General features: G+C 72.2%; 204 protein-coding genes, 2 tRNA genes and 2 pseudogenes (1 of these 208 only partly in view). 83 read left to right on the top strand and 125 right to left on the bottom strand.

Annotation, left to right across the window (positions count from 1 at the left end):
• Positions 1 to 130, top strand: partial view of a DUF3109 family protein gene (locus ACZ67M_RS23470; protein WP_361361993.1) — the 3' end only. It extends 683 nt beyond the left edge of the window; 130 of the gene's 813 nt are visible here — the last part of the coding sequence; the start codon falls outside the window, past its left edge; the stop codon is at positions 128 to 130.
• Between the two features lie 28 nt (positions 131 to 158).
• Here the strand turns inward: ACZ67M_RS23470 and ACZ67M_RS23465 are convergent, their stop codons facing one another.
• Positions 159 to 1,910, bottom strand: coding sequence for a BACON domain-containing protein (locus ACZ67M_RS23465; RefSeq protein ID WP_469852572.1), 1,752 nt, complete (start codon positions 1,908 to 1,910; stop codon positions 159 to 161).
• Between the two features lie 175 nt (positions 1,911 to 2,085).
• Between ACZ67M_RS23465 and radA the strand changes: the two genes are divergently transcribed.
• A complete protein-coding gene (radA, locus tag ACZ67M_RS23460; protein ID WP_392011869.1) occupies positions 2,086 to 3,495 on the top strand; it encodes a DNA repair protein RadA in 1,410 nt (469 codons plus the stop codon).
• An 81-nt stretch (positions 3,496 to 3,576) separates the two neighbouring features.
• On the top strand, positions 3,577 to 4,701 hold the full coding sequence (gene disA, locus ACZ67M_RS23455) for a DNA integrity scanning diadenylate cyclase DisA (protein WP_073726741.1): 1,125 nt from the start codon (positions 3,577 to 3,579) through the stop codon (positions 4,699 to 4,701).
• 25 nt (positions 4,702 to 4,726) lie between these two features.
• On the opposite strand, the gene ACZ67M_RS23450 is transcribed toward disA, so the two are convergent.
• Positions 4,727 to 5,569 (bottom strand): hypothetical protein, encoded by an 843-nt coding sequence (locus tag ACZ67M_RS23450; RefSeq protein WP_469852571.1) that lies wholly within the window; start codon positions 5,567 to 5,569, stop codon positions 4,727 to 4,729.
• Between the two features lie 175 nt (positions 5,570 to 5,744).
• Between ACZ67M_RS23450 and ACZ67M_RS23445 the strand changes: the two genes are divergently transcribed.
• Positions 5,745 to 6,389 (top strand): phosphatase PAP2 family protein, encoded by a 645-nt coding sequence (locus ACZ67M_RS23445; protein ID WP_469852570.1) that lies wholly within the window; start codon positions 5,745 to 5,747, stop codon positions 6,387 to 6,389.
• A 20-nt stretch (positions 6,390 to 6,409) separates the two neighbouring features.
• On the opposite strand, the gene ACZ67M_RS23440 is transcribed toward ACZ67M_RS23445, so the two are convergent.
• A complete protein-coding gene (locus ACZ67M_RS23440) occupies positions 6,410 to 7,084 on the bottom strand; it encodes a response regulator (protein WP_469852568.1) in 675 nt (224 codons plus the stop codon).
• A complete protein-coding gene (locus ACZ67M_RS23435) occupies positions 7,081 to 8,772 on the bottom strand; it encodes a sensor histidine kinase (protein ID WP_469852566.1) in 1,692 nt (563 codons plus the stop codon). Before ACZ67M_RS23435 ends, ACZ67M_RS23440 begins: the two co-directional genes overlap by 4 nt.
• A 118-nt stretch (positions 8,773 to 8,890) precedes the next feature.
• On the opposite strand from ACZ67M_RS23435, the gene ACZ67M_RS23430 reads away from it, so the two are divergent.
• The 5 genes from ACZ67M_RS23430 to cseC all read left to right on the top strand — a co-directional run bounded on the left by ACZ67M_RS23430 (position 8,891) and on the right by cseC (position 13,690).
• On the top strand, positions 8,891 to 9,820 hold the full coding sequence (locus ACZ67M_RS23430; protein ID WP_355829221.1) for an HhH-GPD family protein: 930 nt from the start codon (positions 8,891 to 8,893) through the stop codon (positions 9,818 to 9,820).
• A 309-nt stretch (positions 9,821 to 10,129) separates the two neighbouring features.
• Positions 10,130 to 10,669, top strand: coding sequence for a SigE family RNA polymerase sigma factor (locus ACZ67M_RS23425; RefSeq protein WP_100048447.1), 540 nt, complete (start codon positions 10,130 to 10,132; stop codon positions 10,667 to 10,669).
• Entirely contained in the window at positions 10,657 to 11,322 is a 666-nt protein-coding gene (locus tag ACZ67M_RS23420; RefSeq protein ID WP_385803365.1) for a hypothetical protein, read from the top strand. Before ACZ67M_RS23425 ends, ACZ67M_RS23420 begins: the two co-directional genes overlap by 13 nt.
• 152 nt (positions 11,323 to 11,474) lie before the next feature.
• Positions 11,475 to 12,179 (top strand): two-component system response regulator CseB, encoded by a 705-nt coding sequence (gene cseB, locus ACZ67M_RS23415; protein ID WP_361361983.1) that lies wholly within the window; start codon positions 11,475 to 11,477, stop codon positions 12,177 to 12,179.
• Positions 12,068 to 13,690 carry a two-component system sensor histidine kinase CseC gene (gene cseC, locus ACZ67M_RS23410; protein ID WP_469852596.1) on the top strand — a complete coding sequence of 541 codons (1,623 nt, stop codon included), beginning with the start codon at positions 12,068 to 12,070 and terminating at the stop codon, positions 13,688 to 13,690. Before cseB ends, cseC begins: the two co-directional genes overlap by 112 nt.
• Here the strand turns inward: cseC and ACZ67M_RS23405 are convergent.
• From ACZ67M_RS23405 to ACZ67M_RS23390, 4 genes are all read right to left on the bottom strand, one after another.
• Positions 13,687 to 14,133, bottom strand: a complete 447-nt coding sequence (locus ACZ67M_RS23405) for a VOC family protein (RefSeq protein WP_392100346.1) — start codon at positions 14,131 to 14,133, stop codon at positions 13,687 to 13,689. The genes cseC and ACZ67M_RS23405 overlap by 4 nt on opposite strands.
• Before the next feature lie 62 nt (positions 14,134 to 14,195).
• Positions 14,196 to 14,606 carry a helix-turn-helix transcriptional regulator gene (locus tag ACZ67M_RS23400; RefSeq protein WP_361361979.1) on the bottom strand — a complete coding sequence of 137 codons (411 nt, stop codon included), beginning with the start codon at positions 14,604 to 14,606 and terminating at the stop codon, positions 14,196 to 14,198.
• Positions 14,607 to 14,669: 63 nt separating this feature from the next.
• Positions 14,670 to 15,068 carry a YunG family protein gene (locus tag ACZ67M_RS23395; protein ID WP_361361977.1) on the bottom strand — a complete coding sequence of 133 codons (399 nt, stop codon included), beginning with the start codon at positions 15,066 to 15,068 and terminating at the stop codon, positions 14,670 to 14,672.
• Positions 15,069 to 15,257: 189 nt separating this feature from the next.
• Positions 15,258 to 16,856, bottom strand: coding sequence for an MDR family MFS transporter (locus tag ACZ67M_RS23390; protein ID WP_385803366.1), 1,599 nt, complete (start codon positions 16,854 to 16,856; stop codon positions 15,258 to 15,260).
• Between the two features lie 180 nt (positions 16,857 to 17,036).
• Between ACZ67M_RS23390 and ACZ67M_RS23385 the strand changes: the two genes are divergently transcribed.
• Positions 17,037 to 17,624 carry a TetR/AcrR family transcriptional regulator gene (locus ACZ67M_RS23385; RefSeq protein WP_382806116.1) on the top strand — a complete coding sequence of 196 codons (588 nt, stop codon included), beginning with the start codon at positions 17,037 to 17,039 and terminating at the stop codon, positions 17,622 to 17,624.
• A 42-nt stretch (positions 17,625 to 17,666) separates the two neighbouring features.
• On the opposite strand, the gene ACZ67M_RS23380 is transcribed toward ACZ67M_RS23385, so the two are convergent.
• Entirely contained in the window at positions 17,667 to 18,344 is a 678-nt protein-coding gene (locus ACZ67M_RS23380; protein ID WP_385803368.1) for a M23 family metallopeptidase, read from the bottom strand.
• A gap of 400 nt (positions 18,345 to 18,744) precedes the next feature.
• On the opposite strand from ACZ67M_RS23380, the gene ACZ67M_RS23375 reads away from it, so the two are divergent.
• From ACZ67M_RS23375 to ACZ67M_RS23360, 4 genes are all read left to right on the top strand, one after another.
• The gene (locus ACZ67M_RS23375; RefSeq protein ID WP_469852563.1) at positions 18,745 to 21,336 is read left to right on the top strand and encodes an NACHT domain-containing protein; all 2,592 of its coding nucleotides are present in this window, start codon (positions 18,745 to 18,747) and stop codon (positions 21,334 to 21,336) included.
• 9 nt (positions 21,337 to 21,345) lie between these two features.
• Positions 21,346 to 23,904, top strand: coding sequence for an NACHT domain-containing protein (locus tag ACZ67M_RS23370; protein WP_469852561.1), 2,559 nt, complete (start codon positions 21,346 to 21,348; stop codon positions 23,902 to 23,904).
• 133 nt (positions 23,905 to 24,037) lie between these two features.
• Positions 24,038 to 24,706, top strand: a complete 669-nt coding sequence (locus ACZ67M_RS23365; RefSeq protein ID WP_392237549.1) for an HAD family acid phosphatase — start codon at positions 24,038 to 24,040, stop codon at positions 24,704 to 24,706.
• Between the two features lie 57 nt (positions 24,707 to 24,763).
• A complete protein-coding gene (locus ACZ67M_RS23360) occupies positions 24,764 to 27,793 on the top strand; it encodes an NACHT domain-containing protein (RefSeq protein WP_469852559.1) in 3,030 nt (1,009 codons plus the stop codon).
• A 76-nt stretch (positions 27,794 to 27,869) separates the two neighbouring features.
• Here ACZ67M_RS23360 and ACZ67M_RS23355 read toward each other — a convergent pair whose 3' ends face one another.
• Positions 27,870 to 30,395, bottom strand: coding sequence for an ATP-dependent Clp protease ATP-binding subunit (locus ACZ67M_RS23355; protein WP_122616868.1), 2,526 nt, complete (start codon positions 30,393 to 30,395; stop codon positions 27,870 to 27,872).
• A gap of 430 nt (positions 30,396 to 30,825) precedes the next feature.
• Here ACZ67M_RS23355 and ACZ67M_RS23350 point away from each other — a divergent pair, with 430 nt between their 5' ends.
• A complete protein-coding gene (locus ACZ67M_RS23350; RefSeq protein WP_385803377.1) occupies positions 30,826 to 31,485 on the top strand; it encodes an SCO3374 family protein in 660 nt (219 codons plus the stop codon).
• Positions 31,486 to 31,529: 44 nt separating this feature from the next.
• On the opposite strand, the gene ACZ67M_RS23345 is transcribed toward ACZ67M_RS23350, so the two are convergent.
• The 10 genes from ACZ67M_RS23345 to ACZ67M_RS23300 all read right to left on the bottom strand — a co-directional run bounded on the left by ACZ67M_RS23345 (position 31,530) and on the right by ACZ67M_RS23300 (position 39,699).
• Entirely contained in the window at positions 31,530 to 31,865 is a 336-nt protein-coding gene (locus tag ACZ67M_RS23345; protein WP_064729127.1) for a histone-like nucleoid-structuring protein Lsr2, read from the bottom strand.
• A gap of 205 nt (positions 31,866 to 32,070) precedes the next feature.
• Entirely contained in the window at positions 32,071 to 32,580 is a 510-nt protein-coding gene (locus tag ACZ67M_RS23340; RefSeq protein ID WP_122616866.1) for an amino-acid N-acetyltransferase, read from the bottom strand.
• A gap of 9 nt (positions 32,581 to 32,589) precedes the next feature.
• Positions 32,590 to 32,988, bottom strand: a complete 399-nt coding sequence (locus ACZ67M_RS23335; protein WP_122616865.1) for a BlaI/MecI/CopY family transcriptional regulator — start codon at positions 32,986 to 32,988, stop codon at positions 32,590 to 32,592.
• Between the two features lie 133 nt (positions 32,989 to 33,121).
• Entirely contained in the window at positions 33,122 to 33,301 is a 180-nt protein-coding gene (locus tag ACZ67M_RS23330) for a hypothetical protein (RefSeq protein WP_122616864.1), read from the bottom strand.
• A gap of 23 nt (positions 33,302 to 33,324) precedes the next feature.
• Entirely contained in the window at positions 33,325 to 33,927 is a 603-nt protein-coding gene (locus ACZ67M_RS23325; RefSeq protein ID WP_361361959.1) for a hypothetical protein, read from the bottom strand.
• An 89-nt stretch (positions 33,928 to 34,016) separates the two neighbouring features.
• The gene (locus tag ACZ67M_RS23320) at positions 34,017 to 34,814 is read right to left on the bottom strand and encodes a type III pantothenate kinase (protein WP_122616862.1); all 798 of its coding nucleotides are present in this window, start codon (positions 34,812 to 34,814) and stop codon (positions 34,017 to 34,019) included.
• 4 nt (positions 34,815 to 34,818) lie between these two features.
• Complete coding sequence (gene nadC, locus ACZ67M_RS23315; RefSeq protein WP_361361957.1) at positions 34,819 to 35,799, bottom strand: carboxylating nicotinate-nucleotide diphosphorylase; 981 nt, start codon at positions 35,797 to 35,799, stop codon at positions 34,819 to 34,821.
• A 5-nt stretch (positions 35,800 to 35,804) separates the two neighbouring features.
• Entirely contained in the window at positions 35,805 to 37,538 is a 1,734-nt protein-coding gene (locus ACZ67M_RS23310) for an L-aspartate oxidase (RefSeq protein WP_385799674.1), read from the bottom strand.
• Positions 37,535 to 38,536: a pantoate--beta-alanine ligase gene (gene panC / locus ACZ67M_RS23305; protein ID WP_469852557.1), complete on the bottom strand. Its 1,002-nt coding sequence runs from the start codon at positions 38,534 to 38,536 to the stop codon at positions 37,535 to 37,537. Before panC ends, ACZ67M_RS23310 begins: the two co-directional genes overlap by 4 nt.
• Complete coding sequence (locus ACZ67M_RS23300) at positions 38,533 to 39,699, bottom strand: Rossmann-like and DUF2520 domain-containing protein (protein WP_469852555.1); 1,167 nt, start codon at positions 39,697 to 39,699, stop codon at positions 38,533 to 38,535. The genes panC and ACZ67M_RS23300 overlap by 4 nt, the downstream gene beginning before the upstream one ends.
• A 135-nt stretch (positions 39,700 to 39,834) precedes the next feature.
• Here ACZ67M_RS23300 and ACZ67M_RS23295 point away from each other — a divergent pair, with 135 nt between their 5' ends.
• A complete protein-coding gene (locus ACZ67M_RS23295) occupies positions 39,835 to 41,022 on the top strand; it encodes a threonine aldolase family protein (protein WP_392100266.1) in 1,188 nt (395 codons plus the stop codon).
• 105 nt (positions 41,023 to 41,127) lie between these two features.
• On the opposite strand, the gene ACZ67M_RS23290 is transcribed toward ACZ67M_RS23295, so the two are convergent.
• The gene (locus ACZ67M_RS23290) at positions 41,128 to 41,343 is read right to left on the bottom strand and encodes a hypothetical protein (protein WP_361361947.1); all 216 of its coding nucleotides are present in this window, start codon (positions 41,341 to 41,343) and stop codon (positions 41,128 to 41,130) included.
• Positions 41,344 to 41,511: 168 nt separating this feature from the next.
• Between ACZ67M_RS23290 and ACZ67M_RS23285 the strand changes: the two genes are divergently transcribed.
• Positions 41,512 to 42,618, top strand: coding sequence for a DUF5937 family protein (locus tag ACZ67M_RS23285; protein WP_385799665.1), 1,107 nt, complete (start codon positions 41,512 to 41,514; stop codon positions 42,616 to 42,618).
• Positions 42,619 to 42,677: 59 nt separating this feature from the next.
• Here ACZ67M_RS23285 and ACZ67M_RS23280 read toward each other — a convergent pair whose 3' ends face one another.
• Genes ACZ67M_RS23280 through ACZ67M_RS23270 form a run of 3 tightly spaced genes read right to left on the bottom strand, consistent with a single transcriptional unit; the run spans position 42,678 to position 45,315 of the window.
• Entirely contained in the window at positions 42,678 to 43,328 is a 651-nt protein-coding gene (locus tag ACZ67M_RS23280; protein ID WP_392100264.1) for an ATP-binding protein, read from the bottom strand.
• A gap of 53 nt (positions 43,329 to 43,381) precedes the next feature.
• Positions 43,382 to 44,056 (bottom strand): response regulator, encoded by a 675-nt coding sequence (locus ACZ67M_RS23275; protein ID WP_122616854.1) that lies wholly within the window; start codon positions 44,054 to 44,056, stop codon positions 43,382 to 43,384.
• 53 nt (positions 44,057 to 44,109) lie between these two features.
• Positions 44,110 to 45,315, bottom strand: coding sequence for a sensor histidine kinase (locus ACZ67M_RS23270; protein WP_125494603.1), 1,206 nt, complete (start codon positions 45,313 to 45,315; stop codon positions 44,110 to 44,112).
• A gap of 130 nt (positions 45,316 to 45,445) precedes the next feature.
• Between ACZ67M_RS23270 and ACZ67M_RS23265 the strand changes: the two genes are divergently transcribed.
• Positions 45,446 to 46,522, top strand: a complete 1,077-nt coding sequence (locus tag ACZ67M_RS23265; RefSeq protein ID WP_469852552.1) for an SAM-dependent methyltransferase — start codon at positions 45,446 to 45,448, stop codon at positions 46,520 to 46,522.
• Here ACZ67M_RS23265 and ACZ67M_RS23260 read toward each other — a convergent pair.
• The gene (locus ACZ67M_RS23260) at positions 46,487 to 47,638 is read right to left on the bottom strand and encodes an NADH-quinone oxidoreductase subunit D (protein ID WP_469852550.1); all 1,152 of its coding nucleotides are present in this window, start codon (positions 47,636 to 47,638) and stop codon (positions 46,487 to 46,489) included. The genes ACZ67M_RS23265 and ACZ67M_RS23260 overlap by 36 nt on opposite strands.
• A 31-nt stretch (positions 47,639 to 47,669) precedes the next feature.
• Here ACZ67M_RS23260 and ACZ67M_RS23255 point away from each other — a divergent pair, with 31 nt between their 5' ends.
• Together ACZ67M_RS23255 and ACZ67M_RS23250 are read left to right on the top strand one after the other, a co-directional pair.
• Entirely contained in the window at positions 47,670 to 48,191 is a 522-nt protein-coding gene (locus ACZ67M_RS23255) for a PH domain-containing protein (RefSeq protein ID WP_469852548.1), read from the top strand.
• A complete protein-coding gene (locus ACZ67M_RS23250) occupies positions 48,188 to 49,546 on the top strand; it encodes a PH domain-containing protein (protein ID WP_392011822.1) in 1,359 nt (452 codons plus the stop codon). Before ACZ67M_RS23255 ends, ACZ67M_RS23250 begins: the two co-directional genes overlap by 4 nt.
• Positions 49,547 to 49,561: 15 nt before the next feature.
• Here ACZ67M_RS23250 and ACZ67M_RS23245 read toward each other — a convergent pair whose 3' ends face one another.
• A complete protein-coding gene (locus ACZ67M_RS23245; RefSeq protein WP_469852546.1) occupies positions 49,562 to 50,806 on the bottom strand; it encodes a hypothetical protein in 1,245 nt (414 codons plus the stop codon).
• Between the two features lie 128 nt (positions 50,807 to 50,934).
• On the bottom strand, positions 50,935 to 52,065 hold the full coding sequence (locus tag ACZ67M_RS23240) for an alpha/beta hydrolase (RefSeq protein ID WP_469852544.1): 1,131 nt from the start codon (positions 52,063 to 52,065) through the stop codon (positions 50,935 to 50,937).
• A 180-nt stretch (positions 52,066 to 52,245) separates the two neighbouring features.
• On the opposite strand from ACZ67M_RS23240, the gene ACZ67M_RS23235 reads away from it, so the two are divergent.
• The 6 genes from ACZ67M_RS23235 to ACZ67M_RS23210 all read left to right on the top strand — a co-directional run bounded on the left by ACZ67M_RS23235 (position 52,246) and on the right by ACZ67M_RS23210 (position 57,269).
• Entirely contained in the window at positions 52,246 to 54,045 is a 1,800-nt protein-coding gene (locus ACZ67M_RS23235; protein ID WP_469852542.1) for a phosphatidylglycerol lysyltransferase domain-containing protein, read from the top strand.
• A gap of 97 nt (positions 54,046 to 54,142) precedes the next feature.
• Positions 54,143 to 55,009, top strand: coding sequence for a dihydropteroate synthase (folP, locus tag ACZ67M_RS23230; protein ID WP_469852540.1), 867 nt, complete (start codon positions 54,143 to 54,145; stop codon positions 55,007 to 55,009).
• Positions 55,006 to 55,509, top strand: a complete 504-nt coding sequence (locus ACZ67M_RS23225) for a nuclear transport factor 2 family protein (protein ID WP_122616847.1) — start codon at positions 55,006 to 55,008, stop codon at positions 55,507 to 55,509. The genes folP and ACZ67M_RS23225 overlap by 4 nt, the downstream gene beginning before the upstream one ends.
• Positions 55,510 to 55,753: 244 nt before the next feature.
• Positions 55,754 to 56,113, top strand: a complete 360-nt coding sequence (folB, locus tag ACZ67M_RS23220; RefSeq protein WP_361361927.1) for a dihydroneopterin aldolase — start codon at positions 55,754 to 55,756, stop codon at positions 56,111 to 56,113.
• Complete coding sequence (gene folK, locus ACZ67M_RS23215) at positions 56,110 to 56,721, top strand: 2-amino-4-hydroxy-6-hydroxymethyldihydropteridine diphosphokinase (protein WP_392011811.1); 612 nt, start codon at positions 56,110 to 56,112, stop codon at positions 56,719 to 56,721. The genes folB and folK overlap by 4 nt, the downstream gene beginning before the upstream one ends.
• A 59-nt stretch (positions 56,722 to 56,780) precedes the next feature.
• Positions 56,781 to 57,269 (top strand): DUF3180 domain-containing protein, encoded by a 489-nt coding sequence (locus ACZ67M_RS23210; protein WP_122616844.1) that lies wholly within the window; start codon positions 56,781 to 56,783, stop codon positions 57,267 to 57,269.
• A 30-nt stretch (positions 57,270 to 57,299) separates the two neighbouring features.
• Here ACZ67M_RS23210 and folE read toward each other — a convergent pair whose 3' ends face one another.
• The 6 genes from folE to dacB form a co-directional block, all read right to left on the bottom strand.
• The gene (gene folE, locus ACZ67M_RS23205) at positions 57,300 to 57,905 is read right to left on the bottom strand and encodes a GTP cyclohydrolase I FolE (RefSeq protein ID WP_064729100.1); all 606 of its coding nucleotides are present in this window, start codon (positions 57,903 to 57,905) and stop codon (positions 57,300 to 57,302) included.
• A gap of 123 nt (positions 57,906 to 58,028) precedes the next feature.
• The gene (ftsH, locus tag ACZ67M_RS23200) at positions 58,029 to 60,068 is read right to left on the bottom strand and encodes an ATP-dependent zinc metalloprotease FtsH (RefSeq protein ID WP_122616842.1); all 2,040 of its coding nucleotides are present in this window, start codon (positions 60,066 to 60,068) and stop codon (positions 58,029 to 58,031) included.
• Between the two features lie 194 nt (positions 60,069 to 60,262).
• A complete protein-coding gene (hpt, locus tag ACZ67M_RS23195; protein ID WP_064729098.1) occupies positions 60,263 to 60,823 on the bottom strand; it encodes a hypoxanthine phosphoribosyltransferase in 561 nt (186 codons plus the stop codon).
• 27 nt (positions 60,824 to 60,850) lie between these two features.
• Positions 60,851 to 61,897 (bottom strand): tRNA lysidine(34) synthetase TilS, encoded by a 1,047-nt coding sequence (gene tilS, locus ACZ67M_RS23190; RefSeq protein ID WP_355829283.1) that lies wholly within the window; start codon positions 61,895 to 61,897, stop codon positions 60,851 to 60,853.
• A 191-nt stretch (positions 61,898 to 62,088) separates the two neighbouring features.
• A complete protein-coding gene (locus ACZ67M_RS23185) occupies positions 62,089 to 63,216 on the bottom strand; it encodes a zinc-dependent metalloprotease (protein ID WP_361361921.1) in 1,128 nt (375 codons plus the stop codon).
• A gap of 79 nt (positions 63,217 to 63,295) precedes the next feature.
• Complete coding sequence (dacB, locus tag ACZ67M_RS23180) at positions 63,296 to 64,894, bottom strand: D-alanyl-D-alanine carboxypeptidase/D-alanyl-D-alanine endopeptidase (RefSeq protein WP_392011799.1); 1,599 nt, start codon at positions 64,892 to 64,894, stop codon at positions 63,296 to 63,298.
• An 82-nt stretch (positions 64,895 to 64,976) separates the two neighbouring features.
• On the opposite strand from dacB, the gene ACZ67M_RS23175 reads away from it, so the two are divergent.
• Positions 64,977 to 65,468 (top strand): inorganic diphosphatase, encoded by a 492-nt coding sequence (locus ACZ67M_RS23175; protein WP_064731883.1) that lies wholly within the window; start codon positions 64,977 to 64,979, stop codon positions 65,466 to 65,468.
• Between the two features lie 113 nt (positions 65,469 to 65,581).
• Positions 65,582 to 67,291 carry a threonine/serine exporter family protein gene (locus tag ACZ67M_RS23170; protein WP_385799647.1) on the top strand — a complete coding sequence of 570 codons (1,710 nt, stop codon included), beginning with the start codon at positions 65,582 to 65,584 and terminating at the stop codon, positions 67,289 to 67,291.
• An 87-nt stretch (positions 67,292 to 67,378) separates the two neighbouring features.
• Here ACZ67M_RS23170 and ACZ67M_RS23165 read toward each other — a convergent pair whose 3' ends face one another.
• Positions 67,379 to 68,197, bottom strand: coding sequence for a DedA family protein (locus tag ACZ67M_RS23165; RefSeq protein WP_469852537.1), 819 nt, complete (start codon positions 68,195 to 68,197; stop codon positions 67,379 to 67,381).
• Positions 68,198 to 68,330: 133 nt separating this feature from the next.
• On the opposite strand from ACZ67M_RS23165, the gene ACZ67M_RS23160 reads away from it, so the two are divergent.
• Positions 68,331 to 68,696, top strand: coding sequence for a YbjQ family protein (locus ACZ67M_RS23160; protein WP_122616837.1), 366 nt, complete (start codon positions 68,331 to 68,333; stop codon positions 68,694 to 68,696).
• A gap of 21 nt (positions 68,697 to 68,717) precedes the next feature.
• Here the strand turns inward: ACZ67M_RS23160 and ACZ67M_RS23155 are convergent, their stop codons facing one another.
• Entirely contained in the window at positions 68,718 to 69,479 is a 762-nt protein-coding gene (locus ACZ67M_RS23155; protein ID WP_392100246.1) for a MerR family transcriptional regulator, read from the bottom strand.
• A 99-nt stretch (positions 69,480 to 69,578) separates the two neighbouring features.
• Here ACZ67M_RS23155 and ACZ67M_RS23150 point away from each other — a divergent pair, with 99 nt between their 5' ends.
• The gene (locus tag ACZ67M_RS23150) at positions 69,579 to 71,006 is read left to right on the top strand and encodes a glutamate decarboxylase (protein ID WP_392237525.1); all 1,428 of its coding nucleotides are present in this window, start codon (positions 69,579 to 69,581) and stop codon (positions 71,004 to 71,006) included.
• A gap of 211 nt (positions 71,007 to 71,217) precedes the next feature.
• Here ACZ67M_RS23150 and ACZ67M_RS23145 read toward each other — a convergent pair whose 3' ends face one another.
• The 5 genes from ACZ67M_RS23145 to ACZ67M_RS23125 all read right to left on the bottom strand — a co-directional run bounded on the left by ACZ67M_RS23145 (position 71,218) and on the right by ACZ67M_RS23125 (position 76,061).
• Complete coding sequence (locus ACZ67M_RS23145; protein ID WP_392237603.1) at positions 71,218 to 71,976, bottom strand: ABC transporter permease; 759 nt, start codon at positions 71,974 to 71,976, stop codon at positions 71,218 to 71,220.
• 29 nt (positions 71,977 to 72,005) lie between these two features.
• A complete protein-coding gene (locus tag ACZ67M_RS23140) occupies positions 72,006 to 72,947 on the bottom strand; it encodes an ATP-binding cassette domain-containing protein (RefSeq protein ID WP_385799641.1) in 942 nt (313 codons plus the stop codon).
• A 73-nt stretch (positions 72,948 to 73,020) separates the two neighbouring features.
• Positions 73,021 to 73,671 carry a PadR family transcriptional regulator gene (locus ACZ67M_RS23135; protein ID WP_361361907.1) on the bottom strand — a complete coding sequence of 217 codons (651 nt, stop codon included), beginning with the start codon at positions 73,669 to 73,671 and terminating at the stop codon, positions 73,021 to 73,023.
• A gap of 33 nt (positions 73,672 to 73,704) precedes the next feature.
• Complete coding sequence (locus ACZ67M_RS23130) at positions 73,705 to 75,165, bottom strand: aldehyde dehydrogenase family protein (RefSeq protein WP_361361905.1); 1,461 nt, start codon at positions 75,163 to 75,165, stop codon at positions 73,705 to 73,707.
• 71 nt (positions 75,166 to 75,236) lie between these two features.
• A complete protein-coding gene (locus tag ACZ67M_RS23125; RefSeq protein WP_122616934.1) occupies positions 75,237 to 76,061 on the bottom strand; it encodes a helix-turn-helix domain-containing protein in 825 nt (274 codons plus the stop codon).
• A 377-nt stretch (positions 76,062 to 76,438) separates the two neighbouring features.
• Here ACZ67M_RS23125 and ACZ67M_RS23120 point away from each other — a divergent pair, with 377 nt between their 5' ends.
• Positions 76,439 to 76,939 (top strand): ATP-binding protein, encoded by a 501-nt coding sequence (locus ACZ67M_RS23120; RefSeq protein ID WP_361361903.1) that lies wholly within the window; start codon positions 76,439 to 76,441, stop codon positions 76,937 to 76,939.
• 75 nt (positions 76,940 to 77,014) lie between these two features.
• Here ACZ67M_RS23120 and ACZ67M_RS23115 read toward each other — a convergent pair whose 3' ends face one another.
• From ACZ67M_RS23115 to rpmG, 5 genes are all read right to left on the bottom strand, one after another.
• Positions 77,015 to 77,284, bottom strand: coding sequence for a DUF397 domain-containing protein (locus ACZ67M_RS23115; RefSeq protein WP_122616831.1), 270 nt, complete (start codon positions 77,282 to 77,284; stop codon positions 77,015 to 77,017).
• Between the two features lie 307 nt (positions 77,285 to 77,591).
• Entirely contained in the window at positions 77,592 to 77,834 is a 243-nt protein-coding gene (rpsR, locus tag ACZ67M_RS23110) for a 30S ribosomal protein S18 (protein WP_361361899.1), read from the bottom strand.
• Positions 77,835 to 77,837: 3 nt separating this feature from the next.
• On the bottom strand, positions 77,838 to 79,112 hold the full coding sequence (locus ACZ67M_RS23105) for a GTP-binding protein (protein ID WP_469852533.1): 1,275 nt from the start codon (positions 79,110 to 79,112) through the stop codon (positions 77,838 to 77,840).
• Positions 79,109 to 79,360: a type B 50S ribosomal protein L31 gene (locus ACZ67M_RS23100; protein ID WP_122616829.1), complete on the bottom strand. Its 252-nt coding sequence runs from the start codon at positions 79,358 to 79,360 to the stop codon at positions 79,109 to 79,111. Before ACZ67M_RS23100 ends, ACZ67M_RS23105 begins: the two co-directional genes overlap by 4 nt.
• Positions 79,361 to 79,366: 6 nt before the next feature.
• Positions 79,367 to 79,531 carry a 50S ribosomal protein L33 gene (gene rpmG, locus ACZ67M_RS23095; RefSeq protein ID WP_469852531.1) on the bottom strand — a complete coding sequence of 55 codons (165 nt, stop codon included), beginning with the start codon at positions 79,529 to 79,531 and terminating at the stop codon, positions 79,367 to 79,369.
• 72 nt (positions 79,532 to 79,603) lie between these two features.
• On the opposite strand from rpmG, the gene rpmB reads away from it, so the two are divergent.
• The 3 genes from rpmB (at position 79,604) to ACZ67M_RS23080 (ending at position 80,816) form a co-directional block, all read left to right on the top strand.
• Positions 79,604 to 79,840 carry a 50S ribosomal protein L28 gene (gene rpmB, locus ACZ67M_RS23090; RefSeq protein WP_361639904.1) on the top strand — a complete coding sequence of 79 codons (237 nt, stop codon included), beginning with the start codon at positions 79,604 to 79,606 and terminating at the stop codon, positions 79,838 to 79,840.
• Positions 79,840 to 80,145 carry a 30S ribosomal protein S14 gene (gene rpsN / locus ACZ67M_RS23085; protein ID WP_361361893.1) on the top strand — a complete coding sequence of 102 codons (306 nt, stop codon included), beginning with the start codon at positions 79,840 to 79,842 and terminating at the stop codon, positions 80,143 to 80,145. Before rpmB ends, rpsN begins: the two co-directional genes overlap by 1 nt.
• A gap of 182 nt (positions 80,146 to 80,327) precedes the next feature.
• Positions 80,328 to 80,816: a hypothetical protein gene (locus ACZ67M_RS23080; protein WP_467320666.1), complete on the top strand. Its 489-nt coding sequence runs from the start codon at positions 80,328 to 80,330 to the stop codon at positions 80,814 to 80,816.
• Between the two features lie 24 nt (positions 80,817 to 80,840).
• Here the strand turns inward: ACZ67M_RS23080 and ACZ67M_RS23075 are convergent, their stop codons facing one another.
• Entirely contained in the window at positions 80,841 to 81,980 is a 1,140-nt protein-coding gene (locus tag ACZ67M_RS23075) for a DUF2786 domain-containing protein (protein WP_392011775.1), read from the bottom strand.
• 146 nt (positions 81,981 to 82,126) lie between these two features.
• Here ACZ67M_RS23075 and ACZ67M_RS23070 point away from each other — a divergent pair, with 146 nt between their 5' ends.
• The 4 genes from ACZ67M_RS23070 to ACZ67M_RS23055 all read left to right on the top strand — a co-directional run bounded on the left by ACZ67M_RS23070 (position 82,127) and on the right by ACZ67M_RS23055 (position 86,981).
• The gene (locus tag ACZ67M_RS23070; RefSeq protein WP_382808013.1) at positions 82,127 to 82,759 is read left to right on the top strand and encodes a LysE family translocator; all 633 of its coding nucleotides are present in this window, start codon (positions 82,127 to 82,129) and stop codon (positions 82,757 to 82,759) included.
• A 125-nt stretch (positions 82,760 to 82,884) separates the two neighbouring features.
• Entirely contained in the window at positions 82,885 to 84,576 is a 1,692-nt protein-coding gene (locus tag ACZ67M_RS23065; RefSeq protein ID WP_469852529.1) for a bifunctional 3'-5' exonuclease/DNA polymerase, read from the top strand.
• 153 nt (positions 84,577 to 84,729) lie between these two features.
• Entirely contained in the window at positions 84,730 to 85,503 is a 774-nt protein-coding gene (locus ACZ67M_RS23060) for a class I SAM-dependent methyltransferase (RefSeq protein ID WP_361361883.1), read from the top strand.
• Positions 85,504 to 85,571: 68 nt separating this feature from the next.
• Complete coding sequence (locus ACZ67M_RS23055) at positions 85,572 to 86,981, top strand: cytochrome P450 (RefSeq protein ID WP_469852527.1); 1,410 nt, start codon at positions 85,572 to 85,574, stop codon at positions 86,979 to 86,981.
• Here the strand turns inward: ACZ67M_RS23055 and ACZ67M_RS23050 are convergent.
• Positions 86,923 to 88,179: pseudogene (locus ACZ67M_RS23050) on the bottom strand (beta-ketoacyl-[acyl-carrier-protein] synthase family protein); the annotation flags it as partial. The gene ACZ67M_RS23055 and the pseudogene ACZ67M_RS23050 overlap by 59 nt on opposite strands.
• Before the next feature lie 226 nt (positions 88,180 to 88,405).
• Between ACZ67M_RS23050 and ACZ67M_RS23045 the strand changes: the two are divergent.
• Positions 88,406 to 89,206: a helix-turn-helix domain-containing protein gene (locus ACZ67M_RS23045; RefSeq protein ID WP_361361879.1), complete on the top strand. Its 801-nt coding sequence runs from the start codon at positions 88,406 to 88,408 to the stop codon at positions 89,204 to 89,206.
• 234 nt (positions 89,207 to 89,440) lie between these two features.
• Complete coding sequence (locus ACZ67M_RS23040; protein WP_469852526.1) at positions 89,441 to 90,121, top strand: helix-turn-helix transcriptional regulator; 681 nt, start codon at positions 89,441 to 89,443, stop codon at positions 90,119 to 90,121.
• Between the two features lie 61 nt (positions 90,122 to 90,182).
• Here the strand turns inward: ACZ67M_RS23040 and ACZ67M_RS23035 are convergent, their stop codons facing one another.
• Positions 90,183 to 91,160, bottom strand: a complete 978-nt coding sequence (locus tag ACZ67M_RS23035) for an aldo/keto reductase (RefSeq protein ID WP_361361875.1) — start codon at positions 91,158 to 91,160, stop codon at positions 90,183 to 90,185.
• A gap of 193 nt (positions 91,161 to 91,353) precedes the next feature.
• Between ACZ67M_RS23035 and ACZ67M_RS23030 the strand changes: the two genes are divergently transcribed.
• The 10 genes from ACZ67M_RS23030 to ACZ67M_RS22985 are packed head-to-tail and all read left to right on the top strand — an operon-like array spanning position 91,354 to position 99,345.
• On the top strand, positions 91,354 to 91,833 hold the full coding sequence (locus ACZ67M_RS23030; protein ID WP_469852523.1) for a hotdog fold thioesterase: 480 nt from the start codon (positions 91,354 to 91,356) through the stop codon (positions 91,831 to 91,833).
• Positions 91,830 to 92,846, top strand: coding sequence for an AvrD family protein (locus ACZ67M_RS23025; protein WP_469852521.1), 1,017 nt, complete (start codon positions 91,830 to 91,832; stop codon positions 92,844 to 92,846). Before ACZ67M_RS23030 ends, ACZ67M_RS23025 begins: the two co-directional genes overlap by 4 nt.
• Entirely contained in the window at positions 92,843 to 93,844 is a 1,002-nt protein-coding gene (locus ACZ67M_RS23020) for a beta-ketoacyl-ACP synthase III (RefSeq protein ID WP_385799622.1), read from the top strand. The genes ACZ67M_RS23025 and ACZ67M_RS23020 overlap by 4 nt, the downstream gene beginning before the upstream one ends.
• A 55-nt stretch (positions 93,845 to 93,899) precedes the next feature.
• A complete protein-coding gene (locus ACZ67M_RS23015) occupies positions 93,900 to 94,163 on the top strand; it encodes an acyl carrier protein (protein ID WP_392011751.1) in 264 nt (87 codons plus the stop codon).
• 22 nt (positions 94,164 to 94,185) lie between these two features.
• On the top strand, positions 94,186 to 94,884 hold the full coding sequence (locus tag ACZ67M_RS23010; protein ID WP_469852520.1) for a histidine phosphatase family protein: 699 nt from the start codon (positions 94,186 to 94,188) through the stop codon (positions 94,882 to 94,884).
• Entirely contained in the window at positions 94,881 to 95,174 is a 294-nt protein-coding gene (locus ACZ67M_RS23005) for a putative quinol monooxygenase (RefSeq protein ID WP_361361865.1), read from the top strand. Before ACZ67M_RS23010 ends, ACZ67M_RS23005 begins: the two co-directional genes overlap by 4 nt.
• 2 nt (positions 95,175 to 95,176) lie before the next feature.
• Positions 95,177 to 96,754, top strand: coding sequence for an FAD-dependent monooxygenase (locus tag ACZ67M_RS23000; RefSeq protein WP_469852518.1), 1,578 nt, complete (start codon positions 95,177 to 95,179; stop codon positions 96,752 to 96,754).
• A gap of 51 nt (positions 96,755 to 96,805) precedes the next feature.
• The gene (locus ACZ67M_RS22995) at positions 96,806 to 97,366 is read left to right on the top strand and encodes a carboxymuconolactone decarboxylase family protein (RefSeq protein ID WP_469852516.1); all 561 of its coding nucleotides are present in this window, start codon (positions 96,806 to 96,808) and stop codon (positions 97,364 to 97,366) included.
• A gap of 36 nt (positions 97,367 to 97,402) precedes the next feature.
• Entirely contained in the window at positions 97,403 to 98,383 is a 981-nt protein-coding gene (locus tag ACZ67M_RS22990; RefSeq protein WP_361361859.1) for an aldo/keto reductase, read from the top strand.
• 14 nt (positions 98,384 to 98,397) lie between these two features.
• Positions 98,398 to 99,345, top strand: coding sequence for a 3-oxoacyl-ACP synthase III family protein (locus ACZ67M_RS22985; RefSeq protein WP_469852514.1), 948 nt, complete (start codon positions 98,398 to 98,400; stop codon positions 99,343 to 99,345).
• Between the two features lie 77 nt (positions 99,346 to 99,422).
• Here the strand turns inward: ACZ67M_RS22985 and ACZ67M_RS22980 are convergent, their stop codons facing one another.
• The 13 genes from ACZ67M_RS22980 to bldG all read right to left on the bottom strand — a co-directional run bounded on the left by ACZ67M_RS22980 (position 99,423) and on the right by bldG (position 118,197).
• Positions 99,423 to 100,283: a helix-turn-helix transcriptional regulator gene (locus ACZ67M_RS22980; RefSeq protein ID WP_450731767.1), complete on the bottom strand. Its 861-nt coding sequence runs from the start codon at positions 100,281 to 100,283 to the stop codon at positions 99,423 to 99,425.
• Between the two features lie 128 nt (positions 100,284 to 100,411).
• Positions 100,412 to 101,863 (bottom strand): MFS transporter, encoded by a 1,452-nt coding sequence (locus tag ACZ67M_RS22975; protein ID WP_469852512.1) that lies wholly within the window; start codon positions 101,861 to 101,863, stop codon positions 100,412 to 100,414.
• Between the two features lie 159 nt (positions 101,864 to 102,022).
• A tRNA-Thr gene (locus ACZ67M_RS22970) sits at positions 102,023 to 102,099 on the bottom strand.
• A 118-nt stretch (positions 102,100 to 102,217) separates the two neighbouring features.
• Positions 102,218 to 103,834 carry an alpha/beta hydrolase gene (locus ACZ67M_RS22965; protein WP_469852510.1) on the bottom strand — a complete coding sequence of 539 codons (1,617 nt, stop codon included), beginning with the start codon at positions 103,832 to 103,834 and terminating at the stop codon, positions 102,218 to 102,220.
• A 107-nt stretch (positions 103,835 to 103,941) separates the two neighbouring features.
• Positions 103,942 to 105,147: a DNA polymerase III subunit delta' gene (locus tag ACZ67M_RS22960; protein ID WP_469852509.1), complete on the bottom strand. Its 1,206-nt coding sequence runs from the start codon at positions 105,145 to 105,147 to the stop codon at positions 103,942 to 103,944.
• A gap of 132 nt (positions 105,148 to 105,279) precedes the next feature.
• A complete protein-coding gene (gene tmk, locus ACZ67M_RS22955; protein WP_469852507.1) occupies positions 105,280 to 108,618 on the bottom strand; it encodes a dTMP kinase in 3,339 nt (1,112 codons plus the stop codon).
• Positions 108,619 to 108,734: 116 nt separating this feature from the next.
• Complete coding sequence (topA, locus tag ACZ67M_RS22950) at positions 108,735 to 111,578, bottom strand: type I DNA topoisomerase (protein ID WP_385799576.1); 2,844 nt, start codon at positions 111,576 to 111,578, stop codon at positions 108,735 to 108,737.
• Positions 111,579 to 111,848: 270 nt separating this feature from the next.
• Positions 111,849 to 112,046, bottom strand: coding sequence for a hypothetical protein (locus ACZ67M_RS22945; RefSeq protein ID WP_361361843.1), 198 nt, complete (start codon positions 112,044 to 112,046; stop codon positions 111,849 to 111,851).
• Between the two features lie 205 nt (positions 112,047 to 112,251).
• Positions 112,252 to 113,766: a class I SAM-dependent methyltransferase gene (locus tag ACZ67M_RS22940; protein WP_361361841.1), complete on the bottom strand. Its 1,515-nt coding sequence runs from the start codon at positions 113,764 to 113,766 to the stop codon at positions 112,252 to 112,254.
• A gap of 52 nt (positions 113,767 to 113,818) precedes the next feature.
• A complete protein-coding gene (locus ACZ67M_RS22935) occupies positions 113,819 to 114,409 on the bottom strand; it encodes a nucleoside/nucleotide kinase family protein (protein WP_361361839.1) in 591 nt (196 codons plus the stop codon).
• A gap of 206 nt (positions 114,410 to 114,615) precedes the next feature.
• Positions 114,616 to 117,021, bottom strand: coding sequence for a sodium-translocating pyrophosphatase (locus ACZ67M_RS22930; protein WP_469852505.1), 2,406 nt, complete (start codon positions 117,019 to 117,021; stop codon positions 114,616 to 114,618).
• 295 nt (positions 117,022 to 117,316) lie between these two features.
• Entirely contained in the window at positions 117,317 to 117,748 is a 432-nt protein-coding gene (locus ACZ67M_RS22925; protein WP_361361835.1) for an ATP-binding protein, read from the bottom strand.
• 107 nt (positions 117,749 to 117,855) lie between these two features.
• Positions 117,856 to 118,197 carry an anti-sigma factor antagonist BldG gene (gene bldG, locus ACZ67M_RS22920; protein WP_003975386.1) on the bottom strand — a complete coding sequence of 114 codons (342 nt, stop codon included), beginning with the start codon at positions 118,195 to 118,197 and terminating at the stop codon, positions 117,856 to 117,858.
• A gap of 82 nt (positions 118,198 to 118,279) precedes the next feature.
• Between bldG and ACZ67M_RS22915 the strand changes: the two genes are divergently transcribed.
• Entirely contained in the window at positions 118,280 to 120,835 is a 2,556-nt protein-coding gene (locus tag ACZ67M_RS22915) for a DEAD/DEAH box helicase (protein ID WP_469852503.1), read from the top strand.
• 157 nt (positions 120,836 to 120,992) lie between these two features.
• Here ACZ67M_RS22915 and ACZ67M_RS22910 read toward each other — a convergent pair.
• The 7 genes and pseudogenes from ACZ67M_RS22910 to ssd all read right to left on the bottom strand — a co-directional run.
• Positions 120,993 to 121,190, bottom strand: a pseudogene (locus ACZ67M_RS22910) (Rv3654c family TadE-like protein); the annotation flags it as partial.
• A gap of 65 nt (positions 121,191 to 121,255) precedes the next feature.
• Positions 121,256 to 121,669 carry a TadE family type IV pilus minor pilin gene (locus ACZ67M_RS22905; RefSeq protein WP_392011712.1) on the bottom strand — a complete coding sequence of 138 codons (414 nt, stop codon included), beginning with the start codon at positions 121,667 to 121,669 and terminating at the stop codon, positions 121,256 to 121,258.
• On the bottom strand, positions 121,656 to 121,883 hold the full coding sequence (locus ACZ67M_RS22900; RefSeq protein ID WP_469852501.1) for a DUF4244 domain-containing protein: 228 nt from the start codon (positions 121,881 to 121,883) through the stop codon (positions 121,656 to 121,658). Before ACZ67M_RS22900 ends, ACZ67M_RS22905 begins: the two co-directional genes overlap by 14 nt.
• An 89-nt stretch (positions 121,884 to 121,972) precedes the next feature.
• Positions 121,973 to 122,773 (bottom strand): type II secretion system F family protein, encoded by an 801-nt coding sequence (locus ACZ67M_RS22895; protein WP_469852499.1) that lies wholly within the window; start codon positions 122,771 to 122,773, stop codon positions 121,973 to 121,975.
• A complete protein-coding gene (locus ACZ67M_RS22890) occupies positions 122,770 to 123,648 on the bottom strand; it encodes a type II secretion system F family protein (RefSeq protein WP_469852497.1) in 879 nt (292 codons plus the stop codon). The genes ACZ67M_RS22895 and ACZ67M_RS22890 overlap by 4 nt, the downstream gene beginning before the upstream one ends.
• Positions 123,645 to 124,853 carry a TadA family conjugal transfer-associated ATPase gene (locus ACZ67M_RS22885; protein WP_469852495.1) on the bottom strand — a complete coding sequence of 403 codons (1,209 nt, stop codon included), beginning with the start codon at positions 124,851 to 124,853 and terminating at the stop codon, positions 123,645 to 123,647. Before ACZ67M_RS22885 ends, ACZ67M_RS22890 begins: the two co-directional genes overlap by 4 nt.
• Positions 124,854 to 125,065: 212 nt before the next feature.
• On the bottom strand, positions 125,066 to 126,217 hold the full coding sequence (gene ssd / locus ACZ67M_RS22880) for a septum site-determining protein Ssd (RefSeq protein ID WP_469852493.1): 1,152 nt from the start codon (positions 126,215 to 126,217) through the stop codon (positions 125,066 to 125,068).
• 585 nt (positions 126,218 to 126,802) lie between these two features.
• Here ssd and ACZ67M_RS22875 point away from each other — a divergent pair.
• Positions 126,803 to 127,648, top strand: a complete 846-nt coding sequence (locus tag ACZ67M_RS22875) for an HAD family hydrolase (protein ID WP_361361819.1) — start codon at positions 126,803 to 126,805, stop codon at positions 127,646 to 127,648.
• Between the two features lie 345 nt (positions 127,649 to 127,993).
• Here the strand turns inward: ACZ67M_RS22875 and ACZ67M_RS22870 are convergent, their stop codons facing one another.
• Positions 127,994 to 128,818, bottom strand: a complete 825-nt coding sequence (locus ACZ67M_RS22870; protein WP_361361817.1) for a Fic family protein — start codon at positions 128,816 to 128,818, stop codon at positions 127,994 to 127,996.
• 111 nt (positions 128,819 to 128,929) lie between these two features.
• Here ACZ67M_RS22870 and ACZ67M_RS22865 point away from each other — a divergent pair, with 111 nt between their 5' ends.
• Positions 128,930 to 129,910 carry an ATP-binding protein gene (locus ACZ67M_RS22865; protein WP_469852491.1) on the top strand — a complete coding sequence of 327 codons (981 nt, stop codon included), beginning with the start codon at positions 128,930 to 128,932 and terminating at the stop codon, positions 129,908 to 129,910.
• Positions 129,911 to 129,932: 22 nt separating this feature from the next.
• Here the strand turns inward: ACZ67M_RS22865 and ACZ67M_RS22860 are convergent, their stop codons facing one another.
• Entirely contained in the window at positions 129,933 to 131,213 is a 1,281-nt protein-coding gene (locus ACZ67M_RS22860) for a polysaccharide deacetylase family protein (RefSeq protein ID WP_392011694.1), read from the bottom strand.
• 317 nt (positions 131,214 to 131,530) lie between these two features.
• Here ACZ67M_RS22860 and ACZ67M_RS22855 point away from each other — a divergent pair, with 317 nt between their 5' ends.
• The 6 genes from ACZ67M_RS22855 (at position 131,531) to ACZ67M_RS22830 (ending at position 139,517) form a co-directional block, all read left to right on the top strand.
• The gene (locus ACZ67M_RS22855; RefSeq protein WP_469852489.1) at positions 131,531 to 133,891 is read left to right on the top strand and encodes a bifunctional SulP family inorganic anion transporter/carbonic anhydrase; all 2,361 of its coding nucleotides are present in this window, start codon (positions 131,531 to 131,533) and stop codon (positions 133,889 to 133,891) included.
• A 207-nt stretch (positions 133,892 to 134,098) separates the two neighbouring features.
• Positions 134,099 to 136,054, top strand: coding sequence for an acetate--CoA ligase (gene acs, locus ACZ67M_RS22850; RefSeq protein ID WP_361361809.1), 1,956 nt, complete (start codon positions 134,099 to 134,101; stop codon positions 136,052 to 136,054).
• Between the two features lie 166 nt (positions 136,055 to 136,220).
• Positions 136,221 to 137,645 carry a Na+/H+ antiporter NhaA gene (gene nhaA, locus ACZ67M_RS22845; protein ID WP_469852487.1) on the top strand — a complete coding sequence of 475 codons (1,425 nt, stop codon included), beginning with the start codon at positions 136,221 to 136,223 and terminating at the stop codon, positions 137,643 to 137,645.
• Positions 137,646 to 137,759: 114 nt separating this feature from the next.
• A complete protein-coding gene (locus tag ACZ67M_RS22840; RefSeq protein ID WP_053142649.1) occupies positions 137,760 to 138,248 on the top strand; it encodes a phage holin family protein in 489 nt (162 codons plus the stop codon).
• Positions 138,245 to 139,198, top strand: a complete 954-nt coding sequence (locus ACZ67M_RS22835) for an alpha/beta fold hydrolase (RefSeq protein ID WP_125493015.1) — start codon at positions 138,245 to 138,247, stop codon at positions 139,196 to 139,198. The genes ACZ67M_RS22840 and ACZ67M_RS22835 overlap by 4 nt, the downstream gene beginning before the upstream one ends.
• Before the next feature lie 127 nt (positions 139,199 to 139,325).
• Positions 139,326 to 139,517 carry a hypothetical protein gene (locus ACZ67M_RS22830; RefSeq protein ID WP_234959429.1) on the top strand — a complete coding sequence of 64 codons (192 nt, stop codon included), beginning with the start codon at positions 139,326 to 139,328 and terminating at the stop codon, positions 139,515 to 139,517.
• 217 nt (positions 139,518 to 139,734) lie between these two features.
• Here the strand turns inward: ACZ67M_RS22830 and ACZ67M_RS22825 are convergent, their stop codons facing one another.
• The 3 genes from ACZ67M_RS22825 to nth are packed head-to-tail and all read right to left on the bottom strand — an operon-like array spanning position 139,735 to position 142,753.
• Positions 139,735 to 140,934 (bottom strand): MarP family serine protease, encoded by a 1,200-nt coding sequence (locus ACZ67M_RS22825; RefSeq protein WP_361361804.1) that lies wholly within the window; start codon positions 140,932 to 140,934, stop codon positions 139,735 to 139,737.
• 45 nt (positions 140,935 to 140,979) lie between these two features.
• Positions 140,980 to 141,693 carry an NUDIX hydrolase gene (locus ACZ67M_RS22820; protein WP_234959427.1) on the bottom strand — a complete coding sequence of 238 codons (714 nt, stop codon included), beginning with the start codon at positions 141,691 to 141,693 and terminating at the stop codon, positions 140,980 to 140,982.
• A 52-nt stretch (positions 141,694 to 141,745) separates the two neighbouring features.
• A complete protein-coding gene (gene nth / locus ACZ67M_RS22815) occupies positions 141,746 to 142,753 on the bottom strand; it encodes an endonuclease III (RefSeq protein WP_469852486.1) in 1,008 nt (335 codons plus the stop codon).
• 369 nt (positions 142,754 to 143,122) lie between these two features.
• Here nth and ACZ67M_RS22810 point away from each other — a divergent pair, with 369 nt between their 5' ends.
• Positions 143,123 to 143,797, top strand: a complete 675-nt coding sequence (locus ACZ67M_RS22810) for a Crp/Fnr family transcriptional regulator (protein ID WP_122616797.1) — start codon at positions 143,123 to 143,125, stop codon at positions 143,795 to 143,797.
• Positions 143,798 to 143,816: 19 nt separating this feature from the next.
• Here the strand turns inward: ACZ67M_RS22810 and ACZ67M_RS22805 are convergent, their stop codons facing one another.
• The 5 genes from ACZ67M_RS22805 to ACZ67M_RS22785 form a co-directional block, all read right to left on the bottom strand.
• Entirely contained in the window at positions 143,817 to 144,659 is an 843-nt protein-coding gene (locus tag ACZ67M_RS22805; protein ID WP_361361798.1) for an MBL fold metallo-hydrolase, read from the bottom strand.
• The gene (locus ACZ67M_RS22800; RefSeq protein ID WP_469852483.1) at positions 144,656 to 145,573 is read right to left on the bottom strand and encodes an NUDIX hydrolase; all 918 of its coding nucleotides are present in this window, start codon (positions 145,571 to 145,573) and stop codon (positions 144,656 to 144,658) included. Before ACZ67M_RS22800 ends, ACZ67M_RS22805 begins: the two co-directional genes overlap by 4 nt.
• 85 nt (positions 145,574 to 145,658) lie before the next feature.
• Positions 145,659 to 146,669 carry an alpha/beta fold hydrolase gene (locus ACZ67M_RS22795; protein ID WP_469852482.1) on the bottom strand — a complete coding sequence of 337 codons (1,011 nt, stop codon included), beginning with the start codon at positions 146,667 to 146,669 and terminating at the stop codon, positions 145,659 to 145,661.
• 178 nt (positions 146,670 to 146,847) lie between these two features.
• Positions 146,848 to 147,315 (bottom strand): RidA family protein, encoded by a 468-nt coding sequence (locus ACZ67M_RS22790; protein ID WP_361361792.1) that lies wholly within the window; start codon positions 147,313 to 147,315, stop codon positions 146,848 to 146,850.
• The gene (locus ACZ67M_RS22785) at positions 147,312 to 147,473 is read right to left on the bottom strand and encodes a DUF4177 domain-containing protein (protein ID WP_003975360.1); all 162 of its coding nucleotides are present in this window, start codon (positions 147,471 to 147,473) and stop codon (positions 147,312 to 147,314) included. The genes ACZ67M_RS22790 and ACZ67M_RS22785 overlap by 4 nt, the downstream gene beginning before the upstream one ends.
• A 107-nt stretch (positions 147,474 to 147,580) precedes the next feature.
• On the opposite strand from ACZ67M_RS22785, the gene bagA reads away from it, so the two are divergent.
• Both bagA and bagB read left to right on the top strand, forming a co-directional pair.
• On the top strand, positions 147,581 to 148,558 hold the full coding sequence (bagA, locus tag ACZ67M_RS22780) for an ATPase BagA (protein ID WP_385799537.1): 978 nt from the start codon (positions 147,581 to 147,583) through the stop codon (positions 148,556 to 148,558).
• Positions 148,555 to 149,946: an ATPase BagB gene (gene bagB, locus ACZ67M_RS22775; protein ID WP_469852480.1), complete on the top strand. Its 1,392-nt coding sequence runs from the start codon at positions 148,555 to 148,557 to the stop codon at positions 149,944 to 149,946. Before bagA ends, bagB begins: the two co-directional genes overlap by 4 nt.
• Before the next feature lie 37 nt (positions 149,947 to 149,983).
• Here bagB and wblA read toward each other — a convergent pair whose 3' ends face one another.
• A complete protein-coding gene (gene wblA, locus ACZ67M_RS22770; protein ID WP_064729040.1) occupies positions 149,984 to 150,322 on the bottom strand; it encodes a transcriptional regulator WblA in 339 nt (112 codons plus the stop codon).
• A gap of 460 nt (positions 150,323 to 150,782) precedes the next feature.
• On the opposite strand from wblA, the gene ACZ67M_RS22765 reads away from it, so the two are divergent.
• A complete protein-coding gene (locus tag ACZ67M_RS22765; RefSeq protein ID WP_392011673.1) occupies positions 150,783 to 153,071 on the top strand; it encodes a transglycosylase domain-containing protein in 2,289 nt (762 codons plus the stop codon).
• An 87-nt stretch (positions 153,072 to 153,158) separates the two neighbouring features.
• Here ACZ67M_RS22765 and ACZ67M_RS22760 read toward each other — a convergent pair whose 3' ends face one another.
• Positions 153,159 to 153,623, bottom strand: a complete 465-nt coding sequence (locus ACZ67M_RS22760; RefSeq protein WP_361361784.1) for a GatB/YqeY domain-containing protein — start codon at positions 153,621 to 153,623, stop codon at positions 153,159 to 153,161.
• Positions 153,624 to 153,753: 130 nt separating this feature from the next.
• On the opposite strand from ACZ67M_RS22760, the gene ACZ67M_RS22755 reads away from it, so the two are divergent.
• The 8 genes from ACZ67M_RS22755 to ACZ67M_RS22720 all read left to right on the top strand — a co-directional run bounded on the left by ACZ67M_RS22755 (position 153,754) and on the right by ACZ67M_RS22720 (position 162,438).
• On the top strand, positions 153,754 to 154,683 hold the full coding sequence (locus ACZ67M_RS22755; RefSeq protein WP_469852479.1) for a metallophosphoesterase: 930 nt from the start codon (positions 153,754 to 153,756) through the stop codon (positions 154,681 to 154,683).
• A gap of 172 nt (positions 154,684 to 154,855) precedes the next feature.
• Entirely contained in the window at positions 154,856 to 155,605 is a 750-nt protein-coding gene (locus tag ACZ67M_RS22750; protein ID WP_385800146.1) for a Pr6Pr family membrane protein, read from the top strand.
• Positions 155,606 to 155,672: 67 nt separating this feature from the next.
• Positions 155,673 to 155,746: transfer RNA gene (locus ACZ67M_RS22745), tRNA-Pro, on the top strand.
• Positions 155,747 to 155,989: 243 nt separating this feature from the next.
• Positions 155,990 to 156,670 carry a DUF488 family protein, N3 subclade gene (locus ACZ67M_RS22740; protein WP_469852477.1) on the top strand — a complete coding sequence of 227 codons (681 nt, stop codon included), beginning with the start codon at positions 155,990 to 155,992 and terminating at the stop codon, positions 156,668 to 156,670.
• A gap of 119 nt (positions 156,671 to 156,789) precedes the next feature.
• A complete protein-coding gene (locus ACZ67M_RS22735) occupies positions 156,790 to 157,575 on the top strand; it encodes a hypothetical protein (RefSeq protein ID WP_469852475.1) in 786 nt (261 codons plus the stop codon).
• Positions 157,576 to 157,763: 188 nt separating this feature from the next.
• A complete protein-coding gene (locus tag ACZ67M_RS22730; protein ID WP_469852473.1) occupies positions 157,764 to 158,000 on the top strand; it encodes a hypothetical protein in 237 nt (78 codons plus the stop codon).
• A 261-nt stretch (positions 158,001 to 158,261) separates the two neighbouring features.
• The gene (locus tag ACZ67M_RS22725; protein ID WP_469852471.1) at positions 158,262 to 159,773 is read left to right on the top strand and encodes a hypothetical protein; all 1,512 of its coding nucleotides are present in this window, start codon (positions 158,262 to 158,264) and stop codon (positions 159,771 to 159,773) included.
• Entirely contained in the window at positions 159,766 to 162,438 is a 2,673-nt protein-coding gene (locus tag ACZ67M_RS22720; protein ID WP_469852469.1) for a hypothetical protein, read from the top strand. The genes ACZ67M_RS22725 and ACZ67M_RS22720 overlap by 8 nt, the downstream gene beginning before the upstream one ends.
• A 150-nt stretch (positions 162,439 to 162,588) precedes the next feature.
• On the opposite strand, the gene ACZ67M_RS22715 is transcribed toward ACZ67M_RS22720, so the two are convergent.
• The 6 genes from ACZ67M_RS22715 to ACZ67M_RS22690 all read right to left on the bottom strand — a co-directional run bounded on the left by ACZ67M_RS22715 (position 162,589) and on the right by ACZ67M_RS22690 (position 170,660).
• Positions 162,589 to 166,389, bottom strand: coding sequence for a CHAT domain-containing protein (locus tag ACZ67M_RS22715; RefSeq protein ID WP_469852467.1), 3,801 nt, complete (start codon positions 166,387 to 166,389; stop codon positions 162,589 to 162,591).
• A 94-nt stretch (positions 166,390 to 166,483) separates the two neighbouring features.
• Positions 166,484 to 166,819 (bottom strand): hypothetical protein, encoded by a 336-nt coding sequence (locus ACZ67M_RS22710; protein WP_336543412.1) that lies wholly within the window; start codon positions 166,817 to 166,819, stop codon positions 166,484 to 166,486.
• A 599-nt stretch (positions 166,820 to 167,418) separates the two neighbouring features.
• Positions 167,419 to 167,811: a hypothetical protein gene (locus ACZ67M_RS22705; protein ID WP_469852465.1), complete on the bottom strand. Its 393-nt coding sequence runs from the start codon at positions 167,809 to 167,811 to the stop codon at positions 167,419 to 167,421.
• Positions 167,812 to 168,329: 518 nt separating this feature from the next.
• On the bottom strand, positions 168,330 to 168,917 hold the full coding sequence (locus ACZ67M_RS22700; protein WP_469852463.1) for a class IV adenylate cyclase: 588 nt from the start codon (positions 168,915 to 168,917) through the stop codon (positions 168,330 to 168,332).
• Between the two features lie 90 nt (positions 168,918 to 169,007).
• Positions 169,008 to 170,228 (bottom strand): cation:proton antiporter, encoded by a 1,221-nt coding sequence (locus ACZ67M_RS22695; protein ID WP_469852461.1) that lies wholly within the window; start codon positions 170,226 to 170,228, stop codon positions 169,008 to 169,010.
• A 150-nt stretch (positions 170,229 to 170,378) separates the two neighbouring features.
• A complete protein-coding gene (locus ACZ67M_RS22690; RefSeq protein WP_385800151.1) occupies positions 170,379 to 170,660 on the bottom strand; it encodes a DUF3040 domain-containing protein in 282 nt (93 codons plus the stop codon).
• Positions 170,661 to 170,950: 290 nt separating this feature from the next.
• Between ACZ67M_RS22690 and ACZ67M_RS22685 the strand changes: the two genes are divergently transcribed.
• Positions 170,951 to 171,259 (top strand): zinc-ribbon domain-containing protein, encoded by a 309-nt coding sequence (locus ACZ67M_RS22685; protein WP_234959411.1) that lies wholly within the window; start codon positions 170,951 to 170,953, stop codon positions 171,257 to 171,259.
• Between the two features lie 46 nt (positions 171,260 to 171,305).
• On the opposite strand, the gene ACZ67M_RS22680 is transcribed toward ACZ67M_RS22685, so the two are convergent.
• Both ACZ67M_RS22680 and ACZ67M_RS22675 read right to left on the bottom strand, forming a co-directional pair.
• A complete protein-coding gene (locus ACZ67M_RS22680) occupies positions 171,306 to 172,859 on the bottom strand; it encodes a flotillin family protein (protein WP_469852458.1) in 1,554 nt (517 codons plus the stop codon).
• Positions 172,860 to 172,936: 77 nt separating this feature from the next.
• Positions 172,937 to 173,446, bottom strand: a complete 510-nt coding sequence (locus ACZ67M_RS22675; protein ID WP_361361728.1) for a hypothetical protein — start codon at positions 173,444 to 173,446, stop codon at positions 172,937 to 172,939.
• Between the two features lie 233 nt (positions 173,447 to 173,679).
• Between ACZ67M_RS22675 and ACZ67M_RS22670 the strand changes: the two genes are divergently transcribed.
• Positions 173,680 to 175,602, top strand: coding sequence for an NAD-binding protein (locus ACZ67M_RS22670; RefSeq protein ID WP_467320665.1), 1,923 nt, complete (start codon positions 173,680 to 173,682; stop codon positions 175,600 to 175,602).
• Positions 175,603 to 175,752: 150 nt separating this feature from the next.
• On the opposite strand, the gene ACZ67M_RS22665 is transcribed toward ACZ67M_RS22670, so the two are convergent.
• Positions 175,753 to 177,612: a S9 family peptidase gene (locus tag ACZ67M_RS22665; RefSeq protein WP_469852456.1), complete on the bottom strand. Its 1,860-nt coding sequence runs from the start codon at positions 177,610 to 177,612 to the stop codon at positions 175,753 to 175,755.
• Between the two features lie 143 nt (positions 177,613 to 177,755).
• On the opposite strand from ACZ67M_RS22665, the gene ACZ67M_RS22660 reads away from it, so the two are divergent.
• Positions 177,756 to 178,601 (top strand): SURF1 family protein, encoded by an 846-nt coding sequence (locus tag ACZ67M_RS22660; RefSeq protein ID WP_469852454.1) that lies wholly within the window; start codon positions 177,756 to 177,758, stop codon positions 178,599 to 178,601.
• Positions 178,602 to 178,612: 11 nt separating this feature from the next.
• Here the strand turns inward: ACZ67M_RS22660 and ACZ67M_RS22655 are convergent, their stop codons facing one another.
• From ACZ67M_RS22655 to ACZ67M_RS22640, 4 genes are all read right to left on the bottom strand, one after another.
• On the bottom strand, positions 178,613 to 179,896 hold the full coding sequence (locus tag ACZ67M_RS22655; RefSeq protein WP_469852452.1) for a hypothetical protein: 1,284 nt from the start codon (positions 179,894 to 179,896) through the stop codon (positions 178,613 to 178,615).
• The gene (locus tag ACZ67M_RS22650; protein WP_161332525.1) at positions 179,893 to 180,468 is read right to left on the bottom strand and encodes a SigE family RNA polymerase sigma factor; all 576 of its coding nucleotides are present in this window, start codon (positions 180,466 to 180,468) and stop codon (positions 179,893 to 179,895) included. Before ACZ67M_RS22650 ends, ACZ67M_RS22655 begins: the two co-directional genes overlap by 4 nt.
• 494 nt (positions 180,469 to 180,962) lie before the next feature.
• Positions 180,963 to 182,030 carry an aspartate-semialdehyde dehydrogenase gene (locus tag ACZ67M_RS22645; RefSeq protein WP_469852450.1) on the bottom strand — a complete coding sequence of 356 codons (1,068 nt, stop codon included), beginning with the start codon at positions 182,028 to 182,030 and terminating at the stop codon, positions 180,963 to 180,965.
• A complete protein-coding gene (locus tag ACZ67M_RS22640; RefSeq protein ID WP_064729024.1) occupies positions 182,030 to 183,307 on the bottom strand; it encodes an aspartate kinase in 1,278 nt (425 codons plus the stop codon). The genes ACZ67M_RS22645 and ACZ67M_RS22640 overlap by 1 nt, the downstream gene beginning before the upstream one ends.
• Before the next feature lie 302 nt (positions 183,308 to 183,609).
• Between ACZ67M_RS22640 and ACZ67M_RS22635 the strand changes: the two genes are divergently transcribed.
• The gene (locus tag ACZ67M_RS22635) at positions 183,610 to 185,844 is read left to right on the top strand and encodes an FG-GAP repeat domain-containing protein (RefSeq protein ID WP_469852449.1); all 2,235 of its coding nucleotides are present in this window, start codon (positions 183,610 to 183,612) and stop codon (positions 185,842 to 185,844) included.
• A 76-nt stretch (positions 185,845 to 185,920) separates the two neighbouring features.
• Here ACZ67M_RS22635 and ACZ67M_RS22630 read toward each other — a convergent pair whose 3' ends face one another.
• The 5 genes from ACZ67M_RS22630 to ACZ67M_RS22610 all read right to left on the bottom strand — a co-directional run bounded on the left by ACZ67M_RS22630 (position 185,921) and on the right by ACZ67M_RS22610 (position 188,663).
• On the bottom strand, positions 185,921 to 186,106 hold the full coding sequence (locus ACZ67M_RS22630; protein ID WP_469852447.1) for a DUF397 domain-containing protein: 186 nt from the start codon (positions 186,104 to 186,106) through the stop codon (positions 185,921 to 185,923).
• Entirely contained in the window at positions 186,099 to 186,914 is an 816-nt protein-coding gene (locus ACZ67M_RS22625; RefSeq protein WP_361361708.1) for a DUF5753 domain-containing protein, read from the bottom strand. The genes ACZ67M_RS22630 and ACZ67M_RS22625 overlap by 8 nt, the downstream gene beginning before the upstream one ends.
• 79 nt (positions 186,915 to 186,993) lie before the next feature.
• Positions 186,994 to 187,653 carry a DUF5063 domain-containing protein gene (locus ACZ67M_RS22620; RefSeq protein WP_114528541.1) on the bottom strand — a complete coding sequence of 220 codons (660 nt, stop codon included), beginning with the start codon at positions 187,651 to 187,653 and terminating at the stop codon, positions 186,994 to 186,996.
• A complete protein-coding gene (gene recR / locus ACZ67M_RS22615; protein ID WP_122616772.1) occupies positions 187,646 to 188,245 on the bottom strand; it encodes a recombination mediator RecR in 600 nt (199 codons plus the stop codon). The genes ACZ67M_RS22620 and recR overlap by 8 nt, the downstream gene beginning before the upstream one ends.
• 73 nt (positions 188,246 to 188,318) lie before the next feature.
• A complete protein-coding gene (locus ACZ67M_RS22610) occupies positions 188,319 to 188,663 on the bottom strand; it encodes a YbaB/EbfC family nucleoid-associated protein (protein WP_079163602.1) in 345 nt (114 codons plus the stop codon).
• Positions 188,664 to 188,893: 230 nt separating this feature from the next.
• Here ACZ67M_RS22610 and ACZ67M_RS22605 point away from each other — a divergent pair, with 230 nt between their 5' ends.
• Positions 188,894 to 189,658 carry an SLATT domain-containing protein gene (locus ACZ67M_RS22605; RefSeq protein ID WP_361362023.1) on the top strand — a complete coding sequence of 255 codons (765 nt, stop codon included), beginning with the start codon at positions 188,894 to 188,896 and terminating at the stop codon, positions 189,656 to 189,658.
• 206 nt (positions 189,659 to 189,864) lie between these two features.
• On the opposite strand, the gene ACZ67M_RS22600 is transcribed toward ACZ67M_RS22605, so the two are convergent.
• Entirely contained in the window at positions 189,865 to 191,622 is a 1,758-nt protein-coding gene (locus tag ACZ67M_RS22600; protein WP_392237450.1) for a serine/threonine-protein kinase, read from the bottom strand.
• Positions 191,623 to 191,834: 212 nt separating this feature from the next.
• Here ACZ67M_RS22600 and ACZ67M_RS22595 point away from each other — a divergent pair, with 212 nt between their 5' ends.
• The 3 genes from ACZ67M_RS22595 (at position 191,835) to ACZ67M_RS22585 (ending at position 194,828) form a co-directional block, all read left to right on the top strand.
• Positions 191,835 to 193,190 (top strand): aspartate aminotransferase family protein, encoded by a 1,356-nt coding sequence (locus ACZ67M_RS22595; protein ID WP_122616770.1) that lies wholly within the window; start codon positions 191,835 to 191,837, stop codon positions 193,188 to 193,190.
• 157 nt (positions 193,191 to 193,347) lie between these two features.
• Positions 193,348 to 194,070 (top strand): GntR family transcriptional regulator, encoded by a 723-nt coding sequence (locus tag ACZ67M_RS22590; protein WP_361361703.1) that lies wholly within the window; start codon positions 193,348 to 193,350, stop codon positions 194,068 to 194,070.
• Positions 194,071 to 194,177: 107 nt separating this feature from the next.
• The gene (locus ACZ67M_RS22585; protein ID WP_361361701.1) at positions 194,178 to 194,828 is read left to right on the top strand and encodes a hypothetical protein; all 651 of its coding nucleotides are present in this window, start codon (positions 194,178 to 194,180) and stop codon (positions 194,826 to 194,828) included.
• 20 nt (positions 194,829 to 194,848) lie between these two features.
• On the opposite strand, the gene ACZ67M_RS22580 is transcribed toward ACZ67M_RS22585, so the two are convergent.
• The 5 genes from ACZ67M_RS22580 to ACZ67M_RS22560 all read right to left on the bottom strand — a co-directional run bounded on the left by ACZ67M_RS22580 (position 194,849) and on the right by ACZ67M_RS22560 (position 198,325).
• Positions 194,849 to 195,139, bottom strand: coding sequence for a hypothetical protein (locus ACZ67M_RS22580; protein ID WP_122616767.1), 291 nt, complete (start codon positions 195,137 to 195,139; stop codon positions 194,849 to 194,851).
• 53 nt (positions 195,140 to 195,192) lie between these two features.
• Positions 195,193 to 196,065 carry a sigma-70 family RNA polymerase sigma factor gene (locus tag ACZ67M_RS22575; RefSeq protein WP_469852444.1) on the bottom strand — a complete coding sequence of 291 codons (873 nt, stop codon included), beginning with the start codon at positions 196,063 to 196,065 and terminating at the stop codon, positions 195,193 to 195,195.
• Positions 196,066 to 196,182: 117 nt separating this feature from the next.
• The gene (locus ACZ67M_RS22570) at positions 196,183 to 196,380 is read right to left on the bottom strand and encodes a hypothetical protein (RefSeq protein WP_361361697.1); all 198 of its coding nucleotides are present in this window, start codon (positions 196,378 to 196,380) and stop codon (positions 196,183 to 196,185) included.
• A 74-nt stretch (positions 196,381 to 196,454) separates the two neighbouring features.
• A complete protein-coding gene (locus tag ACZ67M_RS22565) occupies positions 196,455 to 196,976 on the bottom strand; it encodes a DUF3515 family protein (protein WP_469852442.1) in 522 nt (173 codons plus the stop codon).
• A gap of 65 nt (positions 196,977 to 197,041) precedes the next feature.
• Positions 197,042 to 198,325, bottom strand: a complete 1,284-nt coding sequence (locus ACZ67M_RS22560; protein WP_122616763.1) for an adenylosuccinate synthase — start codon at positions 198,323 to 198,325, stop codon at positions 197,042 to 197,044.
• A 185-nt stretch (positions 198,326 to 198,510) separates the two neighbouring features.
• On the opposite strand from ACZ67M_RS22560, the gene ACZ67M_RS22555 reads away from it, so the two are divergent.
• Entirely contained in the window at positions 198,511 to 199,437 is a 927-nt protein-coding gene (locus ACZ67M_RS22555; RefSeq protein WP_469852440.1) for a diacylglycerol kinase family protein, read from the top strand.
• Between the two features lie 115 nt (positions 199,438 to 199,552).
• Here ACZ67M_RS22555 and ACZ67M_RS22550 read toward each other — a convergent pair whose 3' ends face one another.
• A complete protein-coding gene (locus ACZ67M_RS22550; RefSeq protein ID WP_361361691.1) occupies positions 199,553 to 200,059 on the bottom strand; it encodes a GbsR/MarR family transcriptional regulator in 507 nt (168 codons plus the stop codon).
• Positions 200,060 to 200,132: 73 nt separating this feature from the next.
• Between ACZ67M_RS22550 and ACZ67M_RS22545 the strand changes: the two genes are divergently transcribed.
• Genes ACZ67M_RS22545 through ACZ67M_RS22535 form a run of 3 tightly spaced genes read left to right on the top strand, consistent with a single transcriptional unit; the run spans position 200,133 to position 202,976 of the window.
• On the top strand, positions 200,133 to 201,056 hold the full coding sequence (locus ACZ67M_RS22545) for an ABC transporter ATP-binding protein (RefSeq protein WP_469852439.1): 924 nt from the start codon (positions 200,133 to 200,135) through the stop codon (positions 201,054 to 201,056).
• A complete protein-coding gene (locus ACZ67M_RS22540; protein WP_469852437.1) occupies positions 201,053 to 202,660 on the top strand; it encodes an ABC transporter permease in 1,608 nt (535 codons plus the stop codon). Before ACZ67M_RS22545 ends, ACZ67M_RS22540 begins: the two co-directional genes overlap by 4 nt.
• 46 nt (positions 202,661 to 202,706) lie before the next feature.
• Positions 202,707 to 202,976: a hypothetical protein gene (locus tag ACZ67M_RS22535; RefSeq protein WP_361361685.1), complete on the top strand. Its 270-nt coding sequence runs from the start codon at positions 202,707 to 202,709 to the stop codon at positions 202,974 to 202,976.
• Here the strand turns inward: ACZ67M_RS22535 and ACZ67M_RS22530 are convergent.
• From ACZ67M_RS22530 to ACZ67M_RS22435, 20 genes are all read right to left on the bottom strand, one after another.
• Positions 202,959 to 204,182, bottom strand: a complete 1,224-nt coding sequence (locus ACZ67M_RS22530) for a cytochrome P450 (protein ID WP_361361683.1) — start codon at positions 204,180 to 204,182, stop codon at positions 202,959 to 202,961. The two genes, ACZ67M_RS22535 and ACZ67M_RS22530, sit on opposite strands and share 18 nt — an antisense overlap.
• Positions 204,183 to 204,267: 85 nt before the next feature.
• Positions 204,268 to 204,942: a response regulator transcription factor gene (locus tag ACZ67M_RS22525; protein ID WP_361361681.1), complete on the bottom strand. Its 675-nt coding sequence runs from the start codon at positions 204,940 to 204,942 to the stop codon at positions 204,268 to 204,270.
• Positions 204,939 to 206,282, bottom strand: coding sequence for a sensor histidine kinase (locus tag ACZ67M_RS22520; RefSeq protein WP_385800192.1), 1,344 nt, complete (start codon positions 206,280 to 206,282; stop codon positions 204,939 to 204,941). Before ACZ67M_RS22520 ends, ACZ67M_RS22525 begins: the two co-directional genes overlap by 4 nt.
• 113 nt (positions 206,283 to 206,395) lie before the next feature.
• Entirely contained in the window at positions 206,396 to 207,082 is a 687-nt protein-coding gene (locus tag ACZ67M_RS22515) for a response regulator transcription factor (RefSeq protein WP_361361679.1), read from the bottom strand.
• A complete protein-coding gene (locus ACZ67M_RS22510) occupies positions 207,079 to 208,473 on the bottom strand; it encodes a sensor histidine kinase (protein ID WP_469852433.1) in 1,395 nt (464 codons plus the stop codon). The genes ACZ67M_RS22515 and ACZ67M_RS22510 overlap by 4 nt, the downstream gene beginning before the upstream one ends.
• On the bottom strand, positions 208,466 to 209,704 hold the full coding sequence (locus ACZ67M_RS22505) for an acyltransferase family protein (RefSeq protein ID WP_469852432.1): 1,239 nt from the start codon (positions 209,702 to 209,704) through the stop codon (positions 208,466 to 208,468). The genes ACZ67M_RS22510 and ACZ67M_RS22505 overlap by 8 nt, the downstream gene beginning before the upstream one ends.
• Before the next feature lie 94 nt (positions 209,705 to 209,798).
• Positions 209,799 to 210,788 (bottom strand): alpha/beta hydrolase, encoded by a 990-nt coding sequence (locus tag ACZ67M_RS22500; RefSeq protein ID WP_469852430.1) that lies wholly within the window; start codon positions 210,786 to 210,788, stop codon positions 209,799 to 209,801.
• Positions 210,789 to 210,977: 189 nt separating this feature from the next.
• On the bottom strand, positions 210,978 to 211,877 hold the full coding sequence (locus tag ACZ67M_RS22495) for an alpha/beta hydrolase (protein WP_392011559.1): 900 nt from the start codon (positions 211,875 to 211,877) through the stop codon (positions 210,978 to 210,980).
• A 202-nt stretch (positions 211,878 to 212,079) separates the two neighbouring features.
• Complete coding sequence (gene kynU, locus ACZ67M_RS22490; RefSeq protein WP_469852428.1) at positions 212,080 to 213,303, bottom strand: kynureninase; 1,224 nt, start codon at positions 213,301 to 213,303, stop codon at positions 212,080 to 212,082.
• Entirely contained in the window at positions 213,296 to 214,111 is an 816-nt protein-coding gene (locus tag ACZ67M_RS22485) for a tryptophan 2,3-dioxygenase family protein (RefSeq protein WP_469852427.1), read from the bottom strand. The genes kynU and ACZ67M_RS22485 overlap by 8 nt, the downstream gene beginning before the upstream one ends.
• Before the next feature lie 145 nt (positions 214,112 to 214,256).
• Complete coding sequence (locus ACZ67M_RS22480; RefSeq protein WP_122616749.1) at positions 214,257 to 214,670, bottom strand: DUF3151 domain-containing protein; 414 nt, start codon at positions 214,668 to 214,670, stop codon at positions 214,257 to 214,259.
• 342 nt (positions 214,671 to 215,012) lie between these two features.
• Complete coding sequence (locus tag ACZ67M_RS22475) at positions 215,013 to 216,467, bottom strand: MFS transporter (protein ID WP_469852425.1); 1,455 nt, start codon at positions 216,465 to 216,467, stop codon at positions 215,013 to 215,015.
• A gap of 105 nt (positions 216,468 to 216,572) precedes the next feature.
• Positions 216,573 to 217,604, bottom strand: coding sequence for a class II fructose-bisphosphate aldolase (gene fbaA / locus ACZ67M_RS22470; RefSeq protein WP_064728993.1), 1,032 nt, complete (start codon positions 217,602 to 217,604; stop codon positions 216,573 to 216,575).
• 133 nt (positions 217,605 to 217,737) lie between these two features.
• Positions 217,738 to 218,286 carry an orotate phosphoribosyltransferase gene (gene pyrE, locus ACZ67M_RS22465; RefSeq protein ID WP_125495688.1) on the bottom strand — a complete coding sequence of 183 codons (549 nt, stop codon included), beginning with the start codon at positions 218,284 to 218,286 and terminating at the stop codon, positions 217,738 to 217,740.
• A gap of 10 nt (positions 218,287 to 218,296) precedes the next feature.
• Positions 218,297 to 219,085, bottom strand: a complete 789-nt coding sequence (locus ACZ67M_RS22460) for an aldose epimerase family protein (protein ID WP_469852422.1) — start codon at positions 219,083 to 219,085, stop codon at positions 218,297 to 218,299.
• 70 nt (positions 219,086 to 219,155) lie between these two features.
• The gene (locus ACZ67M_RS22455) at positions 219,156 to 220,034 is read right to left on the bottom strand and encodes an SRPBCC domain-containing protein (protein ID WP_469852420.1); all 879 of its coding nucleotides are present in this window, start codon (positions 220,032 to 220,034) and stop codon (positions 219,156 to 219,158) included.
• Between the two features lie 52 nt (positions 220,035 to 220,086).
• Positions 220,087 to 220,836 (bottom strand): response regulator transcription factor, encoded by a 750-nt coding sequence (locus tag ACZ67M_RS22450; protein WP_469852419.1) that lies wholly within the window; start codon positions 220,834 to 220,836, stop codon positions 220,087 to 220,089.
• Complete coding sequence (locus ACZ67M_RS22445) at positions 220,833 to 222,005, bottom strand: sensor histidine kinase (protein WP_469852417.1); 1,173 nt, start codon at positions 222,003 to 222,005, stop codon at positions 220,833 to 220,835. Before ACZ67M_RS22445 ends, ACZ67M_RS22450 begins: the two co-directional genes overlap by 4 nt.
• Before the next feature lie 264 nt (positions 222,006 to 222,269).
• Positions 222,270 to 223,925 (bottom strand): polyamine aminopropyltransferase, encoded by a 1,656-nt coding sequence (locus ACZ67M_RS22440; RefSeq protein ID WP_469852415.1) that lies wholly within the window; start codon positions 223,923 to 223,925, stop codon positions 222,270 to 222,272.
• Between the two features lie 132 nt (positions 223,926 to 224,057).
• Positions 224,058 to 224,594, bottom strand: a complete 537-nt coding sequence (locus tag ACZ67M_RS22435; RefSeq protein ID WP_361361654.1) for a DUF2617 family protein — start codon at positions 224,592 to 224,594, stop codon at positions 224,058 to 224,060.
• Positions 224,595 to 225,044 lie beyond the last annotated feature (450 nt).

Here is a 225,044-nt window from a genome sequence, read left to right as displayed (position 1 = left end):
CTCGTACCGGCCCGAGCTGATCGAACTGATGGGCAAGGCGGGTTACGACCGGCTGGTCGAGCTGTGCGAGGAGCGGCTGGCCTCGCAGTTGCCGCTGGTGGCGCCGCATCCGGCGGATCCCGCTCGCTGAGTACCGCGTACGCCGCGCCTTTCCGGTCCTAGGAGGTGGACGGCCCCGGTTCGCCGGTGTCGTCCGGCAGAGGGGAGGAGCCGGTGCCGCCCGTCGGGGAGGGGCCGGTCGGCGTCGGGTCCGGGTCGGACGGGGAGGGTGACGGGTCCTCGGTGGGCGTCGGGTCCGGGTCGGGCTGCGAGGCCGACGGAGACGGGTCCGGGCCCGGGTCGGACGGGGACGGCGAGTGGTCCGGAGTGCTGGGGCGCGGGCGCGGGCCCGGGTGGGAGGGGCCGGGCGCGGTGCCGTAACCCTTGATCGTGACGACGGCGCCGGCGGGCGACACCGCCACGCGGGCGGTCCAATGGCCGGACGGCTCGCGCAGGTGGTCGACGTGCACCCGGATCGTGCGGGACTCGCCGGGGCGCAGGGTGCCGGAGGAGTGGCTCAGGTAGAGCCAGGACGCGCCGACGGAGGCGGACCAGCGGACCGGGGCGTCGCCGGTGGCGGTCAGGGTGACCAGCGTGGTGTCGCCGTCGTGGCCGGCCGTGACGCTCAGCGCGCTCTTCTCGCCGGCGCCGGAGACGCTGACGACCTCCACGGAGACGTCGGCCTCGCCGTTCTTGCCGAAGCCGGCGCCGGGGGTGGTGCTGGCGTTGCCCGCGTTCTCGTAGCCGCCGCCGGTGGAGTCGCCGTCCAGGCCGTCGGGGCCCTGTGCCTCGCTGGCGCTGGACGAGCGGCCGTCCTCGCCCTCCACGACGGGGGTGCCGCGGTAGGCCGCCCACAGGGCGAGCACGGGCGCCGCGACGACGGTGGCGACGACCGTGGTGGTGACGGCACGCGCGCGCAGCCGGTCCCGGCGGGCGGCGCGGTCCTTGGGGTCCATGGGGAAGCCGCGGCGGTCGAAGCGGGGGGCCGCGATCCGGGCTCGCGGGACGTGCGCCATGGCGACGTGCAGCGCGGTGCGGGGGGCCCCCAGGACGGGGAGTTCGGCCGGAGTGACGCTGGTGCCGGGCCAGCGGCCGGGGATCGCGCGCTCCGCCGTGCGGCGGCAGCGGGGGCAGTCGTCCACGTGCCGGACCAGTTCGCGGCGCAGGGCGGCGCTGAGCACGTACCGGTTGTCGCCGGTGAGGCGGGCCACGCCGGTGCAGGTGCCGGTCTCCACGACGGCCAGGGCGGCGCGGGTGCGTTCGACCTCGCAGGCGGCGGAGGCGAGGAGTTCCCGGGTGGCGGCCAGGTCCATGCCGAGGACCGCGGCGACCTCGTGCGGGGCCAGGCGGTGGCGGACGGCGAGTTCCAGGGCCTCGCGCTGCTCGGGGGTGGTGCCGGCGGCCTCCGGCCAGGCGAGCCGGGCGAGTTCGCCGCGGTGGCGCTGCCGGGTCTTGTCGTCGCTGGTGTCGGTGGCCGTCGCCTCGGTGGTGCTGTCGCTCGTGCTCGTGCCGGCGGAGCGGCCCGCGGCATGACTGCTCTGACGTTTCTGCTTGGCCTCGGTCAGCCTGCGGAGGCAGGCCCAGCGGGCCAGGGCGTACAGCCACGCCCTGCGGTCCTGGGCGGAACCGGGGCCGCGGTTGCCGCGGCGCTGGGCGAGCGCCAGGACGTCGCCCAGGGCGGCGGTCGCGGCGGTGTGGTCGCAGAGCACGGACAGGCAGTACGTGAACAGGCCGTCCAGATACGCGTCGTACGCGGCGTGGCGGGCGGGCGGCCGCTGCGCCAGGGAACGCGCCGCGGCGCGGTCACGCGCCTCCCGGTGCGCTCGGTGTGCGCCGGTCGTGCGGGTCGTGGTCTCCGGACTGCTCCTCATCACTCGGCGACCGTAGGGGGCCATGGGTGGCGCGAACTGGCGCGTTGGGCACTTTTAATCCGTACGGGTGAAACGATCCCTCATAAGGGGACAGGAGGCGGTTGTTCCGGGGGGTGGGGTGCCTCCGTGACCGCGCCCGCGTCGGGGTGTCAGTGGGGGCCGTTACGGTTCGTGCATGGCTGCCCGTGCGAAGTCCACCAAGGAACGGCCGTCCTTCCGCTGCACCGAGTGCGGCTGGCAGACGGCCAAATGGCTCGGCCGCTGTCCCGAGTGCCAGGCCTGGGGCACCGTCGAGGAGTACGGCGCGCCCGCCGTGCGGACGACCTCGCCGGGGCGCGTGACCACCTCCGCGGTGCCGATCGGGGAGGTCGACGGGCGGCAGGCGGCCGCGCGGTCGACGGGTGTGCCGGAGCTGGACCGGGTGCTGGGTGGCGGCCTGGTGCCCGGTGCCGTGGTGCTGGTCGCGGGTGAGCCCGGGGTCGGGAAGTCCACCCTGCTGCTGGACGTGGCGGCCAAGTCCGCGAGCGACGAGCACCGGACGCTGTACGTCACGGGTGAGGAGTCGGCGAGTCAGGTGCGGCTGCGGGCCGACCGGATCGACGCGATCGACGACCATCTCTACCTCGCCGCCGAGACCGACCTCGCGGCGGTGCTCGGGCATCTGGACGCGGTCAAGCCGTCGCTGCTGATCCTGGACTCCGTGCAGACCGTCGCCTCTCCCGAGATCGACGGCGCTCCCGGCGGCATGGCGCAGGTGCGGGAGGTGGCGGGCGCCCTGATCCGCGCCTCCAAGGAGCGCGGGATGTCCACCCTGCTCGTGGGGCACGTCACCAAGGACGGCGCCATCGCCGGGCCGCGGCTGCTGGAGCACCTGGTGGACGTGGTACTCCACTTCGAGGGCGACCGGCATGCGCGGCTGCGGCTGGTGCGGGGCGTCAAGAACCGGTACGGGACGACCGACGAGGTCGGCTGCTTCGAGCTGCACGACGAGGGGATCACCGGCCTCGCCGATCCCAGCGGGCTGTTCCTCACCCGGCGTGCCGAACCCGTGCCGGGCACCTGTCTGACCGTCACCCTGGAGGGCCGCCGGCCGCTGGTGGCCGAGGTGCAGGCGCTGACCGTGGACTCCCAGATCCCGTCGCCCCGGCGTACGACCTCGGGGCTGGAGACCTCCCGGGTGTCCATGATGCTGGCGGTGCTGGAGCAGCGCGGCCGGATCAGCGCCCTGGGGAAGCGGGACATCTACAGCGCGACGGTCGGGGGCGTGAAGCTGTCCGAGCCCGCCGCCGACCTCGCCGTCGCGCTCGCCCTGGCCAGTGCGGCCAGTGACACCCCGCTGCCCAAGAACCTCGTCGCGATCGGTGAGGTCGGCCTCGCCGGAGAGGTGAGACGGGTCACGGGCGTGCAGCGCCGGCTCTCCGAGGCGCACCGGCTGGGCTTCACGCACGCCCTGGTACCGGGCGACCCCGGCAGGGTTCCCGACGGCATGAAGGTCCTGGAAGTCGCGGACATAGGGGACGCCCTGCGGGTGCTTCCGCGCTCGCGTCGGCGAGACGCCCCACGGGAGGAGGAGGACCGCCGGTAGACTTTGCCCTGGTCTCGCCCGTCCGTACGACCGAGTGTGCGACGCGGGCGCACCAGAAGAACCTGCGACCGGAGGAGTGCAGTGGCAGCCAACGACCGGGCAGCAGCTCCCGGAAAGTCCGGTGGGAGTGCCGGTGCCGATGGCCTGATGCGCGCCTCGCTGAGCGCCGTGGCGCCCGGCACGCTGCTGCGGGACGGCCTGGAACGGGTCCTTCGCGGCAACACCGGCGGTCTGATGGTGCTGGGGTCGGACAAGACCGTCGAGTCGATGTGTACCGGCGGCTTCGTGCTGGACGTCGAGTTCACGGCGACCCGGCTGCGCGAGCTGTGCAAGCTCGACGGCGGGATCGTGCTCTCCTCGGACCTGTCGAAGATCCTGCGGGCGGGCGTGCAGCTGCTGCCCGACCCGACCATCCCGACCGAGGAGACCGGCACCCGGCACCGTACGGCGGACCGGGTGAGCAAGCAGGTCGGCTTCCCCGTCGTGTCCGTCTCGCAGTCCATGCGGCTCATCGCCCTCTATGTCGACGGGCAGCGGCGCGTCCTGGAGGACTCCGCGGCGATCCTGTCCCGGGCCAACCAGGCGCTGGCCACCCTGGAGCGCTACAAGCTCCGGCTCGACGAGGTCGCCGGCACGCTCTCCGCGCTGGAGATCGAGGACCTGGTGACCGTCCGGGACGTGTCGGCGGTCGCCCAGCGGCTGGAGATGGTGCGCCGGATCGCCACCGAGATCGCCGAGTACGTGGTGGAGCTGGGCACGGACGGACGGCTGCTGGCGCTCCAGCTGGACGAGTTGATCGCCGGCGTGGAGCCGGAGCGCGAGCTGGTCGTGCGGGACTACGTGCCCGAGCCGACCGCCAAGCGGTCCCGCACGGTCGACGAGGCGCTCGCCGAACTGGACAAGCTCAGCCATGCCGAGCTGCTCGAACTGTCCACGGTGGCCCGGGCGCTGGGGTACACCGGGTCTCCCGAGACGCTGGACTCGGCGGTGTCGCCGCGCGGGTTCCGGCTGCTGGCGAAGGTGCCGCGGCTGCCGGGCGCGATCATCGACCGGCTGGTGGAGCACTTCGGCGGCCTGCAGAAGCTGCTCGCCGCCAGCGTGGACGACCTCCAGACGGTGGACGGCGTCGGCGAGGCGCGGGCGCGCAGCGTGCGTGAGGGCCTGTCGCGGCTGGCGGAGTCGTCGATCCTCGAGCGGTACGTCTGACCCCGTAGGACCCCGCCTGCTCGCGTCAGTCGCTCTTCAGCACGAAGGATGTCCGGACCTTCTGGAAACCGGGCGCCTTGGCCTCCACCAGGTACGTCCCCGCCTTGGCCGAGCCCGCCGGGGGCGTACCGCACTCGGGGGCGCTCGGCTTGCGGTCCCACTTCACGGTGTAGGTGATGCCGCTGTTGGCGGCCACCCGGTACTGGAGGCTGGCCTTGCTCTTGTCCTCGACGCAGTCGTCCGAGGCCCAGTAGACGTCGTCGCCGCTGGCCGGGGTGATGGTGAACACCGCGTGTTCGGGGCCCAGATCGACCTTGCAGTCGCCGCCGGAGGTGTTCCGCGCGGTCAGTTCGAAGGCGGGGGTCTGTCCGGGCGTGTAGTTGTTGCGGACACTGCGCAGGCTGAACTTCACCGCGCCCGGAGTGCAGTTGGGCAGCGCCGAACCGCCCGGCAGTGCGTCTCCCGCGCCGACACCCGTCGCCGCGCCGCCCCCGGAGCCCCCGCCACCGGCGCTGCCGGGATTGCCGGCGTCCTCGCCGGAACCGGCGTCCTCGCCCGAGCCGTCCTCGCCGCCGCCGGAACCCGAACCCGACCCCGTACCACCGGAGTCCGCGCTTCCCGACTCGTCGCGGCCGCCCGGGGCCTCACTGATCGCGGGCCCGGACCCCGAGGGTCCCGGGGTGATCGAGGGGGCCGGATTCTTCCCGTCGGCTCCGTCGTCGCGCCCCTTGTCGCCGCCTCCGCCGCCGGAGACCACGATCCACGTGATCAGCAGCGCCAACAGGGCGAACAGGGACAGCAGTACGGCCCTCCGTCGCCAGTAGATGGAGGAGGGAAGCGGCCCGACCGGATTGCGCAGAGATCCCACGGCGCAAACTGTACGAGAGATCCGCGCGTTCCCCTGTCCCACCCGCCGTTCAGGCTCGCAACTTTTACGGATCATCATCCCGGAGACCGACCCCGCCCCCCTGCCGATCGTCAGGTGTCGGACGTGTCGATCGCAGGGTGTGACCGTTTCGAGCAGCCGCCTACCGTCCGTGAGCATGACCTTCGACGATGACGATCTCTACCGCGACATCACCGGCTTCGCCCAGGACGCCCCGACGTGGGTCCAGCACACGGCGGAGGTGGGTACTGAGGCGGGACTCCTGGTGTTCGGCGCACTGTTCGTCGTCGCCTGGTGGCGGTCGCGGCGCGGCGACCCACGGGCGTTCGCGATCGCGGTCCTTGCACCTGTGGCCACGGCTGTCGCGTACGTGTGCAGTGAACTGCTCAAGTCCGTTGTGGAGGAGGAGCGTCCGTGCCGGGCGGTCGCCGGGGCGGTGCCCTCGCTGGCGGAGTGCCCGCCGACCGGTGACTGGTCCTTCCCGAGCAACCACGCGACAATCGCGGGCGGTGCGGCCGTCGCCCTGGCCCTGGTCCGGTGGACCGCGGTCCGGTTGACGGCGCCGCTCGCCCTGCTGATGGCCTTCTCCCGGGTCTTCGTCGGCGTCCACTACCCGCACGACGTCGTCGCCGGGCTGCTGCTCGGCGCGGTCGCCGCCGCCGTGGCCGTGCGGCTCGGCATACGTCCGGCGACGCGGCTGGCCGAGGCGATGCGGGGCTCGTCGGCGCCGGTGGTGCGGTGGCTGACCGGGCCGGGTGCCGTGCCGCCGGGCGCGTACGCCGCCTCGCACCGGCGCCGTTGACGGGCGGGGAGGGAGCGGGCCTATGCGCCGTCCGCCTCAACCAGCCCCGCCTCGTAGGCCACGATCGCGGCCCGGACCCGGTTGCGTACCTCCAGCCGGTCCAGGACCGCGCTCACGTACGCCTTCACCGTGCCCTCGACGAGATGCAGCCGGGCGGCGATCTCCGGGTTGGACAGGCCGGCGCCGACGAGGCCGAGGACCTCGCGTTCCCGGGGGCTGAGCCGGGCCACGCGGGCGCGGGCGTGCTCCTCGCGGGCGAGACGGCCGCTGCCACCGCCGCGGCCGAGGTCCTCCACGACGTACCGGGCGACCTTCGGGGAGAGGAAGGCGGCGCCCTGCGCCACGGCCCGTACGCCGGCCATCAGTTCGTACGGGTCGCCGGACTTGAGCAGGAAGCCGGTGGCGCCGGCGGCCAGGGCGCGGGCCACGTAGGTCTGTTCGGAGAACGTGGTCAGCATGGCGACGGCGGTGCCGGGGGTGGTGCGTACGATCTCCTCCGCCGCCGTGAGGCCGTCCAGGCGGGGCATGCGGATGTCCAGCAGGGCCACGTCGGGGCGGTGCGCGCGGGCCAGTTCGACCGCCTCGCGGCCGTCGCCCGCCTCCGCGACGACCTCGCTCTCGCCGCCGCTCGCCAGGATGGCGCTCACGCCCGCGCGGACCATCGCCTCGTCGTCGGCCAGCAGGACCCGGATCACCGTGCGGACTCCTCTTGTCGGTGCGTGTCGGCGCGTTCGCTGTCGGCTCCGGGGACGACGTCCTTCGTGAGGAGTCGCCGCCGGTCGTCGAAGCAGAGCCGGAAGTGGTCGATGGAGACGAGGAGTTCGCCGCCGGCCCGGTAGTAGCGGCAGTCGGCGTCCGGCGGCGGCGCGGGGGCGCGGTCGGTGGGCGGGTCGTGTGCCTCGCGGTCCGGCAGTACGGGCGCGATCTCGTCGTAGGCGGTTCCCGGGCGCAACTGCGCGTAGGCGCTCGGGGTGAGGACCGAGCGGGTCTCGGTGTAGGCGTACCAGGCGAAGGCCGCGCCGACCAGGACCAGGCCGGCACCGGCGGCGGCGCCCAGGCCCAGGGCGACGCGGCGGCGGGCGCGGGCGAAGGGGGCCGTGGGTGAGGGGGCGGGGGTGGGGGCGAGGGCCGGTCCGGCGGGGACGTGGGCCCGGACGCGGAAGCCGTCACCGTGCGGGGCCGCCGTGAAGTCGCCGCCGACCGAGGCGACGGCGGCACGCAGCCCCAGCAGGCCCGAGCCGCCCGCCGAGGGGGAACCGGGGCCGGTGGCGGCGGCGTTGGTGACGGTAACCGTCGTTCCGGAGCCCTGGTCGGTGACCGCTACGACGACGGGGGCGCCGGGCGCGTGCCGGGCCGCGTTGGTCAGCGCCTCGCGCACGATCCGGTGGAGCAGCCGGTCGGCGAGGCCGCCCGGTTCGGCGGGCGGGACGGGAGTGTGCCGTGGTTCCCAGCGGACGGGGAGTCCCGACTCGGCGGCGCGGGCCACGAGTTCCTCGACGGTCTCGCCGGGTGGGGTGAGCGGCAGGGGCTCGTCGTCCTCGCGCAGGACGCCGATGATGCGGTGCAGGTGGTCGGTGGCGTCGGCGGCGGCGACCCGCAGTTCCGCCGCGGCAGCGCGGTGGCCGGTGCCGAGGCCGGGGGCGACCTGGAGGGCGGCGGCGCGCAGCGCGAGCAGGCTCAGCTCGTGGCCGAGGGAGTCGTGCATGTCCTGGGCGATCCGGGCCCGTTCGCGCAGTCTGGCCCGCTCCTCCGCGTGCCGTCGCTCGTCCTCCAGGCGGGCCGCCCGGAGCCAGCCTGCCTCGGCGAGCGCGCGGCTCTGCCGCCAGTAGCGTCCGCCCAGCCAGGGAAGGACACAGCCGAAGAGCAGGGTGCCGGTCAGGACCAGCGCCTCGGGCGCCGGGTCCACCCCGACCAGCGCGATCCGCGCGGCGCCGACGACGCCGATGCCGGTGAGGACGGCCACCGCCGGGTGCGGCCGCGGGGCGCGCAGGCCGAGCAGCAGGGCGAGGGTGGCGAGGGCGGGGCCGTAGGAGACGCTGAACAGTGCCGGGGTGTCGGCGAGGCTCAGGGCCGCCGTCAGCGCGAACGCGGCGAGCGGCAGGCGCCGGGCGAGCGCGGCGGCCACCGCAAGCACGCCCAGCCCGGCCAGCTGCTGCCAGAGGGGGCGCGGCTCGTTGAGGCCGATCCGGTCGGCGGTGACCGCGGGGAGGGCGAGGACGCACCAGAACACCGCGCCGCGACCGACGGGGGCGAGCCGTGCGGATCGCGAGCCGGGGGCGCGCGAGCCGGGCGTGAAGGGGGCGCGCGGGTGCGCGTCCGCCGGGGTGCCGGCGACTCCGGCGGTGGGTATCCCGACGTCCGAGGCCGGGCGCGTACCTTCCATGGGCCGACGCTACAAGCGGCGGGCGGGGCGGCGCCCCTGACGATCGTCAGGTGTCGTGGACGCGACGGGGTGGCGGTGCACCCGTGGGGTGGTCTCGTCGTGGCAGGATCGGAGGGTCATGACTGCGCCCACGAAGTCCTCGCACAGCGGCCCCTCCGACCCCGCCGCCTCGTCCGGCGTGCCGTTGCACGCCCCCGTCATCGACTGGTTCGCCGAGCACGCCCGCGACCTGCCGTGGCGGCGCCCGGAGGCCGGCGCGTGGGGCGTGATGGTCAGTGAGTTCATGCTCCAGCAGACGCCGGTCAGCCGCGTCCAGCCCGTCTACGAGCAGTGGCTGGCGCGCTGGCCGCGCCCCGCCGACCTCGCCGCCGAGGCGCCCGGCGAGGCGGTCCGCGCCTGGGGCCGGCTCGGCTACCCGCGCCGCGCCCTGCGGCTGCACGGTGCCGCCGCGGCCATAACGGAACGGCACGGCGGCGACGTACCGGCGGACCACGCCCAGTTGCTGGCGCTGCCCGGCATCGGCGAGTACACGGCCGCCGCGGTCGCCTCCTTCGCCTACGGCCAGCGGCACCCCGTGCTGGACACCAACGTCCGCCGGGTGTTCGCCCGCGCGGTCACCGGCGTGCAGTACCCGCCGAACGCCACCACCGCCGCCGAGCGGAAGCTGGCGCGCGCGCTGCTGCCGGAGCAGGAGACGAGGGCCGCCCGGTGGGCCGCCGCCTCCATGGAGCTGGGCGCGCTGGTCTGCACGGCGAAGAACGAGTCGTGCCAGCGCTGCCCGATCGCCGCGCAGTGCGCCTGGCGGCTGGCCGGAAAGCCCGCGCACGACGGACCGCCGCGCCGCGGCCAGACGTACGCGGGCACCGACCGGCAGGTGCGCGGCCGGCTGCTCGCGGTGCTGCGGGAGGCGTCCGGGCCGGTGCCGCAGTCGGCCCTCGACCAGGTGTGGCACGAACCGGTCCAGCGGGCCCGCGCCCTGGACGGCCTGGTCTCCGACGGTCTGGTGGAACCGCTGGCGGACGGGCTGTACCGGCTGCCGCTGAGCTGACGGACAGCTTGGTCACAGGGACGGCGGTGCCGGTGTCACGGAAACACCTGCACCGTCGGCTCCGGTCACAGCCCTGGTAACGGACAAATCACCACTTGTCTCCATCAAGTGGTCCGTCGATTTACCCGGTTCCTACTTCCGTTACACAACCGACGGACAGCCGAGTGTTCGTCGCAGGCTGCTCCGCACAGCGCCGTGACAACGCTTCCCTACCTTCGTTTCTGTGCCCGGCGGGCACGGCAGGACCAGGGACCACAGGCAGTGGGCCGGCGGTGACCACACCGGCGGAGTACGGGGATCGGAAGGCGGTTGACCATGGGCGAGGTGCTCGAGTTCGAGGAGTACGTCCGGACGCGGCAGGACGCGCTGCTGCGCAGCGCCCGGCGTCTGGTCCCGGATCCGGTCGACGCCCAGGACCTGTTGCAGACCGCGCTGGCGCGGACGTACCGCCGCTGGTCGACCATCGAGGACAAGCGGCTGGCCGACGCCTACCTGCGCCGCGTCATGATCAACACGCGGACCGAGTGGTGGCGGGCGCGGAAGCTGGAGGAGGTGCCGACCGAGCAGCTCCCCGAGTCCTGCGTGGACGACTCCACCGAGCAGCACGCGGACCGCGCCCTGCTGATGGACGTCATGAAGGTGCTCGCCCCGAAGCAGCGCAGCGTCGTGGTGCTGCGACACTGGGAGCAGATGTCCACGGAGGAGACCGCCGCCGCCCTCGGCATGTCGGCCGGCACGGTCAAGAGCACGCTGCACCGAGCGCTCGCCCGGCTCCGCGAGGAGCTGGTCGCCCGCGATCTGGACGCACGGGCGCTGGAGCGTGAGGAGCGGGAGCGTTGCGCGGCCTGACCGTCGGTCGATCACCCGGGGAGACCCGGAGGGGCACGCAGGCGACGAGTGCGGCGGTGGCCGTGTTCGTCGCCCTCGGCGTGTGTCTGTCCGGCTGCGCGGCCGGCGGCACCGGCACCCGCGACGAGGGCGCGGCCCACGCCGACGCGGTGGGCGGCGCCGCCTCCTCCTCGCCGGCCGCCTCCCCCTCGAAGGTCCCCGACCGGGTCGACGCGGTGCGGCTGGTCAAGTCGGACCCCAAGGTCTCCGAAGAGGTCAAGCACGAGCTGAAGCCGTGCGTCGCCGACGAGTACCCCGTCGACGTGTCGTACGGCGAGCTGACCGGCGGCACGGCGGAGGACGTCGTGGTCAACGTCCTGACGTGCGGTGACGCGGTGGGTGTGGGCAGTTACGTGTACCGCGAGGAGGACGGCGCGTACCAGAATGTGTTCCGCACCGAGGAGCCTCCGGTCTACGCGGAGATCGACCGCGGCGATCTGGTGGTGACCAAGCAGGTGTACGAGCGGGGCGACCCGGTGTCCAGCCCGTCCGGCGAGAACGTCATCACGTACCGCTGGGCGTCGGGCCGGTTCGCCGAGCAGTACCGCACCCACAACGACTACAGCAACGCCGCGGGCAACGCGCCGACTCCGGTCCCGGATCCGGACAGCTGACGCCGGCGGGCGTGAACCGATCGGGCCGCTCGCCGCGATGACCGGGTGAACGCGGTGCGCGGCCCGGGCGTCCGTCCCCATGGGCGTCCGTGACCGCACCCGCGTCCGGCGACCGCACCCGACCCATCACAACGAGGACTGAGAGCACCGGGATGGCAGACCAGACCCACGTCCTGTTCGTCGAGGACGACGACGTCATCCGCGAGGCCACCCAGCTCGCCCTGGAGCGGGACGGCTTCGCGGTCACCGCGATGCCCGACGGGCTGTCCGGCCTGGAGTCCTTCCGGACCGACCGGCCCGACATCGCGCTGCTCGACGTCATGGTCCCGGGGCTCGACGGGGTGAGCCTGTGCCGCCGGATCCGGGACGAGTCCACGGTGCCGGTGATCATGCTGTCGGCGCGGGCGGACTCCATCGACGTCGTCCTGGGTCTGGAGGCCGGTGCCGACGACTACGTCACCAAGCCGTTCGACGGTGCCGTGCTTGTCGCCCGGATCCGGGCGGTGCTGCGGCGCTTCGGCCACGCCGGCGGCGGGGACCGGGGGGACGCGGCGGACCACGCGGACACCGGGGGCGTGCTCACCTTCGGCGAGCTGGAGGTGGACACCGACGGGATGGAGGTGCGCCGGGCCGGACGGCCGGTGGCGCTCACCCCGACGGAGATGCGGCTGCTGCTGGAGTTCTCCTCGGCGCCGGGGACGGTGCTCTCGCGCGACAAGCTGCTGGAACGGGTCTGGGACTACGGCTGGGGCGGGGACACCCGCGTCGTCGACGTGCACGTGCAGCGGCTGCGGACCAAGATCGGCCAGGACCGGATCGAGACGGTCCGCGGCTTCGGCTACAAATTGAAGGCCTGAGGCGGGGACACAGGGATATGCGGGGGTTCTTCCGACGCCGGACCGCCTCGCCTCCGGGGCGCGCGGACGGCCGCACGGGGCCGGACAGGGGTACGAGACCGGACAGCGGTACGCGTGGTCCGGGTCCGCACGGGCCGGGTTCCAACGGCCGGGGCCCGGGCGGGCCGCGTCCGCGCGGCCTGCGCGCGCGGGGCATCCGCACCGGGCTGCGCTGGAAGCTCAGCGCGGCGATCGCGCTGGTCGGCGCGCTGGTGGCGGTCGTCCTGAGCCTGGTCGTGCACAACGCGGCCCGGGTGTCGATGCTGGACAACGCCCGTGACCTCGCGGACGACCGGATCCTGATCGCCCAGCGCAACTACGAGCTGTCGGGGCGGCAGAACTTCCCCAACGCCAAGATCGACGATCCCGAGCTGCCGGTGGAGCTGCGCCGCAGGGTGGAGGCCGGGCAGCGGGCCACGTACGTCACCGAGCGGGACGACGGGGTGACGGACATCTGGGCCGCGGTGCCGCTCAAGGACGGGCACGTGATGTCCCTGCACTCCGGTTTCACCGACCGCAGCGCGGACATCCTCACCGATCTCGACCAGGCCCTCGTCATCGGCTCCATCGCGGTGGTCCTCGGCGGCAGCGCGCTCGGCGTGCTCATCGGCCGCCAGCTCTCCCGGCGGCTGCGCGACGCGGCCGCCGCCGCCAACCAGGTCGCCAACGGGGAGCCGGACGTGCGCGTCCGGGACGCCATCGGCGGGGTCGTCCGGGACGAGACCGACGACCTCGCGAGCGCGGTGGACGCGATGGCGGACGCGTTGCAGAAGCGGCTGGAGGCCGAGCGGCGGGTCACCGCGGACATCGCGCACGAGCTGCGGACCCCGGTGACCGGGCTGCTCACCGCCGCCGAGCTGCTCCCGCCGGGCCGGCCGACCGAGCTGGTCCTGGACCGGGCGAAGGCGATGCGCACGCTCGTCGAGGACGTCCTGGAGGTGGCCCGGCTCGACGGGGCCTCGGAGCGGGCCGAACTCCAGGACCTGATGCTGGGCGACTTCGTGACCCGGCGGGTGGCGGCGAAGGACCCGGCCGTGGAGGTGCGGGTGATCCACGAGTCGGAGGTGACGACCGACCCGCGCCGCCTGGAGCGCGTGCTGTTCAACCTGCTCGCCAACGCCGCCCGGCACGGCCGCTCGCCGGTCCAGGTCAGCGTCGAGGGCCGGGTGATCCGGGTCCGCGACCACGGGCCGGGCTTCCCCGAGCACCTGCTCGCCGAGGGACCGAGCCGCTTCCGTACCGGCAGCACGGACCGGTCGGGGCGCGGGCACGGGCTCGGACTGACCATCGCGGCCGGCCAGGCCCGGGTCCTGGGCGCCCGCCTCACCTTCCGCAACGTCCGCCCCGCCGGGGCCCCCGACCACGTCCCGGCGGAGGGCGCGGTCGCGGTGCTGTGGCTGCCGGAGCACGCGCCGACGAATACGGGGAGCTACCCGATGCTGCCGGACCGGGCGACCCCCGGCGCCGGCTAGCAGGCGAAGTCCCGGTCCAGATCGAGGCCGCCCTCGCGGGGCTGGGTGAAGGAGAACCAGTTGCCGGAGTCGTCCCGGAAGAGCGCCTCGGTGCCGTACGGGCGCTCCTGGGGCTCCTGGAGGAACTCGACCCCCCGGTCCCTGAGCCTCTTGTAGTCGCCGTGGATGTCGTCGGTGGTCAGCACGCCGGCGCCGAGCGCGCCCTTGGCCACCAGCTTGCGGATCATCTCGGCGGACTCGGGGTCCATCGCCGGGCCGCTCGGGAGCATCAGCGTCAGCTCGACGTCGGGCTGGTTCGGCGAGCCGACGGTGAGCCAGCGCATGCCGCCCTCGCCCATGGTCATGTCGGTGCGGACCTCCAGGCCCAGCTTCTCGGTGTAGAACCGCTTGGCCCGCTCCTGGTCGAGGACCCAGACGGTCGAGATGGCGAGGCCCTTGATCATGGCGTTCTCCCGCTGTTTCGTGGCCGGTTTCGCTTGCTCTGCCACGGTAGGCAGCCTCGTCCTCAGCCCGCTTCTCCGGAATTGCGCCGCACCCCGCCCGCCCAGTGCATGACGTAGCAGCCCGGTATCAGGGCGGTCCCCCGGCCCACGTGCCTGGTCCGGTACTCGCTCGGGGTCAGGCCGGTCCACGCCTTGAACCGGGTGGAGAAGGTGCCCAGGCTGCTGAAGCCGACCAGGTGGCAGATCTCGGTCACGGACAGGTTGGCGGTGCGCAGCATGTCCTCGGCGCGCTCGATGCGGCGGCGGGTGAGGTACTGGCCGGGTGTCTCGCCGTACGCCTCCTTGAAGGCGCGCAGGAAGTGGTAGCGCGAGTACCCGGCGTGGGCCGCGACCGTGTCCAGGTCGAGGTCCGGGTCGGCCCAGTCGCGGTCCATGGCGTCCTTCGCCAGCCGTAGCTGCCGCAACTTGTCCATGGGCCGATGGTGGCACGGGGCACTGACATCGGCCGGGTGGCGGTCGGGCGGGGCCGTCGGCCCTCAGGCGGGTTCGGGAAGGTGGCCGAGGCGCTCGATGACGCGCTCGCGCAGCAGGAGGTACTCCTCCCAGCGGCGGGGCAGCGGGCCCGGCGGGCGCTCGACGGCACGCGCGGCGGTGACGGTCTGGCCGCGCCGGAACTGCTCGCGTGTCAGGTCCAGCTCGACGCCGTTGGGCAGCCGGTTCCACCAGTGGAAGCCGTGCCGGGTCCCGTCGAGGTGTACTTCGCCCACCATGAGTTCACCGCCGAAGACGTCGTTGACGATCAAGGCGGTGATGTCGCAGTGCCCCCAGGCCGGGTTGCCCGGCCGCCAGTCGGCCTGATCGTCGGGTGAACAGGTGTCGGCGGCCCAGCCGGCCCGCAGGGCCCTGTCGAGATCGAGCAGGTTCCAGGGAGTCACAGCGCCGTCATCCCTCCCGGTTGCGGGCTGTCTTCGTGTCCACGCCGACATCATGCCGCGGGGCACCGACACAGGGTGACGACGATCGGCCGACGGCTGTGGAGGGCCACTCGGAAACGGCGAAGACCCCCGGGGGCGGTGCCACCCGGGGGTCTTGACGCAGGGGCGCGGAGACGGGCCGCCGTGCGGTCAGACCGTCTCGGTCACCGGCGTCTTCGCGCTCGCCCCGTCCTCACCGTCGGCGGGGGCGTCGGCCGGCTGCGGGCCCGCGCCCTTCAGCGGGACCTCCTTCACGAAGACCGACGCGACCAGGGCCAGGACGGCCACCGCCGCACCCAGCAGGAACGCGCCGTGAGTGCCCGACGACACCGCGTGCTGGTAGGCGTCGCGGGCGGCCTCCGGCAGCTTGGCCAGGCTCGCCGCGTCCAGTTGCGCCGACTGCTCCGTCACCTTGGAGCCCAGCGCCCCGGCCCGCTCCGCCATCACGTCCTGGACGCGGTGGTTGAACAGGGCGCCCATGATCGCGACGCCGAATGAGGAGCCGAGGGTGCGGAAGAGGGTGGTGGACGAGGACGCGACGCCCATGTCCTTCATCTCCACGCTGTTCTGCGCCACCAGCATCGTGATCTGCATCAGGCAGCCCATGCCGAGACCGACGACGGCCATGTAGAGGCCGGAGGTGAAGCGGGTGGTGTCGGTGTCCATCAGGGAGAGCAGGTACAGGCCCACCGTCATCAGCGCGCCGCCCAGCACCGGGAAGATCTTGTAGCGGCCGGTGTTGGTGGTGACCCGCCCCGCCACCATCGACGTGACGAGCATCGCGCCCAGCATCGGCAGGAGCAGCAGCCCGGAGTTGGTCGCGGAGGCGCCCTGCACGGACTGCTGGTACAGCGGCAGGAAGAGGGTGGCGCCGAACATCACGAAGCCGACGATGAAGCCGATGATCGACATCAGCGTGAAGTTGCGGCTGCGGAAGATGTGCAGCGGCACGATCGGCTCGGCCGCCCTGGTCTGCCAGAACACGAACCCGACCAGCGCGGCGACGCCGATGCCGATCAGCTCCATGATCCGCGCGGAGGTCCAGGCGTACTCGGTGCCGCCCCAGGTGGTGACGAGCACGATGGCCGTGATGCCGATGGTCAGCAGCGCGGCGCCCAGGTAGTCGATCCGGGCCTGGCTGCGCTTCTTCGGCAGGTGCAGGACGGCGCTGACGGCCACCAGGGCGACCGCGCCGAGGGGCAGGTTGATGTAGAAGGACCAGCGCCAGCCCCAGTGGTCGGTGATGGTGCCGCCGACCAGCGGTCCGCCGATCATCGCCAGCGCCATGACGCCGGCCATCATGCCCTGGTACTTGCCGCGCTCCCGCGGCGGTATGAGGTCGCCGATGATGGCCATGACGCCGACCATCAGACCGCCGGCACCCAGGCCCTGGACGGCGCGGAAGCCGATGAGCTGGCCCATGTCCTGGGCCATGCCGCTGAGCGCGGAGCCGACCAGGAAGATCACGATCGAGGCCATGAACGAGCCCTTGCGCCCGTACATGTCGCCGAGCTTGCCCCACAGCGGCGTCGAGGCCGCGGTCGCGAGGGTGTAGGCGGTGACCACCCAGGACAGGTGCTCCAGACCGCCCAGCTCGCCCACGATCGTCGGCATCGCGGTGCCGATGATCATGTTGTCGAGCATCGCGAGCATCATCGCGATCATGAGAGCGAGCAGGACCACCCGCACGCTCTTCGGCTGCTTGCCGGCACCGGCCTCACCGGTCCCCGCCTGTGGTGTCTCCGCCATCGCTCCCACTTCCCCCAGCTACCGCTGCTCTCCGGCCCTACTTACTTGCCGACCGGCAAGTTGACTACACTCCGGGAAGGTAGTCGCGTAACTAGCCGGGCGTCAAGTAAGTTTTTGGGAAAGGGCGCGGAGCGGGCAGAGTGCGCTGAGCAGGAGGTGCGTAGGAGGATGGGCGGCACGATGAACGGCACCAGGCAGCAGCGACGCCGCGGGGACACCCGCCAGCGCATCCAGGACGTGGCACTCGGGCTCTTCGCCGAGCAGGGGTACGAGAAGACCTCGCTGCGCGAGATCGCCGAGGCCCTGGACGTGACCAAGGCCGCGCTGTACTACCACTTCAAGACCAAGGAAGAGATCCTGGTCAGCATCTTCGAGGACCTCTCGCGGCCGCTGGAGGACCTGATCGCCTGGGGGCGGGAGCAGCCGCACACGCTGGAGACCAAGCAGGAGCTCATCCGCCGCTACAGCGAGGCGCTGTCGGGTGCGGCGCCGCTGTTCCGCTTCATGCAGGAGAACCAGGCGACCGTGCGCGACCTGCGCATCGGCGAGCTGTTCAAGACCCGCATGTTCGGCCTGCGCGACATCCTCATCGACCCGGAAGCGGACCTGGTCGACCAGGTCCGCTGTGTGAGTGCGCTGTTCACGCTGCACGCCGGGATGTTCGTGCTCCGGGACCTGGAAGGCGACCCCGAGGAACAGCGCGCTGCCGTTCTCGAGGTCGCCACGGACCTGGTGACCCAGGCACACCGGGGAGCCGGGGGCTCCTGATCCGGGCCCGGGTCCCGGCCGGTCACCGTCGGACGGTCACCGTCAGACGGTCACGCCCTTGTCCCGCAGGAACGAGACCGGGTCGACGGCCGAACCGTAGTTGGCGGTCGTACGGATCTCGAAGTGCAGGTGCGGGCCGCTGGAGTTACCGGTGTTGCCGGACTTGGCGATCGACTGGCCGGTCTTCACGACCTGGCCTATCTTCACGTTCACCTTGGACAGGTGGGCGTACTGGGAGTACGTGCCGTTGCCGTGCTTGATGACGATCGCGTTGCCGTAGGCGGGGCCGTCACCGGCGCCGTTGCCGCCGGCCTTGACCACGGTGCCGCCGTGCGTGGCGACGACGTTGGTGCCGATCGGCACGGCGAAGTCCTGGCCGCTGTGCTTGTGCGCCCACATGCCGCCGTTCTGGGCGAAGCTGGCGCTGAGCTTGTACTTCTTCACCGGGTCCACCCAGGAGGCGGCCTTCTTCTTGGTGGCCGTCTTCTTGGCGGCGACCGTCTTGGCGCTCGCCTGCTCGGCCTTCGCCGCCTTGGCCTGCGCCGCGGCCTGGGCCTCGACGGCGCTCGCCGTGGTGGAGGAGGTGGAGGCCGCCGTGGTGCCGGTGGCGGCCGCGACCCCGGCTCCCAGTGCGACCGAGGCTCCGAGGCCTGCGGCCATCACCGCGGCGCGGGTGCGAAGGGTCGTACGGGAAGAACGGGACGTGACACGCGGAAACATTCGAACCTCATGGGGACGGGTACAGAGGAAAGCCCCTCCGAGCGAGACGCACAGGGCGCTCGTCGGCCGGGCTCAACCTTGGTAACCCGGCGGACCCGAACCGCACAAAGGTGTGACCTACGACGTTATTTAGTACTTGAGCGCGATACTTCACGACTCTCGACAGAGCGGCCATTCCGGACAAAACCAGCTCAGGCGCCCGGCGGCCGCCGAGCGGCCTGGACCGTTATGTCCGATTTCGTAGTTCTCGCGACTTCCACTATTCCCCGTAGTAAGGGACCAAGGGCCTGTGCGCCATGTCACCGGCGACCATGATCGAAAGACCGGTGAATGTGACCGGGGCTACTCCCGGTCCGGTTAACCCGCCCCCTGTACAAGGGCGTTCACCTAGGCTCGCAACATGGTCGACGTCACAGCACTCGGGGCACGTGTCGCGTCCAGCGCGGTCGCTCCGCTCGTCCGCAAGCTCTTCGTGCGGGACGGGCCCGGGGCGGGGCTGGTGGACCGGCCGGTGCGGATATCGGCGCTGGTGTCGTTCCGGGGCGAGAAGCGGACCGTCACCCCCGAGGACGTCGACCGGATCGCCCAGGAGCTGGTCCGCCGGGCCCGGGCGGCGGCCGGACCCGGCGAGGAACCCGTCGCGGCCGGCGAGGCCAGTGCCGTCAAGGACGCCCTGGCCCGCACCCTCGCCCGGCTCGGCGAGATCACCGTCGAGGACTACGAGGCCGTCGGGCTCGGACCGGAGCGCTTCGCGCGGGAGCTGCGCACGGGCGTGCCGCTGGCGCCGTACGGCTTGAGCGAGGGCGGCCTGCTGCTCTACGAGCGGCTGCTGCACACCGCCTCACTGCACATCCTGAACTTCCTCACCCAGCGCTCCACCTATGTGGCCCGGCAGCAGACCGTGCAGACCCGGCAGCTCGCCCGGCTCGTCCAGGGCGTCGACGTCCTGCTGGAACGGCTGCCGTCCCAGTCGGCCGAGGACGCCGGGTTCGAGGAGCGTTACGCGGATCACGTCACCGCCCGCTACGGCACCCTCACCATCTACGGGCTGGACGCCGGTACCCGGGAGTGGCCGCTGGACACGGCGTACCTGAGCCTGGAGGCGACCCGGCCGCAGGCGGGGCGGGACGGGCGCCGGGACACCGCCCACCCGACCGTGGCCGCCGAGCAGGTCCTCGCCGGCCGGGACCAGGTCTTCCTGCGCGGCGTCGCCGGCTCCGGCAAGACGACCCTGGTGCAGTGGCTCGCGGTGACCACGGCGAGCCGGGTCTACGACCACGGGCTGACCCACCTCGTCGGGCGGGTGCCGTTCGTGCTGCCGATGCGCCGGATCGTGCGGCCCGGAGCCGAGCTGCCCTTTCCCGGCGACTTCCTGCGGGCCGTCGGCTGTCCCGTCGCCGGGGAGCAGCCGCCCGGGTGGGTGGAGCGGGTCCTGCGCGCGCGGCGCGGGGTGCTGCTGGTCGACGGCATCGACGAGATCGCCGGTGAGCGCCGCGCCGCCGCCCGGCGCTGGCTGCGGGAGCTGGTGCGGGCGTTCCCCGGCAACCTGTGGCTGGTCACCTCGCGCCCCTCGGCCGTACCGGAGGAGTGGCTGGCCGCCGAGGGTTTCGGCGAGCACGTGCTGGCCCGGATGTCGCAGGACGACGTCGCCACCTTCGTACGGCGCTGGCACCGCGCGGCCGGCGCCGAGGCGGCGGTCGGCGAGGCGCTGCTGCGGTCGGTGCGGGCCACCCCGGAGCTGACCTCGCTGACCACCAACCCGCTCATGTGCGGCATGCTGTGCGCCCTCCACCGCGACCGGCGCGGCTTCCTGCCGCAGGACCGCAGGTCCCTGTACGAGGCCGCGCTGACCATGCTGCTCGAACGCCGGGACCGGGAGCGCGAGCTGCACGATCCCGACGGTATCCGGCTGGCGTACGCGATCCAGGTGCAGCTGCTCCAGAAGCTGGCCTGGTGGCTGATCCGCAACAGCCGCCTGGAGATGGACCGGGCCGAGGCGCTCCAGCTCATCGGCGGCGCGCTGCCCGCGCTCGACCTGGACGGGGCCGGTGAGGAGGAGGTCTACCGCGCCCTGCTGCTGCGCTCCGGACTGCTGCGCGAGCCCGCCGAGGGGAGGGCGGACTTCCTCCACCGCACCTTCCAGGACTACCTGGGTGCCCGCCTGGCCGTGCAGGACCTGGACTTCGACCTGCTGGTCAACCACGCGGGCGACGACGCGTGGGAGGACGTCATCCTGCTCGCCGTCGCACATGCCCGGCCCAAGGAGGCGGAGCACATGCTGCGCCGGCTGACCGAGGAGGGCACACCGCGCGGCACGCTGCTGGCGGCGGCCGGGCTGCGGTACGCGGCCGAGGTGGAACCCCGGACACGTCGGCTGGTGGAGGAGCAACTGGCCGCCCTGATCCCGCCGTCCACCTTCGAGCTGGCCGGAGAGATCGCACGCCGAGGCGGCGACCTGGTGCTCGCGCTGCTCCCGGGCCCGGAGGGCATCGACGACCTCACCGCCGCCATCGTGGTCGCCACCGCAGTGGAGGTGGGCAGCGAGGCCGCGCTGCACTTCCTGACCCGCTTCCGGGACCATCCGGGCCGCGACGTCCAGGTGATCCTGGCCGACTCCTGGCACCGCTTCGAGCGGGAGCCGTACGCCCGCGAGATCCTCGCCCACCTCCACGAGCAGTGGCCCGTCCAGGTCTCCACCCTCGACGACCTGCGCGCGCTGCGCGCGCTCGGCGGCTGGGAGCGGATCGCGGTGCGCGGCGCGTACCGGATCGAGGACCTGACCGCGCTGATCGTGCCGGAGCGCCTCACATACCTGGCGCTGGAGGCGCCGCACCCGGTCGAGGGCCTGGCCTGGCTGTCGGCCTTCCCCGCGCTGGACACCGTGCACGTGACGGCCGGCGCCGTGGACGCGGCCGTGGCCCGGGAGCTGCCGGCCGGCCTGGAGATCACCGGGAAGTTCGAGCAGCCGTCCCCCATCCACCACCAGGGGTAGCCCACATCCATGCATACCGTCGTCCACACCCCGTCCGACCTGGCCGCGCCCCTCGTCCGCAGACTCTTCCGCGACCCCGACCGGCCGCCGGTGGGGCCCGAACCGGTGCCGGCCCTCACCACCTGGCAGGGCCCCGCGGACGACGTCCACCGCGCCGCCGCCGACCTGGTGCACCTCGCCGCCCAACGGCACGCCGCGCCCACCGCCGAACTGGCCCCGGTCGTCGACGTCCTGGCCCGCACCCTGCTCGCCATCGCCCGGGTCGACGTCACCGACGCCGACGCGGTGCGGATGGGTCCGCAGGACTACGCGCGGCGGCTGCGGGGCGCGGTGCAGGGCGCGGACCGCGAACTGTCCCCGGACGCCGCCTGGTTCCACGACGCGCTGCTCGTCTCGGTCTGCCTGCACGTCCTGCACCATCTGGTGCGCCGCTCCCCCTACCTCCAGCGGCAACTGCCGGGCCGGGCCAGCCGGATCGCGCAGCTGGTCGACCTGGGGGACGCCGAGGCGGCGGCCCGGCAGCCCGAACGGTCCGAGGAGGACGCCGCGTTCGAGGCCGAGTACGCGCAGTGGGTGGCCCGGCGGCACGGCTGGCTGACCATCGTGGGCGTGGACTTCCCCAACGCGCCCGACCGTTGGCCGCTGGAGGAGACCTATCTGAGCCTGGAGGCGGAGGAACGCAGCGGCGCCGCGGGCGTCACGGGCGACGAGCAGCGCACGGTGCTGCTCGCGGACCGGGCCCTGGAGGACCACGAGCGGGTGCTGCTGCGCGGCGGCGCGGGCTCGGGCAAGACGACGCTGGTGCAGTGGCTGGCCGTGGCCGCCGCACGGCAGGGCTCCCGGGTCCCCTTCGTGCTGCCCGTACGCCGCTTCGCCCGCGAGGGGTTCCCGGCGCCGGACGACTTCCTGCACGCGGTGCGGCACCCGCTCGCCGACCGGGCGCCGGAGGGCTGGGTGGTGCGCACCCTGCTCGCCGGGCGGGCGCTGCTGCTGGTCGACGGCATCGACGAGGCGCCCGAGAAGACGCGCGGCGAACTGCGCGACCGGCTCCGGCGGCTGCTGCGCGTCTTCTCCGGCAACGGCTGCCTGGTCACCTCCCGCCCCTCCGCCGTGTCGGAGGGCTGGCTCTCGGGCGGCGGGCTGGCCGAGGAGGACTTCGTCGAGCTGTCCCTGGCGCCCATGTCGCGGGACCAGGTGACGCGGTTCGTCCGCGACTGGCACTCGGCGGCCCGGCTGGACGAGCGGGACAGGACCCCGGGCCCCCGGGAGCGCGGCACGCTCGACGAGTACGAGCAGCGGCTCCTGCACTCCGTACGGATCTACCGCGAGCTGCGCCAGCTCGCCACCAACCCCCTGATGTGCGGCCTGATATGCGCCCTGAACCGGGACCGGGCCGGCTCCCTCCCGAGCGGCCGCAAGGAGCTGTACGACGCCGCCCTGGAGATGCTGCTGCAGCGCCGCGACCCCGAACGGGACGTCCTGTACGCCGATGACGTGCGGCTCCAGCAGAGCACCCGGGAGCGGCTGCTCCAGAAGCTGGCGCACGCGATGCTGGAGGAGGACGCCTCGGAGCTGACCTCCGAGCGGGCGGTCGGCATCCTGGACGCCGCGCTGCCCGCGATGCCCGCCGCCCGCGCCCAGGGCGACGGCGCGAAGATCTTCCGGCATCTGCTGCACCGCACCGGCCTGCTGCGCGAACGCTCCGGCGAGTCGGTCGACTTCGTCCACCGCACCTTCCAGGACTATCTGGCGGCGAAGGAGATCGTGGCGCGCGGCCGGTTCCCCACGCTGGTGGACCATGCCCACCAGGCCGAGTGGGAGGAGGTCATCCGGATGTCCGCCGCGCATGCCCGCCCCGAGGAGTGCGCGCAGTTCCTGGAGCGGCTGCTCGCCCCCGCGCCGGGACTGCGCCGCCCGCAGGTCAACCACCGCAGGCTGATGGCCGCGGCCTGCCTGGAGCACGTCACCGAACTCGACCCGGCCGTCCAGCAGCTCGTCCACGACCGGACGAAGAACCTGGTCCGCCCGACCACCGAGCTGGCCGCGCGCGGTCTCGGCTGGGTCGGCCCCATCGTCCTGGAGCTGCTGCCCGACCCGGGCCAGGTCCCCGACGACCGGCAGGCGCTGCTGCTCGCGCTCACCGCGACCCGGGTCGAGGACGACGCGGCCATCGACTACCTGGTCCGCCTCCGGTCCCGTTCCGCGCTGCCGGTGCGCACCGAACTCGCGCGGGGGTGGCGGAACTTCGACACCGAGCGGTACGCCGAGGAGATCATCGCCCACCTGGACCCGGACGGCCTGTACTTCCCGGTCGCCGACACCGCCGAGCTGGCGGCGCTGCGCGCTCTCGGCGGGCGGGCGCGCGTCCAGGTGGCCGGTGTGATGCGCGCGGAGGAGCTGACGGAGGGTCTGCTGCCCGACCGGCTGACCCACCTGTGGCTCAACGCTGAGCTGCCGGACACGGACGTCTCCTGGCTCTCCCACTTCCCGCGGCTGCGGATCCTGCGGGTCAATCCGCGGCTGCCGCGGGTGCGGAACGTGCCGGACGGGGTGGAGATCACCGCGTAGTCGCAGCTCAGGACTCTGACTACTGCTCAGTAACCCAATCGTTGCCGTCCGGCCACTTGCTGGGGCAAGCATGCACGCGACAACTTTGGTGCCGTCAGGCATCCGCGCAGGCATGAGAGGAATCCAACCCCCCATGACCGAACAGACCGGACAGACCAGACAGACCCGGCGTCCCTGGAAACAGGCCGTCGGCACCGTGGCCGTCACCGCGGCCGCGCTCACCGTGGCGGTCACACCCGCCGGCGCCGCGACCCCCGAGGCACCGGCCTCCGCCGTCTCGACCGCCGCCGTGCCGGCCGCCGCCGCGGACGTCGACTACGCCACCTGGCAGCGGGACTGCCGGGCCGTGATGGACGGCGCCATGCCCTATCTCAAGGAGCGGATCGGCGACGCCAGGCCCGGCGAGAAGCAGGCGATCGTCCTCGACATCGACAACACCGCCCTGGAGACCGACTTCGGCTTCAGCTACCCGCAGCCCGCCAACCGGCCGGTCCTGGAGGCGGCCCGGTACGCCCAGGAGCGCGGCGTCGCGCTGTTCTTCGTCACCGCCCGGCCGGGCATCATCGAACTGCCCACCGAGTGGAACCTCGCGCACGCCGGCTACGACTCCTCCGGCCTGCACGTGCGCGGCTTCCTCGACCTGTTCCGGGACGTCGCCGAGTACAAGACCGAGCAGCGCGCGAAGATCGAGTCGAAGGGCTACACGATCATCGCGAACATCGGCAACAGCGCCACCGACCTGTCCGGCGGGCACGCCGAGAAGTCGTTCAAGCTGCCCGACTACGACGGCCAGTTGTCCTGACACCGGTGTCCTGACGCCGGATAGGCTCCCCTGGTCGACCGACCAGGGGAGCCGCAGGTGGAACCGACCGTACTCGGCGGGAAGCTGGCGTCCAGCCTGGTCGCCCCGCTGGTGAAGAAGCTCTTCGTGACCGGCGGCCCCGGCGCCGCACTGGTCGACCGGCCGGTCCGGCTGACCCGCCTGGTGTCCTTCAGGGGCGAACAGCGCACCCTCGGCGAGAAGGAGGTGCGCGCTCTCGCAGGGCGGCTGGTCGGCGACGCCCTGGACTCCCCGGGCGAACGCCCCTTCCCGCGCGACGAGGAGACGGCCGTCGCCGAAGCCCTGGCCGCGCGGCTGCTGGCCCTCGGCGACCTGGACATGGACGACGTCCAGGCGGTGCGGCTGGGGCACCGGGACCTGGCCGCCCGGCTGCGGACCGCCGCCGGGCCCTGGGACGGCCTCTCCGCCGACGCGGGCCACTTCCTCGACTCGGCGACGGAATGGGCCTGCCTGCACATCCTGGAGTTCTTCACCCGGCGCTCCACGTTCGTCGCCCGGACACTGGTGGAGCAGACCCGCGGCCAGGCGGAGCTGATCGCCAAGGTCGACGAGCTGATCACCCGCGTCCCGCGCCCGGACGCCCGGGACACGGGGTTCGAGCGCCGGTACCTGCCGTACGCGGCCGAGCAGTACAACCACATCACCATCTACGGCATCGACCTGCGCGACTCCCCCGACAGGTGGCCGCTGGAGGTCGCCTACCTGAGCCTGGAGGCCACCGGCGACGAGGAGCGCACCGCCCTGCCGGGCGAGCGCGCCGAACCGGAGCACACCGTCCGCCTCGCCGCCGAGCACGCCCTGCGCGCCCACGACCGCGTGCTGCTGCGCGGCGACGCCGGCTCCGGCAAGACGACCCTGGTGCAGTGGCTGGCGGTCACCGCCGCCCGGGACGGCGACCGGGTCCCGTACGTCCTGCCGCTGCGCACCCTCGTCCGGGCGGGCACGCTCCCGGCGCCCACCGCCTTCCTCACGGCCGTGGGATGCCCGCTCACCCCACCCGAGGGCTGGGCCGAGCGGGTGCTGACGGCCGGCCGGGGCCTGGTCCTCGTCGACGGCCTGGACGAGATCCCGGCCGCCGAACGGCACCGCACCCGCGACTGGCTCCTCGCCCTGATCCGCGCCTACCCCGGCAACCGCTGGCTGCTCACCTCCCGCCCCAGCGCCGTACGCCCCGACTGGCTGGCCGGCGAGGGCTTCCGGGAACTGGCCCTGACCCCGATGCGCCGGGCCGACGTCACGACCTTCGTGCGCCGCTGGCACACGGCCGCGCGCGCCCCCGAGTACGAGGCCCTGCTGCTCGACTCCCTGCACACCAAGCGCGACCTGGCCCGACTCGCCACCAACCCCCTGATGTGCGGCCTGATCTGCGCCCTGCACCGGGAGCGGCGGGGCTATCTCCCCACCGGCCGCAAGGAGTTGTACGACGCCGCCCTCACCATGCTGCTCGCCCGGCGGGACCGGGAGCGGGGCATGGAGGCCGTGGACCTGGGCGAGGAGGCCCAACTGGAACTGCTCCAGCGGCTCGCGTACGCGCTGGTGCTGAGCGGGCGCACGGAGATGGACGTCGCGACGGCCGAGTCCCTCGTGGAGCGCGCGCTGCCGTCGGTCGCCTCGGCGGCGGGACAGGGCGACGCCGCGACGGTCCTGCGGGAACTGCTGCTCCGCAGCGGGCTGCTCCGCCGTCCCACCGAGGGCACCCTGGACTTCGTCCACCGCACCTTCCAGGACTACCTGGGCGCCCGGTACGCGGTCGAGGAGGGCCACCTGGACGTCATCGCGGGCCACGCGGCCGACCCCCACTGGGAGGACGTGATCCGCATGGCGGTGGCCCACGCCCGCCCCGGTGAGCGGGCGGTCCTGCTGCGCCGGCTGCTCGCGGCGGACACCCCGCGCCTCACGCTGCTGGCCCTTGCCTGCCTGGAGTACGCCACCGCACTGGACCCGACGGTGCGCGCGGAGGTGGAGGCCCGGGCGGGGGCGCTGATCCCGCCGGGTTCGACGGAGGACGCGAAGGCCCTCGCGGAGGCGGGTCCGCTGGTGCTGGAGCTGCTGCCGGGCCCGGAGGGGCTGTCGGACGCGGAGGCGCACGGGGTGGCGGTGACGGCCTCGCTGCTGGCGGCGCACGAGCCGGCCGGCGCCCTGGCGGTGCTGCGCAGGTTCCGGGGCCACCCCTCACTCGACGTGCGGCGGCAGCTGGTGGGGACCTGGGACCGCTTCGAGCCCCGGGAGTACGCGACGGAGGTGCTGGACCACCTGGACCGGACGGCCCTCTTCCTGACCTGCCGGACCAAGGCCCAGCGCGAGGCGCTGCCCGCGATGGGACCGTGGACCCACCTCACGTTCCTCGGGGACCACCCGATGACCGGGATCACCGACTGCGTGACGGAGCCGGGGGCGGTCGAGGAGCTACAGCTCGTCAACAACACCGAGGTGACCGAGCTGGGTGACCTGTCGGTCTTCGCGTCCCTGCGGCTCCTGCTCGTCGACTGCCGGTCGGTCCGGGACCTGGGACCGCTCACGGCGCTGTCCCTCACGGCCCTGCTGATCAGCCGGACCGCCGCCGATCCCACCGGCCTCTCGGACCTGGCCTCGATCACCCATCTGACCGTGGCGCACCGGCTCCCCGGCACGCGGCTGACGGACTCCCTCCCCGCCGCCGCGCCCCTGCGGTACCTCTACCTCGGCGAGGACGCCGTCGCCGGCACCGGTCTTCGGGGTCTCTCCCACTGGGAGACGCTGGAGGCCCTGTACCTGACCCCCAGCACGCGCCTCACCGACGAGGACTGGGCGGAGGTCCGGCGGCTGCCGCGGCTCGGCATCCTGTACCTGCACAGCTCCCTGTTCCCGGACAGCATCGGGACGATGCCCACGCTCCCGGGCGTCGACGACCTCAACCTCATCGCCCTGGACGGGGGCGAGGACGTCTCGCTCCTCGCGCCCCGCCTCCCCGACGTGCGTACGGTCGCCTTCCAGGCCGCCCCCGGCGCCCGGCTCGACGGCGACCGCCTCGCCGCGCTCTTCCCCGGCGCCGAGGTGACCCTGGGGTGAGGACACCGGCGTGACGAAAGGGGCTGCCCGGGACCGAAGTCCCGGGCAGCCCCTTTCTCGGCTCACCCCCGGAGGGCTACGCCTCCTTGCTCAGGTTCGGCCCCGCGCCGCCGGCCGCCTGCTCGATCGGCGGGACGTCGGGCAGTGCCGACTTCTCCTCGCCGCGGAACGTGAAGGTCTGGGACTCGCCCTCGCCCTCCGTGTCCACGACCACGATGTGGCCCGGGCGCAGCTCGCCGAAGAGGATCTTCTCCGACAGCGTGTCCTCGACCTCACGCTGGATCGTGCGACGCAGCGGACGCGCGCCCAGCACCGGGTCGTAGCCCTTCTTGGACAGCAGCTCCTTGGCGGACTGGGACAGCTCGATGCCCATGTCCCGGTCCTTGAGGCGCTCGTCGACCTTGCCGATCATCAGGTCGACGATCCGCAGGATGTCGTCCTGGCTGAGCTGCGGGAAGACGACCACGTCGTCGACGCGGTTGAGGAACTCGGGCCGGAAGTGCTGCTTCAGCTCGTCCTGGACCTTGTTCTTCATGCGCTCGTAGTTGGTCTTCTTGTCACCCGCGGCGGCGAAGCCGAGGTTGAAGCCCTTGGAGATGTCCCGCGTGCCGAGGTTGGTCGTCATGATGATGACCGTGTTCTTGAAGTCCACGACCCGGCCCTGGGAGTCGGTCAGGCGACCGTCCTCCAGGATCTGAAGCAGCGAGTTGAAGATGTCCGGGTGGGCCTTCTCGACCTCGTCGAAGAGGACGACGGAGAACGGCTTGCGGCGGACCTTCTCGGTCAGCTGGCCGCCCTCTTCGTAGCCCACGTAACCGGGGGGCGAACCGAAGAGACGCGACACCGTGTGCTTCTCGCTGAACTCCGACATGTCGAGGGAGATCAGCGCGTCCTCGTCGCCGAAGAGGAACTCCGCGAGCGCCTTGGACAGCTCGGTCTTACCGACACCGGACGGACCGGCGAAGATGAACGAGCCACCCGGACGCTTCGGGTCCTTCAGGCCGGCACGGGTACGGCGGATCGCCTTGGACAGCGCCTTGACGGCGTCGACCTGGCCGATGACCCGCTTGTGGAGCTCGTCCTCCATGCGCAGCAGGCGCGAGGACTCCTCCTCCGTGAGCTTGAAGACCGGGATGCCGGTGGCGGTCGCGAGGACCTCGGCGATCAGCTCGCCGTCGACCTCGGCGACGACGTCCATGTCGCCGGCCTTCCACTCCTTCTCGCGCTTGGCCTTCGCGGCGAGGAGCTGCTTCTCCTTGTCGCGCAGGGACGCGGCCTTCTCGAAGTCCTGCGAGTCGATCGCGGACTCCTTGTCGCGGCGGACGCCGGCGATCTTCTCGTCGAACTCGCGCAGGTCCGGCGGCGCGGTCATCCGGCGGATGCGCATCCGGGAGCCGGCCTCGTCGATCAGGTCGATCGCCTTGTCCGGCAGGAAGCGGTCCGAGATGTAGCGGTCGGCGAGCGTGGCCGCCTGCACCAGGGCCTCGTCCGTGATCGAGACGCGGTGGTGCGCCTCGTACCGGTCACGGAGACCCTTGAGGATCTCGATCGTGTGCGGCAGCGACGGCTCCGCGACCTGGATGGGCTGGAAGCGGCGCTCCAGGGCCGCGTCCTTCTCCAGGTGCTTGCGGTACTCGTCCAGCGTGGTCGCACCGATGGTCTGAAGCTCACCGCGGGCCAGCATCGGCTTCAGGATCGACGCGGCGTCGATGGCGCCCTCGGCGGCACCCGCACCGACCAGCGTGTGCAGCTCGTCGATGAACAGGATGATGTCGCCGCGCGTGCGGATCTCCTTGAGCACCTTCTTCAGGCGCTCCTCGAAGTCACCGCGGTAGCGGGAGCCGGCGACCAGGGCGCCGAGGTCCAGGGTGTAGAGGTGCTTGTCCTTGAGGGTCTCGGGCACCTCGCCCTTGACGATGGCCTGCGCGAGGCCCTCGACGACGGCGGTCTTGCCGACGCCGGGCTCACCGATGAGCACCGGGTTGTTCTTGGTGCGGCGGGACAGCACCTGCATGACCCGCTCGATCTCCTTCTCGCGCCCGATGACCGGGTCGAGCTTGGACTCACGAGCGGCCTGGGTGAGGTTCCGGCCGAACTGGTCGAGGACCAGGGACGTGGAGGGCGTGCCCTCCGCAGGACCGCCGGCGGTGGCGGTCTCCTTGCCCTGGTAACCGGAGAGCAGCTGGATGACCTGCTGCCGCACCCGGTTGAGGTCGGCGCCCAGCTTGACCAGGACCTGGGCGGCGACGCCCTCGCCCTCACGGATCAGGCCGAGCAGGATGTGCTCCGTGCCGATGTAGTTGTGACCCAGCTGGAGGGCCTCGCGGAGCGACAGCTCCAGGACCTTCTTGGCACGGGGGGTGAAGGGAATGTGACCCGACGGGGCCTGCTGGCCCTGCCCGATGATCTCCTCCACCTGCTGGCGGACCGCCTCGAGCGAAATCCCGAGGCTCTCAAGGGCCTTGGCGGCGACACCCTCACCCTCGTGGATCAGGCCCAGGAGGATGTGCTCGGTGCCGATGTAGTTGTGGTTGAGCATCCGGGCTTCTTCCTGAGCCAGGACGACAACCCGCCGCGCGCGGTCGGTGAACCTCTCGAACATCGTTAATCGCTCCTCAGAGCGGTCAGGCAGTAAGGGGAACTTCCCCTCCCTGTCCTTCCGCAGCTTAGTCCCGCAAGCGGGGACCGCTCATTCCAACTGCCGACACCGTCGATGGCCTCCTGACCCCTGACGCCGACATCTGCCACAACCCGATGGTGCGAGACGATGTTCCCGCAGGCCAGGCACTTACCCCACTCGCCAGTACGCCGATGGCGAACGCGAGACGGCCCGATCTGCGTGTCGCCCCCTCCCACTAGGGATGTCTTACCCGCGGGGACTGACACTCCATGCCGCGTGCACCGGTTCCCTCCGCTACGGGCGAACAACCTCGCACCTCCCCGCACCCCCGCACGCCCCCACCGCCGACACTCTGAGCGACATTTTCGGCACCCAGCGTAACTCCGGCAAGCTTTCGACTGTTGCGCTTGGCATGGTTGGCGCCCTGCCCCCGGTACCCGTCGTCCCTCCGGCCGCTCCCGGCCCTCTGGTCCCACCGGCCCCTCCGGCTCCCGCCGCCGTGCCGCCGCCGCGCCGGTCGCTCGAGGCGGGCGGCGCGCGGTGGGCAGGGGTCCGGTGGGAAGGGGTGCGGTCCTGGTACGAGGACGTGCTCGGGTGGCCGACGGTGCCCGGAGTTCCGCCCCGGCTGCGCGTGGGCGTCCGCTTCGACGTCCTGGACGTCCCCGCCGAGGCCGGTCGCGCGGCGCTGGAGCGGCTCGGACCGACGGGCCCGGTGGCGGTCCGGGGCGAGCGGATGCTGCTGCTCGTGGCGGCGGGCGGCGCCGAGGAGGTGCCGGGGCTGCTGGAGTGGCTGGAGTGGGGCTCGCTGCCGCTCGGTCTGACCGCGGTGGGCACGGGAGCCCTCATGGACGCGCCCCTCGCGCCCGCCACCGGGCCGGGGTCCGGCCGTGACGGGCCGCGGGGGGCCGCCTTCTGGCTGCGGACCCCGGAGCCCGGGTGCGAGGTGGAGGCCTCGCTGCCGACGCTGTCGGTCCTCGGGGGCACCGGAAGCGCCCCGGATCTCGCACGGCTCGTCGGCACTCTGGCTACGCAGTGCCACCGGGTCCGGCTCGGCGCCGGGCGCGGCCGGTGACCGTGACGCGGGCGATGACGCGGGCGGCGTCGCGGGCCGGGTGATCAGCCGTTGGCCTTCTCGTACGCCTCGCGGATGATCGCGGGAACACGGCCGCGGTCGTTGACCTCGTAACCGTTCTCCTTCGCCCAGGCGCGGATCGCCGCGGTGTCCTGGCTGCCACCGGAAGAGGCGCGCGCCTTGCCGCGACCGCCCGAGGCACGGCCCCCGGTACGGCGGCCACCCTTGACGTAGGCGTCGAGAAGACCGCGGAGCTTGTCCGCGTTGGCGGTGGTGAGATCGATCTCGTACGTCTTGCCGTCGAGTGCGAACGTCACGGTCTCGTCTGCCTCGCCGCCGTCGAGGTCATCGACAAGAAGGACCTGAACCTTCTGTGCCACCGGATTTCCTTTCATCGATAACGTGAGGGCCGGAGGTCCGTCGGCGTCCGCCGTATCGCCGTCCCTTGTTATATGCAGTACTGCACTACGCCGGAAAGCAAACCGCTTTTGCCGGAAAAACACAAACCCCCGACGGAGACCGGCAGCCCGACTCCGGGCCGGAAACATACGCGATTCGGACATAGGGTCTTGACCTGTCCGGCGATCACAGATGCAGAAGCATCCGACTGTTACCCAAGGTGTTCGGTTTCACTCGTTCGAGACCGAGGAACTCCGCAACGCCCTCGTCATAGGAACGCAGCAGCTCCGCGTAGACATCGGTGTCGACCGGCGTCTCCCCGATCTCCACGAAGCCGTGCTTCACGAAGAAGTCCACTTCGAAGGTCAGACAGAAAACGCGGCGAACACCGAGCCAGCGCGCCGTGTCCAGCAACTTCTCCAGCAAGTGATGTCCCACGCCGGCCCCCTTGAGGCCCGGCTTCACCGCGAGAGTGCGCACTTCCGCGAGGTCTTCCCACATCACGTGCAGGGCACCGCAGCCGACCACCTCGGCGTTGTCGTCCCGTTCCGCGACCCAGAACTCCTGGATGCTCTCGTAAAGCGTCACCATCGCTTTGTCGAGCAGGATACGGTCGCGGACGTACGCGTCGAGGAGCCGGCGTACGTCCGGGACATCCCTGGTACGGGCCCGCCGGACGGTGATGGCATTTGACATGTGGGGACGCTATCGCTCGCCGCCGTCCGGTACCGAGCCGGGGTTGGGCGCGGGGGTTTCAGGTCCCTGCACGATGCGGATGGCGTCTCTGAGGGCCTGCCGCTGTTCCTCGCTCATCATGCCGAAGAAGGCGATGAGGGCGGCTGCGGGGTTGTCGCTCTGCGACCACGCGTCGTTCATCAGCGCGGCGGCGTAGGCGGCCCGGGTGGAGACCGCCTCATATCGATAGGCCCGGCCTTCCGACTCGCGGCGGACCCAGCCCTTCTGATGGAGATTGTCCAAAACGGTCATCACGGTGGTGTACGCGATGGACCGTTCCTGTTGGAGGTCTTCCAGGACTTCTCGAACGGTCACGGGGCGGTTCCACTTCCACACCCTCGTCATGACCGCGTCTTCGAGTTCTCCCAATGGGCGAGGCACGCTCCGAACGATAGTGGGAGATCTCGCCGATCGCGTGCCGGACGTGCGGTTTTGCTGGCAAACGGGCGTGGAAAGGGCGTACGGCTCCCAGCATCGTGCGGGAGCCGTACGCGCGGTGAGGTCAGCCTTCGGCGTGGGAGGACTGCTGCCGGGCGCCCTCCGCCCGGGCGAGGGCGGCGTCCACGGCCGCGTCCTCCTTGGCCTTGGCGGCGCCGCCCTGGGTCTTCACGATCACCCGGATCAGGCCGATGAAGAACACGGCCATGACGGCCGGGGGCAGGAGCGCGGAGACGTAGTCCATGGATCCAGGGTAGCCAGGGGGTGTCAGCCGGCCGCGAGGTGGTGCCGTGAGCCGGGGGCGGGCGGGGCCGGCTTGCGGCGGGGGAAGACCTCGCCGGGGGTCGGGACGGGGCGTTTCGGGGTGGCGGGGGCCGGCGCCGGCCGGGGGGCCGGCTTCTGGGCGGGCTTCTGGGCGGGCTTGTCGGGCTGCTGGCCGCCGGGGAGGGCGTGCAGATGGGTGCGGGCGGCGGGGAGCCTGACGGTGGGGGCGGCGGGGGGCGCCGGGGGTGCGCAGCGGGTCAGCAGCGCGGCCGCGGCGGGGTTGCCGCGCAGGGCGCCGAGGGCGGCGAGGTCGTCCGCGTGGGGGCGGTGGCCGGCGCCCAGGGCCTCGTCCAGCAGTGCGAGGTAGCCGCCGGCGGTGCCGGGGAGGGCGGCACGGTACCGGGCGAGGTCGGCCACCAGGAAGGCGCGTAGCCGGGCGCTCTCCCGCATCGCCTCGTCGAGCGACTCTGCGAGGCGGAGGCAGTCCTGGGCCTCCTCCGCCGAGACGGGACTGGGGTTCAGGGCACGGGCGAGAGCGCGCCGGAGCACACACAGCTCCTGAGCACCGAACGCCATGCCGCCGCGGGTTCCGTAGGGCGTGGGCATGCGGTGACGATACGCGCTAATCAGACAAACTCGGCATAGGGGACGGGTGTGGCGCGGCGGGATGCCCGCCGCGCCACACCCGGGGCCCGCTAAAGGCGGGACACGTTGCGTTCGTACACCAGGCGGAGGCCGATCAGGGTCAGCCAGGGCTCGTGCTCGTCGATGACCGTGGCCTCGCCCAGCACCATCGGCGCCAGTCCGCCGGTCGCGATGACCGTGACGTCCTCGGGGTCGTCGGCCAGTTCGCGGGCCATGCGGTTGACGACGCCGTCCACCTGTCCCGCGAAGCCGTAGACGATGCCCGACTGCATCGCCTCCACCGTGTTCTTGCCGATCACACTGCGCGGGCGGGCCACCTCGATCTTGCGGAGCTGGGCGCCCTTCACGCCGAGCGCCTCGACCGAGATCTCGATGCCGGGGGCGATGACCCCGCCGACGTACTCGCCGCGCGCGCTGACCGCGTCGAACGTCGTCGCCGTGCCGAAGTCCACGACGACCGCGGGGCCGCCGTACAGCTCGACGGCCGCGACGGCGTTGATGATGCGGTCGGCGCCGACCTCCTTGGGGTGGTCGGTGAGGATGGGGACGCCGGTCTTCACACCCGGTTCGACCAGGACCGCGGGGACGTCGCCGTAGTAGCGGCGGGTGACCTCGCGCAGTTCGTGCAGGACCGAGGGGACCGTCGCGCAGATGGCGATGCCGTCGATGCCGTCGCCCAGCTCGTCGCCGAGGAGCGGGTGCATGCCCATCAGGCCCTGGAGGAGGACCGCCAGCTCGTCGGCCGTGCGGCGCGAGTCCGTGGAGATGCGCCAGTGCTCGACGATGTCCTCGCCGTCGAAGAGGCCCAGGACGGTGTGCGTGTTGCCTACGTCGATCGTCAGCAGCATGGCCCTACTCCGCCGCTCGCAGGTCCAGGCCGATGTCCAGGATCGGGGAGCTGTGGGTGAGGGCGCCCACGGCCAGGTAGTCGACGCCCGTGTCGGCGTACGCCTTGGCGTTGGTGAGGGTCAGGCGGCCCGAGGCCTCCAGGGCCGCTCGGCCGGCCACCAGGGCGACCGCCTCCTCGCACTCGGACGGGGTGAAGTTGTCCAGCAGGATCAGGTCGGCGCCCGCGTCCAGCACCTCGCGGAGCTGGTGCAGGGTGTCGACCTCGACCTCGATGGGGACCTCGGGGAAGCGTTCGCGGACGGCCTGGAAGGCCTGCGCGACGCCGCCCGCGGCCACCACGTGGTTGTCCTTGACCAGGGCCGCGTCCGACAGGGACATGCGGTGGTTGACGCCGCCGCCGCAGCGGACGGCGAACTTCTCGAGGCCGCGCAGGCCGGGCGTCGTCTTGCGGGTGTCGCGGACCGCGGCCTTCGTGCCGTCCAGCGCGTCCGCCCACGCGCGCGTGGCCGTCGCGATGCCCGACATGCGGCACAGGAGGTTCAGCGCGCTGCGTTCGGCGGTGAGGATGTCGCGGGTGCGGGTGGTGACGGAGAGGAGCTTCTGGCCGGGCTCCACGCGGTCGCCGTCCTCGACGTGGCGTTCCACCTCGAACTCGTCCGTGCAGACGACCGAGAGGACCGCCTCGGCGACCCTGAGGCCCGCCACCGTGCCCGCCTCCCGCGCGGTGAAGTCGCCGGTGGCCACGGCCTCCTCGGGGATGGTCGCGACCGTCGTCACGTCCACGCCGCCCGCCAGGTCCTCCTGGACGGCGAGGTTCGCGATGTCCTCGACCTCCACCGGGTCCAGTCCGGAGTCGAGCAGGAGCGCCGCGAGAGCGGGGTCGAGGCCGCACTCCAGGTACGCGTCTTCGTCGGTTTCCGCGCCGCAGGCGCAGCCGTCGCCGCAGCCTCCGGACGAGGCGAGGGGAAGGTCGGGGGTGTTCACTGCTCTCACTGCTCCTGGGGACGCTGCGTCGGCCGGCGGCCGTGGACGGTCGGGGGGAATTCTGGCGTGTCCGTGGTGTGCACGGCGAGGGTGCGGTCCGGGTTCAGGCGTACGACGATGTGGCGGGCCCAGTCGGTGTCGTCGCGGTCCGGGTGGTCCTCGCGCCAGTGGCAGCCGCGCGTCTCCTCGCGCCGGGCCGCGGCGGCCACCAGGACGCGGGCCACGCACATGAGGTTGGTGGCCTCCCAGGTGTCGACGCCGGGCTCGGACGTCTTGCCGTGGTCCCGCAGGGCCTCGCGGGCCTCGGTGTGCAGGTGGTGCAGCCGGTCGGCGGCCCGGGTGAGGGAGTCCGCCGAGCGCAGGACGCCCGCGCCCTCGGTCATGATCCGCTGGATGGCGAGGCGGGACTCCGGGGGGAGCAGGGGGTGCGCCGGGTGGGCGGGGTGCGGGAGCGGGGCGGGCACGCGCGCGTGGAGGGCGTCGTCCGCGTGGCCCGCCGCGATGTCGGCCGCGATGCGCTCGGCGTAGACCAGCCCTTCGAGGAGGGAGTTGGAGGCGAGGCGGTTGGCGCCGTGCACGCCGGTGCAGGCGACCTCGCCGCACGCGTACAGGCCGGGGACCGTGGTGCGGCCCGCGGCGTCGGTGCGGACGCCGCCGGAGGCGTAGTGGGCGGCCGGGGCGACCGGGATCGGCTCGGTGACCGGATCGATGCCGTGCGACCGGCAGGCGGCGAGGATCGTGGGGAAGCGGCTCTCCCACATGTCCGCGCCGAAGTGCCGCGCGTCCAGGTACATGTGCTCGGCGTCGCGCTCCAGCATGCGGCGCAGGATGCCCTTGGCGACGATGTCCCGGGGTGCGAGTTCCGCGAGTTCGTGCTGCCCCTCCATGAAGCGCACGCCGTCCGCGTCCACCAGGTGGGCGCCCTCACCGCGTACCGCCTCCGAGACCAGGGGCTGCTGGCCCTCCGCGTCCGGGCCGAGGAAGAGGACCGTGGGGTGGAACTGGACGAATTCGAGGTCGCTCACCTCGGCGCCCGCGCGGAGGGCGAGCGCGACGCCGTCGCCGGTCGAGACGGACGGGTTGGTCGTCGCCGAGAAGACCTGGCCCATGCCGCCGGTCGCCAGGACCACCGCGGGGGCGTGCACGGCCCCCACGCCGTCGTGCTGGCCCTCGCCCATCACGTGCAGGGTCACGCCCGCGGTGCGGCCCTCGGCGTCCGTGAGGAGGTCGAGCACCAGGGCGTTCTCCACGGTGCGCAGTCCACGCGCGCGTACCGCCTCGACCAGGGCGCGGGAGATCTCCGCGCCGGTGGCGTCGCCGCCGGCGTGCGCGATGCGGCGGCGGTGGTGGCCGCCCTCGCGGGTGAGGGCCAGGCCGCCCTCGGTGGACTCGTCGAAGTGCGCGCCGGTCTCGATGAGGCGGCGTACGGCGTCGGGGCCCTCGGTGACCAGGATGCGGACCGCCTCCGGGTCGCACAGCCCCGCCCCGGCGACCAGGGTGTCGTCCAGGTGCTGCTCGGGGGTGTCGCCCTCGCCGAGGGCCGCGGCGATGCCGCCCTGGGCCCAGCGGGTGGAGCCGTCGTCGAGGCGGGCCTTGGTGACCACCACCGTGCGCAGTCCCGCCGCCTCGCAGCGCAGGGCCGCGGTGAGGCCCGCGACGCCGGAGCCGACGACCACCACGTCCGCGTCGAGGGCCCAGCCGGGCGCGGGGGCGTGCAGACGTATGCCTGTGCTGGTCACGAGGCGGCTCCGAAGGTGAGGGGGACGTTGTCGATCAGCCGGGTCGCGCCGACCCGGGCGGCGACGGCGAGGACGGCCTCGCCGGTGTGGTCGTCGTCGATCTCGGTGAAGTCGGCGGGGTCGACGAGGGCGAGGTAGTCCAGCTCCAGCGGCGGGGTGGCGCGGGCGGCGTCGTCCAGGACCAGGCGGGCGGCGGCCCGGACGGCCGTGGCGCTGCCCGGGGCGGACGTGGCGACGGCGTGGGCGTCGGCCGCCGCGCGGGACTCGCCCAGGGCGCTGAGGGCCTCGGCGCGGGCCTGGGTGGCCGGGACCTCGCGGGCACGCGCGCACAGCGCCTCCTGGGCGGCGTGCCGGTCCAGGCCCGCGAAGAGCGCCTGGGAGAGCGCGAGGGCCGTGCAGCGCTCCGGGACGGAGAGGTAGCGGTTGCGGCTGGACAGGGCCAGGCCGTCCTCCTCGCGCACCGTGGGGACGCCGATGACCTCCACGCCGAAGTTGAGGTCGCGGACCATGCGGCGGATCAGCGCGAGCTGCTGGGCGTCCTTCTGGCCGTAGAGGGCCAGGTCCGGGCGGGTGAGGTGGAGGAGCTTGGCGACGACGGTGAGCATGCCGTCGAAGTGGCCGGGGCGGGAGGCGCCCTCCAGGCGTTCGCCCATCGGGCCCGCGGCGACGCGCACCTGGGGTTCGCCGCCGGGGTAGACCTCGTCGACGGAGGGGGCGAAGACGGCGTCCGCGCCCGCACGCGCGGCGATCTCCAGGTCGGCGTCCAGGGTGCGCGGGTAGCGGTCGAGGTCCTCGTCCGCGCCGAACTGGAGCGGGTTGACGAAGACGGTGGCGACGACCTCGCCGTCCGGGCCGACCAGGTCGCGCGCCGCGCGGATCAGGGTGGCGTGGCCCTCGTGCAGGGCGCCCATGGTCATCACGACGGCCCGGCGGCCGCGCCGCACCCGCGCGTGGAGTTCGTCGGCGGTGCGCAGGAGGACGGGCGGGGTGGTGGTCATCGGGCGTCTCCCTCGGGGCCGGTGGGGCCCTCGTCGGGGCCGGTGGTTCCGTCGGGGCGGCCAGGCTCGGTGGGTCCGTCGGGGCCTGTGGGTCCCTCTCGGCCGTCGGAGCCGACGGGTCCCTCACGGCCGTCGGAGGCTGTGGGTCCCTGTCGGCCGTCGGAGGCTGTGGGTCCCTCTCGGCCGTCGGAGCCGACGGGTCCCCCGGACCGGTCAGGGCCGGTCGTGCCGGTCGGTCCCGCGGGGCCACTCGGGCCCGGCCTTCCTTCGGCGAGTACCCCGAGCAGGTCCTCGGCCAGTTCGGCCTTCAGGAGCCCGTGGGCCAGCGCGCGGTCCGCCGTCGCGCGGGCCATCGCCAGGTAGCCGGCCACGGCCTGCGGCGCGTGCTCGCGCAGCTCCACGATGTGCGCGGCGACCGTGCCCGCGTCCCCGCGCGCGACGGGGCCGGTGAGGGCCGCGTCACCGGAGCGCAGGGCGTTGTCGAGGGAGGCGCCCAGCAGGGGGCCGAGCATCCGGTCGGGGGCCGCCACGCCGGCCGTGCGCAGCAGCTCCATGGACTGGGCGACCAGGGTGACCAGGTGGTTGGCGCCCAGGGCGAGCGCCGCGTGGTAGAGCGGGCGCCGGTCCTCGGCGATCCACTCCGGCTCGCCGCCCATCTCGATGACCAGGGCCTCGGCGGCCAGCCGCAGCTCCTCGGGAGCGGTGACGCCGAAGGAGCAGCCGGCCAGCCGCTGGACGTCCACGGGAGTGCCGGTGAAGGTCATCGCCGGATGCAGGGCGAGCGGCAGGGCGCCGGCCCGCAGCGCGGGGTCGAGGACCCGAGCGCCGTACCGGCCGGAGGTGTGCACCAGGAGCTGGCCGGGCCGCACGGCACCGGTCTCGGCGAGGCCGCTCACCAGGCCCGGCAGGGCGTCGTCGGGGACGGTCAGCAGGACCAGTTCGGCGCGCTGAAGCACCTCGGCGGGCGCCATGAGGGGCACGTCGGGCAGGAGTGCGGCGGCGCGCCGCCTGGAGGCGTCGGAGACCCCGGAGACGGCCACCGGGCGGTGCCCGGCGAGCTGGAGGGACGCGGCCAGCGCGGGGCCCACGCGTCCGGCGCCGACAACGCCTACGGTGAGCCGCGCGGGGCGGTCCCTGGGGTCTGGCTGTGGGGTTGTGTTCACGCGACGACGGCCTTCCCGTTCCAGTCCGCTCGGGGTACCGGACGATTTCTCGTCATGTTAACGCGATTGGTTCGGGGGGCGTTCGGTTGTCCACAGGCTGTGGGTTTCCGCCCCCGCACCCGGCATGATCCCGGCATGACTGACACCGTGGAGGAAAGTGGCGGACCGGCCGGGCGGGAGGCGCCCCCGGCGGAGCGGAACCGGCGGACGCGGGAGCGGCGGCTCGCCGTCCAGCGGGCCGCCCGCCGGGTGCTGAACCGCCCCGGCCACCTGTACACCGTCCGCGAACGGCTGGCGCTGCTCGACGACGTCGAGGACCTCTACGACCTGGACGAGCCGGTGGACATGTACGGCAACGGCGTCGTCGAGGCCCTGGAGGAGCGGACCGCCCTGCTGCTCGGCGTCGAGGCCGCCGCGTTCTTCCCGACGGGCACGATGGCCCAGCAGGTGGCCCTGCGCTGCTGGGCCGGCCGCACCGGCGACCCGACGGTCGCCCTGCACGGGCTCAGCCATCCCGAGGTGCACGAGCGGAATGCCTTCAGCCGGGTCAGCGGGCTGCGACCGGTGCGGGTGACCAGTGAACCCCGGCTGCCGACCGCTGCGGAGGTGCGCGACTTCGAGGAGCCCTTCGGGGCGCTGATGCTGGAGCTGCCCCTGAGGGACGCCGGTTACGTGCTGCCCACCTGGGAGGAGCTGACCGAGGTCGTCGCCGCGGCGCGGGAGCGGGACGCGGTGGTCCACTTCGACGGCGCCCGGCTGTGGGAGACCACCGTGCACTTCGGCCGGCCCCTGGCGGAGATCGCGGGCCTCGCGGACAGCGTCTACGTGTCGTTCTACAAGTCGCTCGGCGGCTTCGGCGGCGCCGCGCTCGCCGGTCCGCGCACGCTGGTGGAGGAGGCGCGCGCCTGGCGGCACCGCTACGGCGGCGCCCTGTTCCAGCAGTTCCCCACCGCCCTGTCGGCGCTGGCGGGACTGGAGCGGACGCTGCCGCGACTGCCCGAACAGGTCGCGCACGCGCGCGTGGTGGCCGCCGCGCTGCGCGAGGGGTTCGCGGCGGCCGGTGTCCCCTGGGCGCGCGTGACGCCCGAGGTTCCGCACACCCACGAGTTCCGGGTCTGGCTGCCGTACGACGCCGAAGTCCTGGGCGAGGCCGCGCTCCGGCAGGGCGAGGAGACCGGCGTCCTGCTGTTCGCCGGGGCCTGGAACCCCGCAGGGCCCGGGATCTCCGTCGCGGAGGTCGGCGTGGGGGCGGCCGGCCTGGAGTGGACGCCCGACGACGTGCGGGCGGCGGTCGCGGACTTCGTGGCCGGGCTGGAGGAGTGAGCGGCGGACCGCGTCGGCCCGGGACACCCGGCACCACCCGCGCGGGGCACGCCTCGAACGGCCGCTCACCTCGCGGCCGGACCGCGCGACCGGGCGGCGGCCGGGTCAGCCCAGGGCGCGCGGCCGCCGGGACCACCACCCGCGCAGCGCGCGCCGCAGGCGGCCGTGGGCGGGGCGGCCGGCGAGCACGGCCCGGAACCGGCGGCGTTCGCGCCACTCGCGCACGACCTGCGCGTCGTGGGTGCCGGGCGCGGGCGGGGCGGGCTCGCCGAGCTGCCGGGCGCGGTAGGTGTCGAGGAGGTACTGCTGCGTGATGCTCATGGCGGATCGCCTTCTCCCGGATACGGGTCGGAGACATTGCGGTGGGGAGGGGCTCCGCGGCTGCCCCGGTGACCCCAGCCTGCTCCGGTCCCGCCCCGCCGTCGCGCCGATTGACGACCGCGGTCAATCGGCGCCGGCGTTGTCGGTGGCGGCGTGCACCATGGAGGCATGAGCGTGCGCATCGACATCGCGGGGCTGCGGCCGGAGAGGGTCGCCGTCGTGCCCTCCCCCCTGGCCGAGCTGGGCATGGCGCTGCACGCGCTGTCCGAGCCGGGGCACCACCCCGGTCTGCAGGGCTGGGCGACGGGCGTGACCGCCCGGCTCGACTCGCATCTGGCCGACCGGATGTGCGAGGCGGACTTCCTGTGGCGGACCACCTTCTCGGACCTGTTCATGCCGTTCGCCGGGGTGCCGGGCCGCAGCACGCTGCCCGGCGCCACCCTCGCCGAGGACCTCGACCTGCTGGACAAGCTGTCCGACGAGCAGTTCGTGGACGCGGCCCTGGAGTTCACCTGCGCGCTGCCGTACAGCACCGGCGGGGTCTCCGCGCTCGCCAGCGCCGAGGTGCGCCGGCGCGCCCTGGACCTGGCCGCCGCGCGGGGCCCGCAGCAGCTGCGTTTCAGCGAGCGGCTGCTGGTCGACCCGCCCCGGATCCGGGACTGGCTGCGGCAGTTCGCGCACGACTGCGACGAGGCGTTCTTCGCGGAGGCCTGGTCCCGGCTGCGCCACCAGCTCGCGGCGGACGCCCGGCTGAAGACGGACCTGCTGCGCCGCAAGGGCCTCGCCGAGGCGCTGGCCGCCGTCTCCACGGCGGTGACGCTCGACGAGGGCGCCGCGCGGATCACGGTCGACAAGCTGGGCGACGGCCGCTCCGCGACGGCGGACGGCGGCCTGCTGCTCGTCCCGACCAGCCTGGGCTGGCCGCACCTGATGGTCCTGCACCGGCACGGCTGGCAGCCGGTGCTGCACTACCCGGTCGGCTCCCCGGAGATGGCCTCGCCGCCCTCGGTCGAGCAGCTCACGCTGCGGATGACCGCGCTGTCCCACCCCGTCCGGATGCGGATCTGCCGGTTTCTGGCCCGCAGTGAGTACACCACCGGCGAGCTGGCGCAGATGCACGGCATGACGGCCCCCGAGATATCCCGGCACCTGGGCGTGCTGAAGAAGGCGGGGCTGATCACCACCCGCCGCCGCGGCCGGTACGTGCTGCACCAGCTGGACGTGACGGTGGTGGCCCGGCTGGGCAGCGACTTCCTGGAGGGGATACTCCGGTAGCCCGGCGCCGGGCGGTGCGCGGCGATGTGCGGGCGGTGCACGGGTGGTGCGCGCGCCGGTCAGTCGGCCCGGATGTGCCGGATCCCGACGCCCGCCTGCCTGATCCGGGTGCGCAGCGCGCCCTCGTTGTTGGGCCTCAGGGTGAGTCCCGCCAGCACGGCGATCCGGTCGGCGGTCTTCGGGACGGTCGTGTGGTCCGTCCACAGGTGCTCGGCGAACTCCGGCTCGGCCAGCCGCTCCAGGCAGTGGTCGAGCTGCCCCTCGGCCCAGGTGTCGCGACCCGGCCCGGGACGCTTCCCACGGGCGTACCCGGCGTACCTGACGTACCCGATCAGGTGGCCGAGGCCGCGCTCGCGCAGCCGCCGCAGCACCGTCTCGCGCTCGGCGAGGAGGGTGAAGTGGCGTACGTCGTGGCCCAGTTCGCCCAGGCGGCCCACGGTCTCGGCGAAGTACCCGGAGTCGGTGACCGTCATCGGCGCGATCACCACCCCGTCGTGCTTCGTCAGCGCCAGGTCGAGGACCTCGACCACGCCCTGCCGCCAGGAGGCCAAGTCCTGGAAGTCTCCGCGCAGTTCGGGCGGCAGCGTGCGGCGCAGCCCGAAGCCCACGTGCTCGGGGTCGCAGACGACGCTGCCCGACAACCGCCGCCGTATCTCGAAAGCGGTCTGTGTCTTGCCGCCCCCGAAGGGGCCGTTGATCCACAGGAGCATGCGCAGACCCTACCGACGCGGGCGCACCGGCGGAGCCCCGTGCGCCGGTCCGATCAGCCCTGTCCCCCGCCGGCCCGCACCAGCCCGGTCTCGTAGGCGAGCACCACGACCTGGACCCGGTCGCGCAGATTCAGCTTGGTCAGGATGCGGCCCACGTGCGTCTTCACGGTCGCCTCCGACAGCACGAGGCGCGCCGCGATCTCCCCGTTGGACATGCCCTGCGCGACCAGCACCATGACCTCGCGCTCCCGGTCGGTGAGCCGGTGGAGCTCCTTGTGCCGGGGCTCCTGGCCGGTGGCCGGCAGCATCGGCGCGAACCGGTCGAGGAGCCGGCGGGTGGTGGAGGGGGCGACGACGGCGTCGCCGCTGTGCACGGAGCGGATGGCGGCGAGCAGTTCGCCGGGCGGCACGTCCTTGAGCATGAAGCCGGAGGCGCCCGCCTTCAGCGCCGAGAAGGCGTACTCGTCGAGGTCGAAGGTGGTCAGGATCAGCACCTTGGGCGCGTCGGGGTCCACGCAGATCCGGGCGGTGGTCTCCACGCCGTCGAGCTTCGGCATCCGGACGTCCATGAGGACGACGTCCACGGCGGTCGAGCGCAGCACCTGGAGGGCCTCGACGCCGTCGCCCGCCTCCGCGACGACCTCCATGTCCGGCTGGGCCGCCAGCACCATCCGGAACCCGGTGCGCAGCAGCACCTGGTCGTCGACGAGCATTACGCGGATCGCCATCGGGGCCTCTTCCTTACAGGTGTCAACGCGGTACGTGCGTGCGGGGGCGGTCGTCAGTGTGCGGGTTTGAGCGGCAGCAGCGCACTGATGCGGAATCCTCCGCCCGGACGCGGTCCCGCGTCCAGGGTCCCGCCGACCATGCCGATCCGCTCGCGCATCCCGATCAGACCGTGGCCCTGGCCGTCGAAGCCGCCCTCCTCGTACAGCTCGTGCGGGGCGCCCTTGCCGTCGTCCTCGATGAGCAGCCCGAGTCCGTCGTCGAAGTAGACCAGGCGCACGCTCGCGCCCGCGTTGGGCCCGCCGTGCTTGCGCGTGTTGGTCAGCGCCTCCTGCACGATGCGGTACGCGGTCAGCTCGACGCCGCTGGGCAGCTGGCGCGGGGTGCCCTCGACCTTGAAGTCGACCGGCAGTCCGGAGGTCCGGCAGTGCTCCACGAGGTCCTCGATCTGCTGGACGTCGGGCTGCGGGACGTACTCGCCGGCCTCCTGGTGCTCGCCGGTGCGCAGCACGCCGAGCAGGCGGCGCATCTCGGCGAGCGCCTGGCGGCCGGTGGAGGAGATGGTCTCCAGGGCCTTCTTCGCCTGGTCGGGGGCCGCGTCCAGGACGTAGGCGGCGCCGTCGGCCTGGACGACCATGACGGACACGTTGTGCGCGACGACGTCGTGCAGCTCGCGGGCGATCCGGGCGCGTTCGGCGGCGACGGCGACCTTGGCCTGCGCCTCGCGCTCCTTCTCCAGCCGGGCGGCCCGCTCCTCCAGCTGCGCGAAGTAGGCGCGGCGGGTGCGGATGGAGTCGCCGAGCACCCAGGCGAGCGCGAAGGGCACCGCCTGGAAGACCGTTATGGCGATGTTGCTCCCTATCCCCAGCTCGTCGTCGGCCCAGCGCAGCTGGGCGAAGGGCGCGGCGCACAGCCCCACGGCGAGAGCGGTGCGGGAGGCCCAGCGGGCGCCGGTCGCGGCGACCGTGTAGACGATCACGAGGAAGGCGAAGTCGGACGGCATCGTGGAGACGTCCAGCGCCAGCTGCCCCACGCCGAGTGCGACGGCGAGCAGCAGCATCTTCTCCGGCATCCGCTGGCGCAGCGCGATCACGACGCTCAGCAGCACGGCGAAGGGGACGATCAGCGCCATCAGGTGCGTGCCCTCGTCCGAAGTCCCCGGGCCCGACACGGACACCAGGGAGACCCCGAGGACGACGAGGGCCCAGAAACTGTCGACCCCTGTCGGGTGTCGGCGGAGGAAATCGTAGAGGCGCTGCACGTAACCCAGCGTAGGGAAGCGGAATAGGTGCAGGGGTCAACCGGAGGGTCGATCCGTATCCGCCGCGCATACTCCGCAAGGTGGAGGCCCCGCTCTCCTGTGCCCCTAGCCTGGGCCTGTGACAGCAGGGATGACAGGGGCCGATGAGGTTCCGGAGGCGCACCGCGAGTGGCGTGGCTGGAGGGAGGCCACACAGGAGGCCCTGTACGGGCCGGAGGGCTTCTACCGGACCGGTCCGGAGGGTCCGGCCGGGCACTTCCGCACCTCCGTCCACGCGTCGCCGCTCTTCGCCGCGGCGGTGGCGCGGCTGCTGTGCCGGGTCGACGAGGCCCTGGGCCGCCCCGCCCGGCTGGCCTTCGTGGACATGGCGGCCGGATGGGGCGAACTGGTCACCGCAGTGCTGGCCGCGCTGCCCGCCGCCGTGTCGGCCCGCACGCGCGCGTACGCCGTCGAGGTCGCCGGTCGTCCCGGGGGTCTCGACCACCGGATCGAGTGGCTCGCCGAGCCGCCGCACGGCGTCACCGGGCTGCTGTTCGCCAACGAGTGGCTGGACAACGTGCCGGTGGAGGTGGCGGAGGTGGACGCCGCGGGCGTGGCGCGGCGGGTGCTGGTCCGGGGCGACGGGACGGAGCGGCTCGGCGGACCGGTGGCCGGGGCGGAGGCCGCCTGGCTGGCGCGGTGGTGGCCGCTGCCCGGCGAGGAGGGGCTGCGGGCCGAGATCGGGCTGCCCCGGGACACCGCCTGGGCGTCGGCCGTGGCGTCGCTGGACGCGGGGCTCGCGGTGGCCGCCGACTACGCGCACACCGTGGACTCCCGCCCGCCGTTCGGGACGCTCACCGGCTTCCGGGCGGGGCGGGAGACGCGGCCGGTGCCGGACGGGTCGTGCGACATCACCGCGCATGTCGCGCTGGACGCGTGTGCGTCGGCCCACGCCGCGAGGTGCGCTCCGGATCGCACGCCCCCGGACGCCCTCGTACGCCCCCAGCGCGAGGCCCTTCGCGCCCTCGGGCTCACGGGCGTACGCCCCCCGCTCGCGCTGGCCTCCACCGACCCGGCGGCGTACCTGCGCGCCCTGACGCGCGCCTCGCAGGCGGCGGAACTGCTCGCGCCGGGCGGTCTGGGTGACTTCGGGTGGCTGCTCCAGCCGGTGGGCGGTGTGGACGCCGCCGCGCTACTTGTCGATGTCGCCGACGACGAAGAAGAGTGACCCGAGGATCGCCACCATGTCCGCGACCAGCGTGCCGGGCAGCAGCTCGGTCAGCGCCTGGATGTTGTTGAACGAGGCCGAGCGCAGCTTCAGCCGGTACGGCGTCTTCTCGCCGTTGCTGACGAGGTAGTAGCCGTTGATGCCGAGCGGGTTCTCGGTCCAGGCGTACGTGTGGCCCTCGGGCGCCTTCAGCACCTTGGGGAGCCGCTGGTTGACCGGCCCGGGCGCCAGCTCGGCCAGGCGGTCCAGGCAGGCGTCGGCGAGGTCGAGGGCGTTGTGCGTCTGCTCCAGGAGGACCTCGAAGCGGGCGAGGCAGTCCCCCTCGGTGCGGGTGACGACCTTCAGGGTGTCCTGGAGTTCGCCGTAGGCGAGGTACGGCTCGTCGCGCCGCAGGTCGAAGTCGACGCCGGAGGCGCGCGCGATCGGCCCGCTGACGCCGTAGGCGTGCACGGCCTCGGGCGTCAGGGCACCCACCCCACGCGTGCGCCCGCGGAAGATCTCGTTGCCGAGCACCAGGTCGTCGAAGACGTCCATGCGCGAGCGCACGGCGGCGACGGCGGCACGCGCGCGGCCGGTCCAGCCCGCCGGAAGGTCCTCCTTCAGGCCGCCGACGCGGTTGAACATGTAGTGCATGCGCCCGCCGGAGACCTCCTCCATGACGTTCTGGAGGACCTCCCGCTCCCGGAAGGCGTAGAAGACCGGGGTGATCCCGCCCAGCTCCAGGGGGTACGACCCCAGGAACATCAGGTGGTTGAGCACCCGGTTCAGCTCCGCGAGCAGCGTCCGCGTCCACACCGCGCGCGTGGGGACCTCCATGCCGAGCATCCGCTCCACGGCGAGGACGACGCCCAGTTCGTTGGAGAACGCCGACAGCCAGTCGTGGCGGTTGGCGAGCACGATGATCTGCCGGTAGTCGCGGGCCTCGAAGAGCTTCTCCGCGCCGCGGTGCATGTAGCCGATCACGGGTTCCGCGCTGGTGATGCGCTCTCCGTCCAGGACGAGCCTGAGCCGCAGCACGCCGTGCGTGGAGGGGTGCTGGGGCCCGATGTTGAGCACCATGTCGGTGCTCTCCGCGGCGCCGCCGATCCCGACCATGGTCTCCGTCGTAGGAGTCATGAACACAGTCTCCCCTACGTACGCTGGCCTCATGGAGACGGGGAGCCCTGACGACGCGGGCACGGCGGGGGCGACGGAGGCGGTGCGGGACGAGCCGGTGTGGACCGGCCTGCCGCCGGGACTGCTGCGCATGAGGCGGCTGTTGCTGGTGGTGTGGCTGGGGCTGCTGGCACTCGCCGCGGGGCTGCTGCCCGGCCTGTTCCTCGGCGCCCCGTGGGCGGCCCTGACGCTGCCGCCACTGGCCCTGCTGGCCTGGGGCTGGGTGATGCTGGAGCGCAACTGGCGCTCCTGGCGGTACGCCGAGCGCGCCGACGACCTGCTGATCAGCCGGGGCGTGCTGTGGCGGGAGGAGACCGTGGTGCCCTACGGCCGGATGCAGCTGGTCGAGGTCACCTCCGGGCCGGTCGAGCGGCACTTCGGCCTGGCCAGCGTGCAACTGCACACGGCCGCCGCCGCGACCGACGCGACCATCCCCGGCCTCGACCCGGCCGAGGCGGAACGCCTGCGCGACCGCCTCACCGAGCTGGGCGAGGCCCGATCGGCGGGGCTGTGACCACGCCCGGGGCCGGCGGCTCCACCCAGGCCACCGAGCACGGCCCGCCCCCCGGAGCGGACGGCGTCACCGAGCGCCGCCTGCACCCCGTCACGCCGCTGCGCCGCGCGTGGGCACCGGTCGCCGTGCTCGTCGGCTGGGCGGTGCACGACCCCGACCAGGCACAGCGCCAGCTGACCCGGCTGACCACCACACACCTGCTCATCGGCCTCGCCGTACTGATCCCGGCAGCCGGCCTCTACGGCTTCCTGACCTGGTGGTTCACCCACTACGCGGTGACCGACACGGAGCTGCGCATCCGCACCGGGCTGCTGTTCCGCCGTACCGCGCACATCCGCCTGGAACGCATCCAGGCCATCGACGTCACCCAGCCGCTGCTGGCCCGGGTCGCCGGGGTCGCCAAGCTCAAACTCGACGTCATAGGCACCGGCAAGAAGGACGAACTGGCCTTCCTGGGCGCCGGTGACGCCCGGGCGCTGCGGGCCGAGCTGCTCGCCCGCGCGGCCGGCTTCGCCCCCGAGACCGCGCACGAGGTCGGTGAGGCCCCCGCCCGGCAGCTGCTGCGGGTGCCGCCCGGTGTGCTGGCCGTCTCGCTGCTGCTGACCGGCGCGACCTGGGGCACGCTGCTCGCCGCCGTGGTCGTACCGACGCTGCTGTGGCTGGCCACCCACAACCTGTGGACGGTGCTGGCGACCGCAATCCCCCTGGTGGGTGCCGCGGGCGCGAGCAGCGCGGGCCGGTTCGTCGGGGAGTACGACTGGACCGTGGCCGAGTCCCAGGACGGGCTCCGCATCGACCACGGCCTGCTGGACCGCGCCCACGAGACGGTGCCGCCGGGGCGGGTGCAGACCGTGCGGATCGTGGAGCCGCTGCTGTGGCGGCGGCGCCGGTGGGTGCGGGTGGAGCTGGACGTGGCCGGCTCGTCGAACTCCGTGCTGCTGCCGGTCGCCCCGCGCGAGATCGCCGAGTCGGTCGTCGCGCGGGTGCTGCCCGGGGTGACCGTGCCGACGGCTTCGGACCTGTCACGTCCGCCGCGGCGCGCGGCGCGGTGCAGGCCGCTGTGGTGGCGCGGCTACGGCCTCGCCGTCACCGACGCGGTCTTCGCGGCCCGGTACGGACTGCTGCGGCGCAGCCTGGCGCTGGTGCCGCACGCCAAGGTGCAGAGCGTCCGGCTGACCCAGGGGCCCTGGCAGCGGGCGCTGCGGCTGGCGGACGTACGGGTGGACACGGGGGCGAACAAGACCGTGACCGCGCGGCTGCGGGACGCCGACGAGGCGGCCCGGCTGCTGGACAGCCAGGCGGAACGGTCCCGGACCGGACGCCGGGACGCGCCACCGGACCGCTGGATGGCCTGAGCCGTCCCCAGGGCCTCAGGACACCGCGCTGCGCAGCCCCTGCATGTCGATCTGCTCGGTCTCGTCGTGTTCCGTCAGGTCGATCACCTGGCCGACCCCCCGGGACTCCTCACCGGCCGGCTTGAAGGCGGCCTCCGCCTCGGCCTTGTGCAGGGCGAGGGCCTCCTGGCCGACCACGTCGGCGAGATCCTCGTTCTGGACGTTCTCCAGGGCGGCGCCGGAGGGCGCCGCGCCGTCCGCGCCGTCCCCGGGCTCCTTGGTGCCGAAGAAGTCGAAGCCGCCCTCGACCGACGGACGCCGCGCCGGCGCCGCCGGTACGACGGCCACCGCGGTCGGCACCGTGAAGTGACCGTCGGCCCGCCGGGTGGACCGGTCGGGCGGCGCGGGCCGTTCGTCGGCCTGCGTCGCCGGAGCGGCCGGGGCGGAGCTCTCGTGCCCGTCGGCCGCCTCGGGTTGCCCCTGCGCCTCGTCCTCCTGGACCGCCTCGGGCGCCGTCGCGCTCTCCCCACCGCCGCTGCCGCCGTCGTCACCGCCGTCGCCGTCGTCACCGCCGTCCTCGTCGCCGTCGGAGGAGTCGCCGCCGTCGTCCCGGTCGCCACCGTCCGGGCCGTTCGGCGCGTCCTCGTCGAAGCGCGCGAGGGCCGCGTTGGCCCGGAGGAACAGCCGCGAGCCGGCGGGGGAGAAAACGGCCTGCGCCTCGTCCGTCACGGCCTCGGCCGGGTCCTCGGCGGCCGGGACACCGCCCTCGTCGGTCGCCTCCTCGGCCGGTGCCGGTCGTGCCGCCGGCAGCGCGGGCGTCGACGGCACCGCCTCTATCTCCAGCAGCCGGCGGCCCTCCAGCGCCGTGGCACGCTCGGTCTCCGCCGTGGCGTAGCGCCGCAGCAGCGAGGCGTGCTCGTTGCGCAGCCCCGCCAGCTCGGTGCGCTTGGCCCGCAGCCGGTGCTCCAGCTTGACGCGCAGTTCGCGCGACTCCTCCAGGTCGGACTCCAGTTCGGCGACCCGTTCCTCGTACCGCCACTCGTCGCTCGCCCGCGCGCGCGTGAGGTCGGCGACGCGCCTGCCCGCCTGTGCGTCCCAGTGCCGCATGACGACCGCGCCGACGACGGCCGTCACCGCGGCGGCCGCGGCCAGCACACGGAGGATCATGGTCTCGCTGAACACCCAGGGGCCGAGGGCGCAGACGACGGAGACGCCTGCGATCGCCGACGGAGGAAGCAGCCTGTGCAGAGGCGGGGAATGGCGGTGACGTCCACGTGGCATGGCCAGAAACTTACCGCGCGTAGGCGAATCTTGGCGCCCCGCCCCGTAAAAACACGGTCGTCTCCGACGTGTTCACACGGCACCGGGATTCCACAAGCCCGCCGAGGGGCGAATTACCTCAAGATCATTCACGCCGGGCGCCCGCCCAGCCGCTGACCGAGCCACTCCAGCGTCGCGGGAATCTCCCGCCGCCAGGTATTGAAGTTGTGCCCGCCGCTTTCCAGGATGATCGAAGAGATCCGGGTCGGCTTCCTGCTCTTGACCCGCTCGATGAACGCCAGCGTGTCCCGGTAGTTCGTCTCGCCCGACCTGCTGCTGGTCACGAGCAGGGAAGTGTCCGGCGCGGGCTTGTTCTTGAGATACCACCAAAGATTCGCGTGGTTCTTCCGTTCCTTGTCGCCCTGGAAGAGATCACCGGTCGTGGGGTCGTTCGGCGCGTCGTAGTACGCGGAGAGCCCGGCCCCGGCGCCGAACACCTCGGGATGGTGCACGGCGAGTTTCAGCGCGCAGTATCCGCCCGTCGAGTTGCCGACGACACCCCAGCTCCCCCGCCCCTTCGCCACGCGGTAGTGGGCGCCCACCGCCTCGGGAAGGTCCTTCGCGAAGAACGTCTCCGTCCGGGGGCCGCCCGGCACGTCCACGCACTCCGTGTCCCGGGGCGGCGCGACCGTCGGCCGCAGCATCACCAGGATCATCGGCCGCATCCGTCCGGCCCGGGCCGACTCCCATGCCGTGCGCGGATAGTGGAGCTTGTCCACCAGCGCCTCGGCGGTCCCCGGGTACCCGGTCAGGACGACGGCCGCGGGGAACGTACGGCCGCGGTGCCGGGCCTGGAAGTACTCCGGCGGCAGATACACGTACGCGGGTGTCGCGATCCCCGTCGTACGCCCGACGACCTCGATCTCCTCGATCCGCCCGCCCGTCTCGGGCCCGCCGCCACCCACCTTCGTCACCCGTCTGTCCCCGACGACCCGCAGCGGCCCCGAGGGACCACCGGCCGCGTGGTCCACGACCACGCCCCGGCCGTCCTCCCGGCCGAACAGGTCGGCCCAGCTGCCGTAGAACCCGAAGGACTGGTTGGCCACCAGACCGACCGCCGCGAAGACGGCCAACTGGGTCGCGAACAGCAGGCCCACGCGTCCCAGCACCGCGCGTATGCCACCGCGGGCCAGCCGCGGCCACAGCCAGACCGTGCCGGCGAACAGCAGCACGCCGGCCAGTACCGCCAACGCCAGCACCTTGTCGCTCGTGAGACCCATGCCTTGGTACCTGCCTGCGCTTTCCGTGTGCCCGTTCGGGCAATCCGATCGAGGGGAGTGAACCTCTCCCTCCAAGACACCGTCCTAGAGGGCGCAATGTCGCCGGATGCCCGAAACGGGCCCGGATCCACGGTTACTCGCAGAACAACAGGTGCGATGTCTGTCAGGACAGATGAGGAAATGTCGGGTGCGGTTCCGGCAGGACCCACCCGCGTACGCCGACTGCCGCGCGGCCCCCGCCCGGAGAACGTGCCGCTCCTCGTCGGCCGCGCCTGCGCGCTCGTCGGCCTGCTGGACATCGCCGCCGGAGTCTTCCCCCGCTTCCGGCACAGCCGCATGCACGCCCTCGCCGAGGTACTGCCGGGCTCGTTCGGCCCGTTCGCCGCGGCCCTCTCCCTCAGCGCCGGCGTCCTGCTGCTCCTCCTCGCCCACGGCCTCAAACGCCGCAAGCGCCGGGCCTGGCGGGCCGCGGTGGCCCTCCTCCCGGTGGGCGCCGTCGCTCAGTTCGGCTACCGCCACTCGATCCTCGGCGTACTGATCTCCCTCGCGCTGCTCGCGCCCCTGCTGCGCCACCGCGACCAGTTCGCCGCCCTGCCCGACCCGCGCAGCCGCTGGCGGGCACTGGCCAACTTCGTCCTCATGGGGGCCGGTTCGCTCACCCTCGGCCTCCTGATCGTCAGCGCCCACCCGCGCCGGATGATCGGCGCCCCGAGCCTGGCCGACCGCATCACCCACGTCCTGTACGGCCTGTTCGGCGTGGAGGGCCCGGTCGACTACGCGGGCAACACCTCCTGGACGGTCGCCTTCTCCCTCGGCGCGCTCGGCCTGCTGACCGCCGTGACCACCATCTACCTGGCCTTCCGCCCCGAACACCCGGCGGCGCGCCTCACCGAGGAGGACGAGTCCCGCCTGCGCGCCCTCCTCGCCCGGCACGGCGGCCGCGACTCCCTCGGCCACTTCGCGCTCCGCCGCGACAAGGCGGTGGTCTTCTCCCCCAGCGGCAAGGCGGCCGTCACCTACCGCGTCGTCTCCGGCGTGATGCTGGCCAGCGGCGACCCGATCGGCGACGTGGAGGCGTGGCCGGGCGCGATCGAACGCTTCATGGACGAGGCACGCGCCCACTCCTGGACACCGGCCGTGATGGGCTGCTCCGAGACCGGCGGCGAGGTGTGGACCCGCGAGACCGGGCTCGACGCGCTGGAACTGGGGGACGAGGCGGTGGTGGACGTCCCGGATTTCTCCCTCGCCGGCCGCGCGATGCGCAACGTACGCCAGATGGTCAAGCGCATCGAGCGGGCCGGTTACGAGACCCGGGTACGGCGCGTGGCTGACCTCCCCGACGCCGAACTGGACCGCGTCCGCCGCGCCGCGGACGCGTGGCGGGGCACCGACACCGAGCGCGGTTTCTCGATGGCGCTGGGCAGGGTCGGCGACCCGGCCGACGGCGACTGCCTGATCGCGACCGCGCACAAGCAGGACGCCGAGCCGGGCGAGTACGGCGACCTCAAGGCCATCCTGCACTTCGTCCCGTGGGGCAGCGACGGCGTGTCCCTGGACCTCATGCGCCGCGACCGCGCGGCCGATCCCGGCATGAACGAGCTGCTGATCGTGGCCGCGCTCCAGGCGGCGCCGAAGCTGGGCATCGCGCGGGTGTCGCTGAACTTCGCGATGTTCCGCGCGGCGCTCGCACGCGGCGAGAAGATCGGCGCGGGCCCGGTCCTGCGCGCCTGGCGCGGCCTGCTCGTGTTCCTGTCCCGCTGGTTCCAGATCGAGTCCCTGTACAAGTTCAACGCGAAGTTCCGCCCCCGCTGGGAGCCGCGCTTCGTGGTCTACCGCTCCTCGTCCGACCTCCCCCGCATCGGCTTCGCCGCCATGCAGGCCGAGGGCTTCGTCACCCTCACCCCGCCCCTCCCCCCGGCCCTGCGCCGCCGCACGCGACCCCGCCGCCCCTGCGCCCACGGGGACCCGCACGTGGCCTGACCGGGGTGGTCGGGTGCCGCCGGCCGGCGCCGGCCGGCCCACCCGACGGGCCACCGGCCCCCGCAGGCATCCCACCCACTGGGCCTACGCTGAACACATGAGCAAGCAGACCGGCCGCCGCCACCACCTGGCGGGCCTCACCGCATGGGACCGCTGCGCGGTCATGGGGGTCGTCAACGTGACCCCCGACTCCTTCTCCGACGGCGGTCGCTTCTTCGACACCACGGCCGCCATCAAGCGCGGCCTCGACCTGGTGGCCCAGGGCGCCGACCTCGTGGACGTCGGCGGCGAGTCCACCCGCCCCGGCGCCACCCGCGTCGACGAGGACGAGGAACTCCGCCGCGTGGTCCCCGTGGTCCGCGGCCTCGCCTCCGAGGGCGTCACGGTCTCCGTCGACACCATGCGCGCCTCGGTCGCCGCCCAGGCCCTCGCCTCCGGCGCCGCCCTCGTCAACGACGTCAGCGGCGGCCTGGCCGACCCCCGGATGATCCCGGTGGTCGCCGACGCCGCCGCCCCCTTCGTCGTCATGCACTGGCGCGGCCTCCTGGAGGGCGGCAACGTCAAGGGCGTCTACGAGGACGTGGTCACCGAGGTCGTCGACGAGCTGCGCGCACGCGTGGAGGCCGTCCTGGAGGGCGGCATCTCCCCCGACCGCGTCGTCGTCGACCCCGGCCTCGGCTTCTCCAAGAACGCCGAGCACGACCTGGTCCTCCTCGCCCACCTCGACCGCCTCCTGGGCCTCGGCCACCCCCTCCTCGTCGCCGCCTCCCGCAAACGCTTCCTCGGCCGCGTCCTCGCCGCCGACCCCCGGGCCACCCCGCCCCCCGCGCGGGAGCGCGACGCGGCCACGGCCGCCGTCTCCGCCCTCGCCGCGCACGCCGGCGCGTGGGCCGTCCGCGTGCACGAGGTCCGCGCCACCGCCGACGCCGTACGGGTCGCCCGCGCCGTCGAAGGAGCCCGGTGAACGCCCCGCACCTCGACGTCGAACAGGTCGAGTCCGCCAACACCGCCTTCTACGAGGCGCTGGAACAGGGCGATTTCGACAAGGTCTCCGCGTTCTGGCTCACCCCGTCCGACCTGGGCGTCGACGAGACCTACCACGACCCGGCCGACGCCGGCGTGGTCTCCTGCGTGCACCCCGGCTGGCCGGTACTCACCGGCCGCGGCGAGGTGCTCCGCTCCTACGCCCTGATCATGGCGAACACCGACTACATCCAGTTCTTCCTCACCGACGTCCACGTCTCCGTCACCGGCGACACCGCCCTGGTCACCTGCACCGAGAACATCCTCAGCGGCGGCCCCGCCCCCGACGGCGACGAGGAGCTGGGCCCGCTCGTCGGTCAGCTCGTGGTCGCCACGAACACGTTCCGGCGTACGCCCGCCGGCTGGAAGCTCTGGTCCCACCACGCCTCCCCCGTACTCGCGGAGACCGACGACGACGAGAGCGAGGACACACCTTCCTGACCGGAAGGACCAAGAACGACAAGAAGTGGTTGGAATCACGGACCGCCGGGTATGGGCGGCTACCAACCCGTGATCCACCGGGACCGCCAGGGAAAACGCCGGGTGAAACCTCCCGGCCCCCGCCCGGTCCCCCACCCCCCGTGGCCCGGCCCTGTCGGTGCTCGCGGGTAGATTCGACTGTGGCCGCCGTACCGCCCGCACGTGGTACGACCGGCCCCGACCGACGACTGCAGGAGTGATTCGCGTGGATCGTGTCGCGCTGCGCGGCCTCAAGGCCCGCGGGCACCACGGTGTGTTCCCCAAGGAACGCGAGGACGGCCAGACCTTCCTCGTCGACCTCGTCCTGGGCCTGGACACCCGGCCGGCCGCGGCCGACGACGACCTGGCGAAGACCGTGCACTACGGCATCGTGGCCGAGGAGGTCGTGGCCGTCGTGGAGGGCGAGCCCGTCAACCTCGTCGAGACGCTCGCCGAGCGCATCGCCCAGGTCTGTCTGAAGCACGAAGGGGTGCGGGAGGTCGAGGTCTGCGTCCACAAGCCGGACGCGCCGATCACCGTCCCCTTCGACGACGTGACCGTCACCATCATCCGGAGCCGTGTATGAGCACCCCCTTCGCCAAGGGTTCCAGCGACCCGACCGTACAGCCGGTGCCCGCCTCCGTCATCGAGCAGGTCGACGCCGCGGACACGACGCTGTCCAACCCCAAGCGCGCCGTGATCGCTCTCGGCGCCAACCTGGGCAACCGCCTGGAGACCCTCCAGGGCGCCATCGACGCTCTTGAGGACACCCCCGGCGTCCGCGTCAAAGGGGTGTCGCAGGTGTACGAGACGGAGCCGTGGGGCGTCGCGCCCGACAGCCAGCCGTCGTATTTCAACGCGGTCGTGGTCGTGAAGACCACCCTGCCCCCGTCCTCCCTGCTGGAGCGCGCGCACGCGGTCGAGGAGGCCTTCCACCGGGTCCGCGACGAGCACTGGGGCCCGCGCACCCTGGACGTCGACATCGTCGCCTACGCCGAGGTCGTCTCCGACGACCCGCAGCTCACCCTCCCCCACCCGCGCGCCCACGAACGCGCCTTCGTGCTCGCGCCCTGGCTCGACGTGGACCCCGAGGCCCGGCTGCCCGGAAAGGGCACGGTCGCCGGCCTCCTGGACACCGTCACCCGCGACGGCGTCGCGCCCCGCGCCGACCTGGAACTCCGGCTGCCCGAGTAGTCGTTAAGGTCGACGAGATCACGACGACCGCTCAGGGACCGAAGGGACACCGGAACACCGTGAAAGAGCTGCGCATCAGGGTGCTGGCCGGCGTCTTCGTCGTCGCCGGTGTCCTGTCCTGGGCCGGCGCCCGCCTGTGGAACTCGGTGGGGACCCTGCCGAGCGTCCCCCTGGCCGCCCCGGTGGTCCTCGCCCTGATCGCGGTGATCCTGCTGGCCACGGCGCTCTCGCTCCGCGCCCGCCTCAAGGCGCAGCGGGAGCGCGTCCCGGGCGCCAAGGGCGTGGACCCGATGATGGCGGCCCGCGCGGTCGTCTTCGCCCAGGCCAGCGCCCTGGTGGCCGCCCTCGTCGCCGGTATGTACGGCGGCACGGGCGTCTTCCTGCTGGAGTACCTGGACATCCCGGCCCGCCGCGACCAGTCCATCTACGCCGGCCTCTCGGTGGTGGCGGGCATCGGCGTCATAGCGGCCGCGGTCTTCATGGAGCGGGTCTGCAAGCTCCCGGAGGACGAGGACGACGACCACCCGGGCGCGGCGACGGCGGCCTGAGCCGCACGCCGGCCCGCCGCCGGCACCCCCTCAGCGAGCCATGATCAGGCTCATGGCCTCGTTGCGCGTGGCGACGTCCCGCAGCTGTCCCCGCACCGCCGACGTGAGCGTCTTCGCGCCGGGCTTGCGGATGCCCCGCATCGACATGCACATGTGCTCGCACTCGACCACGACGATCACTCCGCGCGGTTCGAGGATCTCCATCAGGGAGTCGGCGATCTGCGTGGTGAGACGTTCCTGCACCTGCGGGCGCCGGGCGAAGACGTCGACGAGGCGGGCCAGCTTGGACAGGCCGGTGATCTTCCCGCTGCTGGACGGGATGTAGCCCACGTGCGCCACCCCGCGGAACGGCACCAGATGGTGCTCACAGGTCGAGAACACCTCGATGTCCTTCACCAGGACCATCTCGTCGTGCCCGAGGTCGAACGTCGTCGTCAGCACGTCCTCCGGCTGCTGCCACAGCCCGGCGAATATCTCCTTGTACGCCCGCGCCACCCGTCCCGGCGTCTCCCGCAGGCCCTCGCGGTCCGGGTCCTCGCCGACCGCGATGAGCAGTTCGCGTACGGCGTTCTCGGCCCGCTTCTCGTCGAACTCGCCGATCTCGCCCTCGCCGTCCAACGTCACGGGGTCGGTCATCTGGTGCCTCGTTCCTGTGCTGTCCTGCGGTCGGCATGAGGAAATGCCGCACCCCCCAAGGCTAGAACCTGGGGGGCGCGGCATACATTCCGGGCCTGGTGGGCCCGTCGGGAGTGACCGGGGTCAGCTCTCCGGACGGTCCTCCGGGGCGTGCTCCGGTGCCGGGGCGGGCTCCACCGTGGGGCTCTTGGTGGTGGAGATCGCCGCCGTCGCGCCGTTCGCTCCGTTCGTCAGGGCCAGCTCCTTGGGGGAGAGCACCGGCGGACGGGTCGAGGGCGTACGGCGCGAGGAGCCGGTCCAGGCGGGCCGGGCCGGGCGCTTGACGATCTGGGCGAAGACCTCGGCGATCTCCTCCTTGCCCAGCGTCTCCTTCTCCAGCAGGGCGAGGACGAGGTTGTCGAGGACGTCGCGGTTCTCGACCAGGATCTCCCAGGCCTCGTTGTGCGCCGTCTCGATGAGCTTCTTGACCTCTTCGTCCACCAGCGCGGCGACCTCTTCCGAGTAGTCGCGCTGGTGGGCCATCTCACGCCCGAGGAACGGCTCGCTGTTGTCACCGCCGAACTTGATGGCACCGAGGCGCTCGGTCATGCCGTACTGCGTGACCATGGCACGGGCCACGCTGGTGGCCTTCTCGATGTCGTTGGCGGCACCCGTCGTCGGGTCGTGGAAGACCAGTTCCTCGGCCGCGCGGCCGCCCAGCATGTAGGCGAGCTGGTCCAGCATCTCGTTGCGCGTGGTCGAGTACTTGTCCTCGTCCGGGAGCACCATCGTGTAACCGAGGGCCCGGCCTCTCGACAGGATCGTGATCTTGTGGACCGGGTCGGAGTTCGGTGAGGCCGCCGCGACCAGGGCGTGTCCGCCCTCGTGGTACGCGGTGATCTTCTTCTCCTTGTCCGACATGATCCGGGTCCGCTTCTGCGGGCCCGCGACCACACGGTCGATCGCCTCGTCCAGCATCTGGTTGTCGACCAGCTTCTTGTCGCTGCGGGCCGTCAGCAGAGCGGCCTCGTTCAGCACGTTGGCCAGGTCGGCGCCGGTCATGCCGGGCGTACGACGGGCGACGGCCGACAGGTCGACGTCGGGCGCGACCGGCTTGCCCTTCTGGTGGACCTTGAGGATCTCCAGCCGGCCCTGCATGTCCGGGCGGTCGACGGCGATCTGCCGGTCGAAGCGGCCGGGGCGCAGCAGCGCCGGGTCGAGGATGTCGGGCCGGTTGGTGGCGGCGATGAGGATCACGCCGCCCTTCACGTCGAAGCCGTCCATCTCGACGAGCAGCTGGTTCAGGGTCTGCTCGCGCTCGTCGTGGCCACCGCCGAGGCCGGCGCCGCGGTGGCGGCCGACCGCGTCGATCTCGTCGACGAAGACGATCGCCGGGGCGTTCGCCTTGGCCTGCTCGAACAGGTCACGGACTCGGGAGGCACCGACACCGACGAACATCTCGACGAAGTCGGAACCGGAGATCGAGTAGAACGGCACGCCCGCCTCGCCCGCGACGGCACGCGCGAGCAGGGTCTTGCCGGTGCCGGGCGGGCCGTACAGCAGCACGCCCTTGGGGATCTTGGCGCCGACGGCCTGGAACTTGGCCGGCTCCTGGAGGAACTCCTTGATCTCGTGGAGCTCCTCGACGGCCTCGTCCGAGCCGGCGACGTCGGAGAACGTCGTCTTGGGGGTGTCCTTGGTGATGAGCTTGGCCTTGGACTTGCCGAAGTTCATCACGCGGCTGCCGCCGCCCTGCATCTGATTCATCAGGAACAGGAAGACGACGACGATCAGGACGAACGGCAGCAGGGAGAGCAGAATGCCGACGAACGGGTTCTGCTTCGACGGCGACACCGTGTAGCCGTCGGAGATCTGCTTGTCCTGGTACTTGTTCTGCAGGGTGTTGGCGAGGGTCACGCCCTGGTCGCCGATGTAGCTCGCCTGGATCTTCGAGCTGCCCTCGACCTTTTCGCCGTCCTTGAGCTGGACCTTGATGGTCTGCTCGTCACCGGTGGTCAGCTTGGCCGACTCGACCCTGTTGTCGTTGATCGCCTGGACGACCTGGCCCGTGTCCACCGTCTTGTAGCCGCCGGACGAGCCAACGACCTGCATCAACACGACCACGGCAAGGACGGCCAGCACGATCCACATGATTGGCCCACGGAAGTATCGCTTCACGTCCATCCACACGGAGCGGTGTCGCCCCGTCCCTCCTGCCATAGTGAGTTTGATAAGACAGTTCTTCTGACGGTACCCCAGCCCGGCGGCCCTCAGCCGCACGGGACCGCTGGCGCCCCGTCTGCATGCTCCAACGGCGCGGGGGCCTCCGGGGTTCCCGGTGACCCCCCGATCGCCGCGCTGCCCGCCACTGGGGCGGGTCAGCCGCCGTAGACGTGGGGCGCGAGCGTACCGACGAACGGCAGATTGCGGTACTTCTCGGCGTAATCGAGGCCATACCCCACGACGAACTCGTTGGGGATGTCGAAGCCGACCCATTCCACGTCGATGGCGACCTTCGCCGCGTCGGGCTTGCGCAGCAGCGTGCACACCTTGAGGGAGGCGGGCTCGCGCGAGCCGAGGTTGGAGATCAGCCAGGACAGGGTCAGGCCGGAGTCGATGATGTCCTCGACGATCAGGACGTGCCTGCCCTTGATGTCGGTGTCGAGGTCCTTGAGGATCCGCACCACGCCGGAGGACTGGGTGCCCGCGCCGTACGACGACACGGCCATCCAGTCCATGGTGACGGGGGAGGACAGCGAGCGGGCGAGGTCGGCCATGACCATCACGGCGCCCTTGAGCACGCCCACGATGAGCAGGTCCTTGCCCGCGTACTCCGCGTCGATCTTCTCCGCCAGCTCGGCCAGCTTGGCGTCGATCTCTTCCTTGGTGATGAGTACCTTCTCGAGGTCGGCACCCATGTCGTTCGCGTCCACCCGCATCACTTTCGGTCGTCCCACCGGCCGTATTCAGCCTTGCCGAATCACCAGTCTGCCACCCTGCCGCTGGGCGACGACTTTGCCGGGGAGGTTGATGGCCCCCTGACCGCGCCAGCCGGTGATCAGCCGGTCGACTTCCTCGATGTGGCGGGCGAACAGGGCACCGGCCGGGGCGCCGGCCGCGATGGCGGCGCGGCGCAGGATCCGGCGGCGCACGGCGGGCGGCAGGGCGTAGAGCTTGGCGCACTCCAGCACGCCCGTGGCGTCGCGGACGCCCTCCTCGGCCTGGCGGGCCCAGGTGTCGAGGGCGTCTGCGTCGTCCCGGGAGAGCTGGGCGGTGCGGGCGAGGGCCTCGACGACGCCCTTGCCGAGGGCCTTCTCCAGGGCGGGCAGGCCCTCGTGGCGCAGTCGGGAGCGGGTGTACGCCGGGTCGGCGTTGTGCGGGTCGTCCCAGACCGGCAGGGACTGGACCATGCAGGCCTTGCGGGCGGTCTGGCGGTCGACCTGGAGGAAGGGGCGCCGGTAACGGCCGTCGGCCCCCGAGACCGCGGCCATGCCCGACAGGGAGCGGATGCCGGAGCCGCGGGCGAGGCCCAGCAGGACGGTCTCCGCCTGGTCGTCGCGGGTGTGGCCGAGCAGGACGGCGGCGGCGCCGTGGCGGGCCGCGGCGGCGTCCAGGGCGGCGTAGCGCGCGTCGCGGGCGGCGGCTTCGGGGCCGCCCGCGCGGCCGACGCTGACGGCGATGGCCTCGACGGGGTCCAGGCCCAGTTCGCGCAGGCGCAGGACGACCTCTTCGGCGCGCAGGTCGGAGCCGTTCTGGAGGCCATGGTCGACGGTGACGCCGCCGGCCCGGACGCCGAGCCGGGGGGCTTCGAAGGCGAGGGCGGAGGCGAGCGCCATGGAGTCGGCGCCACCGGAGCAGGCGACGAGCACGAGCGGTGACGGCGGCCGCTCGGGTGTCGGTCCGGCGGCCGTCGCGGCGGGGACGCCGGCCGTGGTCTTCAGTTCGGTGAGGATGTCGTGGAGGACGCGGCGGACCGCCAGGCGTATCGCCGCGACCGCAGGATGGGGACCCATGTCCGGTGCCCTTCATGAAGTTTCGGGGGGTGAGCCCGGGGTTCTGTCACGCAGAGTGTGTAGATGGTGACAGAAACGGGCCGTTCCCCGAGCATCGCACGCCTGTCGAGGGCTCACGGTCCCTCGGACGGGTGATTGGAGGGTCGTTCGCCTGCCGTCGGCCGGAATCGTTCACGCCGCTTGAGGGGGGCTCACGACTCCGGCTTGCGGTGCACCCGCGCGATCCAGTCCGCCGGTTTGGCGATCTCCGACTTGGTGGGGAGGGTGTTGGGCGACGTCCACACGCGGTTGAAGCCGTCCATTCCGCACTCGTCGACGACGGCCCGTACGAAGCGCTCGCCGTCCCGGTACTGGCGGAGTTTGGCGTCCAGGCCGAGCAGCCTGCGCAGTGCGAGGTCGAGGCGGGAGGCGCCCTTGGCGCGGCGCTGCTGGAACTTCTCGCGGATCTCCGCGACGCTCGGCACGACCGCCGGGCCGACCCCGTCCATCACGAAGTCGGCGTGGCCCTCCAGCAGGGACATCACGGCGGTGAGGCGGCCGAGGACCTCCCGCTGGGCCGGGGTCTGCACCAGCTCCACCAGCGAGCGGCCACCGTCGTCCTCCTCCCCCTCGGGGCGGCCCCCGGCGAGGGTCTGGGCGGCCTCGCGGACCCGCTCCAGGACGGTCATGGGGTCGACGTCGGTCTCCGCCAGGAACGACTGGATTTCGCCCTCCAGGTGGTCGCGCAGCCAGGGCACGGCCGTGAACTGGGTGCGGTGCGTCTCCTCGTGCAGGCAGACCCACAGGCGGAAGTCGTGCGGGTGGACGTCGAGTTCGCGTTCGACGTGCACGATGTTCGGCGCGACCAGGAGCAGCCGGCCGCCGCCGTCGGCACCGGCGGGGAGTTCCCGGGTGGCCGGGGCGAAGGTCTCGTACTGGCCGAGGACGCGGGAGGACAGGAACGACAGCAGCATGCCCAGTTCCACACCGGTGACCTTGCCGCCGACGGCGCCGAGGACCGCGTTGCCGGCGCCGTCGCCGCGCCGCTCCTGGAGCTTCTCCAGGAGGGGTTTGAGGATCTCGCGGAACCCGGCGACGTTCGCCCGGACCCAGCCGGGGCGGTCGACGACCAGGACGGGGGTGTCGTGGATCTCGTCGGTGGCCATACGGGTGTAGCCCCGGACGTGTTCCTCGGATGCCTTGGCATGGCGGCGGAGTTCCGCGACGACCGCCCTGGCCTCGTCGCGGCTCACCTCGGGGCCCGGCCGTACGAGCCGGGTCGCGGTCGCCACCGCGAGGTTCCAGTCGACCATGCCGGAATTTGCGCCGATGCTCGTCATGCGTCAACGGTACGGGAGCCCCGCCGTTGGGGGCAGGCTGTGCGGGGCGCGGGGGTGGAGGCCCGGTGCTGGATCCCGGTCACCCGCAGCCGCAGGACGCCAGGCCCGTCGCCGCCCGGTCCAGGGTCGACTGGGCCGCCGCGGGGTCGGACGTCCCGTGCGCCATGAAGGCGAAGCCCAGCAGGCGGCCGTCTGCGGTGACGACGGTGCCGGCGAGGGTGTTCACGCCGGTGAGCGTGCCGGTCTTGGCGCGGACGACGCCCGCTGCGCCGTCCGAGTAACGACTGGCCAGGGTGCCGGTGAAGCCGGCCACCGGAAGGCCGGTGAGGACCGGGCGGAGCTGGGGGCGGGCCGGGTCGGCCGCCTCGGCGAGCAGGGCGGTGAGCAGGTCGGCGCTGACCAGGTCGGCGCGGTCCAGGCCGCTGCCGTCGCGGAGCGCGGCGCCGTCCACCGGCAGGCCGAGCCGCTTCAGCCGGTCCTTCATGGCGGCGGACGCGCCGTCGAAGTCGGCGGGCTTGCCGCCGGCCACGGCGGTGTGGCGGGCCAGGGCCTCGGCGAGGTCGTTGTCGCTGTTCGTCAGCATCCGCTCGACCAGGGCGGACAGCGGCGGCGAGGACACCGCGGCGAGGGTGTCGGCGCGGTCGGTGGCCTTGGAGGGGCCGGGGGCCGACGCGGTGATGCCGTGCTGCTTCAGGAAGCCGGCGAAGGCGCGGGCCGCGTGGGCGGCCGGGTCGGCCTCGCGCTCGGCGGGTCCGCTGGTGGAGTCGTCCGTCCGGGCCTCGTCGGCCATCAGGGCGGTGACGCGGGCGAGGTTCTCGTTGACCCCGATCGGGTGCATTTCGTCACCGGCGTAGAGCGTCGTGTCGTACGACAGCGTCACCTTGCGCAGGTCCCGCTTCTTCAGGGCGGTGGCGGTCTTCTCGGCCAGGGTGCGCAGGCTGGCGAGGCCCTTGGCGTCCGCACGCGCGGTGAGCGTCGGGTCGCCGCCGCCCACCAGGACGACTTCGCCGGTGTCGGCCTCCAGGGCGGTGCGGGTGGTGAGGCGGTGGTCGGGGCCGAGGGCGGTGAGCGCGGCGACCGCGGTGGCGATCTTGGTGGTGGAGGCGGGCGTGAGGGGCGCGTCGCCGCCGAGGCCGTAGAGGCGCTTGCCGGTGGTGAGGTCGACGACCGACGCGGCGCGGTCGGTGCCGAGCGCCGGGTCGTCCAGGAGCGGCTCGAGGAGGTCCGCGAGGGCCTCGCCGCCCGGGGCCGCCTTGACGCCGCCCGGGGTGGTGGCGCCGCCGAGGCCGGCCAGCACGGCTCCGGCGCTGGGCGCGGGACGGGGCGTCCCGGCCGCGGTGCCGGAGCCGCCGGACCCGCGATCGTGATCTGCGCCACCCGTGTGCTCCAGTGCGACGGCCCGGTCCCGCTCGGCCGTACGCTGACCCGTGGAGTCCCAGGGGCCGGCGGCGGTCACCACACCGGCGGCGAGAGCCAGCCCGGCGGTGGCGGCACCGGCGGTGTACTGCCAGGTCTTCGGCCTCGTGATCCGGGCGAGCCGCGGTCCCGTGGCCCGCGTGAACCGCGCGATCCGCGGTCCGGCGGCCCGGCCGAGGCGCGCCAGACGGGGTCGTACGGCGCCCGCGGCCCGCACCAGGTGCGGCCTCGCGGACCGCCAAGGCCTCAGCTCTGGCACCATCACCAGCCCCTTTCGCGATCACACACCGGCGTGAGGGACACTTAACCACCAGAACTATGTACTGATCATGGAGGAGCGTCCGGTGGAGTTCGACGTCACGATCGAGATCCCGAAGGGTTCGCGGAACAAGTACGAGGTGGACCACGAGACCGGTCGTATCCGCCTGGACCGCCGCCTCTTCACCTCGACCGCCTACCCGACCGACTACGGCTTCGTGGAGAACACCCTCGGCGAGGACGGCGACCCGCTGGACGCGCTGGTCATCCTGGACGAGCCGACCTTCCCGGGCTGCCTCATCCGCTGCCGCGCGATCGGCATGTTCCGGATGACGGACGAGGCCGGCGGCGACGACAAGCTGCTGTGCGTGCCGTCGACCGACCCGCGCGTGGAGCACCTGCGGGACATCCACCACGTGTCGGAGTTCGACCGCCTGGAGATCCAGCACTTCTTCGAGGTCTACAAGGACCTGGAGCCCGGCAAGTCCGTCGAGGGCGCCAACTGGGTGGGACGCACGGACGCGGAGATCGAGATCGAGCGGTCCTACAAGCGCTTCAAGGAGCAGGGCGGCCACTGAGCAGCCACTCTTCCGCAATGGGCCGCACGCCACCCGCGTGCGGCCCGTTCGCGTTTGGGTGCGCATACTGAGGTCAACAGGAGGGTGTGTTCGTACCAGGGAGCGTTGCACAAGTGACGGAGGCGGAGGACCGCAAGCCGCAGTCGGACGAGGCCCACAGCGCCTTCCGGCAGCCGGGCGGGATCGCTGCGTCGGTCGACGACGAGTCGTCGACGACGTCCGAGTTCGAGATCCCGCAGGGACTGGCCGTCCCGCGGCACACCGGCACGGAATCCGAGACGACCTCGGAGTTCTCCCTGCCGGACGGCCTGGAGGTGCCCACGGCCACGCCCGCGGACGCCGAGGGGTCGGCGTTCACGACGCCGAGCACCTACCACGCGTGGACCGCGCCGACCGCGTTCACCCCGGCGAGCGGATTCCCGGCGGTGAACCTGGCGGACGTGCCCTGGCAGGACCGGATGCGGGCCATGCTGCGCATGCCGGTGGCCGAGCGTCCCGCGCCCGAGCCCTCGCAGAAGCACGACGACGAGACCGGCCCCGCCGTGCCGCGCGTGCTCGACCTGACGCTGCGTATCGGGGAGCTGCTGCTGGCGGGCGGTGAGGGCGCCGAGGACGTGGAGGCGGCGATGTTCGCCGTCTGCCGGTCCTACGGCCTGGACCGCTGCGAGCCGAACGTCACCTTCACCCTGCTGTCGATCTCCCACCAGCCCTCCCTGGTCGAAGACCCGGTGACGGCGTCGCGGACGGTACGCCGCCGGGGCACCGACTACACCCGGCTCGCGGCCGTGTTCCAGCTGGTGGACGACCTCTCGGACCCGGAGACCAACATCTCCCTGGAGGAGGCCTACCGGCGCCTCGCGGAGATCCGGCGCAACCGGCACCCGTACCCGACCTGGGTGCTGAGCACGGCGAGCGGCCTGCTCGCGGGCGGGGCCTCACTGCTCGTCGGCGGTGACGCGATCGTGTTCTTCGCGGCGATGGTCGGCGCGATCCTCGGTGACCGGCTGGCCTGGCTGTGCGCGGGGCGCGGGCTGCCGGAGTTCTACCAGTTCGCGGTGGCCGCGATGCCGCCGGCCGCGATCGGCATCGCGCTGACGCTGACCCACGTCGACGTGAAGGCGTCCGCGGTGATCACCGGTGGGCTGTTCGCGCTGCTGCCGGGGCGGGCGCTGGTCGCGGGTGTGCAGGACGGTCTGACCGGCTTCTACATCACCGCCGCGGCGCGTCTGCTGGAGGTCATGTACTTCTTCGTCAGCATCGTCGCCGGGGTGCTGGTGGTGCTGTACTTCGGCGTCCAGCTGGGGGCCAACCTCAACCCGGACGCCGAGCTGGGCACGGGCGACGACCCGTTCGTGCAGATCTTCGCCTCGATGCTGCTGTCGCTGGCCTTCGCGATCCTGCTCCAGCAGGAACGGGCCACCGTGCTCGCGGTGACCCTGAACGGCGGCGTCGCCTGGTGCGTGTACGGCGCCATGCACTACGCCGGGGACATCTCGCCGGTGGCCTCCACGGCCGCCGCGGCGGGGCTGGTGGGTCTCTTCGGGCAGCTGATGTCCCGGTACCGGTTCGCGTCGGCGCTGCCGTACACGACCGCGGCGATCGGGCCGCTGCTGCCCGGTTCCGCGACCTACTTCGGACTGCTGGCGATCGCCCAGAGCGAGGTCGACAACGGGCTGCTGTCGCTGTCCAAGGCGGTGGCGCTGGCGATGGCCATCGCGATCGGGGTGAACCTCGGTGGGGAGATCTCGCGGCTGTTCCTGAAGGTGCCGGGCGCGGCGAGTGCCGCCGGCAGGCGGGCGGCCAAGCGAACCCGGGGTTTCTAGGGCGCCCAGTGGGGCGGAGGGTTCCGCGCGACGGCGAGTGCGGGTTCACCGTGGCTGGTCGCGCAGTTCCCCGCGCCCCTGGTGGGTTCAGTGGCCCTGGTTGTACGGGTACTGGTCGTTGTAGTTCTGGGGGTACTGCTGGGCGTACGGCTGCTGGTACTGCTGAGGCTGCTGGGGCTGGTCGTACGGGTCCACGCGGCGGAGCTGGGTGGTGGCGTCGTCCATCACCGGGTACTGGTGCTGCTGGGGCTGCTGCTGGGGAGCCGCCGGTGCGGACGCCGCGGCCTGCTTCTTCTTCTTGCGTTCGCGCAGGTACTCGATGGCGATCGGGACGACCGAGACGACGACGATCAGGACGAGGATCGGCTCGACGTTGGTGCGGATGAACTCGATCTGGCCGAGCCAGTAGCCCGCGAGGGTGACGCCGGTACCCCAGGCCACGCCGCCGATGACGTTGTACGTGAGGAACGTGCGGTACTTCATGCGGCCGGCGCCCGCCACGATGGGCGCGAAGGTGCGCACGATCGGCACGAAGCGGGCCAGGACGATCGCCTTGGGGCCGTACTTCTCCATGAACTCGTGCGCCTTCTCCAGGTTCTCCTTCTTGAAGAGCTTGGAGTTGGGGCGGTTGAAGAGCTTGGGGCCGAGGAACTTGCCGATCATGTAGCCCACCTGGTCGCCGATGACGGCGGCCAGCACGATCAGGGCGCACACCAGCCACAGCGGCTGGCTGATGTACTCGCCCTGGGCGACGAAGAGGCCCGCGGTGAACAGCAGCGAGTCGCCGGGCAGGAACGCGAAGAGTCCGGACTCGGCGAAGACGATGAGCAGGATGCCGGGCAGAGCGAAGGTCTCGATCAGATAGTCCGGGCTGAGCCACTCGGGGCCGAGCGCAAGGGTGGTCACGGGATGTGGCTCCTGCTGCTGGGGGGAGGCGGGCTGGACCTGGCTGCCCAAACGTATAACGCAGCCGCGGTGTCCCAGGTTCCACCGGGGTCCTCGGGGTGAACTGCCGCCCTACCGGGGAAAGCGGAGAACCATGGGTATTGAAGAATACGGCGGCGGACAGAGTCCCCAGTCCGATGTGCTCGTCGTGACCACGAACGACCTGCCGGGCCACCGGGTCCAGGAGGTGCTGGGCGAGGTCTTCGGGCTGACCGTGCGCTCCCGGCACCTGGGGAGCCAGATCGGGGCCGGGCTGAAGTCGATGGTCGGCGGTGAGCTGCGCGGACTCACCAAGACGCTGGTCGAGACCCGCAACGAGGCGATGGAGCGGCTGGTCGAGCAGGCACGCACGCGCGGGGCCAACGCGGTGCTGGCGTTCCGCTTCGACGTGACGACGGCCGCGGACGTCGGCACCGAGGTGTGCGCGTACGGGACGGCGGTGGTCGTGGCCCGGGAGTGAGACCCGGGCCACGGCCACCGCTCAGGGGGTGTGGCGGACGGCGTTGGCGAGGATCGCGTCGCGCATGTAGGCGGCGAGGCCCGCCTTGGCGGTGTCGATGTTCCGCGTGAACCGTTCGTCCGAGACGTACATCTCGCCCAGGCAGGTGTGCATCTCGTACCCGCAGTCGTAGTGGTTGCGGGCGATCCCCCGCCGGTGGTCCTCGGCCACGTCCATGGCCGCCTCGGAGTCGGCGGGCTCACCGGCGTCCATCAGGGCGACGAAGCGCCTGGTGAGGTCGTCGGCCTCGTCCTGGAGGCGCTGCCAGTCCTCCTTGGTGTACGAGGCGGTCTTCTCCTTCGACTGGCGGTAGGCGTCGGTGTGGCCCCAGCGTTCCTTGACCTCCTCCTCGTACTGGTCCGGGTCGAAGTCGCCGAAGACCTCGAACTTCTCCTCCGGCGTGAGGTTGATTCCCATGCTGCGCGCCTCCATGGCCTGCTCCACGGCCGCCGCCATCTTCTCCAGCTTCTCGATCCGGGCGGTCAGCAGCTCGTGCTGGCGGCGCAGGTGCGCGCGCGGGTCCGCGGCCGGGTCGTCGAGCAGGGCGGCGACCTCGTCGAGCGGGAAGCCGAGCTCTCGGTAGAACAGGATCTGCTGCAACCGGTCGAGGTCGGCGTCGCTGTAGCGCCGGTGACCCGCGTGGCTGCGCTCGCTGGGTGCGAGCAGGCCGATGTCGTCGTAGTGGTGCAGGGTGCGCACCGTCACCGCGGCGAAGCCCGCGACCTGTCCCACGGAGTAGCTCACTTCCGCTCCCTTCTGTGACGCCGTCCACGCTGCCGCCTCACGTGACGTGAGGTGCAAGTCCGGATGCGGGGTTCCCGGGCCGGACCTACCGTCGATTGCATGCCACTGCATCACGGGCCCCACCCCGCGCAGCACGACGATCCCGCCCGGCGTCGGCTCGCCGTGAACCCCTTCCACGGTCAGGCGAACCCGACCGCCGGCATGACCGAGGCACCGCCCACGCACCGCCTCCCCGACGCCCCGCTGCCGCCGGAGAGCGCGTACCGGCTGGTCCACGACGAGCTGATGCTGGACGGCAACGCCCGGCTGAACCTGGCCACCTTCGTCACCACCTGGATGGAGCCGCAGGCCGGGGTGCTGATGAGCGAGTGCCGGGACAAGAACATGATCGACAAGGACGAGTACCCGCGCACCGCCGAGCTGGAGCGGCGCTGCGTGGCGATGCTCGCCGACCTGTGGCACGCACCCGACCCGTCGACGACCGTGGGCTGCTCGACGACCGGGTCGAGCGAGGCGTGCATGCTCGCCGGGATGGCACTGAAGCGGCGCTGGGCGCTGCGCAACGCCGACCGGTATCCCGCGAAGGACGTGCGGCCCAATCTGGTGATGGGCGTGAACGTCCAGGTCTGCTGGGAGAAGTTCTGCAACTTCTGGGAGGTGGAGGCCCGGCAGGTCCCGATGGAGGGCGACCGCTTCCACCTGGACCCGCGGGCCGCCGCCGAGTTGTGCGACGAGAACACGATCGGTGTCGTCGGCATCCTGGGCTCCACCTTCGACGGTTCCTACGAGCCGATCGCCGACCTGTGCGCCGCCCTGGACGCCCTCCAGGAGCGCACCGGCCTCGATGTGCCGGTGCACGTCGACGGGGCGTCGGGCGCCATGGTCGCGCCGTTCCTCGACGAGGACCTGGTGTGGGACTTCCGGCTGCCGAGGGTCGCCTCGATCAACACCTCGGGGCACAAGTACGGGCTGGTGTACCCCGGTGTCGGCTGGGCGCTGTGGCGGGACGCGGCCGCGCTCCCCGAGGAGCTGGTCTTCCGGGTCAACTACCTGGGCGGCGACATGCCGACCTTCGCGCTGAACTTCTCCCGGCCCGGCGCGCAGGTGGTGGCGCAGTACTACACCTTCCTGCGGCTGGGCCGGGAGGGTTACCGGGCGGTGCAGCAGACCGCGCGGGACACCGCCCGCGGACTCGCCGAACGGATCGAGGCGCTCGGCGACTTCCGGCTGCTGACCCGCGGCGACCAGTTGCCGGTCTTCGCCTTCACGACCGCCGACGACGTGACGGCGTACGACGTCTTCGACGTGTCGCGGCGGCTGCGGGAGGGCGGCTGGCTGGTGCCGGCGTACACCTTCCCGCCGCACCGCGAGGACCTGTCGGTGCTGCGGGTGGTGTGCCGCAACGGCTTCTCCACCGACATGGCGGACCTGCTCCTGGACGACCTGGAGCTGCTCCTGCCGGAACTGCGCCGGCAGCCGCATCCCCTGGACCGGGACAAGGGGGCGGCCACCGGCTTCCACCACTAGGGCCTGTCTGACAATTCCCTCCCCCAGCCTCCGGCCGGGAGGTGCCCCCAGCCTCGCGACGCCATGCACGCACTCTCGCCGCACCGGGCGCAGAGCCAAGTACATCCAGTACGAGGCTCCACGCCCGGCACGCCGAGAGCACGCACCTGACGCCGCGAGGCCGCCCTCCGGGCGACGACGGGAATTGTCAGACAGGCCCTGGGCGTGCCGTTCACCGGCTGAGCCGCGCGAACCTCCGCACCGCCAGCGGGAAGAACAGCACCAGCAGGGCCAGGGGCCAGGCGATCGCCGCCCACACGTGGCCGGACTCGCCGCCGGGGCCGCCGAACAGGTCGCGTACGGCGGTGGCGGTCTGGGACATGGGGTTCCACTGGACGGCCGTGCCCAGCCAGCCGGGCATGGAGTCGGGTGTGGCGAAGGCGTTGGAGAGGAAGCCGACCGGCCAGACCAGGATCTGCACCGCCTGCACCAGCTCCGGCTTGCCGGCCACCAGGGCCAGGAAGATGCCGATCCACAGCATGGCGAAGCGGAAGAGCAGGAGCAGGCCGACGGCGCCCAGGAAGGCGCCGGGGCCGCCGTGGGTCCGCCAGCCGAGCGCGTGGCCGACCACGATCAGGACCGTGAGTCCGAGGGCCGACTGGAGCATGTCTGCGGCGGAACGGCCCACCAGGACCGCGCCGTTGGTCATCGGCAGGGAGCGGAAGCGGTCGACGACGCCCTTGTTGAGGTCCTGGGTGACGGCGATCATGGTGCCCTCCAGGCCGAACGCCATGGTGAGCGCCAGCATCCCGGGGACCAGGTAGTCGACGTACTCGCCGCTCACGCCCCGGCCGCCGCCGACCAGGTAGCCGAACATCAGCAGGAGCATCACCGGGAAGACCAGGTTGACGACCATGGCCACCGGCTGCCGCGCCCAGCGGGCCAGCTCCCGGCGGGTCATGGTCCAGGAGTCGGTCAGGGCGTAGGTCATGGGGCTGGGGTGCGGGACGGTGCTCGTGCTCACACGGCCTCCTTGGTGCGGTCGGTCAGGTGCAGGAACACCTCGTCCAGGGTGGGGCGGCGCAGCGCGACGTCCTCGGCCTCAAGACCGGCCTCCTCCAGCGCCCGTACGACGGCGGAGAGAGCCGTCATGCGGTCGGTGACCGGGGCGCTGAGCAGGCGGCGGTCGGGGTCGACGCGGACGCCGGTGAGGGGCAGCAGGGCGACGGCGGCGCCCAGTTGGCCGGCGTCGCGCAGGACGACGTCGACGCGGTCGCCGCCGATGGCGGCCTTCAGCTCGTCGGCCGTGCCGTCGGCGACGACCCGGCCGGCGTCGACGACGGAGATGCGGTCGGCGAGCTGGTCGGCCTCCTCCAGGTACTGGGTGGTGAGCAGGACCGTCGTACCGGCGCCGACCAGCGAGCGGACCGAGTCCCAGACCTCGGCCCGGCCGCGCGGGTCGAGTCCGGTGGTCGGCTCGTCCAGGAAGAGCACCTCCGGCTCGGTGATCAGGGACGCGGCGAGGTCCAGGCGGCGCCGCATGCCGCCGCTGTAGGCGCTGACGGGCTTGCGTCCGGTGTCCGTCAGTTCGAAGCGCGCGAGCAGTTCACCGGCACGCGCGCGTGCCCGCCGGGCGCCCAGGTGGTGGAGGCGGCCGAACATCTCCAGGTTCTGCCGGCCGCCCAGTTCCTCGTCGAGAGCCGCGTGCTGGCCGAGCAGGCCGATGCGCAGCCGTACGGCGTACGCCTGGGTGGCGACGTCGTGCCCCGCCACCTCGATCCGGCCCGCGTCGGGCCGCAGCAGGGTGGACAGGATGCGGACCAGCGTCGTCTTGCCCGCGCCGTTCGGGCCCAGCACGCCGTGCACCGTGCCGCGCGTGACGGTGAGGTCGAGTCCGTCCAGCGCGTCCTTCCTGCCGTACTTCTTGCGTGCCCCTTCGACGGTGATCGCCGCGTCGGCCACTGCCACTCCCCTCGCTAGCCAAATTTGACTACTTCATCAAAGTAACGCGCCGACCGAGATTGGTCAAACTTGATTAGCGGACGTCCCCGCCGTCTCCGTGGTGCGGCCGCCCCGCCGCGAACGGGTTCTCCTCGCCCTCCGCCAGCACCCCGACGAACGGATCGCCCTCGCCGGCGAAGGTGTACGCGCCGCCCCGGACGCGTTCGATGAGCCCCCGGGTCCACTCGGCGCCGGTGTCGGCCGAGTGGACCCAGAAGTTCATGATCTCGCCGATGTGCCCGAGCTGCCCCGGGCCCTCCTCGGGCGTGTAGTACTCGGTGACGGCGCCCCGCCATTCCTCGATCTTCCGCACCCGTTCCTCCAGCAGCGCGAGGGCCTCCTCGCGCGGGAGGTCGACCATGAAGCCGAGCGCCGCGGTGAGCACGTCCGGCCGCTGGTCGTAGGCGGTGAGGTAGGCCCGCAGCAGGGTGAGGTACTCCTCGGTGCCCTGCTCGGTGACCTCGTACTCCACCCGCGGCGGCCCGCCCGCCGTGGACGGCGCGATCTCGTGCGCGAGCAGCAGCCCCTGCTTCGCCATCTGCTTCAAGGCGTGGTAGATCGAGCCGGGCTTGGCGTTGGACCACTCGTGCGCGCCCCAGTACTCCAGGTCGTTGCGCACCTGGTAGCCGTGGGCCCGCCCGTGCTGACGCACGGCGCCGAGCACGAGGAGACGGATCGCTGACATGGGGTCCAGATTAGGGCCCGGCCACCGGGGACGTCAGAACGGGAACCCGCTGCGGCCGTGCTGCACCGAGATCCACTTCTGGGTGGTGAAGGCGTCCAGCATCGTGTCGCCGTTGAGGCGCCCGACGCCCGAGTGCTTCTCGCCGCCGAAGGGCACGATCGGCTCGTCGTGCACGGTGCCGTCGTTCACGTGGAACATGCCGGTGTCGATCCGCTTGGCGAAGTTCACACCCCGCTCGACGTCCGCCGTGTGCACGGCGCCGCTCAGCCCGTACGGGGTGTCGTTGACCAGGCGTACGGCCTCCTCCTCGCCGTCGAAGGGGACGAGGAAGGCGACCGGGCCGAAGACCTCCTGCCGCAGCAGCGCGGAGTCGGCGGGCAGGCCGGTCAGGACCGACGGCTCGACCAGGTTGTCCGTGACGGTGCCGTGCACCAGGGCGGTGGCTCCCTCGGCGAGCGCCTGCTCGACCACGCCGGAGACCGCGTCCGCCTGCGAGGAGTTGATCACCGGGCCGATGACGGTCGACGGGTCGCGCGGGTCGCCGGTCTTGAGCGTGCGCACCTTGGCGACGAACTTCTCGGTGAACTCGTCGGCCACCGCGCGGTCGACCAGCACGCGGTTGGCCGCCATGCAGACCTGGCCCTGGTGCACGTACCGGCTGAAGACGGCGGCGTCGACCGCGTAGTCGACGTCCGCGTCGTCGAGGACCACCAGGGCGCTGTTGCCGCCGAGTTCGAGGACCGAGCGCTTGAAGTGCGCGGCGCAGACCGTGGCCACGTGGCGGCCGACCTTGTCCGAGCCGGTGAAGGAGATGACCTTGGGGACCGGGTGCTCGATGAAGGCGTCCCCGATCTCCGCTATGTCGGTGACGACGACGTTGAGCAGGCCGCCGGGGAGTCCCGCGTCCTCGAAGAGCTTCGCGACCAGGGTGCCGCCGACGATCGGCGTGTTCTGGTGCGGCTTGAGGACGACGCCGTTGCCCAGGGCGAGGGCCGGGGCGACCGACTTCAGCGAGAGCAGGAAGGGGAAGTTGAAGGGGCTGATGACGCCCACGACGCCGACCGGCACCCGGTAGACGCGGTTCTCCTTGCCGTCGACCGGGGACGGGATGATCCGGCCCTCGGGGCGCAGCGCCAGGTGGACCGCCTCGCGCAGGAACTCCTTGGCGAGGTGCAGTTCGAAGGCGGCCTTCAGACGGGTGCCGCCCAGCTCGGCGACGATCGCCTCGCTGATCTCCTCCTCGCGCTCCTCCACCAGGCGCAGCGCCTTCTCGAACACCGCGCGGCGCGCGTACGGGTTCGTCGCGGCCCACTGCTTCTGGGCGCGCTCGGCGGCCCGGTAGGCGGCGTCGACCTCGTCGGCCGTGGCTATGGTGACCGAGGCCAGCTTCTCGTTGTCGTACGGGTTGAAGTCGATGATGTCCCAGGATCCGGTGCCCGGGCGCCACTCGCCGTCGATGTACTGCTGGGCGAGGTCGGTGAAGTACGACGACATGTGATCCCTCAATCCCCTGAGCTGCCGCAGCCGGAGCGGGCCGCCTGAATGGGCGTCATCGTACTTATGTTTCAGGAGAGTTGAAGGAGCCCCCGGAGAAGGTCCCGGCTCTCGTCCGGACCCGGACTGTCCTGCTGGAGTTCCTTCAGCGCCGTCTCGTACTGGGTGACGTCCTCGTGCTTGTCGAGGTAGAGCGCGCTGGTGAGCTGCTCCAGGTAGACGACGTCCGACAGGTCCGACTCGGGGAAGCTGAGGAGCGTGAACGCGCCACTCTCGCCGGAGTGCCCGCCGAAGCCGAACGGCATGATCTGGAGCCGCACATTGGGGCGTTCCGACATCTCGATGAGGTGCTGGAGCTGTCCGCGCATCACCTCGCGGTCCCCGTAGGGACGGCGCAGGGCGGCCTCGTCCAGGACGATGTGGAACTCCGGAGCGTTCTCCGCGACGAGGTACTTCTGCCGCTCCAGGCGCAGCGCGACCCGCCGTTCGACGTCCGCCGCGCCGGCGCCCTTCATGCCGCGCCGGACCACCGCGCGGGCGTATTCCTCGGTCTGCAGCAGGCCGTGCACGAACTGCACCTCGTACACCCGGATCAGCGAGGCGGCGCCCTCCAGGCCCACATAAGTGGGGAACCAGCTGGGCAGCACGTCGGAGTAGCTGTGCCACCAGCCCGCGACGTTGGCCTCCTTGGCCAGCGAGAGCAGGGAGTTGCGCTCCTGCTCGTCCGTGATGCCGTACAAGGTCAGCAGGTCTTCGACGTCCCTCGTCTTGAAGCTCACCCGGCCCAGCTCCATCCGGCTGATCTTCGATTCGGAGGCGCGGATCGAGTAGCCCGCCGCCTCCCGCGTGATCCCCCGCGTCTCACGCAGCCGCCTGAGTTGTGATCCGAGCAGCATGCGCCGCACCACCGATCCGGGCTCTCCCGCGCTCACGTTCGCCAGCCTCCCCAACCGTCTTCAGGGGCCGAAGTCTGCCACTAAAACACTCCGAGCAGTACTCGTCCGGTTACGGAAACGGAATCGGGCCAAAGGAAACGCACAGGATCATGCAAGCCGTGATCCGAAACCGGTCGTCGCCAGAGATGAAGGGGAGGCGAAAATGACGGAAAAATTGCCCAACAAGCGGTACGGGCAGGTCCATTTCGGTCACGTGCACGTGCATCTGCCCTTGCATCTGCCGTACTCATCCGAAACCATGGTCCCGCACCACCGCGCCGCATCGCTACGACCGCGAATTCCCGGGAGTGCCTCGCATGGGGACGAATGGATCGACCATGCTCGAGCCGTTACGGCAGGGCCTTCCGCCACTCGACCCCGCGGCCGTGTCCAACGCCGCCTCCTGCGCCCTCCCGCCGCGCTTCGAAGCGGTGCGCGAGGCCCGGAGATTCACCCGCAGGACACTGGACGGCTGGGACGCCGGCGAGCGCTTCGACGACGTCTGCCTGGTGGTCTCCGAACTCGTCACCAACGCCCTGCGCCACGCGCTCCCGGCGGACACTCCCCGGCACGCCGAGCACAACGGCCCCGTCCGGCTGCACCTGATGCGCTGGACCGAGCGGCTGGTGTGCGCGGTGCGCGACCCCAGTCACGACAGTCCGGTGGCCCGCGAGACCGACGACTTCTCGGCCGAGTCGGGCCGCGGCCTCTTCCTCGTGGACTCCTTCAGCGACAGCTGGGGCTGGCACCCGCTCGCCGGGACGCTCAACGGCAAGGTCGTCTGGGCGCTGTTCCGGCTCCCTGGGCCCTGCGAGAGGACGGACCCGGCCTACGGATGACGCTGTGCCGCGACACCTCGACGCGTCTCGGTTCTACGCGTGTCACCTCCCCGAGGCGCCACGTGCCGCCTCGGGTCAGCTCGTGACCAGGTGGTCGAACTCGCCGTCCTTGACGCCGAGCAGCATGGCCTCGATCTCGGCCCGCGTGTAGACGAGCGCGGGCCCGTCGGGAAAGCGGGAGTTGCGCACCGCGACGGCGCCGTCGGGCAGCCTCGCGAACTCCACGCACGACCCCTGCGAGTTGCTGTGCCGGCTCTTCTGCCAGGCTGCGTCGTGCAGCTGCGTGGCGGCCATGCCGTTGTACACGCCGGACACGCGGTCAACGTCGTACACGTCGTGGTCCACAGGTCGCTCCCCGGTGGTGCACTGGCTGATGTGGCCATTGATGCAGTGGTCAACTGATCCGGATCATAACCCCGTTCACGTGCTGATGCATGAGCAAATGCACGTGCACGCGCGGTGTTCCTGCGGTTACAGCCTTGACGGCCGCTTTACCCGAAAGCCCTTGCTCTGATGGACGCCCACCGCGGAGAAGACGTTCCCCGTTTGCCCCCGAATTCCTAGAACACGCAACAACATGCAACAGCGCCGGGGACCCGCCCGGCTGGGCGGACCCCCGGCGCGACGCCGGACGGGAGGAGTGCGGCGCAGGTCAGCGCGGAGCGTACGGCAGCAGGGCCATCTCGCGCGCGTTCTTGATCGCCCTGGCCAGCCGCCGCTGCTGCTGGGACGTCACGCGGGTGACACGGCGGCTGCGGATCTTGCCGCGGTCGGAGACGAACCTCCGCAACAGGTCGGTGTCCTTGTAGTCGATGTACGTCACTCCCGCCTGGTCCAGCGGGTTGGGCCGCTTCCCGGCGGGCTTGCGGTCGCTCTTGCGCGGGATCCGGGACATGGGTCAGACCTCCAGGAGGGTGTCGAAGCCGGACGGCAGCCGCTCCCAGGCGGCCCTCCCGGCGGCGTACTCGGCGTCGGTCAGCAGGCAGGACTCCAGGAGCCGGTCCAGGCCGTCGCGGTCGAGGCCGGGAGAGGTGAAGACCAGGTGCTGGCAGCGGTCGCCGTGCTCGGGGTGCCAGTCCAGCGCGGCGGCGGCACGGCGCACCGGCGGGACCAGGTCCCAGGCGGCGTCGGGCAGCGAGGCGAGCCACGGCCCCGCCCCCTCCACGCACAGCGCCCCGCCCGCGGCGTCCCAGTGCAGCAGCGTGTCCGCCTTGTCGGCCAGCCAGAACCGGCCCCGGCTGCGGGCGGCGGCACAGGTCAGGTCCTCCAGCGCCGCGTACAGCCGGCCCGGGTGGAAGGGGCGGCGGCGGTGCCAGACCAGCGTGGTGACGCCGTGCGCGTCGGCCTCGGCGGGCAGCAGGGCACAGGCCGGGTGCTGGGCGGCGGCCGCGGCCTCCACGTCGAACCCGGCGAGGGCGGCGCGGGCCAGCTCGGAGGACGGGCCGGCGGGATGCCCTCCGGGGGCGCCGGGAGAGCTTCCGGGGGCACCGGCGCGGGCGTTGCCGGGGACGCCGCCGGGGCCGTCTCCATGGCCACCGCCCTGGCCACCACCGGGCCCGACCGGCACCCGGCGGGCCGTCGGATGAAGCTGGGCCAGCAGCTCGCGGTCCTCGTCGTCGGCCTCCGGCGAGCCGGGGAGCGAGTCGGCCAGGGCGAGGACCGGGGCGTACTCCAGCTGACGCGCGAAGGTGTCGGCGACGGTGCGCTGGTCGGTGGCCGCGGCGGCGAGGCCGCCCTCGGCGAGGTCGTCCCCGTTGCCCAGGTACGGCAGCACCAGGGCCGGGTCCACGGCGGTGATCACGCCGGTGACGGTGAAGCCGCCGGCCGTCACCACCTCCGCCATGGCCTTGGGCTCCACGGAGTCCCACAGCTCGACCACCGCCAGCGGGGTGCCCCCGGCGTCCGCCAGCCGGACCAGCTCGGGGACGAGGTCCTCGCGCAGGGCGCAGCAGGCACAGTCGTTGACGAGGGGTGCCTCGCCGGCGGAGAGGATGCCGGTGGCGTCCCGCACGGTCCGTACGACGGTGCCCGCGGCGGCCGTCGCCAGGTCGTGGTGGAGGACGATGCTGCCGGGTACGTCGGCCAGCAGCCGCGCCACGGTCGCCCGGCGGGCCTCGGCGTGCAGCCCGCCGACGATCACCACCGGCAGCGCCGGGCGGTCCGGGCCGCTCATGCCCCGCCCTTCCCGTACCGGCGCGCGAAGCGCTCCACGCGTCCGGCGGTGTCCAGGACGCGGGCGGTACCCGTGTAGAAGGGGTGGCTGACGTTCGAGGTCTCGACGTCGACGACCGGGTAGGTCCGGCCGTCCTCCCACTCGACGGTGCGCTCGCTGGTCATCGTCGAGCGGGTGAGGAAGGCGTGGTTCGCCGCGCGGTCGCGGAAGACGACCGGACGGTACTCGGGGTGGATTCCCTCGCGCATGACGGGTCAGCGCTCCTCTCGGAAGTCGACGTGCCGGCCGGCCACCGGGTCGTACTTGCGCAGGACCAGCCGGTCCGGGTCGTTGTGGCGGTTCTTGCGGGTGACGTAGGTGAAGCCGGTGCCGGCGGTGGACCGGAGCTTGATGACCGGACGGAGTTCGTTGCGTGCCATGCTGGTATCTTACTGAAAATGAATTCCATTAACAGTTACGTTCGCCCCCTCTGAAGGAGAGGTACGTCACCCGTGTCCGCCCACTGCATGCTGACCGGCGCCGAACCCGGCTTCGGCAACCGCGTCTCCCACTCCCACCGGCGCACCTCGCGCCGCTTCGACCCCAACATCCAGAGCAAGCGGTACTGGCTGCCGAGCGAACGCAGGCACGTACGGCTGCGGCTGAGCACGAAGGGGATCAGGACGGTCGACGCGATCGGCGTCGAGGCGGCCGTGGCCCGCGTCCGCGCCCGGGGAGTGAAGGTCTGATGGCGAAGAAGAGCAAGATCGCGAAGAACGAGCAGCGGCGGGCGACCGTCGCGCGGTACGCGGCGCGCCGGGCCGAACTGAAGGAGGTGATCCGGCGCCCGTCCTCGACCGGGGCCGAACGCCTCGCGGCCCAGCGGGAACTGCGCGGGCAGCCGCGCGACGCGAGCCCCACGCGGGTGCGCAACCGTGACCAGGTCGACGGACGCCCGCGTGGCTACCTCCGCACGTTCGGGCTGTCCCGGGTGAACCTGCGTGAGCAGGCGCACGCCGGACATCTGCCGGGGGTCCGCAAGTCGTCCTGGTAACTTGCGGCTGTCCTCAGGTCGTCCCGGGGTTGCGATGCCCTGGGCCGGCCCGGCCGTCCGGCTACAGCTTGGAGCTTCCCGTGACGTTGGTGACTGCGGAGAGTACGGCGAGCGCGACGCGTACGGATGACCTGCTGCCGCTGCCCCGCGCGCGGCGCTCGCCCGGGCCGGCGCGACGGTCCGTGCGGGCCGCCGCCGTGGTCCTCGGACTGGTGGGCACGCTGGCGCTGACCGCGTGCACCGACGGCGGCTCCGACGACGGTGGCTCGGGCGGGGGCGGCGAGTCCTCGGCGGCGCCCGAGGCGTCCGCGAGCACGGACCCCGGCGGCGGCAGCGGCGGGTCGCCGTCCGACGCCGGGGAGTTGGAGGGGAGCTGGCTGGCCACCACCGACGGCCAGGCCGTCGCGCTGATGGTGACCGGCGGCAAGGCCGCCCTCTTCGCCACCGGCGGGACGGTGTGCAGCGGCACCGCCGGTGAGGACGCCGGCACCCGCATCGTCCGCCTCAAGTGCACCGACGGCAGCGACGAGCGGTCGACCGGCACGGTCGGGTCGGTGGACGGCAAGTCCCTCAAGATGATCTGGGAGGGCGGTCTCGGCGAGGAGACGTACACCAAGTCGGAGGGCGGGTCGCTGCCGCCGGGCCTGCCGACGGAGGGCCTCGGCTCCTGAACCCGCGCCCGCTCCGGTGGCCGCCTACCGCAGGGGCCGTCGGCGGCCGACCTCGGCCTGGTCGGCCGCGCGGGTGCCCTCCGTCCAGCCGGCCGCGTCACCGGCGCCGCGCAGCCGGGTCGTGGTCGTCTCCGGGAACATGCGCTCCAGCCGGTCGGTGACGGCGACGTCCCGGGAGGCGAGCACCGGCAGCAGGTCCACGTCCCCGGCGCTGCCCGCCTCGGCGGCGACGGCCTCGGCCGCGGCCCGCAACCGGGTGCCCGCGCGGTGGGCGTAGGCGGCGAGGAACGACTGGCGGAAGGTCTTGGTGCGCTTGCGTCCGCCCGCCCGCTGGGCCGCCTCCGCCCTGGCCATCGCCGACTCGGCCTGCACCAGCAGTGAGGTGTAGAGGAGTTCGACGGCCTCCAGGTCGGCCTCGAAACCGACGACGGTGGAGAAGCCGAGGGGCTCGTTCCACACCGCCCGGCAGTGGTTGGCGTCGGCCACCGCGTCCAGCAGCACGGCCTTGGCCTGCTCGTACGGCGCCTCGACGCCGATCCGGCAGGCGCCGGGGGCGTCCGGCGACGGCGCGTGCGCCGACAGCAGCGCCTCGTCGACGCTGTGCCGGGCCATCAGCTCCTGCGCCTTGGCGCTCAGCGCCTCCGCCTCCTCCGGATACCCGGTCGCCTCCGCCTTGGCGAGCAGCGCGCGGATGCGGGCGAGGGCGCGGGACTCGGGGCGGTTCTCCCGCGGGGGCCGCCCGGTCTCCCCCGCGTCGAGGGGCTCCAGCGTGGGCAGCCGCAGCAGCAGGCGGTACAGCTCCAGTACGGCGGTGGCGTGCGAGAAGCGGTCGGTGCGGGGCGGGGCGGTCCCGTCCGGTACGGCGTCGAGCTGCGCCGCCCAGCGGGGGCCGCGCGGACGGTCGTGCGGCGCCTGCGCGCGGATCAGCGCCGCGACCAGCCGTACGTGTACGTCGTCCAGTTCGCGGCGGACGATGCGCACGAGGTCGGCGGGCTGCCAGCCGCGCCGCCAGGCCGTGGCCACGAACTCCTCACCGCGTCGCGCCAGCTCCGCGTCCGCCGCCGGGTCGGCCGCGAGCAGCGAGGCGGCGGTGTCGAGGGCGTGCTCGGCGGTGTCGTACAGGGCGGCCTCGAAGGCCCGGTCGACGGTGCGGGACGTACTCACCCGGCGATCGTGCCATGCCGGCGTCGGCGGGTTCTGGGGTGGTGGGAGGGAGGGGGTGGCAGGGGCTGAGCGCGGTTGCCCCACCGGTCGTCTCACTCCGCGGAATTCGGCCGGTGCGGGACCCGGTGGGGCCGAGCATGGCGGGCATGGTGGACATGACTCTCTACGCGGCGTTCCTCGTCGCCGCTCTCGCGCTCTGTGTCACTCCGGGTCCCGACATGATGTTCATCGTGGCGATGGGCGGGAGGGGCGGCCCCACGGCGGGTGTGATGGCAGCGTTCGGGGTGGCCTGCGCGATGCTGGTGCACGCGGTCGCCGCGGCGCTCGGGCTGTCGGCGCTGTTCACGACGCTGCCCACGCTGTACCACGTGCTGCGCTGGGCGGGCGCGGCCTATCTGCTGTATCTGGCGGTGAAGGCGTTCCGGGACCGTTCGGTGCCGGGCGAGGGGGACGCGGCGGCCCGGGGCACCGGGATGCGGCGGGCCTTCTGGCAGGGCGCGATCACCAACCTGCTCAACCCCAAGGTGATCCTCTTCAACGTGGCGTTCCTGCCGCAGTTCGTCGACCCCTCGCTCGGTCACGTTCCCGCGCAGCTCCTGCTGCTCGGGGGCACGCTCGTGGTGATGGGGTTCCTGTGGGACGGCTTCGTGGGCCTGCTCTCCGGCCGGCTGGCGGGGCTGCTCAGGCGCAGTGCCCGCGTGAACCGCTGGCTCAACATCGTCTCCGGGACGGTGTTCACGGGACTCGCGGTGCGGTTGGTGGTGGCGTCCCCGAAGTAGGCGACGAGCGCGCGGACTCGGCGGGGAGGGCCGGGTCTGATGCCCGCGGTCGCGGCCGAAGGGGGTGACGCCCCCGCCGCGGTCGCCGCGGGGGCGTTGTCAGACCCTGCTGCGACACTCGCGACATGGCCGACCGGTGGGCACTCGCCGTGGCCGAGGACGGTGGCGTGGACGTCGCCCCCCTCGGCCCCGACGGGCTGCCCGCCGGACCGGTGCGGCGCGAGGCCGGTCCCGCCGAGGCGGTACGGAGCAGGCCGGAGGTCGCGCGCTGGGTGTGGCGGTCCACCGCCGAGGTCGCTCCGCGCCTGCTCGCCACGGGGGTGCGAGTCGAGCGGTGCTACGACATGGAGGCGGCCGAGACCCTGCTCCTGGGCCACGAGGGGCGGTACGGGGAGCCGCGCTCGGCCGCGGCGGCCCTGGCCCGGCTGCGCGGCGGCCCCGTACCGGCCGATCCGCCGCAGCGCTCCGCCGAGCCGGGCGCGCAGTCCCCGCTGTTCGAGCCGCAGGGGGTCCACCTGCCCCTGGACGACCTGCTCGCCGTCTACGCCGAGCAGCAGCGGCGGCACGAGCGGACCGCCCACCCCGACCGGATGCGGCTGCTGACCGCGGCGGAGTCGGCGGGCATGCTGGTGGCGGCCGAGATGAACCACGCGGGGCTCCCCTGGCGGGCCGACGTGCACCGCGAGATCCTCCACGACCTGCTTGGCGAGCGGTACGCGGGCGGGGGCGAGCCGCGCCGCCTGGCCGAGCTGGCGGAGGAGGTGTCGGCGGCGTTCGGCCGCCGGGTGCGGCCCGACCTGCCCGCGGACGTGGTCAAGGCGTTCGGGCAGGCCGGCGTCAAGGTCGCCTCCACCCGCCGCTGGGAGCTGGAATCGCTCGACCACCCCGCCGTGAAGCCCTTGATCGAGTACAAGAAGCTGTACCGGATCTGGGTCGCGCACGGCTGGTCCTGGCTCCAGGACTGGGTGCGCGAGGGACGGTTCCGCCCCGAGTTCCTGGCCGGCGGCACCGTCACCGGACGCTGGGTGACCAACGGCGGGGGCGGACTCCAGATCCCCAAGGTGATCCGGCGGGCCGTCGTCGCCGACCCCGGCTGGCGGCTGGTCGTCGCGGACGCCGACCAGATGGAGCCGCGGGTCCTGGCGGCGATCTCCCGCGACCCGGGGCTGATGGAGGTGGCCGGCCGGGAGAGCGACCTCTACCAGTCGGTCTCCGACCGCGCCTTCTCCGGAGACCGCGAGCAGGCCAAACTCGCCGTGCTCGGCGCGGTGTACGGGCAGACCTCCGGCGACGGCCTGAAGAACCTCGCCGCGCTCCGGCGCCGCTTCCCGAGGGCGGTGGCGTACGTGGACGACGCGGCCCGCGCGGGCGAGGAGGGGCGGCTCGTGCGGACCTGGCTCGGGCGCACCTGCCCGCCGGCGGCCGGCGCGGCCGACGGCGCCGAGGAGGCGGGCCTGCCGCAGGACGACCCCACCGGCACCCCGGACCGGCCGCACGAGTGGGTGCCGGGCTACGCCTCCACCGACGCCCGCGCGCGGGGCCGCTTCGCCCGCAACTTCGTCGTGCAGGGCAGCGCCGCCGACTGGGCGCTGCTGCTGCTCGCCGCGCTGCGGCAGCACTGCGCGGACATGGCGGCCGAGCTGGTCTTCTTCCAGCACGACGAGGTGATCGTGCACTGCCCCGAGGAGGAGGCCGACGCGGTCGTGGCGGCGATCCGGGAGTCGGCGGAGCTGGCGGGACGGCTGACGTTCGGGGCCACGCCGGTGCGGTTCCCGTTCACCACGGCGGTGGTGGAGTGCTACGGGGACGCGAAGTGAGCGCCGGACGGAGGGTTCGACGGGTGTCGGGCAGCCCGGCGTCGTGGGCGATGGCAGCAAGATGTCAGAAGGCGAACGGAGCGTCTTTCAGGTCCCGTTGGTGTGTTTGGCTCCTGCACGTCACTTGGCAGCCGACGACTTCGGGGACGTGTGGTGGAAAAGTACGGCGACACCCTGTTCGCACTCGACCAGAACGAGGAGTTCCGGCTCCGGCTCCTCGCCGAGGTCTTCGATCCGCTGTGCCGGGCCACGATGGGCGAGCTGGGCGTGGACCCGCGCGCCAGATGCCTGGAGGTGGGGGCCGGCTCGGGCTCGGTGGCGCGGTGGCTGTGCGACCGGGCCCCGCACGGCGAAGTCGTCGCGACCGACCTGGATCTGTCGCTCCTCGACCGGGTGCCGGAGCCCCGGCTGCGCCGGCTGGTCCACGACGTCACCACCGACCCCTTCCCGGACGACTCCTTCGACGTCATCCACGCACGGCTCGTGCTCAGCCACCTGCCGCAGCGTGAGGACGTCATGCGCCGGATGCTCCGCTGGCTGCGTCCCGGCGGATTCGTGCTGATCGAGTCGTTCTGCTGGTTCCCCGTCGAGAGCTCGCCGCACCCCACGTACCGCAAGGTCATGCAGCGCTGGAGCAGTCTCGTCTGCGGCACACTCGGCACCGACAGTTGGTGGTCCCGTGCCCAGCCGGGCTCCTTCCTCGGCTACGGCTACGGGGACGTCGGCGCCAACACCGTCACCCAGAACCTGCGGGGCGGTACCCCGCTCGCCGACTTCTGGCGGCTGACCGTCGACATGTCGCGGGACCAGCTGATCGCCGGCGGCTACGTACTGCCGTCCGACCTCGACGAGTTCTACGCCCTGTTGAGGGACGACACCTTCTGGGACCTGGCACCCGCGCTGGTGCAGTCCTGGGGCCGGAAGTAGCTCCGCCCGCCGCCCGCCGCGGCACGTCGTCCGTCCGCACCGACACCACCACGGAAGGCGTCGCGCCCATGCCGCCCCACGGACACCCCACCGCCCGCCCGGACACCGCCGGTACTCTGCGGGGCATCCTCGCCCCCGAGTCGCGACCGGATCCGTACCCGCTGTACCGGGAGATCCTGGCTGCGGAGCCCGTATGGGTGGCGCGGGACCGACCCGTGGTCGTGTTCGCCTCCTACGAGGCGTGCCGCGCGGTGCTGCGGGACCCGCGGGCGAGCAACGACCGGCGGCACGCCCTGATCCACCGGGCACCCGAGGCCCCCGGCGCGGGCCGGCCGGCCGAGGACGCGACCGCCGCGGACCCGGCGGTGCCGCTGGAGATCCCGTCGTTCCTGTTCACGGATCCGCCCCGGCACACCGCTCTGCGCCGGATCGCGGCGCCCGGCTTCACGCCCCGCGCCGTGCGGCGCCTGACGCCGATGATCAAGGGTCTGATCGACGACCTGCTGGACGCGGTGGCCCCGGACCGGATGGACGGCGTCGCGGACCTCGCGTCCCCGCTGCCCGTGACCGTGATCTGCCGGGTCCTGGGCGTCGACACCGGCGAACCGGACTGGTACCGCACCCGCTCCTCGCTGCTCGGCCGGGCGGTCGACCCCTACCTCGCGTTTCTCGGGGTGCCGCCGCCCGACCCGGCGGGGCGGCGGCGGGCGGAGGACGAACTCGGCGCGTTCTTCAAGCGGTTGGCCGCCGAGCGCCGGGCCGAGCCGCGCGACGACATGATGAGCCGACTGCTCGCGACACAAACCGGCGAGGACCCGCTGACGGACGAGGAAGCCGTCACCACCTGCCGGCTGCTGCTGAACGCCGGACACGAGACGACGGTCGGCCTGATCGCGAACGGCCTGCGCACCCTCCCGCGCCACCCGGAGACCCTCGCCGCCCTGCGGGAGGATCCCGCGACGACGGCTCCCGCCGTGGTCGAGGAGCTGCTGCGTCACGACGCACCGCTCCAGATCGTGCACCGCCACGCCCGGCAGGACATGGAGGTACGGGGCACCAGGATTCCGCGGGGTACGACCATGGTGCTGCTCCTCGCGGGGGCGAACCGCGACGAGAGCGCGTTCGCATGCCCGCACCGTTTCGACGCGGAGCGTGCCGAGGCGTCCCGTCACCTGTCGTTCGGTCTGGGAACGCACTACTGCCTCGGAGCCCCGCTCGGGCGGCTCGAGGCCGAGCTGGCGTTCACCCGGTTCGCCCAGCGGGTGGTCGATCCGCGGCCGGTGGACGGGCCAACGCGCTACCGGCCGCACGTCGTCCTGCGCGGTCCCGCGTCCCTGCCCCTGCGCACCGGGGGCGTCCTCGGCCGTGACACTCCCTGGGACCGGCCGCCGGGGTCGCCGACGGCCGGCACGGACACGGTCAGCGGCGGCGCAGCGCCAGGACCGCATTGTGGCCGCCGAAGCCGAAGGAGTTGCTGAGGACGAGGTCGCCCCGCTCAGGGAGCGGCCGGGCGAAGTTCCTGACCACGTCGAGCGGGACGGCGTCATCCAGGTCGTCGCAGCCAATGGTGGGCGGGATGACACCTTGATGGAGGGTCAGGGCCGCGGCCACGGCCTCCACACCCCCGGCCGCTCCCTGAAGATGCCCGAGGCTCCCTTTCAGCGCGGTGACCGGAACGGGGACGGCACCGTCGGCGCCGGCGAAGACGGTGCTCAGCGCGGCCGCCTCGGCCAGATCGCCCTCCACGGTCGCGGTGGCGTGCGCGTTGATGTGAACCACGTCGGCGAGGTCGGCGCCCGCGTCGGTGACCGCACGGCGCACGGCTCTGGCGACACCGGTGCCGGCCGGGTCCGGGGCGGCCAGGTGGTGCGCGTCCGCGGACAGCCCCCACCCCGCGGCCTCGCAGTAGATCCGGGCCCCACGGGCCACCGCGTGCTCCTCGGACTCCAGCAGCAGGACCCCCGCGCCCTCGCCGTTCACGAAGCCCGTGCGGTCCTTGGCGAACGGCCGGGACGCCGCCTCCGGGTCGTCGTTGCGTGAGGACAGGGTCCGCATCGCACTGAACGCGGCCATGACCTCGGGCGTCACGGCGGCCTCCGCTCCGCCGGCGAGCACGATGTCCAGATGGCCGTGCCTGATGCGGTCGACGGCCTGCCCGATGGCCTCGGTGCCCGACGCGCAGGCGCTCACGACCGTGCGGGCCTCTCCCGTGACGTGCAGGTCGAGCGAGACCTGGGAGGCCGCCTGGGACGGCACGGTCATGGGGGCGGTGAGAGGCGGGACCGCCCGCGCGCCCCGGTCCCTCAGCCGCCGGTCCCCGGCCACGAGGACGGGCGCACCGCCGATGATGCTGCCGAGACTGACGCCGACCCGGTCCGGCTCCAGGCCGCCGGCCCGGGTGCCGCCCTCGGGGAACCCGGCGTCCGCCCATGCCTCGCGGGCCGCCATCACCGCGAACTGGGCGGACCGGTTCATGCGCCGGGCCTGTGTTCTGGGCAGCACCTCGGCGGGGTCCACGGTCACCGTTCCCGCGATGCGCACCGGATGACCGGCGAACTCCGGGGCGTCCAACCGCCTGATGCCGCTGCGGCCGGCCAGCAGACCCGTCCACAGGGCGTCGCCGCCCAGGCCCAGCGGGGTGACCGCGCCGAGCCCGGTGACCACGACCCGCCGAGCGCGGGAGGGGAGTCGCCGGCCTCTGCCCGCGGCCGAACCGCTGTGCCGTGGCTCCTCGGTCTCCGCGCTTGCGCAGCTTCCGCACTCCATGGCTAACGCCTTCCCTTCTGGATGGTTGAACGCTCCATCAATGGGCGAGACTTCGGGCCGTACTCACCGCTTTGGAGCCGATGACGCCTCCGGCTAGGGTTGGGCGTCGAAATTTATGGCACGAACGGGGGCAGCCATGACCGATTCTCATCAACCGGACATAACTGATCTCAGTGATTCCGAGGTGGCATTCGCCGATCTACCGGCGCTGCTGCGGGCGTGGCGCGGCGAGGCCGGAGCGAAACTCGGCCGCAATAGGCCACTGCCGCAAAAAGAAGTCGCACAGCGAATGGGCGTCAGCGAACGCTGGTACCGCGCATTGGAGAGCGGAGCCAAGGTGCCGCTCACCTTGGACACGCTCACCGGCCTCGCCGACGCGCTGGAACTCGGACCGGACGAACGTACAGCGCTGTACTGGTACCGGTTGACCGAGGTCTCGGACATGGAACAGCCGCAGGACGAGGACGGCAGGATCGCCCGGCTGAAGAAGTTCGTGGACGCGCAGACGGCCTTTCCCGCCTATCTCATCGACCACGCATGGAACATTCTGGCCTACAACACGCCCATGGAGAGCTGGTTTCCCTGGGTTCGCGAACCGCGGGCCAATCTCATGCAATGGGTGCTGGAGACACCGGAATCACGCGCGCAGATCCTCGACTGGAGGCATCAGGCCTCGCGGTATCTCGCTCAGTTGAGGTTCACTCTCGTCCGGCGTCCGGACGATCCGACCCTCAAGGGTTTACTGAACAGTGCGCTACGCGATCCAGCGTGCCGGGAATTGTGGGACGCCGGGCCACGCATCATCGCGTTCCGACAAGGCGGTACGTTCCGCCTTTCGCTCCCCCACGTGGCACAGACCGAGCTGGTGGTCACCTCTCAGGTCCTCCTCCCCGCTTACTCCCCGGGCGCCCGCTTCGTGGCACTGATGCCGGCGTAGCGCGGCGCCGTCAGAATGCACTCTACACAGAACTCCATTACTTCGGACCGGCAAATTTTTACCGCTTGACAAGTCTCCGTCACGCGCTGCAATCTCACTCAGCGAGCCAGGGGGAACGGTCGGCTCCAGCGGCCTTCTTCGGCACCCCCTGACGAACGGGGGAGATTTACCTGTGTTACGCGCGAATGGCGTTCACGTTGATTTCGCATTTATTTTCCGACACGGGGAGTCGACGTGCTGAGTCAACTCCTGCCCGGGCCGGAGACCGCCCGGCCGGCACTTCAGCCGCTCATCGGTTCCGAAGCCGTCGTGGACCTGCTGGACACCCTGCGCCGCCGCCCGGTGCAAGAGCTGCGGCTCGCGCTGCCGAGAAGACCGTACGAGCCCCGGGTCCGCGAGCAGGCCGCGCTGCTGAGCACCGAACTGGTGCGCCGTGGGGCGCGGGTACGCGTCCTGCACCTGGAGGACGTCAGCCGTGACCCGGCCTACGCCGACGACGCCCGGCGCATCGCCGCGTCGGGGGCGTGGACCCGGGCGGTGCCCCATCTGCCGGTGTGGATGGCCGTCGCCGACCGGGACTTCGCCATCGTCCCCTCGGACCCCGGCCAGGAGGACGCCCGCGGGACGCTGATGCGCGGGCGGGTCCTGGTGAGCGCCTACCGGGAGCTCTTCGACCAGGTCTGGGCCCGCGCGGAACCCTCCGGTGGCGCTGCGCGCGGCACCGACGGACTCGACGAGCGGGAGCGGGAGGCCCTGGTTCTCCTTGCCGAGGGGCTTACCGACGAGGGCATCTCGCGGCGCACCGGCCTGTCGGTCCGCACCATCCGCCGGACCGTGGCGGGCGTGATGACCAGGATGGGGGCCCAGAGCCGCTTCCAGGCGGGAGTGGAGGCGGCCCGGCGGCGGTGGATCTGAGGCACGGCTCAGCGGGGGCGCGGACGATCCGGCCGCACCCCCGCGCCGGCCTTCCGGCCGCCTACAGCCCGGTCCTGGCGAGGTCGCCCTCCGCGTACCGCTCACCGCTCGCCGGCGTGAGCGCGTCGAGGCGCGCGAGGTGGTCCGGGGTGAGGACGACCGCGTCGGCAGCGGCGTTCTCCTCCACCCGCCGCACCCGCTTGGTGCCGGGGATGGGCACGACGTCGTGCCCCTGGGCGAGCAGCCAGGCGAGGGCGACCTGGGCGGGCGTGGCGCCGGCGTCGCGGGCCACGGACTCGACCTCGTCGACGATCCGGAGGTTGCGGTCGAAGTTGCCCTCGGCGAACCGGGGTGTGGTCAACCGGAAGTCGGACGCGTCCAGTTCGCGGGGCGAGCGGATGGCTCCGGTGAGGAACCCCCGGCCCAGCGGCGAGTAGGCGACGAGGCCGATGCCGAGTTCACGCAGGACCGGCAGGAACGACTCGGCGGGCTGCCGTGACCACAGGGAGTACTCCATCTGCACCGCGGTCACGGGGTGGACGGCGTGCGCCCGCCGGATGGTGTCGGGGCCGGCCTCGGAGAGCCCGATGTGCCTCACCTTGCCTTCCCGGACGAGTTCGGCGAGCGCGCCCACGGTCTCCTCGATGGGCACGTCCGGGTCGACGCGGTGCTGGTAGCAGAGGTCGATGTGGTCCGTGCCCAGCCGCCGGAGCGACCCCTCGACCGCCGTACGCACGTTGGCCGGCGAGCTGTCGATGGTGTCCGGTCCCGCACCGGCGTGCGAGACGAGACCGAACTTCGTGGCGATCACGACCTCGTCGCGGCGGCCGGCGACGGCACGGCCGACGAGTTCCTCGTTGACGAACGGGCCGTAGATCTCGGCGGTGTCGAGGAAATCCACTCCGAGGTCCAGTGCCCGCCCAATGGTGCGGACGGCCTCCTCCTCGTCGCTTCCCGCGCCCGTGTAGTAGTCGGACATGGTCATGGCACCCAGGCCGATGCGTGATACATCGAGCCCGCCGAGCGAAACACGTTGCACTACGAACCCGCTCCCTTCCGTCACCTCTGGTCGAACGATCCGTTCCCTCCCCAACCCTACGAGTATTCAGCGTTGTTGGGGCGTCCAGGACGTGTCATGGCAGCAAAGGGCCACGCGTCTGTCAACCGCCGCGGACCCGTGCTTGACTCGAAATCGGCCCGCCGGTGCGGGCCACTAAATGACGGAGACCCGAATGCCGAACATGACGCTCGGACCGATACACGTCGACGGCGCCTACGAGAACGAACAACTCACCCGGCGAATGGGCATGGAAATCACCATCTGCGAACCCGGACTGGTGGTGGGCACCATGCCGGTCACCGGAAACCGCCAGCCGGTGGGAATTCTGCACGGCGGAGCGAACGCGGCGTTCGCCGAGACCCTGGGTTCGGTCGCCGCCTTCCTTCACGCGGGCCCCGGTGGCAACGCGGTGGGCGTCGACCTGTCCTGTACGCACCACCGCTGGGTGTCCTCCGGAACCCTCACCGGCGTCTGCAGGCCGCTCGCCGAGCGGACCGGGACGGGCTCCTACGAGATCGTCGTCACGGACGGCTCCGGCGCCCGCGTCTGCACCGCACGGCTCACCTGCGCCATCCGCCACGGCCGTCGCCGGCCGGTCGCGGCCGCCCCCGCGACCGCCTCGGCACCCACCCTACGAACGGAGCACCGATGACCCCCAGTTCGACGCGCACCGTGCTGTCGTCCGTGGACGACCGGCTGGGGCCGGCCGAGCAGCGCTTCTTCGGCCGCGGCTTCCGCCGGGTCGCCTACGACATCGGCGAGGTGCACCTCGGCCGCGGCGAGGACGGCGCGGTCCGCGCCCGCACCACGGTCGGCGTCCGCTACCCGGCCGACTGGTCGAGAAAGGCCGTCGGCACCGATCTGCGCCCGCACTTCAGCACCGTCGACGGGATCGTCGTCGCCGCCCAGCTGGCCGAGGCGTGCCTCGGCGCCGACGGCACCGACCTCAGGGAGGCGTGGCTGCGCAAGGTGCGGCTGATGGCCGGCGCCCGCCCGCAGGAGGAGCTGACCGGTCTGCCGGCCGAGGCGAAGTGGATCCGCACCGACCCGGTGGCCGGGCACGCCGAGCGTGTGGTGTCCGTCGTGGACTGCGCGGTCGGCACCATGCGCGTGCGGTGCGAGGTGGAGCACTCCCCCGCCGCCGGCCGGCCACTCGGCGACGGATGGCCGCCGGCCGGGCTGGACACCCTCCTGGGTCCGGCGGCGGACCGCTACTTCGGCGTCGGTTTCACCATGCGCCGGCAGCACGTCCGTGACGTGGAGGCCGACCACGGCGAACTGCGCGCCGAGGCCAGGCTCACCCTCGGCCACGAGGACGGGGCCACCGTGCCCCGCGCGGGCATCGAGGGCGCCTACCAGCCGTCCGTGTCGGTGATCGACGCCTTCGTGACCGCCCTCCAGCTCGCCCAGATCATGCTCTACGACCTCGACGACATGCGCCGGCAGGACAGCGACACCCTGTGGATGAGGCAGACCACGCTGACCGCGGCACGGCCCGACCGCCCGGCCGCGGACATTCCGGTCAGCACCCGGCTGGCCGATCCCGGCCTGCTGCGCATGAGCGGCGGCACCTGGCGCACGCTCGACGTGATCGCCGAACTCGGCGGCATCAACGTGCGGTCCGCGCTCGCACACCGGCTTCCGGAAGGGCACCCGGCGACATGACCCGCACAGCAGTGATCGCCGGAGTGGGCGGTTTCGTGCCCCCACGGGTGGTGACCAACGAGGAGCTGGCCCAGCGCCTCGACACCTCCGACACCTGGATCCGCAGCCGGACCGGCATCGCGCGGCGCCATGTCGTCGACCCCGGCACCAGCACCGGTGACCTCGCCGTCGAGGCGGGCCGAAGGGCGTTGAAGAACGCCGGTGCGGACGGCGCCGATCTGGTCGTCCTCGCCACCACCACGCCGGACCGCCCCTGTCCGGCCACCGCGCCGGCCGTCGCCGCCCGGCTGGGGCTGACCGACGTACCGGCGTACGACGTGGCGGCGGTGTGCTCGGGCTTCGTGTACGCCCTCCAGGCCGGCACGGCCGCCGTCGCCTCGGGATTCGCCGAACGGGTCCTGGTGATCGGTGCCGAGTCCTTCAGCACGATCCTCGATCCCGCCGACCGCACCACCTCCGTCATCTTCGGCGACGGCGCGGGGGCGGTACTGCTGCGGTCCGGCGAACCCGGCGAGCCGGGCGGCGTACGGAACGTGCACCTGGGCAGCGACGGTGCGATGTCGGACCTGATCACCGTCCGAGGCGGCGGCGCCGAGGAGCGGTCCCGGGGCGGGGTGCCCCGTGAGGAGGACCGGTACTTCCGCATGGAGGGGAAGTCCGTCTTCTTCGCCGCGGTGCGCCGCATGACCGAGTCCTCGCGCACGGTGCTGGCCCGTACGGGCTGGGAAGTCGCCGACGTCGACCGGCTGGTCGGTCACCAGGCGAACACCCGCATCCTGCACGCGGTCGCGGACCAGCTCGGACTGCCACCGGAGCGCGCCGTCCTGAACATCGAACGCGTGGGCAACACCTCCGCGGCCTCCATCCCCCTCGCCCTGGCCGACGCCATGGCCGACGGGCAGCTGCGCGCGGGCGACCGGGTGCTGCTGACCGCGTTCGGCGGCGGCGCGACCTGGGGCTCGGCCACCCTGACCTGGCCCGACCTGCCGATCGGCTGAGCCCGCTCCACCCGAACCCCCACGTCCTTCGCCCTACCACCAAGTGAGGTGTCCCATGACCGGTTCCGTCACGACGATGATCACCGAGATACTCACCGGCAAGTTCGAGATACCCGCCGAGGAGGTGTCCCACGGCACCGCCTTCGAGGACCTCGCCGTCGACTCCCTCGCCCTGCTGGAGATGTCACTGATCCTGGAGAAGCGGCTCGGCGTCTCGATCGAGGAGGGTGTGCTCAACTCCCAGCAGACCATCGGCGAGGCGGCCCGGGTCGTCGAGGGCCTCGGCGCCCCGGTGGCCGTCGGGCCGGCCGCCGGCTGAACGCCCGGCGCCGGCACCCGTCATGCGAATCGTCCTGCTCCGTCATGGAGAGACCGACCGCAACACCACCGGCCGATTCCAGGGGCAGGCCGACATCCCGCTGAACGACGCCGGGGTGAGGCAGGCCCAGCAGAGCGCCCGGCACCTGCGCCCGGGCGGCTGGTCGGCGGTCTACTCCTCCCCCCTGGCCCGCGCCGCCCAGACGGCTGCCTACGCCGCCGGCCGGCTGGACGTCCCCCACCTGCGCCTCGCCGGACTGCGCGAACGCGACCTGGGCGTACTCGACGGCCAGGACCGCGCCGAGTACGCCCGGCGGCAGCCGCACACCATGCGGCGGCTGCTCACCGATCCCGGCTACGCCCCGCCCGGCGGCGAGACCGGCCGGGCCGCGCTCTCACGCTTCGTGACCGCCCTGTGCGCCGTCGCGGAACCGGAAGCCCGTACGGTCCTGGCCGTCACCCACGGCGGCGTACTGAACCTGCTGATGTCGGCCCTGACCCGCGCCGGCGGATCACCCGGCGCCATGGTCGGCACCTGTGCCGCCGCCTGTGTGGACATCGACTGGACGCCCGCCGGCCGTCCGCGAGCCGCCCTGCGCCGGTGGAACGCGGCCGCGCACCTGTGCGCCGAGGTCCCCGCCGCGACTCCCGCACTGCCCTATGTCGACCTCGACCCCCTCGTCTCCGACGCGGTCAACCCCATGGAAGTGACACCAACATGAGCATCGAGATCACCGTACTCTTCGACGTCGTACCCGAGCGGCTGGCCGACACCGCCGAGGCCTTCGGGGAGCTGTGCGCCGCGACCCGCCGGGAGCAGGGCGCGCTGCGCTTCGACGCCTGGCGGTCCGAGGAACACGGGAACGTGATCGTGCTGGTCGAGGAGTGGGCCGACCAGGCCGCCATTGACCTGCACATGAAGGAGCCGTACGTCGCGGACTTCCTCGCGAGGACGGACGGCGCCTTCACGCGCCCCGCGTACGTCCACCGCCTGCGCCCCCTCGCCGCCTGACCATGGCGAGCGACACGCAGCAGCCGCGCGTACTCGTCGTCGGCGCCGGACCCGTGGGGATGGTCGTCGCCTGCGAGCTGCTGGCCCACGGTGTCCGGGTCGACGTCATCTCCAAGCTCCGCCGGCAGAGCCCGCACTCCCGGGCCACGATCCTGTGGCCCCGCGTCCTGGAACTCCTGGACCGGGTGGGTGTGGGACGCAAACTGGTCGACAGCGGTCACTACTTCGACCAGATGAACTACTACTCCCAGAAGAAACTGATCGGCCTGATCCGGTTCGACCGGCTGCGCGGCGTCGGCTACCCCTTCGCCATCACCATCCCGCAGTGGCGCACCGAAGCCATCCTGGAGGAGCACCTCACCGCCCTGGGCGGCACGATCGAGTACGACACCACCTTCACCGGCGGCACCCAGGACCCGGACGGAGTCCACTGCCTGCTCCAACGGGCCGACGGCGGGTCCGGATCGCGTACCTACGACTACGTCGTCGGGGCCGACGGCTACAACAGCGCCGTCCGCGACGCGTTCGGCTTCCGGTTCGCGGGCCGGACCCTGCGCACCCGCCTCGCCATCACCGACGCGGAGATCCTGGGTGAGACCACCAGCAGCGAGGCGGCGTACTACCTCACCAGGACCGGGAACATGGTCCTGGCACCCCTGGGGGACGGGGTCTTCCGGGTCGGCGCGAGCGTGCCCGACGACTACACCGGAGACACCCCCGACCGCGCCTTCTTCGAGAAGCTGCTCGCCGAGCGCGTGCCCGGCACCCGCAGGCTCGGCGACATGAGGTTCAGCGGCGTCTTCACCGCGCACGTCCGCTCGGCGGGCGCCTACGCCGACGGCCGGGTCTTCCTGGCGGGCGACTCGGCACACGCGATGAGCCCGTCGGGCGCACAGGGGCTCAACACCGGCATCCAGGACGCGGTCAACCTCGGCTGGAAACTGGCAGGCGTGGTGCGCGGCGACTACCGCCCGGGCCTGCTGGACAGTTACGACACCGAGCGCCGCCCGGCCGTCGACGCGGTCGCCGGGCTCTCCACCCGCCTGGCCCGGATCGGCCTGTACTCGAAGCGGCACCAGACCCTGGCCCGGGACACGGTCTACCGGCTGGGTACCACCACGCAGTCGCTGGAGAAGGTACTCGCGCCCAGACTGGCCCAGTTGGACACCCACTACGGCACCCGGCCGAGACGGGGCCGCCTGGTCGCCGGGGAGCGCCTGCCCCTCGGCTGGCGCGAGTCACCCACCGCACCGGTCCTCGCCGTGGACCGCTACACCGTCCTGCTCTGGCCCGGCCTCCGGTACCGGTACCAGCGGTGGACCGGGCTCGTCGACGAGCTGCGGGAACGGCTGACCGCGGTCACGGTCCGCGACCTCGGCGGCCGTCCGCCCGGTCCGCTGCTGGCCAAGCTCCCGAACGAGGCCCACGCCCTCCTGGTACGCCCCGACGGCCACCTCGACGCGCTCGTCCGGCTGGACGACCGCGCCACCGCCCCCGCGGCCCGCACCGTCGGCGAGGCACTCGCCCGGCACGTACTGCCCCACCCCGGCACCCGGCAGCACGCCGGGCAGCCGGCCTGACCCCACCGTTCCCGCCACGACCGAATCCCGCCACGACCGAAGGAGCCACCCATGAGCACCACCCCCCGCGTCACCCTGACCGAGGTCGCCGACATGGCGCCGGAGCAGCTCGCCGTGTACGAGAAGTTCCAGTCCAACCTGACCCGCGCGCTGCTGCTCACCAAGAACTCCGCCGCCGCCCACCTCGCGCTCGGCGGGACCTTCACGGTCGGTCTGCTGAGCCTGCTGGACCGCGAGGTGGTCGTGCTGCGCGTGGCGGCCCTGCGCGACAGCGAGTTCGAGCGGCTGCTGCACTACCCCCTCGCGAAGAAGGCCGGTCTGGACGACGCCGAGATCAAGGCGATCGAGGAAGGCATCTACGACCGGCTCCCGCCCGGGCGCGCCGCCCTCGTCCGCTACGTCACCGACTGCATGGTCGACCACAGGGCGAGCGAGGAGGCCTGGTTCGCGCTGCGCGAGCACTACTCGCAGAACGAGATCGCCGAGATCACGCACCTCGCAGGGCACAGCGCCATGACCGCCATGTACCTGGCCAGCCTGGACATCCCGCTCGACGAGGGCGTCGCTTCGTGGGGCCGGCTCACCGAGGTCGGGGACGCGGCCAGGAGCTGACCCCCGGCCCGCCCGCACGATCCGAGAGGAAGAACGTTGCAGTACGTCCGGCTGGGTTCGTCCGGCCTGAAGGTGTCCCGACTGGCCCTGGGATGCATGAGTTACGGCGAGCCCGGACTCGGCACCCACCCCTGGTCGCTGTCCGAGGCGGAGAGCCTCCCGTTCCTCGCCAAGGCACTCGACCTGGGCATCAACTTCTTCGACACCGCGAACATCTACTCGCTCGGCACCAGCGAGGAGTTCCTGGGCCGGGCGGTGCGGAAGCTGACCCGGCGCGAGGACGTAGTCATCGCCACCAAGGTGTACGAGAAGCTGACCAGTGCCCCGCTCTCGGGCGGACTGTCCCGCTCGGCGATCATGCGCGAACTCGAGGCGAGTCTGCGGCGGCTGAACACCGACTACATCGACCTCTACATCGTGCACCGCTGGGACCCGGAAACCCCGGTCGAGGAGACCATGCAGGCGCTGCACGACGTGGTGCGCGCGGGCAAGGTCCGCTACATCGGCGCGTCCTCGATGCACGCCTGGCAATTCGTGAAGGCACAGTACGTCGCCGACCTGCACGGCTGGACGCGGTTCGTCAGCATGCAGAACCACTACAACCTCCTCAACCGCGAGGAGGAACGCGAGATGCTGCCGTACTGCCTCGCGGAGGGCGTCGGCGTCACGCCGTGGAGCCCGCTGGCCCGCGGGCGGCTCGCGCGGGCCTGGGAGGCCGAGTCGCCCCGCACCTCGGGCGATCCGGTCCAGCACCGCTTCTACGGACCGACCGAGCGGGCGGACCGCGCGGTCGCCGAGGTGGTCGCCGAGATCGCCGCCGAACGCGCCCTCCCGATGGCCCAGGTGGCCCTCGCCTGGCTGCTGCACCAGCCGGCGGTCACGTCGCCCGTCGTCGGCGCCACCCGGCCGCACCACCTGGAGGACGCCGCGGCGGCCCTCGCCGTGACGCTCGACGACACCGAACTCGCCCGGCTCGCGGCGCCGTACGTGCCGCACTCCGTCGTGGAATACGTCTGACAGGTGGAGGAATCATGGGAATAGCCGACTACGCCCTGGCGATGCCGGGCGGGAAACTGAGCGTCGACGACGTCAGCCGGGAGTCGGGGCAGACCGTCGAGAAACTCGGCCAGATCCTTCCCTCCGGGAAGTTCTCGGTACTGGCCGAGGGCGAGACCTCCTGGAGCCTCGGCCGGGACGCCGCGGCCAGGATCCTGGCACGCACCCCGGTGCCGCTCGACGAGATCGGCCTCGTCCTGTACGCGGGATCCAGCGAATGGGGCACGCCCTTCTGGTCGCCCGCCGCGAAGATCGCCCAGGAGCTGGGGATCACGCAGGCGCACTGCTACGAGGTCTCCAACTTCTGCAACGCGGGCATGGTCGCCGTGAAACTGGCCGACGACCAGGTGCGGGCGGGCACACACCGGCACGCGCTGGTGATCGTCTCGGACCGGCTGAGCCAACTCGTCGAGTACGGCACCGGCTACGTCGAGCTGTTCAACTTCGCTGACGGCGCCGCCGCGGTGCTCGTCTCGGCCGAGGCCAAGTACGAGGTTCTGGGCGCCGCTCACCACACCGACCCGCAGTGGGTCGACTCGTACTACGGCGAGATCAAGGACGGTGAGGTCAAGGTCGAGCGGGGCGAGAAGCTCGACGGACTGGGGGAGGCGTTCCTCGGCAACTTCACCGACCTGACGTACAAGGTCCTCGCCGGCCTCGGCCAGGAGGTGGCCGACGTGGCGTACTTCCTGGTCACGCACGGCAACCAGGACACCCACCGCAAGTACCTCGCCGCGCTGGGTGTGCCCGACTCCCGCAGCGTCTTCCAGTACGACCTCGACGGCCACCTCGGCGGCGCGGACCCGTTCCTCGCCCTGGAGGAACTGGAGCGGGAGGACCGGATCGGCCCCGGCGACCTGGTCATCGTGGCGACGGCCGGCTCGGGCTTCACCTGGGGCGTGACGGCGATCCGCCGGACCTGACCCGCACGCCAAACAGAGGGGCCCCCGGGAACGGACGTGATCCCGGGGGCCCCTCTCCGCTCTGCTCCCGCCCGTCTTCAGGCACCGTGGACGGAGTCCAGGTCCACCGAGAGGAGTTGGAGAGCCGCTTCGTGCGGCGAGTCCGGTTCCGCGTGGTAGAACTTCAGGATGTTTCCGTCCTGAAGGTCCGCGGACTGGTACATCAGCTCCAGCTCACCCACGACGGGATGGCTGAAGAGCTTGGTGCCCTCGATGCAGTTGGCCACCCGCTGCCGGCACCAGAGTTCCGCGAACTCCTCGCTCTGAATGGTCAGTTCTCCGATGAGCGCCGCCAGCCGCTGGTCGTGCCGGTGGTTTCCGGAGATGAATCGGAGGTAGGTCACGTTCGACTCCGACTCCGTGGCCCAGTCCGCGTACAGCGCGCGGACGTCCTCGTCGACGAAGTTCATCTTGATGATGTTGGGACGCAGTTCGGCGTCGTCGGTGACGTCGAAATCGAGGTGCGGCGCGAACAGCCGGTGGTAGAGCGAGTTCCACGCGAGGATGTCGCACCGGTAGTTCAGTACGGCCGCCGCCACGTTGCCGAGTGACGCCATCAGCATCTTCGTACTGGGGCTCAACTGGTCGTCGTGCGGCGCCCGCTGCTGCGGGTTCTGCACCGACGTACCGATCTTGAGCAGGTAGTCCTGTTCATCAGGGCTCAGGTCCAGTGCGCGCGCGATGGAGAGCAGTACCTGCGGGGAGGCGTGCGCGGTCTGCGACTGTTCCAGCCGGGTGTAGTAGGTCTGGCTCACTCCCGCGAGTGCGGCCACCTCCTCCCGGCGCAGTCCGGGAACGCGCCGCGAGCCGCTGATGCGCAGTCCCCGCTGCTCCGGCCGGACACGCTCACGCATCTGCCGCAGGTAACCGCCGAGGTCCGTGTTCACGATCTGCTCCACCCTTCTCATTATGAAGTGCCGCACCGCTTCGGCAAGGTCGTCCCCCGCGTGCGCCGGGGACGCGTGGACGGCCGGGCGGGCGGTTCTCCTCCGCCCGCCCGGCCGTCGGGGCCACCGCGCCGGGGGATTTACGCGGTGACGTGTGCCGCCTGCCGGACCTTTCCGCGCAGCACCAGCCACAGCAGAAGTCCGACGGCGATCTGGGAGACCCCCGCCACACCGATCGCCACATGGATCCCGGTGAGCTCTTCGGCGGCGGTGACGGTGCCCTGTCCGACGACGGCCGCGAAGACCGCGCTCACCAGCGGGATCCCGATCGCGATGCCGACCTGCTGGCTCTGGGTGGCCATGCCGGTGGCCATGCCCTGCGCGTCGGAGTCGACGGACGACGTGGCGATGACCATGAAGCACAGGGCGGCCAGCATGGAGAAGAACGCGTTCACGAACTGGGTGGCGATCAGCGGGAGCAGCCAGTACGACTCCGAGCTGGCCCACAGCGCCGGCAGCATGAACGCGCCCTGGAGGGCGAGGGAGACACCGAGCAACGTGCGCGGTGAGACCTTCTGGAGGATGCGCGGACCGACGGTCCCGGCGATGATCTGGCCGACACCGATACCGAGCAGCACGAGGCCCGCGATCATGGACGACAGGCCGAGCACGTTCTGGACGTACAGGCCGGTGAAGAAGATCAGCGCGGTCTGGCCGCCGAAGATGAAGAGGGCGGCCAGGTTGCCGAAGGCGATGTCGGGCTTCTTGAGGATCTTCACCGGCACCAGGGCACCGGAGGTACGGCTCTCCACCACCCAGAACGCGCCGAGCAGCACGGCACCCGCGATCAGCGAGCCGCCCGCGGCCGCGTCGAGTCCCTCCTCTCCGACACGGGTGACCCCGTAGATCGCCGCGAACAGGCCGAGGGTGATCAGCAGGGCGCCCGGCAGGTCGATGCGGCTCCGCTCCTCCGCCCGGCTCTCGTCGACGACGATCGACACCACGACGATCGCCGCGATGGCCACAGGGATGTTGATGAAGAAGGCCCAGCGCCAGGAGAACACGTCCGTGAGCACACCGCCGAGGACGGCCCCGACGCTGAAGCCGGAACTCATCATCACGCTGTTGAGGCCCAGCGCGCGGGTGCGCAGACCGGGTTCGGTGAAGGCGGTCGTCAGCAGGGCGAGCGCGGCCGGCGTGACGGCGGCGGTGGCCAGGCCCTGGAGCGTGCGGGCGACCAGCAGCACCGCGGGCGAGTCCGCGACGCCGCCGACCAGTGAGGACACGGTCAGCAGGACCATCCCGGCGGTGAAGATGCGCCGGCGCCCCACGTAGTCACCGACGCGCCCGAAGACCAGGGTGCAGCCGGCGGCACACAGGGCGAACGTCGTGGTGATCCACTGCAGGCTCCCGGTGGAGAACCCGAGGGAGGTGCCCACCTCGGGCAGCGCGACGTTCAGCACGGAGAAGTCGGCGGCCATCATGAACTGGGACGCGAGCAGCACCACGAGGGCGGCGACCTGGCGGCCTGTCATACGGACCCCGTCCGGCGGGGTGCCCGCGGCGGTCGTGGCGGTATCAGCGGTAGTCATGCACCCACCCTCGGCCGCCCGCCGTCACCCAGCCAGATCCCCCTCGAGGGCACTCCCCGGGAGACTGCCACTGCCAGTGCCACCCAGCCGCGACCACGCACCACCGGCCACACACCACGAAAAAGCCCAGCTCAGACAGTGTCTGGGCTGGGCTTGGAATGGAGCCGCCTTCGGGATTCGAACCCGAGACCTACGCATTACGAGTGCGTTGCTCTGGCCATCTGAGCTAAGGCGGCGTGTGCCGGGCACCATGGTGCGATCAGCAACGTCGGTAAGTCTACACAGTTTCCGGGGGTGCTTCGTACCCGCCCCGGAGGCCAGGGTTCCGGGGCGGGTGGGGTGGGTGAGAGGCGGCTACGAGCAGCGCTTGCCGTCCTCGGGGGCGGTGCCGCGGAGCAGGTACGTGTCGATCGCGGAGTCGATGCAGGTGCTGCCGCGGCCGTACGCGGTGTGGCCGTCTCCCTCGTAGGTGAGGAGGCGGCCGGAGGAGAGCTGGGCGGCCAGGGCCTCGGCCCAGCGGTAGGGGGTGGCCGGGTCGCGGGTGGTGCCGACCACGACGATCGGGGTGGCACCGGCGGCCTCGATGCGGTGCGGCTCGCCCGAGGCCTGCACCGGCCAGTACGTGCAGTTCAGGGAGGCCCAGGCCAGGCCCTCGCCGAAGACGGGGGACGCCTTCTCGAAGTCGGGGAGGGCGTCGCGGACCTCGTCGGGCGAGGAGAAGGCGGCGGGGAGGTCGAGGCAGTTCACGGCGGCGTTCGCGAACATCAGGTTGCTGTAGCCGCCGTCGGCCTCGCGCTCGTAGTAGCTGTCGGACAGGGCGAGCAGGCCGGCGCCGTCGTTCTCCTTCGTCGCCGAGGTCAGCGACTTGCGCAGCTGCTGCCAGGCGCCCTCGTCGTACATCGCGGCGATGACGCCGGTGGTGGCCAGGGACTCGGTGAGCTTGCGGCCGTCGGCGTCGCCGGCGGGGATCGGCTTGGCGTCCAGGTCGTCGAAGAACGCCTTCAGGTTCCTGCCGACCTCGGCGGGGGTGGCGTTCTTGTCGCCGAGGGGGCAGTCGGCGCGGCGTACGCAGTCCTTCGCGAAGGACTGGAAGGCGGTCTCGAAGCCCGCCGTCTGTTCCAGGTTCAGCCTGCGGGCGGGCAGGGACGGGTCCATCGCGCCGTCCAGGACCAGGCGCCCGGCCCGGTCCGGGAAGAGTCCGGCGTACGTCGCACCGAGGAGCGTGCCGTACGAGGCTCCGACATAGGTCAGCTTGTCGTCGCCCAGCACCGCGCGCAGGACGTCCATGTCGCGGGCGGCCTCGACCGTCGAGACGTGGCGCAGCAGCTTCGGCGAGTCCGCCCCGCAGCCCTCCGCGAACTCCTTGAACGCGTCGACCAGCTCGTCCGTCTCGTGCTCGTCGTCCGGAGTGACGTCGGTCCGCGTGTACGCGTCCATCTCGCGGCCGTCCAGGCACTCGACGGGCTCGCTGCGGGCCACGCCCCGCGGATCGACCGCCACCATGTCGTACTGGGCGCGGACCTTCTCCGGGTAGCCGATGCCGGCGTACTGCTGGAGGTAGCTGACGGCCGAGCCGCCCGGTCCGCCCGGGTTGACCAGGAGGGAGCCGAGGCGCTTGCCGGGGCCGGTAGCCTTCTTGCGGGCCACCGCGAGGCGGACGTCGCCGTCGGCCGGCTGCGCGTAGTCGAGCGGGGCCTTCATGGTGGCGCACTGGAAGCCGGGCACACCGCAGTCGCGCCAGCCGAGCTTCTGCTCGTAGTACGGCGACAGCTCGGCGGGTGTGGCCTTCGGCAGCGGGGCCAGGGACGCCGTCGCCGGCTCCGTCGCCCCTGCCGCCTGAGCCGCCGGACCGGCGGACGTCGACGCGCCCCCCGCCGAGCAGGCGGTGGCGAGCAGCGCGGCGGCGAGGAACGTGGCTCGGATCCGGGTGCCGCCGATGCGGGTCCTGCGGTGAGTGCGCCTTGTGTGCATTCAGCGAGCGTAACTCTCCGCGACGGGACTGATGCGGTGCGTGGTTCACGTGCCTCGTTCGTGTTACCCCGTCAAGCGGATGCGGCGGGCCGGGAGGGCGGCCGGGCTCAGCCCGCTCTGAGCGCCATCGTCATCGCCTCCACCGCCAGCAGCGGCGGCACATTGCGGTCCAGGGCGTCACCGCAGGCGGCGATCGCCTCGATGCGGCGGAGGGTCGCCTCGGGTGAGCTGCCGTGGGCCAGCCGGTCCAGGGCGTCCTGCGCGTCGGCGTTGGCGATGGCCACGCGGGAGCCGAGCTGGAGGGCGAGGACGTCGCGGTAGAAGGCGGTGAGGTCGGTCAGGGCGAGGTCGAGGCTGTTGCGTTGCGTGCGCGTTCTGCGGCGCTTCTGGTCGGCCTCCAGATCCTTGATCACGCCTGCCGTGCCGCGTGGCAGCCGGCCGCCCTGGGCCGCGCCCAGCGCCGCCTTCAGCTCCTCGGTCTCCTTGGTCTCGATCTCCTCGGCGAGCTGCTTGGCGTCCTCCGCCGCCGCGTCGACCAGTTCCTGCGCCGCCCGGAGCGCGCCGCCGACGTCCTCGACCCGCAGCGGCATCTTCAGCACGGCGGCCCGGCGCTCCCGGGCGGCCGGGTCGGTGGCCAGGCGGCGGGCGTGCTCGACGTGGCCCTGGGTGGCGCGGGCCGCCGCGGCGGCGACGTCCGGTTCGATGCCCTCCCGGCGTACGAGCATGTCGGCGACGGCGTCCACCGACGGTGTGCGCAGATTCAGGTGGCGGCAGCGGGAGCGGATGGTGGGCAGGACGTCCTCGACGGACGGGGCGCACAGCATCCAGACGGTCCGCGGGGCGGGCTCCTCGACGGCCTTGAGGACGGCGTTGGCGGACTTCTCGTTGAGCCGCTCGGCGTCCTCGACGAGGATGATCTGCCAGCGCCCGTTCGCCGGCGAGGTGAACGACTTGCGGACGGTGTCCCGCATGTCCCGCACCAGGATCTCGGCGCCCACCGCGCTCACCGTGCTGACGTCCGCGTGGGTGCCGAGGAGCGCCGTGTGGCAGCCGTCGCAGAAGCCGCAGCCGGGGACGCCCCCCAGGGCGCGGTCGGGGCTCACGCACTGGAGCGCGGCGGCGAGGGCCCGCGCCGTCTGTGTGACTCCCGCGCCGGGCGGGCCGGTGAACAGCCAGGCGTGCGTCATGCTCGACGCCTCCGGCAGCGGGCCCGCCGCCGCGGCGGCGGTGACGAAGGCGTCGGCGTCCCGGGCAGCGGTGGTGAGCTGCTCGCTCACCTTCTCCTGCCCGACGAGGTCGTCCCACACGGTCATGGGTCACGCCGTCCTTCCGTCACGCTCCGCCGTCGCACCGCGCCGCACCCGTCCGCGACGCGCCTTCCATTGTGCGGGGCGTCACCGACAACGAGGCCGGGCCCCGCGGCCGACGGGCCCGGGGCCGGGTGCTCAGCGGCGCCCGCGGCCCTTGCCCCGGCGGCCACCGTCGCCACCGCGGCCGTCGTCGCCCCGGCCGTCCTCGTCCTCGCGCGGCCCGAGCAGTTCGTCCGCCAGGGTCGGCAGGTCGTCGAGCGGCGTCTCCTCGGCCCAGTCGGAACGGCGCCGGCGGGGCGGCGCCTGGTCCGGGTCGATCTGGGGCAGCTCGCGCGTACGGTCCTGTGCCTCGGCCTCCCGGGTGCGGTCGGCACCACCGTCGACGGGTCCGTCCTCCCGGAAGTAGCCCGGGGGGACCCGGTCGGCGGGGTCGTCGCCGCGTACGGGCGGCAGGACCGCCGTCTCGTCCGCGGCGCCCGGCGTCACCGGGGGCAGGACCGCCGTCTCGTCGACGTCCCGCGGCTCCACGGCCGGCAGCACCGTCGTCTCGTCCGCCGCACCGGCCGGCTCGGGCGGCTTGGGCAGCTCGGCCGTCACCTCGGACTCGGACTCCCGGGTCCCGGACGCCGCGGATGCCCCGGACGCCCCGTCGGCCCGGGATCCGTGCCCGGATCCGTCCTCGGTGCCGCCGTCCCGGGTGTCCCGCACCGGGCGCAGGACGGCCGTGTCCTCCACGGGGCCGCCGGAGGCGTTCGTCGGGGTCACCACCGGCGTCGGCACGGTCGCGGCGTCCGCGGGGGCCGCGGTCCGCTTGGGCCGGGGGGCGTCGGCAGCGGGCGGCGCCGAGGTCTTCGGGCCCGCGGAGGCCGCGGCAGCCGCCGCCTCCGCCGCCCGGCGAGCCTCCTCGGCCCGCAGCAGGGCCTCCTCGGCCTTGCGCTGCTTCTCCAGCCGCCGGGCCTCGGCCTCGGCGTGCAGCCGGGCCTCCTCCTCGGCCTGCTTGCGGCGGCGCTCCTCCTCGGCCCGCAGCCGCGCCTCCTCCTCGGCGCGTGCCTTCTCCTCGGCGAGCAGCCGTACCCGCTCCTCCTCGGCCTTCCGGCTGGCTTCCTCGGCCCGCAGCCGGGCCTCCTCCGCCTGCCGCTCGGCCTCGCGCCGCTGCGCCTCCTCCAGCTCGCGCCGCTTGCGCTCCTCCTCCTCGGCGCGCAGCCGCTCCAGCTGTTCGAGGCGCTCGCGCTCCAGGCGCTCCTCCTCGGCCTTGCGCGCGGCCTCTTCCTCGGCCTTGCGGCGGGCCTCCTCCTCGGCCTTGCGGCGCGCCTCCTCCCGGGCCTTGATCTCGGCCTCGGACAGCGGCAGCACCTGGTCGAGCCGGTGGCGTACGACGGTGCCGACGGCCTCGGGCTCCTGGCCCGCGTCGACGACGAGGTAGCGCCCCGGGTCGGCAGCGGCGAGGGTGAGGAAACCGGAGCGCACGCGCGCGTGGAACTCGGCGGGCTCCGACTCCAGCCGGTCCGGCGCCTCGGTGAACCGCTCGCGCGCGGTCTCCGGGGAGACGTCCAGCAGCACGGTCAGGTGCGGTACGAGCCCGTTGGTGGCCCAGCGGTTGATGCGGGCGATCTCGGTCGGCGACAGGTCGCGTCCGGCGCCCTGGTAGGCGACCGAGGAGTCGATGTAGCGGTCGGAGATGACCACGGCGCCGCGCTCCAGCGCGGGCCGGACCACGGTGTCGACGTGCTCCGCGCGGTCGGCGGCGTACAGCAGCGCCTCCGCGCGGTGCGACAGACCGGCGCTGGAGACGTCGAGCAGGATGGAGCGCAGGCGCTTGCCCACCGGGGTCGCCCCCGGCTCGCGCGTGAGCACGACTTCGTGCCCCTTGCCCCGGATCCACTCGGCGAGGGCCTCGGCCTGGGTGGACTTCCCGGCGCCGTCGCCGCCCTCCAGGGCGATGAAGAAGCCGCCCGTCGCGGGCGTCGGCACCGGGTCGTCGCCGCCGAGCAGCGCGTCCCGCAGGTCGTGCCGGAGCGGAACGCCGGACCGGTCGTCGACCTTGGCCAGCACCAGCGCGGCCACCGGCAGCAGCAGCGCGCCGACCAGCATCAGGACGAACGCGGCGCCGCCGTGCGCGAAGACGAACTTGCCGCTCTCCAGGCGGTGCGGGCCGATCGCCGCGGCGACCACGGGCGCGACGACCGCGCCGAGGGCCACGCAGACCCGGACGACCGCGTGCAGGTGCTCGGTCGTGCGGGCCCGGCGGCCGTCCTCGGTCTCCTGGTCGAGCAGGGCGTGCCCGGTGTTCGCGGTCACGCCCGCGCCGACACCGGCCAGCACGAGGAGCAGCAGCACGGTGGTGTCGTCCGGGACGAGCCCGGCGGCCAGCAGGGCGACGCCGGCGAAGGCGATCGCCAGCGCGAGCAGGCGGCGGCGCGACAGTGAGGGCAGCAGGGCCGGGGCCGTACGGATGCCGACGACGACTCCGCCGGTGAGCGCGCCCACCATCAGCCCGTACAGCACCGGGCCGCCGCCCAGGTCCTTGGCGTGCAGCACCGCCACGGCGACCACGGCGGCCACGACGGCGGCGACCGCCGCGCAGGCGAAGACCAGCAGGGGCAGGACGCCGGTGCGGCCCTTGTCGACGCCGGTGCCGCTCTTGGGGCGGCGCAGTCCCTCCAGCGGCGACCGCGCGCGGGGGGTGCGGACGCCGGGCAGCTCCAGGAAGGTCACCACGGACAGGGACGCGGCGAAGAGACCGGCCGCGACGTACGAGGCGAGCGCCGCCTGGTGCTCGGCGAACCAGTCGATGCCGGCGCCCAGCAGGTTGTTCACCAGTGCCGCGACGACCAGTACGGCGCCGGCGAGGGGGATCGCGACGAAGCCCGTACGCAGCGACAGGCGGCGCAGCGTGTCCATGTGGTCGGGCAGCGGCCGTACGGTCGCGCCCTCCAGGGGCGGCGCCGGCAGCAGCGCGGGGGCCGCGCTCTCGCGGCACACCGTCCAGAAGCGCTCGGCGACGCCGGTGACGAAGGCGGTCACCAGGAGCACGGCGAGGGCGTTGTCCGGCGTCCAGTCGATCCACAGGGGGGCGACGATCAGCAGGGCGGCCCGCAGCCCGTCGGCGCCGACCATGGTCCAGCGGCGGTCGAGCGGGCCGTCCTGCGAAGTGAGTGAGGAGAGCGGCCCGAGCAGGACGGCGCCGAAGAGCAGCGTCGCCAGGATGCGGACGCCGAAGACGGTCGCCACTGCGAACGCCACGCCCCGGTAGCCCCCGCCGAAGGAGCCCGCGCCGATCGCGGCCTGCACGGCGAGGAGGACCAGCACCAGCAGGGCGAGAATGTCGCCGACACCCCCCACGAGCTGTGCGCTCCACAAACGCCGCAGCTGCGGTCGGCGCAGCAGGGCGCGGACGGCGCGCTCGCGGGAGTCCGCGACCAGGGCGTCGTCCGGGGCGGGGTGAGGGGCCGTTGGTTGCTCGGCTCGCGTCATGCGTTCAGCCTATCGGTCGCCGCCGACAGTCCGGCATGCCCGGCGGCACGTACGAACGCCCCGGCATCCGAATGATGCCGGGGCGTTCGTTTTGCGAAGGCGTTCCTGAGCCGGGCTCAGTCCTCCGACGCCCGCGAGGCGGTCGCCTTCTTGGTGGCCGTCTTCTTCGCGGTGCTCTTGGCCGCGGTGGTCTTCTTGGCGGCCGTGGTCTTCGCCGCGGCCGTCTTCTTGGTCGCCGCCGCCTTCTTGGCCGGGGCCTTCTTGGCGGCCGTCTTCTTGGTGGCCTTCTTCGCCGTCTTCTTGGCGGGCCCCTTGGCGCGCTTCTCGGCGAGCAGCTCGTAGCCGCGCTCCGGCGTGATCTCCTCGACGCTGTCGCCGGAGCGCAGGGTCGCGTTGGTCTCGCCGTCGGTGACGTACGCGCCGAAGCGGCCGTCCTTGACCACGACCGGCTTCTCGCTGACCGGGTCGGTGCCCAGCTCCTTCAGCGGCGGCTTGGCCGCGGCCCGGCCACGCTGCTTGGGCTGGGCGTAGATCGCCAGCGCCTCCTCCAGCGTGATCGTGAAGAGCTGCTCCTCGGCCTGGAGGGACCGCGAGTCGGTGCCCTTCTTCAGGTAGGGCCCGTAGCGGCCGTTCTGCGCGGTGATCTCGACGCCCTCGGCGTCGGCACCGACGACGCGCGGCAGCGACATCAGCTTCAGGGCGTCGTCCAGGGTGACGGTGTCCAGCGCCATCGACTTGAACAGCGAGGCCGTCCGCGGCTTCACGGCGTTCTTGCCGGTCTTCGGGGTGCCCTCCGGGAGCACCTCGGTGACGTACGGGCCGTAGCGGCCGTCCTTGGCGACGATGGTGTGCCCGGTGGCCGGGTCGGTGCCCAGCTCGAAGTCGCCGCTCGGCTTGGCGAGCAGTTCCTCCGACAGCTCGACGGACAGCTCGTCCGGTGCCAGGTCCTCGGGGACGTCGGCGCGCTGGTGGTTCTCGGAGTCCTTCTCGCCGCGCTCGATGTAGGGGCCGTAGCGCCCGACGCGCAGCACGATGTCGTTGCCGACGGGGAAGGACGACACCTCTCGGGCGTCGATCGCGCCGAGGTCGGTGACCAGTTCCTTGAGGCCGCCGAGGTGGTCGCCGTCGCCGTTTCCGGCCTCGGCCGCGCCGCCGGTCCCGGTGCCCTCGCCGAAGTAGAAGCGCCGCAGCCACGGCACCGACTGGGCCTCGCCGCGGGCGATGGCGTCGAGGTCGTCCTCCATCTTGGCGGTGAAGTCGTAGTCGACGAGGCGACCGAAGTGCTTCTCCAGGAGGTTGACCACGGCGAAGGAGAGGAAGGACGGGACGAGCGCCGTGCCCTTCTTGAAGACGTAGCCGCGGTCCAGGATGGTGCCGATGATCGACGCGTACGTCGACGGGCGGCCGATCTCGCGCTCCTCCAGCTCCTTGACCAGCGACGCCTCGGTGTAGCGGGCCGGGGGCTTGGTGGCGTGGCCGTCGACCGTGATCTCCTCGGCCGTCAGCGCGTCGCCCTGGGCGACCTGCGGCAGGCGGCGCTCGCGGTCGTCCAGCTCCGCGTTCGGGTCGTCGGCACCCTCGACGTAGGCCTTGAGGAAGCCGTGGAAGGTGATGGTCTTGCCGGACGCGCTGAACTCGACGTCGCGGCCGTCGGAGGCGGCGCCGCCGATCTTCACGGTGACGCTGTTGCCGGTCGCGTCCTTCATCTGGGAGGCGACGGTCCGCTTCCAGATCAGCTCGTAGAGCTTGAACTGGTCGCCGGTCAGCCCGGTCTCGGCGGGCGTGCGGAAACGATCACCCGAGGGGCGGATCGCCTCGTGCGCCTCCTGGGCGTTCTTGACCTTGCCGGCGTACGTCCGCGGCTGGGGCGGCAGGTAGTCGGCGCCGTACAGCTGCGTGACCTGGGCGCGGGCGGCGGAGACCGCCGTGTCGCTCAGGGTCGTCGAGTCCGTACGCATGTAGGTGATGTAGCCGTTCTCGTACAGCTTCTGGGCGATCTGCATGGTCGCCTTGGCGCCGAAGCCCAGCTTGCGGCTCGCCTCCTGCTGGAGCGTCGTCGTACGGAACGGGGCGTACGGCGAGCGGCGGTACGGCTTGGACTCGACCGAGCGGACGGCGAAGCGCGTGTTCTCCAGGGCGGCGGCGAGCGCGCGGGCGTTCGCCTCGTCGAGGTGGAGGGTGTTGGCGCTCTTGAGCTGCCCCAGGGAGTCGAAGTCGCGGCCCTGGGCGACACGCCGGCCGTCGACCGTCTGGAGGCGGGCGACCAGCGACGACGGGTCGGAGGCGTCGCCCGCGCGGCCGGTGGCGAAGGTGCCGGTGAGGTCCCAGTACTCGGCGGAGCGGAACGCGATGCGCTCGCGTTCCCGCTCGACGACGAGGCGGGTGGCGACGGACTGGACGCGGCCCGCCGACAGCTTCGGCATGACCTTCTTCCACAGGACCGGCGAGACCTCGTAGCCGTAGAGGCGGTCGAGGATGCGGCGGGTCTCCTGGGCGTCGACCAGCTTCTGGTTGAGCTGGCGCGGGTTGGCCACGGCGGCCCGGATCGCGTCCTTGGTGATCTCGTGGAACACCATGCGCTTGACGGGGATCTTCGGCTTGAGGACTTCCTGGAGGTGCCAGGCGATGGCCTCGCCCTCGCGGTCCTCATCGGTGGCGAGGAAGAGCTCGTCGGAGTCCTTCAGCAGATCCTTGAGCTTCCTGACCTGCGCCTTCTTGTCGGCGTTGACCACATAGATCGGCTGGAAGTCGTGTTCGACGTCCACACCGAGGCGGCGGACCTCGCCGGTGTACTTCTCGGGCACCTCGGCGGCGCCGCTGGGAAGGTCGCGAATGTGCCCGACGCTCGCCTCGACGACGTAGCCAGGGCCGAGATAGCCCTTGATCGTCTTCGCCTTGGCAGGCGACTCGACGATGACGAGTCGGCGGCCGCCGTTCGCGGTCTCGCTGGTCGGGGACAACTTCGCTCTTCTCTCCGGTCGACGCTGGGCCTCCCCGGGCCGTGGTCCCCGGGGTCGGGTCGTACTGCGTTTCGGTCGTGACGCTGCGGAGTGTGACGGTACCTCCCGCCCCCGTGTCAAACGGGAAAAGCCCGCAACGGCCACTCGAACGGTAACCCGACGAACCCTGTTCCTGCCGCCCGGAGTGGTCACCGGCCCGGATCCGGATATCCGGAGCGCGATCCCCCGATTACGCGGGGGAGAGTGCGGCAGGGGACCGGAACCGGCCCCTCACACGTGCGACAGGCACCATGCCCCGAGGGCCAGCGCGACCACGGCGGCGACGCTCGCGACGGTCGCCGATGCGACGGGGCTCACACCGTGCGCGACGGGCCGGCCGTGCCGCACCCGCGTCGTGGTCCACACCAGCAGACCCGCCCCGAACAGGGCGAACACCAATCCCGCGAAGATCGCCGGCCCGCTCTCCATGGTCCCCGTGCCCCTTTTCTCCAGCCCGCGCGTGTGCAGCATCGGGGACGCTGCCACGCGTGGGCGGCGGGCAGGCGAACCCGAGGTGAACGGGGAGCCGACGGGTGGCCGGCCACCGCGCGTGGCTCGTTCTTCCCGTTCGGCGGCGGGAGGCCGGGACCGGTGAGGCATGTCTCTGAAAGACACGTCTCCGCGTGGCATGTCTCTACGCCGGTTCGAGGAAGCCCTGCTCCACCAGCAGCCGGATCTGGGCGGGCGTGCGGTCGCGCAGCGCCACCGGGTCCTCGCCGACCAGCTGGGCGATGGCGTCCAGGATGCGGCCCGCGCTCATGGTGCCGTCGCAGACGCCGGCGAAACCGGCGCCGACCGTGTCGACCCGGGTGGCCCGGCGCATGCCGCGGTTCTGGCGCAGGACGACGTGCTCCGGGTCCTCGGCGCCGGGCAGCCCGACCTGCTCCTGGACGACCTCGCCGGCCAGCGTGAAGTGCGCTTCGAGCAGGGCGGCGTCGTCGTGGGCGCGGAGGTAGTCGACGCGGTCGAAGTGCGCGCGCACCGTCTCGCCGAGCGGCTGCTCGATCGGGTGCGGCCACTCCTCGGCGACGACCGAGGGCTCGGCGGCCCCGGTCCGGCGCAGCGTGATCCAGCCGAAGCCGACGGCCTTGACCTTGCGCGCCTCGAACTCGTCCAGCCACGCGTCGTACCGCGCCTGGTACTCGCCCGCGTCACCGCGGTGGTCGCCCGCGTCCCTGAGCCACAGCTCGGCGTACTGCGTGATGTCCTGCACCTCGCGCTGCACGATCCAGGCGTCGCAGCCGCGCGGCACCCAGGAGCGCAGCCGGTCGGTCCAGTCCTCCCCCTCCACGTGCTGCCAGTTGGCGAGGAAGTGCGCGAACCCGCCCGGGTTCAGCCGCTCCCCCGTCTCCTGAACGAGCCGGCGGCACAGATCGTCCCCGCCCATGCCGCCGTCGCGGTAGGTGAGGCGGGCGCCGGGCGAGATCACGAAGGGCGGGTTGGAGACGATCAGGTCGTACGTCGCGTCCTCGTCGACCGGCTCGTACAGCGAGCCCTCACGCAGCTCGGCCGCCGGGGCCCCGGACAGGGCGAGCGTGAGCGCGGTGATGTGCAGCGCGCGCGGGTTGACGTCGGTCGCGGTCACGCGCGTGGCGTGCGCGGCGGCGTGCAGCGCCTGGATGCCGGAGCCGGTGCCGAGGTCGAGGGCGGCGGAGACGGGCGTGCGCACGGTGAGGCCGGCGAGGGTCGTGGAGGCGCCGCCGACGCCGAGGACGACGCCCTGGGCGTGGTTGCCGATGCCTCCGGCGCCGCCGACCGCGCAGCCCAGGTCGGAGACGATGAACCAGTCCTCGCCGCCGGGCCCGCCGTAGGGCCGTACGTCCACGGTGGCCGCCACCTCGTCGTCCGTCCGGACCAGCCAGCCGGTCTCCAGGCAGGCGTCGACGGGCAGAACGTCCGTCACGCGCGCGTGGGGCACGGGTTGCTGAAGCAGGAACAGCCGGACGAGCATTTCGAGCGGCGTGTCACCGCGGGTGGCCCGGAGCGCGGGCACGGTCTCGCTGCGCGACAGCGCCGCGTATGCGGGGGCGCCGAGCAGCTCCAGCAGCCCGTCGGCGGTGAAGGAGGCCCCGAGCAGGGCGTCCCGCAGCCGGGCGGTGACGTCGGGGCGGTCGGCGGAGGGCAGGGGGGACAGGCTGGCGTTACTCACACCCCCATTGTGGCCCCGCTCCCCGCCCTCCGCCCCGTGTCCGCCCGGGGGATCAGCCCGCCGCGGCCGACGGCGTCACGGAGGCCGCCTTGCAGCTCTCCTGCTTCGCCATCGCCTGGCCGACCTCACCCTCCTCCAGCGTCTTCAGCGCGTCGCTGCCGCTCTTGCTGAGCTTGTTCAGCTCGGTGGCGATGTCCTTCAGGCCGTCGGCGAACTTCGCCTGGTCCTTGGTGTCGAGGTCCTCCACCTGCTTCCTGAGGGAGGCGTACGACGTGGAGAGGCCGTTCAGCTCGGTGACCGCGTCCTTCTGCTTCTTCTCGCCGTCCTCGACGTCCGGAGCGCCGGCCTTCTGGACGGTGGCGCCCATCGCCTTGTAGGCGTCGGACATGTCCTGGAACGCCTTCGCGTCGGTCTTCTGGACCTCCGCCGGCGTGCTGTTGTCCGCGGTCTCCTTCTGGATCGCCGCGTTGGCCGCCTCGATCTTCTTGGCCTGCGGCTGCACCCCTTCGCAGACGTCCTTCGCCCAGGAGTTCAGCTTCTCGTTGTCGTCGCTGCCACCGCATCCCGTCAGCGCCAGTGCCAGTACCGCACCGCCGGACAGTGCGACCGCGAGCTTCTTGTTCACCGGTTTGGTCCCTTCCATGGCTCTCGGCCCCGGAACATACACGCCGGATGGGGGACACCCGCCGGACGAACATCCGTTATGACCGCATTGAAGCCATTTGCACCAAGAGAGAGAAGGGTCACGGCGAAGGAAGCGCACGCGCACGGGCCGGGCGGACGACGCGCCAACACGCGCCGTCCGCCCGGCCCTTGAGCTGCGCCTCCTACGAGGCCGCGCGCCGCCCGCTACGAAACCACGGCCGGATCGGCCGACTTGGGCTCGTGGCCGGCGTTGTCTTCGTCACCCATCGCGATCCCGCGCCGCTTGGACGCGTAGACCGCTCCCGCGATGACGAGGAACGCGAGGACCGCGATCACCACCCGCGCGCCGATGCTCTCGTCGGGGCCGTAGGAGAACTTGATGACGGCGGGCGCGATGAGCAGCGCCACCAGGTTCATGACCTTCAGCAGCGGGTTGATGGCCGGTCCCGCGGTGTCCTTGAACGGGTCGCCGACCGTGTCGCCGATCACGGTGGCGGCGTGGGCCTCGCTGCCCTTGCCGCCGTGGTGGCCGTCCTCGACGAGCTTCTTGGCGTTGTCCCAGGAGCCGCCGGAGTTGGCGAGGAACACGGCCATCAGCGTGCCCGCGCCGATGGCGCCCGCGAGGAACGCGCCGAGCGCGCCCACGCCGAGCGTGAATCCGATGAAGATCGGCGCCAGCACGGCGAGCAGTCCGGGCGTGGCGAGTTCCCGCAGGGCGTCCCTGGTGCAGATGTCGACGACCTTGCCGTAATCCGGTTTCTCGCTGTGGTCCATGATTCCGGGCCGCTCCCGGAACTGCCGCCGCACCTCGTAGACCACCGCTCCCGCCGACCGCGACACCGCGTTGATCGCCAGTCCCGAGAAGAGGAAGACGACCGCCGCGCCCGCGATGAGCCCGACGAGGTTGTTGGGCTGCGAGATGTCCATCATCAGGCTCATCGGCGCGCCCTCGCCGCTGAGTTTCTCGCCCACGTCCGCCGCGCCGGTGGTGATGGCGTCGCGGTACGACCCGAACAGGGCCGCCGCCGCGAGGACCGCGGTGGCGATGGCGATGCCCTTGGTGATGGCCTTGGTGGTGTTGCCGACGGCGTCCAGGTCGGTGAGCACCTGGGCGCCGGCGCCCTCGACGTCGCCGGACATCTCGGCGATGCCCTGCGCGTTGTCGGAGACCGGGCCGAAGGTGTCCATGGCGACGATCACACCGACCGTGGTGAGCAGGCCGGTGCCGGCCAGCGCCACCGCGAACAGCGCCAGCATGATCGAGGCGCCGCCGAGCAGGAACGCCCCGTAGACGCCGAGGCCGATCAACAGGGCGGTGTAGACGGCGGATTCGAGACCGAGGGAGATACCGGCGAGGACGACCGTGGCGGGACCGGTGAGCGAGGTCTTGCCGATGTCCTTGACGGGGCGCCTGGTGGTCTCGGTGAAGTAGCCGGTCAGCTGCTGGATCAGCGCGGCGAGCACGATGCCGATGGCCACCGCGACCAGCGCGAGGATCCGCGGGTCGCCGCTCTTGCCCGCGATCGCCGCGTCGGTGACGCCGTCCAGCTCGGAGTACTTCCCGGGCAGGTAGACGAAGACGGCCACCGCGACCAGGACGAGCGAGATCACCGCGGAGATGAAGAAGCCCCGGTTGATCGCGCTCATGCCGCTGCGGTCGGAGCGCCGGGGCGCCACCGCGAAGATGCCGATCATGGCGGTGACCACGCCGATCGCCGGCACCAGCAGCGGGAACGCCAGCCCGGAGTCGCCGAAGGCCACCTTGCCGAGGATCAGTGCGGCCACCAGGGTGACGGCGTAGGACTCGAAGAGGTCGGCCGCCATGCCCGCGCAGTCGCCGACGTTGTCGCCCACGTTGTCGGCGATGGTCGCGGCATTGCGCGGATCGTCCTCCGGAATGCCCTGTTCGACCTTGCCGACCAGGTCGGCGCCGACGTCGGCGGCCTTGGTGAAGATGCCGCCGCCGACCCGCATGAACATCGCGATCAGCGCGGCACCGAGGCCGAAGCCCTCCAGGACCTTCGGCGCGTCGGCCGCGTACACGAGCACCACGCAGCAGGCGCCCAGCAGGCCGAGCCCCACCGTGAACATGCCGACCACGCCGCCCGTGCGAAAAGCGATCTTCGTCGCCTTGTGCGAGACGAGAGTGAGGTCCTTTTCCGGTTCACCCGGGGCCGGGGTGGCTTCCCGCGCCGCCGCGGCGACGCGCACATTGCTGCGCACGGCGAGCCACATGCCGATATAGCCGGTGGCCGCCGAGAACGCCGCGCCGATCAGGAAGAAGATCGATCTCCCGGCTCGTTGATTCCAGTCGTCCGCGGGCAGCAGCATGAGCAGAAAGAACACGACGACGGCGAATACGCCGAGCGTGCGAAGCTGCCTGGCCAGATAGGCGTTCGCGCCTTCCTGGACGGCCCCCGCGATCTCTTTCATGCTCTCGGTGCCCTCGTCCGCCGCGAGCACCTGGCGCACCAGGATGCCCGCGAGCACCAGGGCGGCCAGGGCGACGACGGCGATGACCGCGATCAGGACACGGTTTCCGTCGGTGAGCACGGCGGCCGCGAGGGTCGAGGGGTCGCCCAACTGATGAGGGGTGGAAAGCTCCGCCATTCGTCCTCCTTGACGCTTGGGCTGAGCTCAAGATGTGGACGGGATTGTAGGTACCGGAAGCTGATCAAAACAGTGCACGACAAAAGGAAATGACCTGTCAACCACAAGGACCCGGGAAGTAGTAATGCCCTTCCCGCATTAACGTCCCGGTTTCCTGTTGTGATCCATTTATCGCGTCATTGATCGTGAATGAATTCACTTGGCGCCCGCACGGCACCACTGTAGATCCGCCCATGACGAAGGGCCCTACGAGGTAGGGCCCTTCGGGTGATACGGGTGGGTGAGGCGGGAGCGGTCAGACCGGCGGCAGGACCGCCGGCGCGGTCGGCCAGGTCATGCGGATCAGTCCGCCGTCCTCACCGGCCTTGACCTCCACGTCGTCGACGAGTCCGCTGATGACCGCGAGGCCCATCTCGTCCTCCTCGGTCTCCGGTTCGTCGGCCCCGGAGCCCGGGGTCCGGTCACCGGGGACCGCGTGCGGCGCCTCGTCACCGACCTCGATGGAGAACTGCTTCTCCTCCTCGATCAGCGACACCGTGACCGGCGCCGTGATGCCGACGTGCTGATGCAGGCCCACAGCCCGCGTGCATGCCTCACCGACGGCGAGCCTGACCTCGTCGAGGACGGCCTCGTCCACTCCGGCCCTGCGTGCCACGGCGGCCGCCACCAGACGGGCGGTACGGACATGCTCGGGCAGCGCGCTGAAGCGGAGTTCAACGGTGGCCATGCATCCCCCTCGGAACTACGGGCGTGCTTTCGAGGGTCCGGGCCGCCGACGGCCAGGACCCCCCTCGTTCTCTCACCGTCCCGGGCCCGCGGGCCCGGGACCGGTCGTCAGTCGGTGGCCGCCACCGCTTCCTCGACCGAGGTGTGAATGGGGAACACCTTGGTGAGGCCGGTGATACGGAAGATCTTGAGAATGCGCTCCTGGTTGCAGACCAGGCGCAGCGAGCCCTCATGGGCGCGCACCCGCTTCAGTCCGCCGACCAGCACGCCGAGCCCCGTGGAGTCGAGGAAGTCCACGCCCTCCATGTCGACGACGAGGTGGAAACTCCCGTCGTTCACGAGCTCGACCAGCTGCTCACGCAGCTTGGGCGCGGTGTATACGTCAATTTCGCCACCGACCTCGACGACCGTACGATCGCCGACGGTACGGGTCGACAGGGACAGGTCCACGGATCCTCCAGCACCTTGCTATCGAGCGGTCGTCCATCGGGACACCTCGGCTTGAAGCCCCCAGGACGGTACGCCAGCCGCGATGGCATTCAATCACTTACCGGCAGGCGTGCACGACGCCTTGCTCCCATTGTCCGTCACGCCAGTGACAGACTCGGTGCCGATGGCCAAGAATCACCGACCCGATCGACCCCCGGCGGAGCCCGGCTCCCGGCCGGAACCAGGCACGGTCCTGCACCGGCTCGCCGCGGGACCGAGTCGGGCTGCGCGCATCACTCATACGGAGCACTTGCCCCCGCGTGCGGGCCGTCATGCCCTCTGGCCGGACCGGATTCGCCCGGAGGTCGTCGCCGCCGTGCAGGCCGCGGGCATCGAACACCCGTGGGCCCACCAGGCACGTGTCGCCGAGCACGCCCTGGACGGCGACTCCGTGGTGGTCGCCACCGGCACCGCCTCCGGCAAGTCGCTGGCCTATCTGGTGCCGGTGCTCTCCGCGCTCCTGGACGGCTCCGAGGCCCCCAACGGACGCGGCGCCACCACCCTCTACCTGGCCCCGACCAAGGCACTCGCGGCCGACCAGTGCCGATCGGTGAAGGAACTTTCACAACCTCTCGGCACGGCCGTCCGCGCCGCGGTCTACGACGGCGACACGCCGTTCGAGGAACGCGAGTGGATCCGCCAGTACGGCACCTACGTGCTGACCAACCCGGACATGCTGCACCGCGGCATCCTGCCGTCCCACCCCCGCTGGTCCTCCTTCCTCAAGTCGTTGAAGTACGTCGTCATCGACGAGTGCCACACCTACCGGGGCGTCTTCGGCTCCCACGTCGCGCAGGTGCTGCGCAGGCTGCGCCGACTGTGCGCCCGCTACGGCGCGTCGCCCGTGTTCCTGCTCGCCTCCGCCACGGCCGCCGAGCCGTCGGTGGCGGCCCGCCGGCTCACCGGGCTCCCGGTCGTCGAGGTCGCGGACGACGCCTCACCGCGCGGTGAACTGGTGTTCGCCCTCTGGGAGCCGCCGCTGACCGAGCTGGAGGGCGAGAAGGGCGCCCCGGTGCGCCGCACGGCCACCGCCGAGGCCGCCGACCTGCTCACCGACCTCACCGTCCAGGGCATGCGGTCGATCACCTTCGTACGGTCCCGGCGCGGCGCCGAGCTGATCTCGGTGATCGCCCAGGAGCGCCTCGCCGAGGTCGACCGCTCCCTGACCCGGCGCGTGGCGGCGTACCGCGGCGGCTACCTCCCCGAGGAACGCCGCGCCCTGGAGCGCGCCCTGCACTCCGGCGAACTCCTCGGGCTCGCGGCGACGAACGCCCTCGAACTGGGGCTCGACATCTCCGGCCTGGACGCCGTGGTGATCGCGGGGTACCCGGGCACGCGCGCGTCCTTGTGGCAGCAGGCGGGCCGGGCGGGTCGCGCGGGTCAGGGGGCCCTGGCGGTGCTGGTCGCCCGCGACGACCCGCTGGACACCTTCCTCGTCCACCACCCCGAGGCTCTGTTCGACCAGCCCGTCGAGTCGACCGTCCTCGATCCCGACAACCCCTACGTCCTCGCCCCCCATCTGTGCGCGGCGGCGGCCGAGCTGCCCCTGACGGAGGAGGACCTGAAGCTCTTCGGCCCCGCCTGCGAGGAACTGCTCCCCCAGCTGGAGGCGGCCAAGCTGCTCCGCCGGCGGACCCGGGCCTGGCACTGGACGCGCCGGGAGCGGGCCGCCGACCTCACGGACATCCGCGGGGAGGGCGGACGCCCGGTCCAGGTCGTCGAGGCCGGGACGGGGCGGCTGCTGGGCACGGTGGACGCCGGTGCCGCCCACACGAGCGTCCACGAGGGCGCCGTACACCTGCACCAGGGGCGCACCTATCTCGTCCGCTCCCTCGACCTGGAGGACTCCGTCGCGCTGGTGGAACAGGCCACCCCCGCCTACTCGACGGTCGCCCGCGACACGACGGCGATCTCGGTCCTGGAGACCGACATCGAGGTCCCCTGGGGCGACGGGCGCCTGTGCTACGGCTCCGTCGAGGTCACCAACCAAGTGGTCTCCTTCCTGCGCCGGCGCCTCATCACCGGCGAGGTCCTGGGCGAGACGAAGCTCGACCTCCCTCCTCGGACGCTGCGCACGCGCGCGGTGTGGTGGACGGTCACCGAGGACCAGCTCGACGCCGCCCGGATCAACCCGGAGATCCTCGGCGGTGCCCTGCACGCCGCCGAGCACGCCTCCATCGGCATGCTGCCGCTGTTCGCGACCTGCGACCGCTGGGACATCGGCGGAGTGTCGGTCCCGCTGCACCCGGACACGCTGCTCCCCACCGTCTTCGTGTACGACGGCCACCCCGGCGGCGCGGGCTTCGCCGAGCGCGCCTTCCACACGGCCCGCGAATGGCTCACGGCCACCCGGGAGGCCATCGCCTCCTGCGAGTGCGACGCCGGCTGCCCGTCCTGCATCCAGTCCCCCAAGTGCGGCAACGGCAACGATCCGTTGCACAAGCGGGGAGCAGTGCGGCTGCTCACGGTGCTGCTGCGGGGCGCGGAGGCGGCGGCAGCGGCGGATGCGGCAGAGCGGCCTCGGGCGGGGCAGGTGGGACGGACGGAACAGACGGAAGAGCCTGAAGCGGGGCAGGCCGAAGCGGAGCAGGCTCAGTAGGCAGGATTTCGGCGGGCCGGGGTTCGGTGGGCAAGGGTTCGGTGGGCCGAGGTTCGGCGGGCTGACGCCCGGCGGGCCGAGGCCCGGCGGGCAGGCCCGGGCCCGCCCTCGCACGGACCTCCGCCGCGAACGGACCCCGGCCCGACGCCGCCGACACGTCCGACACCTGCCCGGTCAGCACGCAGCGCACCAGCCGCGCGCCCTGGGCCCGCGCGACCCGGTCGGCCTCGGCACACGCCGCCGAGCCGCCCCGGCCCCAGTGGTCCGCCGCCGCCAGCGCCGCCAGATCGGCGCCCCCGGCGGCGCGGTGCCGGGCGACCACCGCCTGTCCGAGGGCCAGCACGATGCCGAACACCAGGCACAGGACGGCGACTGCGCCCACACTCCAGACGGTGGCGGACCCCTGGTCGTGAGCGCGCCTCACGGCTCCGCCCCCACCGCTCGCTCCGCCGACGCCACGGCTTCCTCCCGTACCTCGAAGGGGAGGCCGTGCAACGCCGGTGGCTCGGCCACCACGACCACACGGACCAGGCCCGCCTCCCGGGCGACCGTGACGCGTGCCCCGCGCGGCGCCGCCTCCCGGACGAGCTCGACGACCGCGCCGTCCGGGTCCTGGCGTGCCGCCGCGCGTGCGCCCGTGCGGGCCGCGTCCACGCACTGGATCTGGGCGGCCACCACCAGCAGCCCCCACACCAGTGCCATCGCGAACACCACCAACACCGGCAGGACCACGGCCGTCTCCGCGGTCACGAACCCTCCGTCCGAGCGGCGGCCGCGCCCCCGGCGGGCTCCCGGCACGGCCTCCGTCCCGGGCGTCCGCTCACATCCGCGCATCGAGCGCCCGCTTCACGATGCCCTGCAACTCGGCGCTGACCGTGCCGCTCGTCACGACCTTGTAGAGGACCACGGCGAAGGCCACCGCAGCGACGATCCCCATCGCGTACTCCGACGTGACCATGCCCGCGTCCCGTCCCGCGCCCCGCCGCAGCAGCGCCGTCCGTGCTCCGCACACCAGGGCACTCAGCCGTGCCCGTACCGCCTGATACATCTCAACCCCCGTGAGGTTCGATCCCGTTGTTCACTCGCTCGTCCTTGCTGGTCACTCGCTCTCCGGCTCCCCGCCGGTACACGCCTCCGTCAGCGGCCACCTCCTCCGTCCCCCAGCACACCGCCGGCCAGCCCGATGACGACCGGCAGCACGCCCACCGCGATGAAGGCGGGCAGGAAGCACAGCCCCACCGGCGCGGTGACCATGACGGCCGCCCGGCGGGCCCGGGCCGTCGTGGTGCGGGCCCAGTCGGCGCGGGCCTGGGCGGCGAGCCGGGCGGCCGGACCTGCCGCGGGCAGTCCCGACACGTCGGCCCGTTCCAGCAGCCGCGCCAGTGGACCGGCGCCCGGGATCGCGGCCAACCCCCGCCAGGCACCGTCCGGTTCACCACCCAGTCGCACCTCCGCGGCGCCGCGCCCCAACGCCTCCCCCACGGGCCCGTCCAAGGCGTCCCCCACCGCCCGCGCGGCGGTCACCGGACTCGCGCCCGCCGCGACACAGGCCGCCAGCAGATCGGCTGCCAAGGGCAGTTGACGCGCGGCCTGTGCGGCGGTGGCCCCCACCTCGGGCGTACCGGCGGCCGGGCGTCGGGAGCGCAGCCGCCACAGCAACGCCGCGCCCCCCAGCCCCACCACGGCACCGGCGGCACCCCCGACCACGACCCAGCCGGCACACACCGTGCCCAGCAGCGGCAGCCACGCGCGGGCGACGGCCCGCACCTCCTCGGTGCGCCGTGGGGCCGCGGGGGCCGGGACGGGCGCCAGCAGCCCCGTGAGCCTCCTGTGCACCGTCCGCTCCCGCCGCGCGGCTCCGAGCACCCGCACCGGCCAGACGACCGCCGCCAGAATCCCCACCACTACCCCCAGCCTGTGGACAACGTCCCCGCTCACGACACCGCCTCCGCTCCGCGCACGATCCGCGTCACCCACCACACGCCCAGGCCCTCCAGCAGCCCGCCGGCCAGCAGGCAGCCGAGCCCCGCTCCGGTGTGCAGCAGCACGTGCAGCGGATCGGAGCCGAGGGCGACGCCGAGCAGGAGACCGAGGACCGGCAGGCCCGCGAGCATCACCGCCGTGGCCCGGGCGCCCGCCAACTGGGCGCGCAGGTCGGCACGCTGGTCCCGCTCGGCACGCAACGCACCCTCCAGCCGGTCGAGTCCGGCGGCCAGCCCCGCCCCCTGGTCGACGGCGACCCGCCAGCAGGCGGCGAGACCCCGCAGCCCCTCGGCGCCCGGCTGCCGCGCCGCCGCCGCGAGCGCCGCGGGAACGTCCCCGCCGAACCGGGCCGCCGCCAGCACGGCGGCCTGCGCGTCCCCCAGTCCGCCGGAGTCGCGCTCGGCGCACAACAGCGCCTCGCCCGGCTGCCGACCCGCCCGCACCTCCCCGGCGAGCGCGCCGCAGAGCGCGAGCACCGCGTCCTGCCGCCGCTCCCGGGCCCGCCTCGCATCGCCGGCCAGCCGCGTCCGCCGCAGTACCGGCACCCCGACCGCTCCCGCGAGCAGCGGCAGCACCGAGGAGCCCAGCAGCGCCAGCACCAGCCCGGCGGCCGGGGACCACCACTCGAACCCCAGCCGGCCACGGGCCCGCCACAGCCACTCCGTCACCCGGCGCACCGCGGGCGGTCCGATCCCGCCCTTCCCTCCTTCCGCCAGCACCGCCCGCGCGCGTCGCACGCCGGAGTGCCAACCGCCCGCCAGCCAGGCGGCGCTCCCCAGGCACGCCAGGGCCACACCCGTCGACAGCTCGCCCGTTCCGGTCACCGTCATCGCTCGCTTCCCGTCCTACGGACCCGCCCGCCGAGCCCGTCCATCCCGTCGGGCCCTCCGCCTCCTTCGAGCCCTCCGCCACGCAGCAGCTCCCGCAGCCGCTCCCACCCGCGTTCGGCCACGAAGGCCGCCGTGCCCCACCGCAGAGCCGGCACCGTCCGCACCAGGCCCGACGGATCGCGCTCCAGTACGTGCACCTCGGCGATCCGGCGCCTGCCGGTCCGGTCGCGGACCAGGTGCAGGACGACCGAGAGGGCGGCGGCGAGCTGGCTGTGCAGGGCCGCGCGGTCCAGCCCGGCCGCTGTGCCGAGCGCCTCCAGCCGGGCCGGTACGTCGGCGGCGGCGTTGGCGTGCACCGTCCCGCACCCGCCTTCGTGACCGGTGTTCAACGCCGCGAGCAGATGCACCACTTCGGGGCCGCGCACCTCGCCCACGACCAGCCGGTCCGGGCGCATTCGCAGCGCCTGCCGGACCAGGTCCTCAAGGGTGACCAGGCCCGCGGCCTCCTGGTTGGCGGGTCTGGTCTCCAGGCGAACGACATGCGGGTGATCCGGCCGCAGTTCCGCCGAGTCCTCGGCCAGCACGATGCGCTCGTCCGGTCCGACGAGCCCGAGCAGCGCGCTCAGGAGCGTCGTCTTGCCACTGCCCGTGCCTCCGCTGACGAGGAACGACAGCCGGGCTCGCAACAGGGCGCGCAGCACCCGGTCCCCGCCCGGCGGCACGGTGCCCGCCGCCGCCAGCTCGTCGAGCGTGAACGCGCGTGGGCGCACCACCCGCAGCGACAGGCAGGTGCAGCCGACGGCGACCGGTGGCAGTACCGCGTGCAGCCGGGTGCCGTCGGGCAGGCGCGCGTCCACCCACGGCCGGGCGTCGTCGAGCCGTCGTCCGGCGACGGTGGCGAGGCGCTGGGCGAGCCGCCGTACCGCCCCGGCGTCCGGGAAGGAGACCGGCGTGAGCTCCAGACCGCCGCCCCGGTCGACCCAGACCCGGTCCGGCGCGGACACCAGCACGTCGGTCACCGACGGGTCGGCGAGCAGCGGTTCCAGTGGCCCGCTGCCGACCAGTTCCGACCTGAGCCGGGCCGCGGTGCCGAGGATCTCGGCGTCTCCGAGCACCCGCCCCTGTTCGCGCAGGGCCTGCGCCACGCGCGCGGGTGTCGGCTCCGCCCCGCTCTCGGCCAGCCACCTCCGCACCCCGTCGAGCATCCCGGGAGCGGGAGCCGATCCCTGTGACCCGTCCGCGGCCGAACCGGCAGACCGGTCCGGGCCGGTCCCACCGGAGGGCGTCCCGGAGGCCCAGCCGGGAACGGCTCCTGCAGTCCGCCCCCTCGGTGTCCCAGGACCGCGCCCTCCGGGTCCCGCGTCGGCCGCGCCCCCTCCCCCGCTCGACTCCCCCGCGAAGACCGAGCCCACGGCGCTCACACCACACCCCCCGTCTCCACCAGCGCCCGGTCCCAGAACTCCCGGCAGAAGCGCGCCAGGGGTCCGCGGGCGGACGTGCCCGGTGGGCGTCGGCTCTCCGCGGCGCGCAGCAGTCCCGGCTCGACCGGCACCTCGCCGGCCAGGGGCAGTCCGAGCAGCCGGGCCACCTCGCGGTCGTCGAGTCCGGATGCGTACGGCCCGCGTACCGCGACGCGGAGGTCGCGCAGGACCATGCCGACCGCGGTGGCCACCCGGCCGGCCGCGGCGACGGCCCGCAGCTCGGCGGGGACGACGAGGAGCCCGACGTCGAGCTGGGCGAGGACCTCCGCGGCGCCGTCGTCGATCCGACGCGGCAGGTCGACGACGACCGTGCCGCCCCTGCGCCGGGCCGCGGCGAGCACCGCGCGGACGGCCTGCGCCGGTACCGCGACGCAGTCGCCCCGGTCCCAGCTGAGTACCCGCAGCGCATGCAGCTCCGGCAGCGACTCCTCCAGGGCGCCGCTCCCGACGCGTCCGCGCGAGGCGGCGAACGCGGGCCACCTCAGCCCGTCGGCGGTCTCACCGCCGAGGAGGACGTCCAGACCGCCGCCCAGCGGATCGGCGTCCACCAGGAGGCTGCGCATCCCCTCCCGTGCGGAGGTGACGGCGAGCGCGCAGGCCAGCGTCGACGCTCCCGCGCCGCCCCGGCCGCCGATGACGCCGACGGTGAGGGCCGGCTTGCCGACGCCCTCGGTGACGTCGGCGATGCGGTCGACCAGCCACTGCTCGCCGTCGGGCAGCATCAGCACGTGGTCGGCGCCGATCTCGACGGCCCGCTGCCAGACCCCGGAGTCGTCCTGGTCGCGGCCGATCAGGACCACGCCTCGCCTCCGCACGGCTCCGCGCACGCGCCGTGCGGCGTCGTCACCGACGATCACGAGCGGCGCGGCCTCCCAGCCCCCGAGCTGTCCGGACGTACCGCCTCCGGTCCGCCCGGCGGTCGCCCCCGACACCGCCGGCAGCGAGTGGTGCACCTCCGGTGTGGCGCCGGCCGCGGCGCACAGGCGCAACAGATCGTCGAGGAGTTCGGTGTCCTCCGTGACGATCAGCGGCCCGCCGCGCCGCCCTCCCGCGGTGGGCGGCGGATCGTGCGTGATGTTTCCGGCCATGGTTCGCTTCCCCCTTCGATTCGCGGCCGCGTGAAGAACCGGAAAGCGGTCCCCGCATGAACGGCCGACATGGCGCGTCCGGCAAAGAGATCCGGCCGTGGAAGTCGGCGCGGCCCGGACGCATGGGAATCACGGTGCGGCGAACGCGGAAATAGTGTGGATCTTGGTCCAAAACTGTGGACAAGTTGACGGTTGTGAATATCGCCGTCACTCAAACCGGTGAGCCCTGCCGGGCCTCCCGCACTCCCACCCGCGCTCCGTCCACATGGCCTCCGCGCCCTGTGCACGGCTTCCGCAGAGCAGCCCGGCAACTACACTGAGTAGCCAATCATGGGCATGACGAGTAGGCCTCCGTGCGTCATCACGACACGGAGACCGGAACAGGACGAGAGCCGGAAAACCCACCCGGACATGCGACGACCCCCGCCGGGGGGGAGAGCGGGGGTCGTCTCCACGGCCGACTCGGGGGGGGAGGAGTCGGACCGGGTTAGCACGGTCGCGAACGATCCGTGACTTCCATGGTGTACCCGAGAGCCTTCTCAGGCAAACCCACACGCCCCACCTTACGCCGAATGGGCTGCACCTATGCTCAGGGTCGTGGAAAACCCCTCCTTGCGCCACTCCATGCCCCGCACAGCGGCCTTCTTTGACCTGGACAAGACGGTCATTGCGAAGTCGAGCACGCTGACGTTCAGCAAGTCGTTCTACCAAGGCGGACTGATCAACCGCAGGGCCGTGTTGCGTACCGCATATGCCCAGTTCGTCTTCCTCGCCGGAGGGGCCGACCACGACCAGATGGAGCGGATGCGGGAGTACCTGTCCGCACTGTGCCGGGGCTGGAACGTCCAGTTGGTCAAGGAACTGGTCGCCGAGACCCTGCACGACCTGATCGACCCGATCATCTACGACGAGGCCGCCTCCCTGATCGAGGAGCACCACACCGCCGGCCGCGACGTCGTGATCGTCTCCACGTCGGGCGCCGAGGTCGTCGAACCGATCGGTGAACTGCTGGGCGCGGACCGGGTGGTGGCGACCCGCATGATCGTGGGCGACGACGGCTGCTTCACCGGCGAGGTGGAGTACTACGCGTACGGGCCCACGAAGGCGGCGGCGATCCGGGAGCTGGCCGAGTCGGAGGGCTACGACCTGTCCCGCTGCTACGCCTACAGCGACTCGGCCACCGACCTGCCGATGCTGGAGGCCGTCGGCCACCCCCACGCCGTGAACCCGGACCGGGCGCTGCGCCGCGAGGCTCTCGCGCGCGGGTGGCCGATTCTCGACTTCCACCGGCCGGTGCGGCTCAAGCAGCGGATCCGTGGGTTCTCCGTACCGCCCCGCCCGGCCCTGGTGGCCGCCGCCGCGGTCGGTGCGGCGGCGGCCACGGCGGGACTGGTCTGGTACGCGAGCCGGCGGAGGGCCGCGGCAGCCTGACGGCACGCCGGGCCGGCAGGGCCCTTTCACCCGCGTATGAGCGCAAAAGTAAAGAAGTGCGGCGAGCACTTCCGCTTGCTCGGGGGCAGGAGTACAAAGGAATCAACGGCCCGCGAGACCAAGGACATCCGAAAGGATCACCTTAGATAACGCATTTGGCCCCACGGACCGAGCATGGCCACTGGGCACCCACGCGACGTCGACCCGTCGATTACGGGCCAGCCGCACCAGGTGACGGGCAAAGTACCCGGCCTGATGGGCAACACATCGAGGACGCTTGGTACCCCGGTGGACATGCCAGCGGCGGTACGAGCCCTCGTACCGCCGCATTTCTCTGCCCGGCGCCTACGCCGCCCCTCGCTGGAGCGCCTCGCACACCGCCGTCGACTCGCGCGCGCCCAGTGTCACCGCGGTGCCGCAGTGGGCGATCCAGGCGGCCATGCCCTCAGGAGTTCCGGAAACGTAGCCGTCGAGCGCCGCCAGGTAGGGCGCGCGGCCCAGTTCGGCGTAGCCGACCTCGGCCGGGCAGACCGACTTCGGGTCGAGGCCGCTGCCGACCAGGACGATGCGCTCGGCCGCGCGCGCGACCAGTCCGTTGTGGGAGGTGAAGGGCCGCAGGGCCAGCAGTTCGCCGTGCACGACGGCGGCCGTCACCAGCGCCGGCGCGGAGCCGCCCGCCGTGACCAGCGCGGCCAGCCCGTCCAGCCGGCCGTGCGCCTCCCCGGCGCCGGGCAGCGGCAGTTCGACGAGCGGTTCGTCCACCGGCTCGCCCTCCTGGCGGGGCCGTCCCACCTGGTCCGCCTTGTCGGCGGCGGCGACCAGGTGCAGCCGGGCCAGCACCCGCAGCGGCGACTGACGCCAGATGGAGAGCAGCTGCCCCGCCTCGGCGGTCAGCCGCAGGGCCGCGCCCACCGCGCGCGCCTCGGCGTCACCACTGAAGTCGGTCCGCCTGCGGACCTCCTCCAGGGCCCAGTCCGCCCCGGACAGCGCGGCCGAGCCCCGGGCGCCGCGCAGGGCCGCCTCGGAGGTGATCTCGTTGCTGCGGCGCCGCATGATCCGGTGGCCGTAGACGCGGTCCACGGCCTTGCGTACGGACTCCACGGACTCGGCCACGCCGGGCAGTGCGCCCAGGGCCGCGAGCGGATCGGCGGTCGCGCCTGTCGTACTCATGAGTACGACCCTACGCACCCCTGCGCCGCGCCCCACGAATGAGTGGTCTTCTTCACGTATTACCGGGCCCGTGTGCCACGTACAGCTATCGAGACACTACGCTTGGTGAACATGAAAATTGCTTTCGTTGGGAAGGGCGGCAGCGGCAAGACCACCCTGTCCTCCCTGTTCGTCCGCCATCTCGCCGCCGACGGCGCACCCGTGGTCGCGATCGACGCCGACATCAACCAGCACCTCGGGGCCGCGCTGGGCCTCGACGAGGCGGAGTCGGCCGGGCTTCCCGCGATGGGCGCGCACCTGCCGCTGATCAAGGACCACCTGCGCGGCACCAATCCGCGCATCCCCTCCGCCGACAAGATGATCAAGACGACGCCGCCCGGCGAGGGGTCGCGCCTGCTGCGGGTGCGCGAGGACAACCCGGTGTACGACGCCTGCGCCCGGCCGGTGGAGCTGGACGGCGGGGCCGTCCGTCTGATGGTCACCGGCCCCTTCACCGACGCCGACCTGGGAGTCGCCTGCTACCACTCCAAGACGGGAGCGGTGGAGCTGTGCCTGAACCACCTGGTCGACGGCCGCGACGAGTACGTCGTGGTCGACATGACCGCCGGCTCGGACTCGTTCGCCTCCGGCATGTTCACCCGCTTCGACATCACGTTCCTCGTCGCCGAGCCGACCCGGAAGGGTGTCTCCGTCTACCGCCAGTACAAGGAGTACGCCCGCGACTTCGGCGTCACCCTGAAGGTCGTCGGCAACAAGGTGCAGGGACCGGACGACCTCGACTTCCTGCGCGGACAGGTCGGCGACGACCTCCTGGTGACCGTCGGGCACTCGGACTGGGTGCGCGCCATGGAGAAGGGCCGCCCGCCCCGGTTCGACCTCCTGGAGGACGTCAACGACCGTGCGCTGCGCGCCTTGCGCACGGCCGCGGACGAGACGTACGAGTCGCGGGACTGGGAGCGTTACACGCGCCAGATGGTCCACTTCCACCTGAAGAACGCCCAGAGCTGGGGCAACGAGCGCACCGGGACCGACCTGGCGGCGCAGATCGACCCCGGCTTCGTGCTCGGCGAGGAGGTCGCCACCCCCGCGTGACCCCCGCGCGGGGGCCGTCGCGCTACTGCTTGGCGGCCGGTGCCCCGGGGACGCCCTTCGGTGCCGGTGCGGGCGCGGCCGACAGGAAGGGCGCCCAGCCCTTCGCGGGGGCCTCGCCGACGCCGAGGGTGCGCAGCTTCTTCAGGACCTTCGGATCCTGTGCGTCCAGCCAGTCGGCGAGCTGCCGGAAGGAGACGCAGCGCACCTCCTTCTCGTTGCACACCTGCTCGATGGTCTCCTCGATGGCGCGCATGTAGGTGCCGCCGTTCCAGGACTCGAAGTGGTTGCCGATGATCAGCGGTGCGCGGTTGCCGTCGTAGGCCCGCTGGAAGCCCTGGAGCAGGCTGTCGCGCATCTGGTCGCCCCAGAACTCCCGCTTGGCGGGGTCGCCCTGGGTGGTGGTCCCCGACTGGTTGACCATGTAGTTGTAGTCCATGGTGAGCTGCTCGTAGGAGTGGCCGGGGAACGGCACGAGCTGCATCGAAAGGTCCCACAGGCCCTGCTTCTTGGCCGGCCAGACCTGGTTGTTGACTCCGCTGCTGTCGTAGCGGAAGCCCATCTCGCTCGCGGCCCTCGTGAAGTTCTTCTGGCCCTCCAGGCAGGGCGTGCGGGCGCCGATCAGCTCCTTGTCGTAGTCGAACGGAAGAGGTGATGCTTCCCCCGTCCCGGTGTTGCTCTTCCAGGACTTGACGAACTGCTTGGCCTGGCCGATCTCGTCCTTCCACTCGTCGACCGACCACTCGCCGACGCCGCCGCCGGCGCCGCAGAAGTGCCCGTTGAAGTGGGTGCCGATCTCGTTGCCCTCCAGCCACGCCAGACGCAACTGCTCGACGGTGTCGGCGATTCCCTGCTGGTCGTTGAAGCCGATGTCGGAACGGCCCGGGGAATGCTGCGGCGGCCTGTACAGGTCCCGCTTCTCCTCCGGCAGCAGATACACGCCGCTCAGGAAATACGTCATCGTGGCGTTGTTCTCCTTGGCCACTTCGCGGAAGTGGGAGAACAATTTCTGACTGTCCTCGCCCGCGCCGTCCCACGAGAAGACCACGAACTGCGGTGGCTTCTGGCCGGGCTTGAGCCGTTCGGGGCGCGGCAGGTGGGGCTGCGCCCCGGTGTACGCGGTGGAACCGTCGCCGATCAGGCGGACCGCGTTCTTCGGCGCCGGGGCGGCTTCCCCCTTTTCCCTCTGCGAGCCATGTGTCCCTTCACCGGAACCGCTGCCGCTGCCGAGCGCGCAACCGGCGAGCGCGGAGGCGCAGACCGCCGCGACCACGGTGCACGCGGCCATCCTGTGGGTGGTGGCCATGTTCCGCCCACCTTCTTCCTTCTCTCGGGCCAACGCCGACGAGGCGATGTCGGGTGCTGAGCCGGGCCGTGCCGTCAGCGCCGTCAAGGTGACACGGAAATGAGAAGGAATTAGTACGACAAGCCGATGAAATAACCGGTTCACTCGGTCGAGCGGTCCATTACTCCACTTGCGCGAAAAGCCTATGCCTTTTCTTTACTCTGAATTACGCTCTGTTTACTGAGCGCAATCACCGAGCGCTCTGGCATCCCGCCGCTGTACGCCGTGACCCACGGCCGCATGACCGCGACCGCGCAGCCCCGGAGGAGACGGGAAAAATGTCAGCCTGCGTCCCCGCCCACGCCGATCCGGCCCGTGCCGAGCACGTCCACCCACCGCACAGCCCGCCGCCCCGCGGCCCCCGGCGCTTCCGCGTCGCGGGCGCCGACGTGTCGGCCGCCATCGCGGTCTTCCTGATCGCCCTGCCCCTCTCCCTGGGCATCGCCCTCGCCACCGGCGCCCCCCTCCAGGCCGGCCTCGTCGCGGCCGCGGTGGGCGGGATCGTCGCCGGGCGGATCGGCGGCTGCCCCCTCCAGGTCAGCGGCCCCGCCGCAGGCCTCACCGTGGTCACCGCCGACCTCATCCAGCAGTACGGATGGCGCACGACCTGCGCCATCACCGTCGTCGCCGGCCTCGCCCAACTGGGCCTCGGCTGCCTGCGCGTGGCCCGCTCGGCCCTCGCGGTGAGCCCCGCCATCGTGCACGGCATGCTCGCCGGCATCGGCGTCACCATCGCCGTCGCCCAGCTGCACATCGTCCTCGGCGGCACCCCGCAGAGTTCCGTGCCCGACAACCTGGTCGCGCTCCCCGCGCAGCTGGCGAACCTGCGCCCGGCCGACGTGGCGGTGAGCGTGCTGACGCTGACCCTGCTGACGTTCTGGCCCCGCGTGCCGGGCCGGGCCGGGCGGCTCCTGGGCAAGATGCCCGCCGCCCTGGTCGCCGTCGCGGGCGCCACCGCGGTCGCCGCCCTCGCCGGGCTCCGCCTGCCCAAGGTCGACCTGCCGTCCTGGAGCAGTCACGCGCTGGCGACGCTGCCCGACGGTCCGGTGCTCGGGCTGGTCGCGGCCGTCCTCACCACCACACTGGTGTGCAGTGTGCAGTCCCTGCTCGGCGCGGTCGCCGTGGACAAGCTGGTCGCCGCCCGGCCGGGGCTGACCGGCCGCGTCAAGCGCTCCGACCTCGACCGCGAGCTGCTCGGACAGGGCGCCGCCAACATCGTCTCCGGATCGCTCGGCGGACTGCCCATCGCCGGCGTGGCCGTGCGCAGCTCCGCGAACGTGGCGGCGGGCGCCGTCAGCCGGAACTCCACGATGCTGCACGGCGTTCTCGTAGTGATCGCCGCGCTCCTGCTGGTCCCCGCCCTGGAGCTGATCCCGCTCGCCTCGCTCGCCGCCCTGGTCATGGCCGTCGGGCTCAAGATGGTCTCGCTGAACCACATCCGCACGGTGACCCGCCACCGTGAGGTGCTGGTCTACGCGGTCACCACCGCCGGCGTGGTGTTCCTCGGCGTCCTGGAGGGCGTCGCCCTGGGCATCGCCGTCGCCGTCGCCGTGGCCCTGCACCGGCTCACCCGCATGCGCATCACCCACGACGAGACCGAGGGGGTCCACCATGTCCACGTGCGGGGCCAGTTGACCTTCCTCGCGGTGCCCCGGCTCAGCCGGATCCTGCACCAGGTGCCGCACGGATCGGCCGCCGTCGTGGAGCTGGACGGGTCGTTCATGGACCACGCGGCGTTCGAGACGCTGCAGGACTGGCAGAAGACGCACACCGCACAGGGCGGCTCCGTCAACATCACCGGCCGCCGTCCCGGCACCCGCATCTCCGAACCGGCGGACACGGACAACTGCCGCTGCCGCCCCTGGACCCCCTGGCGCAACCACCAGTGCGAACGGCCGCCCACCGCGCCTCCGCCCGGCGCCGGGCGGCCGGATGCCACCGGCGACGCCGCCGACCCGGCGCCCGGTGCGGCCGTCGGGCGCGAACTCGCGCGCGGCATCAGCGCCTTCCAGCGCAACACCGCCCCCCTGGTCCGCGGCGAGCTGGCCCGGCTGGCACGGGAGGGACAGCAGCCTTCCCAGCTCTTCCTGACCTGCGCCGACTCCCGGGTGGTCACATCGATGATCACCTCCAGCGGCCCCGGCGACCTCTTCGTCGTACGCAATGTGGGCAACTTGGTACCGCTGCCCGGCGACGAGGGCGACGACTCGGTGGCCGCCGCGATCGAGTACGCGGTGGACGTGCTGAAGGTGCGGTCCATCACCGTGTGCGGGCACTCCGGGTGCGGCGCCATGCAGGCGCTGCTCAGCGCCGAGCCCGGCGGCAGACAGACACCGCTCAAGAGGTGGCTGCGGCACGGGCTGCCGAGCCTGGAGCGCCTGCCCGAGGACGACGGCACCCGGCCCCGGCTCGCGGGACGCGGGCCCGCCGACGCGGCCGAGCAGCTCTGCCTGGCCAACGTGGTCCAGCAGTTGGAGCACCTGCGCGCCCATGAGTCGGTGTCCCGGGCCCTGGGCGCCGGCGACCTGGAACTGCACGGCATGTACTTCCACGTCGGCGAGGCCCAGGCGTACCTGCTCGCCGAGGGCGGCGGGGAGGCCGTGTTCGAGCGGGTGCTGGAGACCGACCTGACCGTCTGACCGCCCGCAGGGTGTGACGGGCGTTACAGAGGCTGAACTCGGCACCGCCGGCGTCCGTGGGTACGGGTGACCAGGGCCGCGAAGGGAACGCGGCACAGGAACACGACAGGTCTAAACCAATTGCCCGTCGGCCCTTGTCACCGGCCCCCCGGGTCTGATGAGCTGTGGCCTGGGACACAACGGACAACCCTGAGAATGGGAGATGTCGTGAGCAACGAATCCTTGGCCAACCTGCTCAAGGAAGAACGCAGGTTCGCACCCCCTGCCGACCTGGCCGCGAACGCCAACGTCACGGCAGAGGCGTACGAACGGGCCAAGGCAGACAGGCTCGGCTTCTGGGCCGAGCAGGCCCGCCGGCTGACCTGGGCCGAGGAGCCGACCGAGACCCTCGACTGGTCGAATCCGCCGTTCGCCAAGTGGTTCAAGGACGGCAAGCTCAACGTCGCCTACAACTGCGTCGACCGGCACGTGGAGGCCGGTCACGGCGACCGCGTCGCCATCCACTTCGAGGGCGAGCCCGGCGACAGCCGCGCCGTCACCTACGCCGAGCTGAAGGACGAGGTCTCCAAGGCCGCCAACGCCCTCCTTGAGCTGGGCGTGCAGAAGGGCGACCGGGTCGCGGTCTACATGCCGATGATCCCGGAGACGGCGATCGCGATGCTGGCCTGCGCCCGGATCGGCGCCGCCCACTCGGTGGTCTTCGGCGGCTTCTCCTCCGACGCCCTCGCCACCCGCATCCAGGACGCCGACGCCAAGGTCGTCATCACCGCCGACGGCGGCTACCGGCGCGGCAAGCCGTCCGCGCTCAAGCCGGCCGTCGACGAGGCCGCCGAGCGGGCCGGCATCGTCGAGCACGTGCTCGTCGTCCGCCGCACCGGGCAGGACGTCGCCTGGGACGACTCCCGCGACAAGTGGTGGCACGAGACCGTCGACCGGCAGTCGGCCGAGCACACGCCGGAGGCGTTCGACGCCGAGCACCCGCTCTTCATCCTCTACACGTCCGGTACGACGGGTAAGCCCAAGGGCATCCTGCACACCTCCGGCGGCTACCTCACCCAGACGGCGTACACGCACTGGGCGGTCTTCGACCTCAAGCCGGAGACCGACGTCTACTGGTGCACCGCCGACGTCGGCTGGGTCACCGGCCACTCCTACATCGTCTACGGCCCGCTCGCCAACGGCGCGACGCAAGTCATGTACGAGGGCACCCCGGACACCCCGCACCAGGGCCGGTTCTGGGAGATCGTGCAGAAGTACGGCGTGACGATCCTCTACACCGCGCCCACCGCGATCCGGACGTTCATGAAGTGGGGCGACGACATCCCCGCGAAGTTCGACCTCACCTCCCTGCGCGTCCTCGGCTCGGTCGGTGAGCCGATCAACCCCGAGGCGTGGGTCTGGTACCGCAAGAACATCGGCGCGGACGCGACCCCGGTCGTGGACACCTGGTGGCAGACCGAGACCGGCGCGATGATGATCACACCGCTGCCCGGCGTCACCGAGGCCAAGCCCGGCTCCGCCCAGCGCGCATTGCCCGGCATCTCCGCCACCGTCGTCGACGACGAGGCCCGCGAGGTGCCGAACGGCGGGGGCGGCTACCTGGTCCTCACCGAGCCGTGGCCGTCGATGCTGCGCACCATCTGGGGCGACGACCAGCGGTTCATCGACACGTACTGGTCGCGCTTCGAGGGCAAGTACTTCGCGGGCGACGGCGCCAAGAAGGACGACGACGGCGACATCTGGCTGCTCGGCCGGGTCGACGACGTGATGCTCGTCTCCGGCCACAACATCTCCACCACCGAGGTCGAGTCGGCCCTCGTCTCCCACCCCTCGGTCGCCGAGGCGGCCGTGGTCGGCGCGGCCGACGAGACGACCGGACAGGCCATCGTGGCCTTCGTGATCCTGCGCGGCACGGCGGCGGAGTCCGAGGGCCTGGTCACCGAGCTGCGCAACCACGTCGGCACCGCGCTCGGCCCGATCGCCAAGCCCAAGCGGATCCTGCCGGTGGCCGAGCTGCCGAAGACCCGCTCCGGCAAGATCATGCGGCGACTGCTGCGGGACGTGGCGGAGAACCGCCAGCTCGGGGACGTCACCACCCTGACCGACTCCACCGTCATGGACCTCATCCAGACGAAGCTCCCCGCGGCACCCAGCGAGGACTGAACCCCCTGCTCCGAGGGCACCCGGCGAAGATCCGCCGGGTGCCCTTTCCGTTTGCCGTATGGGTAGGCTGGGGAGCGCGTAAGAAAACCAACAAGATCCTCATGGTGCGCCGGGAAGTCTGGTCGGCAAGTGTTTCAGTGCTGCCCACAGACCGGAGGTCTTCCCCGTGACCGCGCCCCGCACCGCCCGCAAAGCCTTCGGACGCCTGTCCCTCCCGGAGCGGAACTACGTCGCGGAGGCGCTGCGCACCGAGACCGTCGGCGGTGTGCTGCTGCTGGTCGCCGCGGTCGCCGCACTGGTGTGGACGAACATCCCGGCGCTGCACGACAGCTACGAGAGCGTCAGCGACTTCCACTTCGGCCCCGCGGCCATCGGCCTGGACCTCTCCGTCGCGCACTGGGCCGCCGACGGGCTCCTCGCGATCTTCTTCTTCGTCGCCGGCATCGAGCTCAAGCGCGAACTCGTCGCCGGTGACCTCAAGGACCCGCGGGCAGCCGCCCTCCCCGTGGTGGCCGCCCTGTGCGGCATGGCCGTACCGGCCCTCGTCTACACGGTCACCGCCACCACGGGCGGCGGCTCCCTGGCCGGCTGGGCCGTGCCCACCGCCACCGACATCGCCTTCGCGCTCGCCGTGCTCGCCGTCATCGGCACGTCCCTGCCCAGCGCCCTGCGCGCGTTCCTGCTGACGCTCGCGGTCGTCGACGACCTGTTCGCGATCCTGATCATCGCGGTCTTCTTCACCTCCGACCTGAACTTCGCCGCACTGGGCGGCGCGGTCGTCGGCCTCGGCGTCTTCTGGCTGCTGCTGCGCAAGGGCGTGCGCGGCTGGTACGTGTACGTCCCGCTCGCCCTCGTGATCTGGGGGCTGATGTACAACAGCGGCATCCACGCCACCATCGCCGGTGTCGCGATGGGCCTGATGCTGCGCTGCCACCGGCGCGAGGGCGAGGACCACGCACCGGGCGAGCACATCGAGCACCTGGTGCGCCCGCTGTCGGCGGGCCTGGCCGTGCCGCTGTTCGCGCTGTTCAGCGCGGGTGTGTCCATCTCGGGTGGAGCGCTCGCCGACGTGTTCACCAGGCCGGAGACCCTCGGTGTGGTGCTGGGCCTCGTGATCGGCAAGACGGTCGGCATCTTCGGCAGCACCTGGCTGACCGCGCGCTTCACCAAGGCCTCGCTCAGCGACGACCTGGAATGGGCCGACGTGTTCGCGGTGGCGACGCTGGCCGGCATCGGGTTCACCGTCTCGCTGCTCATCGGCGAGCTGGCCTTCGAGGGCGACGCGGCGCTGACCGACGAGGTGAAGGCCGCCGTCCTCACCGGCTCGCTGGTCGCGGCGGCCCTGGCGACGGTGCTGCTGAAGATACGGAACGCCAAGTACCGCGGGATGGTGGCCGACGAGGAGCGCGACGACGACCTCAGCGGCGTCCCCGACATCTACGAGGAGGACGACCCCGCCTACCACCTGCGCGTCGCCGCGATCTACGAGAAGAAGGCCGCCGAGCACCGCCGGATCGCCGAGGAGATGGAGGCCGCACGGCTTGCCGAAGTGAAGGGCGGGGCAGGCGATGAGGGCGGCGGTCCGGCATGATCTGACGAGACGGTACAAAAGACGGGACCGTTCGCGCTCGGACCGGACGCACCGGGGCCGAGGACGACGTCACGAAACCGTACGCAGATGAGCCAGCAGAAGAGGGAGACCGCGATGAGCGCACCCGACGGCAGCCCGGTCGGCACCGAACGCAGCATCGGCCAGCTGTTCGCCTCGGCGACCACCGAATTGTCGGCGCTCGTGCACGACGAGATCGCGCTGGCCAAGGCGCAGCTGAGGCAGGACGTCAAGCGCGGGGCGACGAGCGGCGGCGCGTTCTCCGCGGCCGGGGCCGTCCTCCTGTTCTCGCTGCCGATGCTGAGCTTCGCGCTCGCCTACGGCATCCGGACCTGGAGCGGCTGGAACATGGCCGTCTGCTTCCTGCTGTCCTTCGCGGCGAACGTCCTCGTCGCGGCCCTCCTCGCGCTGATCGGCATCGTCTTCGCGAAGAAGGCCAAGAAGGGCAAGGGCCCGCAGAAGGTCGCCGCCTCGGTGAAGCAGTCGGCGGGCGTCCTGCAGAACGCCAAGCCGCACCCGCGTCCGGAGCTGCCCGCGGACCGGTCCCCCGAAGCCATCGAGGCTGTGGCACGCTCGTCCTCATGACCGGCTCCACCACCCCTTCGGGCCAGCCCCCCACTTCGGTCGTCCGGCCGGCCATGCCCGGCGGCCACGAGGTGATCCACCGGGACGTCGCGGCCAACGGCGCCCGCTTCCACATCGCCGAACTGGGCGACGGGCCGCTGGTGCTGCTGCTGCACGGCTTCCCCCAGTTCTGGTGGACGTGGCGGCACCAGCTCGTGGCGCTCGCCGACGCGGGATTCCGCGCGGTCGCCATGGACCTGCGCGGCGTCGGCGGCAGCGACCGCACCCCGCGCGGCTACGACCCCGCCGGCCTGGCCCTCGACATCACCGGGGTGGTCCGCTCGCTCGGCGAGCCGGACGCCGCGCTGGTCGGCCACGACCTGGGCGGCTACCTGGCCTGGACGGCCGCCGCGATGCGGCCCAAGCTGGTGCGGCGGCTCGCGGTCTCCTCGATGCCGCACCCCCGGCGCTGGCGCTCGGCCATGCTCGGAGACGTCCGGCAGAGCCGGGCGGGCTCCTACATCTGGGGCTTCCAGCGCCCGTGGGTGCCGGAGCGTCAACTCACCGCGGACGACGGCGCGCTGGTCGGCCGGCTGCTCCACGACTGGTCGGGGCCGCGGCTGCTGGACGAGGAGGCGGTGACGGCGTACCGGCGCGCGATGTGCGTCCCCTCCACGGCGCACTGCTCCGTCGAGCCGTACCGCTGGCTGGTGCGCTCGCTGGCCCGTCCGGACGGCATCCAGTTCTACCGCCGGATGAAGCGGCCGGTGCGCGTGCCGACCCTGCACCTGCACGGTTCGCTCGACCCCGTGATGCGGACGCGGAGCGCGGCCGGGTCCGGGCAGTACGTCGAAGCGCCGTACCGCTGGCGGCTGTTCGACGGTCTCGGACACTTCCCGCACGAAGAGGATCCGGTCGCGTTCTCGACCGAACTGATCAACTGGCTGAAGGATCCCGAACCCGATCGGTGACGGAACGGACGCATCCCGTATCCGAACCAGAACGCTTGTCCTATGAGCGGCCACTTGCCCCGCGCATAGGCCAATTGGGCGCCCGCCGAGCGGTTATCGACCTTGGGTCGGGGGCACACGTCCCGGTATGGGCTGGACGCACGACTACAACGACGTAGCACGCGACGGCCGCTCCACGAGCGGCATGAGCATTCACCGACGAGGCGGCACCCCGCAACTGGCGGGTGCCGACCCGCGGGTGGGCATCCCCCTCATCCTGCGCCGCCGGGCCCGCTGGGTCTCGGTACGACTGCGCCACCAACGCGGCTCGCAGGTGTAGATCTCCCGCGTGGCCCTAGGGCCTGTCTGACAATTCCCGTCGTCGCCCGGAGGGCGGCCTCGCGGCGTCAGGTGCGTGCTCTCGCCGTGCCGGGCGTAGAGCCTCGTACTGGATGTACTTGGCTCTGCGCCCGGTGCGGCGAGAGTGCGTGCATGGCGTCGCGAGGCTGGGGGCACCTCCCGGCCGGAGGCTGGGGGAGGGAACTGTCAGACAGGCCCTAGAGCGCGCAGCTGTCGCTGTCGACCTGCTGGTTGGCCGCGCGGCCCTCGCTGATGTCCTCGCGGATCTCGTCCACGGTGAGCGCGTAGCCGGTCTCGGGGTCGTCCAGGGACTTGGCGAAGACCACGCCGTAGACCTCGCCCTCGGGCGTCAGCAGGGGGCCACCGGAGTTTCCCTGACGGACGGTCGCGTACAGCGAGTAGACGTCGCGGCCGACGGTGTCGCGGTGGTAGATGTCCGGACCGTTGGCGGTGATGCGCCCGCGGATCCGGGCGGCACGGACGTCGTACGCGCCGTTCTCCGGGAACCCCGCGACGATCGCGCCGTCGTCGCGGCTCGCGTCCTCGTCCGTGAACCGCAGGGCGGGCGCGTCCAGTTCCGGCACGTCGAGTACGGCGATGTCGCGCCGCCAGTCGTAGAGGACGACCGTCGCGTCGTACTTCCTGCCCTCGCCGCCTATCTGCACGGTGGGCTCGTCGACGCCGCCCACCACATGGGCGTTGGTCATGACCCTGCGGTCGCCGAAGACGAAGCCGGTGCCCTCCAGGACCTTGCCGCAGTCGGGGGCGGTGCCCATGACCTTGACGATGGACCGCTTGGCGCGGTCGGCGACGGGGCTGTTGGCCAGCGCCGGGTCGGGCGGCTGCGTGTCGGGGATCGACTCGTTGGCGAACGGGCTGAAGACCTGCGGGAAGCCGTTCTGCTCAAGGGCCGACGTGAAGCTCTCGAACCAGTTCTCGGCCCCCGCGGGCAGCACCTCCTGCATACCCCCCAGCACCGTGGACTGCCGCACCTCCTTGCCGACCGTCGGCATCGTGGTCCGGGCGAGGGCGGAACCGATCAGCCAGGCGACCAGGAGCATGGCGACGACGTTGACCAGGGCGCCGCCGGTCGCGTCCAGGGCGCGGGCCGGGGACCAGGTGATGTACCGGCGCAGCTTGTTGCCCAGATGCGTGGTGAGGGCCTGGCCGACAGAGGCGCACAGGATGATGACGACGACCGCGACGACGGCGGCGGTCGTGCTCACCTCCGCGTTGTCCGTCAGTACGTCCCAGACGACCGGCAGCAGATAGACGGCGACGAGCCCGCCCCCGAGGAAGCCGGTCACGGACAGGATGCCGACGACGAAGCCCTGGCGGAACCCGACGATCGCGAACCAGACGGCGGCCAGCAGCAACAGGATGTCCAGCACGTTCACTGATTCAGGCCTCGCCTTGTCGTCTTCGGTACGCAGGCCACCCTGTCATGCGCGCCAGTCCAGCGGGACCTGCTTGTCCCGGTCCCAGGGCCGCTCCCAGCCCGCGAAGTGCAGCAACCGGTCGATGACGCCGGCGGTGAACCCCCATACGAGCGCCGATTCGACCAGGAATGCCGGGCCCCGGTGCCCGCTGGGATGGACGGTGGTCACCCGGTTGGCCGGGTCCGTGAGATCCGCCACGGGGACGGTGAAGACCCGCGCGGTCTCGTTGGGATCGACGACGCCGACCGGGGAGGGCTCGCGCCACCAGGCCAGCACCGGGGTGACGACGAAGCCGCTGACCGGGATGTAGAGCTTGGGCAGGGCACCGAAGAGCTGCACACCGGACGGGTCGAGCCCGGTCTCCTCCTCGGCCTCGCGCAGGGCGGCCCGCAGCGGCCCGTCGCCCCGCGGATCACCGTCCTCGGGGTCGAGGGCGCCGCCCGGGAAGGCCGGCTGGCCGGGATGGGAGCGCAGGGAGCCGGCCCGCTCCATGAGGAGCAGCTCGGGGCCGCGGCCGGCCCGGCCCGCACCGTCCCCGAAGAGGATCAGCACGGCGGACTGGCGGCCGGCCCCGTCCGCGGGCGGCAGGAAGCGGCTCAGCTGCGTGGGCCGCACCGTCTCGACGGCCCGCACCACGGGGTCCAGCCAGTCCGGCAGACCCTCCTTGCTGAGCATCGCGCCCCGCGCGTGGCCCTGCGTGTCGCTCGCCCGTGTCATCCACACCCCCGTCCTGCCGACTCCAACGCCCGACGCCCCCGGGATCGTTCCGTCACGCGGACCCCAGCGGCGGTGCCGCCTTCCCGCCCGCGTCCAGATAGGCGCGCGGCGGGTTCAGCCGCTGGCCGGGGAAGCCGCCCTTCTCGTACTTCAGCAGCTTCTTCGCCTTCTCCGGGTCCGTCTCGCCCTCGCCGTACGCCGGGCAGAGCGGGGCGATGGGGCAGGCGCCGCAGGCGGGCTTGCGGGCGTGGCAGATGCGGCGGCCGTGCCAGATCACGTGGTGCGAGAGGTCCGTCCAGTCGCTCTTCGGGAAGAGCGCGCCGACGGCGGCCTCGATCTTGTCCGGGTCGCTCTCCTCGGTCCACTCCCAGCGGCGCACCAGGCGCTGGAAGTGCGTGTCCACGGTGATGCCGGGGCGGCCGAAGGCGTTGCCGAGTACGACGAAGGCGGTCTTGCGGCCCACACCGGGCAGTTTGACCAGGTCTTCGAGGCGGCCGGGGACCTCGCCGCCGAAGTCCTCCGCCAGGGCCTTCGACAGCCCTATGACCGACTTGGTCTTGGCCCGGAAGAATCCGGTCGGGCGCAGGATCTCCTCGACCTCCTCGGGGTTGGCGGCGGCCAGGTCCTCGGGGGTGGGGTACTTGGCGAAGAGCGCGGGGGTGGTCTGGTTGACCCGCAGGTCGGTGGTCTGGGCGGACAGCACGGTGGCCACGACCAGCTGGAACGGGTTCTCGAAGTCCAGCTCCGGGTGGGCGTACGGGTAGACCTCGGCCAGCTCGCGGTTGATCCGGCGGGCCCGGCGGACCAGGGCGGTGCGCGACTCGCCGCGCGGCGGCTTAGCGGCGACGGTCTTCGCCGGGGCGACGCCCTTGACGGCGGCGGAGGCCTTCTTGGGTGCGACGGCGGGCGTCTTGGCGGGGGCCTGCCTCTTCGCGGGGGCCTGCTTCTTGGCCTTGGCGGATGCCTGCTTCTTGGCGGGCGCGGCCTTCTTCGCGGGGGCCGCCTTCTTCGCGGCCTTCTTCGCAGGGGCGGCCTTCTTGGCGGGCGCGGTCTTCTTCACGGCATCCTTCTCCGCGGTCACCCTCTTGGCAGGCGCCGCCCTCTTTGTCGCTTTCGCCGTTTTCCTACCGCCATCGGGGCCCTGTTCGCCCACAGCGGAATCGCGACGTACACTCACCCGCGCAGCCCCCTCGGCCTGTGCTCTCACCGGCGATTTGGACACCCGGCCAGCCTACGGCCCGGCACCGACATCCGCCCTGGACCCCGAAGATCGACGTCCAATTGGACCCCTGCCGCGTACCCCGGGACACCAGTGCGGCATCCTTGTGACAGATCACACTGTTTGGACTGTCCGGCAAAATGGGCACCACGGACCCCTGGTACACCGGGGGAACAAGATCCTCTGAGCCGGTCGACAAGGAGAGAACTCGTGGACGACGTTCTGCGGCGCAACCCGCTCTTCGCGGCGCTCGACGACGAGCAATCCTCGGAGCTCCGCGCCTCCATGAGTGAGGTGACCCTCGCCCGCGGCGACACCCTTTTCCACGAGGGGGACCCCGGAGACCGCCTGTACGTGGTCACGGAAGGCAAGGTCAAGCTCCACCGCACGTCCCCCGACGGGCGCGAGAACATGCTGGCCGTGGTCGGTCCCAGCGAGCTGATCGGCGAGCTGTCGCTCTTCGACCCGGGCCCGCGCACCGCGACCGGCACCGCGCTGACCGAGGTCAAGCTGCTGGCCCTCGGCCACGGCGACCTCCAGCCCTGGCTGAACGTCCGCCCCGAGGTGGCCACCGCCCTGCTGCGCGCCGTCGCGCGCCGCCTGCGCAAGACCAACGACGCCATGTCGGACCTGGTCTTCTCGGACGTCCCCGGCCGCGTCGCCCGCGCCCTGCTGGACCTCTCCCGCCGGTTCGGCGTGCAGTCCGAGGAGGGCATCCACGTCGTGCACGACCTGACGCAGGAGGAGCTGGCCCAGCTGGTCGGCGCGTCCCGCGAGACGGTCAACAAGGCCCTGGCGGACTTCGCGCAGCGCGGCTGGCTCCGCCTGGAGGCCCGCGCGGTGATCCTGCTGGACGTGGAGCGGCTCGCCAAGCGCTCGCGCTGAGCCGCCCCTGGTCCCTTCGTCAGCCGAGTCGCTGGATGAGCCCGTGCTCGTCCAGGTACTCGAGCTGCGCCCGCACCGAGAGTTCCGCCGCCGGCCACAGGGACCGGTCGACGTCCGCGTACACGTGGGCGACGACCTCGCCCGGCGTCCGGTGACCGTTCTCCACCGCCGTCTCGACCTGGGCGAGGCGGTGGGCGCGGTGCGCGAGGTAGAACTCCACGGCGCCCTGGGCGTCCTCCAGGACCGGCCCGTGGCCCGGCAGCACCGTGTGCACCCCGTCGTCGGCCGTGAGCGACCTGAGCCGGCGCAGCGAGTCCAGGTAGTCGCCGAGACGGCCGTCCGGGTGGGCCACCACCGTCGTACCGCGCCCCAGGATCGTGTCGCCCGTCAGGACCGCGCGGTCGGCCGGGAGATGGAAGCACAGCGAGTCGGCCGTGTGCCCGGGCGTCGGTACGACCCTCAGTTCCAGGCCGCCGACGCCGATCACGTCGCCCGCCGCCAGCCCCTCGTCGCCCAGCCGCAGGGCCGGGTCCAGCGCCCGGACATGCGTACCCGTCAGCTCGGCAAAGCGCGCGGCGCCCTCCGCGTGGTCCGGGTGACCGTGCGTCAGGAGGGTCAGCGCGACGCGCTTGCCCGCGCGGGCGGCCGTGTCGACGACGTTCCGCAGGTGGACGTCGTCCAGGGGGCCCGGGTCGACCACGACGGCCAGGTCGGAGTCGGGTTCGGCGAGGATCCAGGTATTCGTGCCGTCCAGCGTCATGGCGGAGGGATTGGGCGCCAGGACGTTCACCGCGCGTGCGGTGGCCGGTCCCGAGAGGACGCCGCCCCTCGGCTGGCCGGGCAGTGCTGCTGCGTCCGTCATGCGGTGGCTCCCCCGGTCGGGTCGGCAGGCGTCGCGGGCGTCGGCGCCGTACTCGGCACGTGCTTGGTGAACTCCTCGTGCCCCGGCCAGGAGAGGACCACCTCGTCACCCTCCACCCGCGCCCGCGCGAGCACCGGGGTCATGTCGCGGCCCGGCGCCGACGCCAGCGCCCCGGCCGCCGTACCGCAGGCCGCGAGCCCGCGCAGGGTCGCGACGGTCGGCGGCATCATCAGCAGCTCGCCCTTGTCGTACCCGGCCGTCGCCTCGGCCGGCGTGATCCACACCGTGCGGTCGGCCTCCGTGGAGGCGTTGCGGGTGCGCTGCCCCTCGGGGAGCACGGCCACGAAGAACCAGGTGTCGTAGCGCCGGGACTCGAACTCCGGGGTGATCCAGCGGGCCCAGGCGCCCAGCAGGTCGGAGCGCAGGACGAGGCCGCGGCGGTCCAGGAACTCCGCGAAGGACAGCTCGCGGGCGACCAGGGCGGCGCGGTCCGCCTCCCAGTCGGCGCCGGTCGTGTCGCCGACCACGGAGTCGCCGGTCGGGCCGGCGAGCAGGACGCCCGCCTCCTCGTACGTCTCCCGCACGGCCGCGCAGACGATCGCCTGGGCGCCCGCCGCGTCGACGCCGAGCCGGTCCGCCCACCACGCGCGCGTGGGGCCCGCCCAGCCGATGGCGCGGTCGTCGTCGCGCGGGTCGACGCCGCCGCCCGGGTAGGCGTACGCGCCCCCGGCGAACGCCATGGAGGTGCGTCGGCGCAGCATGTGGACGGCCGTACCGGCGCCGGTGTCCTTGAGGAGCATGACCGTTGCCGCGCGTTTCGGGGCGACCGGGGTGAGGGTGCCGGCCGCCAGCGCGCGGATGCGGTCCGGCCACTCCGGTGGATACCACTGCCCGTTCGCCTGCGCATTCACCATGGCCGGAGGCTATCCGGTGACGGGCGGATGTTCGAGTGGTCCCAGGGCTGGGACGGACGCCAGGGACGGAGGCCGGGGACGGGCGTCAGCCGGGGAGGGCGGCCAGCCACTCGGTGAGCAGCCGGTTCGTCTCGTCGGGGCGCTCCTGCTGGAGCCAGTGCCCGCAGCCGTCCAGCAGGTGCGAGGCGCTGAGACCCGGCAGCGTCGTGGGGTACGCCTCGATCGCGTCGGACAGCCAGGTCGTGGAGGGGTCCAGGGCGCCGCCGAGGAACAGGGCGGGCTGGGTGACCGGGGCGCCCGCGTGTCCCGCCAGGTCGGCCCAGTCGCGGTCCATGTTCCGGTAGCGGTTGAGGGCGCCGGTCAGGCCGGTGCGCTCGAACTCCGCCGCGTAGACGTCCAGCTCCTCCTCGGTCAGCCAGGAGGGCAGCCGCTCGGCGGCCGGGAACCGGTCGCGCAGCCTGCCGCCGGGGGCGACGAAGTGCGGGTCGGGGGCCTCGGGCGGGGGCATGGTGTCGGCGGAGAGGGCGGCGTAGAAGCCGGCCAGCCAGCCGCGCACGTCGGGCTCGATCTCCGCCTCGGCACGCCCGGGCCGCTGGAAGTAGGAGACGTAGAACTCCTGCCCGGCGAAGGGACCGGAGGGGCCGCTCATCCCCGCGAAGACGTCACTGGGCCGCGGGCCGCCCGGCGGCGTGTACGGCACGCTCAGCAGACCCACCGCGCGGAACACGTCGGGCCGCAGCAGCGCGGAGTGCGCGGCGATGTTCGCGCCCCAGTCGTGGCCGACGACGACGGCGGAGCGCTCCCCGAGGGCCTCCACGACGGCGACGCTGTCCGCCACCAGGTCCAGCATCCGGTACGCCTCGACCGAGTCCGGCCGCGAGGAGCGCCCGTAGCCGCGTACGTCGATCGCGACGGCCCGGAAACCGGCGGCGGCCAGCGCGGGCAGCTGGCGGCGCCAGGAGTACCAGGACTCGGGGAATCCGTGGACGAGCAGGACCAGGGGCCCGCTGCCCTGCTCCACCAGGTGGATCCGCCCCGCGGGTGAGGGCACCAGACGGTGGACCCACTGATCATTCACGGACGGCGACTGCGGCACGACTCCTCCTGACACGTACGGTCGAACGACCGGGCCCGGATTCACGGCCCGGTCTCCGGGTCCGATCCTGCGGGTGCCAGGTGAGGGAGGCGAGGATTGTTGCCGGGGTGGCAAAGAGGTGCGGGACGCCCCGTGAAGTGCGCGACGCCCCGCCACGCCACCCCGCGGATCCGCCCGGCTACGCCTGGACCAGTTCCACCTGGATCTCGACCTCGACCGGCGCGTCCAGGGGGAGGACCGCCACGCCGACGGCGCTGCGGGCGTGGACGCCCTTGTCGCCCAGGGCCGCGCCGAGCAGTTCGCTGGCGCCGTTGATCACGCCGGGCTGGCCGGTGAAGTCGGACGCGGAGGCCACAAAGCCGACGACCTTCACCACGCGGGCGATGCGGTCGAGGTCACCGGCGACGGACTTCACCGCGGCCAGGGCGTTCAGCGCGCAGGTGCGGGCGAGTTCCTTGGCCTCCTCGGCGGTGACCTCCGCACCCACCTTGCCGGTGACCGGAAGCGCGCCGTCCACCATCGGCAGCTGGCCCGAGGTGTAGACGTACGGCCCGGACTGCACGGCCGGCTGGTAGGCGGCCAGCGGGGGCACCACCTCGGGCAGCGTCAGGCCGAGCTCGGCCAGCTTCGCCTCGACGGCGCTCATGCCTGCTTCTCCCGCTTCAGGTAGGCGACGAGCTGCTCGGGGTTGTTCGGCCCGGGCACGACCTGGACGAGCTCCCAGCCGTCCTCGCCCCAGGTGTCCAGAATCTGCTTCGTGGCATGGACGAGCAGCGGCACGGTTGCGTATTCCCACTTGGTCATGCGGCCGACTCTAGCCGCTGCCCGGAACCCCCTTCGCAGGCCGACCACGGCGACGTTGTCCACAGCCTCCGGCGTACTCCGCGCGCGGACTGGTTACGCTCGAATACGTGAGCAGGCTCCAGGTCGTCAGCGGCAAGGGCGGAACCGGTAAGACCACGGTGGCCGCCGCCCTCGCGCTGGCCCTCGCCACCGAGGGGAAGCGCACGCTTCTCGTCGAGGTCGAGGGCCGCCAGGGCATCGCGCAGCTCTTCGAGACGGAGGCGCTGCCCTATGAGGAGCGGAAGATCGCCGTCGCTCCAGGGGGCGGGGAGGTGTACGCCCTCGCCATAGACGCCGAACTGGCGTTGTTGGACTACCTCCAGATGTTCTACAAGCTGGGCAGCGCAGGACGGGCCCTGAAGAAGCTCGGCGCGATCGACTTCGCGACCACCATCGCGCCGGGAGTCAGGGACGTACTCCTGACCGGCAAGGCGTGCGAGGCGGTCCGCCGAAAGGACAAAAGCGGGCGTTTCGTCTACGACTACGTCGTCATGGACGCCCCGCCGACCGGCCGCATCACCCGGTTCCTCAACGTGAACGACGAGGTGGCGGGCCTCGCGAAGGTCGGCCCGATACACAATCAGGCGCAGGCCGTGATGCGGGTGCTGAAGTCGCGGGAGACGGCCGTGCACCTGGTGACGCTGCTGGAGGAGATGCCCGTCCAGGAGACCGCCGACGGCATCGCCGAGCTGCGCGCGGCTCGCCTCCCGGTGGGCCGGGTCGTCGTCAACATGGTCCGGCCCGAGGTGCTGGACGCCACCGACCTGGACCTCGTACGGAGCACCCCGCGCGGGGCGCTGGCGCGGTCCCTGTCCGGCGCCGGGCTCGGCGGGGCGCGGCGCGGCGGGCACGCCGAGCGGCTGGTGGACCCGTTGCTGGCGCAGGCCGAGGAGTACGCCGAGCGGTACGCGCTGGAGCAGGAGCAGCGGTCCGTCCTGACCGACCTCGGCCTGCCGCTGCACGAGCTGCCACTGCTCGCCGAGGGCATGGACCTCGCGGGCCTGTACGAACTCGCCACCGAGCTGCGGAAGCAGGGGATCGCATGAGTCCGGACCCGGCCGCCCGGCCCCAGGAGGGCGCGCGGCGCCTCTCCCACGCGCGCGTGCTCGACGTCGACCCGCTGCTGGAGGACCCGGAGACCCGCATCGTCGTGTGCTGCGGCGCGGGCGGGGTCGGCAAGACGACCACCGCGGCGGCCCTGGGCCTGCGCGCGGCCGAGCGGGGCCGCAAGGTGGTCGTCCTGACCATCGACCCGGCCCGGCGGCTCGCCCAGTCGATGGGCATCGACTCCCTGGACAACACGCCGCGCCGGGTGAAGGGCGTCGACGACTCGGCGGGCGGTGAGCTGCACGCCATGATGCTCGACATGAAGCGCACCTTCGACGAGATCGTCGAGGCGCACGCGGATCCCGAGCGGGCGGCGGCGATCCTGGGCAACCCCTTCTACGCCTCACTCTCGGCGGGCTTCGCGGGCACGCAGGAGTACATGGCGATGGAGAAGCTGGGCCAGCTGCGGGCGAGGGACGAGTGGGACCTCATCGTGGTCGACACGCCGCCGTCCCGTTCGGCACTGGACTTCCTCGACGCTCCCAAGCGCCTCGGGTCCTTCCTGGACGGCAAGCTGATCCGCGTCCTGCTGGCACCCGCGAAGGTCGGCGGCCGGGCCGGCATGAAGTTCCTCAACGTCGGCATGTCGATGATGACCGGCGTCCTGGGGAAGGTGCTGGGCGGGCAGTTCCTGAAGGACGTGCAGACCTTCGTCGCGGCGATGGACTCCATGTTCGGCGGGTTCCGTACGCGCGCGGACGCGACGTACAAGCTGCTCCAGGCGCCCGGCACGGCGTTCCTCGTGGTCGCGGCCCCGGAGCGGGACGCGCTGCGCGAGGCCGCGTACTTCGTGGAGCGGCTGGCGGCCGAGGACATGCCCCTGGCCGGCCTGGTGCTCAACAGGGTCCACGGCAGCGGCGCCGACCGGCTGTCGGCCGAGCGGGCGCTCGCCGCCGCGGAAAATCTTGAGGATCCCCGCATTGTGGATCAGGGCGGCGGGAAAGCTGGAATTCGTAACTCTCCCGACACGTACGGAAGTTCAGACGCCCACGAAGACGACGGACCGGACGCGGCGACGCCGCAGGCAGCGCCGCCGGATACGGACACGCAGGACGCATACACGCGGGACTTGCACACGCCGGACGCGGACACGCCGGAGCGGTCGGTGGACCAGCTGGCCTCGGGCCTGCTGAGGCTGCATGCGGACCGGATGCATCTGCTCGCCCGCGAGCAGCGCACGCGCGACCGCTTCACCGCGCGTCATCCCGAGGTGGCGGTCACCGAAGTGGCCGCGCTCGCCGGTGACGTGCACGACCTCGCGGGCCTGCGGGACATCGGGGACCGTCTCGCGACGGACCACCCCGAGCTGCCGGAGACGGACGTCTGACTCCGACCTGGGCGTCCGAGGAGCCCGGAGCGGCGGCTCAGCCCACGGCCATGTAGTTCTCGTACACCTCGTCGTCGTCGAGAGGCAGGATGCCGGCCCCCCGCTCGTACTCCGTCCGCGCCGTCTCCAGCAGCCGGCGCCAGGACGTCACGGTGGGCCGCCTGCGCAGCAGTGCGCGGCGCTCCCGCTCCGTCATGCCTCCCCACACGCCGAACTCGACGCGGTTGTCCAGCGCGTCGGCCAGGCACTCGGTCCGCACCGGGCACCCGGTGCACACCGCCTTGGCCCTGTTCTGCGCTGCTCCCTGAACGAACAGTTCGTCCGGATCGGTAGTGCGGCAGGCGGCCTGCGCACTCCAGTCGGTTACCCAGCCCATACCGGCGCCGTCCTCTCCCGAATCGAGGCTCCCCCACGGCGGCAGCGGCATATTCACCGCCGCCAGTTGAGGACGTTACGGAAGGTGGGCACAGCGCAACACCCCCTTCGGGCCCAATCTTGAATGGCCCGAACGGACTATGGGTAAGCGGCAGATCACCCGGGGGAGTGACCTGGCGACATGCGCGACGATCCCGACATTCGGGTCATCTCTCTTGCGCCACAACGGACACCGATTGACACACAAGGCGGATTCGGACACGTAAACCACACGCCGTGGCGCGCGCCGACACACACCAACACGCCCCCCAGTGGGGGTCCTCAGAAAAAAACCGAGCGGATCCGGAACGATTCGGGGTCGCCGGACGTATTGATACGTGGCCGCACTGCTGTGACAGTTGAGTGCAGCTTAGGCCAAGGCATATACGCGTGTCCGGCGAATGAGAACGTAGGCTGCCTCCATGCCAAAGAAGCGCTCGGGCGGTGGTCTGTCGCCAACGCAGCAGGCCGCCAAGTTCCTCGGTGTCAGTGTGCTCGCGGGAGCGGTGCTGGCCGGCATCGCGCTGCCCGCCGTAGGCGCGCTGGGGCTGGCGGCCAAGGGGTCGGTGGAGGGCTTCGACGCCCTCCCGGCCAACCTGAAGACTCCCCCGCTGAGCCAGCGCACCGCCATCCTCGACGCCGAGGGCGGCACCATCGCCACGGTCTACTCGCGCGACCGCACGGTGGTCGACCTCAAGGACATCTCGCCGTACATGCAGAAGGCGATCGTCGCGATCGAGGACTCGCGCTTCTACCAGCACGGCGCGATCGACCTCAAGGGCGTCCTGCGCGCGCTCAACAAGAACGCGCGCAGCGGTGAGGTCTCCGAGGGCGCGTCCACCCTCACTCAGCAGTACGTCAAGAACGTCTTCGTGGAGGAGGCCGGCGACGACCCGACGAAGGTCGCCCAGGCCACCCAGCAGACCCTCGGCCGCAAGATCCAGGAGCTGAAGCTCGCGATCCAGGTCGAGGAGGAGCTGGGCAAGAAGAAGATCCTCGAGAACTACCTGAACATCACCTTCTTCGGCCAGCAGGCGTACGGCGTCGAGGCCGCCGCCCAGCGCTACTTCTCCAAGTCCGCCAAGGACCTCAACGTCCAGGAGTCCGCCCTCCTGGCCGGCATCGTCCAGTCGCCCAGCCGGTACGACCCGGTCAACGACGAGGCCGAGGCCACCAAGCGGCGCAACACCGTCCTGACGCGGATGGCCCAGGTCGGCGACATCTCCCAGGCGGAGGCCGACAAGGCGAAGGAGGCCCCGCTCGGGCTGAAGGTCAGCCGGCCCAAGAACGGCTGCATCACGGCCGTGAAGAACGGCAGCTTCTTCTGCGACTACGTGCGCGAGGTCTTCCTCAGCGACAAGGTCTTCGGCAAGACCCGCAAGGACCGGGCCAAGATCTGGAACCAGGGCGGCCTGACCATCCGTACGACGATGGACCCGCAGGCCCAGGAATCGGTCCAGCAGTCGCTCAAGGACCACGTCAACAAGTCGGACTCGGTCGCCGCGGCGAGCACGCTGGTCGAGCCCGGCACCGGCAAGATCGTCGCGATGGGCCAGTCGAAGCCGTACGGCTACGGCAAGAACGAGACCGAGTACAACTACTCGGTCGACGCGGCCTACGGCGGCTCCAACTACGGCTTCCCAACGGGTTCGACGTTCAAGCCCTTCCTGGCGGCCGCGGCACTGGAGCAGAACGTACCGCCGACGAAGGAGTACTCGTCGCCGTACGACATGGACTACCCGAGCCCCATCCAGACCTGTGACAAGCCCTGGATCAACGACTCGAGCTACCGGGTGGAGAACGAGAACGAGTCGGAGGTCGGTCCGTACCGCCTGAAGGAGGCGATGGCCAAGTCGGTCAACACCTACTTCGTGCAGATGCTCGCCGACATCGGCCTGTGCCCGGTGTCCGAGATGGCGGACAAGCTCGACGTCCACCAGGGCAACGGCGACAAGCTCCCGCAGAACCCCTCCGCCCTCGCCCTCGGCTCCGTCGGTATGTCCCCGCTGACCATGGCGAGCGCCTACGCGACCTTCGCCTCGCGCGGCATGTACTGCACGCCGGTCGCCATCGAGTCGATCACGCAGAAGGTCGGCAACAAGCAGACGTCGCTCGAGGTGCCGAAGTCCACGTGCTCCCGGGCCATGACCGAGAAGACCGCGGACAGCGTGAACACGCTGCTGCAGGGCGTGGTCGACTCCGGTACGGGTAAGGAGGCCGGCCTCAGCGACCGCGCCAACGCGGGCAAGACCGGTACGACCGACGAGCGGAAGAACGCCTGGTTCGTCGGCTACACGCCGAACATGTCGGGCGCCGTCTGGGTCGGCAGCGCCACCCAGAAGGTCGAGATGAAGAACATCACGATCGGCGGCGTATACCACCCGCTCGTCTTCGGTGGCGCGGTTCCCGGTCCCATCTGGAAGGACGCCATGACCGGCGCCCTGGCCGGCAAGGACTCCCCCTCCTTCAACCTCGTCGACATCCCGGACGGCGAGAAGGAGAAGGACAAGGGCCGCGACGAAGGGGCCGAGGACCCGGGCCAGGACGACGGGAACAACGGCGACGACGACGGCTTCATCGGCGGCCTGATCGACGGCGGCACCGGCAACGGCGGGTCGGACAACGGCGGCGGTGGCAACGGCGGCGGCGACGGCGGCTTCCCCGGGAACCTGATCCAGGGGCCGGGGAACGGGCCGGGCGGACGCGACTGAGACCGCACGCGCAACGAGTGAGGGCGCCCTCCGCTTTTCGCGGAGGGCGCCCTCACTCGTTCACTCGTCGCGGGCCGGGGCCAGGGCTCAGCCGGCGAGCGCCTTCTTGACCGCGGCGGCGACCCGGCCGCCCTCGGCCAGTCCGGCGACCTTCGGGTTGACGATCTTCATGACGGCGCCCATGGCCCGCGGCCCCTCGGCACCGCCCGCCTTCGCCTCCTCGACGGCCTGCGCGACGATCGCGTTCAGCTCGTCGTCCGACAGCTGCTTCGGCAGGTACGCGGCGAGCACCTCGCCCTCGGCCTTCTCCCGCTCGGCGCTCTCGGCACGACCCCCCTGCGCGAAGGCCTCGGCGGCCTCCCGGCGCTTCTTCGCCTCGCGGGTGATCACCTTCTGCACCTCGTCGTCGGAGAGCTCCCGCTTCTCCTTCCCCGCGACCTCCTCCTTGGTGATCGCGGCGAGCGTCAGCCGGAGCGTCGAGGAGCGCAGCTCGTCACGCTCCTTGATCGCGGCGTTGAGGTCGGCGTGCAGCTTCGACTTGAGCGTGGTCATGGACCTGATTGTCGCAGGTACGGCCGGACGATCGCCCGCCGATTTACCGGCGGACGCCGATCGGCCCCACGGGCGGTCGGCCCGTGGCCCGTGTTCGGCCCCTGGCCCCCGCTTCTGACACGATGGACGTATGCGCGCGCGATACGGAGTGCCCCTGGGAATCACGGCGGTTGGCGCCGCCGGTCTGGTCTACGCGGCGGGGATCGAGCCCCGCTCGTTCCGCCTCCGACGGGTGACGGCCCCCGTCCTGCCCGCAGGCATGGGCCCGCTGCGCGTGCTCCAGGTCTCCGACATCCACATGGTCGGCGGCCAGCGAAAGAAGCAGCGCTGGCTGCGCTCCCTGGCCGGCCTGCGCCCCGACTTCGTGATCAACACGGGCGACAACCTGTCCGACCCGGAGGGCGTGCCCGAGGTCCTGGACGCCCTGGGCCCGCTGATGGAGTTCCCGGGCGCCTACGTCTTCGGCTCCAACGACTACTACGGCCCCAAGCTCCGCAATCCCGGCCGCTACCTGACCGAGAAGCTCCAGGGCCGCCACGGCCTCAACGGCAATCCGCCCGCCGTGGGCGTCGTCCACAACCCGTGGGAGGACCTGCGCGACGGCTTCGACGCCGCGGGCTGGCAGAACCTCACGAACACGCGCGGCACGCTCAAGATCGAGGGCATCTCCGTCGAGCTGACCGGCCTCGACGACCCGCACATCAAGCGGGACCGGTACGCGGAGGTCGCGGGCGGCCCGTCCGGCACGGCGGACTTCTCGATGGGCGTGGTGCACGCGCCGTACCTGCGCGTCCTGGACGCCTTCGCGGCGGACGACTACCCCCTGATCCTGGCCGGCCACACGCACGGGGGCCAGCTGTGCATCCCCTTCTACGGCGCGCTGGTCACCAACTGCGACCTGGACACGGACCGCGTGAAGGGCCTGTCCACGCACACGGCGGAGGGGCGCACGTCCTACCTCCACGTCTCCGCGGGCTGCGGCGCGAGCCGCTACACCCCGGTCCGCTTCTTCTGCCCACCGGAGGCGACGCTGCTGACGTTGGTGGCGCGGGGGCGGTAGGGGGCCCCGGGGGCAGTGAGGGGGCGCGGCCCGGGAAGGCGGCGGGCGGGTTACGTGATCCGGCTGCCCGGGTGGCCGGGTTACCCGGATCACCCGGGCGGCCCGGCCACCCGGGTAACCCACACGGCCCACCCGCATAGCCCGATATGTCCGGTCTGCCTAGCGTGAGGCCATGACAGCCCCGATACCCAGGGACATCCCGGACCTCCCCCCGATCCCGGGTCACCGCGCCCTGCTGCCCACGGTCGTACCGGCGACGGCCGTCGTGACCCCCGTACGCCGCAGGCTGATCGCGGTCTTCCGCCTCCTCACCGCCCTGCTGGCGCTGACCGGAGTGACGATCGTGCTGCTCGTGGGCGGCCCGGTCCTGAAGACCCTGAGCCATTTCACGATCCAGAGCGCCATCCTGCTGGCGCTGGTCATGATCGCGTCCGCCCGGTGCGCCTGGTCCGCCCACCACCCCCTGCCGGGCGCGGTGACGGGCGCCGCCCTGCTCTACGTCGCCACCGCCGGCCTGGTCCACCACCTGCTCCTGACCAGCGCGGCGAGCCCCTTCGTCGCACCGGACGGCGCCGGCGCGGGCTGGCAGACGGCCGCGACCCACATCCTGCACACGGCGGTCCCGGTCGCCGCGGCCCTGGACTGGCTCCTCCTCACCGTCCCCGGCCGCCTGCACCTGCGCCAGGCCCCCACGTGGCTCCTCTACCCCCTGGCCTACCTGGCCTTCACCCTGGCCCGCGGCGAGCTGCTGCTCCCCGGCACGCAGGACCGCTACCTCTACCCCTTCCTCGACGTCGACCAGCACGGCTTCAAGGGAGTCCTGGGCAACGCCCTCCTCGTCGGCCTGGCCCTCTACGCCCTGGCCGTGCTCCTCATCACCGTCGACCACATCCGCCCGAACCCACTCCGCCGACCCCGCTAAACCGGATTTCGTCTCCGGCCACCGGTGGGCTAAAGTAAACGACGTCGCCGCGACGAGCAGCGACGATCGGGGTGTGGCGCAGCTTGGTAGCGCGCTTCGTTCGGGACGAAGAGGTCGTGGGTTCAAATCCCGCCACCCCGACAGTGAAGTACCAGGTCAGGGGCCTGATCCAGCGAATGGATCAGGCCCCTGACGGGTTTCTGGAGATCGTTTGGGAGAAATCTGGGAGAAGATCTTGGTCGGGCTCTCCCAGGGGATGACTGGTGAGGCCGTCTCAAGTGCGGCGGCTGAGGGCACTCGCACCTGCGCGTTCGCGAATCCAGCCCCGCAGTCGGCCGGGAACACCATGCCGGCCCGCCTCAACCGCCCCTAGGATCACGACACATGGCAAGCCATCACTCAGCGCGTCCCCACGACCACGCCCGAGCACTCGCCCAGCGCGTGCGAGCGATGCGGGAGGGTCGAGGGTGGTCGCGGGAGCGGCTAGCCAAGGAAGCCGGCGTCGCCGTTGGAACGCTGGCCCGACTGGAGAGCGAGGGAGCGATCCAGCCAGGTTTCTTCACCGTCGGAGCGGTCGCCGAGGCACTTGAGGTCTCCCTCGATGAGCTCTTCCAGGAGACCAAGGTCGCTCCCGGCCTCTGGTCCGCCGGGTACGAAGGCCGGGACATCGACTCGTTCGTCTCCTCTCTCCTCGACAACCGTATTGATGTCGTGGCGGACGTACGACTTACGCCGATCAGCCGCAAGAAGGGCTTCAGCAAGACTCGGCTCGGGCAGGCACTCGCCGAGGCCGGCATCGAATACACCCACCTGCGTGGCCTGGGCAATCCCAAGGACAACCGGGCGCCGTTCTGGGAGGGCCGCCTCGACGTAGGCCGGGCTCGGTTCCGTGGAGTGCTGCGGTCCGAGGAAGCGCAAACCGATCTTGAGCGCCTCGCAGAGCATGCCCGGCAGTCCCGGGTCGCGGTGCTGTGCTTCGAGAAAGACGAAAGCCGCTGCCACCGACAGGTCGTCCTGGAGACGGTCCGCAAGCGGGCCGCCGTGCCCGTAATTCCCCTGGCCTGACTTCGCCCCTCGCTCCTGTACGCGCCCTTGCCGCTGGCGCATGCCTCTCCTCCAATCGGATCGGGAGATCAGTGGAGGGGGCAACCATGGGATCGGGGATTTGGCAGCGCGCACGGATCATGATCACGGTCAAGACCTATCCGGAACTGTCCGCGAAGTACCACGAGACGAGCTGCGTGGCCGGCATACGGCTCGACCAAGGGGCGCCCCAGCATGTGCGGCTCTTCCCGGTTCCGTTCCGGCTGCTGAACGAAGAAAGCCAGCTCGCCAAGTACTCGATCGTCGAGGTCGATGTGCAGCGACACCATGGGGACCGCCGTCCCGAAAGCTTGCGCCCCAATCTGCAGAGTCTCAAGGTCATCGAGCGCCTCGGGACAGCGGACGGCTGGCGCGAACGCTTCTCGCATGTGCAGCCCCTCGTAGCGCCGTCCCTGTGCTCCATAAAGCGGGACCAGGAGCTTCGGGGAACGTCGCTTGGCGTCTTCCGCCCAGCGGAGTTCACCGGCTTCCGCTTCGCTCCTGCCGAGCCCTGGCCAGCTTCGAAGGCGGCCCTGGCAGATCAGTTGGATCTACTCGCACAGGACCTCCGCCAACTGGAGTGGGTGCCACTTGAGTTCCGGTACAGCTTCCGATGCGCGGATCAGGAGTGCGCTGGTCACGACATGGGGCTGAGGGACTGGGAGGCGGGCGAGTCGTACCGCAAGTTCTTTCGCCACTACGGGAAGGACGGCGTGGAGGAGAAGCTTCGCGAGCGTTGGTTCGACCGGATGGTCACTGCGGAGAAGGCCGTGCACTGCTTCGTCGGGAACGTCGCGGCCCGCCCCAAGACGTTCCTGCTGCTGGGCCTGTTCTACCCGCGACGGGATGTCGTCGAGAACTTCCAGGAGAGCCTGTTCGACCTGTGAGGGTGAGTACGCAGGATGGGGAACCCATGTCACCGTCCCCTGACCGAGGCCGTCGGCTGAACTGCCGCGTGCCGGATGCGGCCTGCGGACCTGTCTGGATGCGGGCATGCCATGCTGTCGTCAACGGAGCGTCGCTCGCGCTCAGTTGATCGTCAGGGGGAGCTGTGGCAGGGCGGGATCTTCGCACGTTGTTCAGCTCGAACGACCGGAGCATCGCCGCCAGCGAGGCGTTCACGAACCGGCAGGCACAGTGGCAGGCCGTAACGGCCGGCCTCGCCGAGCACATACGGCACGTGACCCGTGCGGACTTCGACGTGGAGGACCTGGAAGCTCCCCGCCACAACATCCTCGTGTTCCACGGTGTGGGCGGGATCGGCAAATCCACGCTCTCCCGAAAAATCGAGGGCGAGTGCGTCTTCATTTGATAATGGTGGTTATCAGACCTAGATGCAGGTTCACCCTCATCGGGCTGTCTCATCCGGCTGGGTGATTCACATCCGAAGTGCCGCTGCCTCCCGAGAGGTGCGCCAGAATGACGGATCAGTTTCCCGACTGAACAGCACTGAGGGGGTGGCAGCGGGAAATGGTCGAGCACAGCCGCGGTCCGTCTTGCCGAAAAGGGTTCACTGCGCGGCGCACCTACCGGCCAGCGGTGTTCAGCCGCTCTCGGTCCGATGGTTGAGCGCATGTCCGCCGTCGGCGAGAAGGGGCAGACACCGGAGCTCGTGGACGGACCCAGCTGGAGCCGCCCTGGACTGGACGTCGCCGCGGGCCGTTATCCGCTCTCGGTGGAGCGGCATGTGGGGCGCATGGTCGATCACCTGGTGCCAGGGGTGACCACGTTGACCCCGCACGCGCGTTACTACGCTCTGCACGGGCTGGTCGCGGCGCAAGCCGATGCGGAAGACCTGACGGTCCCGGCTGCCCAGACTCTGCTGCGCCGCGCGGAAGTGGCGTTGGGCGCCGTGTCGTTCGCGCATCATCCACAGGCTCTGGAGTGGCTGCCGCGTGCTCATGGGGTCGATGCTCTTGCCCGGCGGCTGCACTCCGGGACGGTCACCATGTCCGAGGCCGAGGTCCCGGGCAAGGACGGGTACGTGGGCAACTCGTGGGGGTTCTGGACACCGTACGCCGGATCCGAGGTAGCGCTCGGCATCCTCGGTGCGGGGCCCATGCCGGTTCCCGGACCGCGGTTGGAGACCGCGGCACTACGAGCCGGACTGGGCGGGTTGCTCGAACTGGCCGCCGAGGACACGCTGAACGTGGATGATCTCGCCCCGTTCGGGGACCGGCTGTGCGTGTGCGTGGGCGGTGAGCATCCTGACGGGGCGTGGCTGGCGAACCTCATGTGCGAGCCCGGTGCACCGGCCGAAGCAGGCTCCCGCTCGGCAACACGGCGACAGACGATTCAGCTTCTGACTCGTGTGGTCGCCACACATCCCGTCCGATATTTCACCCGCGACATTGGCCACGTGCTCGCCTTCGGCGACTTCCTGACCACCGATCCCGTGACCAACGGCATCGACGCGGCCGGTGCCTGGCGCGGAGTGGTGCTGCGGAACTACTCCGTCGGAGCGTGGCGCCGCCTGTGGTCCTGGCTCGTGGAGCAGGTCGACGGGCTGGTGCCGATCGAGGAAGTGGCCGACCGCTTCGCCGCGGAGCTTCCCGACATGACGGTGGACGCGTTCCTGTCCTCCCTTCCCGCGACACAGAGCACGACCGGAGCGCCGTTGCCCGCTGAGCACGACCTGCGGTGGGCGGGCGATTCCTTGCCCCTTTCCGAACTGCGGGTGCTCGCCGCCAGTGCCCGTCGGGTGGACGAACTCACCGGTCGGGTCCGGGACGCGTTCCTCGGACAGCGCGGTGTCGAGCTCGGCCCGGAATGGGTCCAGCGGCGCCTTGACGAGGCGCGGCCCATGAAACTGCGCGACGTCGCCCGCCGACTCACCTACGACCTGGTGGCGCGGTCGCAGCGGATCGCGCTGGCCAAGGCCCGCCGACGTGCTGACGGCACGCTGTGGTTACCGACCCGGCTGCACGAACGGGGTGGGCTGTTGTACCGGACGAGCCAGGAGGGGCGCGGTGACGTCGGGCTACGGCTGGACCAGCTCGGGACCGTCCTGGCCACCTGCGGCGTACTGGACTACCACGACCAACACTGGTCGGTGACCAGTAGCGGGAGGGCTCTCGTTGACTGAGACCGCACCGGCACCGGGAGTGGTGGAGCCACCAACCGCGTTCGCCTCTCCGTTGACCCTCATCCTCGACGAGGAGCGCACGGGCGGGCGGAGCCTGGAAGAAGCGCTCTTCCTCAGCTTCACCGCCGATCTCGGCTTCTTCGAGGAGGTAGCCCTCGGCGTCACCCAGTCCACCGGCGCACGCGTCACGGTGGCGGGAGACGTCTCAATGACCCGGAACGATCCCCGCTCCGTCCGGCGGGCCGGCCGCAGCTACCTCGCCGGTCTGGCGTACGCCCAGGGTGCCGCGTTCCATCCCAAGCTGATGGTCCTCGCCGGACCGGAGCACGCCACCATTGCCCTCGGCTCCGGTAACACCACGCTGGCCGGCTGGCAGGCCAACGCCGAATTGTGGACGGTTCTGCGGGTGGACGGCGAGCAGAGTCCCACGGCAGTTCCGGAGCTGTCGGCATGGCTGCGCGACCTCCCGGAAAAGGTGAGGTTCTCCGCCGGAGTGCCACAGGCGCTGGGTCGGGTCGCAGTACTGCTGGACCGGCTCCACCGCGACAGGACACCCACGGCGCCACAGGTCCGCGTCGTCAGCAGTCTGCGTTCGCCGATCATCGATCAGCTCCCACAGGGGCCCGTCGACGAACTGGCCGTGTTCGCGCCCTTCTACGACCGGCGCTCGATGGCACTGCGGCGGCTGCTCGAACGCTTCCGCCCGAGCCGGTTCACCCTCGCCTACCAGCCCGGACTCAGCGATCTCGACGGTCCGTCGGTCGCCGCCCTGGTGAAGGAGTACGACGGACGCGTCATCAGCGACAACGACCAGCGGTACCGCCATGGGAAACTCGTCGAGTGGATCTCCGAGGGGCAGCGTTGGGCCCTGACCGGCAGCCCGAACCTCTCGGCCGCGGCCCTGCTGCTTTCCCAAGGTGACGGCGGCAACTGCGAACTCGGCATCATCGCCCCAATCACCGCCACCCTCCTCCCGGACGGCAGCGACGAGCCCGCCGCCCGGCTGCACACGGTCCCGCCCCTTCCCCGCCCCATCGCCGGCGGTGGGCCACTGCTGCTTGGTGCCCTACGCGTACCGGACGGCCTGGAGATCAGCGTTGCCCGGCCTCTCTCCGACACCGCTCACCTGGAGTTGTCCCAGGCCACAGCACCGCCGGAGGCATGGGAGCGCATCGCCGATGTCCCGCCCGGACAGGCCACGCTGACGGTGACGGCTCCGGCCGATGCGGGCAGCCGTGTGCGCCTGGTCGTAGTCGACAGCGACGGCGTACCGAGCTTCGGCAACATCGTGTTCGTCGTCGACCCTGACCGCGCCCTGCGCCGAATGACCCCGACCCAGTCCCAGGCCCCCACGACACGGCCTCCCGACCTGTTCGCGGATCCCCGGCTCGCCGAACGATTCCTGGGCGACCTGGAAACCCTCCGTACGGGACTGACCCCTACCCCAGCGGGCGTATCCGCGAGCAGTAGCACTGGCGGTGCGGTCACGACGGCCCCGCTGGACGGCGACGAGGACGGCTGGGAGCGCTATCTGGACGAATGCGCCGGACGCGTCGGACATCCGCTCACGCGCTTCGCGCTGGGGCTCCCCCTGCCCACCGACATCAGCACGCCCTTTCAGGACCTGCTGCCCGTCTCCTGGGACGAGCGGTTCACCGACGACATCGAAGCCGCCCTCGACGATGACACCGCGGAGGCCGTGGCGGCAGAGCACGACCCCGAGGCAGCCGGTGCCGAAGCGAGCAGCACCTCCACCCTTCCCGACCTCCGGCAGGCGGACCAGGAAGTTCGCCGTAGATACCGGCGCTGGGTGGAGCGCCTCGTCGCCCTCGCTCCCCACCTGGGCCCTCCGGAGCGCATGCTCGTCGTCCGGCTGACCCTGTGGACCGTCGCGGCAGGCGCCTGGCCGCCGGCGCACACCGACTGGGTGCCACTGCTCTCCCAGGCCGTCCGCGCACTGAACCGAAACGACCTCCCCGAGCGGATCGAGCCCCAGGTCGGCAGCCTCGCCGCAGTCGCCCTCGCCGTGCTCCGCAGCCACGCCCCGCGCTACGAGATCACGCCTGAGACCATCGCCTTCAACGAAGCCTCCCAGACAGTCGACCGCCTGCTTCCCGCAGTGGATTCCGCGTACGTCACGGAGTACACGACGCTGCTCGACACAGCTTTCGGCCCGGCCGTCGACCCGGCCGCCGTGCTCGATGTCGCGTCGGACGTCGTCCAGAACGATCCCCTCGCCGACGCCGTATGGTCCCTCGCCGAGAAGGGGCGTGACGTACACCGCCACGGACGACTCCTCCTCCATGTCACCGGCCGCTTCAGCAACCCCGCGCTGGTGGCACTCGAAGCAGTCGGCGCCGCCGAGGATGCGCCCCTGGTCGGGGCCTGGGCCGACTCTGGCTCGGACTCCGGCGGGGGAGCCTGGGCGCTGGTCGTCTGGCGTCGGCCCGACCTCATCGTGGTCGACGCCCGTCGGCCGATTCCCCTCTGGCGGCATTACCGGCTCACCGGGCTGGTAGGCCCCAGAGCCCTCGCCGCACAACGCGGCTTCGAATCCGCCGCCTCCGTACCCCACGGCCCCCGCAACCAGCCCTTCGAACTGGCCCACCAAGTCCTGTCGGAGCTCGGCCTGGTCGGACCCCGACCACCGCAATGTGAGCCATAGCCTGGGGAGTTTCTACATGTCCATCGCGGAAGATCCGCGTCACGGACACCCGATCACCGCGCACTCACGATCAGTCGAGACCAAGGTGCAAGCGGCACCGACAGCAGTATGCATGTCGATGCCGCGTCTCAGCTGCGACACCGCCCGCGTTCAGATCCCGGCGTGCAAGTGGGCCGCCCAGAGGTAGGGGGACTTGGGATAGCGATCACGGACCTTGCGCACAGTGTGGTGCAGAGCACGGGCCGCCGCATCCGTGTCGAGGCCGGCATGCTGGTCGGTGACTCCGCCGAGCTCAGCATAGAAGTCAGCTGCCATATGCGAGGCCACCTCGTCGTTTATCTCCCAGAGTGTGCCGATGACGTGGGGAAAACCCGCGAGCTGAAAGGCTGATGTGAGATGGATGGCCTCGTCGATCAGCTTCACGGATTCCATGAACGCTGTTCGGCACGCTGACAGGTAGGCCAGTTGGGCCGAGTCCATCTTCATTCCTGCAAGGCTCGCCACCGTAAGCGGATCACGTTCGTGGTCGTGCAGAAGCAACAGGCTCTGGGACGGGTCGTCGGGGTCGTGGGCACCGTGGCACGCGAAATGAACGATCCCGGAATCGGAGAGGGCCTTCAGGACCCGAGCCTTGGTCGGTCGTGTCTCCGACCCGGGGACGGTCATGCCGTCAGCTTCTGCACCCGGCGCCATGAGGAGCGTCGGCCCGGGCAGCAGGCCGCACAGCAGTGCGGCTTCTTCCGAGACGTGGTCCAGGCGGCCTTGAACACCCGGAGTTGTGGGCATGGCCACGATCAGTGACCGGCTCACGGACGGCGCGGAGGTGCGACGACGGCGCGCGTGGTGCAGTGCACGGATAGTGGTGGTGTACGAGGAGACGACACGGTCCATGACTGTCGGCGGTTCCCCGTCTCTCAAGTCTGCCCGGAGCAAATCGGAGTGATGGCCGGCAGCGTGCAGAGGTAGCAGCGAGAGGAGCCCGCCAGGCGCCCACCAGACGCGAGGCCACGACTCTCCGGGAGAGGGCTCACCCGTGAAACCAAGGCTGCGCAAGACCGGTTCGGCCGCCGCGTCCCACAGCCACTCCAAGACAGCGTGAAGCGTCGCTTGCGCCTCCTTTCGCGTGAGAGGCGACATGCGCGGATCCGCAACGGTTTCCAGTGCCCTATGGAAAGTCTGTATCTGGTCGATGACGAGGTCGTACGTAAGGTCGGGCAGGTTCAGGGACTCGATTCCATCGGACGTCAACAGCAGTGCGTCGCTGCGGTAGTGGCTGACGGTGAAGCTCACCACTGGGCCGGAGGCGGCTTGTGCCAGGAGCTCACTGACGGCGGAGGGACGAGCGAAGCTGGCGAATCCTTCCTGCGCTCGGATGTTGCCCAGCGTGGCCTGAAGTTGGTCGGCAAGGCTGCGTCGTTGCTCCTCGGCATCGACCGCACGTACGGCGGCGCTGACTTGTCCGTCGAGCTCCGTGAGGGAAGCCAATTCCATCGGCCGGTCCAGCTCGTCCCGAAGCACCTCGAAGCGATGGGCCAGGTCGGGATGGCGCTCGCGAAGCTCTGCGAGGTCGCTCCGCATGTCCAGCGCCTGGCTGTGGAGGACGCCGCGGCCCACCTCGATCAACTGCAGTGCTCGCGCTGCCCGATCGGCGGGTGTGCCTTCGTGAGAAGCAAGAGCCAGTGCCGCCGCATCTCCGGCCAGCCCGGACCACTTGCCCATGGCGTGCTGCTGGTCACCACGGCTCAGTCGGCGGTCTGCCACTTCGGGCAGCAGGTGTACGGCACTGGCCAAGAGATCGGCTGCGAGATCAGGATCCAGCCGTCCGGTCATTGAGGCCGCTGCCTGAGCCGCCCGAATCCGAATTGAGGGCCTGGCCCCGTCGGCTCGCGCGCCTTCCGTGTGGGCGGCCAGTGCTCGGTCAAAGTCGCGTCGCGAGTGAGTCTGATGATACCGACGATGCAGCGCCGCCCCAAGCTGGAACAGGTAGTCAGCCCGCTCCGGATGTTCCGCGGACGAGATGTCGAGCGCGGCCTGGCACGCAACCACCGCGTCATCCAGATCCGCTATGGCCCCGGTCCTCTCGAACCTGACGGTCAGCACACCTCCCAGCAAGGACAAGTACCTGGGGCGCTCAGGGTGGTGGGACGGAACGGTGGCGGTCGCGTCATGTCCCGCTGCGACCGCGCCGTCCAGGTCCTCAAAGCCTCCAGTGCGCTGGTAACGGGTGTGCAGGACGGTGCACAGATTCGCGAGAAAGCGAGGGCGGTCAGGACTACTTGCATCCGTAATGCCGAGGACCTCGCGGTTTCTTCGGACCACCTCGTCGAGGTCTTGAGGGTCCCCGTTCCGCTCGTAACGTTGCAACAACACTGTGCCGAGATTGGACAGCATCGCCGCCAAGGCGGAGTGTTCACGGGGTGCCGTCTTCACGGCTCCGTGCGCGAACTCGATCGCGGCGTTCAGGTCCGACAACGCCCCGGTGCGCTTGAACCGAGTCCACAGCATCAGACCGACGTTGGACAGACGGGTCGGCCGGTCGACGTGACCGTCCGCGGTGGCCTGAGCGGAAGCACGACTGGCACTGATCGCCTCGTCCAGGTCGTCCATGTCACCAGTGCATTCGAATCGCTGCCCGAGGGAGATGGCCAGGTTATTGAGAACCGCGTTGAACTCGGTCTGATGCGGGGTAATTTCCCGGGAGGCAGCGCGGTTCATGTCGATCGCCGTATCGAGGTCGGATCTGTCGCCGCCGATGCGGTATCGCGCCAGGAGAGCCTGCCCCAGGCCGGAGAGACGAAGCCCACGAGCCCTGTGCCCCGGCGGGAGCATCTCCAGAGCTTCCCGGAACGCAATAACAGATCGGCCCAAATACGCTGTTTCACCGCTGCGTTGGAATCGAGTCAGCGTGACGGTGCCGAGCCCAGACAGGAACATGGAGCGCGCAGGATGTTCCTCGGGAGCCGCCTCCACTGCGGCCTGGCAGCACTCGATCGCGTTGTCCAGATCCGCCGGCGCGCCGGTGCTTTCATATCGGCCGTGCCAGGCGGTCCCCAGATTGTGAAGAACTCCCGCCTTTTCGTGGTATTCGGTACAGAGGGCTGAGGCTTCCTGGAAGGCTTCGATCGCCGCGTCCAAGTCCGACAGGATGCCGCTCTCGGTGAACCTGGTCTTCAGCGCGGTACCCAAGTTGTTGAGCCCGCCAGCCCTGCCGACAGCGGAGCCCACAGAAGCTTGGACTGCCAATCGGCCGGTCTCGATCGCACCGTCCAGGTCCGCCGCGGCACCTGTATGAGTGAAGCGCGTCATCAGCACACCTGACAAGTTGGACAGCATGCCCGGCCGTTTCGGATGCCCTGTTGCCGTGCTTTCCACTGCGCCCAGGGCCGCGTCGATCGCCGCGTCCAGATCCGCCAGTTCACCACCCGCGTCGAAGTGGGAACTCAGGATGACGGAAAGATTGGACAGCGTTTCCGCGTACTCGCTTTTTCCACGAGGGATAGCGGCCGCGATACGGCGCAGGAGATCGGTCAATCTTGCGCGCAAAGCCGGGCTCGGCGAAGCACTCATCCCTTGCTGGATCCTCCAGACGAAGCCGAGCGCGCGCTGGGCCACATCTGGAAGGAGTTCGTCCGGCAGATCCTCCTCATCTGCGCCGAACACGAAGCAGGGCGTAAACTTCGCGACGGCTTCCTCTCTGTCCCGCTGCCCAGCCCCTTCGGGAAGTGCCTTGTACCTGGAGACATGCAACCAACCGAGGAGGTAGTAACCTTCCAGGTCGGACTCGTCATCGTGGAGTATCGAGGCAAGCTGACGGGCTTCGACCAGTGCTTCCGGCTCCAGCACCACCCGAGGATCTTGTTCGCGGGCGAGCCGGTCCAGCCGTAACTCCACTACGGCAATGCGCTTCTCCACTTCGCTTTTCCTTGCGAAATCCTGCTCACGCCCCTGCATAAACCGTCCTGTCACTTCCCGATCTCCGTCTCCGGTAGATCTGATTTCCGCACCGCCCAGGACTGCCGAGGCGGGTCTCTGAATTCCACGGAGCTCACGAAGTCGGTTCCGTCACAGGCGCCGGGCTGCTCAGCCGTCGCATGACCGCGCCACCGAGCAGAGGACCCATCGGCTGTTCCTCGATGCGCAGCTTGTCGGCCAGGTCCGCCAGGTGAAGGCGCACAGATGCCTCCAGCAACGTGGCGTAGGTGTCCGACGCAGCACGGAGGCGACGTGCCGAGACGACCACCATCGTGGCGGCGAGCGGCGCTGCAGGCCACCACCACCAGGCCAGAGGCAGATAGAGCAGGGCCCATCCACCGAGGACGGCAGCTCGCGCCAACGCGGCGCGGGCCCTGCCGATCTCGCCACGTATCTCTTCCGGCAGCACTAGCCAAAGATGTGGCCAGAGGATGAGGAGATCGACATGTGCGTCTCGGTCCAGCCGAACCGCCGTGGCGTGGATCCGGTCACCACTCCAAGTCGGCCGTTCAGGCCGCTCCACGGAGATACGTTCATACCTGTGGGCAGCGCGGTGACGCTCCCGGGGCCTGGGACGGTCAGCCGGTCGCGGAGCGCGTTCCAGAAGCCGTAGAGCTTCGTACTCCGCCCGTGCCGCGTCCCAGCAACGCTGCCGGCGTGCCACGTACCGCTCAGCCAACTCACCGAACAACCACGGCCATGCACCCCAGCCGGCAGCCAGAGTCACACGCTCGACAACGGAGCCGAGGGACTGGGCAGCAAGACCGGCGGCGGCCGCACCGGCCAAGATGGCAGCAAGCAGCACGACCTGGCCGCCTACCGCAGTCGCCACGGGAGCCTGGGCAGCGTCCGAGATCGCGTGAGTAAGCCGCCCCACGTCCAGCGCAGCGCTCTGCCCGAGAGTGTGTCCGGCTGCGGCGACCGCCAAATAGAGCGCGCCTGGGAGTACAAGGAGAGTCAGCCACCGCTCGGCGAGCTTCTTGCTGAGTTCACTGAGCAGCCCTCCCACTACGGGAGCCTCTCCCGGATCAGCGCCGTCGCGCCGGGGGCGAACCGGCAGCGTGGCACGTCGCCGTCCACTTCCTGATCGGATCGACCGATACACAGCTGCAAGGGACACCGATACACGACGTCCAAACCAGCAACGCCGGCCGACATCACGCTGCGGCCCATTCCCCCATACACCCCCGATGGATCGCCTGCGCATCGAACTGCTGCATGCAAGGCGTCCAGAAGGGTAGTGAGCGAGACGTCTGCGGGCGGCCTGCCGACTGCGGCTTCGACAGCACGCAAGGCGGCGTCGTCCTCGTCAAGCAGCGCGGCGAGTTCGTCCCGATTCCCACACACGTACGACAGCGCCTTGGCGATCCTCAGGCCGCCTACTTCCACCTGGCTCGTCATACAGAACTTCGCCCCCTGCGCCTTGTTGATCTACCAGGCCGCCATTCTTGCTCCAAACGTGCAGGTACACCCACGGGTTCGGCCAACTCCCTCAGCCAGAGCAGAGAGACGTCGAGGTACTTGAAAGGACGGTTCAACCGATCCTCTGCGCGAGCAACGCAAAGACGGTGGTACGCCATGCGCCGTGCTGCCGCTGACGGCGTACCGCAGCTTGCAAATTCGCCTTCGTAACGCGACATCCTGAAGCAACTGTCACGCTGTCACCCCACCGCTTGGGAGAAATCTGGGAGAAGATCTTCTCCCAGAGCCCTCGCGACACCACCCGAGACCAACGGCCACCAACAGCCTGACCTGGGCATACATCCTTCGCAGCTGGTGGGCAACACGATCGGACCTAATTCGGGACGAAGAGGTCGTGGGTTCAAATCCCGCCACCCCGACAGGGAAGTTCCAGGTCAGGGGCCTGATCCGCTTAGCGGGTCGGGCCCTTGAGTGGTTTCCGGGGGGCGCCTGCTTGATCAGACGCGCGGCGCCGCCGAGGCAGTGTCCTCCCGCTTCTCGACGTCGGAGAACAAGAGGGTCGGCCCGGTGAGGATGTCCCGGTCGGCCTCGCTCTTGTAGATCGCGTCGACGCTGCCGAAGCGGGCCTCGGAGTAGTCGAGATCGAGGAGCGCGGCGGCCTGCCGGACCGATGTCTCGTCGGGGCCCTCGATCTCCTGGAAGGTGGGGAGCCCCGGCCAGGTGTCGAAGTCGAAGACGACCTCGCCCAGGCGCCATTCCTCGCGGTAGTTCTCCTGGTAGCGCACCTCGGTCAGGCCGGCGCGGCGCAGGATGTCGGCCGTGGCGTCCAGGTCGGACACCTCAGTCTCGATCTCCCTGGTGCCGTCGATCGTCGTACCGTCGGTGACCTGCTTGAGCGTGAGCGTGGAGCGGGTGCCCTCTGCCCGGAGACGGATCCAGGTCCCGCGCTCGAAGGAGTCGGCCCCGAAGATCCTGCGGGTGAGGAGCGTGCGGGGGAAGGCTTGAACGGCTCCGAGGGCGGTCAGCCTGGCCTGGAGGGCGGGGGTGTCGACGGCCAGGAACTTCGCCTCGTACTCGTGCTTCACGGTCCTTCTCTCGGGCGGGCTGCACGAGACACCATCGTGGGACGCGATTCCGTCCCGCGACCCATTTTTCCGGTCGGCCGACGGTGCGGCTCACACGTTGACTGGTGCCGACTCCGGGGGCTTCGGCTCGGCCGCCGACTCGGAGCACTTGTCCCCGGTCCCCGAGGCGACGACCCGCCGGGCCAGCGGTTCCGTGAAGCGGGCCGTCAGGGGGCCCAGCACGACCAGGATGAGGACGTACGCCGTCGCAAGCGGGCCCAGGCGGGGCTCCGTTGCGGTCGCGAGGCCCGCGATGACGATCGAGAACTCGCCGCGGGCGACCAGCGTGCCGCCCGCTCGCCAGCGGGCGCCGCCGCGGATGCCGGCCCTGCGTGCCGCGTACCAGCCGGTGGCGACCTTCGTGAGCGTGGTGACGGTGGCCAGGAGCAGGGCGGGGAGCAGGACGGGCGGGATGTCGGACGGGGCGGTGGACAGGCCGAAGAAGACGAAGAACACGGCCGCGAACAGGTCGCGCAAGGGGGTCAGGAGGCTGCTCGCGCCCTCGGCGACCTCGCCGGACAGGGCGATGCCCACGAGGAAGGCGCCGACTGCCGCCGAGACCTGGAGCTCCTGGGCGAGGCCCGCCACGAGCAGGGTCAGGCCGAGGACCACCAGCAGCATCATCTCCGCGCTGTCCGAGGAGACCGCGCGGCTGATCAGCCTGCCGTGCCGGAGCGCCAGGTAGAGGACCGCGCCGACGGTGCCCAGGGAGATCAGCAGGGTGACGGCGCCGCCGGCCAGGCCGACGCCCGCGAGCAGGGCCGTGAGGATCGGCAGGTAGACGGCCATCGCGAGGTCCTCGATGACCAGGACGCCGAGCACGACGGGGGTCTCGCGGTTGCCGAGCCTGCCCAGGTCGCCGAGGACCTTGGCGATGACGCCGGACGAGGAGATCCAGGTGACGCCGGCGAGCGCCACGGCGGCCACCGGGCCCCAGCCAAGGATCAGCGCGGCTACGGCGCCGGGGACGGCGTTGAGGACGAAGTCCACGGCGCCGGAGGGATATTGGGTCTTGAGGTTGGTGACCAGTTCGGAGGCGCTGTACTCCAGGCCGAGCAGGAGGAGCAGCAGGATGACGCCGATCTCCGCGCCCGTGGCGACGAACTCCTCGCTGGCCTGGAGGGGCAGGATGCCTCCGTGTCCGAAGGCGAGTCCGGCCAGCAGGTAGAGGGGGATGGGTGAGAAGCCCACCCGGCCCGCGAGGCGGCCCAGGAGCCCCAGAGCGAGGATGATCGCTCCCAGTTCGATCAGCATGGCGGTCGTGTGATGCACGGGCGTCTGTCCTCCGGTCGGATGGGGATCGGTGGCGGCGTCTGTGCGCCTTCTCGGCCGAGGGCGCGCCGGGACACGACGTGCCCCGGGGTCCGAGTGGGTCGCCCGGGTCCCGCCGGAAGGAAGCAGAGCGAGGCGGAGCCGGACGTGTCAGGCGTCGGGCACGCTGTCGCGCTCGTACCGGTGCGGGTCGAGCAGCTCACCGGCGACGCCGGCGAAGACCAGGCCGGCGGCGATGAGCAGTCCGTGGGCCAGCACCAGGCCGGCGGCCAGCGCGCACAGTGCGGCGGCGAGCAGGAGCCAGGCCCGCCGGGACCGGTACTCGCGGGGGCGGCGCGGGCGGCCGTCGGCGAGGGCCCGCGCGAAGTGGGGGTCCTCGCGGTGCAGACGGGACGCGATCTCGCTGAGCTGGTGGTCGTCGGGCACGGGCACGTTGCCCCCCTTCGGCGTCGGTTCGGGCCCGGGGCCGGGGAGTTGACCCCAGCCTCGCCCGCGGCGGATGCCGGGCACCATCGGGATTGGTACCCAAATCCAGCGACGTCGGATGTGTAGGGAAACGTGCAGATCTTGTCGTGTCCATCAAGGTTCACGCGACGTGCTCCCGTGCCGGCCCGGGGGACCTGGTGCGCCGGGAAGCCGCGGACGGCGGGTGACCTCCGTAGTCTGGGAGAAGATCTGCGTGTCCCGCGTGCTCGCGGGGGCCGACCGGGAAGGACCGCATCGTGATCATCTTCGGTACCAAGGGATACCTCTACCAGCTCGCGATACTGACGCTGGTGTGCGGGCGGTGCGGGAACCCCTCCGCGCACACGCTCAGGAAGCGCGTCAACAAGTTCACGCTGTTCTTCGTGCCGCTGTTCCCGTTCTCGACGAAGTACGCGACCCAGTGCACCTTCTGCGGTGCCGAGCAGCAGGTGTCGAAGGAGCAGGCGGAGCAGCTCCAGGCTCAGGGGGGCATGGGCGGCCCCGGCGGCGGGCAGGGCGGGCAGCCGTACGGCGCCGCGCCGCAGCAGCCGTACCAGCAGCCCTGACCTGCGCCTTCGGGGGACGGCCGGCGGCCGGTCCCCGCCCGCGCGGTCAGCCCGTGATCTCCACCTTGCCGTTGCGGGAGTCGGCGCGGCCCGGGGCCGCCTCCGGTGCGGCCGGGCCGGACGCGTCGGTGGAGCCCTTCGCGGTGATGCCCTTCAGCAGGGACGCCAGGTCGACGCCGGTGGTGGAGCCGAGGAGTTCCATGCCCTGTGCGACGTTGTCGGCGACCGTGCGGGACAGGCGGCTCGCGCCGTCCGTCGAGATCACCGTCATCTTGTCCACCGCCGACAGCGGCTCGGACGCCTTCGCCACCACCTGCGGCAGCACCTCGACCAGCATCTGGAGCACGGCGGCGTCGCCGTACCGGTCGAAGGCGTCGGCCTTCTTCTCCATCGCCTCGGCCTCGGCCGCGCCCTTCGCGCCGATCGCGGCGGCCTCCGCGTCGCCCTCCAGCCGGACCGCCTCGGCGATCGCCGCACGCCGGGAGCGCTCGGCCTCGCCCTGCTTGAGGCCCTCGATGGCCTCCGCCTCGGCCAGCGCCCCGCGGCGCTGCTTCTCGCCCTCACCGGTGAGCCGGGCCCGCTCGGCCTCCGCCTGGGCGGCGGCGATCCCGGCGGAACGCTCGGCCTCGGCCTGCTTCACCCGCGCCACCCGGCGGGCCTCCGCCTCCTGCTCGGCGGCGTACCGCTGGGCGTCGGCCGGCTTGCGCACCTCGGTGTCGAGCTGGCGGTCCTTCAGCGCGGCCTGCCGCTCGGCGACCTTCTCCTGCTCGGCGAGGATGTCCTGCTGCCGGGCCGCCTCGGCGAGCGGTCCGGCGGCGTTGGCGCGGGCGGACGCCTGGTCGGTCTCGGCCTTGATCTCGGCCTGCTTCAGGTAGAGCGTGCGCTGCGCGACCGCGATCTCCTCCTCGGCCTTCAGTCGCGCCTGCTCCGCCGCCCGCCGGGCCACGGCCTCGGCGATGTCGGCCTCCTGCCTGGCGCGGGCCGCCTCGGGACGGCCCAGATCCTCCAGGTAGGAGCCCTCGGTGGTGATGTCCTGGATCTGGAAGGCGTCCAGGACCAGGCCCTGCCCGGACAGGCTCGCCTCCGCCTCCTCGGCGACCTGGCCGGCGAACGCGGCCCGGTCCCGGATGACGTCCTCGACCGACATCCGGCCGACGATCGCCCGCAGCGCGCCGGACAGCACCTCCTGCGTGAAGCCGACGATGCCGACCTGCTGCATCAGGAACCGCTGCGCGGCGGCGCGGATCGCGTCCTCGGTGCCGCCGACCTTGACGATCGCGACGCCCTCCAGGTGGGCCTTCACCCCGCGCAGCGTCACCGCGCCGCGCACGGCGACCGGGATGTGCCGGGAGGAGAGGTCGAGCGTGAACCGCTGCTGCACGAACGGCACGACGAACACGCCGCCGCCGACCACGACCTTCTGGCCGCTGTTGTCGGTGAACACCCGGCCCGTCTCCGGGTCGGTGGACTTCTTGCCGCGGCGGCCGGTGACGATGAACGCCTCGCTCGGACCGGCCACCTTGTAGCGGCTGACCACGACGAGTGCGAGCAGCACCAGGAGTACGACGACTCCCAGCACCGCGATGACGACAGGACTCATGACAACGCCCCCGAATCACACAGAGATAGAGACAGAGAAGACAGAAATCGGAAGAGACGGAACGGAGATGGAGGTGGTCAGCGGTCCACCGGGCGGACCACGACCGACGTCCCCGTCGGCACCGCCTCGACCCACACCTCGGCGCCCCGCGCCACCGGAACCGCGCTGCGCGCCGCGCACTTCAAAGGCTGGCCCGCGAGCCGCAGCAGCACCTCGCCGTAGCCCTCCGCCGGGATGGCGGTCACGACCTTGCCGGACGTGCCGAGCAGGTCGTTCGTGCTGGGTGTGACGGCGGTCTGGTCGCGCATCAGCGCACGGCTGAAGCGGTACGTCAGCCAGGCGGCGCCCACTCCGACGACCGCGCCGCCCGCGGCGGCCCCCGCCGGTCCGGTCCAGCCGGTGCCGAGGGCGATGGCGCCGCCGAAGCCGGTCATCGCCACGAATCCCGCGACGACCGGCAGCGACAGCCACCCCTCCAGGACGCCGTCCAGCGCTCCGTCGAGCGCGCCTTCCAGCAGTCCGTCGAAGACCAGCGACAGGGCGAGCAGCACAACCCCCGTGATGCCGATTCCGAGAAACCAGGCCATGTGTGCCGTCCCCCTCCCACCCGTCGCTGAGCTCCGGTGAGAAGAATCCTCACACCGGGCGCCAGGGCACGTCATTGCCGTGTTCCGGCAATCTTTACGCGTTCTTGATGCCGCCCTCGGCCTCTTCGGGCCCTCCTGGAACCGCGCCCGCCGCCTGTACTGTCCTTCTTCAAATGGGAACTCATACGGGGAGCGTTCCGAATCAGGTTCCGCAGGGCGACGCGTACGCGCACATGGTGGTGTGCGGTGACGACGGGCTCGCACATCGCCTCGCCGCCGAACTGCGCGGCGTCTACCGCGAGCAGGTCACCCTCGTCGTCCCGCCCTCCGGGCGCCGGGTGCGGCAGCCGGTGGTCGGACGGGCCCGGGCGGCCTCGGCGGCGCTGCTGGACATGGTCAACGCGGCCGTCAACCGGAGCGGCAACGGCGACCAGGGCGGCGCGGGCCGCGAGGGGGCGGGCCGCGACGGCGCGGGCCGTGAACTGGAGGCCACCGAGCCGACCGAGGACGTGCTCGCCGACGCGGGCGTGGAGCGGGCCGGCGCGCTGGCGCTGGTGTACGACGACGACGAGACCAACATCCGCGCGGCCCTGACCGCCCGTCGGCTCAACCCACGGCTGCGGCTGGTGCTGCGCCTGTACAACCGGCGTCTGGGCCAGCACATCGAGGATCTCCTCGACCAGAGCGCCGCACTGGCGACCGGTGGCGGGGGCGCCAACGGGTCGGGCAGCGCCGAGTCCTCCACGACCGTGCTGTCCGACGCCGACACGGCCGCGCCCGCGCTGGCGGCCACCGCGCTGGTCGGCACCAGCAAGATCGTGGAGACGGACGGCCTGCTGCTGCGCGCGGTGGAACGGAACCCGCCGCTGCCCGGCCAGGTCGCCGACCCCGGACTGTGCACCCTCGCGCTGCTCTCCGCGACGAGCAACGATCCGGCCGGGGCGGACGGTTCGGAGGACAGCGGCGAGGGTCCGCAGCTGCTGCCCGACGCGGCGGCGGTCCAGGCCGCGACCGGGCGCGGGACCGTGGCGCTGGAGCAGGTGTCGTACTCCGGACCGTCGCTGCCCGCCGGACGCGCGAGCGTGCCGCCGTTCGCCGAGCTGTTCTCGCGGCGGCTGCGGTGGTCGCTGGCCGGTCTGGCGGCGTGCGTGGTCGCGCTCGCCGTGGCGCTGATGGTGGTCACGGACGACCATCCGGTGCACGCGACGTACGTGACGCTGCTCGACCTGTTCTCCATCAACGAACCCGCCCACAACGCGGACATCGGCCGTCAGATCCTTCAACTCCTGTCCGGATTCGTCGGGTTGCTGCTGCTTCCGGTGCTGCTGGCGGCCGTACTGGAGGCCCTGGGGACCTTCCGTACCGCTACCGCGCTGCGCAAGCCCCCGCGCGGGATCGGCGGGCACGTCGTGCTGCTGGGTCTCGGCAAGATCGGCACGCGGGTGCTGACGCGGCTGCGGGAGATGGACATCCCGGTGGTCTGCGTCGAGGCCGACCCCGAGGCACGGGGGCTGGCGACCGCCCGGCGGCTGCGGGTGCCGGTGGTGCTGGGGGACGTGACGCAGGAGGGCGTACTGGAGGCCGCGAAGATCCAGCGCGCGCACTCGCTGCTCGCGCTGACCAGTGTGGACACCACCAACCTGGAGGCGGTGCTCTACGGGCGGTCCGTGCGGTCGGGACTGCGGGTGGTGCTGCGGCTGTACGACGACGACTTCGCGACCGCCGCGTACCGGACCCTGCGTGCCGCCCACCCCGGTGCCCTCACCCGCAGCCGCAGCGTGACGCATCTGGCGGCGCCGTCCTTCGCCGGGGCGATGATGGGGCGGCAGATTCTGGGCGCGATTCCCGTGGAGCGGCGGGTGCTGCTGTTCGCCCGGGTGGAGGTGTCGGGGCATCCGCAGCTGGAGGGGCGGACGGTCGGCGAGGCTTTCCGGGCGGGGGCGTGGCGGGTGCTGGCGCTGGAGGTGGCGGACGGGTCCGCCGCCGGCGAGGGTGAGACGGATGAGGAGGGCGAGGTGCCCCGGGCGTCCCGGTTGGTGTGGGATCTGCCCGACACGTATGTCCTCCGGGGTGAGGACCGGGTGGTGCTGGCGGCCACGCGGCGGGGGCTGGCGGAGCTGCTGGGTCGGCGTACGCGGGAGCGGTTCGCCGGGTAGCGGGGGGGGGCGGCGTGAGGGTGGGCGGAGTGCAGGGTTCGGCCCCCTCCAGTCCCGTCCAGGGGGCTCCCGCCCCCTGGACCCCGGCCTCTGCCCACCCACCACCCGACTCGGTTGGGAGAGAGGGTCAGGTCGAAAAGCGTCGGAACTCTAGGCGCCCTTCGGCAGGTACCTCTCCGCGAAGTCCAGTTCCAGGCGGACCTGCTTGATGCGTTCGTCGACCACCAGGGAGCCGTGTCCCGCGTCGTAGCGGTAGATCTCGTGGAGGGCGCCGCGGGACTCCAGGCGCTTGACGTAGTTCTCGACCTGGCGGATCGGGCAGCGTGGGTCGTTGACCCCGGCCGAGATGTAGACCGGGGCCTTGACGTCGTCGACGTAGGTCAGCGGGGAGGACGCCTCGAAGCGCTCGGGGACCTCCTCGGGGGTGCCGCCCAGCAGCGTGCGGTCGAGGGCCTTCAGGCCCTCCATCTCGTCGTGGTACGCGGTGACGTAGTCGGCGACCGGGACGGCGGCGATGCCCAGGGCCCACGCGTCGGGCTGGGTGCCGACGCCGAGCAGCGTGAGGTACCCGCCCCAGGAGCCGCCGGTGAGGATGAGGCGGCCGGGGTCGGCGAGGCCGGAGGTGACCGCCCACTCGCGCACCGCCGCGATGTCCTCCAGCTCGATGAGCCCCACCCGGTGCTTGAGGGCGTCGGTCCAGGCGCGTCCGTACCCGGTGGAGCCCCGGTAGTTGACGCGGACCACCGCGTATCCGTGGTCCACCCAGGCGGCCGGGCCGGCGGCGAAGGAGTCGCTGTCGTGCCAGGTCGGGCCGCCGTGGATGTCGAAGACCGTCGGGAGCGGGCCGGTCGCGCCGGCGGGCTTCTGGACCAGGGCGTGGATGCGGCCGCCGGGGCCCTCCACCCACACGTCCTCCACCGGGACCGAGCGCGGCGACTTCATGCCGGGCGGGTCCAGGACGACACGGCCGGTGGTGGAGCGGACGGACGAGGGCTCGGCGGCCGAGGACCACAGGTACTCCACGGTGCCGTCCGGGCGGGCCGTCGCCCCGGAGACGGTGCCCGCGGGCGTCTCGATCTCGGCCGGCTCGCGCTTGGCGAAGTCGTAGCGGAACAGCTCGCTGCGGGCCTCGAAGCCGTGCACGATCAGCAGGGCGCTGCCGTCCGGGAACCACTCGGCGCTGACGTCGCCCGGCAGCTCCAGGGCGAGGTCGGTCTGCTCCCCCGTCGCCACGTCCCACACCAGCGGCTCCCAGCGGCCCCGGCGCTGGTGCCCGATGAGCAGGCGGGTGTCGCCGTCGACCGGCGCGAAGCCCAGGACCTCCAGGCCCAGCTCCTTCTCGCCGCCCTCCGTGTCGTCCAGCTCGGCGACCGTCGTGCCGTCGGGGCGCAGCACGCGCAGCGCCGAGTGCATCGCGTCGCCGTGCTCGGTGTGCTCGATCGCGATCAGCGTGCCGTCGTGCGAGAGGTCGCCGACGCCCGCGGACTCGCGGTGCCGGTAGATCTCCGCCGGGGCGGCGCCGTCCCCGCGCGCGAGGTGGATGGTCGTCCCCTCCTCGTCGGTGGAGCGGCCGACCACCGCCGTACGCCCGTCGCGGCCGAGGGCGAGGCCCGCCGGGTAGGACGGGTCGAGGCCCGGCACGGCCGCCTCGTCCGCCCCGCCGGCGAAGGGCTGGCGGCGCCAGACGCCGAACTCGTCGCCGTCCTTGTCGTCGAACCACCAGATCCAGTCGCCGTCGGGCGAGAGCACGCCGTCCGTCGTGCCGTTGGGCCGGTCGGTGACCTGGCGCTGGTCGCCGGAGGAGCGGTCCCAGGCGTACAGCTCGTACGTCCCCGTCGCGTTCGACACGAACAGGGAGCGGTCCGGGGCGTCCTCGGCCCAGTCGGGCAGGGACACCCTGGGCGCCCGGAACCGCTTCTCCCACTCGGGCATCCGCTCGCCCTGCGTCTGCCGCTCGTCTGCCTCGTCCGACGACTTGTCCGACCGAACGGACCCGTTGCTCTCAGTCATGGCCCCATACTGCCCCGACCTGCCGACAACGCGCAGACGGGATCCCCAGCCTGTGGACAACCTCGTCCGCCCACCCGCCGGCCCGCGCGTTTTCCACAGCCCCGAAGCAGGGGCGCACCGGCCCGCCCCGTACCGTGGAGGGCGTGTACCGGTTTCTGCTGACGCCCCGATGGTGGGGGATCAACGTCTTCGTCGTCCTGGCCATCCCCTTCTGCATCTTCATGGGTTCCTGGCAGCTGGGCCGCTTCGAGGACCGCGTACAGGACCACGAGACCGCGGCCACCCAGCACGAGGAGGCCCGCCGGGACGCGCCCCGCCCGCTGGACGAGCTGCTGCCGCTGGACAAGTCCACGGTCGGCAAGCAGACCACCGTCACCGGCCGGTACGACGACCAGCTGCTCGTCCCCGAGCGGAAGCTGGACGACCGGGAGGGCTACTACGTCCTCACGCTGCTGCGCACCGACGACGGCCGCGCGCTGCCGGTCGTACGCGGCTGGCTGCCGGGCGCACCCGACCAGGCCAAGGTCCCGGCCCCGCCCGCCGGCGAGGTCACCGTCACGGGAGCGCTCCAGGCCCCGGAGTCACCGGGCGGCAACGGCGTCAGCGGACGCTCCGGATGGCCCGCCGGGCAGACCGGCTCGATCAGCGCGGCAACGCTGCTGAACCTCGTCCCGTACGACGTCTACGACGCGTGGGTCACGCTGAACAGCGGCGACTCCGGGATGCGGGCCGTGCCCGTCAGCGCGCCGCAGAACAGCGGCCTCGACCTGAAGGCGTTCCAGAACCTCGGCTACACCGCCGAGTGGTTCGCCTTCGTGGGCTTCGTGATCTTCATGTGGTTCCGGCTGCTGCGCCGCGAGGTCGAACTCGCCCGGGACGCGCAGCTGGGGCTGACGGTGGAGGAGGCGCGGGACGCCGACGCCGCGGAGGCCGAGGACGCCGGGGAAGAGAGCGAGCGGGCGGCGCGGCCCAGCCCGTCCAACGCCTGAGCAGGCGCCCCCTACGACTCCGTGCCCGCCAGCACGCCCGTCCAGTACACGGTGCCCACGCACGCGTTGGACACCGTGGCGGTGGCCGAACCGGATCCGCCCTCGGGGGTGTAGGTCACCGACACGCTTCCGTCCGCCGGTCCGTCCTCGCTGAGCAGCTGGGTCGTGGGGCCGGCCTCGGCGCCGCTCGTGGAGGTGCCGCCCGCGGCGGTCGTGTCCCCGGTGGGCGAGGGGTCCGGCGAGGGTCCGCCGGTGCTGCCCCCGGTGGTGCCGCCGGTGGTGGGACAGGTCTCCGAGGGCACCCAGGCGAACTGCACCTCGTACCCGGAGGCCGGCGCCAGGGTCACCGCCGCGGTCTCCAGGGACGGGTCGGGCAGTCCGGCCGCGGCGTCGCCCGCCACATGCCGTGCCGTGCCGATCCTGGAGGCGTCCGCCGCCCCCTGCGAGGCGGTGGACACGTTGCCGGGGCCCGTGACGGTGCAGCCGTCCGAGGAGACGTTGGTGACCCGGAACGAGCCGTAGACCACGCCCGCGGAGTCGGGCTCGGCGATGCTGGCGACGGCCGGTCCGAGCTGCTTCGGCGCACACGCGGGAACGTCGGCGGCGACGCTGGGCGAGGGTTCGGTCCCGGGCGCGGTGCCCGTGGCCGCGCCGCTCTCCTTGCCGTCGGGCGTCTCCTTGGGGCCGGTGCTGTCCTTGTCCTCACCGGGGCCCTCGGAACCGGCGACACCACTCTGGCCGCCGGCCGGGTCCTTGCCCTGGGAGGCGCCGCCCTGGGCCTGCGAGGCGTGGCCCGCGACGGACGGGTCGGCGCCCGGGCCGGTGGAGTTGGAGACGTGCACAAGGGCGGGGACCGCGGTGCCCAGGAAGAGGGCGGCGGCGGCCACTCCGACGGCGGCCTGGCGCTTGCGGGCCCGCCGCGCGGGGACCGCGCGGCGCAGGTGCTCCAGGGTGCCGTCGCTCGGCTCGACGTCCTGGACGGCCTGCCGCAGCATCCGGCGCAGCGCCGCCTCGTCGGCGTCGGGCCCGTCCTGCCCTCGCGGGTCGGGGCCCTGGTCGGCGGGGCCGTGGTTCACAGTTCCGTTCCCAGCGTCGTGCTTGTGCTTCTGCTGATCCTGCCCGGCGGTGGCCTCCGCCGGGTTCGCCGCGGCGGGTCCGTCGGGCGCGGCCGCTCCGTCGGGCGCGACAGGCCCGTCCGGCGCGGCGGGTCCGTCAGGCGCGAGCCCCTCCCGGGGAACGGACCCTTCCTGCGGCGCGCCCTCTTCCCGCGGAGCGTGCCCGTTGCCGTCACTCATGCCGGTGCCTCCATGGCCACCCTGAGCGCCGCGATGCCGCGCGAACCGTACGCCTTCACCGAGCCGAGGGATATGCCGAGCGTCTCGGCGACCTGTGCCTCGGTCATGTCGGCGAAGTAGCGCAGGACCAGGACCTCGCGCTGGCGGCGCTGGAGCCCTTTCATCGCCTTGATCAGGGAGTCGCGCTCCAACTGGTCGTAGGCGCCCTCCTCCGCGCTCGCCATGTCCGGCATCGGCTTGGAGAGCAGCTTGAGGCCCAGGATGCGGCGGCGCAGCGCCGAACGCGAGAGGTTGACGACGGTCTGGCGCAGATACGCCAGGGTCTTCTCCGGGTCGCGGACGCGTTTGCGCGCGGAGTGCACGCGGATGAAGGCCTCCTGGACGACGTCCTCACAGGAGGCGGTGTCGTCGAGGAGCAGCGCCGCGAGGCCGAGCAGCGACCGGTAGTGAGCCCGGTACGTCTCGGTGAGGTGGTCGACGGTGGTACCCGCCGCCACCGTGTCGTCGGCGCCGTCGCGCTGGTTCGATATGCGGGCCGGCCGCGCTGCTGGCATCGGCGCGATCACCGGCATGCCACCGGCCGGACCGGCCACACGGGGACGGACTGACCGGCCGGGGGCCCGCACAGCGGGGCCACGCGTCGATGCGGTGAATTCGAGTACCTCTGCCACGCCTGTTGGACACGCCGACCCCCGTGAGGGTTGTACGTGCCGGGCGTCACGTTCCCGTGTCGGTCCTGTCTGCCGGGCAGCCGCCCGGCTGACGGTGCGTCATACGCCCTCATCGTCCGCTCATCCCCTATGTCCCATGTGAACGAGCGTCCCCACGCCCGCCCTCGGCGTCCCCACGCCGACCCACGCGTCTCCGCGCCCCGAATGGGTGACCGCAAAGACGCTCCCCGCCTTCCGCACGGTTGCGGAGGGCGGGGAGGAAATCCTCTGACGGCACAGGTGCCGGGTACAAGTAGTCCGGACCAACTTCCGGATCACATCTCGTCCACAGATCCTACAAAGGAAACCCACGGTGGCCAGGGCTTTTCGCCCGTTGAATGGGGCCTGATGGGGGTTCAGGCGAACTCGGCGGCCACCAGCTCCGCGATCTGCGCGGTGTTCAGGGCGGCGCCCTTGCGCAGATTGTCCCCGCAGACGAAGAGTTCCAGCGCCGTCGGGTCGTCCAGCGCCCGCCGTACCCGCCCCACCCAGGTGGGGTCGGTGCCGACCACATCGGCGGGGGTGGGGAACTCCCCCGCGGCCGGGTTGTCGAAGAGGACCACGCCGGGCGCGGTGGCCAGGATCTCCCGGGCCCGGTCGACGGTGACCTCGCCCTCGAAACGGGCGTGCACGGTCAGGGAGTGGGTGGTGACGACGGGGACACGTACACACGTCACCGCCACCGGAAGCTGCGGCAGCCCGAGGATCTTGCGGGACTCGTCCCGCACCTTCATCTCCTCCGACGACCAGCCGTCCTCGCGCAGCGACCCGGCCCACGGTACGACGTTCAGCGCGACCGGCTCCGGGAACGGCCCGGTGTCGTCGCCGACGGCCCGCCGCACGTCACCGGGGTGCGTCCCCAGCTCGGTGCCGGCCACCAGGGACAGCTGCCGGCGCAGCGTGTCCACGCCCTCCCGGCCCGCGCCGCTGACCGCCTGGTACGAGGAGACGACCAGCTCGCGCAGCCCGAACTCGGCGTGCAGCGCGCCCGCCGCCACGATCATGGAGAGGGTCGTGCAGTTGGGGTTGGCGACGATGCCGCGCGGCCGCATCCGCACCGCGTGCGGATCGACCTCGGGCACGACGAGCGGCACGTCCGGGTCCATCCGGAACGCGCCGGAGTTGTCGACCACCACCACGCCCTTGGCGGCGGCGATCGGCGCCCACCGCGCGGCGACCTCGTCGGGGACGTCGAACATGGCGACGTCGACGCCGTCGAAGGCCTCCTCGGTGAGCGCGACGACCTCGACCTCCTCACCGCGCACGGCCAGCTTGCGGCCGGCCGAGCGCGGCGAGGCGATCAGGCGGATGTCGCCCCAGATGTCCGCGTGCTGGGACAGGATGGTGAGCATGACCGTGCCGACGGCACCGGTCGCGCCCACGACGGCGAGCGTGGGCCGCCCGTCCCGTGCGGTGACGGACATCAGCGGCCGGTGCCCCCGTAGACGACTGCCTCATCGCTGTCGGAGTCGAGACCGAAGGCGGAGTGCACGGCGCGCACGGCCTCGTTCACGTCGTCCTTGCGGGTGACGACCGAGATGCGGATCTCGGAGGTCGAGATCAGCTCGATGTTCACCCCGGCGTCGGAGAGCGCCGTGAAGAAGTCGGCGGTGACGCCCGGGTGGCTCTTCATCCCCGCGCCGACCAGCGAGATCTTGCCGATCTGGTCGTCGTAGCGCAGCGAGTCGAAGCCGATGCCGGCGCGGTTCTTCTCCAGCGCGTCGATGGCCTTGCGGCCCTCGGACTTCGGCAGGGTGAAGGAGATGTCCGTCAGGCCCGTGGAGGCGGCGGACACGTTCTGCACGACCATGTCGATGTTGACCTGGGCGTCCGCGATCGCCCGGAAGATCGCGGCGGCCTCGCCCGGCTTGTCCGGCACGCCGACGACCGTGACCTTGGCCTCCGAGGTGTCGTGTGCGACTCCGGAGATGAGGGCCTGCTCCACCTGCTTTTCCCCTTGCTTGATCGGCTCGCTGCTGACCCACGTGCCCTGGAGTCCGCTGAAGCTGGACCGGACGTGGATCGGGATGTTGTACCGGCGGGCGTACTCCACGCAGCGGTGGAGGAGCACCTTGGAACCGCTGGCCGCGAGCTCCAGCATGTCCTCGAAGGAGATCCAGTCGATCTTCTTCGCCTTCTTCACGACGCGCGGGTCGGCGGTGAACACGCCGTCGACGTCGGTGTAGATCTCGCAGACGTCCGCGTCGAGCGCGGCGGCGAGGGCCACGGCCGTCGTGTCGGACCCGCCACGCCCGAGCGTGGTGATGTCCTTGCTGTCCTGGCTGACGCCCTGGAAGCCGGCCACGATGGCGACGTTGCCCTCGTCCACCGAGGTCTTGATGCGCCCCGGGGTCACGTCGATGATCCGGGCCTTGTTGTGGACCGAGTCGGTGATGACTCCGGCCTGGCTGCCGGTGAACGACTGGGCCTCGTGGCCCAGGTTTTTGATCGCCATGGCCAGCAGCGCCATGGAGATACGCTCTCCGGCGGTCAGCAGCATGTCGAGTTCACGCCCGGCAGGGATCGGGGAAACCTGCTCGGCGAGATCGATCAGCTCGTCCGTCGTGTCGCCCATCGCGGAAACGACGGCGACCACCTGGTTGCCGTTCTTCTTCGCTTCCACGATCCGCTTGGCGACGCGCTTGATGCCCTCGGCATCGGCTACGGAGGAGCCTCCGTACTTCTGCACGACAAGGCCCACGTGCGCTCCTCGCTCAATCCGTCTCTTTCCGCACGTACGTATATGTACTGCGGTCGGCTCATTTTACCGAGCGTCCGGGTCTCGCCTCTGCGGTATCGCATGGTGAGACCCGGGTACTCGCTCAGGCTGGCTCATGCCCAACCGGAGACGCGTCACTCGGGAAAGTGCGGCGTGTCACACGTTCACAAGTGTCTTTCCGTTCCGTAAAGCCCGCACCTGCGGGGAGCGCAACCCTTGGGGCGGGTGGTGAGTCTGAGGGCTGTGGCGCGCCGGTGCGCCACGCTCCGGGGAGGGTCACCACCTTGTCTCACGCACGTTCGTCCAGACGTCGGCTCGCGACCGCCGTCGCCGCCGTTCTCGCCGTCACCGCCGGATTCACCGGCGCAGCCGTCGCGGCTCCGCACGCGATGTCTCCGGGCGGGACGGCTCAAGCCGCCGCGATGCAGGCCCGGTCGGCAGCCGAGTCCGTCATCGCGTTCCCGACCGGCCAAAGGATCGTCGGAGCCACGGCTTCGGGCTACCTGACGCTGGACAGCGCGGCGGGCGGCCACGCGTGGGTGCGGGCGTCCGACGGCGCCGTGTCCGCCCTGCCCTCCGCGGCCTCCGTCCTGGCCACCGGGTACGGGGATCTGGCCGCCGTACACTCCGATCTCGCCCACATCGCGCTGCGGGACCTGGCGACCGGCCAGGAGGTCTTCCGCCTCCCTCTCGATCACGCCGCCGGTGTCCGCTACGCGGGTGCCGCGGGCCGGGCGGTCTTCAGCACGGACTCCAGGGCCTCGGAGAGCTCCGGGCTGCGCATGCACACCATGGACGACGCGTCCGTCCCGGTGACCGGCCTCCCGGGCGACGCGAGCGCACTCAGCGTCCGGCCGGGCACGTCCACCCACGCCCTCGTCACCTACAGCACCGGCGCGTCCGTACGGTACTGGGGCCTGATCGACCTCGCGACCGGTGCCGTGACCGAAACCGGCCGGTCGACCCGGCCCGCGGGCACCGGGGACATCGCCGTCTCCGCCACGTACGTCGCCTGGGTCGACAGCGGTGGGGGCGAGATTCCGCCGAGCGTGGTGGTCCGTACCCGTGCCACCGGAGAGACCCAGCGGGTCCCGCTCATGACCTCCCGCACGACCCAGATCGAGATCGGGCTCCAAGGCGACCACCTCGTGTTCGGCGAGCGCTTCGGGCTCACCGCCGAATGGCCGAACGCGCTCCACGCCCCGGTGGCCCACGACCTGAAGCGCAAGGTGGACACCAAGCTCCTGGACCACTTCACCTCCGCCGAGACCTCCCCCGACGGCACGCTCTACCTCCGCGGCGGCACCGTCGCCGAAGGCGAGGGGCTCTACCGCTTCTCACCCGGCGTGAACGGCGGGGAACCCACCACCACCCTCGTGGCGCGCACCGGAGAGCCGACGAAGCTCACCCTGGCCGGCCACAACGTCCCCGACGTCGTGGACCTCAGCCGCAACTCCGGCCTCTTCGACTTCCGGTGGACACTCTCCAGGAACAATGCGGAGGGGAGGGTGACCCTGCGCCACGTCCGTACCCGCGAGACCACCACCGTGGGGATATCCGACACCTCGTCACCCGATTTCGGCTTCGTCTGGTCGGGCGACCTCGGCTCCGAACCGATCAGCGCCCCCAACGGCGACTACACGTGGGAGATCTCGGCCCGGCCGATCAACGGCATCGGCCCGGCGCTGACCGAGACCGGTACGTTCAAGGTCGTCCGCTCGGCCGACGCGCCGCACGACTTCACCGACAACGGCAGCCCCGACCTGCTGGCACGGGACGCTTCGGGCCGCATGTGGCGCTCGGACTCCCACTTCGAACGCCTCGACGGGGAGGGCAGGCTGATCTCCGGCACCGACGTACTCGTCGGCGGCGGCTGGAACACCTACGACCGTACTGAGGCCACTGGTGACATCGGCGGCGCGGCCACGGGAGACCTCGTCGCCCGCGACAAGGAGGGCGTGCTCTGGCTCTACCTCGGCAAGGGTGACGGCACCTTCGCCACCCGCGCCCGCGTCGGCGGCGGCTGGGGCGTCTACGACAAGATCGCCGCGGGAAGCGACGTCACCAACGACGGCAGGGCCGACCTGCTGGCCACCGACAAGGACGGCACCCTGTGGCTCTACGAGGGCACCGGTGACTGGCGCGCACCCTTCGCCGGGCGGGTCGAGGCCGGTACGGGCTACGGCGTCTACAACCAGATCACCGCGACGGGCGACATCGGCGGCGCCGGTGCGGGAGACCTGATCGCCCGCGACACCTCCGGCGTGCTGTGGCTCCACCTCGGCAAGGGCGACGGCACCTTCGCCACCCGCACCCGGATCGGCGGCGGCTGGGACGCGTACGGCGACACCGTGGGCATCGGCGACGCCAACCACGACGGGCACCCCGACCTGTACGCGGGCGGAACCTACGCCGAGCAGTACTTCTACCCGGGTACCGGCGACTGGCGCGCGCCCTTCGCGGGCCGCCAGGCCACCACCTTCTTCGCGACCCAGCCGGACCCGACGGCGCTTTCCTGACGCGTGCCGTCCGGCCCGGGCTCGCTTCCGGGCCGGACGGTCTCCCGCAGCCCGGAAAGAGCCCTGGTCCCGGGGCTCAAGCTCCGGGCTGAACTGCGGCCATGAACGCCGACCAGGTGGAGGGCGAGATCTGGAGTTCGGGGCCGGACGGGGCGGACTTGGAGTCGCGGATGTGGATGGCGTCGTCGTGGGCGACCTCGACGCATGCGCCGCCCTCGTTGTCGCTGTAGCTCGACTTGAACCACTTCAACTGATCACTCACGCCGACCCACCATCCGCTCGATGAGGCGGGCCGTCTCGTCGGGGTCGAGGGCCCGCGTGCGGATCATGCTTAGTCGCTCAGTGACGCGGCTGACAACACCCGGATCGGCCGAAAGTTCGCTGGCGAACGCGCCCTCCATGAAGGCCAGTCGCTCGTGATCCCGCCCCTCCACCAGCACCATCGGTCCCATGAGGGCGTCGCTGAAGGCCTGCCCGAAGGGGAGCACCTGCACGACGACATTGCGCATGTGGGATACCTCGAGCAGGCGCAGCAGCTGGGCCTCGTCCACCAACGGGCTGCGCAGCACGGCCTCGTACATGACGAAGCTGAGCCCCACGGGCGGCTTTCGCTCGGTGAGGATCGCCTGCCGCTCCATCCGAGCCGCGACCCGCTCCGCCACGGTCTCCTCGTCCAGGGGCGGGATGCGGTTGTCGATCAGTGCTTGCGCGTAGGTCCGCGTCTGCAACAGGCCTGGGACGAGGGCGACCTCGTACCACCACAGGCTCGTCGCCTCCCGCTCCCGCTCGATGAAGTCGACCGCCCGCGCGGAGTACCGCTCCCTGCGGACGTACTCCTTCGCCGCGCTCAGCATGCCCTGGGCGCCGCAGAGTTCGTCCGCGATGTCGAGGAGGCGGGGTGACGGCATCCGTACGCCGCGTTCCATGGACGAGATGGTCTCGGGAGCGTAGTTGGCGGCTGCCGCCAGGGCCTCGCGGCTGACGTTGGCCAGGGTGCGCCAGCGTCTGATCTGGTTGCCGCTGTAGCACCAGGCCGCGGGTGGCCGGGAGTTGTCGTTCGGTACCGGCACAGCGTCCACCTCCGGCAAGTCGTGGACTACCGAGGGTATAGACGACGGTGGCCGTGTGTGACCGGGACGGGTGAGGTCGTCACTTCACCGGACGCAGTCCCAGTGGTCCCGCGATCTCCTCCACCATGACCCGGCCGGCCTCGGTCTCCAGGGTGTCGTCGCCGAGGTCCTCGTCGGTGTCCAGGCCGTCGAGGGCGGCCAGGGGCTGGTTGAGGCGGACGTGGGCGACGATCGACTGGAGGGCGCGCAGGGTGGCGGAGGCGGTGGAGCCCCAGTTGGAGAAGTAGGAGAACTGCCACCACCACAGGGCCTCCGTGGTGCGGCCGGCCTTGTAGTGGACCATGCCGTGGCGGAGGTCGGTGATGACGTCGGTGAGGTCGTCCGAGATGCGGGCCGGGACCGGGGCCTTGCGCGGCTCGTAGGGGTCGAAGACCTCGGAGTAGACGTCGACGGGTTCGAGGATGCGGGCGAGGTTCTCGCGGAGTTCGTCGACGTCGAGCTCCGGGCCCGGGTCGGGCTCGTAGCGCTCGTCGGGGACGATGTCCTCGTGGGCGCCCAGGCGGCCGCCGGCCAGCATCAGCTGGGAGACCTCCAGGAGGAGGAAGGGGACGGCCGAGTCCGGTTCGTCGCCCTTGGCCACTTCCGTGACCGCGACCAGGAAGCTTTCGATCTGGTCCGCGATCTGGACCGCGAAGTCGTCGGGGTTCTGGTTGGTCGCGTGCAGCGTGGCGTCAGACATCTAGGAGTCGTCTCCCCTCGAAGGCGCGGCCGAGAGTCACCTCGTCCGCGTATTCCAGGTCCCCACCCACCGGGAGGCCGCTGGCCAGGCGGGTGACCTTGAGGCCCATGGGCTTGATCATGCGGGCGAGGTACGTGGCCGTGGCCTCGCCCTCCAGATTCGGGTCCGTGGCCAGGATCAGCTCCGTCACCGTGCCGTCGGCCAGGCGGGCCAGCAGTTCACGGATGCGGAGGTCGTCGGGGCCGACCCCGTCGATCGGGCTGATCGCGCCGCCGAGCACGTGGTAGCGCCCGCGGAACTCACGGGTGCGCTCGATGGCGACGACGTCCTTCGGTTCCTCCACCACGCAGATCACGGCGGGGTCGCGCCGGGCGTCGCGGCAGATGTTGCACTGCTCCTCCTGCGCCACGTTCCCGCAGGTCGCGCAGAAGCGGACCTTTGCCTTCACTTCCATGAGGGCCTGGGCGAGCCGTCGTACGTCGGTCGGTTCCGCCTGGAGGACGTGGAAGGCGATCCGCTGCGCGCTCTTGGGACCGACGCCGGGCAGGCGCCCGAGCTCGTCGATGAGGTCCTGGACCACGCCTTCGTACAACGGACTGCCGTCCTTCCTGAGGTTCCTGCACTACGTACGGTAGATGGCTTCCGCCGGTCTGAGAAAGGCGAACTCAGAAAGGCAGGCCGGGGATGCCGCTGCCGCCGCCCATGCCCTGGGCGAGGGGTCCGAGCTTCTCCTGCTGGAGGGTCTGCGCGTTCTCGTTGGCCGCCTGGACGGCGGCGACGACCAGGTCGGCGAGGGTCTCGGTGTCCTCGGGGTCCACCGCCTTCGGGTCGATCACGAGGCCGCGCAGCTCGCCGGAGCCGGTGACCGTCGCCTTCACCAGGCCGCCGCCCGCCTGGCCCTCGACCTCGGTCTGTGCCAGTTCCTCCTGGGCCCGGGCGAGGTCCTGCTGCATCTTCTGGGCCTGCTGGAGCAACTGCTGCATGTTGGGCTGGCCACCACCGGGGATCACGTTCAGCTCCTGTCGCTACGGCTCGTCGCGGATTTTTCCCGTTCGGCACGAGCCTACGTGGTCCGGGCGGCCCTCGCCCCAGCACTCTTTCGAGTGATGTCGCCCCAGTCCTATACCTGATCAAGGGCCTCTTCTGGGCGGAAAGACGACGGAACCCACGGTTTCGCCACCCATTGGGCGGTAGGAAGGGTTCCGAGCAGGAGCGGACGGTGAGCAGTAGGGAGTGCCGGGTGGGTCAGCCGGAGAGGCAGCCCGAGGGGCCGCCGCAGGACGGGCGGGGCGAGCAGGGGGCGGCCGGGGCGCGGCCGGGCGACCTGGCCGGACGGGCGTTTCCGCTCGGCGACTGGGCGCTGCCCGCCGACCGGCTGGACGAGCTGTACCGGTGGGTGGAGCGGGGTGCGCTGGACACGGCGGCCTGGTATCTGGCCGACCGGGTCTGGAAGCGGCGGGGCGCCGTGCTGCTGCGGGGCGGGGCGGCGGTGGGGGCGGTCGCGGGGGCCGCGTTGCCGCTGCTCGACATGTCCGGGGTGGTGGGCGGGGTCGCTCCCTGGGGGTATCTGGCGCTGCTGGTCGCGGTGGCCTGCGTGGCCGGGGACCGGTATTTCGGGGTCACGTCCGGGTGGATGCGGGACGTGGCCACGGCGCAGGCGGTGCAGCGGCGGCTCCAGGCGCTCCAGTTCGACTGGGCTTCGGAGAGCGTGCGGGAGGTGCTGGGGCCGGCGGACGGGACGGCGAGCGAGGCGGCGGAGCGGTGTCTGCTGGTGCTGCGGCGGTTCTCGGAGGACGTGACGGAGCTGGTGCGGGCGGAGACGGCGGACTGGATGGTGGACTTCCGGTCCGGGGTGGCGCCGCTGGGGTTGCAGTCGGGGGTGGGGGGCTCGATGGCGGGCGGCCGGTCCTCGGAGGCGGGGGTGGCCGGGGCGGGGCGGTTCTCGGCGCCTGCGAACGGGGCTCGGCCGAACATGCCTCGGCAGCGGCCGCCGGAGCCGCGGTGACGCGCCGCTGGGTTCGCGGTGCCGTGGCGCTGGGATCGCGGTGACGTGCGCTGGGTTCGCGGGTGAGGTTGGTGTGGTGAGGTCGGCCAGGGAGTGACCGGCGCTGTGGTGGGCCGGGGGTGGGTGTCGCGGGCCGGCGCTGGCCGGGTGCCGCTGCGCCCACCCGTGCCGCCCCAGCGGCACGATTGCCCGCAGCTGGGTGGGGGCTACTGGCGGGTGTACGTCAGGATTTCGCCCGTCGTCGTGTTCGTGCGTTGCAGGGCGCCGTTCGGCAGGAGGGCGATCTCCGTGGGGGCGCCCGGGGTGCAGGTGGTGGACGGGCCCGTGGTCACCGTGGAGGGGCCGACCGTCACGGGGCCCTCGGGGCCCGGGGTGTCGGTCAGGTCGGCCTCGAAGACGCAGTGGTAGGTGCCGTTGCCCGCGGGGCCGTCGGCGGCGAGGGACAGGACCGTGTCGCCCACCTCGCCCTGCCGGATGGTCAGCGTGCGGGTGTGGACGCCGGAGGCGTTGTCGATGGTGGTGGCCCACGTGCCCAGGTACGCCGTCGGGATCGTGCCGTCACGGGTCTGCTGGTCGGCGTCGACGGTGGGAGCCGACCCGTCCGTGCTCCGGGACACGGAGGCCGTCGGCGTGGGCCTGGGGTCGCCGTCGGCCCGGTCGTCGCCGCCCCCGCTCATCAGGGCGTAGACCGAGCCGCCGGCGCCGAGCGCGACGACCAGGGCGACGGCGATCAGCAGCGCGGTGGAGCGGCCTCCGCGGGGCGGGTCGTAGGGCGGGCCGTACGGCGGCGGCCCGTAGGGCGGGGTCGGGCCGCCGGCGCCGTACGGCTGCGGGTGGCCGGAGGGCGGCGGCGCGTTCCAGGCCGGGGCCGGGACGGCGTACCCGTGGGCGGGCGGGGGTGTGGAGGGCGGGGTCTGGCCCGCGACCAGCGTGGGGAGGTGGTTCAGCGGGGCTCCCCCGCCCGCGCCGCCGCTGCCCGGCTCACGCGGTGGCGGGGGTCCCGCCACGGGTGCCTGCGGGAGCGGGGAGGTGCCGTCCGGCGCCTCCGGATTCTCCGTGTCCAGCAGCCGTACGGCGTGCCGGCCGAGCTGGGCGACCAGGGCGCCGGGCAGCCACGGATCGCGGGAGCGTCCTTCGGTGACCGTGTCCTGCGCGCCCGTGCGCTCCAGGACCTCGGCGAGGACGGGGCGCGCGGCGGGGTCCTTCTTCAGGCAGTCGCGCACCAGGTCGGCGAGGCCCTCGGGCACACCGTCGAGGTCGGGCTCCTCCTGCGCGATGCGGAACATCAGGGCGTGCACGCCGCTGCCGGCGGTGCCGAAGGGCAGCGCGCCGGTGGCGGCGTAGGCGAGGACGGAGCCGAGGCAGAAGACGTCGCAGGCGGGCGTGATCCGGTCGCCGCGCACCTGCTCCGGCGCCATGAAACCGGGCGAGCCGACGAGCGCCCCGGTGCGGGTGAGCCCGCCGTCGGTGACCGTCTGGAGGGCGCGCGCGATGCCGAAGTCGATGACGCGGGGCCCGTCGATGGTGACGAGCACGTTGGACGGCTTGAGGTCGCGGTGGACGATCCCGGCGGCGTGGATGTCCTGGAGGGCGTGCGCGAGACCGGCCCCCAGGATGCGGACCGACCGCTCGGGCAGGGCGCCGTGGTCGTGCCCGACGACCTGCTGGAGGCTGGGGCCCGCCACGTACCCGGTGGCCAGCCACGGCACGGCGGCCTCGGTGTCGGCGTCCAGCACGGGCGCGGTCCAGTGGCCGCCGACCCGGCGGGCGGCCTGGACCTCCTGCCGGAAGCGCTCCCGGAACTCCTCCAGCGCGGCCAGCTCCTCGCGGACCAGCTTCACGGCGACCGTGCGCCCGCGGTCCGAGCGGGCCAGGTAGACGTGGCCCATACCGCCCGCGCCCAGCCGCCCCAGCAGCCGGTACGCCCCGATGTGCTGTGGATCCCCGTCCCCCAGCTCGTGCATGTCGCCGCCGCCTTCCCCCGAACGTGCGCAACAGAGCGAGGATAGTGCGGGCGCCCCCTCCGAGGAGGGGGTCTTGTCCGAGGGGGTACCTGTCCGAGGGGGTCTTGTCCGTGACGGGGTGCCCGCACGTCGACAACCTGTCGTGGAAAGGCCCGGACCGCAGACAGGACGCCGATTCCGTTTCCGCATCGCGGACATCTACCCTCGGCCGCATGACTCCTGAGCCCCACCTCCAGGCCGGCGCCGCCGTGAAGGCCGCGGACCGCGCGCACGTCTTCCACTCCTGGTCCGCCCAGGAGCTCATCGACCCGCTCGCCGTCGCCGGCGCCGAGGGATCGTACTTCTGGGACTACGAGGGCAAGCGCTACCTCGACCTCGCCAGCGGACTCGTCTACACCAACATCGGCTACCAGCACCCCAAGGTCGTCGCCGCGATCCAGGAGCAGGCGGCGAAGATGACGACGTTCGCGCCCGCGTTCGCCGTCGAGGCGCGCTCGGAGGCGGCCCGGCTGATCGCCGAGCGGACGCCCGGCGACCTGGACAAGATCTTCTTCACCAACGGCGGCGCCGACGCCGTCGAGCACGCCGTGCGCATGGCGCGGCTGCACACCGGGCGGCCGAAGGTGCTGTCGGCGTACCGCTCGTACCACGGCGGCACCCAGCAGGCGATCAACCTCACCGGCGACCCGCGCCGCTGGGCCTCCGACAGCGGCACCGCGGGTGTCGTGCACTTCTGGGGCCCCTTCCTGTACCGCTCGCGCTTCTACGCCGAGACCGAGGAGCAGGAGTGCGCGCGGGCGCTGGAGCACCTGGAGACGACGATCGCCTTCGAGGGTCCGGCGTCCGTCGCCGCGATCGTCCTGGAGACGGTCCCGGGCACGGCGGGGATCATGATGCCGCCGGCCGGTTACCTCGCCGGGGTCCGCGAGATCTGCGACAAGTACGGCATCGTCTTCGTGCTGGACGAGGTCATGGCCGGGTTCGGGCGGACCGGTACGTGGTTCGCGGCCGACCTGTACGACGTCGTGCCCGACCTGATGACCTTCGCCAAGGGCGTGAACTCGGGGTACGTGCCGCTGGGCGGTGTCGCCATCTCCGCGAAGATCGCCGAGACGTTCGCCGAGCGCCCCTACCCGGGCGGCCTGACCTACTCCGGGCACCCGCTGGCCTGCGCCGCCGCCGTCGCCACGATCAACGTGATGGCGGAGGAGGGCATCGTCGAGCACGCGGCGCGGCTCGGTGCCGAGGTCGTCGAGCCGGCCCTGCGCGAGCTGGCCGAACGGCACCCCAGCGTGGGCGAGGTGCGTGGCACCGGCATGTTCTGGGCGCTGGACCTGGTGAAGAACCGGGAGACCCGGGAGCCCCTGGTGCCCTACAACGCGACCGGGCAGGCGGCCACCCCCATGTCCGCGTTCGCCGCCTCCGCCAAGTCCCACGGCGTGTGGCCGTTCGTGAACATGAACCGCACGCACGTCGTGCCGCCGTGCAACATCTCGGAGGCCGAGCTGAAGGAGGGCCTGGAGGTCCTGGACACGGCGCTGTCCGTGGCGGACGAGTACACCGAGTAGCGGCAGGAGTACACCGGGAAGTCCCTGCCCGCTTGCGGGCAGGGAGGGGGCATCGGCGCGTATGGTGGCGTGCTCGTACACCGTAGACATGTGTGCGAACCCTGCGCGCCCGCCCCGGGGCGCGCACGCCCCGCCCGCGACGAGGAGACGCCCGCCCATGCCCGGCCCCAGCGGCACCGGTGCCGTCACGCGCAGCACCCTGCGGCAGCAGATCGCCGACGCGCTCCGCGACGAGGTGCTGGCCGGCAGGCTCCAGCCGGGGCAGGAGTTCACCGTCAAGGAGATCGCCGAGCAGTACGGGGTGTCCGCGACGCCCGTGCGGGAGGCCCTGGTCGACCTGTCCGCGCAAGGGCTCCTGGACGCCGACCACCACCGGGGCTTCCGGGTGCACGAGTACTCGGTCGACGACTTCCGCGGCATGGTCGAGGCCCGCAACCTGGTGACCGACGGGATGTTCCTGTCCCTCGCCGGGGACCTGGAGGGCGGCCCCGATCCGGACGACCCGCGCGTCGCCGCCGCCCTCGCCGGAGTACGGCGCCGGGGCGAGGAGGCGCAGCGCGCCGCCGCGGCCGGTGACCTGACCGTCCTCATCGGCTACGACCTGCGGTTCTGGCGCGAGCTGGCCGTCCTGTTCGGCAACGCCTACCTCTCCGACTTCCTGCACCGGCTGCGCGTGCAGTCGTGGGTGTGCACGGTGCAGCACCTGCGCCGGCTCAGCGAGCTGCGCGGCGCGCTGTGGTCCGGGCACACCGAGCTGGTCGACGCCCTCGGCCGCCGCGACGTGCCGGGCGCGCGGTCGCTGGTGCACGCCTACAACGCCCACTCGCTCGCGCTGATCGAGCGGCTCGGCCGGGACGACCTGGGGGCCGGCGGGGGATGACCAACGGCTGAGGTGTCGTGGTCGGGCGCCAGATGGGTATGGGACCTGCACGCGACACGCACCGACTACCCTTTCCTGACCCGCTGTGCTGTGTGAGGAGTCCTCTTTTGGCCTGTGACCTGTGGCTGGTACCGCTCGTCGACGTCTTGTGCCACACGCCGGACAACCCGTTCGCCGAAGAACTCGCGCAATACGACAAGGTGCTCGCCGAGGCCGGACTGCCGCCGGTGCCGGTGTACCAGTACATGCCGGGGCTCACCGGCGAGGTCGGGCCGGTGGCCGGTTTCGACTACGACGCGCTGCATTTCCTGCGCCGCGCGTATCTGCTCCAGGTGTGCGGGCTGCCGGTGACACCGGTGGACGAACTCGGCGGTGACTACGAGCAGTTGCTGGAGATGTTCGAGTCGACGGCCCAGCAGTCGCACCTGGTCTGGCACTACGACCACGCGGGCGCCTACGTCCCGGTCGACTTCCCGCACCCGCTCGCCAACGACGAACTCCTCGCGGGCGGCGGGCCCTTGGGCTCTTCGCACGCCCTGCTGCGGGAGCTGGAGTCCGTCGCCCCGGCCCTCGGCATCGACCCCGCCAACCCCCCGGCGCCGCCGCAGCCGCCGCTCGCGCCGACGGAGCTGGAGGAGCCGGCCGTGCCCGCGCCCTACGACTCCAGTCCCTTCGCCCGGGAGCGCCACGTGTGGCTGGGCCTGCACGCGGCGGCCACGCGGAGCCTGGCACAGGGATCGATGATCGTCTTCAGCTGACCGGGGCGGTCCGGCTCCGGTCAGCCGAGCTGGGAGAGGCCCTTGCGCAGTTCGTCGGCGTTCATGATCGGAGATACCTCGACCTCGGCGTTCAGCTCGGTGAAGAACGGCTCGCCGGTGGACGGCAGCTCCGAGCTGTCCTGCATGTCGAAGACCATCAGGGCCGTCCGCCTACCGCCCAGGGGGCCGAAGTAGGCGGCCTCCGGCTTGACGTGGTCGAGCGTCCGGCTGATCAGCTCGGGCAGCTTCCCGCTGCGGAGCGCCTCGTTCGCCTTCTCCGTGTCCAGCGTCGCCTTGAGCAGCACGCGCATCGCACTCACCTTCTTCTGCCGACGCGACGTGTACGAACTCAGCGTGCACGCCCTCAGCTTACGCCCGTGATGTCCAGTTCGTTCAGGCGTTCCGGCTCCGCGACCACGTCGATGCCGGTGATGCGGTCGTCGTCCGCGAAGGTGAAGCGGAGGACCACGCCCAGCCGGCCGTGTACGGCGGTCGCGATGCCGGCCAGGCCGTCGACGAGGACGACGGCGGCGGACTGCGCCCTGGCCATCGAGGCCATCGCTCCCCTGGCCACCGGCTCCATGCCGGACACGGTGACGGGCTCGGGCGTCGGAATGACCGCGGCGTCGGCGCGCAGGACGACGTCCGGGTGGAGCAGCGAGACCAGCGCGTCGAAGTCGCCGCCGCGGGTGGCCGCCAGGTAGGCGTCGACCGCGCGGCGCCGGCGGGGCGGGTCGGCGACCGGCGCGGGGACGCCCCGGACCCGGCGGCGGGCGCGGCTGGCCAGCTGGCGGGTGGCCGCGGGGGTCTTGGCGAGCATCTCGGCGATGTCGTCGAAGGGCACGTCGAACATGTCGTGCAGCACGAACGCGAGCCGTTCGGCCGGGCCCAGGGTGTCCAGGACGATCAGCAGCGCGATCCCGACGGAGTCGGCGAGCTGGGCCTCCTCCTCCGGATCGGCCGGCCGGGGGCCGGACCGTGGGCCGGATCGGGAGCCGGGGAGCACGTCCTCCAGCGGCTCCTCGCGGCGGCCCGCGCGGGCGCGGAGCATGTTGAGGCAGACCCGGGCGACGACCGTGGTGAGCCAGCCGGAGGGGTTCGCCACGTCGGAGGTGTCCGTGCGGTCGGCCCGCAGCCAGGCGTCCTGGAGGGCGTCGTCGGCCTCGCCGAGGGAGCCGAGGATCCGGTACGCGACCGCCCGCAGCCGGGGCCGGTCAAGCTCGAACTGACGCGCCATTTCGTCGGATCGTCCGGGCACCGTACGGCTTCCTTCCGCGTCCCCGCGCCCTCGTGGGCGGGTCGCCCCAGTCAACCACTCCGGCGTGCGCGCTCCCCCGGCGGCCTCCCGGCCTTCTCACCGCACCAGGGTGATCCCCGGCGGCCACAGCACGCCCTCGGCCAGCAGCAGCGAGGGGCCCAGGTGTACGGGGCACACGAGCAGCGGGGTGCGCAGATGCCGGGCGACCTCGAAGCGGACCGGGTCGCCGCAGTCGCCCGGCCCGGTGCCGCCGTACGGGCCCTGGCAGGAAGCGGTGCTGTAGCGGTCGGTCATGCCCTCGATCCGACACCACCGTCCGGGCCGGCGCCCGGCGGAGGGGGCCGAACGAAGGGCGGCCGGGCGAAGGGCTAGAGGACGTCGGCGTCGTCCAGGCCGATGCACTTGCGCTGCTGCGGGATCCACCGCACGGCGGGGTCCAGCGCGGTGAGGATCCCGCCCACCTCCTCGCGCGGACCGTCGTACGTGAACTCCACGGCCGGTGAGCGGCCGTACGTCCGCAGCACGCTCACGCCGTCGCGCTTCAGCCGGTCCTCGTCGAGGACCCAGTCGACGCCGTCGACGGTGACGCAGAGGTTGATGTTCGGCTGCAGTTCCTCGGCTCCGCACCGGAAGACCGCCTTCTGGCCGCCCCAGGACGCGACCCCGTCGCCCAGGGCCCAGTCGCGTGCGGCGCCGGGTATGCCGTCCGGCAGACGGGAGACGACCTTGTCGCACTTGGCGTCGTCCGCGTGCGGGGCGGCGGAGACGCGGTGGCCGTCGACGTAGAAGAGCCCGCCGGTCACGGCGACGACGGCGACGGCCAGCCAGATCCACGTCCGGGTGGCGGGCTTTCGGCGCAGGGCGACGGGGAGAAGGTTGCCGATCCGCATGTCCACTCGCTCCGTCGCCCTACGTCCGCGGATTCCCGCGGTCTCCTACAGCTGCCCTCAGTCTCCTACAGGAACGAGTTGACCTCGATCGTCTCGTCCCGGCCCGGGCCCACGCCGATCGCGGAGATCGGGGCGCCGGACATCTCCTCCAGCGCCTTCACGTACGCCTGGGCGTTCTTCGGCAGGTCGGAGAAGGACTTCGCCTTGGTGATGTCCTCGCTCCAGCCGGGCAGCGTCTCGTAGACCGGCTTCGCGTGGTGGAAGTCGGACTGCGAGTACGGCAGCTCCTCGACGCGCTTGCCGTCGATCTCGTACGCCACGCAGACCGGGATCTGCTCCCAGCCGGTGAGGACGTCGAGCTTGGTGAGGAAGAAGTCGGTGAGGCCGTTGACGCGGGTGGCGTAGCGGGCGATCACCGCGTCGAACCAGCCGCAGCGGCGGTCGCGGCCGGTGGTGACGCCCCGCTCGCCGCCGATGCGGCGCAGGGCCTCGCCGTCCTCGTCGAACAGCTCGGTCGGGAAGGGACCGGCGCCGACGCGGGTCGTGTACGCCTTGAGGATGCCGATGACCCGGCTGATCTTCGTCGGGCCCACGCCGGCGCCGGTGCAGGCGCCGCCCGCGGTCGGGTTCGAGGAGGTGACGAAGGGGTACGTGCCGTGGTCGATGTCGAGCAGCGTGCCCTGGCCGCCCTCGAAGAGGACCACCTTGTCGTCGTCCAGGGCCTGGTTGAGGACCAGGACGGTGTCGGCGACGTACGGGGCGAGCTTGTCCGCGTACGCCAGCAGCTCCTCGACGACCTGGCCGGTGGCGATCGCCCGGCGGTTGTAGAGCTTGGTGAGCATCTGGTTCTTGACGTCCAGCGCCGCCTCGACCTTCTGGGTGAGGATCGACTCGTCGTAGAGGTCCTGGACGCGGATGCCGACGCGGTTGATCTTGTCGGCGTAGGTCGGGCCGATGCCGCGGCCGGTGGTGCCGATCTTGCGCTTGCCGAGGAAGCGTTCCGTCACCTTGTCGACGGTCACGTTGTACGGCGTGATGATGTGCGCGTTTCCGCTGATCAGGAGCTTGGACGTGTCGACGCCGCGCTCGTTCAGCCCGCTCAGCTCGGAGAACAGGACCGACGGGTCGACAACGACACCGTTACCGATGACCGGCGTACAGCCGGGAGACAGGATTCCGGAAGGGAGCAGGTGAAGGGCGTACTTCTGATCGCCCACGACTACCGTGTGGCCGGCGTTGTTGCCGCCCTGGTAGCGCACCACATAGTCGACGGAACCACCGAGCAGGTCCGTCGCCTTTCCCTTGCCTTCGTCACCCCACTGAGCACCGAGCAGCACAAGTGCGGGCACGCGCGTACACCCCTTCCGGGCGGGGCATGTCCAAGGTCGAGGGAGTACGCGGCGGTCTTGAGCCACGTACACCGCGACCGTCGTTGGCCGCCAACCGTCGGACCGGATGCCCCGGAATAGACGAAGCCCCTGGCGCAATAGCGCAAGGGGCTCTTGCACAAAGATGCTACCCGAGGAAGCGAGGCATGGCCGAGGTGGCGACTTCCGTGAGCTCTTCCACGAACTCCTCCGCGAGGCCCGACCAGCTTCTGGTGGTCGTCGATCCGGTCGCCCGGAGGGCCGACGGGGAGTCCGTCCGGATCGCGAAAGACGTGCTCAGCGCGGGTGCGGCGGGTACGAAGGTGTGTCTGCCGGACGACCCGGAGGAGTTCGCGCGGGCGCTCGGACGGCGTGGTTCGCGGCGGCCCGTGGTGGTCGGTGACGACTGTGCGCTGCTGCGGGCGGTGGGCCTGCTGCACCGGCGGCGGGAGCTGGCGGGATGCGCGCTGTCGGTGGTGCCGGTGGGTTCGGCGCTGGGCCTCGCCCGGTCGCTGGGGCTGCCCACCGGGGCGGTGGCGGCGGCCCGGGCCGTGCTGGACGGCACCGAACGGCGCCTCGACCTGCTCGTCGACGACAGCGACGGGGTGGTGCTGGGGGCGGTGGGGATTCCGCCGGTTGCCTCCGGCGGCCCTCGGGAACGTTTTGAGGACGCCGGCGCGGACGGGGTGCGCGGGGAATCCGGGGTGGGCCGTCCCTGGCTGCGGACCTGCCAGTCGCTCGTGCGGAACCTCGCGGCCTCGCGGCCCGCGAGGGCGGCGGTGGCGTCGGGGGCGGGTGGGACGCCGGCCCGGCTGCGGGTGGAGGTGGACGGGGCGACGCTGGTGGACTTCGATCAGCCGGTCGAGGCGGTGTCCTTGATACCGGGCCCTTCGGGGATGGCCGTGGTGGAGGTGCGTCCGGTGCCCGTGGGGGCGGAGTCGGTGACGGTGCCGCTTACGGGGAGTGGGCGGACGGTGACGGTTTCGGGGGCGCACTTTCGCTATCGCGCGGATGCGGTGGTTTCCGGGCCGGTGCGGACTCGGACGTGGACGGTGCGGGAGGGGGCGTGGGGGTTGACGTTGCCGGTGGTGTGACGCCTCGGCTTCGCCTTCGGCATGTGTCGTTCCCACCCGCATCACCCGTGCGGCATGCGTTGTCGGGTGCGGGTGGCCCCTGTGGGGCGTCCTCGCCGTCGGCGGGTGCCGGTGGTCAGGGGGTGCCGAAGACCTTTTCCCGGTGGGTGCGCCAGCGTTCCATCATCGCGGCGATCTCGCCGTCGACGAACTCGAAGAAGGCCAGCGTCTCCGACATGCGGCGGCCCGCCGGGGTCTCCGCGCCCAGGCTCGCGACGCCCTCGCGCAGGGCGCTCTCCCAGCGCTTGATGATGGTTTCGCGGTTGGTGAGGGCCTCGTACCACTGGTTGCTGTGCACCCGGTACCGCTCCCGCCGGGAGCCGGGTTCGCGCTCGCGGGAGACCATGTGCTGCTGCGAGAGGTAGCGCACGGCGCCGGAGACGGCGGCCGGGCTGACCTGGAGGCTCTCACCCAGTTCCGCCGAGGTCAGTGAGCCCGAGTCGGAGGCCAGCAGCGCGGCGAAGACCCGGGCCGGCATCCGCTGCATCCCCGCCTCGACGAGCTGGGCCGCGAAGCCTTCGACGAACTTCGACACCGCCTCGGGGTCGCGCCCCGCGCCCCGCGCCTGCGCTGCTTCGCTCATCCCTCGATCATCCCTCACATCCTGACGGTTTCTTAACTTCACAAATTTGTGAAATCACTGTACTTTCCGAATCATGACGAAGGCAATCAGCGTCTCCGGGCTCCACAAGTCGTTCGGGCGGACGCACGCGCTGGACGGGCTCGATCTGGAGGTCGAGACGGGCGAGGTGCACGGCTTCCTCGGCCCCAACGGCGCCGGCAAGTCCACCACCATCCGCGTCCTGCTCGGCCTGCTGCGCGGCGACTCCGGTGCCGCCCAGGTGCTGGGCCGCGACCCGTGGACCGACGCCGTGGAGGCGCACCGGCGGATCGCCTACGTGCCCGGCGACGTGACCCTGTGGCGCAATCTCTCCGGCGGCGAGGTCATCGACCTCTACGGGCGGCTGCGCGGCGGCCTGGACAAGGCGCGCCGGGCGGAACTGGTCGAGCGGTTCGAGCTGGACCCGACCAAGAAGGGGCGCACGTACTCCAAGGGCAACCGGCAGAAGGTCGCGCTCGTCGCCGCCTTCGCCTCCGACGTCGACCTGCTGATCCTCGACGAACCCACCTCCGGGCTCGACCCGTTGATGGAGGAGGTCTTCCAGCGGTGCGTGGCCGAGGAGCGCGAGCGCGGCCGGACGGTGCTGCTCTCCTCCCACATCCTCAGCGAGGTCGAGGAGCTGTGCGACCGCGTCAGCATCATCCGCAACGGACGGACCGTGGAGAGCGGCTCGCTCGCCGAGCTGCGCCATCTGACCCGCACCAGCGTGAGCGCCGAACTCGCGGGTGCGCCCAACGGCTTGGCGGGTCTGCCCGGCGTGCACGACCTCGACGTCCGGGGCCACCGGGTCCGGCTCCAGGTCGACACCGACAAACTGGACGCCGTACTCCGGTCGCTGAGCGAGTCGGGCGTGCGGTCGCTGACGTCGACGCCGCCGACGCTGGAGGAGCTGTTCCTGCGGCACTACCAGGCCGAGGACGCCATCGGCGAGGAGGCCGAGGAGGTGGCGGCGCGATGACCGCCGGCGCCGCCCTCGGGGCCCGGCCGGGCGGCTCGCGCCAACTGGCCGGCACCGGCACACTGTTGCGGTTCGCGCTGCGCCGGGACCGGGTGATGATCCCGGTCTGGGTCGCGGTGAACGCCCTCATGGTCCTGTCCATGCCGGGCACCATCGAGGGCCTGTACGGCACCGCCGCCGAACGCGCCGACCTGGTACGGCAGATGGAGACCAACTCCTCGTTGCGCGCCATGGTCGGCCCGCTCTTCGACGACGGCCTGGGCGCCCTCACCGCCTGGCGGGTCGGCGTGTACGCCGCCGCGCTCGCCGCCGTCACGAGCCTGCTCGTCGTCGTACGGCACACCCGCGACGAGGAGGAGAGCGGACGGCAGGAGGTCGTCGCCTCCGGCATGGTCGGCCGCCGCGCCTCGCTGACGGCGGCCCTGCTCGCGGCGGCGGTCGCGAACGCCGCCCTCGCGCTGCTCGTGACCGCCGGACTCGCCGGACGGGGGGCGGCCGGAGCGGTGGCCTTCGGTCTGGGCGTCGCGGGTGTCGGGATGCTCTTCGCGACCATGGCCGCGATCGTCGCCCAGCTGACCGAGAGCGCGCGGCTGGCCCGGGGGCTGACGGCCGGGGTGCTGGGCGGGGCCTTCGTGCTGCGCGCCGCCGGTGACTCCGCGACGGTCGACGGCTCGTCGGTGCTGACGTGGCTGTCGCCGCTCGGGTGGCTGGAGAACCTGCGGCCCTTCGCCGGCGAACGGTGGTGGGTGCTGGCGCTGATCGCCGGCGCGGCGGTGGTGCAGGGCGCGGTGGCCTACGGGCTCGCCGGGCGCCGGGACCTCGGCATGAGCTTCCTGCCGACCCGGCCGGGACCGGCCACCGGGCGCCTGGCGACGGCCGGTGCGCTGGCCTGGCGGCTGCAACGGGGCAGCGTCCTCGGCTGGAGCGTCGGCTTCCTCCTCGCCGGTCTGGTGTACGGAGGGATGACGGAGGGCGCGGCGGACCTGGTCGGGGACAACGAGCAGGCCCGCCGGATCATCGAGCGGATGGGCGGACAGGCTCAGATCACTGACGCGTTCGTGTCGGCGATGGTCGGGATGCTCGGACTGGTCGCCGCGCTCTACGTCGTGGCGTCGGTGCTGCGGCTCAGCGGCGAGGAGACGTCCGGGCGCGCGGAGCCGGTGCTCGCGGGCGCCGTGGGGCGGCTGCGGTGGGCGGCGGGACACCTCGTCGTCGCCTTCGGCGGCGCGGCGCTCATCATGCTGCTCGCCGGCGCCGGTTTCGCGGCCGGCTACGGGCGGGACGCCGGGGCGATCCTCGGTGCGTGCCTCGTGCAGCTGCCCGCGGTGTGGGTGATCGGCGGGGCGGCGGTGCTGCTGCACGGGGTGCTGCCGCGGGGCGCGGTCGCCGCGTGGGGCATCGCGGGAGCGGTGCTGCTGATCGGCTGGGTGGGACCGGCGCTGGACGTGCCGCAGGCGGTGCTGGACGTCTCGCCGTTCGGTCATCTGCCCAAGCTGCCGGGCGGGGAGATGAGCTGGTCACCGGTGCTGGTGCTGCTGCTGATCGCGGGGGTGCTGGTGGCGGCGGGGCTGGCGGGGCTGCGGAGGCGGGACATGAGCACCTGAGCCGGTGCGGCGAACCGGAGGGCGGGCCTTCGGCGTCCTGATCGGCATGAAGCGAGATGCGGTGACGTGTGGTGGATGTGTGGTCTCGGCGGCGGGAGCCATAGGCGCCTTGTGGCTGTGGGGGGCATCCGATCGCACGCAACGGCATCTGGGCCGCAAGTTCGAGAACAACGGGCAGGACTTCGGCGCCGCCCTCGTCGAACTGCCTCTCGTGGTGGTGGCCGGCGCGGTCCTGCCCGGCCTGGTGTGGGGGCTGGGTGCCTGGCTGCTCTCGCGGCGCGGGCGAGGTCGCGAGCGCTCACAGGTGCACGGGTAGCCCCGTCAGGCCCCGCATCACGAAGTTCGGCCTCCGCTCCGGTTCCGCCGCGAGCCGCAGCGTCGGGGCCCGCTCCAGCAGGGACGTCATGGACGCCGCGAGTTCGATCCGGGCGAGCGGCGCGCCGATGCAGTAGTGGATGCCGGCGCTGAAGGAGATGTGCGGGTTGTCCCGGCGGGCGAGGTCGAGACGGTCCGGGTCGGCGAACACCGCAGGGTCGTGGTTGGCGGAGCCGAAGAGCAGCGCCACCTCGGCGCCGCGCGGGATCACCGTCCCGTCGATCTCGATCTCGTCCAGCACCCAGCGCTCGAACATCTGGAGCGGGGTGTCGTAGCGCATCAGCTCCTCGACCGCGGTCGGGACGAGGGAGTGGTCGGCGCGCAGGGCCGCCAGCTGGTCCGGGTTGCGGAACAGGGCCAGCCAGCCGTTGGCCGTCGCGTTCACCGTGGCCTCGTGACCGGCGTTCAGGAGCAGCACGCAGGTCGAGATCATCTCCTGCTCGGTGAGGCGGTCGTCGTCCTCGTCGTGGGCCGCGATCAGACCGGAGACGAGGTCCTCGCCGGGTTCCTTGCGGCGGGCGGCGATCAACCCGCGCAGGTAGTCCGAGAAGTCGAGCGAGGCACGTACCGCCCTCGCCGCGGTCTCCTCGGACGGGTTCAGCTCGTACATCCCGCAGATGTCCGCGGACCAGGGCCGCAAGGGGGCCCGGTCGGCCTCCGGGATGCCCAGCATCTCGGCGATCACCGCGACCGGCAGGGGCTCGGCCACGTCGGTGAGCAGATCGCCGCCGCCCGCCGCCACCACCCCGGCGACCAGGTCGTCCGCCAGCGCGCGCACGTACGGCTTCAGCCGCTCCACCGTGCGCGGCGTGAACGCCTTCGACACCAGGCGCCGGATCCGGGTGTGGTCCGGTGGCTCCAGGTCGAGCATCCCGTGGTCGTTGAGCGTGTGGAAGGGTTCCTGCTCCGGCGGGGGCGGGGTGCGGCCGAACTCCTCGTGCGAGAAACGGTGCTGGTAGGTCCGGCCCAGCCGCCGGTCGCGCAGCAGCGCCGAGACGTCCGCGTGGTGCGGGACCAGCCACTGGTCGCTCGGCTCGTAGTAGTGCACCCGGCCCCGGTCCCGCAGCTCGGCGAAGGCGGGGTAGGGGTCGGCGACGAACGCGGGGTCCCACGGGTCGAAGCGCGCGGAGCTGTCGATGGCGGCCATGGACGGACGCTAGCCGGTGGCATCGACGCTGACCAGAGGCCGCCGGTCCGGCGCCGGCCCGCCGCTGCCCCTCGCGGTCACGCCCTCAGCCCGGCGTCACCAGCCGTGCCTCGTAGGCGAACACCGCCGCCTGGGTGCGGTCTCTGAGGCCCAGCTTCACCAGGATGCGGCTGACGTGCGTCTTGATCGTCGACTCGGCGACCACCAGGCGCTCGGCGATCTCCGCATTCGACAGGCCCTGCGCGATCAGCACCAGGACCTCCGTCTCCCGCTCGGTCAGGTCCCCGAAGGCCGCCTGCGCCGAGGGCATCAGGCGCGGGGCGTCGGAGAGCTTGGAGAACTCGGTGATCAGGCGCTTGGTGATCGAGGGCGCGAGCAGGGCCTCCCCGGCCGCGACCACCCGGACGCCGTCGGCGAGCTGGCGGGCGGAGGCGTCCTTGAGGAGGAAGCCGGAGGCGCCCGCGCGCAGCGCCTGGTACACGTACTCGTCGAGGTCGAAGGTGGTCAGCACCAGGACCTTCGACGTGCCGTCGGCGGCGACGATCTCCCGGGTCGCCTCGATGCCGTTCAGCTCCGGCATGCGGATGTCCATCAGGACGACGTCGGGGGCGAGTTCGCGGACGCGGTCGACCGCCTCCCGGCCGTTGACCGCCTCGCCGACGACCTCGATGTCCGGCATCGCGTTCAACAGGACCGAGAAGCCCTCGCGCACCATCATCTGGTCGTCCGCGATCAGTACCCGGATCGTGCGGCCGGTCATGCGTCACCCTCGCTCACCGCGGTGACCGGCAGGAACACCGCCACCTCGTAGCCTCCGTCGTCGGTCGGGCCGGCCGTCATCTCGCCGTTCAGCATCGAGACGCGCTCGCGCATGCCGGTGACTCCGTGTCCGGCGCCGGGGGACGGTTTGACGAAGGTGTTCTGCGGGATGGCGGTGTTGACTATGCGCAGGCCGAGGCCGCCCAGGACGTAGGCGACCTCCACGCGGGCCGTCGCGCCGGGCGCGTGCCGCAGGGTGTTGCTCAGCGCCTCCTGCACGATCCGGTACGCCGACAGCTCCACGCCGGGCGGCAGCTCGCGCACCGCGCCGGTCACCGCCTTCTCCACGCCCAGGCCGGCCTCGCGGACGTTGGCGAGCAGGGCGTCCAGGTCGGTCAGCGTGGGCTGCGGGGCGTCCGGGGCCTCGTAGTCCTCGGCGCGGACGACACCGAGGACGCGGCGCAGCTCGGTGAGGGCGGCCACCGCGTTCTCCCGGATGGTGGCGAAGGCGCGCTCCAGCTCCTCCGGCGGATTCTCCACCCGGTAGGGCGCGGCCTCCGCCTGGATGGCGACCACCGACATGTGGTGGGCGACCACGTCGTGCAGCTCGCGGGCGATGTTGGTGCGCTCCTCCAGCAGGGTGCGCCGGGACCGCTCGTGCGCGGTGACCGTCTGCTGGGCGGTCACCTGCTGCCGGGCGTCGCGGCGGATGTGCCAGAGCGAGATCGCGAGCAGGGCGAAGGCGGTGAGCAGCAGCAGGGGTGCGGAGTTGCTGCCGTACTGGCCCGGGCCCCACAGGGACTCGTTGAAGAAGGCGTAGGCCGCGGTGATGACCCACATCCACACGGCGGTGCGCGGGCGGGTGCGTATCGCCACGATCACCAGCACGGCGGTGTGGCACATGAACGATCCCGGCAGCCACGGCCAGTCCCCCCAGCTGCTGCCGAGCAGCGCCACCAGCGGCGTGGCCACCATGGACATCCAGAAGGCGCCGACCGGCCGGACCAGGGTGGCCAGCACCGGGAGCGCGCACACCAGGCCGCTCAGCAGGGTCCACTGGCTGCTGTAACCGCCCACCAGGCCGCCGTAGAAGCACAGCAGCGCCGCGCCGGCCACCGCCAGGTACGGGACGCGGGCCGCGTACGGCCGCATCCGTGCGGGCAGGCGGCGGACCCACGGGGCGTCCGGGGCCGTGCGGGACAGCGGGCGGTAGGCGAAGGCGTCGTGGAACAGGTCCTCGCGCAGGCCGCTCAGGGCATCCTTGGCCAGCCGGTACTCGGGGCTGCGGGTCGCGCTCGCGTCGCCGGGAGGCGTGCTACCCGTCTGGGTCGTCTCGGTCACGTTGCCACGGTAGGCGGCGGCGGGAGGGGCCGTCGTCACCAGTGAGAGGGGTCCTTGGGCATCCGCCTCAGGTACTACGGGGGCCGGGGACGGTCCACGCGCGTCCATCGGAGTCAGTACCCCGAGGGCCGCACGAGGCCCGACTCGTACGCGAACACGGCCGCCTGGGTGCGGTCCCTGAGCCCCAGTTTCACCAGGATGCGGCCCACATGGGTCTTCACCGTCTGCTCGGCGACGACCAGGCGCTGGGCGATCTCGGCGTTCGACAGGCCCTGTGCGATCAGGGCGAGCACCTCCGTCTCCCGCTCGGTCAGCTCACCCACGCGGGCCTTCAGCGGGGCGCGCGGCCGGTCGTCCAGCCGGGAGAACTCGGCGATCAGGCGGCGGGTGATGCCCGGCGCGAGCAGGGCGTCCCCGGACGCCACCACCCGGACCGCCTCGGCGAGCTGGTCGGCGGACGCGTCCTTCAGCAGGAACCCGGAGGCCCCGGCCCGCAGCGCCTCGTACACGTACTCGTCGAGGTCGAAGGTGGTCAGCACCAGCACCTTGATCTCCGGGGTCGCCCCGGTGATCAGGCGGGTGGCCTCGATGCCGCCCAGCTCGGGCATGCGGATGTCCATCAGGACGACGTCCGGGGCCTGCTCGGCGACCTTGGCGACGGCGTCCAGGCCGTCCACCGCCTGCCCGATCACCTCGATGTCCGGCTGGGTGTTGAGCAGCACGGTGAATCCCTGCCGGACCATCTGCTGGTCGTCGGCGATCAGGACACGGATCACGCGCCCGTCGCTGCTGGTCGTCATCGGGTGTCGTCCTCGGGGATGTGGTGGGCGGAGGGTTCGTCGGTGCCGGCCGGTTCGTCGGGGACCGCGGGTTCGGCGGCGTCGACCGGCAGGAACGCCGCCACCTGGTAGCCGCCGCCCGGCAGTGCGTGCGCGGTCAGGCTGCCGTCGAGCATCGCCACCCGCTCCCGCATGCCGAGCAGCCCGTGCCCCGCCCCCTGCGACGGCGCCGGCGCCCGCTTCGGGCGGGTGTTGGAGACCTCCACGCGCAGCCCGATCGGGAGGTACGTGAGGTGGACCCGGGCGGTCGCGCCGGGTGCGTGCCGCAGGACGTTGCTGAGCGCCTCCTGGACGATCCTGTACGCCGACAGCTCCACGCCGGGCGGCAGGGGCCGGCGCGTGCCGCTCGTCCCGGTGGTGACGGTCAGTCCCGCGGCCCTGGTGTTCTCCACCAGCGCGTCGAGCCGGTCGAGGGTGGGCTGCGGGGCGTGCGGCGCGGGATCGCCGCCCGCGGACGCCTCCGGTACCTCGGGGTGCTCGGAGCGCAGCACGCCCAGCACCCGGCGCAGCTCGGTGAGCGCCTCCAGCGCGTTCTGCCGGATGCCCGCGAGGTTCTCCCTCAGCTCGTCCGGCGGGTCCTCGACGAGGAGGGGGGCGACCTGGGCCTGGATGGATATCACCGACATGTGGTGGGCGACCACGTCGTGCAACTCGCGCGCGATGCGGCTGCGCTCCTCCAGCAGGGTGCGCCGGGCCCGCTCCTCGGCGGTGAGCGAGGTCTGCTGCGCGAGTTCCGAGCGTGCCTCGCGGCGGCCGCGCAGGGCGGTGCCGAGGACGACGACGACCGTGAACAGGATGACGGCGAGCATCCCGGTCGGCTGGAAGTTCGACGCGCCCACCACGCCCTGCACCAGGTAGGTGGTGAGCGCGGTCAGGGCCAGCGCCTCCAGGGACACCCGGGTACGCACCCGCAGGGCGAGCAGGAGCAGGACGAAGAGGTGGGCGATGAGCCCGGCGGCCGTCCAGGGCCAGGTGAACTTGTCCCCGTCCGCCACCATCTCGGCCCGCACGGCGAAGGCGCCCACCAGCATGCCCGCCATCGACAGCCACCACGCCGCGACCGGCCGCCACAGCGCCAGGACCATCGCACCGGCCTGCGCGAGCGCGATGACGAAGGCGAATCCGGGGTCGACCCCGCCGTTCTCACCGAGCTGGGCCGCGTCGCCGAGCAGCACGCCGAGGGCGGCCAGGCAGACGATCCCGTGCGGGAACCAGCGCAGCCACACCGACGGCGGCAGCGGATCCGGCCGCCACGTCCACAGGTCGTCGTGGAGCACCCCCAGCACGCGTTCGACTCGGCCCCGGGCCGTGTGTCGTGTCCCCCTTCGTGTCACGGGCCCCACCCTAGACATGACGTGCACCCGCCGTCCCCGTCCGGCCGTCCGGGCGGTGGGCCCGGACGATCTTGGAACGGCGCCGGGCGCCACCGCGCTCGCAGGAGCGAAAGGCGGCCCAGCAGCCCGCCAGGACCAGCGCGAACACCGGGAGCCAGGCGATCCTGGCCGCGACCCAGTCCAGGCCGTCGGGGCGCGTGTGCAGACCGGGCAGGCGGCCCAGGAGGAGGCTGCCGGCCGTGGTCGCCATCAGCGCCGTCTGGTGCCAGAGGAAGATCGTCATCGCGGAGAGATTGACCAGGGCGACGGCCGCCCACGCCACCGGCCGCCGCATCGCGTGTCGGAGCGGGTCGCGCAGCAGCAGGGCGAGTCCGCACTGCGCCAGACCGAAGGTGACGGCGGCCAGGGTCGGCGGATTGAGATTCGACACCGCGGCGCCCGGGACGCCGACCATCGAGGCCGGATAGCCCGCCCAGGCGACGAGCGCCGCGGTCGCCGCCGTACCCCCGGTGAGCAGGATCCAGCCGCTGCGGCGGCGGTCCAGTTCGCCGCGGGTCCAGGCGGCGCCGAGGGTGAAGGGGACCAGCCAGCCGGCCGCGAGGTTGAGCCAGCCGAGCCAGGACGGGGCTCCGAAGCCGAAGCGCAGCAGGTCGACGTGGAGGACGACGACCAGCGGCCACAGCGGGCTCAGCCGCGTCAGCACCGGCGTCGCCGCCGTCAGCGCAGCGAAGACCAGCAGGAACCACATCGGGGACAGGGCCAGCTTCACCAGCGTGTGGACGGTGCCGAACTCCGCGCCGGACAGGAGCAGCAGCGCGGCCGTCACCGTCCACAGGCCGAGGACGGCCAGGACCGGTCGGAACAGCCGGGAGAGGCGGGCGGACAGCCAGCGGCCGTAGGACTCGCCCCGGGCACGGGCGGACGCGTAGCCACGGGTGGCGACATGGCCGCCGACCAGGAAGAACACGGCGAGGGTCTGGAAGGCCCAGGAGACCGGGGCCAGCCAGGGCATGTCTCCCAACGGGCTGGCCGCACGCAGGCTGTTGCCGTCGGCGACCAGGGCCGTCACCAGCCAGTGCCCGAGGACCACCCCGAGGATGGCGAAGGCTCGCAGGGCGTCGACGGCCCGGTCCCTCGACGCGGGCGCGGCGGCGTCGATCCGGCCGGCGGAGCGGAACAGGCTCCGCCGGACGGTACCGGGCCACCGGGTGGGGGCCTCCCGCGTGGGGTTCGGCCGGGTCTCCGGCATCTCCAGCGTCGCTCGGAGCGTTCGGGGCGCTCGGAGTGTTCGAGGGGCTCGGGGGATTCGGACCGCTCGGGGCCTTCGGACCGCTCGGGTCACGTCAGTCATGGGTCACCTCCGTGGTCTCGCCCAGGGCGATCCGGGCCAGGTTCGTCAGGGAGCGGGAGCCGGGGTCGAAGTAGTCGCTGTGGCCGCCTTCGCCGGCGTCGAAGACCCGGGCGCCGAACTCCGGGGAGACCGGGTCGGTGCCGAAGCCGACGGTGGTGCCGAACAGCTCGGTGCTGAGGTGCGGAACGTGCTCCACCCAGTCGTCGTCGCCCCGCGCCGCCCAGATCCGGGCGCCGCTGCGCAGGCCGGCGGCCGTGTCGGCGCCGGTGCCCGGGCTGCCCAGCAGGGCGATGTCGGAGACGTCGAGGCCGTCGGCGGCGCGGGCGCAGACGACCGAGCCGTAGGAGTGGCAGAGGAGGGTGAGGCGGGTGCCGGGCCCGGTGATCCGGCGCAGGTCGGCGACGAGGGCGCGCAGCTTCGGGGCCGCCCGCTCGGCGCGGCCGGTGGTGGCGACGGTGGTGCTGATCGTGCCCGGCGTCTCGTAACCCAGCCAGGCGACGACCGCGGTGCGGGTCCCGGCGGGCGCCTGCGCGACGAGCTGCCGGTGCAGCGCGACGGCGGCGGCGCGGAACCGGCCGTAGGTGTCGAGGCCGGTGTCGGAGCCCGGGACCAGGACGGCGACGCGGTCGGCCCGCGCCAGGTCGCCGAGCACCTCGGTGGCCAGTCCGGCGCCCCGGCCGTCGAAGGCGAGGAGCCGTCGGGACCGGTCGGCCATCGCACGGTCGGCCGCGGCACGGTGACGGTCGCCGTGGTCGGCGGCCATCCGGGACGCCTCGGCGGCGTTGGCCCGGTGGGCCGCGTACGTCTCGGCCAGCGTGGCGGCTGTCGGCGCCGGCGGCTCGGCGGGGAGCGGGGCCGGGATCCGGGGCTGCGCGGCACCGGAGAGCGGGAGGACCACGGCACCGGTGATGAGGGCCGCGCACACGGCACGGCGCCACCTGCCCGCGTACCGCCGCCAACGTACCGCCGTACCGGGCCACATGGCCGCTCCCCTCCGGCACGCCCGCCCATCGGGCCCGCCTGCAAGGGAAGTTATGAATCGGGCCGGGTAACCCGCGTCCCGCCAGGGAACTCACCTGGCGGGTAGCTCTCAGGTACTACGGGTACGACCCGAGCCACCGGACCACCGGACCACCGGATCGCCGAACCACCGGTCCCTGTCGGCCTCACCTCACCACGCCAACTGCGCGATCTCCTCCGCCACCACCGCGCACGCGTCCGCCGCCGGGTCGATCAGCGGGAAGTGGCCGACGTCCTCCAGCAGGGTCACGCCCACCACCTCCCCGGCCTTCGCCGCCGCGTCGGCGTACGCGTCGGCGACGGCCTGCGGCACGTCCACGTCGGCCCGGCCCTGGACCAGGGTCGTCGCGATGCCGGTGGGCAGCAGCAGGGCGGGGTCGGCGTAGGGACGGCGTTCGGCGAACAGGTCGCCCCCGCCCAGGAACTGACGTGCCGCTCCCCCGCACACGTCGAGCTTGTCGGCGACCTCGAAGTCTGCGATCGGCGCGAGCGCGACCACGCCCCGCAGCGGCGCCGGGCGGTCGGTGCGCCAAGGGGCGTCGGCGGGCAGCAGGTGCCGGGCCGCCGCCCACAGGGCGAGGTGCCCGCCGGCGGAGTGGCCGGTGAGCACCGTACGGCGCGCGTCGGCCCGCGGGAGGTGCCGCCGCACCAGCCCGGGCAGCGCGTCCAGCGCGGCGGCCACGTCGTCGAGGGTCTCGGGCCACCGCCCCGCCACGGGCCCGCCCGTACCGGCGTCACCGTCCTCCGCACCGCGCCGGTACTCCACACTCGCCACGGCGAAGCCCCGGTCCGCCAGGAACCCGGCGAACGGGCTGACATGGCGACGGTCGTACGGCGCCCGCCACGAGCCTCCGTGCAGGACCACCACGACGGGAGCGGCGTCGCCCGGCCCCACGGCGGCACGCGGCGCGTAGAAGTCGATCACCTGGTCGGGGTGGTCGCCGTACCCGGCCGTGCTGTCGGGGTCCACCGCCGGATGCGCGAAGGCCGATTTCTCCTCCGCGGCGTTCCTCGCGGCAGCGGTGCCCGGTTCTGCGGCGGCGTCCGGCATGCTCAACCTCTCGGCGAAGGAACGGTGTTGGCGGACCGGATGAGTGGAAATCGGCCGTTGGCGGGACGTTATCAGGCCGATGACGTGCGCGGACATGGGGATGTGACGCTGGGTGAGGACCAAACGATTCGCCCGGCCCCCACCCTTCACCCGCGGGTGACGTCACCACTCCCGCGCGTCACCCCGGCGTCGCCGCCGCGCGTCACCCCAGCGTCCGCGCCAGGACCCGGGCCGCCCGCTCCACGTCCGCGAAGCCGACGTACAGCGGTGTGAAACCGAAGCGCAGGACGTCCGGGGCGCGGAAGTCGCCGACCACGCCGCCCTCGATCAGCCGCTTCATGACCTCGCCCGCGTCGTCACAGCGCAGGGCGACCTGGCTGCCGCGCTCCGCGTGCGCGGCCGGGGTCACGGACTCCACCCGGCCGGCGGGTACGTACGCCTCGACGCAGCGCAGGAAGAAGTCCGTCAGCGCCAGCGACTTGGCCCGCACCGCCGATACCGAGACCCCGTCCTCGTCCCACACGTCCAGCGCCGCGTCCAGGGCGAGCAGGGAGAGGATGTCCGGCGTGCCGACCCTGCCGCGCGCCGCTCCGGACGCCGGGGCGTACGCGGAGCGCATGCCGAACGGCTCGGCGTGCGAGTTCCAGCCCGGCAGCGGGGAGTCGAAGCGGGGCTGGAGGTCGCGGCGCACGTACAGGTAGGCGGGCGAACCGGGGCCGCCGTTGAGGTACTTGTAGGTGCAGCCGACCGCCAGGTCGACACCGTGCTCGTCGAGCCCGACCGGCAGCGCGCCCGCGCTGTGGCACAGGTCCCAGACGGCGTACGCCCCGCACGCGTGCACCGCGCGGGTGAGCGCGGGCAGATCGTGCAGGCGGCCGGTGCGGTAGTCGACGTGGTTGAGGAGCACGGCGGCGGTGCGGTCACCCCGGGCGGCCAGCGCCGCGGGCACCTCGGCCGGGGCGACCGGGCGCAGCGTGCAACCCGTCATCCGTGCCGCCGACTCGGCGATGTACCCGTCGGTGGGGAAGGTGGTGGCGTCGACGACGATCTCGTCCCGGCCCGCACCGCCTCCGTCGCCGCCGTCCTCCCGCGCCATGCGCACGGCGGCGACGAGCGCCTTGAAGACGTTCACGCTCGTGGAGTCGCCCACCACGATCTGCCCGGCCGCCGCGCCGACCAGCGGTGCGATCCGGTCGCCGATCCGCTCGGGCGCGGTCCACCAGCCGCTCTCCTCCCAGGAACGGATGCGCAGCTCGCCCCACTGGCGGCGGACGACGTCGTCCACGCGCGCGGGCACGTGCGCGGGGAGGGCGCCGAGCGAGTTGCCGTCCAGGTACGTCACGTCGTCGAGGACGAACCGGCCGCGCACCGCGGCCAGCGGGTCGGCGACGTCCAGCTGCTCGGCCTCGCTCCTCGGCTCAGACATAGGACCGCGCCGTCCACAGCTCGGGGAAGACGTTGCCGCGGGCCCGCTTCTCCAGCCAGGCCACCCCGGCCGAGCCGCCCGTGCCGGTCTTCGAGCCCATCGCGCGGCGGGTGGCGACCAGGTGGTCGTTGCGCCAGCGCCAGACCAGTTCGGCGACGTCGGTGAGGGCCTCGCCGAGGCGGGCCAGCTCGCCGTTCTGGTCGCCCTTGTAGACGGCCGTCCAGGCGGCCTCCACCTCGGGTGCCGCCTCGTACTTCCGGGTGACGTCCCGCTTGAGCACGGCGCCCGGTATGTCGTACCCGCGCCGGTCGAGCAGCCGGACCACCTCGTCGTACATGCTCGGCTCGTGCAGTGCCTTCTCCAGTTCCGCGTGGACGCGCGGGGCGCCGCGGTGCGGGACGAGCATCGAGGCGGACTTCTCGCCGAGCAGGAACTCCATGCGGCGGTACATGGCCGACTGGAAGCCGGAGCCCTCGCCGAGGGCGGCCCGGTAGGAGTTGAACTGGGCCGGGGTGAGCTGCCCCAGGGGCGTCCAGGAGGCGTTCAGCGCCTCCAGCTCCCGTACCGAACGCTTGAGCGCGTCGGTCGCCACCGGGATCCGGTCCTCGCGCAGGGCGCGGGCGGCGGTCTCCCATTCGTGGACGATGACGGTGAACCACAGCTCCATGACCTGGGTCGTGACCAGGAAGACCATCTCTCCGGGATCGTCGGAGAGGGTGTGCTGGAGATGGGTGAGCACGTCCGCCTGGACATAGTCCTCGTACGGCGTGCTGCCCTCGAAGTCGAGATTCGGGGCTTCGTGGGACATCGCTGTCTCCTGATGTGCACGGGTAGCGGTCCGCCCTGCCGTTACCGGCACGGGGCCCCGGTCCCCAACGGCATCCTCCGCAATCGTCGCAGGAAACCGCAAGGCCCGCCCGCGCGGGGCGGACGGGCCTGGGGTGTTCCTCGCGCTAGCCGAGCACCTCGGCCGCGGCGGGCGAGGAGTCCTTCAGGAACTGGGCGCAGCGCTCGTACTCCTCCTTCTCGCCGATCGCCTGGGCGGCGCGGGCGAGGGCGTGCAGGGCGCGCAGGAAGCCGCGGTTCGGCTCGTGCTCCCAGGGCACCGGGCCGTGCCCCTTCCAGCCGCTGCGGCGCAGGGCGTCCAGGCCGCGGTGGTAGCCCGTACGGGCGTACGCGTACGACTCCACGACGCTGCCCCGTTCGAACGCCTCGTCGGCCAGGCGGGCCCAGGCGAGCGAGGACGTCGGGTACTTCGCGGCGACGTCGGCGGGGGAGGTGCCGCCCGCCAGCAGTTCGCGGGGCCCGGGGTCGTCGGGGAGGTGGGTCGGGGGCGGTCCCCCGAGGAGGTTCTCGTGAATGGACATGGGTCAAGTCTGCGGCATGGGTGTGAGGGGGTGCGTGGTCGGCCGCGGGTGCGGGGTGGTCTGCCACGGGTGCGTCGTCGGCCGCGGGTGCGTGGGGGCTGGGCGCGCAGTTCCCCGCGCCCCTTGAGGGCGTGATCCGGACGTCGGCGCGAGGAGGCACCCGGCGCCGGGGGCCCTGCGTACGGGTGCGTCGTCGGGTGCGGGTGCGCTGGGGCTGGGCGCGCAGTTCCCCGCGCCCCTTAGGGGCGTGATCCGGACCCGTGTGGGCGGGTGGGGTCCCTGCGTGCGGATGGGCGCGCAAGTTGCCCGCGCCCCGTAGGGCAGCGGCACAGTCGTGTACGGCTACGTGCCGTGTTCCGCCTCCAGGGGTGGGGTCAGGAGCGAGCCGTGGGTGCGGCATTCGGGGCGGCGGCAGTCCGGGGACGGGCGGCGGACCGTCGTGAAGGCGATCGCGGAGCCCGCCACCAGGACGCCCGCGCAGATCAGCATCGCCGGGCCGAACGCGTCGTCGAAGGCCCGTGCGGACCGGTAGGCCTCCTCGCCCATGCCGGTGAGCAGCGGCAGCGCGGCCACCGCGACGAGCCCCGCCGCACGGGCCGCCGCGTTGTTGATGCCGCTGGCCAGTCCGGCGCGCGCGGTGTCCACGGCGGCCAGCACGCTCGCCGTCAGCGGCGCGACCAGGGTGACCATGCCGAGGCCGAGCACCACCAGGGCGGGCAGTACGTCGCTGAGGTAGGAGGCGCCGGGTCCGACCCGCAGCATCAGCACCATGCCGGCGGCGCACAGCAGCGGTCCGACGGTGAGCTGGAGCCGGGGGCCGAGCCGCTCGGACAGCTCGCCGGAGCGGGCGGAGAGCAGCAGCATCAGGACGGTGGTCGGCAGCAGTGCCGTACCGGCGGCCAGCGCGGACCAGCCGACCACGACCTGGAGCTGGAGCGCGGCCAGGAAGAAGAAGCCGCCGAGGGCCGCGTACACGCACAGCGTGACCACGTTGATCGCCGTGAACTGGCGGGAAGCGAAGACGTCCAGCGGCATCATCGGGTCCGCGCGACGGCCCTCGACGACCACGAAGGCCACCGCCGCGGCCACACCGGCCACCGCGCTCACCGCCACCGCCCAGGACGCGCCGCGCGCCTCGATCAGCGCGTACGTGAGCAGCGCGAGGGCCGCCGCGCCGAGAACCGCGCCGAGCACGTCGAAGCGCGCGTGGGCGCGCTGGTCCGAGGACTCCGGTACGTGCCGCAGCGCGATCGGCGCGCACAGCAGGGCCAGCGGGACGTTGAGCAGGAAGACCCAGCGCCAGCCCGCGCCGTCCACCAGCCAACCCCCGAGGAACGGCCCCACCGCCGCGCCGACGCCCCCGAAGCCCGACCACAGGCCGACCGCGCGGCCCCGGTCGTCGGGGTGGAAGGAGGCCTGGATGAGGGCGAGGGAGCCGGGCGTGAGCAGCGCGCCGCCGATGCCCTGGAGGGCGCGGGCGGCGATCAGGACACCGGCGTTCGGCGCGACACCGCACAGCAGGGAGGCGGCGGCGAACCACAGCACCCCGATGACGAAGATCCGGCGGCGGCCGAACCGGTCGCCGAGCGCGCCGCCGAGGAGGATCAGCCCGGCCAGCGTGACCATGTACGCGTTGACGGTCCACTGGAGCGCGGCGAGGTCGGCGTCGAGGTCGCGCCCGATGCGGGGCAGCGCGACGTTGACGACGGTGGAGTCCAGCAGCGCCATGCTGGAGCCGAGGACGGTGGTCAGCAGGATCCACTTGCCTTGCGGTGAGGCCAGCCGGACGTCGGGCATGCCCCCAGGTATACAGCGAGCCCGGCGCGTTCGGCGCCGGGCTCGCTGCACGTCTCGCGGCCGGATGACCGCCCGAGGACCGGGCGGACGGGTGACCGCCGGGGACTACTTGATCTTCGTACCGGCGGACCGCAGGTGACCGCAGGCCTCGACGACGCGCGCGGCCATGCCTGCCTCGGCCAGCTTGCCCCAGGTGCGCGGGTCGTAGGTCTTCTTGTTGCCGACCTCGCCGTCGACCTTCAGGACGCCGTCGTAGTTGCGGAACATGTGGTCGGCGACCGGGCGCGTGAAGGCGTACTGGGTGTCCGTGTCGAGGTTCATCTTGACCACGCCGTTCTCCAGCGCGGTGGCGATCTCCTCGGCGGTGGAGCCGGAGCCGCCGTGGAAGACGAAGTCGAACGGCTTGGAGCCGGCCGGCTGCCCGTACTTCGCGGCGACGCCCTCGTTCAGCTCCTTGAGCAGGTCGGGGCGGAGCACGACGTTGCCCGGCTTGTAGACGCCGTGCACGTTGCCGAAGGAGGCGGCGAGCAGGTAGCGGCCCTTCTCGCCCAGGCCCAGGGCCTCCGCGGTGCGCAGCGCGTCGTCGACCGTGGTGTAGAGGGAGTCGTTGATCTCGTGCGAGACACCGTCCTCCTCGCCGCCGGTCGGGGTGATCTCGACCTCCAGGATGATCCTGGCGGCGCGGGCGCGCTCCAGCAGTTCGGTACCGATGGAGAGGTTGTCGGCCAGGGTCTCTGCGGAGCCGTCCCACATGTGGGACTGGAACAGCGGCTCGCGGCCGGCCTTGACGCGCTCCTCGGAGACGGCGATCAGCGGGCGGACGTACCCGTCGAGCTTGTCCTTCGGGCAGTGGTCGGTGTGCAGCGCGATGTTCACGTCGTACTTCGCGGCCACGATGTGCGCGAACTCGGCGAGGGCCACGGCGCCCGTCACCATGTCCTTGCTGTGCTGGCCGCCCAGGAACTCGGCACCGCCGGTGGAGATCTGGACGATCCCGTCGCTCTCCGCCTCGGCGAAACCACGCAGGGCCGCGTGCAGCGTCTGGGAGGAGGTCACGTTGATGGCCGGGTAGGCGAACTTTCCTGCCTTCGCCCGGTCCAGCATCTCGTTGTAGACCTCGGGAGTTGCGATGGGCATCTGTCCGCTCCTTGTATGTGCGGGTGGGCTCGGCTGCTGCTTATGGCCCTGACCTAGGACTGGGGGGCGACGTCATCGTCGGCCCCATCCTTCCAGACGGACCGGGAATACCCGAGTGGACCTCCGGGCGGACTCAGTCCAGGCCCAGCTCGTCCTTGTCGTACGCGTACAGGTACGGCACCCCCGCGCCCTGCTCGATCTTCTCGGCGGCGCCCGTCGCGCGGTCGACGATCGTGGCGACGGCGACGACCTCGGCGCCGGCCGCGCGCACGGCCTCGACGGCGGTGAGCGGGGAGCCGCCGGTGGTGGAGGTGTCCTCGACGACCAGGACGCGGCGGCCCTTGATGTCCGGACCCTCGACCTGGCGCTGGAGCCCGTGCGCCTTGGCGGCCTTGCGGACGACGAACGCGTCCAGGCGCTTTCCGCGCGCGGCGGCGGCGTGCAGCATGCTCGCGGCGACCGGGTCGGCGCCCATGGTCAGGCCGCCGACCGCGTCGAACTCCAGGTCGTCGGTCAGCTCCAGCAGCACCTGCCCGACCAGCGGCGCGGCCTCGCCGTCCAGGGTGATGCGGCGCAGGTCGACGTAGTAGTCGGCCTCGAGCCCCGAGGAGAGGGTCACCTTGCCGTGCACCACGGCCTTGTCCTTGATCTGCTGCAGCAGCGCCGCGCGTACGTCCGTCATGTACGCCAGCTTAAAGGCGGCGCCAGGACCAGGTCGTCGTGGCCTCCAGCGGCTCCAGGGGCGTGACCAGGCGGGGGAGGGTGTTCAGGCCGTTGGGCGGCCCGGTCTGCGGCTCCACGCAGACGGCGGCGTCCTGCTCGTCGTACACCACGACCCAGTGCTCGCGGCTGGTCACCTTCAGCTCCAGCCGCTCCGGCCAGGTCAGGGTGACGTCGACGCCGTCCGGCATGCCGAAGCAGTCGTCCCAGGGGCCCGGCTTCGGGTCGACACGGTTGCCGGTCGGCAGGTGGTCGTCGCCGCGCTCCTCCTGCCAGGCGGGGTCGAAGCCGATGGCGACGTCCGCGCCGTCGAGGGTGCGGTTGAACCACGGGTGCCAGCCGACCTGCGCCGGGAAGGACGAGTCGTACGTCTCCACGGACATCGTCAGCGTCAGCGCGTCCTCGGTGAGGGCGATCACCTGGGTGACGCGGCCGGTGTAGGGCCAGGGGTCGGAGAGGTCGTACGTGATGACCGCCTCGTCCGCGGTGACTCGCGCGGTGCGCCAGGCGGCGTCCCGGGCGGTGCCGTGGATGGCGTGCGGCGGGGCGTTGAGCGGCATCCGGTGGACGGCCGCGCCGTCCCGGAAGCGGCCGTCGCGGATCCGGCCGCACCAGGGGACCATCGGGAAGCAGCCGTAGCGCTCGCCCTGGCGGAGCAGTTCCGTGCCGCCGACGCGGAGTCCGCCGATCCGGCCGCCGTTGCCCGGCAGCACGGTCGCCTCCGCGTCACCCGCGGTCAGCGTGATGGGTTCGTTACTCACGCCACGACCCTACTGGGGCGATCAAGGGCGCACCGGAACGCGGGGTGGTGCGTGCGGTCCGGGAGGACGCTCAGCGGCGCTTGCGCAGCGCGCGGCCCACGACGATCGCCCCGGCCACGACCACGGCCGCGGCGGGGGCGGCCCAGCGCAGGGGGGCGCCGGCGACGCCCGTCTGGGGTGCGGGGACGGGGGCGTACCGGCCGCGCGGCGGGGCGTGGTCCACCTCCTCGGCGCTGCGGCCGATCATCGTGCGGCGCGCGTGCGCGGCCTCGGCGGGGGGTTCGACCACGTCGGGGGCGGGGGTCTGCGGGGCGGCGGGGGTGGCGGGGGTCTGCGGGGCGGCGGCTCGGCCCTCGTCCGCGCCGTCGGCGTCGTCGGCGTCGTCCGCGCCCTCCGTGTCGGCCACCTCGTCCGTGTCCTCCGCACCGTTGGCGTCGTCCGCGCCCTCCGTGTCGTCCGCGTCCTCCGTGTCGAGGGAGGGCGGCGGGACCTCGGTGTCGAAGACGGAGGCGGGCGGCCGCTCCTCGGCCGCCGCGGTGCCCAGGTTCTCCGCGAACCGGGTCAGCAGGCGGGCCGTGGCCGAGGCCACCGACTCCTCGGGCAGCTCCGTGACCCGCCCGTCCGCGGTGGCCGTCCCGGCGAAGACGACGGTTGCGCCGCCCTCGGCGTCCCGGACGGAGAGCGTCAGGGCGAGCGTGACCTCGCCGGTGCCGCGCGACTCGGTGGCGTCGCCCTCGACGGCGTACGTGCCGTCCGGGCGCGCGGACAGGCGCAGCGAGCCCCGGTAGGTGATGGAGTGGCTGCCGATACGCACCTTCAGCCGGCCCGCGACGGGCTCGGCACCGGCGTCCTGCTGGAGCCCCGGAACCGCCCGGGCGACCCGGACGGGGTCGGCCAGCACGTCCCTGAGCCGCTCGGCCGGAACCGGAACGAACACCTCATGCTCCATGTCACGGCACCCTACCCAGCGGGCGCCCGGAGCACCCCCCGTCGGCCCAAAGTCACCCGGCGTCCCCCCCGCTCCCCGGCGTCACCAGACCCGTCTCGTAGGCCACCACGACCGCCTGGGCCCGGCTGCTCAGGCGCAGCTTGGACATCGTGCGGTTGAGGTGGGTCTTCACCGTGGCCTCGCTGATGAACAGGCGGTCGGCGGCCTCGGCGTTGCTCAGTCCGCGGCCCACCAGGCCCAGCACCTCCGCCTCGCGCGAGGTCAGCGCCGCCAGCCCGGGCGGTGGAGCGGCGTCCGGCGGGTCCGTGCGGGCCGGGTCCGTCATCCGCGTGAACGCCTCCACCAGACGCCGGGTGACCGCGGGGGCGAACAGGGAGTCGCCGCCGTGCACCGCGGCGACCGCGGCCAGCAGCCGTTCGGGGCCCGCGTCCTTGAGCAGGAAGCCGGAGGCGCCGGCCCGCAGGGCGCCGTACACGTACTCGTCGAGGTCGAAGGTGGTCAGGACGAGGACGCGGGGCGCGGGGTCGGCCGCCTCGGCGAGGATCCGCTCGGTGGCCTGGATGCCGGTCATGCCGGGCATGCGGATGTCCATCAGGACGACGTCCGGCCGGGTGCGCGCGGCCAGTGCCACCGCCTGCGCGCCGTCGGCCGCCTCGCCGACGACCTCCATGCCGGGGGCGGCGCGCAGCAGTGCGGCGAGGCCGCTGCGGACGAGGAACTGGTCGTCGACGACGAGCAGCCGCACCGGACGGCCATCGGGCCCTCCGGTCGTTTCGTCCCTCGGATGCTCTGGGTCGGTCATTCCCTGAAGGTGTCTCCCCGGCGTGCGGTGCCCAGCGGCGTCGGCAGGGTCAGGAGCACGCCGAATCCCCCCTCGCCGCGCGGGCCGACGACGATCGTCCCGCCGTAGAGCTTGGCCCGCTCCCGCATCCCGATCAAGCCGTGGCCGCCGCGCTCGGCGATTGTGTCCGAATCCGCCCCCTCCCGCGGCCCGGCGGTGCGTCCGTCGTCGGTGACTGTCACTGTCACCTCGCCCGTGCGGTAGGCGAGTTCGACGGTGGCGCCGGCTCCGGGGGCGTGCTTGAGCACGTTGGTGAGCGCCTCCTGCACCACCCGGTAGACGCACAGCTGCATGCCGGACGGCAGCGGACGGGGCGCACCCGTGGTCCGCAGTTCCACGCGCACGCCGCCGGCGCGGACCCGGGTGACCATCTCGTCCAGCTGGTCGAGGCCCGGCGCGGGGGCGCCGTCCGCGCCCTGGACGCCTTCGGCCCGCAACAGGCCGAGCATGCGGCGCAGTTCGGCCAGGGCCTCGCCGCTCGCGCCCTCCACGGTGTCGAGGGCGGTGCGCGCGGTGCGGGCGTCGGAGTGGAAGACGAAGCGGGCGAGGCCGGCCTGGACGTTGATGACGGCGATGTGGTGGGCGACCACGTCGTGCAGCTCACGGGCGATCCGCACGCGCTCCTCGGCCACCTCGCGGCGGGCCCGGTCGGCCTGTTCGGCCCGGAGCCGGCGGGTGAGGTCGGCGGTGCGGCGGGCGACGTACCCGAACCGCCAGAGCACCAGCGGGAATCCGACGGCCTGCCCCACCACGGACGCCATCGCCTCGGCACCGGCGACCACCCCGGCGTAGATCCAGACGCCCGCGAGCAGGGCGGCGCAGGCGGCGGCGGTGCGGGTGGGGCGCAGGGAGGCGACGGTGTAGAGGGCGAGCATGGGGCCGAAGGAACCGACGACGGGCCAGTAGCCGAGGGTGACGTAGAGCGCCCAGCAGACGTGGACGGCGAGGCAGACGGTGACGGGGGCTCGGGTGCGCAGGGCGAGCGGGAGGGTCAGCAGGGCGACGAGCGACCAGGCGCGCGGATCGAGCGCGGGCCACCCCTGGGCGACGGCCTCGGTGCCGAGCAGGACGGCCACGGTCGTCAGCGCCGCGGCGATCAGGCCGTCGGCCGCCAGGGGATGCAGGCGCATTGCCGCAGCGTAGGTCCGCCGCCCGGCGTCGGCGTCCTCCTTTCGCGGTACCGCGGAAGTTGCAGGAACCCGCGGGCTACCGCGGCGGGTTGGGTCCCGTCTCCACCCACGGCCCGATTCCGCGACCGGCCGCGCGGCCCTAGGTTCTCGGTGCGGGCGATCCACAGGGGGGTGTGGCGGTCCGTCCGCGCCCGGGGGAGGAGGGCGGGCCGCCGCACGCGGCGCACCCGGGTCGTCCGGCCCGACTCCGCGCGCCCGTCGGGTTCAGTACCGCGGATGCACCAAGGTCGACGGGGGCAGACCGGGGATCCGGGTGCGGGACGCGGCCGCGGCGTCCCGGGCGAGCGACCGGGGCGTGAGGGTGCGTGGGCGGGGGTCCCGCGCCGTACGCAGCGGCAGTGCGGGGGGCGTACGGGCGGCCAGGAGGAAGCCCCAGTCGCGGGCGGCGCGGGGGCCGGCGGCCGTGCGGTCGGGGCCGGGCGTGAAGCCGGCGTCCCGGGCGGCGACGCGGTAGGCGACGGTCGGCAGTCCGGCCGCGCGGAGTGTCGCGTCCACCGTCCAGAAGGTCCGGGGCCGGGCGGCGGCCGGGCCCGCGTGCACCACCAGCCGCCCGTCGGGGGCGAGCACCCGCCGCAGCAGGCCGTAGAACTCCTGCGAGTACAGCTTGGTGCTGGCCGTGATGCCCGGGTCGGGCAGGTCCGAGATCACCACGTCGTACGTCGCGGAGGGCGTCGACCGCAGCCGCCGGAAGGCGTCCTCCGTCAGGACGTGGACGCGCGGGTCGCCGTAGGCGTGCTCGTTGAGGGTGGACAGCCCGGGGTCGTGCCGGGCCAGCCGGGTGAGCCCGGGGTCGAGTTCGAGGACGTCGACGCGCTGGACGCCGGGGCGCCGCAGCGCCTCTCGCGCGGCGAGGCCGTCGCCGCCGCCGAGGATCAGCACGCGCGCGTGCGTGCCGCTCATCACCGGGTGTACCAGGGCCTCGTGGTAGCGCCGTTCGTCGCTGCCGCTGACCCGTAGCCGTCCGTCCAGGAACAGGCCGAGGGACCGGCCGTCGGTGCCCCCGGTGAGGACGACCTCCTGCACTCCGGTCCGGACGGCCACCCGGACGTCCTGGCCGTACACGGCCTGCCGGGCCGCCCGTTCGAAGTCGCCGGCGAGGGCGGTGGCCGTGGCGAGGAGGGCGAGTACGAGGAGGTTGGCGGTCAGCAGCAGCCAGCGGGCCCGGCGCGTCAGGTCGCGCCGGAACAGACCGAGGACCAGGGCCGCGCCGACGGCCACGTTGACGGTGCCGGTGAGCAGCGCGCCGGTGAGCTGGCCGAGGAAGGGGAGCAGGACGAAGGGGAAGGCGAGGCCGCCGACGAGCGCGCCGACGTAGTCCGCGGCGAACAGGTCGGCGACGGCACCGCCCGCGTCCTGCCTGCGCACGCGCTGGATCAGCTCCATCAGCAGCGGCACCTCGGCGCCGATCAGCACACCGATGACGAGCGAGAAGGCGACCAGCAGGAAGCGCGGCCCGTCGGCCCACAGGCCGCCCCAGCCGCCGGTCCAGGCGAAGACGGCGTACAGGATCATCGCGCTGGAGCCGCCGACGAGGGCGAGGACCGCCTCGACCGCGCCGAAGCCGGCGGCGGCCAGCCGGCGCAGCCGTTTGGCGGCGAGCGAGCCGAGGCCCATGGCGAAGACCATGACGGACAGGACGACGGACGCCTGGGTGACCGAGTCGCCGATCAGGTACGAGGCGAGGGCGACCAGTTCGAGTTCGTACACCAGCCCGCAGGCCGCGCAGACGAACACGCACGCCAGGACCAGGAACCGCGCGAGGGCGGGCCGGACGGGCAGCCGCGCGGGCGCCTGCGGATCGCAGGGGCGGCCCCAGGACGGCGGAGAGCCGGGCGGGGCGGGCGCGTGCGGATCGATCACGGAGTGACGTTACGTCACTCCCCCACTGCGCTTCGTCACCCACACGTGTGAAACTGGCGTCGCGTTCGGCCCCACAGGTTTATCCGGGAGCGGCCCGGCGGCGGACCGCTCCCCGCCCGGCGGGGCCCCGGCTCACACCGCCGACGGCCTGAGCTGCGACGCCGGCACCCGGATGCCCACGCGGGTCCGGGTCGCCACCACCTGCCCGTCCTGCGGGTAGGCGTGCCAGGTGCGCCAGTGCACCTGCCCCTCGCGCCGCTGGGCCAGCAGCGCGGTGAAGGCGTGCGGGCTGCCCGGGAAGACGCCGGCCAGACCGTGCGGATGGTCGGAGACGAGGGCCAGCAGCTCCTGGGCGCGGCCGGCGAAGGAGCCCGGCGTCAGCACCTCCACCCGCGCGGCGAACTCGTACTCCCAGTCGCCCACCCGCTTGGCGACGCCGAGCGGCAGCGGGGTGCTGCTGCCGGGGATGCACGCCACCGTCTCCGAGCAGTTGCCCCGCTCCTCCTCGAGGAGCACTTGATGGGAGGCGCCTAGGAGTCTCAACTGAAGTTTCGCGTCCGTGAGTTCGACATCGAGAGAGGCGAGCGCGGGCAGCGGCTCGCGCCCCAGGGCCCAGGCCAGGTCTGCGGCGCGCGTGTCGGTGTAGGCGGTGTTCAGGGTCGTGAGCATGGATCGGCTCCGCAAGCACACAAGGAGAGGAAGATGTGGGGCCCGCGCATCCCGGCCACTGCCGGGGCTGCGGTCCGGGCAGCCCGGTCGGCCGGTCAGGAGGGGGGTCAACAGGTCGTCCGAGGAGCTGCGTTGGTGAGGGAGAGCGAATCATGAACTATGGCGCCGCCACAGCGTTTTTACCCAACTTCGTGGGGTTTCCATCCCTCAGGGGGCTCCACTGCTCAACTGTTCAACCAGGGCGCACACCCCGAGCGAACGGAGTGCGCCGGAGCGTACGAGCGCCCACCGGGTGTACGGCCGGTGGGCGCTCTCGTTGGGGCCCGGGGCCCGGTCCCAGGACCGGGCCCCGGGGGGGGGGGGGGGGGGTCGGCCGTCGCTGGGTCGGCTGGCTCATTCCGTTCACCTCCCCCCCCCCCCACCCACCCTACCCCCCCCCCCCCCAACCAC

The sequence above is a fragment of the Streptomyces sp. NPDC107500 genome (assembly GCF_055582785.1).
The sequence above is the reverse complement of the archived record's forward strand: the minus strand, read 5'-3'. Positions and strand labels throughout refer to the sequence as shown.

Excerpts from the sequence above, each read along its gene's own strand:
- ACZ67M_RS23465 (WP_469852572.1), bottom strand. The coding sequence starts at position 1,910 with ATGAGGAGCAGTCCGGAGACCACGACCCGCACGACCGGCGCACACCGA.
- radA (WP_392011869.1), top strand. The coding sequence starts at position 2,086 with ATGGCTGCCCGTGCGAAGTCCACCAAGGAACGGCCGTCCTTCCGCTGC.
- ACZ67M_RS23445 (WP_469852570.1), top strand. The coding sequence starts at position 5,745 with ATGACCTTCGACGATGACGATCTCTACCGCGACATCACCGGCTTCGCC.
- ACZ67M_RS23435 (WP_469852566.1), bottom strand. The coding sequence starts at position 8,772 with ATGGAAGGTACGCGCCCGGCCTCGGACGTCGGGATACCCACCGCCGGA.
- ACZ67M_RS23430 (WP_355829221.1), top strand. The coding sequence starts at position 8,891 with ATGACTGCGCCCACGAAGTCCTCGCACAGCGGCCCCTCCGACCCCGCC.
- cseB (WP_361361983.1), top strand. The coding sequence starts at position 11,475 with ATGGCAGACCAGACCCACGTCCTGTTCGTCGAGGACGACGACGTCATC.
- ACZ67M_RS23405 (WP_392100346.1), bottom strand. The coding sequence starts at position 14,133 with ATGATCAAGGGCCTCGCCATCTCGACCGTCTGGGTCCTCGACCAGGAG.
- ACZ67M_RS23400 (WP_361361979.1), bottom strand. The coding sequence starts at position 14,606 with ATGGACAAGTTGCGGCAGCTACGGCTGGCGAAGGACGCCATGGACCGC.
- ACZ67M_RS23390 (WP_385803366.1), bottom strand. The coding sequence starts at position 16,856 with ATGGCGGAGACACCACAGGCGGGGACCGGTGAGGCCGGTGCCGGCAAG.
- ACZ67M_RS23385 (WP_382806116.1), top strand. The coding sequence starts at position 17,037 with ATGAACGGCACCAGGCAGCAGCGACGCCGCGGGGACACCCGCCAGCGC.
- ACZ67M_RS23380 (WP_385803368.1), bottom strand. The coding sequence starts at position 18,344 with ATGTTTCCGCGTGTCACGTCCCGTTCTTCCCGTACGACCCTTCGCACC.
- ACZ67M_RS23375 (WP_469852563.1), top strand. The coding sequence starts at position 18,745 with ATGGTCGACGTCACAGCACTCGGGGCACGTGTCGCGTCCAGCGCGGTC.
- ACZ67M_RS23370 (WP_469852561.1), top strand. The coding sequence starts at position 21,346 with ATGCATACCGTCGTCCACACCCCGTCCGACCTGGCCGCGCCCCTCGTC.
- ACZ67M_RS23365 (WP_392237549.1), top strand. The coding sequence starts at position 24,038 with ATGACCGAACAGACCGGACAGACCAGACAGACCCGGCGTCCCTGGAAA.
- ACZ67M_RS23355 (WP_122616868.1), bottom strand. The coding sequence starts at position 30,395 with ATGTTCGAGAGGTTCACCGACCGCGCGCGGCGGGTTGTCGTCCTGGCT.
- ACZ67M_RS23350 (WP_385803377.1), top strand. The coding sequence starts at position 30,826 with ATGGTTGGCGCCCTGCCCCCGGTACCCGTCGTCCCTCCGGCCGCTCCC.
- ACZ67M_RS23340 (WP_122616866.1), bottom strand. The coding sequence starts at position 32,580 with ATGTCAAATGCCATCACCGTCCGGCGGGCCCGTACCAGGGATGTCCCG.
- ACZ67M_RS23330 (WP_122616864.1), bottom strand. The coding sequence starts at position 33,301 with ATGGACTACGTCTCCGCGCTCCTGCCCCCGGCCGTCATGGCCGTGTTC.
- ACZ67M_RS23325 (WP_361361959.1), bottom strand. The coding sequence starts at position 33,927 with ATGCCCACGCCCTACGGAACCCGCGGCGGCATGGCGTTCGGTGCTCAG.
- ACZ67M_RS23320 (WP_122616862.1), bottom strand. The coding sequence starts at position 34,814 with ATGCTGCTGACGATCGACGTAGGCAACACGCACACCGTCCTGGGCCTC.
- panC (WP_469852557.1), bottom strand. The coding sequence starts at position 38,536 with ATGACCACCACCCCGCCCGTCCTCCTGCGCACCGCCGACGAACTCCAC.
- ACZ67M_RS23295 (WP_392100266.1), top strand. The coding sequence starts at position 39,835 with ATGACTGACACCGTGGAGGAAAGTGGCGGACCGGCCGGGCGGGAGGCG.
- ACZ67M_RS23290 (WP_361361947.1), bottom strand. The coding sequence starts at position 41,343 with ATGAGCATCACGCAGCAGTACCTCCTCGACACCTACCGCGCCCGGCAG.
- ACZ67M_RS23285 (WP_385799665.1), top strand. The coding sequence starts at position 41,512 with ATGAGCGTGCGCATCGACATCGCGGGGCTGCGGCCGGAGAGGGTCGCC.
- ACZ67M_RS23280 (WP_392100264.1), bottom strand. The coding sequence starts at position 43,328 with ATGCTCCTGTGGATCAACGGCCCCTTCGGGGGCGGCAAGACACAGACC.
- ACZ67M_RS23275 (WP_122616854.1), bottom strand. The coding sequence starts at position 44,056 with ATGGCGATCCGCGTAATGCTCGTCGACGACCAGGTGCTGCTGCGCACC.
- ACZ67M_RS23265 (WP_469852552.1), top strand. The coding sequence starts at position 45,446 with ATGACAGGGGCCGATGAGGTTCCGGAGGCGCACCGCGAGTGGCGTGGC.
- ACZ67M_RS23260 (WP_469852550.1), bottom strand. The coding sequence starts at position 47,638 with ATGACTCCTACGACGGAGACCATGGTCGGGATCGGCGGCGCCGCGGAG.
- ACZ67M_RS23255 (WP_469852548.1), top strand. The coding sequence starts at position 47,670 with ATGGAGACGGGGAGCCCTGACGACGCGGGCACGGCGGGGGCGACGGAG.
- ACZ67M_RS23245 (WP_469852546.1), bottom strand. The coding sequence starts at position 50,806 with ATGCCACGTGGACGTCACCGCCATTCCCCGCCTCTGCACAGGCTGCTT.
- ACZ67M_RS23240 (WP_469852544.1), bottom strand. The coding sequence starts at position 52,065 with ATGGGTCTCACGAGCGACAAGGTGCTGGCGTTGGCGGTACTGGCCGGC.
- ACZ67M_RS23235 (WP_469852542.1), top strand. The coding sequence starts at position 52,246 with ATGTCGGGTGCGGTTCCGGCAGGACCCACCCGCGTACGCCGACTGCCG.
- folP (WP_469852540.1), top strand. The coding sequence starts at position 54,143 with ATGAGCAAGCAGACCGGCCGCCGCCACCACCTGGCGGGCCTCACCGCA.
- folK (WP_392011811.1), top strand. The coding sequence starts at position 56,110 with ATGAGCACCCCCTTCGCCAAGGGTTCCAGCGACCCGACCGTACAGCCG.
- folE (WP_064729100.1), bottom strand. The coding sequence starts at position 57,905 with ATGACCGACCCCGTGACGTTGGACGGCGAGGGCGAGATCGGCGAGTTC.
- ftsH (WP_122616842.1), bottom strand. The coding sequence starts at position 60,068 with ATGGACGTGAAGCGATACTTCCGTGGGCCAATCATGTGGATCGTGCTG.
- hpt (WP_064729098.1), bottom strand. The coding sequence starts at position 60,823 with ATGCGGGTGGACGCGAACGACATGGGTGCCGACCTCGAGAAGGTACTC.
- tilS (WP_355829283.1), bottom strand. The coding sequence starts at position 61,897 with ATGGGTCCCCATCCTGCGGTCGCGGCGATACGCCTGGCGGTCCGCCGC.
- ACZ67M_RS23185 (WP_361361921.1), bottom strand. The coding sequence starts at position 63,216 with ATGACGAGCATCGGCGCAAATTCCGGCATGGTCGACTGGAACCTCGCG.
- dacB (WP_392011799.1), bottom strand. The coding sequence starts at position 64,894 with ATGGTGCCAGAGCTGAGGCCTTGGCGGTCCGCGAGGCCGCACCTGGTG.
- ACZ67M_RS23160 (WP_122616837.1), top strand. The coding sequence starts at position 68,331 with ATGGGTATTGAAGAATACGGCGGCGGACAGAGTCCCCAGTCCGATGTG.
- ACZ67M_RS23150 (WP_392237525.1), top strand. The coding sequence starts at position 69,579 with ATGCCACTGCATCACGGGCCCCACCCCGCGCAGCACGACGATCCCGCC.
- ACZ67M_RS23145 (WP_392237603.1), bottom strand. The coding sequence starts at position 71,976 with ATGACCTACGCCCTGACCGACTCCTGGACCATGACCCGCCGGGAGCTG.
- ACZ67M_RS23135 (WP_361361907.1), bottom strand. The coding sequence starts at position 73,671 with ATGTCAGCGATCCGTCTCCTCGTGCTCGGCGCCGTGCGTCAGCACGGG.
- ACZ67M_RS23130 (WP_361361905.1), bottom strand. The coding sequence starts at position 75,165 with ATGTCGTCGTACTTCACCGACCTCGCCCAGCAGTACATCGACGGCGAG.
- ACZ67M_RS23125 (WP_122616934.1), bottom strand. The coding sequence starts at position 76,061 with ATGCTGCTCGGATCACAACTCAGGCGGCTGCGTGAGACGCGGGGGATC.
- ACZ67M_RS23120 (WP_361361903.1), top strand. The coding sequence starts at position 76,439 with ATGCTCGAGCCGTTACGGCAGGGCCTTCCGCCACTCGACCCCGCGGCC.
- rpsR (WP_361361899.1), bottom strand. The coding sequence starts at position 77,834 with ATGTCCCGGATCCCGCGCAAGAGCGACCGCAAGCCCGCCGGGAAGCGG.
- ACZ67M_RS23105 (WP_469852533.1), bottom strand. The coding sequence starts at position 79,112 with ATGAGCGGCCCGGACCGCCCGGCGCTGCCGGTGGTGATCGTCGGCGGG.
- ACZ67M_RS23100 (WP_122616829.1), bottom strand. The coding sequence starts at position 79,360 with ATGCGCGAGGGAATCCACCCCGAGTACCGTCCGGTCGTCTTCCGCGAC.
- rpmG (WP_469852531.1), bottom strand. The coding sequence starts at position 79,531 with ATGGCACGCAACGAACTCCGTCCGGTCATCAAGCTCCGGTCCACCGCC.
- rpsN (WP_361361893.1), top strand. The coding sequence starts at position 79,840 with ATGGCGAAGAAGAGCAAGATCGCGAAGAACGAGCAGCGGCGGGCGACC.
- ACZ67M_RS23070 (WP_382808013.1), top strand. The coding sequence starts at position 82,127 with ATGGTGGACATGACTCTCTACGCGGCGTTCCTCGTCGCCGCTCTCGCG.
- ACZ67M_RS23065 (WP_469852529.1), top strand. The coding sequence starts at position 82,885 with ATGGCCGACCGGTGGGCACTCGCCGTGGCCGAGGACGGTGGCGTGGAC.
- ACZ67M_RS23055 (WP_469852527.1), top strand. The coding sequence starts at position 85,572 with ATGCCGCCCCACGGACACCCCACCGCCCGCCCGGACACCGCCGGTACT.
- ACZ67M_RS23045 (WP_361361879.1), top strand. The coding sequence starts at position 88,406 with ATGACCGATTCTCATCAACCGGACATAACTGATCTCAGTGATTCCGAG.
- ACZ67M_RS23030 (WP_469852523.1), top strand. The coding sequence starts at position 91,354 with ATGCCGAACATGACGCTCGGACCGATACACGTCGACGGCGCCTACGAG.
- ACZ67M_RS23025 (WP_469852521.1), top strand. The coding sequence starts at position 91,830 with ATGACCCCCAGTTCGACGCGCACCGTGCTGTCGTCCGTGGACGACCGG.
- ACZ67M_RS23020 (WP_385799622.1), top strand. The coding sequence starts at position 92,843 with ATGACCCGCACAGCAGTGATCGCCGGAGTGGGCGGTTTCGTGCCCCCA.
- ACZ67M_RS23015 (WP_392011751.1), top strand. The coding sequence starts at position 93,900 with ATGACCGGTTCCGTCACGACGATGATCACCGAGATACTCACCGGCAAG.
- ACZ67M_RS23010 (WP_469852520.1), top strand. The coding sequence starts at position 94,186 with ATGCGAATCGTCCTGCTCCGTCATGGAGAGACCGACCGCAACACCACC.
- ACZ67M_RS23005 (WP_361361865.1), top strand. The coding sequence starts at position 94,881 with ATGAGCATCGAGATCACCGTACTCTTCGACGTCGTACCCGAGCGGCTG.
- ACZ67M_RS23000 (WP_469852518.1), top strand. The coding sequence starts at position 95,177 with ATGGCGAGCGACACGCAGCAGCCGCGCGTACTCGTCGTCGGCGCCGGA.
- ACZ67M_RS22995 (WP_469852516.1), top strand. The coding sequence starts at position 96,806 with ATGAGCACCACCCCCCGCGTCACCCTGACCGAGGTCGCCGACATGGCG.
- ACZ67M_RS22985 (WP_469852514.1), top strand. The coding sequence starts at position 98,398 with ATGGGAATAGCCGACTACGCCCTGGCGATGCCGGGCGGGAAACTGAGC.
- ACZ67M_RS22975 (WP_469852512.1), bottom strand. The coding sequence starts at position 101,863 with ATGACTACCGCTGATACCGCCACGACCGCCGCGGGCACCCCGCCGGAC.
- ACZ67M_RS22965 (WP_469852510.1), bottom strand. The coding sequence starts at position 103,834 with ATGCACACAAGGCGCACTCACCGCAGGACCCGCATCGGCGGCACCCGG.
- ACZ67M_RS22960 (WP_469852509.1), bottom strand. The coding sequence starts at position 105,147 with ATGACCGTGTGGGACGACCTCGTCGGGCAGGAGAAGGTGAGCGAGCAG.
- tmk (WP_469852507.1), bottom strand. The coding sequence starts at position 108,618 with ATGACGCGAGCCGAGCAACCAACGGCCCCTCACCCCGCCCCGGACGAC.
- ACZ67M_RS22945 (WP_361361843.1), bottom strand. The coding sequence starts at position 112,046 with ATGGAGAGCGGGCCGGCGATCTTCGCGGGATTGGTGTTCGCCCTGTTC.
- ACZ67M_RS22935 (WP_361361839.1), bottom strand. The coding sequence starts at position 114,409 with ATGGAAGGGACCAAACCGGTGAACAAGAAGCTCGCGGTCGCACTGTCC.
- ACZ67M_RS22930 (WP_469852505.1), bottom strand. The coding sequence starts at position 117,021 with ATGGCGGAGCTTTCCACCCCTCATCAGTTGGGCGACCCCTCGACCCTC.
- ACZ67M_RS22925 (WP_361361835.1), bottom strand. The coding sequence starts at position 117,748 with ATGGCCACCGTTGAACTCCGCTTCAGCGCGCTGCCCGAGCATGTCCGT.
- ACZ67M_RS22915 (WP_469852503.1), top strand. The coding sequence starts at position 118,280 with ATGGCATTCAATCACTTACCGGCAGGCGTGCACGACGCCTTGCTCCCA.
- ACZ67M_RS22905 (WP_392011712.1), bottom strand. The coding sequence starts at position 121,669 with ATGCGCGGATGTGAGCGGACGCCCGGGACGGAGGCCGTGCCGGGAGCC.
- ACZ67M_RS22900 (WP_469852501.1), bottom strand. The coding sequence starts at position 121,883 with ATGTATCAGGCGGTACGGGCACGGCTGAGTGCCCTGGTGTGCGGAGCA.
- ACZ67M_RS22890 (WP_469852497.1), bottom strand. The coding sequence starts at position 123,648 with ATGACGGTGACCGGAACGGGCGAGCTGTCGACGGGTGTGGCCCTGGCG.
- ACZ67M_RS22885 (WP_469852495.1), bottom strand. The coding sequence starts at position 124,853 with ATGCTCGACGGGGTGCGGAGGTGGCTGGCCGAGAGCGGGGCGGAGCCG.
- ssd (WP_469852493.1), bottom strand. The coding sequence starts at position 126,217 with ATGGCCGGAAACATCACGCACGATCCGCCGCCCACCGCGGGAGGGCGG.
- ACZ67M_RS22875 (WP_361361819.1), top strand. The coding sequence starts at position 126,803 with ATGCTCAGGGTCGTGGAAAACCCCTCCTTGCGCCACTCCATGCCCCGC.
- ACZ67M_RS22870 (WP_361361817.1), bottom strand. The coding sequence starts at position 128,818 with ATGAGTACGACAGGCGCGACCGCCGATCCGCTCGCGGCCCTGGGCGCA.
- ACZ67M_RS22865 (WP_469852491.1), top strand. The coding sequence starts at position 128,930 with ATGAAAATTGCTTTCGTTGGGAAGGGCGGCAGCGGCAAGACCACCCTG.
- ACZ67M_RS22860 (WP_392011694.1), bottom strand. The coding sequence starts at position 131,213 with ATGGCCACCACCCACAGGATGGCCGCGTGCACCGTGGTCGCGGCGGTC.
- ACZ67M_RS22855 (WP_469852489.1), top strand. The coding sequence starts at position 131,531 with ATGTCAGCCTGCGTCCCCGCCCACGCCGATCCGGCCCGTGCCGAGCAC.
- ACZ67M_RS22840 (WP_053142649.1), top strand. The coding sequence starts at position 137,760 with ATGAGCGCACCCGACGGCAGCCCGGTCGGCACCGAACGCAGCATCGGC.
- ACZ67M_RS22835 (WP_125493015.1), top strand. The coding sequence starts at position 138,245 with ATGACCGGCTCCACCACCCCTTCGGGCCAGCCCCCCACTTCGGTCGTC.
- ACZ67M_RS22830 (WP_234959429.1), top strand. The coding sequence starts at position 139,326 with ATGGGCTGGACGCACGACTACAACGACGTAGCACGCGACGGCCGCTCC.
- ACZ67M_RS22820 (WP_234959427.1), bottom strand. The coding sequence starts at position 141,693 with ATGACACGGGCGAGCGACACGCAGGGCCACGCGCGGGGCGCGATGCTC.
- ACZ67M_RS22805 (WP_361361798.1), bottom strand. The coding sequence starts at position 144,659 with ATGACGGACGCAGCAGCACTGCCCGGCCAGCCGAGGGGCGGCGTCCTC.
- ACZ67M_RS22800 (WP_469852483.1), bottom strand. The coding sequence starts at position 145,573 with ATGGTGAATGCGCAGGCGAACGGGCAGTGGTATCCACCGGAGTGGCCG.
- ACZ67M_RS22790 (WP_361361792.1), bottom strand. The coding sequence starts at position 147,315 with ATGAGCGCCGTCGAGGCGAAGCTGGCCGAGCTCGGCCTGACGCTGCCC.
- ACZ67M_RS22785 (WP_003975360.1), bottom strand. The coding sequence starts at position 147,473 with ATGACCAAGTGGGAATACGCAACCGTGCCGCTGCTCGTCCATGCCACG.
- bagB (WP_469852480.1), top strand. The coding sequence starts at position 148,555 with ATGAGTCCGGACCCGGCCGCCCGGCCCCAGGAGGGCGCGCGGCGCCTC.
- wblA (WP_064729040.1), bottom strand. The coding sequence starts at position 150,322 with ATGGGCTGGGTAACCGACTGGAGTGCGCAGGCCGCCTGCCGCACTACC.
- ACZ67M_RS22765 (WP_392011673.1), top strand. The coding sequence starts at position 150,783 with ATGCCAAAGAAGCGCTCGGGCGGTGGTCTGTCGCCAACGCAGCAGGCC.
- ACZ67M_RS22760 (WP_361361784.1), bottom strand. The coding sequence starts at position 153,623 with ATGACCACGCTCAAGTCGAAGCTGCACGCCGACCTCAACGCCGCGATC.
- ACZ67M_RS22755 (WP_469852479.1), top strand. The coding sequence starts at position 153,754 with ATGCGCGCGCGATACGGAGTGCCCCTGGGAATCACGGCGGTTGGCGCC.
- ACZ67M_RS22750 (WP_385800146.1), top strand. The coding sequence starts at position 154,856 with ATGACAGCCCCGATACCCAGGGACATCCCGGACCTCCCCCCGATCCCG.
- ACZ67M_RS22740 (WP_469852477.1), top strand. The coding sequence starts at position 155,990 with ATGGCAAGCCATCACTCAGCGCGTCCCCACGACCACGCCCGAGCACTC.
- ACZ67M_RS22735 (WP_469852475.1), top strand. The coding sequence starts at position 156,790 with ATGATCACGGTCAAGACCTATCCGGAACTGTCCGCGAAGTACCACGAG.
- ACZ67M_RS22725 (WP_469852471.1), top strand. The coding sequence starts at position 158,262 with ATGTCCGCCGTCGGCGAGAAGGGGCAGACACCGGAGCTCGTGGACGGA.
- ACZ67M_RS22715 (WP_469852467.1), bottom strand. The coding sequence starts at position 166,389 with ATGCAGGGGCGTGAGCAGGATTTCGCAAGGAAAAGCGAAGTGGAGAAG.
- ACZ67M_RS22705 (WP_469852465.1), bottom strand. The coding sequence starts at position 167,811 with ATGACGAGCCAGGTGGAAGTAGGCGGCCTGAGGATCGCCAAGGCGCTG.
- ACZ67M_RS22680 (WP_469852458.1), bottom strand. The coding sequence starts at position 172,859 with ATGAGTCCTGTCGTCATCGCGGTGCTGGGAGTCGTCGTACTCCTGGTG.
- ACZ67M_RS22675 (WP_361361728.1), bottom strand. The coding sequence starts at position 173,446 with ATGGCCTGGTTTCTCGGAATCGGCATCACGGGGGTTGTGCTGCTCGCC.
- ACZ67M_RS22670 (WP_467320665.1), top strand. The coding sequence starts at position 173,680 with ATGGTGGTGTGCGGTGACGACGGGCTCGCACATCGCCTCGCCGCCGAA.
- ACZ67M_RS22665 (WP_469852456.1), bottom strand. The coding sequence starts at position 177,612 with ATGACTGAGAGCAACGGGTCCGTTCGGTCGGACAAGTCGTCGGACGAG.
- ACZ67M_RS22655 (WP_469852452.1), bottom strand. The coding sequence starts at position 179,896 with ATGAGTGACGGCAACGGGCACGCTCCGCGGGAAGAGGGCGCGCCGCAG.
- ACZ67M_RS22650 (WP_161332525.1), bottom strand. The coding sequence starts at position 180,468 with ATGCCGGTGATCGCGCCGATGCCAGCAGCGCGGCCGGCCCGCATATCG.
- ACZ67M_RS22645 (WP_469852450.1), bottom strand. The coding sequence starts at position 182,030 with ATGTCCGTCACCGCACGGGACGGGCGGCCCACGCTCGCCGTCGTGGGC.
- ACZ67M_RS22620 (WP_114528541.1), bottom strand. The coding sequence starts at position 187,653 with ATGTCTGACGCCACGCTGCACGCGACCAACCAGAACCCCGACGACTTC.
- ACZ67M_RS22600 (WP_392237450.1), bottom strand. The coding sequence starts at position 191,622 with ATGCACGAGCTGGGGGACGGGGATCCACAGCACATCGGGGCGTACCGG.
- ACZ67M_RS22595 (WP_122616770.1), top strand. The coding sequence starts at position 191,835 with ATGACTCCTGAGCCCCACCTCCAGGCCGGCGCCGCCGTGAAGGCCGCG.
- ACZ67M_RS22590 (WP_361361703.1), top strand. The coding sequence starts at position 193,348 with ATGCCCGGCCCCAGCGGCACCGGTGCCGTCACGCGCAGCACCCTGCGG.
- ACZ67M_RS22580 (WP_122616767.1), bottom strand. The coding sequence starts at position 195,139 with ATGCGCGTGCTGCTCAAGGCGACGCTGGACACGGAGAAGGCGAACGAG.
- ACZ67M_RS22575 (WP_469852444.1), bottom strand. The coding sequence starts at position 196,065 with ATGGCGCGTCAGTTCGAGCTTGACCGGCCCCGGCTGCGGGCGGTCGCG.
- ACZ67M_RS22570 (WP_361361697.1), bottom strand. The coding sequence starts at position 196,380 with ATGACCGACCGCTACAGCACCGCTTCCTGCCAGGGCCCGTACGGCGGC.
- ACZ67M_RS22565 (WP_469852442.1), bottom strand. The coding sequence starts at position 196,976 with ATGCGGATCGGCAACCTTCTCCCCGTCGCCCTGCGCCGAAAGCCCGCC.
- ACZ67M_RS22555 (WP_469852440.1), top strand. The coding sequence starts at position 198,511 with ATGGCCGAGGTGGCGACTTCCGTGAGCTCTTCCACGAACTCCTCCGCG.
- ACZ67M_RS22550 (WP_361361691.1), bottom strand. The coding sequence starts at position 200,059 with ATGAGCGAAGCAGCGCAGGCGCGGGGCGCGGGGCGCGACCCCGAGGCG.
- ACZ67M_RS22545 (WP_469852439.1), top strand. The coding sequence starts at position 200,133 with ATGACGAAGGCAATCAGCGTCTCCGGGCTCCACAAGTCGTTCGGGCGG.
- ACZ67M_RS22540 (WP_469852437.1), top strand. The coding sequence starts at position 201,053 with ATGACCGCCGGCGCCGCCCTCGGGGCCCGGCCGGGCGGCTCGCGCCAA.
- ACZ67M_RS22535 (WP_361361685.1), top strand. The coding sequence starts at position 202,707 with ATGAAGCGAGATGCGGTGACGTGTGGTGGATGTGTGGTCTCGGCGGCG.
- ACZ67M_RS22530 (WP_361361683.1), bottom strand. The coding sequence starts at position 204,182 with ATGGCCGCCATCGACAGCTCCGCGCGCTTCGACCCGTGGGACCCCGCG.
- ACZ67M_RS22525 (WP_361361681.1), bottom strand. The coding sequence starts at position 204,942 with ATGACCGGCCGCACGATCCGGGTACTGATCGCGGACGACCAGATGATG.
- ACZ67M_RS22515 (WP_361361679.1), bottom strand. The coding sequence starts at position 207,082 with ATGACGACCAGCAGCGACGGGCGCGTGATCCGTGTCCTGATCGCCGAC.
- ACZ67M_RS22510 (WP_469852433.1), bottom strand. The coding sequence starts at position 208,473 with ATGTCTAGGGTGGGGCCCGTGACACGAAGGGGGACACGACACACGGCC.
- ACZ67M_RS22505 (WP_469852432.1), bottom strand. The coding sequence starts at position 209,704 with ATGCCGGAGACCCGGCCGAACCCCACGCGGGAGGCCCCCACCCGGTGG.
- ACZ67M_RS22500 (WP_469852430.1), bottom strand. The coding sequence starts at position 210,788 with ATGTGGCCCGGTACGGCGGTACGTTGGCGGCGGTACGCGGGCAGGTGG.
- ACZ67M_RS22495 (WP_392011559.1), bottom strand. The coding sequence starts at position 211,877 with ATGCCGGACGCCGCCGCAGAACCGGGCACCGCTGCCGCGAGGAACGCC.
- kynU (WP_469852428.1), bottom strand. The coding sequence starts at position 213,303 with ATGTCTGAGCCGAGGAGCGAGGCCGAGCAGCTGGACGTCGCCGACCCG.
- ACZ67M_RS22485 (WP_469852427.1), bottom strand. The coding sequence starts at position 214,111 with ATGTCCCACGAAGCCCCGAATCTCGACTTCGAGGGCAGCACGCCGTAC.
- ACZ67M_RS22480 (WP_122616749.1), bottom strand. The coding sequence starts at position 214,670 with ATGTCCATTCACGAGAACCTCCTCGGGGGACCGCCCCCGACCCACCTC.
- ACZ67M_RS22475 (WP_469852425.1), bottom strand. The coding sequence starts at position 216,467 with ATGCCCGACGTCCGGCTGGCCTCACCGCAAGGCAAGTGGATCCTGCTG.
- fbaA (WP_064728993.1), bottom strand. The coding sequence starts at position 217,604 with ATGCCCATCGCAACTCCCGAGGTCTACAACGAGATGCTGGACCGGGCG.
- pyrE (WP_125495688.1), bottom strand. The coding sequence starts at position 218,286 with ATGACGGACGTACGCGCGGCGCTGCTGCAGCAGATCAAGGACAAGGCC.
- ACZ67M_RS22455 (WP_469852420.1), bottom strand. The coding sequence starts at position 220,034 with ATGGAGCATGAGGTGTTCGTTCCGGTTCCGGCCGAGCGGCTCAGGGAC.
- ACZ67M_RS22450 (WP_469852419.1), bottom strand. The coding sequence starts at position 220,836 with ATGACCGACCCAGAGCATCCGAGGGACGAAACGACCGGAGGGCCCGAT.
- ACZ67M_RS22445 (WP_469852417.1), bottom strand. The coding sequence starts at position 222,005 with ATGCGCCTGCATCCCCTGGCGGCCGACGGCCTGATCGCCGCGGCGCTG.
- ACZ67M_RS22435 (WP_361361654.1), bottom strand. The coding sequence starts at position 224,594 with ATGCTCACGACCCTGAACACCGCCTACACCGACACGCGCGCCGCAGAC.